We start from the raw sequence: 230,686 nt of genomic DNA, 5'->3' as shown, positions 1-230,686 counted from the left end.
TACTTGATAAAACATCAAACTCACCCAACGGCAGAGCAAATTCACGAAGATTTGGAAAATATTAGCTTAGCAACGGTCTATAATACCCTTGATAAATTGGTTGATAGTGAGTTAGTGATTGCTATAAATGACGGTAGTAAAAGAAGATATGACTACTACGGAGAGCCTCATTATCATGTTGTCAATAAAACGACAGGTGAGATTATGAATGTAGATAATTTTGATTTTCGTCCCCTAATGGAGGCCGCTCGAAAAGCTAGTGGTCTTAATATTACTGGTTACAAAGTTGAAATTTATGGAGTTGAAGATTAAAAAGCACTAATCCAATTAATTAGTGCTTTTTTTATTCTTTTATACCATTTCCAGTGAATATTTTACTATGCCCTGTAATTTATATATAATGATTATAGGAAGATAATATATTTAGAAATTGAGGATAAAAATGTCAAAAACAAAAAAACTCAACACATGGTACATATATGACTAAATTTAAAGGAATTATTTACGCTTCTTTGGGAGCCGCGTTTTTTGGGATTAGTAGTATTATTGCTGGACTCCTCTTTAATCGTTGTTCTATTGAGCCAGGTTGGCTAGTTACCACGCGCATGCTCTTTTCAGGCTTGTTGTTACTTGCTTGGTTAGCAATTACTAAACACAACATCTTTAGTGTCTGGTCTTCTGTAAAATCAAGTCTAAGAATTGTAGCTTTTGGGATTTTCGGAGTACTTTTTGCACAATCTTCTTTTCTATTATCTGTTTATTACGGAAATGCAGCTATTGCAACTATTTTACAATCCCTAGGTCCCTCCATCATTATTATTATTTTAGCTATCAAAAGTAAAGCAATTCCACGTCGTCTTGATATTATTGCCATTTTTCTTTCTTTAATTGGTGTTTTTCTGCTTGTGACCAATGGAAATATTGGAGAACTTAGTTTTTCAGCTTCTGCTCTTGTTTGGGGGCTTTTATCCGCCCTTGGTGTTTGTGCTTACACTCTTATTCCATGTCCACTTATCAAAGAACACTCTCCTTTAAGCCTTGTTGCTTGGGCCTTATTAATTGGTGGTGTCATTTCTAATTTCTTACATCCAGTCACAAATTTACCTAAAAATTTTGATCAGACTGATTTACTTTTGGTCAGCCTCATCGTTGTTGTTGGAACGCTCTTAGCTTACTCTCTTTATATCAATAGTCTAAAATATACAGAACCTCATATTGTTGGTATGCTTGGAATGCTTGAACCTGTCACCGCTATTTTAATTTCTACTTTATTCCTAGGCGTTTCATTTTTAGGATTCCAACAGTTAGGTATTTTTGTCGTCTTTCTGTCGCTATTTCTCATAAATTTTCCAACTAAGAAAAAATAAAAAAACAAAACGTAAAAAATACGTTTTGTTTTTTTTAATATTATTTGAAAATATCTCTTATCTCTGGTTTAACTTGTGTTGTTCCCGGAATAAAGTGGATACTTTCAGTGCCTGCTTCTGCTGCTGTTTGATAGTACCAAATTTTCCATCTTAAAAAGGCCAAATTCATTTCTAAAACTTTAATTTTTTCTTCTAATTGCTCTTCGTGTGTTTTCATAAAATCTAAACGTTCATCAAGTGTTGAATCGCCCTCCATACACCAATCAATAAATTGAGCAATATCTTTTATGGGTATGCCTGATTTTTTTAAACAATCAATGACTTCAATATAGCCAAGATCGTCATCTGTAAATTCTCTTCGACCAGCTTTATTTCTTTTAGCAAAAGGGAGCAAACCTTCCTTATCATAATAACGTACAGCATCGTTAGAAACGTTTAATTTACGTGAAATATCGCCAATTGTATATTTTGTCATTCTTTCTCCTTGACATGGAGTTAACTCCATGTTGTATAATCAGTATATCAAAAAAATACTCTTAAGGAGAAATAAAATGTCTAAACCACTTATTGTTATAACAGGAGCAAGTTCAGGATTTGGTGCTGAAATTGCAAAATTATTTAATGCTGATGGATTCCCAATGTTGCTTTTAGGCCGTCGTACAGATAAAATCAAAGCCTTGCCCCTTGATTTTACGAATGTTCTTGTGGAATCTGTAGATGTCACGGACAAAACATCATTTGAAAATGCAATTACTAAAGCTGAAGAAAAATATGGCAAAACTGATCTTCTAGTCAATAATGCAGGTGTCATGTTATTAGGAAATGTTCTTAATCAAAATCCAGCAGAATGGAAACAAATGATGGATACTAATGTTTTGGGTGTCCTTAATGGAATGCAAATTGTACTTCCGCAAATGGTTGAACGCCAAGGAGGAACAGTAATTAACATGTCTTCTCTTGCTGGTAAAAAAACTTTTACCAATCACGCCGCTTATGTCGCTTCAAAATTTGGTGTTCATGGTTTAAGTGAAACTATCAGAGAGGAAGTTTCTGGTAAAAATGTTCGAATTTCACTTGTTGCACCTGGTGCTGCCGAAACAGAATTATTGACACATGTTACTGACGAAAGTGCCCTAAATGATTATAATCTTTGGAAAGAATCAATGGGTGGTACAACACTTGCTCCTGAAAGAGTGGCGCAAACCGTGAAATTCATTTATGATATGCCTCAAACGGTCAACATCAGAGAAATTGATATTGCCGCAACCAATCAAAATGCTTAATATTTAATATCTTAGCTAAAAAAGATACTAGTTAATCGCTAGTATCTTTTTTAGCTATTTATTTCATATTTTATCTAGGAGATAAGCTCTGCCTCCAAAAACTTTTATTTAGAAAATATTTTCTTAAAAAAATTAGGTCCTTTAGATTCTTTGGTTGCTTCAATAATATCAGTTGCCATAAGTTCTGGTCTTATGTGATAACGATTGTAAAGTTCTTCTTTTGGAACAGCATCAATAAATTCAGTATCTGCACCATATACAAGTGTTTTTATCCCTTTACTTGCCAAATAGGTCGCCACTTTTTGACCAAATCCCCCATCTTTAGTGCCATCTTCAATCGTAACAAAGAGTCCATGAGTTTCAGATAATTTGTCTAAAGCAGCTACATCCAAAAGATTTGCAAAGAATGGATTTACAACCGTTGGATTAAATCCTAATTTTTCAAGTTCTTCTGCGACATTTTCAGCTTTCTCAAGCATTGCACCAAGTCCTAAGATTGCAACTTTTTCGCCAGACTTAACAACTTCATACTGAGGTTTACTAAAATCAGTAATTTTTGTTGGGCGATTTTCCAAAGTATGCTCTGGCAAGTGTATAAATACTGGATGTTCATGTTGATTATATGCCCAATTAAGCATTGCAAAAAGGTCTTCTTCACTTGTTGCTGCAAGGTCAATTACATTGGGAATATTTGATGTTTGACTATAAACAAAACTTCCTTGGTGAGTATCGTTTGTTCCGCCAATTTGACTATTACTGATAATAACAATTGCTGGTTCTTTATTCAGTGCCAAATCATGGTTAAGTTGGTCATAGGCACGTTGTAAGAAAGTTGCATTTTGGAAAATAATAGCTCGAGTTCCTGCTGCTGCGATTGCTCCACCAAGTGTCACTGTATATTGTTCAGCAATTCCTCCATCAACATAATTTTTTGGATGATTCTTAGCAAATTGTGACAGGCCAAAGAACATTGGAATTGCGGCATTAATGGCGATAAGATTGTCACCTTTGGCTAACTTTTCTTCCATAAAGTCAAGAAATACATTATTATAGCTACGAACGATATTGGTTGAGCTATTGACTGGTTGACCTGTAGCAATATCAAAGGGTGCAAAGACTTGGTGCATTCCTTCTTTATTTTCAACTGCTGGTTTATAGCCATGTCCTTTCTCTGTGTGGATATGAAGAACAATTGGCCGATTGATATCTTTTACTGATTCAAAAAGAGTAATCAAACTTTGGATATCATTTCCCTCCTCAAGGTAACGGTAATCAAGCCCAAATGATTTAAAAAGATTATTTGCTGAGGTTCCTTTACTTGCTCGCAAATCTGCAAGATGTTGATAGATTCCTCCATGATTTTCGGTGATGGCCATTTCATTATCATTTACAATAATAATAAGATTCCCGTTAAGTGTACCTGCGCCATCAAGTCCCTCAAATGCAAGTCCTCCTGAGAGTGCGCCATCACCAATGATGGCTACAATATTTTCTTTTTTTCCTTGCATATCTCGAGCCAAGGCATATCCCATAGCTGTTGCAATAGATGTAGATGTATGACCGACTCGTATAAAGTCATGTTCATTTTCTTCAGGATCTGTATAGCCTGTTGTTCCAGAAAATTTGTCCTTGTCAGTAAAAAATTCTTTACGTCCTGTTAAAACTTTATGCGGATAGCTTTGATGACTAACGTCCCAAATTAATTTATCAACAGGTGAGTTAAAGACTTTATGTAAAGCAACAGTCATTTCTACCACACCAAGATTTGGTCCGAGATGGCCCCCTGGATATTGACTGACACGATTAAGAATTGCATCACGTACATTTGTAGCGAGCTCTTCTAGTTCTAGCGCTGTAAGATTCTTGATGTCTTTGGGGTCATTTACTTTGTCTAATACTGTCATAATTTTTTCTTCCTAGTTCTATTTAGATTATAAAGCTGCGAGTAAAATTTAATATTATTTAAGTTTAATAAGGTCATTTTTTAATAAGCTAATATAACATTAACGTTTACGTTTGTAAACGATAAAGAAATTATACTTTTTTATATTTTACTTGTCAAGAAATCTGTCATCTTTTTTAAAGAAAGTCTATAATATTATTTTGAGAAACGCATTGGACTGAAATAAAAAAAGACTAACGTAATTATTAGTCTTTTTCCTATTATCTTATAAATTGTCATCGATTTTTTCTAAGAGTCTCAAGAATTCAGCTTGTTCTTTCTCGGTCAAGGGTTCAATCAATTTCTTTTCAGATGCTTCAAATATTTGATTAATCTGATTAATAATTTTTAGCCCTTTGGGCAAAATATAGATATTTTTTTGACGTTCATTCTCTTTAGGAATTCGTCTTTCGATATATCCTTTTTTTTCCAAACCTTGGAGCATACTTGTTATACTTGCTCCTCGTCTATTAAATACTTCTGCTAAATCTTTTTGGATGAGACCTTTATCTTGATTTTCTGCAATATATGCGATTACTCTAGCTTGTTGATGATTCACTTCTAAATCTTTCATCATTTGACTAGAGGTCATCATTGATTTTTGTGAAATAGAACGAAATAAATTTGAATAGATTGTATTAGCCATTTGGAGGACTCCTCTTATTTGATTTGCTGTTTCTTATTTCTTAGTATAATGGTCTTTTATTCATTTGTCAATTTATAACAATTAGATATCTAACAGTTAGTTCTTGACATTTTCATTTATTTGATTTATGATAATTCTTGTTAGTTAGAATTCTAACTATTTTTTAAAAAAGGAGAATCAAATGTCTGAAAATTTAACAAGAGAATGGATTAATTTCTCAGACCAAAAACTGTTTGATAAAAGTTATCTCTCAAAAACATATCACATTCCGGAAGAGTTCTTATCTTATGCAACAGATAAAGACGAGAGTGCTCGAATAGAGATTGACGATGAAACTAAAAGTCTACTCATTATTTTTGATATGCCATTTGAAGATCAAACAGATGTGGCTTATTATTCATCGGGGCCTATGAGTTTTATTGTAACAAAAGAGGTCATCATCACAAATGTAGCGGATAAAAAGATGGCAACAATCTTGAAAAATTCAAAACTGCTTCATCAGTTAAATCCAAAACATAAGACTTCTTTTGTCCTTCATTTCATGCTAGCTATTGCCAAAATTTATGTCGATAAAATTAGAATTCTCAATCGTAAAAGAATATTAATTGAACAAACTTTGGGTAAGGCACCGAAAAATGAAGACTTGATTAATTTGATGAAAATTGAGCGAAGTTTAATTTATTTCATTATGTCCTTGAAATCAAATTCTTTAGTCATTTCTAAAATTAAAAGTGGTAAATATTTAAAACTTTATGATGATGAAAAGGAACTTCTTGATGATTTAATGATTGAAGTTGACCAAGCTTTTGATATGTCTAATATTTCAAATAGGATTTTGAATGAGATGACTGATTCTTATGATTCAATCATTAATAATAATACAAATAGTGTCATGAAATTTTTGACCTCTTATTCAATTATTCTGACTATTCCTACCATCATTTTTAGTTTTTATGGTATGAATGTTCCTCTGCCCTTGACTAATCTCCCAAAAATATCTTGGGAAATCATTTGTTTACTAGCTCTTCTCTTGTCAGTTTTACTGACTCTCTTCTTCGTCAAAAAAGATTATTTTTCTAAACGATAGTTTTGGGTTGACAAAACAAAAAATAAGTATTATGATATTCTAATAGTTAGATATCTAACTATTAGAATATCTATCATTTCGATTCAGAAAGAAGAACAATAAAAATGAGTAAAAAATCCAACTCTTATTATCTTAAGGAAGCGCCCATCAGAAAAGCAATTGCTCACTTATCAATTCCCATGATGATTGGAATTTCGGCAACAACAATCTATAACTTAATCAATGCCTATTTTATCGGCCTTGTCCATGACACAAATATGATGTCAACAATCACTCTAGGTTTAACAATAACCATTGTTTTTATGGCCATCGGAAACCTTTTTGGTGTCGGAGGCGGAACCTTTATTACTCGTCTGCTAGGTTCTGGCGATAAAGAAAAAGGAAAGAAAATCGCTGGTTATTCTTTTTATATGAGTTTAATCATTGGTTTGCTTATTGGGCTTGTTTCTCTTTTCTTTTTAAGTCCAATCGCTCATATTTTAGGAGCAGACGCCGCAACTCTTACTTATACTAAAGAATATGCTGGAGTTTTATTAGGTGGTGGTTTTAGTATGATTTTAAACTATGGACTGGAACAATTAGTTCGTGCAGAAGGTGCCTCAAAAGAATCAATGTATGGCATGTTCGTTGGGGTTGCGACTAGTATTGTCTTAGATGCCCTCTTTATCCTAGTTTTAAATCTTCATGTCATTGGGGCTGGACTTTCAATGGTGATTGCAAATCTAGCTTCTACAGCTTATTATGTCTGGTTTTTAGAAAATAAAAGTGAATCGCTTAAAGGATTTTTAAAACATTTTAAAATCAGTTTAAAAGACCAATTTGAAATCTATAAAATTGGGATTGCAGAAGTTTTCAAATCAGCATTTATGATTGTCACAACACTTTTGTTAAATCACTTTTCTGTTCAATATGGTGATAATGTTCTTGCTAGCTTTGGGATTGCCCTTAGAATCACTCAACTGCCTGAATTTTTGACCATGGGACTCTTTTTAGGGGCCATTCCACTCTTTGCCTATAGTTTTGCTTCAAACAATACTCAACGATTAAAAGAAGCACTTAAAGAGTTGACTCTTTGGATTGGCGGAATTTCTATTCTCTTTGCTTTAATTGTCTATCTTTTTAGAGTTCCTGTCATGCAACTCTTTACTGATGATAGTGCAGTAATCAAAGTGGGCTTAATCGTACTAGCCGCACAACTGGTTTCATCTGTCTTCAATGGTTTTTCGGGATTATTTACTGGAATTTTTGAAGCTTCTGGTCTAGGTGCACAAACTGGGGTAATGTCTACTATCCAAGGGATTCTTTATATCCCAATCGTCATTATCTTACATCATTTTTACGGATTAACTGGCCTCATCTGGTCAATGACCCTAACAGAAGGAATTGCCTTTGTAGCAGGCCTCATCATGCTTATCCCTTATTTATTAAAATTAAACAATGGTAAACTTATGGAAAATCACCCTGAATTAGCCGTTGCTGAATAATATATTAAAAACGAGGAAATTTATGGCCTCGTTTTTTTATATATTATTTTCCAGTCCAGACGTATTTATCATAATTTAAGCCTGATAAATTATAAGTTAATGGAATGAAAAAACGATAACAGTAATAATCTGCTATCGTTTTTTATTCTATTGCCACTCAACAGTTGCTGGTGGTTTGCTCGTAATATCGTAGACGATACGGTTGACGTGGTCCACCTCATTAACGATACGTTTTGAGATTTTTTGGAGAAGATCCCAAGGAAGTTGGGCAAAGTCAGCTGTCATTCCATCGATTGAAGTGATGGCACGAATAGCTAGTGTATAGTCATATGTTCGTTGGTCTCCCATGACACCGACTGATTTCACATCTGTATTTACTGTGAAATATTGCCAAACATCACGTTCAAGGCCTGCAGCAGCAATTTCTTCACGAAGAATTGCATCTGATTCACGAACAGTTTCTAGTTTTTCTTCTGTTAAATCACCAAGGACACGAATGGCAAGTCCTGGTCCAGGGAAAGGTTGACGCCAAACGATTTCGTCAGGCATTCCAAGTTGTGTTCCAAGCGCACGAACTTCATCTTTAAAGAGTGTGTTCAATGGTTCAATCAATTGGAATTGCATATCTTCAGGAAGACCACCAACGTTATGGTGTGATTTGATTGTTTGAGCTGTATCTGTTCCTGATTCAATAACGTCGGTGTAGAGTGTTCCTTGGGCAAGGAAGTCAACACCTTCTAATTTGTTTGCTTCATCATCAAAAACATAAACGAATTCGTTACCGATAATTTTACGTTTTGTTTCTGGGTCTGAAAGGCCAACAAGTTTGTCCATGAAACGTTTTTGAGCATCTACTTTAATGATATTAAGACCGAATTTTCCGCCCAATGTCTCCATGACTTGGTCAGCTTCACCTTTACGAAGGAAACCGTGGTCAACAAAGATTGATGTCAATTGGTCACCGATGGCACGTTGTAAAAGTACACCTACAACTGATGAATCAACACCACCTGAAAGGCCAAGAAGAACTTTTTTATCGCCAACTTTTTCACGAATATCTTTGATTTGCATATCAATGAAGTTTTCCATTGACCAGTTCCCTTTTGCTCCACAAATGTTAAGCGCAAAGTTTCTGAGCATTTCTGTCCCGTGAACTGAATGACGAACTTCTGGGTGGAATTGGATACCGTACAAGTTGCGTTCTGTATTTTCAACAGCAGCAAATGGACTGTTTGGTGAAGTTCCGACAACGTGGAAACCTTCAGGAATAGCTGTTACACGGTCACCGTGGCTCATCAAAACATCTTGAACTTCGGGGGTTCCTGCAAACAATGCTGATTTTTCAGTAAGTTGAAGTGGGGCAACACCGTATTCGCGTTCGCCTGCTGCTTCTACCATACCGCCGAGCTTGTAGCTCATCAATTGCATTCCGTAGCAAATACCAAGAACTGGCAAACCAAGTTCAAAGATTTCAGGATCAATATCGAATGAACCTTCATCATAAACTGAATTTGGACCGCCTGAAAGAATAATACCGATTGGATTAATCTCACGAATTTCTTTGGCTGTAACTTTGTGACTCATGAGTTCTGAGAAAACACCGATTTCTCGGATACGACGCGCAATAAGTTGATTGTATTGTGAACCATAGTCGAGTACAATGATTTTTTCAAGTGTAGTGTCGGACAAGGGACCCTCCTCTAATAAGGTGCAAAAGTCCGAATTCCTGTTGGAAAGTTCGAACTTTTGTTCAATTATTTTATTAGATTTATTCTATCATAATTTATTGTTTTTTGCAGAGATATTTGTGAATAAATAAAATAAATTTTAGAAAAATCGTATGATAGTGATTACATTTATTTTTACTGACGAAAATGAAAAACTACTGACAAAGCTGTCAGTAATTTTTTTCATCTAAATCTTTTGCCAAAGCAAAATTTCCAATCGTTGCCGAACCATTATTTGCGACTGACGGAGTCATAATATAATCTGTCAGTAAATAGGGCACGTGGACATAACCTGCCATTAATTTTGTGAATTCTTTGCGCACGCGCTCAATCATGTGCGTTTGGGTCATAACGCCACCACCAAAAACAATTTTCTCAGGTGCAAGTGCTAAGGTTGTATTAACGGCGATTTGTGCAATGTAGAAAGCTTGGATATCCCAAACTTTACTGTCAGCTGGAATATCTTCTCCACGAATTCCTAAGCGGGCTTCAAGGGAAGGACCGGCTGCCACTCCTTCTAGACAATCACCATGAAATGGACAAACGCCTGCAAAATTAAGATCGTCTGGATGGCGTTTAACATATTGATGACCCATTTCTGCATGAGAAAATCCTCCAATAAATTTCCCATCTTGTACGGCTCCTCCACCAATTCCTGTTCCAATTGTGAAGTAAACCAATGATTTTCCGCCAGTCACAATCATCTCACCGTAAGCCGAGCTATTGACATCGGTAGTGAAAACCATCGGAATATCAAGTGCGGCTTTGAGTTTTCCTAATAAATCAACATTTGCCCAACCAGCTTTTGGCGTGGTTGTTATATAGCCATAAGTTGCACTTTCAGGCTTGATGTCAATAGGCCCAAAAGAACCAACTGCCAATGATTTAACAGGATTTTCTTTAAAAAATTCAATGGTTCTAGTAATTGTTTCTTCGGGACTAGTCGTTGGAATTTGATTTGTTTTTAAAATGTTAAACTGCTCATCACCAATCGCAAGTACAAATTTTGTTCCGCCTGCTTCGATTGAGCCATAATGATTTGTCATAATTTTTTCCTATAATTTGTTACTTTTTATGTTCTATTTCGTATAGTATTAGTGAAGGAATTTTCTGTCAGTAAAAAATATTACTGACAGAAAACTTCTAGCTTATTTGTCAGTCTTATTTGCGTAAGTTTGTGAAAAATCTACCGCTGCACCAATTAAGTTGGCAGAATTTCTGAATTCACAAGTTACAATTTCTGGCATAAAAGTCGCTACTTCAATAATTTCCATGATTTTTTGAAGTTGTTTTTGTAGTTCTGGAATTAACCATTTAGCTTGGGAAACTCCTCCTCCAATAATCACTAATTCTGGATCAAAAGAATAAGTCAGATTAAAAATTCCTTTTGCGACATTGTATAGAAAAATATCTTTTTCTTCATTAGCTATTTCATCACCATTAAAGGCTTTTTCAAAAATTTCGATGGCATCAAGAGCTTCTCCCGTGCGTTTATTATAGCGCTCAGCCATTCTAATCGTTGTTCCTAATGTTGAAAACGAATGTTCATCATCCATGAGCATAAAGCCAAATTCACCGCCAAAAAGATGTTTCCCATGATGGACTTTCCCATTCATAACAACAGAACCGCCAACACCTGTTCCAAGCACAAGGAGCAAAACATCTGACAAACCTTTTGCCGCACCAAATTTCACTTCGGCAAGCGCTGCACAATTGGCATCATTTTCGATAGAAACAGGTAATCCAAATCGTTTTTCTAGTTCAGCATGAATATCAAATTCATGAATATAAGGGAGAGCACTTGCTCCTTCAATGACACCAGTCGCTTTATTTACTGCTCCTGGAGAACTAATTGCAACACCACAAACATCAGAATTTTCCTTAAATTGTTCAACGATTGCTGTCAGTGATTGATAAAATTGATCCAGATTATCAGGAGTTCCGAAAGCACCTTCTTCTCCTAATTTTCCGTCAGCAAATCTTGCATATTTAATGCTTGTTCCACCAATATCTATTGTTAATAATGACATATTTCTCCTCCAAATTTTCTTATATTTTAACAGAAATCATTGATTGTATTTTTCTAAAATTGAATCTGGAACTTGTAAAAGTGATGAGTCTGTTAAATTTTTATACCAATAAGCTGATTTTTTTAAAGTTTTCACTTGGGTATGGATATTCAAACTAATCAAACCATAACGATTTTTGTATGAATTACGCCAACTCCAGCAATCAATTGGTGTCCAAACATGGTAACCAAAACAATTTGAGCCTTCTTGAATCGCTTTATGGAGCCAAAAAAGATGTTCTGTTGTAAAGGTGATTCGATAATCATCTTGGATTTGGCCCTCTTCATCTTTGAAACGCTCTTCATTTTCTACGCCCATCCCATTTTCAGAAATAAACCAAGGAATATTCCCATAATCTTCTTGAATTCGCTTGGCAATTTCGTAAATGGTTTGTGGATGTATCTCCCAACCTCTGTCAGCATTCATCCGCACCCCACGTTTATTGAATGATGCGTAATATTTGTCGGGACGCCAATCTTGAGCCAAACTATCACTAGAATATTCAGGTTCTTGTACTCGGCTCGGATGGTAGTAATTAACTCCCAAAAGGTCCACTTTATTTTCCTTAATTCGTTTCAAATCTTCTGCTTCCGACTGCCACAAAACATTTTCTTTTTGTAAAAGGCTGACTAACTCTTCTGGAAATTCTCCCTTTATTGATGCATCTAAAAAGAGGCGATTTTGCCAAAGGTCTGCCATTTCTGCTGCTTTTAAATCTTCGATTTTTTCAGTTGCTGGATAGGACGGAGTCAAATTTAAAATGATTCCAATTCGTCCTTCAGGATTTTTATTGATTTTTCGGTATTGTTCAATCGCAAGAGATGAGGCGAGTTGCAAATGATAAGCCACTTGAACAGCTTTTTTCCCATCAACAATATCAGGGTAATGGAAACCTAATAGATAAGCACACTCAACGACAACCATAGGCTCATTAAAAGTAAACCAATCACTCACTCGGTCGCTGAATTCAGCAAAACATTTTGCTGCAAAACCTGCATATAAATCAACGACATGACGACTTTCCCAGCCTCCATATGTTTTTAAAAGTTCAACTGGTAAATCAAAATGATTTAAATTAATCATCGGACGAATCCCTTGCGCAATAAATTCATTAATTACAGCATTATAGAAATCAACCGCTTTTTCATTGACCGTATTCTTTTCTAGGTCGTCAATCAAACGCGACCATTGAATACTTGTCCTTATTGATTTTAGACCGGCAGCCTTCATTAATTTTATATCTTCTCGAAAGTCATTGAAAAAATTACTGGCTGTATCAGGTCCAATTCCGCCCCAAAATCGTTCTTGATAATGGTCAAAATCATAATCAAAAACATTGTCATGCTGCTTTTTAAAACGTCCTTCAGTTTGTGGCCCACTCGTTGCTGCTCCCCACAAAAAATTTTCTTGGAATTTTAATTCCATTTTCTACTCCTCTCAATAACTCTTCATTTTTACTCTGCTAACTGTTCTTCAACTTTCAAACGCCAAGTTTTTGTCACACTTAAAGAATAAACTTGTAAAAGGCCAATCAAACCAAAGAGAATCATGCCTTTAAATTGCCAAGTCAAAACAAAGATAAGGACAATCCCAAATAAAAGTTTTAGATAGGTTTTAAAACTAATAAAATTTGAAATAAAGCTCATTTTTAATAAGTTTCCAAAACTTATTTCAAATTGACTATCAAAAATCATTGTATATTCAAAAGCGGTCATAAGATAAGTTAAACCAAAGAATAGAATGAAATCAATCACCAAGAAAAGTAAACCTTGGATTTGTACTGAAAGATATAAATTATAAGCGAGCAAAAGACTCAAAGAGGTATAGAGCCAAAAAATAATATTTGCTCTTAAAAAGTCTCGCTTGAAAATTTGATAAGCCTGTTTCACTGAGATTGACTTATAGTCAAAACCATGTTCCAAATACAACTCTGTTACCACTTTAAAGGCAGGACCAAGTCCTAAAACAAACAGCCCTGTGAGCGCTAAGAGCCAAAATATCAAGGTCAATTTAACAACGACCCAAATTCGAATAAAGAATTCTTCTAGTGCTTTTCCAATCATTTTTCTATAACTTTCTAACTTTTATTACTTCATTATAACACTTTTCCAATGAAATGTTAGGGTTTTCATGATAGCCTTTTCTTTGCTTTTATGGCAAACTTTTACAGCCCTTTGTCAGTTATTTTTTTGTCCTAATACTTGTATTTCATATAAACGAACAGCGGTATCTGCTCCTTGTGTTGGTTTAATGGCTGTGATCCTAACGTACCGCGCTTCTGTCTGTTTGAAAGAATCTTTGGTTTCCCCCAATTTATTTTTCTTAACGTTGACAACTTCTGTCCAATTTTGATTATCCTTTGAAATCTCAATGGTGTAATCAGAAGTATTCATGTCAGGTGATTCTCCTCCTTTTTGAGCATGGTCAATCAGGACTTGATTGATTTTTTCTGATTTCCCAAGGTCAATTGTAATATTGTGTTTACCCGTGCCAACGGCACACCATTTGGTATTTAATTTTCCATCAACTGCTTTTGGTCCTGATTCAGATTCATTAGTGAAACTGTCTACTTGAACGGATTGATTTAATGCAAAATTTGTTAATTCTACTGGTTGATCAATTACAGTAATCAGTTCAGTTTGAGTGACTGAATCTTCTTGTCCTTTTTCATTGATGACCGTTAATTTGACGGAATAACTCCCTGCTTTATCAAAACTTACTTGAGGATTCTTTTCTGTAGAAGTAGCGGGACTTGCACCGTCAATTTCCCATTTATATTTGACGGAAGCTAGATTAGATTGATTCATTAAAGTTACTTTTTCACCAATCGTAACTAGGGTTTTATCTGCTACAAATGCCGCTTTAGCTAATGAATTATCTGGCCATTTCACAGAGGTCGTAACTGAATGTCCAGATTCTCCAGCCTTATTAATTGGGACAATTTCAAATTTTGTTGAATTGATATTTTTGCCGCGTTTTAAGGCATTAACAAAGAAGGCATTGATATTGCTTGCTCCTAAAAATTCTTTACTTCCATCATCATTCAACTGATAGATTTCATAAGTAGAAAGATTATTTTTAGTTGCATCTGATTTCCAAGAAAGTCTAAAACCACCTACTGTTCCTTCTTCTTCAAAAGCTTCATCAGTTACTTTTGCATCCGAAAGTACGATTGGAGCGACTTTTTGACCAGTGGTCAAAGTCATTTCTCCTAGATTAATGGCTTTAAAATCCATTGCTTGATCAGATTTTATGCTTAAACCGATTTTTTTGATTGTTTGACCTTCATATTTCTTAACATCAAAACTTATTTCTGACCAATTCTCAGTCAGGCTTTTATCTCCTGTAATGCTAACTTTTTGACCATTTGCTAGTTCTAAGATTGCAGAAACTTTAAGCGCTTGGTCTGAGCGCATACTAACAGAGAATTTTGCTCCCTTATCAATTTTCAAATCACTAGCAAACAATGTGATGTTTGAGCTTTTCCTTGCATCTAAATGTTCAGCCATAAATTTCAGTGAATTTCCACCGTTATAAGCATTTGCAAAGTCGAAGCTTGGACTTATTTTATTTTTTCCTTCGTTGTCAATAATCCAGCGGTAAGATGGTAAAATACCTGCTAAACTGCGGTCGTTCCAATCCATTTCTGAGATTTTTTGACCAGCTTTAAAATAGTTATAACCATTTCCTAAATTAAAATTAGTATTAAATTCATTACCGCTTATTGCTGATTTTTCCAGAACATATTTGGAAAGTCCTGTCCATGATTCATTAACAGAGTGATCAACTTGACGAGGGTCTGCTTTTTGATTGACCCAGAATGCTGATTCACGATTTTGAAAATCATCCCAATTACTTGCGTTAGTGTAGGTAGCGCTTGCTGCATAGAGTCCAATTGATGTTTGAGTGGCTTGATTTCCTTTTTCTAAAAGGTTCCATTTAACTGGAGTTTGGACGTCTTTCGCTTGCACATCTATTCCGGCATAAATATTATAAGGGTCAATATTGTGATTTTTAGCATAGAGATTCGATTTTTCAAGTAATTTTTGGTCGGCCAAATTATTTTGAGTCCACCAGAAATTTAAAAACATCGCGTCTGCTGCTTTATCTTGTACAAATGTCGCATTTTGGTCATTTAACTGATTTTGCCAATCCACTTTTCCATCTTTAGTCATGGCATCATACCAAATGATTTGAAGACTAGAATCTTCTTTTTTCACCTGTTGAATCAAGGCTTTCATGTTAGCTGCATCGTCAGCATTTAGCCCTTGGGTTTCTTCATTGATAAACCATCCCTCAAATCCATAAGTCTTGGCAACCTTAACCATTTGACTGGCAAATGGATATTGTCCTTGCTCATCTTTTTTGAGCATTGTTTTGACCCAATCTACTTTTCCACCGTATTCTTTAGGCGGTAAGAAAATTGTTCCAAGTACCGGAACACCATTGCTGTGTGCTTCATCAATAACATCTGCTGACGGAGTTACAATTATTCCTTCACCAGATGAGCCACCCCAATAAACCAGTGTGTCAATGTATTGCCAATAATCAAAAGTATAGCTCTCAAATTTTGTTGTGCCTCGCGAAGGATTTCCAGAAGTTTGTGAGTTCATCATCGATAAGGCGACAATTTTTGTCTTTTTGTTCTGATTTTGATTGGATGGACTTAGTTTATCAGGAGAAATTCTTTTGGTAAGTGGCACTCGGGATTGATTGTAAACTAAATCTTTGTCATTTTCCGCTGACCATTCTAGAAATTTATCAGGCATCCAATAAGATGAAATGGGAGCATTCTTACTTTGGTAATCTGGAATTGCTTCTGCTGTCACTTTATAATTAGCTTTCACATGTTTTGCTGAAGTTCCAAAACAAGCTGTCAGTAAAGTTGCAGATGCCAAAATTCCTGTAGAAAGGCATATTCTAATAAAAAATTTTTTCGATTTTTTCATAAAATCCTCCAATAAAATTTATTAATCAAGATTTTTTATTTCTAAAGCAAAAGCTTGCCAAGGTTGAATTTCTATGTCTGTCAGTAAATCTGGAAAGCTGTCATTACTGATGATTTCATTTTTTTTGACAAAAGAACTTTCAAAACGTTGGCTTGAATTTGATAAATTGGCGACCACCAGAAAAGTTCTTGTTGTCGTTTTTCTCAAGTATGCGAAGATTTCGTCAGCACTTTCAAGTAATTCAAAATCTGCTTCTATCAGCCAATTTTCTTGGTGACGAAGTTTGATTAACTTTTGATAAGTATAAAATACAGAGTTAGAATCACTGACAGCTTGGTCAGCATTTATTATCTTAGTATTAGGATTGATAGAAAGCCAAGGTTTCCCTTTTGTAAAACCAGCTTTCTCATCACTGGTCCATTGCATCGGCGTCCTAGCATTATCACGACTCATTTCTCGCAAAACTTTGATAATTTCTTCTTCTGACTGTCCTTCTTTTTTTCTGTCAGTAAAATATTCATGTGATTCTACGTCATTTATTGCTGACAGATTTTCAAAAGGAAAATTGGTCATTCCTAATTCTTCGCCTTGATAAATAAAAGGAGTGCCACGCATCAAATGAAAGAGAATTGCAAAAGCTTTGGCTGATTTTTCTCTATATGTCCCCCCATCTCCCCAAAAAGAGACAATTCGTGGCAAATCGTGATTGCCTAGAAAAAGAGAATTCCATGCTTCATTTGGCGTCAATTTCTGCCAAGCGGTCATTGCTTCTTTTAGCTTTGGAACATTTAAGGGGAGCTTTTTCCATTTGTCCCCGTTTCCTGCTGATGTCAATAGATGCCAGAAACCAAAAACCATTGAAAGTTCATGACGAGTGGGGCCACTATATAACTTTGCTAATTCTGGTGAACTTGACCAAGCTTCACCAACAGTGAGATAGTCCTTTTTACCAAAAGTTGCTAAATTCATCTCTTTTAGATAATCATGCAGTTTTGGACCATTAACCGTGATTTCTTGATCTGTTTTTTTTCCAATCAAATCAATGACATCTAATCTAAAACCAGAAATTCCCTTAGCCAACCAAAAATTCATCATCTTATGAATTTCCTTACGCACTTCTTCATTTTCCCAATCCAAGTCAGGCTGCTGTGGACTAAAAAGATGAAAATAATATTGTTGAGTGCTTGAGTCATAAGTCCAATTTTTAAATTCTCCAATCGGTTGATCCCGCCAAATATAAAAATCTCTTCTCAGATTATTTTTAGATTTTTTGGATTCTTTAAACCACAAATGTTGGTCAGATGTATGATTGACAACCAAGTCCATAATGACACGAATATTAAGTTGCTTTGCTTTTTCTATGAGCGCTTCAAAATCAGCCATTGTTCCAAAAAGTGGGTCAATTTTATAGTAATCACTAATGTCATAACCATTATCAACCATCGGGGATTGATAAATCGGAGATAGCCAAATACCATCCACTCCTAGTTTTTCAAGATAAGTTAATTTCTCTATTATTCCATTGATGTCACCAATTCCGTCATCATTTGAATCCTTAAATGACCGGGGATAAATTTGATAAATGACTGCTTTTTTCCACCAATTATTCATCATTTCCTCCATAAATTTTCATAAATTCCGGAAGTACCTTGCTAAGATCGTCTAAAATTTCACTGACAGACTTAGCTGCAGCATTGTCAGCCCAAATCGAAAAGTAAGTTCCTCTGACAGCTTTCATCTCTTCTTGATTTAAATATTGCTGACCAGAAAATTTTTGAATTTTTCCTTCCCTTTCCAGTTTTTCAGCCGTTGGATAAGAATAGCCTGCTTCTTCACCTAAAACATAATAAAGGTCATTATCACAAAAATTTATTAAGGTATAACCCTTAGTTAACCATTCTTTGACTTCTGCCATCCCTTTGTCCCAGTTTGTCCAATAACAAACCTCCACATTTTTATTCAAAGGAACCAATGACTGAAGGTCTTTTCGTAAAAATCCATCATTCCAAATACGAACTTGTTTTCCTTTTTTCTGCAAATGCTCGGTCAATTGATTAACATAGTCATAATAAAACTCTAAACCACTTGCCTTATTTCCATATTTTTCCCGAGTTTTCTCCACTAAATAAGGATATTTTTCAATTTGCCGAAAATCAATAAATTCATCAGCCCCGATATGAAAAGTATCTGAATCTGGGAAAATATCGACTATCTTATCAATTATTCCCATAATCCAATCAATGACTGCTGGATTAGTAACATCTACCGCTTGTTGATTGCTGTCAGGTAGTGCAAATTCAGGATTTTGCTCTAACAAGGAGCCCATGTGACCTGGACTATCAAAATCAGGAATCAAAGTGATTTCGTGTGTTTTTGCAAATTCTTTCAATTCTTTGAGCATATTTTCTGAATATTTTTTACTGACAGGGCTGTCAGTAAAATTTAGCGCAAATCCTTCATTTTCATTGAGATGAAGTTGTAAATGAGTCAGCTTATGCTCTTGAAGTAAAAGAACTAATCTTTTTAACTCTGCTATTGACCAATATTTTCGTCCAATATCGACTAATAATCCTTTTTCCATAATAATTCCAATAAAATAAGACCTCCAAACTAGTTTCAAAATGAATTTAGAAAGGAGATCTTGGATTTGTTTACCTCTTATTTATTTTTTAGATAAGTATCATATTGACTTTGCATTTCTTTTTGAACTTTATCATAACCTGCTTTTTTCAATTCAGCTTTGAGTTTTGGTAAAGTTTGAACTGGGTCAACAGATCCTGTGTTCAATTGATCTAAATATTGACTCATGACATTTGATAAGTTTGAAATTTCAGATTTCACTTTTGATTGGTCAAAAGTAAAGCCAAGCAATGGTGAAACTTTTGCATCTTTAATTGATTGGTCACGTTTAGTAATCATTTCATTGGTAACCGCATCAGTTGTATAAAGAATGGCATTATTTCCTGTATTCCAAGCAGCCATATGTTTTACACCTTCACTGTATGAAGGAAGTAATTTAATTTTCTTATCACCAGTTTTTTCCCATTGTTGTCCTTCAACACCATAAACTAAACCATTTAAAAGTTCAGCGTCACTATTGATGATTCCAAGTGCTTTAACCGCTTCTTCTTTATGTTTAGAGGTATTTGAAACAACGAAGTTAGCCATACGAGCTTGGTCAGTTGTAATCAATGGATTAGTTACTGCTTTAGATACAAGTGTTTGTCCTGCTGCTTGAGTCAAAATAGTATCGCCGTAATCGTAAGGACCTTGTGTTTCGACACGAGCGAACCAGTTATTTGAATTCAAGTCAAATGCAGTATTTGAAGTAGCTGCATCGGCCGGAATTAAACCTTTAGTATAGTAATCATGCATTTTCTTCAAATTATCAATATAGGCAGGAATGTCATAAACATTTTGGATTTTTTTACCATCCCCTGTTGTATCTACAGCAAATGGCAAACCATTCCCAAGGACATAGTCAACATTACCTGGTGTTTTGAAACCTTGACCAATGGCAAAAGCTGCAACATTAGGATCTTTTTTATGGAATTCTTCAATCACTTTTTCAGCAGAGGCAAATGAATCAACGCCGTCAATTGATAAATTATATTTATCCAAATATTGCTTGTTAAAAGTAATCACTTGTTGAGCATAAATATTACCATTTACAGGATATCCATAAAGTTTTCCATTGATTTTATTTCCCTCAATGTAAGCAGGATTAAGTTCATTATAAGCTTTCTTGGCATATTTAGGGGCTAAATCAGTTAAATCAGCAAAGGCACCTTTAGCGGCATTTGTTGCATAATCTTGGGCAAAAGCAATGTCATAAGCTTCACCAGATGAAACGATGACGTTCATTTTTTGAGCGTAATCTCCCCAACCAATGTAGCTAATATCCAATTTCACACCAGCTTTTTTCTCAAGAATTTTATTAGCGTTAGCCATCAATTCTTTGTAATTGTCTGGCTTATCACCAATCTGGTACATGTGTAAAGTTGTTTTACCAGAACTACTTTTTGACTTCGCAGATGAACCACAAGCCACAAGTGTAAAGGCTGCAAGCACTGATACGGTACCGAGTGCAACTTTTTGATAATTTTTCATTAGAGTATGCTCCTTTAGGGTTTCCCCAATTTTTTTAACTTTATTAATGTTTGCGCTTTCTTTAAGCGTCTAAATTTACTCTGCTAAATAAGCAGAGTCTTCTTATTCTTTAACGCCACCAATGGTTAGACCTTTGACAAAATAACGTTGGAAGAATGGATAACTAATCGCAATTGGTAAAGTTGAAATGATAACAATTGCCATACGTGCTGATTCACCAGGGAGAGCCGCTAAACCTCCGGCAATCTGTGAGCCTGCTCCTGCATTTTGTGTTAAGAATTGTAAGTTGTTTTGAACTTTCATCAGCAAATATTGCAATGGAATCAATTTATCATTTGAGATATAAAGAAGAGCATTAAACCAGTCATTCCAATAACCTAAGGCCGCAAAGAGGGAAATGGTTGCAATCCCAGGTACTGCTAAAGGAAGAACAATTTGAGTGAAAATTCTAAGTTCACTTGCTCCGTCAATTCGGGCAGATTCAATAATTGAATCTGGAACTGAACGTTTAAAGAAAGTTCTCATAACAATGATGTTAAATGGCGAGACAGCCATTGGCAAAATCAAAGCCCAAATTGTATCTTTCAATTGTAGAAGATTAGTCATTACCAAGTAATTCGCAATCATCCCAGGTGAGAATAACATTGTGATTAAACAAAAGATAGTGAAGAATCGACGGAAAGGAAAGTTATTTCTAGAAATCGCATAAGCATAAAGTGAAGTTGCTGTAGAATTAATTGCAGTCCCTAGAACCGTAACAAGTACTGTGACAAACAATGATTGCAACATTTTATCTTTCATTTGGTCAAATAAGAATGTATAAGCATAAAAGCTCCATTCTCGTGGCCAAAAGCTATAACCGAATTGTTGCAAAGCCGATTCTTTTGTCAGCGAAATGGCTAAGACAAAGAGGAAAGGTAAGACACAAGAGATTGCAAAAAGTGCAATGACGATATTAAAAACAAAGTTAACTGGACGATTAAATCCTCGAACAGATAATGAGGCTATTTTTTTCTTTTTCATATATTATTAGCTTTCAAGTTTGATAAAAGGCTTGACCTACTAGCTTCCTCCTTTCTTAGAATAATGCTGAATCACTATCAAGTCTGCGGGCAAAGAAGTTTGTAATCATTAGAAGAATGAATCCTACTACCGATTGATAAAGCGCTGCTGCCGTCGCCATTCCTAAGTCACCAGTGTTAGCTAATCCATTATAGATATAGGTATCAAGGACCTGCGTTACTGGTGTCAAAGCACCTGATTGTCGTGGAACATTATAGAAAAGACCAAAGTCAGCACGGAAAATATTTCCAACGGCTAAGATTGTCAAAATCGTCATCAGTGGAACAACTTGAGGAATGGTAATATTTTTAATCTGTTGCCATTTTGTTGCTCCATCAACCATTGCTGCTTCATAGTAGGTTGGGTTAATTCCCATTACTGTTGCAAAGTAAATAATCGAATTATAACCAATTCCCTTCCAAACTCCAATGAAGAGGATGATGAAGACCCAATATTTTGGTTCTTGATACCAATTGACTGGCATCCCACCATTATGCATAATCATTTGGTTGAAAATCCCTTTGTTTCCTGGTGCCAAGAAGGCATAAACAAAGTAAGAAATAACAACCCATGAAAGGAAATAAGGAAGAAGTGACATCGTTTGATACACTTTTACCAACTTTTTATTTCTTAATTCACTCATGATAATTGCAAAAGCAATAGAAATAATCAAGTTCAGTGTAATAAACCCAACATTATAAAGAACCGTATTTCTTGTGATATCAAAAGCAGCACCGGAAGAAAAGAGGAATTCAAAGTTTTTAAATCCTACCCAAGGACTATTGGTCAAACTGGCCAAAAATCCATCTGGGTCAATATGAAAATCTTTAAAAGCCACCACATTTGCAAATACTGGAATATAAAAGAAGAATATCATCCAAATTGCACCTGGCAGAGCCATAATTATCAGTGCTTTATAGCGCCAAATATTCCGAAAAAATTTTTTCATTGATTTTTCTCCTTAATCAACAAAGTCCGGATTTCGTGAGCTGCAATTTGTGTTTGTGAGTCTGCTTCAATTTCATCTTCGAGTAAATTAAGTAATTTCGCTTCTTCTTCGAGCGCTAAACTTAATGACTGACCAGACATATTGTAGCCTCGTAAAACTAGACCATTATCTGATTCGCGACGTTTCAATGCCGTGATAGCAAATTTATCAGTATCAATTTCTAATATTTTCCCAGCTGACGGTAAAGTTTTTTCTGCTGACGGATTTGTCAGTTCTACCGTTGAAAATGGAACTTGTGCAACATAAGCATGTTGATAAGTTTCATAACGTTCGTAAGCCGGTCCATGAAATTCTAAACTATAGTTAAAAGTATGACGTCCTAAAGTTTGAGCCTCTGGTGTTGGGAAGTAACCCCAATCACCAAGTTCGCCAACTCCTCTAAGTAAAGTTAATGCAATATTTGCACTGTCAGTAATTTCGTATTCATTTAAGCCAAAATTACCAACAGTTAAACCATATTCTTCATTATGAAGATTAACGAAAGCTTGCTGATGCTGTGGATTTGTTGGATTTTCCCAAGTTTCAGGCATAACATTAGGTCTTGTCACTACTTCATAAATACTGTCAGCTTCGTGATTTTCGCTTGTTAATCCCGCTGGGAATAGTACACGAAGTCTGTGATCTTTCATTTGGTTATCAATGCTTGTTTCAAAATCAACTTTTTTTGAATTTTTACGTACAGTGATTTTGCTTGTTACCTCTAAAGGCAAAAGTTTATCAGAACGACCAGCATTACGATAACGGAATTCCAAAACCTTTTTTTGTTCCTCATCCAATAATTCGTCAGCAGATTCAGGAATCATCAGCACTTGTTTAAGCTGAACTTCCGCAATTTCTGCTCTGTCAGTAATAATTGAAAACTCAACAGGACTGTCAGTAGAAAGAATTGGTTTGGTATTTTTAGGTTGGAAATAGATATATTCATTTCCAATATCACCAGTGTCTTCAAAGACAAGCAAATCTTTAAAAACTTTATTGAGCGACTTATCAAAAATACTCAATGTTCCATTATGATTAACTGTCAGTTTCAAACTTTCATTTTCAATAGTTTGACCAGAAATCATACTTTCATTATTATTGACAGAACTGTCAGCATCGTCAGTAAGTACCAAATCAAAACTTTCCCAAGAAAAAGCACTCATTTCATTTAAAAATAATTTCACTTTCACAAATCGTTTCATGTAAGGAACTCGGAAACGATCTTTCGGTAAATCATAATCAAATAAGACTTCTTCTTCACTGATTTCAGCTGGGACTTCTTGACCTTCACGATTGATTACTTTATAAGTTGCCTTGGGCTGTGCCTTTAGTTCATCATAAAGCTTTTCAGGAATTCCTTCTTTAAATAATTTACGCTCAAGAACTACTTCAACTTCAGCCTCACCTGTTTTAGAATGTCCAGCTGTATTAAAAACGACAAAAGGATGTTGGCCTTCAAAGTCAATCACTTTAGCGAGTTCAAATAATGCATCATCAGCAAGATATTTTCCTACTTCATTCGCTTTTTCAAAACGTGTCATCATTTCACGATGAACTTCGTCAACAGAGCAACCACAGATACTATCATGTGGATGATTTTGCATCAAAGTTTTCCAAGCATAAGTCAATTTGTCGTGCGGATACTCTCCTGTCACCCGATAAGCTAAACTGGCGAGAGGTTCTGTAACATTTTCTAACTGACGCTCAACTTTTGTATTCCATTGTTTGAGATAAACTCGACTCGAAGCCGTATTTGCTAAAGTGTACCAGCCATCAGTTTCCTGTGAGGTTAGTTCCCCTGTTACCGTAGATAAGTTTTCAGGCAAATCTGACCTTACAGCTTCTAAATAAGTTGGCCAATTAGAATGAACAAACTCATAATCTGGGAAAAGTTCATTTGCCAAGCGAATCGCTTTGCTCAAATCTTTCTGAACTGGTTGATGATCCACGCCATTCATCATTAAGAGATGTGATGTCGAAGCAAATTTTTCAACATCTGCTAATTTTTGATTCCAAAAGTCAAGTGCTGCTGCTTTTTCAGCAGGAATTTCATTTCCATTTGAATACCAATTGGCAAATAGAATTCCAAGAATTTTTGTCCCATCAGGACCTTCCCACCACATTTCTGAAAATTGTGAACTATAGGCTTCCTCTGATTGTTCCAAAACTTGATTATCAAACCCGATTGGCTTCACTCCTCGACCAAAAGCTGCAGCGTTAAGTCCTGCCGCTTTCATCATTTGTGGCGTTTGCCCCATATTCCCAAAAGTATCAGGGAAATACCCCAATTCAACTGGAGCCCCCCAACGCTCTGATTCTTTACGCCCAACAAGCATATTACGAACGTTTGATTCAGAACTAATGAGGAAATCATCTTGTAAGATATAAAATGGACCAATTTTCAATTTTCCAGCTGAAATCGCTGCTTGTACTTCCTCACGACGCTCGGGGCGTACTTGCAAATAGTCATCTAAAATAATCGTTTGTCCATCCAAATGAAAGCTATCAAACTCAGGATCTTTCTTGAATAAATCAAGTAAATCATCCACTAAATTGACTAAACGCATATGATGTTCTTCATAAGCCATATACCATTCTCGATCCCAATGACTGTGGGAGATGATATGTACCGTTTTCTTTTTCATAAAGCTCTATCTTTCTAAAACTAATCTCATTAACTTATTTTTCAATTCGGATATCAAAATAATCCATAACTAACTCACAAAACATCATATTAGCCCAGCTAAACCATTCTCTAGTGTAATTTTGTGGATTATTGACATCAAATCCTTCATGCATCAAATGTGTTCCAGCGTCTGTTTCGACCAAATGATTTAAGATTCGCTCTTTTTCGCTCTTATCATTTGTAGTCATTCCTTCCATTGCTAAGGCAATTGGCCAGACATAATTTTCTGGTGTATGACTAGAACCAATTCCTCGTGCATATTTTCCTTCATAGTAATAAGGATTTTCTTTACTCAATAAAGTTTGTCGTGTTTTCAAATAAACTTCATCTTCAGCCTGACAAAATCCCAAATATGGAGCTGCAATCAGATTGGGAACATTGCTATCATCCATTAAAGTTTTGTTCCCAAGTCCATCAACATCATAAGCCCAAACTTCTTCGCCTTGTTGATTTTTAGTTTTGGCAAATTTCTCAAGTCCCTCTTGAATTTCATCTCTAAGAATCTCTGCTTCATTTGCAATTTCTTCATTAAATAGAAGCTCAGTAAAAATTTCCTTGATATAATCCAAAATAACAACAGCAAACATATTTGACGGAACCAAATAACCATACTCACAAGCATCATCACTTGGTCTAAACCCTGACCAAGTCATTCCAGTGTAGGCTGTCTTGGCTCCTTTTCCATCTCTTATTAAAGTATCTTCATGTCGCTCAGTATCTCGAACAAAATGGTAGGGAGAATCCTCATGATTTTGTTCTGTTTTAAAAACATTCAAGGTGTTTTTGACTGCTTTGATAAATTCTTCATCAAAATGTTTGGTATAACCTGTATTTTTATAGACTAAGTAAGCGAGTTGAATAGGATAACAAAGGGAGTCAATCTCATACTTTCTTTCCCAAATCCAGCCTTTGTGTTCATTAAAGTTGGTATGGTCTGTCTGATGCCCAGCAAAGTTTTCACTTTCGTTGAAAGCATTAGCATAAGGATCCAGATTAATATATATCATTTGTTTTTTTACTAAACCAACAATCAAATCACGAATTTCTTCATCTTCACGTGCAAGTACCAAATAAGGTCTCATTTGAGCTGTCGAATCTCGTAACCACATTGCTGGAATATCACCTGTTAAAAGAAAGGTAGTCCTGTCATCATGCACTCTTAAAGTAGTTTCAAGTGTGTTTGAGAAAGAATGATTAAAGTTTACAGCCCACTCTTTATGTTCTTCTCCACAAAGAATTGTTATGTCATTCATAAACTTTTTAACAGATTTTGGAATATTTGCTTTCACTGCATCTCCTTTTAAAATTCATTTGATATATCATTTAAGGTTATTTTAATATAAATTTTTATATTTTGCAAGCGCTTTTTTATTAAAATAAGATTAATTATGTTATCTATTTTTATTTTTTCTGAATTTTATAGAGGTAAAAAGCCTATTTTTATCATTTTCACTTGTAAAAGACTTGTTTTTTTATAAAAAAAGAGTAAAATATGATATATCAAATAAAATACAAAGGGATACTTCTATGAGCTTACCACTCTACCAGCAGATTTCCGATGATTTAAAGCAAAAAATTGTCACTAAAACATTTAAATCAGGAGACCAGCTTCCCACTGAAAAAGAACTCTCAGAGACTTATTCAGTTAGCCGCATTACTGCAAAAAGAGCTCTTACTGAATTAGAACAGCTTGGTCTTGTCAGTAGAACACGAGGAAAAGGAACTTTTGTTCAAGAATTAAATAAAAACCATACCAAACTATTAAAAAGAGTGCTCTTTATTATTCCTTTTGAAGGAATGTCATTTGGAGATTTCACACAAGGTTTGGTTCCTGCTTTAAAAGTTGAAAACACAACCGTATTTATCACTTACGCAAGTTACCTTAAAGAAAATACAGCGGATGATATTAAAGAAAATTTTGATGGATTAATTTACTATCCAATGTATACAGAAGATTATCTAGATATCTTATTAGAACTTTCACTACAAAACTTTCCTGTCGTTCTTTTAGATAAACAAATTTACGACCTCGGATTTCCTTGTGTTTCCTCAGATAACTTTAATGGTGGTGAGCAAGCCGCTCAAGCGCTCTTAAATTTAGGGCATAAACGAATTGCTTTTGTGGCTAGTAATGATACCCACCATCCCCAAACAACAAGAAATCGATACTTAGGATATGTCAAAGTTCTAAAAGAACAAGGAATCAAGTTTCACACTACTCTTGATGACTCACTTTATACCGAAAGTTCTGTTTTGGAACTTATTCATAATGAAAAAGTCACAGGACTTATCTGTGAAAATGACTTAGTCGCTCTTCAAACTATGAAGACTTTGCAAGATAACCATTTTTCTGTTCCAAATGATATATCAATTATTGGTTTTGATGATATTCAAGCAGCAAGCTTATCAAATCCGCCATTAACAACCATTGCTCAAGATTTCATTGGCATGGGAAGAATCGCTGGCGAACTGCTTTTAGACTGGATTAAAAGCGGGCAAACCCCCAAAGATGTCAAAGTTCCAATCAATTTAATTAAAAGAAAAACAACTGAGGAGTTGAAATGAAGATAAACAAAATTGATACCCGTCATGGTACTGCTAACCAATCCACTTTTTCACATGGGAATTGCCTTCCTTACACTGGTTTTCCTTGGGGAATGAATTATTTTGCCCCTTCAACCGGTGCTGCTCGTGGAGCTTGGTGGTTTCATCCAGAAGACCGTACCTTTGAAGGCTACCGAATCACTCACCAACCCAGTCCTTGGATGGGAGATTTCTCACATTTGACAATGACGCCTGTTGCAGGTCCTTTGCCTGAAACTTCCTTGTGGCACACAGTGAGTTCATACCGTCCAGAAGAATCAACTTTTAATCCAACGCAACTCAAAATTACTCAATTACGTTATCAGATTACATCTCAGTTAATTCCATCAATGTATGGTGGAATTCTATCAATGAATTATCAAAATTTAGGCCTCAAAGATAATGGCTTGATGCTTCATCTCCCCGGTTCTTATGAACTTCAACAACTTGACGATTACAGCTTAGAGCTTTCAATTATTAATTTTGCTGGTTGTGAAGATGAAAATTTTACTTTTTATCTCAAATTTACTGCTGACCAACCTTTTGTTTTAAGCGGAAATTTATCTGATGAAGATTCTTCCGTTCGCTTAGATTTCAAAGCAGCCAAGCAGGCTCAAATACATTTTGCTACTTCTTTTATTTCCAAGGAACAAGCCGCTCTTAATCTGGAGCGTGAACAAGATAATTCAGCAGAAACATATTTGGAAAATGCTGAATCAGCTTGGAATAACCTTTTTTCACGTATCGAAATTGAGCATCATAATCAACAAGAAGTTTCCACTTTCTATCACAATCTTTATCGCTCATTTCTCTTTCCACAAACTTTTTATGAATTTGACCAAGAGCATCAAAAAATCCATTACGATACAAGCTCTAAAACTGTCAAGAAAGGCCCGCTCTATACAAACAATGGCTTCTGGGATACTTTCCGAACAGTTTATCCGCTTTATAGTCTAATAGCCGTTGACGAGTACGGTGATATGCTCGAAGGTTTCCTAAATTCTTATCGTGCGACTGGTTTTCTTCCAAAATGGCTTTCTCCTGATGAACGTGGTCTAATGCCCGGTACCTTGATAGACGCTGTCATTGCTGATGCTGCAAGCAAAAACATTCGTCCTGATTTGATGCCCGAGTTTTTGGAAGCAATGAAAAAAGGAGCCACAAGTCAATCTGAAAACTCTAATTACGGCCGTCGTGGCACAAAAGATTATCTAAAACTTGGTTATGTTCCGCTCACTCACCATGAATCAGTTAATCACACTTTAGATTACGCATTTTCTGATTATTGTATTTCTCAAGTGGCGAAACAAACCGGTGACAAAGAAATTTCAGACTTCTATGCCCATCAAGCAAAAAACTATCAAAATATTTTTGATTCTGAAACTGGTTTTATGCGAGCAAAAGATGCTGACGGAAATTTCAGAGCTGACTTTTTAGATATTCGTTGGGGTCGTGATTATGCAGAAGGTTCTGCTTGGCAGACTTCTTGGTCAGTTCTTCATGATTTTGCTGGATTGATTAAACTACATGGCTCAAGAGAAAATTTTGAAAACAAACTCATCGAGCTTTGCAACCAACGACCAAATTTCAATGTTGAAGGATACGGTTTTGAAATTCACGAAATGAGTGAAATGGCTGCTATCGAATTTGGACAAGTGGCTATCTCAAATCAACCAAGTTTCCATTACCCATACCTTTTTAGCTACATTGGTAAACCTTGGATGGCTACGCCTTTAATCAAAAATTTACTGACAGAAACATTTAATGATAGTCCGAAGGGCTATCCTGGTGACGAAGATAATGGAACAATGGCAGCTTGGTATATTTTTTCAAGCTTAGGATTCTATCCAGTCACGGCTGCTTCTAATCAATATGTATTAGGAATTCCACTTTGGGACAAAGCTAGAATCAACCTTTCCTCTGGTCAGCAACTTATTATTCTTGCAGAACCAAATGCTCCGCAACAAGTTTTCGTCAACCAAATCACATTTACTGACAAAAAAGTCAATGATACTTTTATCAAGCACGAAGAATTGATAAAAGGCGGAACCCTAAAATTTGATTTAGGAATCGTACCAAATCCACTTAAATATACGAACGAACAACTTCCTTATTCACTGACAGAAAATTCATTACTGACAGACCAGACCTAATCATTCTGTCAGTAAAAAAACACGCTTGATTGATTAAAATCAGCGTGTTTTTTTTATTTTATAAATTTAAGCCTATTTCTTTAAATCAGACCAAACCCATTCAGTAAACTCAGGAATATCAACTCCTTCATTTCTTGTCACTTCAAAGTGTTTAACTAGTGTCCGTTCCATTCGGTCAATGAAAGCTTTCGCTAGACCTTGATTAACTTTTCGGTTGACATAAAGAACTTGCATGGCATCAATCGCTTGGTGGAAACGGTCAAGCTCAGAGTAAACCCGCATATCATAAGTCGTCGTGATGTCACCATCTTCACGGTAACCATGAACAATCAAACCATCGTGTCCTCTTTGATAGAAAATGGATTCGATTAAATCTTCATACCCATGGAATCCAAAAATTACTGGTGTGCCTGAAGGGCCAAAGTATTTTTCAAATTCTTCATCTGAGAGTTCACGTTCTTGGTTTAGAGCGCCTTTTTTCTTTTGTAAGCGACCTAATTCAACCACATTTACATAACGGAATTTTGCCTGTGGGAAAACTTCGTTTATAAGATGTAAAGCTGCCAGTGTTTCAATTGTAGGCTCAGCACCTGCTGAGGCAAAAACCAAATCTACTGCTTCTCCATCTTTAGCCGTTGAAGCCCAATCAATTGTTGCAATTCCGTCAGTCGCCAATTTTTCAGCTTCTTCTTTAGTAAACCATTGTTGACGAGGTTGTTTAGAGGCTACAATATGATTAATTTTACTTCTATCTTGAAAAGCACGGTCAAATACGGCAAGCAAAGTATTCCCATCAGCCGGCAAGTATTGTCTGATAAAATCAGATTTCTTTTCAGCCAAATGAGTCAACATTCCAGGATCTTGGTGAGTATAACCGTTATGGTCTTGTTGGAAAACAGTTGAAGTCGAAATAACATTAAGCGAAGGATAATCATGGCGCCATTTTTGGTCTGCTGCTTGACGAATCCATTTGAAATGTTGAGTTAACATTGAATCCACGACTCGCAAGAATGATTCATAACTTGCAAATACTCCTGTACGTCCAGTTAAAGTATAACCTTCAAGCCAACCTTCTGCCTGGTGTTCTGATAATTGAGAATCAATAATGCGACCCTCAGGTGAGATAAATTCATCATTTGGATTTTTTATGACTTGCATCCATTGACGATTCGTCACCTTAAACATTTCCCAAAAACGATTAGACATGGTTTCATCAGGACCAAACAAACGGAAACGCGTAGGATTAAGTTTGACTATTTCAGCAAAATATTTTGACAAAACATTCATATCCATATTGTCATTTGTATCAGGGAGTAATTTTCCTCGATTATTTTCAGAAATTGGATTTGCAAATTCTTGCCAATCTGGTAAAACCAAATTAGAAGAATCAACTCCCCCATTTGTTACAGGGTTTGAAGCCATTCGCATCTCACCTTTTGGTGCAAAATCACGCAACTCTTCTTTCAAACTTCCATCAGCATTAAATAAAGTTTCTGGTTGGTAAGAAGTCATCCATTTTACAAATTCTGGTAAAGTTCCCATATTTTTAGAAGATAACGGAAGTGGAACTTGATGCGCACGGAAACTATGTTCAATCGGCATTCCCTTACCGTCAAATTTAGGACCTGACCAATCATTATAACGTGGACCACCCCAACCTTTTGGTAAACGTGCGATAACAATTGGCCAAGCTGGAATCTCTCCATTTTGATAACGATTATCTTCACGCGCATCTTTCTGAATTTGATGAATGTCTTCAATCGCTTTATCAAAAACTTCAGCTGCTAATTTATGATAAGCCACGTAATCATGAATATCATCATTTTCAATATAACGAGGTGAGTAACCCAGTCCTTCAAAGAATTTACGAATATCAACATCTGAAGTTCGAGCGAACAAAGTAGGATTTGAAATTTTAAAACCATTTAAATCAAGAATTGGTAAAATTGCCCCGTCATTCTTAGGATTAATGAATTTAATAGAGTGCCAACTTGTCATCAACGGTCCAGTTTCAGCTTCTCCATCCCCAACAACAGCAAAAGCAATCTGTTCAGGTTGATCAAGAATAGCCCCTGTTGCATGTGATAGCACATAACCCAACTCACCTCCTTCATGAAGTGAACCAGGGGTTTGTGCTGTCATATGCGACCCTATCCCTCCAGGAAATGAGAAACGTTTAAACAAACGTGACATTCCTTCCAAATCTTGAGTAATCTCTGGATAAGCTTCTGTATATGAGCCATCAAGATAAGAAGGAACAACCATAGCTTGTCCACCATGTCCGGGGCCACCCATGTAAAACATCTTTTGATTATATTTATTGATTAGACGATTGGCATGAGCATAGAGGAAAGTTTGTCCTGAAACCGTCCCCCAGTGCCCAATAGGATTGGCTTTAAGGTTTTCCGCTTTAATTGGAGTACCTGTCACAGAGAACAAAGGATTTTCTTTCAAGAAGATCATTCCTGCTCCAAGATAAGTTGCTGCTCGCCACCATTTATCAAGCTTTTTCAAATAAGCTTCTGAATTATATTCTGTCATTTTTTCCTCCTGATTTTCTTTCATTATAGGTCAATTATGCTTGATATTCTAATAATTTGTTCATATATCCACTAGGAAACATTGCTACTCTTCTTCTAAATGATGCACACGATGCAGTAATTCTGCTTCGATTTGTTCGAGTGTTTTGCCTCTTGTTTCAATAACTTTTTTACTAGTAAACCAAATTGAGAGGAAACAACAAGCCGCATAAATCAGGAAAATTTTACCTGTTCCAAAAAATGATAATAATGGTAAGAATGTTAATGACACCACCCAGTTAGCAGCCCAGTTGACAGCAGCACCAAATGAATTTCCTAAGCCACGGATTTTAAGTGGGAAAGATTCACCAATCATCACCCACATTACTGGTCCCCATGTTGCTGAGAAGAAGGCAATATATACCGTTAAAGCAATAACTGCTAAATATTTACCAAAGCCAATATGAGCATTTTCTGCTAAAATCATCCCTACTGACATCAATACTAGAGAAATTCCCATTCCCCAAGCACCAAAATTGAGCATCCACCGACGATTAACTTTATCCATTACTCTCATAGCAATATAAGTTACAATAACATTGAAAATACCAATCCCAATATGAGCAAGTAAAGCTGCGCTTGCCCCAAATCCTACCGCAACAAAAATTGATGGTGCAAAGTATAATACTGTATTACAGCCCATAACCTGTTGAAAAATTGCCAGACCAATTGCCATAATCAAAACTGGACGTGACATTTGACCAAATAATTCTTGTAAGCCACCTTGTTTTTCTTCCTTAGCCATCAATTGAATATCAGAAATTTCTGCTTCAATCGAGTTTGGATCGTCATTTATCATCCCTAATATTTCACGGGCACCTGCTTCATTATCATGACGAACAAGAAATCTTGGAGATTCTGGCAAAAAGAGTCCACCGATGAAAAGAAGGGCTGCTGGAACAGTGGCCAAACCAAGCATCCAATGCCAATTTCCTGAAACTCCTTTTAAAGCATAGTTTGAGATATAGGCTAATAAAATCCCAGTCATAATCATCAATTGAAACATAGTTGAAACTCCACCACGAATTTTAGCGGGTGAAAGTTCTGATAAATAAGTCGGCACCAAAGCTGAAGCTGACCCAACAGCCATCCCGAGAATAACCCGAGAGATGATTAGTAACTCAGCACTATTTGAAAGTCCTGAACCTAAAGCTCCAACAAAAAAGATGACCGCTGACAAAAGTAACAGACGTTTCCGACCAAAACGGTCACTCATTGGTCCAATCACGACCGCGCCAATTACAGCTCCCATTAAAACTGCCGCTGTAATCCATCCTTCCATCCAAGCCCAAGAACTCACCTGCCAGCTCTCTTTTTCAATAAAAAGTAGTGCTCCCGATATGACGCCTGTGTCATATCCAAATAATAAGCCACCTAAAGCACCAAAAAAATAGATGAAAGTGGGAGAAAGTTTTCTCATGATAGTAACTCCTTAATTTTTATTTGCAAGTCTTCTTGCCTTTTTTACTACCCACAAATGATACCGCTTTCCACACATACTTTCTTGTAATCCTTGATATTTTAAAATGGAAATGTTGCTCATAATAAAGCTAAAAACTACTCTTATGTAAGAGGAGTTTTTATGAGTTTATTTATTTCTTATCAACCGTGCCGGATTTCCAGCAATCATGCAGTGGCTAGGAAATGATTTGGTCACCACAGAGCCAGCACCAACGACAACATCATCTCCTATAGAAACTCCAGGCAAAAGAATCACTGAACCGCCAAGCCAACAATCATTACCAATTACTATTGGCCCATCATATTGCCAGCCTTCACGTCTTAAAAACACATCCCTGGCATGATGATTAGGTGTAAATAATTGACAATTTGGTCCAATAAAACAGTTTTTCCCAATCTTAACCTTACCCGCACTAATAATCTGAAGTCCACTATTAATAAAAGTATTTTCTCCGACTTTAAAACGATTGGGATATTCCAAAGCAATTATTGGAAAATATATTTCTGAACTTTGAGGTAAATTTGGAAGAAAATCCTCCAAGAGTTTTCTTGCTTCATCAATATTTTCTTTTGCCTTATCATTAATTTCAGAAATTTTTTGACTAGAATTTTTGACTATTTTTTGTAGTTCTACTTCTTTGCTATATTGGTACCAATCACCATTATTTATTTTATCAAAAATAGATAGCTTTGCTAAACGTAATTTTTCTACTTCATCTAACATTCTCATCGACTTTTTCCTTTACTAAAAATCCCTTACTACAAATAATGTAGGTAAGGGATTGTAGACTAATCAAATCTTGATTCACTTGCTTTCCAAGTATAAGAACCGTCTGGTAAGACCTTGTCTCCTAATTCTTTATAGTCAAAGTTATAAAATTCTGCAACTCTATCATATCCAGAATAATCAACGGCAGCAAGCCCGACAAATGCTCCAGTGAAGAATCCGCCATAAGTTTGTAAAACATAATCATCTGAAAGGACAGCCGCATCTAAGACTACAGGAATTTCTATGAATTTTTTGCCGTCAAAACTATATTCATAAGAATATGATTCTTTACGGACTTTAGTGCGGAACCAAACATATTCAGTTCCGTCAGGAATTTTAATGGCATTATCTTTTAAATAAGAAGTATAGTTTCCTCTGTTATTTTCAGCCACTTCAATGACAGCTCCATTGACTTCATTCCATGTGATAAAGACGAAAGACCAATGGCGGTCATTATAATAGTTGGTTAATCCAGCCATTTGTTGGTAAGAAAATGGGTCAAATTTTACTTTGACTTCTGCATCAAAATAGAAAGCTTGCCAACGTCTAGCAATCAAAGATAAATCAAAATTATTTGCCAAAGAGCCCTGACCAATCAATGTTAACTTGCCATTTCCAACTGAACCCATTTTCTCAGTAAATGGGACACGTAATGTATTCCAGTTAATATCCAAAGTAGAACTTGCAAAATCGTCTTTTTGACTGTGGTCAGCAGGTGCATTAGTCTGAATTGCATCTTTTGGTCCTTCGACAAAAGTTGTCCCGCCATGACCACCAACAATACGTGGCCAACCTTCTTCGTCCCATTCCACTTTTTGGATAGAAGTTTCACGACCTAAAGAGCTCCAACCACGAGGGTCTGTACTTGATTCATTTTTATGATTCCATGGTCGAGCGCATAAGGAAGCATAATACCACTCACCTTTGGGTGTAGATACAAGACCTCCGTGTCCTTGTTTTTGAATATAATGATTAGGAGTATCGAAGTTTGTAATAAATGGATCGCTGGGTTCAGTTTCAAAAGATAAAGTATCCAATGTTTTAGAGCGAGCCACGACTTCTTGGTGCGTAAAGACTGTTCCACCTTGAGCCGCAAAAAGATAATAATAATCATTAATTTGGTAGAGATGTGGACCTTCAACCAATTTGACATTTGTACCATTGTAAATCGTTTTAGCTGTTTTAGGTTGTAGTTTCATTGTTGTCACATCAAACTCAGTCAATGTGATTCCGTCAAATGGATGCTTGTATTCACGATGATCCCATGTTTGTTGAACTAAGTATTTCCGTCCGTCTTTATCATGGAAAAGTGAAGCGTCAAAGCCAAGACCATTGAGCTTGATTGGATCTGTCCATGGTCCTTTGATGTCTGTAGCTGTTGTTAAATAATTGGTCATATCTTTGAAAGCACCATTGACAACCTTAACATCTGTATAAACAAGCCAAAATTTACCATCAGCATAGGATAAATCAGGGGCCCAGATCCCACCTGAAGCTGAGTTTCCTCTCATATCCAACAAAGTGGTTGTTGACAATGGACTTGGAAGTAGGTTCCAATGTTCTAAATCTTTTGATTCGTGCAAACGAACACCAGGGAACCATTCAAAAGTGGAGTTCGCGATGTAATAAGTATCTTCTACGCGAATAATGCTTGGGTCTGCATTAAAGCCGGGAAGAATTGGGTTTTGAATAAGTGACATGATTTTGTCTCCTTTTAATATAAATTATTCCGCTTCCTTAAGTTGAGCACGTTTTTCATCAAGCTGTTGATTAATCTCTGCTACATCTTTATCAGAAATTGGATAGAGTTGCATAATAATCATTGATACAAGAGCAAGAACGGCTGGAATCCAAATTGCTGTGAGATTTATACCAGCTAGGGCGTTAGCATGTTGATGTGCTGCTGTCTCATTGAAACCATAAGCTGCTAAGAACCAAAGTGGAATCGCTCCACCTAATGTAAAACCAATTTTGAAGAAAAGTCCCATGATTGCGTTAATAATCGCAGCATTTCTTTTACCCGATTTGAGTTCTCCATAAGCGACAACTTCAGGAACTAATGCCCACATGAACCCTGTTGCTGAAGTTAAGCCCCATTGTTTAATAAAGGTTGCAACATAAGCTAACCAGAGGGCATCATGCATTCCATTAAGTGACCAAATATATGTCAAAATTTCTCCAACAATGAACATTCCGATAAAAAGATGAAAGAAACCTTTTTTACCGAAAATTTTCTTTAAACGAGGCCAAAAGATTGGGAAAACAATTCCTGGAATTGAAGCAATGAGGCCAATGGCTCCCATCCATTCTGAATGTCCAACAACAAATTGATTAAAGAAACCATTTACAGTATTCATAAAAAACATGAAAGTAAAAGCTAACATGAAGAAAATCCCTAGAATCACAAGTGGACGATTGTTCTTTAATTCAAGGAAGAGGTCAGTTGTTTTAACTTCTGCCGATTGTTCTGCTGTTGCAACCACACGTTCTTTGGTCAATTTATAACATAGGAATAAAGCTATTGCACCAATAATCATATAAACTGAGTAAACTCCAAACCAAGCATGTCCCGCTGAAGGGTCAGTATAATTCCCCATATGAAGTTTAAGGCCAAATAATCCAGTATCTTTAAGACTTCTTCCTTTCGGTGCTGCCATTTGAACAAACATTGGAAAGAGGGTGTAGACTAGGAGATTTGCTCCATTTGCCAACATCATCCGTGTACTTGTCAGTTTATCAACGGATTCCGGATTACGAGTTAATGATGCATTAAGTGAACCATAAGGAATATTAACAACTGAATATACTAAGTCTAAGGCAAAATAAACGATAAAAGCAAAGGGAACAGACCCTTTAACACCTGGTAGAGGTGCAAAAAGTAAGGCGGCTAAAATTACCAGAGGTATACCTGCTCTTAAAAGCCAAGGACGATATTTTCCTGCTTTTGATGTTCTTTTATCAATAAAAGTCCCAACCATTGGGTCCCAAAATACATTAATAATTCGGACGAACAGAAAAATAAAACCGGCTGTTGCAGTACCAATCGCATTGACTGTTGTCATATAGAGTGCTAAAAATCCACCAACAGTCCCAAAGACAAGGTTTTGTGCAAAATCCCCCATTCCATAACCAATACGTTCTCCAAGCGTTAATTCATGATATTCATCATGTTGAACTTGTTTGATTTCATTACTCATTTTTGAGTACATCCCTCCTATTATTTTATTAAAATTATTTTTACTGATGAGTCTGTCAGTAAATTTTTAATCTCTTGTAAATAGATATTCTGTTATAAAAGTCTTTTTTTGACCTGCTTTAAGCTCAATCGTTCCCCATTCAGGATGATGAACAAGGTCAGGTATTTCTTGAAATTCAATAGCAATTCCGCGATTTTTGGACATTGGTCTGCCATTAATCATTGACTCTATTTCTGGATTTGTGGCTGTGTAAATCACGACCGCTTGTCTATCAGTTTGAGCTACTAGTTTCCGACCAGATAAAGGGTCATAAAGCATTAAACTTTTATCTCCTTTGGGATTAAAAACAAAGCAATCATCTAGTCCTTCGGGATTATCTTTTAAAAGCTTTTTGATTGAAACGCTTTCTTTAATTGAATAAGAACTGTCGTCAACAGTTAGAAGACGACCAGTTGGTATATTCTCTTGATTGGTTTCAACTAGAAAGTCAACATTTGCTTGAATGAAATGCTTATGAGTCGTTGATAATTCTGCTGACAGATTAAAATAAGGATGCCAAGCCGGATTAAAGACTGTGTCAGTTACTGACAGACCTGATATTGTCACTTCTAACTTATTGTCAGTTAATTTATAAGTGACTTCTGCTTGGATTTGACCTGGAAAACCGGACTCCTCATCTCTTAAACTTAGTTTAATGCCAAGAGATGATGCTGTTTCAAAAGTTTCATAAGACCAAAATTGTCTTTCCCAGCCGTGACTTCCTGAATGTAAATTATTTTTTCCTTCATTTGCCTCTAAACTGACAGAATCATAAGTAGCACCTGAAATACGCCCGGCAACTGGACCGCAAATTACACCATAATATCCTCCATCATTTGCATAGGTTTCGGAATTGTTTTTGGATAAAAGAATATTTTCAAATGTTCCATTTTTGTCAGGAGTGAGGAGTTGATGGACTCTTGCTCCATAATCATGGACAACGATGGTGAGTCGTTCATTTGATAATGTAATCTGACTAATTGATTTGTCAGCTCTAAAAGGCAAAGATTCTTTGGAAATGGTAAATGTCATAATTAACCTTCGTCATTGAATTCTACTAATTGATGAGAAATTTCAGAGGTATTTTTATAAACTTGTTTCCAAATTTGATAAATTTGCTCATAACGTGCTACATTTTTTGGATTTGGTATGAAACTGGCTTCCTTGTAATGAACAAAAGCTTTAGTGACCGCTTCTAAGCTATCAAAAAGTCCGCAACCAAAAGCAGCAATCATACAAGCACCAAGTCCCGGTCCCTGCTCAACCGTTAAGCGAATCATTTCAGAATTAAAAATATCTGCTTGCATTTGCATAATGTCGGGATTTTGCGCACCCCCACCTACGGAAATCAAACGTTTAAACTTCTTGTTTTTCGTTTTTTCCATGATATCTTTAGAATCACGCAATGAAAAGGTAATTCCTTCAAGCACTGCTCTTGAAAAATGTTTTTGTTCATGATGAGCAGAAATTCCTATAAAACTTCCGCGAATTTTTGAATCAAAATGTGGTGTTCTTTCACCTACAATATATGGCGTAAAGAGCAATCCTTCTGAACCAGGAGAAACTGTGTAAACTTCTGACAAAAGTTCATTGAAACTCGAGCCTTTTCCAAAAGTTTCCTTATACCAGTTTAAAGAATTTCCAGCAGCCAAGGTTACTCCCATTGAGTAATAAGCACCCGGAATCGTGTGATTAAAGAAATGGAGTTTTCCTTTATAATCTGCAATTTTAGGTTCATAAGCGGAAACGACTCCGGAGGTTCCCATTGAAATCAAGCCCACTTCTTCATTGATTAAACCAACACCCAGAGCGGCGGCAGCATTATCGGCTCCACCAGCAAATACTTTTACTTCATTTGTCAGTTTATAGCGTTCAGCTATTTCTGCTTTGACAAATCCTGTTCGGTCAGTGGATTCAATCAATTCAGGTAGAATTCCCCTATCAATATTGAATGCGTCAGTAATTTCCTCTGACCATTGTTTTTTCTCAATATCTAAAAGTAAAGTTCCTGCTGCGTCAGAAAATTCGGTATAAATATTTCCTGTCAGCCAAAGGCTCAAGTAATCTTTTGGCAACATTATTTTTTTAACTCTTGACCAAACCTCTGGTTCATTTTCTTGGAGCCAAAGAATTTTTGGTAAGGTAAATCCTTCAAGAGCAATATTTTTTGTAATGTCTAAAAGTCGCTGACCAAGTCTGTCAGTAATTTCTTGACATTGTTTGCTTGTTCTCACATCATTCCAAAGAATTGCTGGATAAACTGGTTTATTATTGTCATCTAAAACGACTAATGAATGCATTTGCCCCGAAAAACTAATGCCTGCAAGTTGCTGACCAAAATCTGAAATTTCTACTGACAAACCGGTCAGTACTGATTCAAGTGCCACAATCCAATATTCTGGACGTTGTTCAGAATAGCCTTGTTTGGGCGTATCAATTTGGTATTCAGCAGATTTTGTCGTAATTAAATTACCAACTTCATCCATCAAAATCCCTTTAAGACTTGATGTTCCTAAGTCAATTCCTAACACGTAAGTCATTATTATTCCTCGTAATAAAAGAGAAGGACGAGGAGGAATTCCTCGCCCTCTTTTAAGTTCTAAATTTTAAACAAGATAGTCATTCAATACTGATTTGATGTATTCCAAGTGATTAGAATCAAGTTCAATATCGTCACCATGTTCAAGTGCAAATGCGGCAAGACTTTCAAAAGTTGCTGTTCCATTTTCAATGGATTGACCAACTTCTGTATTTTTGTATGAACTATAACGTTCGTCAACAATATCAGACAAGAATTTATCTTCAATGATTGCTGCTGCACCTTTCAAAGCACGCGCATAAGTATCCATCCCTGCAATATGAGCAAGAATTAAATCTTCTGCTTTGAAACTTGTACGACGTACTTTCGCATCAAAGTTAATTCCACCTTTGCCAAGTCCACCGTTCAAAAGAATTTGGTGCATCGCAAGTGTGATATCAATAACAAGTGTTGGGAATTCATCTGTATCCCAACCAAGCAAGTAATTTCCTTGATTGGCATCAATAGAACCCAAAGCATTGAAAGTACGTGCAGTATTTAATTCGTGTTCAAAAGTGTGCCCAGCCAACCAAGCATGATTTGTTTCAAGATTGAGTTTGAAGTATTTGTCCAAGTCATATTTTTGCAAGAAAGCAAGAGCTGTTGCTGAGTCAAAATCATATTGGTGAGTCATTGGTTCTTTTGGTTTTGGTTCAATCAAGAAAATAGGTAAGTGGTTGATTGATTTTGCATAATCAATTGCCAAATGGAAGAATTTTGCCATGTGGTCCATTTCAAGACCCATATCTGTGTTCAAAAGTGATTCATAACCTTCACGACCACCCCAGAAGACATAATTTTCGCCACCGAGTTTTTTAGAAAGTTCAAGACCTTTTTTAACTTGTGCAGCACCATAAGCAAAGACTTCAGCACGGTTAGAAGTTGAAACACCATTCATATAGCGGGGATTTGAAAACATGTTTGCTGTATTCCAAAGTAATTTAATCCCTGTTGCTTTTTGTTTTTCAAGAAGGTGGTCAGTAATTTCGTCCAAATTAGCATAAAATTCTTTCAAAGAATTTCCAGTAGGTGCAATATCAACATCATGGAAACAATAATATTTAACACCTAATTTTTCAGCAATTTCAAAGAAAGCATCTACTCGACGGTGAGCACGGTCAAGTTCAGAACCACCTTCCAAATCCCAAGGACGTTCCATTGTTGCTCCCCCAAAGGGATCTGACCCATCCATTGTAATTGTATGCCAAAATGCAAGGGCAAAATGAAGTTGTTCTTCCATTGTTTTACCAGCAACTACTTCTTCTGGATTATAATGGCGAAAGGCAAACATATTTTTAGTTTTTGTACCTTCGTATTTGATAGGTGAGATGTCGTTAAAGTAAGCCATTTTTATAGCTCCTCCTCTTTATGATATTAATATTATTTTCAAACTCGTAATTACTACTATACATTTCTTGTAATATATGTCATAATAATAGTGATTAGGAGAGAATGAACATGAAAAACGAATTAGAGAATATTTATCACTCAAAAATAAATAATCTTAATTTTCTACTTGTCGATATTACTTACAGAAAACCTCATCTTCATTTTGACATTGAATTAGCTTTTGTCTTAGAAGGGGCTGGTCAGGTAATAACACAAGAGCAATGCTTTGAAATCAAAGCTGGACAGGCAATTATCTTTAATAGTTGCCAAGTTCACGAACTATCTTCAAGCGACTCTATGAAACTTTTGATTCTACAGTTTTCATCAGAAATTTTTAAAATTATCTTCCCTCAGCTGGATAAAATTTATTTTGAAAGTCATCCTTTCAATCTAAAAAATCAACCTGAAACTTTAAAATTACTCTTACAAGCGGCTTTAAGTTATTTTGCTGATGATAAGAATAATTCCTTGCGTACTCACGGATACACTTCCCTTTTATTAGATCGCTTATTAAGTATTTCTGAATACAGTATTTTAAGCAGTTCTGAACAAAATAAATTAATGGATCTCCAAGAGCGAATGGAAAGAATTTCTTCTTACATTCATGAAAACTACGACCATAAAATTTCTTTAGAAATGATTGCTTCGCATGAAGGACTTTCCAGAACGTATTTTTCCCATTTCTTTAAAAGTAATTTTGGGATTAATTTCAACGAGTATTTAAATAAGATTCGTTCTGAAAAAGCAAGAACATTACTTTCTTCTTCTAAAGATAATTTATTAAATATTGCTTACATGTGTGGTTTCTCAGATATCAGAACGCTCAACACCGCTTTCGTTAAATCTTATGGTGTTCTACCGAAAGAATTTAGAAAAAATAGTGTACTCTTCCCAAATCTCAACTACATGACTTTCAATCAAGATAAAATTGATAATCAAGTTTTTTATTCTGATAGAGGCTCTTTTGATATTTTGCAATATTATTTAGAAAAAAACTTTGAAAAAACAAGTAGTCATTTTTAGACTCTTTATTTTTAACAAGTTAATGATATCGCTTTCTAAGAATCTTATCTTACTGTTTTGTTCTATTTTTCAGGGGAAATGTTGTCATTTTATCATGCCTAAATCAAATAAAAAAAATACTTGGCTTTTACCAAGTATTTTTTATTAATCCCAAATTTTAGTTGCTTTAATTTCATTAATCGTTTGGTCAAAATCATTTGTTAAGATCGTAACATGTCCCATTTTTCGGTTATGTTTAGCATCTGCTTTTCCATAATCATGTTGATGCCAATCGGCATGCTCATGATTAAGTTTCTTAACTGCCTCAACGTGTTGCCCTAAAACGTTCAACATAATGGCAGGTTTCAAAAGTTTAGGTTCTGGTAGGTCTTCTCCTAAAATCCCTTTAATATGTAAATCAAATTGATTGAAATCACAAGCTTCAATGGTAAAGTGGCCACTATTATGTGGTCTTGGTGCTAGTTCATTGACATAGATTTGACCATCTGCTGTTAAGAACATTTCCACACAAAGCACGCCAGATAGCTCTAATTTTTCCGCAATTGAGGTCGCAATTTTATAAGCATTCTCTGTAATTTCAGCAGATATACGAGCCGGAGAAATCGTTTGATGTAAGATATTTTCTCTATGTTCGTTTTCAGCTAGAGGAAAAACCACATATTCGTGACCATTTCCACTAATAATAACAGAAATTTCACGTTCAAAAGAAATAAAATCTTCTAAAACACATTCTGAAAGTTCTGTCAGTGATTTAGCTGCTGACAAGTCTTTATCAGCATTTAAAACCACTTGTCCATGACCGTCATAGCCTCCAGTTGTCGTTTTTAAAACTTGTTTTCTAGTTACTGTTTCTGGGAGTTTTTCCGCTGAATCTACGAGTTGCCAAGGTGCAACATTAACTTTAGCTTCATTGGTCAAAAATTCTTTTTCAAAGCGACGGTTTTGCGTAATCTCTAACAGACGTATTCCTTGAGGAATCCTTACACAGCCTTCAATTTCGTGCAAAGCTTTTGCTGATACATTTTCAAACTCATAGGTAATGACGTCACAAGCATAGGCGAGTCTTAATAAATTTTCAACGTCATCATAAGGTGCAACAATCAGTTCATCAGATACTTTTGCCGCAGAACAGTTAGGATTTGGGTCAAGTGTAATGACTTTATGTCCCATGTATTGAGCAGCAATTGCCATCATCTGTCCAAGCTGACCTCCACCAATAATACCAATTGTTTGCTTTGTATTCTTTATCACAAGTCTTCCTACCCTTCATTATTTGAAATCCGACACCTTTTGAACTCTTTTTAAAGTAATGCTTTGTTTGATTCCTCAACCATTTCTTGTGCAGCAGCCCGATAGACCAACAATTTTTGGTATAAATTCTCGTTTGTATTCGCCAAAAGTTGCAAAGCAAATAAAGCAGCATTTTTTGCTCCAGCCTCTCCAATTGCCATTGTCGCTACAGGAACCCCTGCCGGCATTTGAACAATTGAATAAAGCGAATCCAAACCAGACAAAGCTCGCGATTTTATTGGAACGCCAATGACTGGAACGAGGGTCTGAGCAGCTACCATTCCTGGCAAATGAGCGGCTCCACCTGCACCTGCGATGATCACTTTATAACCTGCCTCACGAGCTTGGCTCGAAAATTCAGCCATTAAAGCTGGTGTTCGGTGTGCTGATACGACCTTTTTTTCATAAGCTAAACCAAAGTCATCTAAAATTTTTGCTGTTTCTTTCATTGTCGCCCAATCTGAGCTCGAACCCATGATAATTGCTACTTCTGCCATTTTTCCTCTTCTTTTTTCTTAACCAAAATTTTTATATTGCTCGTGAACCAATATCATGACGATAAAAGAAACCATTATTTTCCAATTTATCAAGTTTTTCATAAAGCAATTTTTGTGTACTTTTTACATCTTCTCCCGTTTCAGAAACAAGATAAACTCGGCCTCCACTAGAGATTAATTGATTATTTTCATTTTTGGAAACTCCTGCATAATAAACATTTAAACCTTCAAGTATTTCTGGAAGAATAAGTCCTAGTTTTGCTTGACTAGGATAGCCTTCTGCAGCAACAACCACACCCAAAGTCACACCAGACCCAAGCCATTCTAATGTTGGCTCATTTCCAGCTAAAATATCAATAATTGCTTGAGCTAAATCACTTTTTAAACGAGGAAGAACAACTTGGGTTTCAGGATCCCCAAAGCGTGCATTAAATTCAATTGTTTTGACTCCGTCTTCTGTCAAAATTAAACCTGCATAAAGAACGCCTGTAAATGACTTGCCTTCTTCTATCATTCCAGCTACTGTTGGTTTAACAACTTTTTCCAGAGCCTCATTTACAACCTCCTTAGAAATATGTAGGACCGGTGAGTAAGCCCCCATTCCCCCTGTGTTAGGGCCTTCATCTCCATCAAAAGCTCGTTTGTGGTCTTGAGCAATCGGCATTGGATATATTTTTCCGTCATGGACAAAACTAAATAAAGAAAATTCTTCACCGTCAAGAAATTCCTCAATCACAACTTTTCCTTGACCACCAGAAAAAATATCGGCCAGAGCTGACTTAGCAGTCTCGATATCAAAGGCAACCGTCACACCCTTTCCAGCAGCGAGCCCATCAGCTTTAATCACAAGAGGAACTCCTTTTTCATCTAGATATGCAAGAGCAGGCTCTAAGCTATCAAAAGTAGCATAATCAGCCGTCGGAACCCCATATTTTTTCATAATTGATTTTGCAAAATCTTTAGAACCTTCTAGCTCTGCGGCCATTTTATTTGGCCCAAAAATTGGTAATTCTGCTTTTATAAAAGCATCGACGACGCCATTCATCAAAGCAGTTTCTGGGCCAACAAATGTTAGTCCAATGTTTTGATTTTGAGCAAATTCAACTAATTTATCATTAGATAGTTCGGAAATATCAACTATTTGAATTCCATCTTTTTCCATTCCTGAATTGCCTGGAGCTACAAAGACTTCTTCAACTTGAGGACTTTCCATAAATTTTTTTGCTAAGGCATGTTCGCGGCCGCCAGAACCAATTACCAAAATTTTCATCATTTCTCCGATATTCCCAAACGCTTTTTATATACACAGACTTGTGTATTCAGCTATTTTATTTATTATTCAACAAATCTTGAACGAATAATAAAAGTCAAAGTGACGATAGCTCATCTATCTTTTCTTGCTTTATAAATCTTATAATTCTATCTTAAAAGATTTGTGATAAAAGAAAAAGCCTGAACAAAAGTTTCAAGAAATAAGAAGAGAGATTGTTCGGTATTTACTCAATTATAGCTAGAGTTTTCCCCTTACAATATTTAAATGACAAATTTGTTTATCAGCTTTTCTATCGCAATTTTCATTAAAAACATGTAAAATAAATCTAAGTAGAAAAAGAAAGCGAAAACTCATGGCGACTCAACCAACCAAAGATAAAATTATTAGTAGCAGCTGGGAACTTTTAGAAGAACTTCCTCTCACAGAATTTTCAATGCGTAAGTTAGCTAGTCGGCTAGGAATGACAGTGTCTTCTCTTTACTACCATTTTTCAAGTAAAGAAGCACTTTTTGCAGAACTTATTGATAAAGCAAGTCTTGAAATTATTTTTCCAGCAAATGAAAAAACGTGGCAAGACCGCCTTTTCGTCTATGGTAAAAATATTTATGCTGTTTTAGAATCTTATCCAAACCTCGCACAATTGATGATGGATTATCCACCAGAATCTGAGAACTATCTTCGGCTCTTTGATAAACTTTTAATGATTGTAGATGATCTCAAGCTTTCTGATGATCATAAATTTTACACCATTAACCTTTTTCTAAATTTTATTTACACCAGTAAAATAGATAGTGATCGTTTAGTAGAGCAACCCGAAAAACCTCTTTCTACTGTCAAAATTCCTCTGGTACAACTGGCTCCTTTTCTCGATAAATATTGGCGAACTGAAAGCCTCACCAGTCTTGGCTCTTCTGAAAGTTTTGAGTTTGGTTTACATCTTATTATTTCAGGAATTGAAAAAATGCTTAAAATTAATTAATTTATAAAAAACTTCCTGAGGAAGTTTTTTTCTTGACTTTATTTCAGAACAATGGTATTATTTTTACCGAACAGTGTTCTAAAAATATAAAAGAAGGTTCTTTATGAATAATACTAATGATTTTAATTTAAAAAAAGTCTTACCTGCAGTTTTAACAATTGCAATTGGAATGCTTTTAGTAATGATGGATACAACCATTATGAATGTCACCCTTCCGCATATCCAGTCTGCTTTCCATCAAAATCTCTCAAATAGTCAGTGGGTCATTACTGCTTATACTTTAGCTATGGCCACAGTTATTCCATTTGCTGGATTTTTGGGAGACCGCTTTTCAGATAAAAAAGTTTTTGCTTTAGCAATCATTTTTTTCACTATCGCTTCATTTCTTGCAGCTAATGCTCACTCATTGCAAAGTCTTGTTATTTGGCGAATTGCTCAAGGCTTAACTGGTGGCGTTGTTGCTCCAATCGGAATTGGGATGTCTTTTAAAATTATCCCAATGGAAAAACGAGGTTCAATGATGGGCCTTCTAGGGTTACCAATGTTGCTCGCTCCAACAATAGGACCTGCACTTTCAGGTTTCTTAGTTAAACACTTCAATTGGTCAACTGTCTTTTTGATTAATCTTCCGGTTGGAATTCTAGCTCTAATCTTTGTTCTCCTCTTTCTCCCCAATTTTCCTGCAAATAAAGCAAGTAAAATAGACTTAAAAGGGACTCTTCTTTCTCCATTTGCCTTTCCAATTTTAATTTATGGTGTACACGTTGGGACAGATAAAGGCTGGTCAAATCCTACTGCCCTCTCTTTTGTAGGCCTTGGTATAATCATGTTGCTTTTATTCATTATTGTTGAACTACGTGTTGAAAATCCTCTTTTACACCTTCGAGCTTTTGCAATTCCTGAATTTACAAAAGGAATTTCGCTCATGTGGCTCAATCAAATCGTTGTTTTCGGGGCCATGCTTCTTGTCCCACTTTACTTACAAAATGTCGTTGGACTTTCTTCTGAAAATACAGGGCTAATCATGGTTCCGCAGGCAATTGCTAGTTTTTTAGGAATGACAATCGGTGGACGTATTTTTGATAAATTTGGGACGAAAGCCGCAGTTCTGCCGGGCTTTATTCTGGGAGCTCTAAGTCTTAGTCTTTTTAGTCAAATTAAACCTAGTTCTTCTTTGGCTTTCACACTTTGTGCTATTGTTTTACTTGGTTTAAGTCAAGGTTTAGTCAATATGCAAGTTAATAATCACGCCCTTCAATCTGTTCCAATGAAAAATATCAGTCGAGTTACTCCACTAACAAATGAAATGATGCAAGTAGTCAACTCATTTGCTATTGCCTTTTTGACAGCATTTTTAAGTGGTCAAATCAAAAAACAGACTGGACTTTCTCCTTTACAAGCGAATTTAACTGCCTTCCATCATACTTTCTACTTACTTCTTATTTTTGTAAGCTTCGGTTTCATTTTAAGTCTATTTTTGAGAAAAAAAGTGAAGGCATAATAAAAAAACACTGTTAAAATAAACAGTGTTTTTTATTACCAATTTTTAACCAAAGCTGGAATTTCTAATAGGTCTTGGATTTGCACATCTGGTTGTGCTTCTCCACTAACTTCCAATTGTTTTGGATTATACCAAATTGTCTTTATTCCAGCTCTATTCCCTCCTAAAATATCAGTTGCTAGGGAGTCGCCAACGATTGTAAATTCCTTTTGATTGGCCGCTTCAATGTGGTCAAAGACATAATCGAAGAAAGCAAGTGAAGGCTTATGATGACCCACTTCTTCACTAATAAAGATTTCTCTAAAGTGATCAGAAATTCCAGACTCAAATATTCGTGGACGAGAAACACGTGAAGTTCCATTACTAACCACATACATTTCTGCCTCTTTTTCTGACAGCTCTGTCAGTAATTCTTTGGCATGATTAATCAACTCATGCCCTTGTGATAAGTAAAGTTGATATTCATCATCAACAGCAACTGGATTATAATTTACTGACACATTTAAAGCTCTAAAAGCATGGTCAAATCGAGTAGATAGAAGTTCTTCACGTGAAAGTTTTTCTGATTCGTGTAAACGCCAAAGCGCTTTGTTTTCACGAGAGTAAGTCGCACGATTTTCCTGATTATCTTCAATTTGATAGTGGGTAAAAATTTTTCCCAAAGCATCATATTCTGCTTTATCAAAATCAAGTAAGGTGTTATCAATATCAAAAAGTAGTACAGTCATTTCTTTTCCTTTGCTAAATGTATTCTTTGCATTCCCTACATTATATCAGAAAAGGAGATAAAGATGAATGTTCTGAAACTTGAAAATTTTTTCAATGACAATAGACAGATGATTTTACAATAGAAATTTTAATATTAAATTAGAGAAAAAATCTACCCTAAAGGTAGACTTTTTATTAATGTCTAAAATGACGAAGTCCTGTGAAGACCATCGCAATTCCATATTTATCACAGGCATCGATCACTTCTTGGTCACGTACAGAGCCACCTGGTTGAACGATTGCTTTAATTCCTGCCTTAGCAATTTCATCGATATTGTCAGCAAATGGGAAAAAGGCATCCGAACCAAGAACCGCATTTTCTTGAAGTTCTACTGATTTATCTGCGGTTGCCTCTAAGGCAATTTTTACTGAGCCCACACGGTTAGTTTGGCCAGGACCAACACCAAGCGTCTGGTGGTCATTGGTCACAATAATCCCATTTGATTTGACAAACTTAACTGCTTTCCAAGCAAACTCCATGGCCTCCATTTGTCTATCAGTTGGTTGAACTTTAGTCGCCACTGTCCATTCTTTTGGATTTTCAACAATGACATCTTGATTTTGAACAAGTAGTCCTCCAAGAACCCCTGTTACAAGCGCTTCTTTTTCTGAGGCTTCTTTTTTAGAAAAATCAACGGTTAAAAGTCGAATATTTTTCTTTTTACTTAAAATTTCCAAGGCTTCTTTGCTATAAGAAGGTGCGATAATAATTTCAAGGAAAATCTTACTCATTTTTTGCGCAGTTGCCAAAGTTACTTCTCGATTTAAAACGATAATTCCACCGAAAATTGAAACTGGGTCTGCTTCATAGGCATAATCCCAAGCTTTTTCGATATCCGTTGCTGTTCCAATCCCACATGGATTCATATGTTTGAGGGCTACAACTGTTGGTTCTTCAAAATCTCTTGCAATTTGTAAAGCAGCATCTGCATCACGAACATTGTTATAGCTTAGTTCTTTACCATGAATTTGCTTACTTTGGGCAATTGAATAAGTCGTAGGTATTCCTGACTCATAAAAATCTGCATTTTGTTGCGGATTTTCACCATAACGCATTCCTTGTTTAAGGTCGTAAGTCAAGGTTAATTTTTCTGGTTTTACATTTTCTACCGGAAATTCTTCTGTCAAATATTGTGCAATTAAAGCATCATAACTTGCAGTGTGGCGAAATACTTTTGCTGCAAGTTGCTGACGAAAACTTAAACTTGTTTCGCCTTTTACTGACAGCTCTGTCAGTACTTTTTCATAATCATTTGGGTCACAAACGACTGTGACTGACGCATGGTTTTTAGCTGCTGAACGCAACATTGAAGGACCACCAATATCAATCTTCTCAATCATTTCTGCTTGACTGCCCCCAGCAAGCAAAGTTTCTTTGAAAGGATATAAGTTTACAACAACCAAATCAATTGGAGAAATATGATGTTCTGTCATTGATTTCATGTGACTTTTCAAGTCTCTACGTCCAAGAAGGGCTCCATGAATTAGTGGATGCAATGTTTTAAGGCGCCCATCCATCATTTCTGGAAATCCTGTTACTTCATCAATTGCAATATTCGGAATTTCTTCTTGGTCCAGAACGGCTTTCGTTCCACCCGTTGAGATAATTTCCCAACCTAATTCTCGAATTTCCTTAGCAAATTTTACAATACCTTCTTTGTCTGAAACACTGATAAGTGCACGTTTTGACATGATTTCCTCCAAGTTTTCTGCTGACAATTCTGTCAGTAATATTTTTTCTTATAAAAGAACTGACAGAACTGTCAGTAAATATTTATCATGTCTTTATTTTACATTTATCGTTTGGAAATAAAAAGCACCAGTTTTAAAACTGGGCTTTTTTTATTATAATTGTTCGGAAATTACTTTTAGTCTTTAATTAAAAACTCTTCATTGAAAATTCCAATATATGGCAACTGACGGTAACGTTCCGCATAATCAATTCCATAGCCCACAATAAAGGCATCTGGTACTTCAAAGCCAACATAATCAGCGTCAATATCAACTTTACGACCACTTGGTTTATCTAATAAGGAGATAATTTTTACTGAATGTGCTTGACGTCCTGTCAGCAATTTTTTAAGATAGAGCAGAGTATTTCCAGTGTCAATGATATCTTCAACAATCAAAATATCACGTCCATGAGCCACGGTTGATAAATCTTTCAAAATTCTAACTTCCCCAGATGATGAAATCCCATAACCATAACTGGTAACATCCATAAAATCAACTTCAGCATCAATTGATAATTCTTTAAGCAAATCAACCGTAAACATGATTGACCCTTTTAATATTCCAACAACAAGTGGATTTTTTCCTTCATAATCGCGTGAAACAACTTCCGCAAGCTCTTTGACACGTTCGGCAATTTGTTCTCTGGTAAATAAAACTTCTTTTAAATGTGGATGCATTTTTCTCTCCAATTTTTTTCACAATATGTTTCTATTTTAGACTTTTTTAGAGAGAAGAAAAAGACCAGAAGTCTGACTTTGGTCTTTTTTAGCTTACAACGTTCGGAAATAGAAAATTTTCAAAACTATAATTTTCTTAATCAACTTTAATAACTCCCAAATCCAACATCGTTTGTGCCGTTTGAATAATCGCTGCTTCACCTGAACGTAGTTTCCAGCCTAAAAGTTTAACTGATTTTTCATTTGAACAAGCTGTGTTTTGCCCCAAAAATGTAGCTGGCATCGCCAAACTTTTATCAAATCGAGCTAAAATTTTGACTAAAAAATCGGGAATTACCTGAGTAGATACTTTTTTAGCTTTTGTACCAAATTCCTTTTTCAAAAACTCAGCTTGCTTTTTGTAAGTAATATTTTGGCCTGAAGTTGCAATGAAACGCTGACCAATCGCTTCATTTTTTTCAAGAGCTAGCAAATGTAAATCAGCAACATCACGAACGTCAACATAATCAAATGCTAAATTTAAAAGTCTGGGCATTTTACCTTCAAACATATTTTTTATAGCCGCACTAGAATGTGAAAAATCATTTCCAAGAATTGGACCCATAACAGCTGTAGGTAAAACCGATGCTCCTTCAATACCATAAGCTTCTGCAAGTTTCCAAAACTCCATTTCCGCCATCGTTTTAGAACGTTGATAGGCATTAATTGGAGCGTCAAGATTTGTCCAATCTTTCTCTGTGAAGATTTCTGGATGATCCTTATGCCCCGCTAAAACTGCTCCCGATGCTGAGGTCAAAACCACTCGTTTAACTCCTGCTTTCTTGGCTGCTTTCATCACAAACTTCACTCCATCTACAGCCATTTTCACCATTAAATCATCAGCGTCAGGACGTTGCAAAGGTGTTGGTGAAGCCACATGAATCACAGAATCAATACCAGTCATGGCTTGACTCCATCCTTCTTCTTTTGTCAAATCAGTTTGGACAAAATCTAAATCTGTAAAATCTGAAATTCCGCCTTGTGCCATCATTTTTTTCACTTCTTCTTGTCGAGACATCGTCCGCAATGTCGCCCGTACTCGATAGCCTTTTTTCAATAAAGCAATCATGATAAACATAGCAATATATCCAGAACCACCTGTTACAAGAATTGTTTTTTTATTTGTATTTGTCATTTAATTTTTTCCTCTATTTTTCTTAATTCACATCTGTTACACTTGAAACTTATGTAAAATTATTGTACGATAGAAGTGTAAAAAATACAAGCCTTTGAAAAGCTTGTGTGACACAATCAGGAGAAGTGTAATGGCAGCGACAAACTATTCCCAAACTATCAAAAACGATACAAAAGATTTTATTACTACAGCAATTTTGCAACTATTAGGAATTCAAAAAACATTTGAAAAACCGAAAAATCTTGCTCAACTCACCGTTTCAAACGTTTGTAAGAGAGCCGGAGTTAGCAGAATGGCTTTTTATCGTAACTTTGAGTCCATTGACCAGGTCATTTATCAATACTATCAGCCTCAAATTTCTCAAAGTTTTGAAATCATTCGTCAGAATGTTTCTGCCAGTTCAAAAATTGAAAACCAATTAAAATTCTTTGAAGAATTTAAAGATGACCTCTTCCTTTCTGAAAGTCAAGGTTACGAACCAATTATTCGTCAGATTTATATTGAAGAAATTGAGAAATTTTATGAAAAGACAAATGACGAATATTTCATTACTTTTGTCGCAAATGGAGTTTATGCTCTTTGGCGTAAATGGTTAATGAACGGTCAAGATAAGTCAATTGAAGAAATACATGAACTCATTAGAAAAATTGTTACAATTTAAGTAAAAATAAAAAGACACTTGCACGTGTCTTTTTAATATAAATTTATTTTTTAAGCAATTTCCTGTCCTAAATGAATCACCTCATCCAAATAACTTTGAGTTTCATCATATAGATGGTGTGTAATCATAATCACCGTCAAATCAGGATTTTCTAAAATATTTTTTTCTACAGCTAGAGCTGTTTTTTTGTCAACACTCGCCGTACTTTCATCCATCACTAAAATTGGCTTACTGCCCATTAATTCTCTAGCAACAGATAATCTTTCTTGCTGACCTCCTGATAAATTTTTATCATAAACCGTATCAAGTTTATTAAATACAAAGTCATCAGCACAAGCAATTCTAATCGACTTATCAAAGATATCTGGCGAAATTTTACGCCCTAAAGTCAAATTTTCTTCTACTGTTTCCTTAAAAAGATAGGGAAATTGCATAATCACACTCATAACATGAGGCAAAGATTTTCGATTAATTCCTTTATAATCTTTCCCGTCTAATAAAATTTCTCCTTCATAGTCTTGCTTATTCCCAACCAACAAATTAATCAAGGTTGATTTTCCACTTCCACTATCGCCAATAATCGCGTATTTTTTTCCTTTTTCAATGACAATTTCTGGATACTCAATTTTTTGCCCATCAGGAAATGCAACTGCCAGATTTTTTAATTCTAATTTACTTTCAAAAGCTGTCACTTCTTCTCCGTCAGTAACTTTTGATTCGTCAGTAATTTTTCCATATTTCTCTAGCAGCTTTCCAGTTGCATTGAGCAATATTAAACTATTTGCTACACTTTTTGAGTAATTAGTTACTGTTCCTGACAAATTTCCGACACTCATGACAACACCAATGCCAATTTGCCCATTCATGATAAGAAAACCAGCAACAGCTAAAATCAAAAACTGCCCTAACATACTTGTCCCTAATAAAGAATACTGCATCCAAGCACGAGTAAAAATTAATTTCACATTCGCCGTAGCTAATTGATTAAATTTCCCCATGGTTCGCTCTTGCATAAGACCCAATTGTTTATTATGATAAAGCACTTCATAACCACGCAAGTAATCCGTAGATGTCGCTAAGGCATCATTTGCAAGCTCCGACACTTGTTCCGTATCTCGTTCCACTGATTGTTTAAACATTTTTGGAAAATAGAACAAAAGTGCTCCAACCAAAAGGGTTGTCAAAAGCAATACCCAGTGGAAAAAGATAATAGCAATTCCTGAGAATAGCATCGCAACAATTCCCGTATAAACAAAATAAATCTGGTGGAAACCATTATCATAAAGTAGTTTTGTATCATTATTTAACCACGAATTATAATCTTCCTTACTATTTTTTTCAAAATCAGAATAAGAAATTTCCGTCAGAGGCTCAATGATATCCCGGCGTACGGCATTAAGCTGTTTTTGTATGGCAATTTCTTTCCAAACATCACGCGCTCCTTGAACAAAACTATCGACCATCCAAAGGATAATATCAATAGCTAACCATAAGAAAAATTGATTCATCTCTTTTGCAATCAAAGAATTGAGCACATTTGCTAAAAAGACCGAACTCAAGACCGCAAGAGCAATATCAATCGTGATAAGTAAGAAAACCATAAAATTTTCAAATTTGAATTCTTTAAGATACTTTACCATTTTTCCTTCTCTTATTTTACTTAAGATTATGTTACCACTACATTTTAGCATTTAAATTTCAAAAGTAAATAGCGCTTACAAAAGTATTTTAGATGTTTTATTTTCTTAAAAGAACTGAAAATTTTCTCTTATTTTTATTAAGCTAAAACGTAAGAAAAAAACTTCATCATTGCTGATGAAGTATAATTTGGCGAACGACTTCTGGATAGAGCTTGTGCTCTGCTTCATGAACAGAACGCTCATAGACTTCTAAATCTTCGTGATAAGCGAGCGAGATTTGAGCAATCAATTCCCCAGTATCAACACCCTCATCAACATAATGAATACTGATTCCCAACCCCTTTTTTGCCTCATGTGATTCTTCAATCGCATGAGGTGAACCGGCAAAATCCGGAAGATAAGAAGGGTGAACATTAATTATCTTTCCTTTATATTTTGATAACACCGTCGCACCAATAATTTTCATGTAGCCCGCCAAGAGAATTAAATCAATTTCTTGATCTTTTAAAATTTCCACCAAGGCCTTTTCATAATCCACTTTTGAAGAAAATTCTTTTAACTCCAAACTTGCCTTTGCCACCCCTAATCGCTCAGCACGTTCAAGTACATAAGCATCATGATGGTCTGAAAAAACAAATTTCACTTGGTCTGGAAATTGTTCAGCTAGTATTTGAAAGTTTGAGCCATTTCCTGATGCAAATACTGCAATTTTCATGCTATCCCCTATTCTCAATGAAAAAAATTTATTTTTTAATCACTACTGCTGAATCTTGTCTTTTGACCATTTTACCAATTTCAAATGCATTCAACTCTTTTTTGAGAGTTTCGGCATTTTCAGGAGCAACAGCGATTACCATTCCAATTCCCATATTGAAAATTTCATACATTTCTTCATGTTTGATATCCCCATATTTTTCAAGAGCTTTGAAAATTGGTAAAATATTCCAAGAACCTTCAACAATTTCAGCTGACAAGCTATTTCCGAACATTCTTGGTAAATTCTCATGGAATCCTCCGCCTGTAATATGAGCAATCCCTTTTATTTTATTTTGTTTAATCAAGGGTAAAAGCTCTTTGACATAGATTTTTGTCGGAGTTAAAAGAGTATCAATCAAAGATTGGTCAAGTTCAGGCAACGATTCATTCAAATCAAAGTCAGAAAAAACTTTCCGAACCAAAGAGTATCCGTTAGAATGAATCCCAGATGAGGCAAGACCAAGCAAAACATCGCCCGCTTCCACATCTTTTTCGCCATCAATTAATTGTGATTTTTCAGCCACACCCACAGCAAAACCAGCTAAATCGTAATCATCTTCATCATACATTCCGGGCATTTCAGCTGTTTCTCCACCAATCAGCGCTGCTCCTGCTTGCAAGCAACCTTCGGCCACTCCAGCCACAACTTGCTCCAATTTTTCAGGAATATTTTTCCCTGTGGCAATATAATCCAAAAAATACAGTGGTTCAGCCCCAGCAGCAATAATATCATTGACGCACATGGCTACGCAATCAATCCCAATCGTGTCATGTTTGTCTGCTTGAATGGCTAACATCAATTTAGTTCCCACACCATCTGTCCCCGAAATCAATACAGGCTCTTTCACATCAAGCACAGATAAATCAAAACTTCCACCAAAACCACCCAGTGCCCCAAGCACACCCAAACGTTCGGTTTTAGCCACATGCTTCTTAATACGAGAAACCACCTCATATCCTGCTTCTACATCTACCCCAGATTTTGCATACGCATTCTCAGACACTGTCATTCTCCATTTTCTGATATATTTTATTCTACTTCCATGTTAAATGATTTTCAAACATAAAAAAAGTTCCAGCGGGTAGTACTGAAACTTTTCGATTGAATCGTTCGGAAATAACAAATCATTTCAACTGTAATTGTCTATCAAATATAAAAAACCGCCAGCATCAGCTAACGGTTTTTTTCTATTTATTCAGCAATCGTTTGAATATCAAAGTCAATCTTGTTATCTACAAGCGTTACAATAACTTTTGATTTTGGTGGAATTTTTCCGCCGATAATCAGCTTAGCTAATGGATTTTCGATGACTTTTGTCAAATAACGTTTGAGTGGACGTGCACCATAAGATGGTTCATAAGCATTTTCGGCAATCCAAACTTTTACTTCTTCACTCAACTCAAGTTGAACATCCATTTCTTCAAGACGATGTGAAAGTTGGCTAGTCATTTTAACGATAATATTCTTAATATCCTCAAGTGCCAATGGTTTGAAAAGAATGGTATCATCAATTCGATTTAGAAATTCTGGTTTGAAATGTGCCCGAAGTTGAGCCATCACGTTTTCAGTTGTTTCTTCCGAAATTTCACCATTTTCTCCAACATTATCAAGCAAATATTGAGAACCGACATTTGAAGTCATAATCAACACTGTGTTCTTAAAGTCAACGAGAACACCTTTAGAGTCAGTCAAACGGCCGTCATCCAAAACTTGCAACAAGATATTGAAGACATCTGGATGTGCTTTTTCGATTTCATCAAGCAAGATGATTGTATAAGGATTACGACGAACGGCTTCAGTCAATTGGCCTCCTTCATCGTAACCGACATATCCTGGAGGTGCTCCAACTAAACGAGAGACAGAGTGTTTTTCCATATATTCACTCATGTCAATCCGAACCATATGTTCTTCTGAATCAAAGAGATTTTCAGCCAAAGCTTTCGCGAGCTCGGTCTTACCTACCCCAGTTGGACCGAGGAAGAGGAATGAGCCAAGTGGACGGTTAGGGTCTTGAATTCCTGCACGCGCACGAATAATGGCATCAGATACGGCTTCAACAGCTTCATCTTGTCCAACGACCCTTTGATGCAGTGTTTCTGGTAAGTGAAGCAATTTTTCACGTTCACCTTCAACCAATTTGGTAATTGGAATACCTGTCATGCGTCCAACAACTTCAGCGATTTGTTCTTCAGTGACTGATTCTTGAACTAAGGATAAATCATCTGATTTTGCTTTTTCTTCAATAGCTTTGAGTTCTTTTTCAATTTCAGGAATTTTACCATAACGAAGGGCTGCTGCTTTTTCTAAGTTTCCTTCATTTTGAGCTTCTTCCAATTCGTGGCGAGCATGTTCTAATTCATTTCGTTTTTCAGAAATATTGCCCACTTCTTTTTTCTCAGCTTCCCATTGAGCTTTGAGTTGATTATTTTCTTCTCGAAGTTCAGCAATTTCACCACGTATAATTTCAAGACGTTTCTTAGAAGCATCATCTCGTTCTTTTTTGAGGGCCGCTTCTTCAATTTCTAATTGCATCAAGCGACGATTAGCTTGGTCAAGTTCAGTTGGGAGTGAATTCATTTCTACACGAATTGTTGCACTGGCTTCATCAACCAAGTCAATGGCTTTATCTGGTAAAAATCGGTCAGTAATATAACGATTTGAAAGGGTTGCTGCTGCGACTAAAGCATTATCATGAATTGTCACTCCATGGTGAATTTCAAAACGTTCTTTTAGACCACGCAAGATTGAAATTGTATCTTCAACAGTAGGTTCAGTAACCAATACCTTTTGGAAACGACGTTCAAGTGCTTTATCTGTTTCCATGTATTTACGATATTCATCCAAGGTAGTTGCCCCAATCAAATGGAGTTCACCACGTGCAAGCATTGGTTTTAAAAGGTTCCCAGCGTCCATTGAACCTTCTGTTTTACCTGCACCAACAATCGTATGAAGTTCATCAATAAAGAGGATAATTTGTCCATCTGATTTTTTCACTTCATTAAGGACTGCTTTCAAACGTTCTTCAAATTCACCACGATATTTCGCTCCTGCAATCAGGGCACCCATATCAAGTGAAAAGATTGTTTTATCTTTCAGATTTTCAGGAACGTCTTTTCTGACAATCCTTTGTGCCAATCCTTCAACAATGGCTGTTTTACCAACCCCAGGTTCACCAATAAGAACGGGGTTATTTTTTGTTTTACGAGAAAGCACTCGAATGACATCACGAATTTCTTCATCACGTCCAATGACAGGATCTTGTTTACCTGATTTAACTTGAGCAACGAGATCTACCCCATATTTTTCAAGTGCTTTGTATGTTTCTTCTGCATTTTGACTGGTCACTTTATCACCTCCGCGTAATTTTTCAATTGCAGCTTGCGCTTTTGCTTTTGTTAGTCCATGGCTAACCAAATAACTGGTCAATGGATTTTGTTTTAATTCAAAGAGGGCAAGGAGAATAATCTCAGTTGAAAGGTATTCATCGCCCATTTTTTGCGCAATTTTGTCTGCTTCAGTAAATATTTGGAACAAATCTGGACTTAGGTTTTGACCATAAGTAATATTTGAACCTTCTACTGAATTAATTTTGTCAATTTCTTTTTCAATTAAATTTGTAAAGTCATCTAGGTCAATCCCTAAATCTTTATAAAAGTTCGCCCCAAAACTATTAGGTTGAACAAAAATTCGCCATAAATGTGGAACTTCAATCACTTGGTGATGACGAACTTGCGCAATTTGTTGCGCTGAACCAAGTGCTTCTTGCATCGTTGTTGTCATTTTTTCGATGTCCATAAAAACACCTCATTTCGATTTCATAGTTAGTAGTGATTATTATCTTTTTCTCACTACATTCTAATTATAATACTTTGGTCAGTAATGGTCAAACTTTTTGATTCGTTATTTATAAAAAATTATTTACACTTTTTAAATGAATTATTTGTGTACTAATCATAGTGAAGCTGTCTTTTTAATACACTTTGCCTTATAATGGATTTAGATGTCAAAATAAAAAAGATAGGAGAAAAATGACCCAACAACTAAATTCTATGGGAAAGTCTGCCCTCTTAATATTAAGTAATACAATTATTGTCCTTCCATTCATGATTTTTATTCAAATTGCAAAAGGAACCTCGCTTCTTGCCCTCCTTCCTTTTTTGCTCTTTTATACTTTCAGAATGACTGGCGTATTCTTTATAAGGGGAATAAAAACAAGAATCAACAGCTATAGTCTTTTAAAAATTTCATTGTATGCCGGTTTACTTGGTTGCTTGTTAGGATTTATGGGTTCTTTCTACTTTCCTTTCTATACTTTATCCGGAATTCTTTTAGGAGTGAGTGCAGCTTGGTTGCCGATGTCAAACACTTCGGTAAATTATTATCTAAAAAATACTAACCAGCTTATCAAAGGAAAAACCTTAGTTAGCTTACTTTTGTTTTTAGCACTTGGCTTTTCTTTTGTCTTATCCCCTTCTCTAAAATATCCCCTGTTCTTTGTCTTCTATGGAATAGTTTATCTTCTCTCCTTCCAATTAGTTGGAAATTTGGACAATTACAAAGTTGATCCAAATGATTTAGAAAAAGCTTCATATAAATATCTTATTTTATTTGCTTTATTTTTTGTTTGCCTCTTTCTATTACGTTCAAGTCGATTACTTGCCAATAGTTTAGAATTTGATTATTTCATTTTCGGATTTTTCTTTTTGGTCACCCTCTACATTGTCGCTACGAATTTTTTCAAAAATAAAATTCAAAGAAATATCCCTCGTAAATTATCATATTTGACAGCTATTAATGGGGCAGTGGGAAATTATTTATTTCTTTTTTGTTCTTTGTATGTCGCTGGTTTTTATGGTCATCAGCATTTATTTTTACAGTTTTATCTTCCTTATGTTTTAGGAATTGTCTTTGCCTCTAAGGTCAAAAATTTACTTGGAAATAATGTCAAAACCTACTCTTTAATCGGCATTTTTCTAGGTTTACTTTTGATTGTTTTTAGTCCTCTATTTGCTCTAGGTTTATTCCTTACTAGCTTATTCAAAGGAAGTTTAAATTCAAGCTTAACTCAAGACTATGAAAGTACTGTTAATATCGTTGAAGATAAACGGATCTGGGTAAAATATACCATTCAAAATATCGGAAGTATTCTTCACCAATTTTTGTTAATGCTTTTAGGTTCACTCATCATCATGAAAAATGGCTTATCTATCAAGACCTTGTTCGTCATTACTTCAACTCCTATTCCTACAGCTCGAAGTATTGAACTAATGAAATCATGGAATCTTATTGCTACGTCATTGATAATCTTAATTATCATCGCCTATCTTATTTATCCAAAAATAGTTCCACTTCTTAAAAAATCAAAGTAAATTAGAAAAACTCATGTCTAAACATGAGTTTTTTATTTAATACGAGAGGTCAGTGAACTTTCTTTTCCTTCGATAATTTTATGAATCTCTTTAGCAAATTGACTTCGTTTAATTGGACGATAACTTTTTAAGAAAGAAAAAAACGGAATTTTTATGAGTGGTTCCACTAGGCGTGCTGGAAAATAACTGCTTTTTCGTGAAGCATCATAGACAATTCCTGGAAAAACAGAAACAAATCTTGATTTCAAACGTTTTTGACCATAAGCCTCCACTTCTTTTTTAGCTCTCATATAGTCATTCATAAAAAAAGGACCATCATTTGCCGAAATAAAAAGACATTGATTTTCTGAGTTAACTATTGTATCAATAATTATTTTTGCTGGTTGAATACTATTTTTTTCATAAGTTGTTCCCTTTGATTTACTTGGAAATAGAATTCCTACCGCATCAATCACCCAATCTGATTTTTGTAAAAGTTCTTGCCAATCACCGGTTTCATTTAGATTAGCGGAATGATAGAGGACTGGCTCAACTAGATTATCTTTAGATTTACCATTTCTTGATAAACTGTGTAATTCATAATCCACAACTTGAGCAAGCTCTTTGAAAATACCTTGGCCAACTAGTCCTGTTCCTCCAACTATTGTAATAATCATTTGCTCACCTCACTTGCTTTTATTTCTTATCCTAACATATTAAAAGGAGTAATTTAAAATAATCGCTTTAGAATTTAGCTAAAAAAACTAGAGTGAGTACTCTAGTTTTTCATTTCACGCTATTTTCCGCTAACGATTCCAAATAGTCAGCTTCATAATCATAAAGCGGCGTTGGATATTCGCCATCAAAATATGACAAGCAAAGTTTATCATGACCAATCGCCTCGACAAGTCCTGTCTGGCTGAGATAGGTCAGACTATCTGCTCCGATAGCTTCTCTGATTTCATCAGTCGTGTGTGTAGCTGCGATGAGTTCGTCACGATCTTGAATATCAATGCCATAAAAACATGGATATTTGAGAGCGGGACTGGCGATTGCCACATGAACTTCAGCGGCGCCTGCGTCTTTGAGGAGTTTGACAATGCGACGGCTGGTTGTCCCACGCACAATACTATCATCCACCATAATGACACGTTTGCCTTCTACAACACCTCGAACAGCACTCAATTTCATGCGAACGCCTTGTTCACGAAGTTCTTGAGTCGGTTGAATAAATGTTCTTGCCACATACTGATTTTTAATCAGGCCCATTTCGTAAGGCAAGCCAGATTCTTCAGCATAGCCTGAAGCAGCACTGAGTGATGAATTAGGCACACCGATGACAATATCAGCATCAATTTGGGCTTCTTGGGCTAAAATTTTTCCTGAACGTTTTCTGGCAGTATGAACATTAACTCCAGCGATATTGCTGTCAGGACGGGCAAAATAGATGTATTCCATTGAACAAATGGTCATGTTGGTGCTGTCAGTAAATTGGTCCACATGAATGCCGTCATCATTAATTTCAATGATTTCACCGGGTTGAACATCTTGAATCCAAGTGGCACCAACGACATCAAAAGCACAGGTTTCTGAGGCCACAACGAGCGCACCATTGCTCATTTTTCCGATTGAGAGTGGTCGAAATCCATTAGGGTCAAGGGCTGCGACAATTGAGTTTTCAGTCATAATGAGATAGGCAAAGCCACCTTTGACCGTATTGAGCGCTTCTTTGACTCTGCCCATAAATTCTGGATGATGACTACGGCGAATCAAGTGCATGAGAATTTCTGTGTCTGAATTACTAGAAAAGATTGCCCCTGATTTTTCAAGTTCACAGCGCAATGATTGGGCGTTGGTTAAATTTCCATTGTGGGCAAGTCCAAGTGCTCCGTCATGAAATTCAAACTGGAAAGGCTGAATATTATTGATATTTGCTGAACCAGCCGTGGCATAACGGACGTGTCCAATGGCTGACGAGCCTGTCAGCTCTTCCAAATCTTTTTCGTCACGGAAAACTTCTGTGACCAGACCCAGACCACGATGACGATTGAGTTTCCCATTATTATTGACCAAAATCCCTGCGCCTTCTTGCCCGCGATGTTGGAGAGCATGAAGTCCAAAATAGGTCAGGCGAGCAGCATCAGGATGTCCCCAAACACCGAAAAGTCCACATTCTTCATTTAATGTCTTCGCTTCAAAGTGCGACCACTCTTGCTCAGTAAATGTTGCGCTTGTCATTTCATCAGACATGGGAGGGCTCCTTCATAAATGCTGACAGCTTCGTCAGTAGAAATAGAAAGTTCATTCATTTCCAAAATTCCGCTGTCAGTAACTTTTCCGATTATTTCGCCACTGACCGAACGTTCTGTCAGTAATTTTTCAAAAGCAACTTGATTTTCTGGTGAAATTGAGAGTACAAAGCGACCTTGCGTTTCTGAGAATAATTGGGCATTGGTTAAGTCAACTTTCACATCAACGCCTAAGCCATTTGCAAAAGCAGATTCAGCTAGAGCAATCGCCAATCCTCCTTCTGCCAAGTCATGTGCTGAGCTGACCAATCCGTCAGTAATTGCTTTTAAAACAAAGTCTTGATTGGATTTTTCAGTTTCTAAATCAAAATCAATTCTTCCAGAAATTTCGCCTGTCAGCATTTTTTGAAGTTCAGAACCTGAAAAATCATCAAAGGTTTGACCGACTAGTACAATCAAATCACCCGCTTTTTTAAATTCTTGAGTCGTAATATTTTTTACATTCTCAATCAAACCAACCATTCCAATCATCGGCGTAGGTAAAATAGCTGAACCGTTTGTTTCATTGTAAAGACTAACATTTCCTGAAATAACCGGTGTATCAAGAGCCAAACAAGAACGTGAAATTCCGTCAGCCGCCGTTGTTAATTCCCAAAATTGTTCTGGTTTTTCCGGATTTCCAAAGTTCAAACAGTCAGTAATCGCAAGCGGTTTTCCACCAGAGGCCACGATATTACGAGCCGCTTCAGCAACTGCGATTGCTCCTCCTTTTTCTGGATCAAGATAGAGGTAGCGAGCGTTACAGTCCGTTGTCATCGCAAGTGCTTTGTTAGTTCCACGCACTCGTAAAACTGCGCTATCTGAGCCTGGTGCAACAACAGTGTTGGTCATCACGCGCGAATCATAAGTTTCATAAATTGATTTCTTGCTAGCAATTGTCGGTTGAGCTAAAAGTTTTTTGAAAATTTCACTGACCGCGCTGTCTGTAATTTCTGGAAGATATTTTTCGCTGTCAGTAAATTTTTGAATTCGCTCAGGAACTTTTGCCTCACGGTAATAAGTTGGAGCATCTTCCGCCAATGAATCAACTGGAACATGAGCCACCATTTCCCCTTTATGATAAAGCGTATAAAAGCCATCATCAGTCACTTGCCCAATATTCACAGCATCAAGGTCGTATTTTTTAAATAAATCAATAATTTCTTGTTCATGTCCTTTTTTGACACAAAGCACCATACGTTCTTGTGACTCAGACAACATCATCTCATAAGGAATCATTTCTGTTTCACGCTGAGGCACATTATCCAAGTTAAGACGCAGACCTGACCCAGCTTTTGAAGCCATTTCTGATGTAGATGAAACCAATCCAGCTGCTCCCATATCTTGAATTCCGACTAAAATATCGCCATGATTTTGAATGACTTCAATACAAGCTTCAAGCAATAATTTTTCCATAAATGGGTCACCGACTTGAACCGCTGAACGTTGTGTTTCTGAACCAGAACCAAATTCTTTAGAAGCAAAAGACGCCCCATGAATGCCGTCACGTCCTGTTTTCGCTCCGACATAAAAAATAGAATTCCCTACACCTTTAGCTTGTCCTTTTTGTATGTGTTTATGTTCAATCAAACCCACACACATGACATTCACCAAAGGGTTTCCAGCGTAAGATTCATCAAAGGCTACTTCGCCACCAACCGTCGGAATTCCAATACAGTTTCCATATCCCGCAATCCCGGCTGTCACTTGGTCCACAATATGACGCGTTTTTCCATTGTCAATTGGCCCAAAACGTAAACTATCCAAAATTGCAATTGGACGAGCTCCCATTGAAAAAATATCACGAATAATACCACCAGAACCAGTTGCTGCACCTTCATAAGGTTCAACGTAAGATGGATGATTATGAGATTCAGCTTTGAAAACAACCGCTAAATCATCACCAATATCCACAACCCCAGCTCCTTCACCAGGCCCCATCAAGACTTGTGGCCCAGTCGTCGGAAATTTTTTTAAGACAGGTTTTGAATTTTTGTAGCAGCAATGTTCTGACCACATCACGGCATACATCCCAGTTTCCGTAAAGTTTGGCAAACGGCCATCAAGAATCTCATTCTTGATTTTCAAATATTCTTCATCCGTCAGTCCCCACTCACGGTAAATTTTGCTTTCTTGAATCTGTTCTGGTGACATCTCCAAAGTCATGTTATTCTCCTATAAGATATGAGAAACGCTTGCTTAAAAACGTAGAAAACTACAACTCAATTTACTACATTAGTAGTCTAAAGAATATACGTTCCAACAGAAATGCAACTTGTATATTCTCTACTTTAAAAGCTTTCAGCGCTCTGAATTCAATTATTTCAAATTACAAATTTACTGACAGATTCATTTTTTAAAATCTAAATTCTGTCAGTAATTTTTTTATTTTCCAACAAAGTTTTTCAAGACAGAAGCAAACAAATGTACTCCATCAGCGCCACCAAGCAGTTCTTCCATGGCCCGCTCAGGGTGAGGCATCATCCCAAGCACATTTCCTTCTTTATTGACAATTCCAGCAATATTTTCAACTGACCCATTAGGATTTTCGTCAGCATAAGTGAAAATAATTTGCCCATTTGCTTTAAGTTCAGCAAGCTGAGCTTCGTCAGCAACATATTGACCCTCACCGTGAGCAATTGGTAAATTAATCAAAGCGTCCTTGGAATATTCAGTCGTAAAATTACTTTGATTATTTTCAACTTTAAGAGCTTGCCATTTGGAAACGAATTTCAAACCCTCATTGCGAATCAATACACCCGGTAAAAGTCCAGATTCAACCAAAATTTGAAATCCATTGCAAGTGCCAAAAACCGGTTTTCCTTCTTTAGCTAAACGTTTGATTTCCGGCATAATATTGGCAAATGATGCAATCGCACCACAGCGTAAATAATCACCATATGAAAAGCCCCCTGGAATCAATACTCCGTCAAAACCTGCAAGCGACTTCTCATCATGCCAGACAAATTCTGCCTCAGCTCCCATAACATCACGAATTGCCCAAAGTAAATCAAAATCACAATTTGACCCTGGAAATTGAATGACTGCAAATTTCATTAATTAGCTCCTTCGCTTTGTTCATTCAAAATTTCAACTTTATAAGTTTCCATATTTGGATTTGCCAACAATTCATTGGCAATTTCAATTGCTTTTGCGCGAGCAATCTCAGCTTCTGCATCAAATTCAAAATCGAAAAATTTTCCAACATTTAATTCTGTAACTTCTTGATAACCCATTTTATGAGTTGCCGCTTTAATCGCTTGGGCTTGAGGGTCGAGAATTGAGGCTTTGTAAGCCACGTAAACACGTACTTTAGTCATTTTAAAATTCTTTCTATATAAGATGTGAGGAACTGTCCTAAAAACTAGAACTCATTTATTTCGCATTTTCTAACAAATTCAAAACTTCAGTATAAGTTTCAACTAAATCGCCAATATTACGTCTGAAAACATCTTTATCCATATGCTGACCATTCGCATCCCAGAGACGTGAAGTATCAGGTGAAATTTCATCAGCAAGAATAATTCTTCCGTCAGCAAGGCGGCCAAATTCAAGTTTGAAATCAACCAAAGTTAAGCCGATCTCAGCCCAGATTTTTTTAAGAATCTCGTTGATTTTACGCGTTTCACTCTTTAAAAATTCAATCTCTGAATAAGTTGCAATGTTCAGGAATCTAACATGTTCATCATTAATAAATGGGTCATCTAAAGCATCATCCTTATAGTAAAACTCAACAATTGGTTCTTGTAAAACAATTCCTTCTTCAAGACCAAATCGTTTGGCAAAAGAACCAGCAACAACATTTCTTAAAACAACTTCTAAAGGAATTATTGAAACTTTTCTATTCAATTGTTCGGTTTTTGATAACTTTTCTATGAAATGCGTTTCTAAACCTTCAGCATTTAATTTTTCAAAAATTAATGACGTAATTTGATTATTTAGAGCACCTTTTCCCGTAATCTGTTCTTTACGAGCACCATTTAATGCAGTCGCTTGGTCACAATATTCCACCCAGAGCACCTCTGAATCATCAGTAAAATACAGTTTCTTAGCTTTTCCTTCATAGAGCAACTTTTCTTTTTCCACAATATCCTCCATCCATTTAAGGAATTCTTTATGCTTCTTATTCTATTCTAATGAGCCAAATAAAAAAAGCTCTAGCGGATAAAACTAGAACTTTTTCAATTTATTGTTCGGTTTTGCTGAATGTTCGGAAATACTCTTTTATTTTATAAGTTTTCATATTGTTCATCAGAAACTTCTTCTAACCAAACTGCTTCTCCTGCGGTAATGGCCACATGACTGAACCAGCTATCTTTTGTCGCTCCATGCCAATGTTTAACTCCTGCATGAGTAACAATTGTATCGCCCGCATGTAAAAGTTGGGCCTCCTTACCCTCTTCTTGATACCATCCCTCACCGGCTGTAACCAATAAAACTTGATAACCATCTTTATGAATATGCCAATGATTACGACAGCCCGGCTCAAAAGTCACATTTCCCACACCAAAGGGCAAGTCCTTATCCGCAATCATTCCTTCTAAATAAGATTGGCCAGTAAAATAAGCGCCATAAGGATTTTTTTCACCTTGAGGAAAAATAAGTGCATTCTCTAATTCTTTTTTATTCATTTCGTTCTCTCTTTTCTAATCAATCTGTTGATAACGCGTTACCTTTAGGCGCAGTTGATATTTTTCTCTCAATTCAGCAATTTTTGCCATCATCGGACTTTTATGATGAATGTCAATTGCTTCTTGGTTTTCCCATTCATCAATCAATAGAATTGCTTGTTGATTATCCAAAGGAACAAAATATTCATAACGTAAATTTCCACTTTGTTGACGTATTTTATAGACAAGACCAGAACTGACCATTTCGTCAGCAAAGAGATGGGCCTTCTCCCCCTCACCTTGGTACAAAATGTTTACCGTAATTGTCATAGCTTTCCCCTCTTATTCCCAAATTTTTTTTGCAATATTAAAAGCCGACCAAGCCTTTGGCCACCCCACATAAAAACTCAGATGAGTAATTATTTCTGAAATTTCTTCCTGACTTATTCCGTTTTCTTTTCCTTTTGCCATATGAAAATTTAATTGTTCAAAATTTCCACCAGCAATCAAAGCAGTAATCGTAATGACACTACGTTCATGTGCTGAAAGTTCTTTTTCACGACTCCAGACTTCTCCAAAAAGAGTATTGTCATTTAATTCAGCAAATTTTGGGGCAAATTCTCCAAGTTGTTCATGTCCTGCGGTTTGTTTTTCCATTTTAACCTCCAAATTTTTTAATTATTTTATCTTGTGCTTTTTCCAAGTTCATTCAAAAATTTTAGGCGCATCACTGTCGGTCTAAAATTTTTCTCCCAAGCAGGATCCCAGCTATAACCTGAACGTTGTCGATAAGAATCAATAAATTTATCAATATTTTCTTTATCTGTTACAGGTTCAAATTCCACTTGATAGACTTTCCCGTCAATGTGAATTTGACCCTTACGTGAAATCATTGCCGAATTCCACCAACTTGATGCCGTTCCGCGACCTGCTGCTACCGCTAAATCATCATCAATATAAGCAAACCAAATCCAAGCAGGACGATGTTCTTGCGGGTCTGGGCTAATATAAATATCTTGTATCTTAGAAAACTTTTTGACATCAATTTTCATTTTTTCTCCTTTTCTTACCAAGGTTGTGTTGTAGGTCCAACAGTAAACTCGCTGACGTTAACGTCTTCAGGTTGTTCAAGAGCAAAAGCAACAATGCGAGCAATTGCCTCTGGACTAATCCCATATTGTTCATAAAGAGCTGTCATTCCTTCTGCTGCTTCTTTGTCAGTGATTGTATTCAGTAACTCAGTATTTATAGCAGCCGGATAAATAGTAGCTGTCCGAATATGAGTTCCTTCTTGAGCAGATTCCATTCGGAGTACCTCCATTAATTCACGAACCGCCCATTTTGTTGCCCCATAAACACCACCATTGGGATATGCTTTTAGGCCAGCAACTGAACTCGTTGTGATAACATGTCCTGATTTTTGAGCTGTAAATTCAGGCAGTACAGCAGCGAGCCCATTAAGTACACCTTTTAAATTAATATCAACCATATTTTCCCATTCTTCAACATGAAGAGCTGATAAAGGGGAACTTGGCATGATTCCTGCATTCAAGAAAATAGCATCAATTTTGCCAAAATTTTCTTTCGCATATTGTACCAACTTTTTACTATCTTCTGGATTAGTTACATCTGTCACTTGATAGATTGCTTGTCCACCAGCCTTTTTAATTTTATCAGCCAGCTCCTGCAAACGATTTTCACGCCTTGCTGCTAGTACAATTTTGGCTCCTTTTTTAGCAAGTAATTCAGCAGTTGCTTGGCCAATACCGCTTGAGGCTCCTGTGATTAAGACGACTTTGTTTTCAATATTGTTTGACATTTTTTCTCCATTCATTTTTAACTTCTGTTTTCATTATATTCCTTGAAGTTCACTTCAAGTCAACTCAAAAGCTTCACATTGCTTTATCTTTTCGATGATTTTATTATAAAATATTTTTTACCTGCCGTGAAATGCTTTTTATATCAATAATTATGCTTTTTAAGCATACTATATTAAATTATAAAAAAAGCTTCGTATCATTACGAAACTTTTTTAATCAGATTTATTTTATCTTCTTGTTCAAAATCAAAGTATAGAAGACAAAATTAAGCAAAGCAAGACAAAGGAAAAACATAAATACATGTTGAGTTCCTGTTGTTAAATTACTTGATTTTGTTGCAATAAGACTAGCTGTAGCCGTTCCTGCTGACGCTGCAAATTGAGAAGTTGTAGTAAACCAAGCATTACCAGAGGCAGCTTTATCATGAGGAAGTTGAGCTAAACTATTGGTCATGGTTGTTGCAAAACTTGAAGAACGACCGATTGTGAATACAACATAAAGTCCCGTCACACCCAGTAAAGTCAGGTTCTTAGTAAAAATCGTTAATAAAACAAGAGCGATAAAGAATACAGTATTTCCACTATATAAAATCCCCTTGGCCCCTTTGCGGTCATAGAGCGCACCAATTGGACCTTGTGCTGCTGAACCAATTAATGAACCAGGCAATAAAGCAAAACCTGCTAATGTACTTGTAGCTCCTAACGAAACTTGTAAGAAATTAGGAATGATAAAGTTAATTCCCAAATTGACAAATTGTAAAATACAATAAACTAGGACAGACAAAGTAAAAGTTGGGCTCTTAAAAACATTGATATCAATAAAATTCAATGTACTTGTTTTTGAACGCCAAATAAAAGCAATCAACCCCAAGATAAAGACCACTAACCAGATCCATGAAAAATGAGCACTTGAAAGTGAATCTAAAGCTAAAAGAGCGCTGGTCATTGCTAATGACAAAAATATAAAAGCAATAAAATCAAATTTGCCTGGACGTTTTTTTTCACTTTTCTCAATAGCCCAAGCTCCTAAAGGAAAGAGACAGATTGGGATAATCAAAATAATTGCAAAAATCATTCGCCAACCTAAAGTCCCTGTTAAAAGCCCACCATAAGTTGGTCCAAGTGCTGGGGCAATACTCAAAATCATCCCAGCAAATCCCATCCAAAGTCCTACTCTCTCACGCGGAATTTTAGTTAAGACAAGATTAAACATCAATGGAATGGCAATACCAGTCCCGATTCCTTGAATTAAGCGTCCCGCCATTAAAATAGTAAAATTCGGAGAAATTAAACTCAGTAAATCTCCAAGGGTAAAAAAGATTAATCCTGAAAAAAATAAAGTCCTATTTTGAAAGCGTTGACTAATATATGAACTCGTTGGCATAACAATCGCAACAACTAATAAATAAGCGGTCGTTACCCACTGAACCGTACTCAGTGGAAGTCCGAAGGTCTTTTCAAGCGTTGGAAACGTGACATTCAAACTTGTTTCTGCTAATATCCCCATAAAAGCCACAAGGGCCACGGCGACAATTGAAAAGCGCGTTTTCGCGCTAATTTTATGATTGGCTGTATTTGTTTCTAATTCTGTGTTCATTCTTTTCCTTTCTGCATGCTAAAATTATTAAGAAATTTTTCAACTGCAGCAATCTCCTCTGCTGACAAACCCGCCAAAGCTTTTTGATTATGACCTTGGATATATGTTCTAATTTCAGGTAGATATTGTTTACCTTCTTCAGTTAATTCAACTGATTTTTGACGAGCATCTGTTGGGCTCGCTTTTCTCTTAATCAACTGCCGTTTTTCCATACGTTGCAAAATTTCCGTTGTTGTAGAACGTCGGATATTAAATTCTAATTCAATCATCGTCTGACTGATTTCTTTTCCTGAGTCTTCTTCACTCTGGTTTCCAAGAAAATCTAATATTGACATTTGCTGACCCGTCAAATCAAGCTGAGCTGCAAAATTATCAAACTCTCGTGACATTTGATTGCTGGCAACTTTTAAAAGTCGTCCAATTGCTTCTTTTTTAGTTCGCATACGAATTATTATAACACAATCTTTTTTGTTCGTCAACGAACAATATTTAAATTTTTATCAATAAAAAAGTTACTGACAGAGTTCTGTCAGTAACTTTTTGGTTAATCTAAATTGCCAAATCAAATTTTAATTGAGGTTTTACCGGTTCATAGTCCACAAGCTCAAAATCTTCTGGTTTAATATCGAAAAAGTTTGTTCCGTCAGGAACATTAAGCACCAAACGGGGCTCCTTGTCAGAAGCTGTTCGCTTAACTAACTCATTTGCCTGTTCAAACTGATTATCATAAATATGCAAATTATTTACGAAATAGAAAAATTTTCCAACTTTCCAAGAAAAATGTTTTGCAATCATCATTTGTAAAGCAACATATTGCATGGCATTGATATGATGCGCAACAAGCATATCATTTGAACGTTGAATAAGAGTCGCATCCAAGTAAATCTGACCATCTTGTTCACGGCGAACATCAAACATTGTTTGGAAAGCACAAGGCAAAAGTCCTTCAGTTTCCTCAAAATCTTCATATTGCCAAAGATTAATGATATTACGGCGATTCCAAGGATTTTTTGCTAAACCATCCAATAATTTTCCAATAATATTATATTTTTTGACTGTTGCCCCATAGCGTTGTCCAATCGTACCGTCGCCAATTCCCCATTCGCCCCAGTATTTGACTCCATATTTTTCTTCAAGAATAGCAAGTTCACTTGTTTGATCTTGATAAATCCACATCAATTCTTTAATTGCCGATTTAATTGGAATTGGACGCAAAGTGGTAATTGGAAACTCACCTTTTTGCAAATCATAAGTAACGAAAGAGCCTGTTACATACTTACTATTTGCGGTTTGACCATCCTTATACTTGGGACGTGCATTTTCTGAAAAAACACCGTTATCAAGGATATTTTGGATATTTTGTTTAAAAATCTTGTCTGCGTAAGTCATGAATCTTCCCTTTTTCTAGATATATTCATTATATTATAACATAACAAATCTTGGAAAGAAATTAGCTGTTTATCGTATTTCTATAAAAAGTCTACCAGCTTTGGTAGACCTTTTATTTTTCTTATTTATCCTTCTGAAATTCTCAATAGAGATTTAATTGCTGTACGTTGATCCATTGCTTCATATGCTTTTTGAATTTCATCTAAGCTAAATTCTGCTGTAAAGACACGGCCTGGATTAATCTCCCCACTTAAAACTGCTTCAAGTAAGATTTCCTTATCCCAGCGTGCGACAGAGGCTACTCCACCTCCAAGTTGAATATTTTTCCAAAAAAGAGAATCAATCCATTCATTGTAATCAACATCATGAGGAACTCCCACACGACCTACTCGCCCTCCTGCTCTTACCGCTTGAAAAGCAGATTCAATTGCTTGTTTTGTTCCGACACATTCTAAGGCAGCATCTGCACCATAACCATTGGTTAAGGACATAATTTTTTGAATCGCTTCTTCACCACGTTCAGCAATAATATCTGTTGCACCAAAATCACGCGCAAGTGCTGCACGGTCTTCATGGCGACTCATGGCAATAATCCGTTTTGCTCCTAAAAGTTTAGCTGAAATCACTGCACAAAGTCCAACCGCTCCATCACCAAAGACAACCACTGTATCACCTTCATGGACATCTGCTGCTTTAGCTGCATGAAAACCTGTAGGCATGACATCAGCTAAAGCCGTCAATGAAGCCAACTGGTCATCAGAATAATCACTTGGTTGGCCCGGGATTTTGACAAGTGCACCATCAGCATTAATCGCCCGATAGAATTCTCCTTGATAGCCGCCATTCACACCGTCTTTTGCATTTGGACAATTGGCTTCAAAGCCAGCCAAACAAATTGGACAGTGTCCACAACCGTGCGTAAAGGGAACAATGACAAAATCTCCTACTTTAAAGTTTTTAACTCCGGTGCCTACTTCTTCAATCAGACCAATAGCTTCATGCCCTACCGGTCCAGGTTGACGTTCAGAAATCCCACGGAACCACCATAAATCGGAACCACATACGCAGGCACGAACAATTTTAATGATAGCATCTGTTTCTTTTACAAGTTGCGCTTTGGAAAATTCTCTAACTTCCATTTTATTTTTTTCGACAAAATAAGCTGATTTCATTTTTGTACTTCCTTTTCTTTTATTGAATTCATTATAAAATGAATTTTACTTTTTTTAAAATACTTTTTTAAAAACTCCTTATGCTTTTAAAGCATAAGGAGAACTAAGGGCTTATATAATGCCACCAACTCCTCGACCAAAGAGTTTGCTGTTGGAAATTTTTTGATAAAATTCAGCGACCTTTGGTGTAAGATTATAGCGTAATGCCAGTGGTCTTAAGGTCACTTCTAATTTTGCTAACTCATCTGCAAGTTGACCTTGATTTTCTAATTGAACTTTCGTATGAATTAAACACTGGCGTTCCCAGTCACGAATATTTCGGTCTAATATAAGATTATAGAGTTCATTTAAAATTTCTTCTTTTTCAAATGTTTTATTCATGACCTCATTATGCCACGAATTTATTTCTAAGGCTACTAAAAACGCTTACGATTTTTAAATTATCGTTTTTTGGTCAAATTCATATTTGGATAGTTTTTGAGAATTCTGCGCAAATTATAATGTTTTAATTTTAGAGGTTTATTTTTAAGTAATTCTAATACTTTTATCCGATTTGCTGCTGTTTCATGGTTTGCAAAGAGATGTTTAAGACGAAATTCTTTGATTGCTGCATTTTCTTTGTCAGAATCATCAATCATAGCCAAGACTTCTTTTTTGGTTGAAATCGTAAAAATAAATGTTGAAACAAGGTCAGCCAGAAAGATAATTAATATCAAAATCACACCCCAACTGTGGGTTAATTCATTAAAATCATGAATCCAATTTTGAACAGGTGGATTAACTAATTTAATTAAGATAATACAACCTACACCCCAAAATAATGAAACGGGAACAGCTACTCTTCCTTCAATATTGAAAGGGAGGGTTGAGTAGTCCCATAACTTCATATTAAAGAATTTCTCTAAAATCCAACTTCCAATGAATTCAACGACTGTCACAATCACAATCGTATTAAGATAAAGACTGAATAAATTTCCGGTATCTGGAACTAAAAGTAAGACGGCAGAGACGCCAAAACCATAAACAGGGCAATAAGGGCCTAATAAAAAACCTCTAAAAACAAAATGCCGGTCTTTAAGTGAGCAATAAAAGGTCTCCCATATCCAACCAATAAAAGAATAAACGATAAAAGTCATAAAAATTTCCATATATTTCTCCTTGTTTGTTTAATCTTTTACATTATATCATCTCTTTTAGTAATTTTTAAATTTCATTTATAAGATAAGAAAAAAGCTGTTTAAATTCAGCTTTTTATGATAATTTTTTATAATGATTTTAATTTTCCATGGAAATCAGCAATTGATTGATAGCCTTTTTTATCCATAATTTCTTCTAATTCTTTAATGATTCTATCAAAAATTGTAGGGCCTTCTTTGTGTAAAGCTGTACCAATTTGAAGCATTGTAGCTCCACATAAGAGGTGTTCAAAGGCATCTTGTCCTGTTTCAATACCACCTGTTCCAATGATTTGAATTTCAGGTTTGAGACGAGTATAGAAAGCACGAACATTTGCAAGCGCTGTTGGTTTGATGTATGCTCCACCAATTCCACCAAAACCGTCTTTAGGCTTAATAACTACGCTTTCTGCTTCTGAATCAATAAAAAGTCCATTCCCAATACTATTGACTGAGTTAACATAAGTCAATGGAAATTGATTGAGGATTTCTGCCATGATATCAAAATGAACGAGGTCAAAATAAGGAGGAAGTTTTACACCTAAAGGCTTTGTGAAGAAGGCAAAAACTTCTTTTAGGAGTTTTTCAGTGGCTTCAAAATCATAAGCAAGCTGTGGTTTCCCAGGGACATTTGGACAAGAAAGGTTCAATTCTGTAATTCCTGAAAAATTACTTTCTTGAATTTTCTTAAGCATAGCGATATTTTCGGCTGCGCTCATCCCAGCAATGGAAAAGAAGATTGTCGCTTCTTGAGCCTTTTCTTTTTGATTTTTTAAAACATAATCTAAGTAGTAATCAAACCCTAGGTTAGGCAGGCCCATAGAATTAATTGAGCCTAATTCTAAGTCAACATAACGTGGGAGTGGATTACCTTCTCTTTTTTCTAATGTGGAACTTTTGGTGATATAGGCCCCTGCTTGAGAGGCTTTTAATTCTTCTAAATCCTCAGTTGTCATACAATGGACTCCTGAAGCGTTCATGAATGGATTAGCGAATTCCGCATTTGCAAAAGTTGTTTTTAGCATTAAAAAATCGTTCCCCTTTTCTATTTTTAACTATTCTATCACAAAAAAGACAAATTCAAAATTTTTAAAGTTCGAGTCAAATGATGAGGTGGCATTTTTTTCACATGATATAATTAAATTAGAGCAAATGGAGGTGTAAAATGAGTACAGAACGAGCTATTTTTGCTGGTGGTTGTTTTTGGTGTATGGTTGAACCTTTTGAAGAACGTCCAGGTATTTTGGCTGTAACTAGTGGTTATACTGGTGGACATATCGAATACCCTACTTATGACCAAGTCCTCTCAAAAGCTTCTGGCCATACGGAAGCAGTTGAAATTTTATTTGATAATGAATTGATTTCTTATGATGAACTATTAGATATTTATTGGTCATTGATTGACCCCACTGATGCTGACGGACAAATTTATGACCGAGGTGCAAATTATCGTCCAGTGATTTTTGTTGAAAGTGAAGAACAAAAAATTGCTGCTCAAAAAAGTAAAATTGCCTTAGAGAAATCTGGAATTTGGGATAAACCAATTGTTGTTCCGATTGAAGAGGCAAAAACTTTTTGGCCAGCTGAAGAATATCATCAACAATACTATAAAAAAGATCCTAAACGTTACCAAGCGATGCACAAAGCACGTGAACGTTATTTAGCCTTACAACGTTTTAAAGGGAAATTTAAATTTTTAAGAAAAAACACTAGATAACTAGTGTTTTTATTTTATATTTGGCCACTCTTTACCAAACCATTCTTGGTATAGGTCTTCCACAATTTTGACTGTCGTCATTGTCATTTCTGGGGAAAGTTTTTCACTTTTTTTCTTGCCCTTATTGATCAGTTCAGCAATTTCATCAATCTCATAGCTGAATTCACTTGGCATTGAATGAGAAAATTCTTCAACCGTTCCATCATTTTTAATGAGACTGGCTTGGTTTGATTTCCAATAATTTGGAACAGAAATTTCTCCTTTTTCACCATAAATGATAAATGTATTTGGTTTATCTAAGCGCGTGCTAAGTGAAATATTAATCATAATTTCTGCTTTTTTTAAGAGAATTTCGTAATCTAAATCTGCTTTATTTTCTTCAGAAGACCAATAAATTCCTTTTGCTGCATCAAAACCTGTTCCAAATAAGAATTGTAAGACAGAGAGTGGATAGCTGGCATGCATGATAAAAGCGCCACCGCCTTCTTTTAAATCTAAGGCCCAGCTCTCCCGGTTGGTATGGGGTCTGAAATCATTTATTGCAAGACGAGATATTTTACCAATTTCATTGGCATCAAGCCATTTTTTGATTTGGGCCATCACAGGTAGGAAAACAGATTTTTGAGCTTCCATCAAAAAAAGATTTTTTTCATTTGCTATCTTGAATAATTCCTGACTTTCTTCAAGAGTCAAGGTAAATGGTTTTTCTAGAAGTACATTTTTTCCTGCTTCTAAAGCCATTTTTGCTTGAGGATAATGTTGTTTATTGATGAGTGGAATATAGATTAAATCAATTTCTGCTGCATTTACTAAGCTAGCATAATCATCATAAACTTGTGGAATTTCTAATTCCAAAGCGGCTTTTTGTGCTTTTTCCTTATTTCTGGCGGCAATCCCAGTAACTTCAGCTTGACCACTCTCTTTTACACCTGCTACAAATCTTGGAACAATTTTAGCGGCACCCATAATTCCGATTTTTAACATTTGACTTCCTCTTTCGTCTCTGGGTTTAAATACCAATAATCACGGTATCTACGGTTTCAACTCCTGCAGTGGTAACACGGACTCTGGCCAAATTTTCTACTGTATTAACATCAAAAAATCGGTCACCACTGATATCGTTTTGAATGATTTTTACAGTTGCTTCTGCCGGAAATTTTTGTAAGGTTTCAATAAGTTCTTGCGTTGTCATAATGTTTTAGTCAGCCCTTTCTGATAGATATTCCCAACGTTCATATTTTTCTTCAAGTTCTTTTGTTTTGTTGTCTAGTTCTTTTTGTAAATCCAGTAGGAGTTCTGTATTTGAACCATTTTCATTCATTTCTGTGTCAATCTCAGAAATTCGCTCTTCGATTTCAGCAATTTGACTTTCAATGGTTTCCCATTCTTTCTTTTCCATATAGGTCAGTTTCGTTTTGTCAGTATTTTCGGTTTTGTCAGTACTTATTGGACTTTCGATTTTACTGACAGCTTTGTCAGCAGATTTTTCTTCCGTTTTGACGGCTAAATAGTCACTGTAAGCACCAAAATAATGATTAATTTGCCCATCTTCAAATGCAAGTAATTCGTTGCTCACTTTATCTTGGAAATAGCGGTCATGAGAAACTGTCAAAACAGCACCCGGAAAAGAGCCTAGGAAATTTTCAAGTACGGTTAAGGTTGCAATATCCAAGTCATTGGTTGGTTCATCAAGCAAAAGCACATTGGGTTGTAATAATAAAATTTTAAGTAAATAGAGTCGTTTTTTCTCACCACCTGAAAGTTTAGAAATCAGTGTTCCATGACTACTTCTTGGGAAGAGAAACTGCTCTAATAAATTAACAATTGAAATATTTTCACCGCTGCTGTTATGCGCAGCAGATGCAACTTCTTCAAGAAAGTTAATCATGCGTTTATTTTCATCAAGTCCACGAATTTCTTGACTGAAATAACCAATTTTGACTGTTTCACCAATTTCCAAAATCCCGTCAGTTAATGCTAGCTCACCATCAATGATATTGAGTAAGGTCGATTTTCCGACGCCATTATCACCAACAATCCCCAAGCGCGAATGCCCTTGAACGATTAATTCAAAATCTTTAAAAATTGGTCGGTCAGGATAAGAAAAAGCGGCATTTTTAAAATTAATTACTTTTTTCCCTAAGCGACTGCTCGCAATGTTGAGTTCTAAATCTCCTAGATTTTTACTAGTTTTCATAGAATCTTTAAGGTCTTCAAAGCGGTCAATCCGTGCTTGTTGTTTTGTAGCACGCGCTTGAGGTGATTTACGAATCCAAGTTAATTCAGATTGATAAAGTTGTTTTGCCTTATGACTTGCTGCGGCTTCTCTTTCTTCATCTTCAGCTTTTTTTGCAAGATAATCTTGATAATTTCCTTGGTATTCTTTAAGACCTGCATCTTCAAGTTCAAAAATTCGTGTTGCAACATTATCTAAGAAATAGCGGTCGTGCGTGACAAAAAGAACGGTTCTTCGAGAATTTTTTAGATAATTTTGCAACCAAGCGATGGTTTCAACATCGAGGTGGTTGGTTGGTTCATCAAGTAATAATAAATCGGAATCATTGACTAAAGCTTGAGCCAATTGAACCCGTCTTTTTTGTCCACCTGAAAGGCTTTCGATTAGAGTGGCGGGGTCAGGAAGTTGAAGTTTTGTCAAAATTGTTTTGACATCTGCTTCTACTTGCCAAGCATTCAGAGCATCCATTTCTGATTGGGCACGTTCTAACTTAGCTAAATTTTCATAATCTAAAAGGGCTGCTTCGTAATTTTTAATTGCTCGCATTTGCGGAAGCGAATCATCTAAGACGGTGTCTAAAATTGTAGCTTTTGGATTAAAATCAGGTTCCTGAGTAAGGTATGTAATTTTATAATTTTGTGGATGATCAAAAGGCGTACGGTCTCCATCAAATCCTGAAAGTCCTGAAATAACATTTAGGAGCGTTGTTTTACCCGTACCATTAACTCCCAAAAGACCAATTCGGTCAAGATCATGAATGATAAAATTGATTTTGTTGAAAACCGTTTTTTCTCCAACTGATTTACTTAAATTTTGTGCGATGAAGTCTGCCATTTTTCGTCCTAATTTCTCTTATATTACCTTTGATTATACCACAAAAAAGCCTGTCAGTAATGACGGCTTTAATTTTTTACTGATAAAAAAGCTGGATAGTAAACTACTTATTTCTGTCAGTATTTTTTTACTGACAGATTTCATTTGATGAGCTGTCAGTATTTTTTTTACCTTCACGAACGTCAAAAGGATGTACAATTTTTTCCAATTCTTTTAAATAAAGTTCAGCCTGATTGGTCAATTGAAGTTCACTTAGTGAAATCCAACCAATCTCAATATTATCTTCCACTGCTAAGGGAATGGCTACAATATTGTCACCATTCAAGTCTTGACTGACAATTCCAGTTGAAATTGTATATCCATTTAATCCAATCATCAAATTGAAAATGGTGGCTCGGTCTCCTACTTTAATGTCTTTTTTAGCATAAACCGTAGATAAAATTTCTTCTGAAAAATAGAAAGAATTGTGTTCTCCTTGTTCATAGGAGAGGCGGGGAAATTCTTCTAAATCTTCTAATGTTACAAATTTTTTATGAGCTAAAGGATTTGTTGAACTGACAAAGATATGCGGCTCCGCCAAGAAAAGCGGATGAAAAGTTAATCGATTTTCTTTTAAAATCTTATCCATAACATTTGCATTGTATGAATTTTTATAAAGAATTCCTAACTCACTGCGCAGTGACTTTACATCTTCAATAATTTCATAAGTTCTAGCTTCTCGCAGAGTATATTCGTATTCTCCAATCCCCTGACTTTCTGTTTTTTTGACCATATTGACAAAGGCATTCACCGCAAAAGCATAATGCTGGGTCGAAATCGCACAAAGTTTTCGAGAGGGCTTTCGGTCCAACCACCGTGTTTCCAATAAATCAGATTGTTCTACAACTTGTCGTGCATATCCCAAAAACTCTGCACCATCTGCTGTCAGCGAAATTCCTTTACTTGACCGTTGAAAAAGCGACAAATCAACTTCCGCTTCAATGTCTTTAATCGCCTTCGACAATGAAGGTTGTGTAATAAAAAGAATTTCAGCAGCTTGATTAATTGAACCCACTCTTGCTACTTCAATAAAATATTTGAGTTGTTGTAAACTTATCGTCATTCCTTTTTCCTTATTTCATTTTTGACCTTGAAACTTTGATTCTATTTTTCAAAATTTCTGTCAGTAACTTTTAGATTCAATGATAGAATGTCAAACCTTATTTTTTGCTGACAAGAGCTTCTAAGGCTTTGATGGCACTTATGATTTTTTCGTCAGTAACTTTTGAATCAATCAAACGATAAGATTCTACAGGACTGGCTGCAAATTTTGCTACTGCTTGCAATTTTTCCAAATCAAATGGCAAATTAATTTCTGCTAGAGAAGCAGGTAAATGATTTTCCTTATAAAATGGCAAGAGTTTTTCAATTTCTGAAGTATCTCCCGTATAAGCCAATTGTACCAAGACTCCATAAGCGACTTTTGAGCCATGTAAAATAGGATGTGTCTCTGAGCAAAGTGATAGGCCATTATGAAGCGCATGAGCCCCTGACATCCGTCCATAAGTCCCAGCAAAACCTCCAACTGTTCCTGAAAGTTCAATGATTGTATCAACAATTCGCCCAAAAGCTGGCGTCACTTTCTGTTCAGCCAAATCATTAAGTGCTGCTTTAGAATCAGCAAATAATATTTTAAAAATTTCCTTTGCACTCGCAAATCCCAAACGAACTGAGGCTGAAAGTTCTTCCTGTGAAACCTGACGAACGATTCCTTCCATTTCATACCATTTGGCGAGTGTATCTCCGATTCCAGCAACAAAATAATCATGAGGTGTTGCCAATAAAAAATCATAATCAACTAAAGTTAAATAGCTCACTTTATTTAAATAACCCACTTTATCAAAAGTATGGTCAGGGTGATAAAGAGCTGCAACCGGTGTGTAAGGAGCACAATTAGAAACCAAGGTCGGAATAATAATTAACTCACAGTTTAGCTCCTGGGCTACAACTTTACAAGTATCAATCAAACGCCCTCCGCCAATTGCAAGAAGGCCATCGGATTGAACAATTTCTTTGGCCAGTTTTTTCCCATTTTCGATAGAGGCCGAGCCATCATAATGAAAAACAGGATAACTTAAGTCTTTAGGATAAAAATCTTGAAAAACCTGAAAAGATTTTTCCCCAGTAATTATCGCAAGTTTATTAAAAGACGCAAGATAGCTTTCTAAATCTTGCAAAATTCCTTGACCACTCACATATCTATTGGCTCCGGGACGTACTTCTTCTGAGATATTCATAATTTTCCTCCTAATTAAGTAATTATTAGAATATTCTATCACTTAAGATTCAAAAAAACAACATTTAACTGAATAAATGTTGTTTTTTTGTAAAATCCAATTTTAAGCACTATAATTCAACGTTTTGATGACATTCCCCTTATCATCAGTCAAATCAACTTGCAATTTAGGTTGAGCAACCCCAGCTTTTTTCATTGAATCTAACACCTTATCCGCTACTTCTTCAACTTGGTCACCACTTGCTAATAAAAGGGCGCCAACGGTTGCTTTATTGAGTTTAGAGGATTCCAAGGTGTAAGTCACTTTAGAGCCAGTGCTCGTTGCTTTTGCTGAACTTATCATTCCTTGCGATTGACTCTTAATTACATCTGCATTTTCATTTAATTTTGTGGCAATAGCTGATGGTGTTGCCGATCCCATTTGACTCACTGCATCAGTCACACTAGCTGAGCCTTCTGAGCTTCCTGAGCTTGGTAAAAATTTAGCAGCAATATTATCCGTTTGACTTGAAATGACTTGCCGACCAATCATGACTACTCCAAAAATAATTAAAGCAAAAAATATAACAATGGATAATAAAATCGCAAAAATTTTACCTCCTCGGCCTTTTCTCACTTTTTTACTTTTTCTAGAATTCATTTCTTTCCCTTTTCTATTTTTGAGACTTATTTAGTATTATACCATTTTGTACTTTAAAGAAAACTAAAAAAAGTAGCTTTTCAACTACTTTTTTACAATTTTTTTTTAAATAAATTAGTCATTAAAATCAAAACGCAATTTCATATTAGCTGAACCAAGAACGACCATACGTCCCAAAAGTTCCGTTTGTGCTTTAAACGCCGCCTCTGCTAATTTTTCATTTGCTTGAGTCAAATAAGCAATTTTATCTTCAGCTGTTTCAAAATTCTTATCTGTCTCATTTTGAATTTCATGGAATTTTGCCATGGTATTTAATTCAAAAGTATTTCGTAAATCAACAAATAAATCATAATTAGAATCACCAAGAACAGCTGTTGTTGCGCTCAACCAGTACATATTTGTTGGATCATATTCTCCCTTAGCATCACGATAAGAAGCTGGCGTATCATTAATTGCAGTGTAGAATGGTACAACATGATTGAAAGTGTTTGCTCCAAAAGCAAGCCATTGAACTCCTGCTAATTCATCAGGAACATTATTTCTAACTTGCAAAATATGAACACTATGATTACGATTTATTCCAATTGGACGGAAAAGTTTTCTTTCTTCTGGACTATTTGTGCTGCCGTAAGGATCATATTTTGTATTTTCAAAATGACTTGATAAAACAAATTTAACATCTTCAACAGTAATTTTTCGACTAGCTTCACAAATGAATGGAAGTTCTTGATTTTGTGGATCTTCAGATGGATTTCCTAAGAAGTTTTGACCATACCAAGTACGTGGATTATTATAAACAGAATCTTTGATTGAAGATGAACCAAAGATATGACGCAAATTATAATGACTTTCATAGCCTTCAAAATCAGGATTTAAATGATTTGCGTCAATTAATTGTTTCAAATCACTTGAACACATATAATCATCATTATCAAATTTGAATTCATCAATATTCATTCGATTTGGCGCTACAACATAAGAATCATCAGGAATACGAACTGCTGCCCAATGATGACCACCGATTGTTTCTAACCACCAAACTTCTTCTTTGTCAGCAAAAGCAATCCCGTTTGGCTCATAAGTTCCATAAGTCTTAAGTAATTGTCCCAAACGCTCAACCCCCTCGCGAGCACTTTTAATGTATGGCAAAACAAGTGTTACAAGGTCTTCTTCACCCATCCCATTTTCCACATAAGGGTCAAGACCCAAGATTCTTGGATTAGTAGTAATTGTTTCTGTTGCAGACATCGCAACATTAGCACTATTAATCCCAGCCGCTGGCCAAATCCCTTCTTTTAAAACTGCATTTGGCGTTGAAGTATAACGTAATGGATTTTCAGGTAAATCTAATTCTAAATCAGATAAAACAGCTTTATAATGACGAGGTTGTTCTTCAGGTTGAATCACAATAAAGCGTTGTGGATCCAAAGCTTCGTGTCCATCATCATTACGAGCAATCATGGTTGAACCATCAATTGATGCTTTTCTTCCCACAAGAACTGTTGTACATGAGCCTTTACGGCGATTTTCAATTTTCATTTATTTCTCCTTTATAATCTATAAAATACCTTACTTAGAAACCAAGAAATTGTATTTATTATAAATACTAAATTTCAATTGGTTATTTGCCAAAATTTCTGTCAGTAAAATTTAATCAGAGCATTTTTTTAACTTCTGCAAAAATAGCAGCCTGCTCATTTTTCAATTCATTTTTGACAATTTTTTCTTCAATAATTTTTAAAATTTTACCAAGTTCTGGACCAGGTTCAAGCGAAAATTCTTCCATTAAATCTTTTCCAGCAATGACAATCTCTGATTTATCATGAATTTGAAGTTGGTTATTAATAGTGACAGCTTGTTCTCTATCAATCTTCAAACCATAAGCCACTTTCAATTCATCAACCAAAAGCACTTTTTCTAAACCAAAATGATAAAGACTCATCAAATCCCAAGAGTCAAGTTCATAAGCTGATACAAGGTCTGCTACAAATTTTGCAAATTCATTGGACACTTTCCATTTTCGCAAAAATGTTTTCACATCAACATTGGAAAATCTGGTCAGTAACGCTGCCCATGCTTGCTCAGAATTCTGAAAATGGAAATCTACTGACAAGTCTGTCAGTACTTTTTTCAAGGCCGAATCTTGCAAATCTGGTAAATATTTATAAGCCCCTGATTTAAGCAGTAAGGTCAAACCATTTCGCCAATCCTGACCTAACAACAGCTTATCAAATTCAATAAAAATTCGTTCAACTGAGATTTTTTCCAGTAAGTGAGCCGACTCACACATGGCTAAGAAAGTTTTATTTTCAATTTGAAAGTCTAAAGTTGCTGCGAATCGCATGGCCCGCATAATCCGTAAAGCATCTTCATTAAAACGTTCCAAAGCGCTACCAACCGCTGTTAGTCTACGTTCCTTCAAATCCGTCAGTCCATCAAACAAATCAATAATTTGCCCATTAACATCACAAGCAAAGGCATTGACCGTGAAGTCACGACGTTTTAAATCCTCTCGTAAATCTCTGACGAAATCCACATGATCTGGCCGTCTGTAATCTGTATATTTTGATTCTGTCCGAAAAGTAGTAATTTCATAATGTTCAGCTTCTGATTTTCCAGCTAAAACAAGTACTGTTCCATGTTCGATTCCCACATCAATGGTATAAGGAAAAATATCTTTAATTTCCTCTGGATATGCACTTGTTGCAATATCCACATCGTGAATCTCTCGCCCAAGCAATATATCACGTACAGAACCTCCCACAAAATAAGCTTCAAACCCATGCTCGATTATTTTTTCTAAAACCGGCTTGGCCTGTACAAACTCCTCGGGTAATTTTTCTAATTTCATATCTATTATTTTATCATTTTTTAAACAAAAACGGGGCATAGCCCCATTGTACACCTTAAAATTTTACTGACAGAAAGTTTATACAGACCTGTCAGCACTTTTAGCTCTCATCAATTTCTGTCATAAGCTAGTTCTTAAGCTTTACCCTGTATCATTCACCTGTGAATTTGTCTGACGCTCTGCCAGATTAACCCAAGCAATCCATCAGTAATTTTATCCTATTGTTCTTCTAAATTAATCCAGTAACGACAAATTTCATCACCATCAATATCTACAATATTTTCCAAAATACCCGCATTTGCTTCAATACTTTTTCGACTTGCCAAATTTTCTTTGTCAGCAGAAATCATGACCTGAGAAATTTTACGTTTCCGGTATTTAGGAAGAGCAAATCTGACCATTTCTTCAGCAAAATGATGTCCTCTAAAATCAGGAGCCACACCATAACCAATATGACCACCCCATTCTAACAAAATTCCTTTTTCGATTTGCCAACGACAAGAAATTTCACCAACGATTTGCCCATTAATAAAAGCAAAATATTTAGTTGCTGTTGACCAATCGGGATTTTCAGCAAAAGTTTCTTCTCTATGAGTTTTTTCCACATAGTCCGAAAATTTTTCCAAAGAAAGCTCCGCATAAGCTTTAACAGCATCGATTTTAAAAGGACTTGTATCTGTTGCCCAATTGGCAATATAAACCATAAAAGCTTCTGCATCACTTAATTCTAATCTACGAATCTCTAATTCACTCATAAAATCCCTCACTAATCATTCGGTCACAATCTATTTCGTCAGTAAATATTATAAATCCAAAAAATGTTCCAAACCATATTTTAACTCAGACACCGTCATTACCTTACGAATTCCCAAAGCAATACCGGTCATGAAACTTGAACGATCATAAGAATCATGACGTAAAGTCAGCCCTTCACCTTTTGAACCAAAAATAACCTCTTGATGAGCCACCAAACCAGGTAAACGAACCGAATGGATTCTCATTCCTTCAAGATCGGCACCACGAGCACCAGCTAAAGCTTCCTTTTCATCCACTGCCCCTTGATGATGAGCCAAACGTTCCTCAGACATCAATTCTGCTGTCTTCACAGCAGTTCCAGAAGGAGCATCTTTTTTCCCGTCATGGTGCAATTCAATAATTTCCACATCTGGGAAATATTTAACAGCCTGCTTAGAAAATTGCATCAATAAAACCGCACCCAAGGCAAAATTTGGTGCAATAAGACCACCCAATTCTTTTTCTCTAGAAAATTTAATTAAATCTGCCACTTCATCATCGGTAAACCCAGTCGTTCCAACCACTGGTCTAAAGCCATTTTCTAAAGCAAAACGAGTGTTCTTATAAGCCGCTTCAGGAGCCGTTAAATCTAGCCAAATGTCAGCATCAAATCCAATCAAATCCTCTTTTCGACTAAAAACAGGAACTCCAAACGCTTCTGAGACTTCTTCTTTCTTTCCTAATAAAGCCACAAGTTCAAAATTTTGAGCATTAAGAATCATTTGTACCGCAGTAGCTCCCATTTTTCCACGAAATCCAGCAACAATCACTTTAATTTTATTCAATTTCATCCCCCATTCATTTATAAAGAAATTAGTATTTTATAGAAGTAGCTATTATTTTTATTATTCAGAATATTTGTTTTTAGATAAAAACACGTAAAAACGTGCTTTATTTTTTTGGTGAAATACCGTAAGCCACTGTATTCAAGCCCAAATGAGTTGCGATGACAGGCCCAAAAGTGACGATTTCCACATCATCAAAACCTTGAGATAAAGCATAATCATATAACTCTTGTGCCCGATCTTCAGCTCTAGTATGAATAACATAAACTTTGTAGGCCAAAGGATCTTTGGCATCTTTTAACAAAAGTTCCTTCATCCGGCTCATCGTTTTTTTCACAGTCCGAACTTTTTCAAAAACTTCAACCTTACCTTCAGTACTAAAAGTTAACACAGGCTTAATATTTAATAAAGTCCCAAGCACAGCCGCACCATTAGACAAACGCCCACCTTTTGCTAACCAATGCAAATCATCGACAAGCATATAAGCACGGTCACCGTCTCTTTGTTCTTCAAACTTTGCGATAATTTCTTCAAATTCGGCATCAGCTTCTGCCAAATCCAATACTGTTTCCACCATATAGCCCAACGGACTTGAGGTAATAAAAGTTTCAGGAAATACTACTTTCATTTGCTCGTATTCACTTTGTAAGTAAAAAATATTTTGGTAAAATCCAGAAATTGCTGCTGGCAAAAACAGACCTAAAACATGAGTATACCCTTGTTTTTCTAAGTCTTTTAAAAGTCTATCAAGTTCAGCAACTCTAGGTTGCGAAGTTTTAGGTACTTCTTGGGCCTCCGCCATAAGATCGTACCATTCTTCATGAGAAATTTTTTGCAAATCATAATCCACTCCATCAATGGAAATTGGAATATCTAAGACAAAAAGATTTTCGTAAGTTTTATATTTTTCAGCAAAATCTGCCGAAGAGTCAGTAATAACAGCTAATTTCATAAATTCTATTCTATTAATTAAAATTCCAAGTTTATTCCAGGCTGGTCTAAGGCAACCTCTGTTGTTTCATAGACCAAGCGTTTAAGAAGTTCAAACAAAGGCGCCGCAAGTTGGGCTAATTCCTCTTGTTCAAGTTCTTCTTGTTCCTTAATAATTTGTCCACGTACATAGTTCAATTGACTGACAAAACCAGAAAGTACAATATTATCTAGTACAATCAAGTAAGTCAAAACAGCGTGAATACCAGTGTCACCTTCACCAAGTTTTTCAAGTTGTTCTTTGGGAACAAGTTGAAATTGAACATTTAGATTAGTCTCAGGTGTTCCATTTTCTTTTTCCCATTCATAATTACGAGCATCATAATGAAATTGGTTAACAAATTCTTGTTCTCGTTCGATCGTTAAAGCCATTTTAAAATCCCCTATTTTTTTATTATAAATTTAGTTATATCCAGATATGAACAATAAGAACAAAGATTTCATCATCCAAATTCAGAGGATATTCCCCAATATTCAACTAAAATCTTAACACTACTTCATTCTACCACATCTTGAACATTTTCACGCAATAATTGTAGCATTTTTAACTCTTCTTCATTAGGCTCATATTTATCCAATAAATCTGGACGGCGTTCTAAGGTTTTTCTCAAAGATTCTTTTAACCGCCATTTACGAATATTTTCATGATGACCACTCATTAATACTTCAGGAACCTTCATCCCTCTAAAATCTTCTGGGCGAGTATATTGCGGATATTCTAAAAGTCCACTAGAAAAAGAATCATCTTCATGGCTAGCCACTTTTCCTAAAACACCTGGAATTAAACGCACAACCGCATCAACCATCACCGTTGCAGCAACTTCTCCACCAGTTAAAACAAAATCTCCCAATGAAATTTCATCGGTCACCAATGTTTTAATGCGTTCATCGTAGCCTTCATAATGTCCGCAAATAAAAATTAATTGCTCTTCTTGAGATAATTCTTCGGCCATTTTTTGGTCAAACTTCTTCCCAGCTGGGTCTAAAAGAATAACACGCGCAGGTTTTTCAGGCTTCTGAGGTATTTTATCCATTGTGTCAAAGATTGGCTGTGGCATTAATAACATCCCTTGACCACCACCATAAGGCATATCATCAACATGACGTTGTTTATTCGTTGCATTTTCTCGAAAATCATGTGTATGTAGCTCCAAAATACCTTTATCTTGAGCTTTACCTACGATTGACTGATTAAGTGGGCCAAACATTTCCGGAAAGATACTTAAAATATCAATTCTCATATTTCTAGTCATCCAATCCTTCCATAATAGATACGTCCACTCGGTGTTGGTTCACATCTACGTTTAAAATAACTGGCGGAATATAAGGCAATAATAAATCACGTTTTCCTTTACGTTTAACAACCCAAACATCATTAGCCCCTGGTTGAAGTATTTCAGAAATTTGACCAATTAGGACATCATTTTCATAAACATCACTGCCAATAATTTCATGATAGTAAAATTCGCCATCATCTAAATCCTCTTGGTTTTCTTCTGCAATTTTGACAATATATCCCTTATACTTTTCAACGTCATTAATATGATAAAATCCTTCAAATTTAACGACATAAAAATTCTTTTGTGGGCGACCAGACTTCACCTTTAAATCTTGAATATAATTATCCTTATCATCGAAAAGTGCCAAAACTGAACCTTTTGAGAAGCGTTCTTGAGCAAAATCTGTCGATGGCATCACGCGAACCTCTCCTTGAAGTCCTTGTGTGTTAACAATTGTTCCTACCTTGTAAAATTTTTCCATTCTACAATTATACCATACCTAATAACCCCTGATTTAAATGAAACTATTTTTAAGTATATTTTATAATTAGAATTTCTTTTTATAAAAAAATAAAGCAAGAAAACTCTCTCTTGCTTTTTAATAACATAAAATATTTATCATATAAATCAGACTATTTACTATTAAGTTCGATGTCTTTAATGATAGTTGCATCAATTCCTTTAACAACAGTTGAAATAAACCCCTCATCTTCTAGAGCAATCAAACCAGCAACTGTTGTTCCTCCTGGAGAAGAAACTCTATCAATCAAGGTCCATGGATTTTCAGCACTCTCAAGAATCATCGCTGCACTCCCTAAGACAGCTTGAGCAACAATTTGAGTTGCTAGATCTTTTGGAAGTCCATTTTTTACACCTGCACGAGCGATACTATCAATGAAAAGATAAGCATAGGCAGGAGAGCTTCCAGCTAGAGCAGTAAAGTTTGAAAAATCCTTTTCTGGTAAAATCCAAGCCATACCGAGGGATTGAAACATATTTTGAACATAACTTACTTGCTCTTTACTTGCAAATTCATTTCCACAAACCGCAGCAGCCCCTTTACCAATCATGGCATTAACGTTTGGCATAACTCGAACGATGGAAACTTCTTCTTTACTCCTTAAAAATGTTGATAATTTTTCTATTGGCGTTCCAGCAGCAATTGAAATAAGCAAGGGTCTTTTCTCAATAATTAACTCTCTAGTTTCATTTAATATTTTTTCAATAATATTTGGCTTAACTGAAAGAACAACTACATCCACTGATCGAATTAATTCATCATTTGAGCGACAAACATTTGCTCCAATTTCCTTTGAAAATTCTGTTACCTTATCAGTCATCACATCAAAGAGATAGATATTTTTAGCTTTAATAAATTTTTTTTCAATAATTCCCTTTATAATTGCTGACGCCATATTTCCTGTTCCAATAAATCCAATTTTCATGTTTTTCTTCTTTCTGTTTTAGAACATTTAAAGTTCCGTTATAACTTTTTTTAATCTTTCAATATGTAATTTTATACTTGATCAACTTTTCGTAATGATTCTTTTATTCCTTCAAATTTAGGTGGACGATTAATTAAGATAATTGATAAGCATACTAAGGCTAATCCTACCATTAAGGAAACGGTAACACTTTCTCCTAAAAGGACCGCCAAAATACTACCAGAAATTGGCATAATAAATTTATAAACCGTAATCTCTCCTAAATTTCCGTATTGAGCAGCCCAATACCATAAGCTAAATGGAATTGCTGATGCCGCAGCTAAAATTATCAATAACGCTCCACCAGTTACAGTCCAATTTATTGCAGATAAACGACCACCCATAACAAAACCAATTATATATAAGCCTAACGAACCAATGATTAAGTTCCAACCAGTCATTACAAAAGAATTTAAAGTTGAACCGATTCTTTTAGCTAGCATTGTAGCCAAAGCTGCTATTAAACCATATATCAACATAAAGCCCTCTCCTGTAAGTGAAAATGAAAACATATCACTCAAACGTACCCCACCAGTTAACTGAGAAATAATTAACCCCATGAAACCAACAACCAATCCAATCACCTTAATCGGAGTTAATTTATCATTTTTGTAGGCAAAATGAGCTAAAATTGCTGCAAAAAATATGGTGGATTGAGCTAAAATTGTTGAATTTATTGTCGAAGTAATATTGACATTTGCAATGTTAAAAAAGAAATAAGCTGCTGTAGTAGATAGAAGTCCCATAATAATGACTTCTCTCCATTGTCTCTTTTTAATATTGAATATGTTTTGTTTGATAAATTTTGCAAAAATTAGTGTCATGATCCCAGCAATAAAGAAACGAAGACTTATTGTCGCCAAAACCTGCCCCAGATAATGATTCCCAAAAATTTCCGGAGAAATTTTCATCTCATTATTCATCACTTTGATAAGTTTAAAAGGGGTCCCCCAAATAATGTTAGCAATAACCGCAGCAACAGCAATAGTTGTTGCTTTAGGTACATTTTTCTTAAGTGCATCTGTCATATAGTTCCTCCAAATACTAAATTAATATTGCTCATTTTTTCACAATATTTTCATCTGCACTCATAATTATAATGAATCGCTTGCAAAAATTAAATATGTCAGATATACTTTTCTTAGTAGGTTATTTTAAGATTGGAAAAAAATGTATAAAGTATCTAGAGAACAATTTACCCATTTTTGGGACTTTTTAAAGACACTTGATTGCTATATAAAAAGTGAATCAGGAATGATTGAAGAACTAGAAGAATTTGCGAATAATCCAAATCGGGAAATTGCAGCTTTAGTTTGTCAAAATACTTCAGGTTTATTAACCTATTCTGCTCCTTACATTAGAATTATTTATGTTCTATCAGGCAAAATATCCCTTTACCTAGATAACAAGAAATCAATTTATAAAGAAGGAAGTCTTATTCTGGCTAATAAATGGACAAAAATTGATTATCAAGAGTTATCAGATGAGACAGTCATCATTGGTTTTTATTTTAAACCCGAATATTTTGATGATTCTCTCCTCAGCCAAATCATTGAAGAACCGATGCTTTATCGCTTCTTTGTTGAAAGTATTGAAAAAGATAGTGAGCAAATAAGTCACTTCTGTATCTATCAATTCACAATCCTTGAGGATACACACTTTTACGCCTTGCTCCTTTTAAAACAAGTTGTAAAAATGTGTTACTTTAATAATAAAGTTACAAAAGCTGCCTTTATTTTATTGATTGTTGAATTAAGTCATCACTCTGAAGAGTATTTAATCCTTAAAGATTCCAATATTTCCTCTAGTGTACTTATAAAAGAAATTCTTTCCTACATTGAAAATAATATTCGTACAGCAAGTTTAGAGGAATTATCTACCAAATTTTATTTTCATCCCAATTATCTTTCTTCACTTATCAAGCATCAAACTGGTTTAAGCTATTCCACTTGGCTTACCACTTATCGAATTAAGCACGCTAAAAATTATCTTACTCAAACTAATTTATCTATCCAGGAAATTCTCGGAAAAATCGGATATTCAGACAAGACCTATTTTTTTAAACTTTTTAAAACACAAGTTGGAATGACTCCTGGAGAATATCGAAAACAAAATAAAATTATTTTCTGATTTTATTAAAAAAAGAGCCATTCAAATTGAATGACTCTTTTTTTTATATTTACTTTGATACTAATTAAAAATTTTCTTTTAGAAAAAAATCTTTAGTTCTTTCAATAAAATTCTCTGCCTCTGTATCTAAATGGAGAGCATGGTAACCATCTGCAATCTCTATTAATTCTAAGTTTTTCCCAGCATTGTTTGCAAATGAACGAACGGCCACGGGCGAACAAATCTGATCTGATTCACCACAGAATAATAAAGTTGGTATTTTCAAATTTCCAGCCTGACTTTGTGCAAAACGCCCCGCTTCCATAATCTGTGAAAAGAGCCGCAAAGAAAGAAGTTCGTGATATATTCCATCTTTGGTTACTAAATCTACTAAATCATTTCGGTGAGAAATTGCTTCAACTTTTAAGCCTGTTCGAACTCGAATTTTTGGACTTATTTTTCCTAAAAAACCTGCCAGTCTTTGAAGCGGGACGGCTGGTGGGTTTGTCAGCGCTAGCCAAGGAGATTCAATTACTGCTTTTTGGTAAAGTTTTTGATTTTCAATATTTCTTAGAAGAACATTGAGTGAAATATTTCCCCCCATACTATGTCCAAACAGATAAACCGGTAGTTTTGGATACTTTTTACCAATTATCTTCCTCACTTCTAAGACATCGCTAATTAGGCTCTCGTAAGCTCTAGCTCGTCCTTGAAGTTTTGGATTAGCAGCTGCCAAAACACCATGTCCTCTCTGATCGTGCATTAGGCAAACAAAACCAGCATTGACTAATTCATTAATTAAATAGAGATAATGACCTGTGTATTCACCAAATCCATGAACTAATTGTACTACCGCTTTTGCTTTTTGGTCTGGCTCAAAAATTCCAAGGCGAATTCGGTAATGGTCTTTCATTGAAATAATTTCATACTGTTTTTTCATTGGATTTCCTTACTATTTTTAGCATATTATGAACCATTATAACAAATCCTATTTCTCTTTAGTAATGTTATAAAATTTAAAGGCCAAAACTAATAAAATAATGATTTTATTTCTCAGAGTCTATTTTGGTCAACTACTTCACTTAATACTCTAGTAAAGTCTAAAGAGTCATTAAAAGGATGAACAAAATCAAATGTTTCTCCGCCATTTTCAACAAATACTTCTTTATTTTCAATTTCTAATTCAAATAAAGTTTCTAAACAATCTGCAACGAATGCTGGTGAACAGATCAATACTTTTTTAGCATTTTCTTTGGGAAGTTCAGCAACTCTATCAATAGTCGCAGGTTCTAACCATTTTTCAGGACCAAATTTTGATTGATAAGTATGCTCGTATTCTTCTTCCCTCAAACCAAGTTTACTTACTACCAAACGTGTTGTTTCTTTACATTGCTCTTCATAAGCATCTTTTTTCTTGGTCACGTAGGACAAGGGAATTCCATGATAGCTAAGGACCAATTTATCATAGTCATTTGCTTGCCACTTTTCTCTAATAGACTCTGCAAGTAAATCGCTATAAGATTCTACTTTGTGGAAATCTCTAATTACTTTTATCTTATCATCAATTTTTTTAACTTGTTGAATTACAGGTTCAACTGTTGTTAAAGAATATTGAGGGTAAAGTGGAAGAACAGTAATTTCTTCAACACCAGATTCTTTCATCTCAGCGATTACTTTATCAATGCGTGGCTCTCCGTAAGTCATGGCAAAACGAACATCAAAATCTTCGCGCATATCCTGTAGTTGCTTTGCTTGTGCTACTGTGTAAATCATCAAAGGGGAACCTTCATCTGTCCAGATTTTTTTATACATCTCTGCTGATTTTTGCGGTCTAACTTTTAAAATAATTCCATTTAAAATCGGCAACCAAAGCCATCTTGGTTTTTGTATAACAAGAGGGTCACCCAAAAATTCTTTTAAATAATCCCTCACATCATCTGCTTCACATGAGCGCGGAGTTCCCAAAGCTACTAATAAGATTCCTTTTTTCTTATCCATTATTCCACCTATATAAAAAATCAGTTTATTTATATTTATAACCGATTGTATCTACAATTGTTAATCAATATTTTTCATTCTAGCATAATTTTTCATACAATTAAAGTGAATCTTAAAGAAGTCTTTGATTATTATTAGGAATATTCGTCTAATCTAAAAAACCTCACTCTTCCAACTCTTTTAATATTTAATTTACTTTAAAATAAGTAAAATCCGAATCAGTAGCAAAAATAAAAGACCCACTAAGTGAGCCTTTAATTCTTATTGATCAACAAGAAGTCGAACTTTTTTTCCTTCTACAGGAACAAAGTAAACCACTGTGCGAATTGCTTGAATAATCCGACCTTGACGTCCGATAATTCGACCGATATCACCCTCCGCAACTTTAAGGTGATATTCCATAAATTCCTCACCCTCAATGAGTTCCAAAGAGACTTCATCTGGTTGAGTAACCAATGGTTTAACAATTGTTAGAACTAATTCTTTCACATCTTTTTGCATTTCTTACCTCTACTCTAACTTGAAAAATCTTCAAGTTCAATATATGTGATTTCTTTATTCACGAAAAGCTGCTAAAAAGCAGCTTATCTCAAAAATTATTTAGAAAGTTTTGATTCGTGGAATTTTTTCATAACACCAGCTTTTGAAAGAAGGTTACGAACTGTATCTGAAGGTTGTGCTCCTTTGCTCAACCATTCCAATACGCGTTCTTCTTTAAGAGTTACTTGTTCTTCAGTTACAAGTGGGTTATAAGTCCCAACTGTTTCGATGAATTTACCATCACGTGGAGCACGTGAATCAGCAACATTGATACGGTAGAAAGGTTTTTTCTTAGAACCCATACGAGTCAAACGAATTTTTACAGACATTTTATATTTCCTATTTCTATTTTTATTATATTTAATATTATAGCAGACTAATTTCGGCCTGTCAAGAAAAAATCTTGACAGTTCTTTTTTAGTTTCTGAGACTATTTAATAAACGGCGAGCTACTTCTTGATTCATCACTTTTTCCTGCCGAAGTTGCTGACTTATGACTGCTATCTCATCTGCTTTTGCACCCACGGATAATGCCAAAGAGCGAGCCTGTAAACTCATATGTCCTTGTTGAATTCCTTCTGAAACAAGTGCGCGCAAAGCTGCTAAATTTTGTGCTAAACCAACTGCGGCGATAACTTTGGCCAGTTCTCTAGCATCTGTGATTCCTAAAATTTCCATTGCCGCTTGTGCTTTAGGTAAGACTTTCACCCCACCACCAACGGTCGCCACAGGTAAAGGAATTTCTAACTCTCCAAATAACTTTTCGGCATGAACTTCCCATTTAGCTAAACCTTGATATGTTCCTTCTTTTGCTGCATAAGCATGAATTGCTGCTGAAATAGCTCGCGTATCATTTCCTGTTGCAAGAATTACAGCATTAATCCCATTCATAATCCCTTTATTGTGTGTGCTAGCACGGTAGGGATCAATTTTTGAGTATTGTGAAGCAACTGCAATTTTTTGAGCAATTTCTAAACCATTTGATTTTTTTGAAAGAGCATCAACTGGAATTTCACAGCTCACCTTTACTAAAGATTCAGTTGCATAGTTTGAAAGGATGCTAAACAGAATTTTTTCCTCAGAAAACCAGCCACGAAAAAGTTCTGCTACACCTTCTAATATAGAATTAATAATATTGGCACCCATTGCATCTTTGACATCCACTTTGAAATCAACTGAAATAAATTTCTCACTTGAAAAAAGTCTGCTCGAAATTTCTCTCAAACCGCCCCCACGCTTAATAATTGAAGGATACGAAAGCTTAGCTTGTTCAAATATTTCATTTTTGCATTCAGATATTTTCTTAATAATTTCTTCTGGTTTCTTTACGTCATAAAATACAATTTGCCCACGCATTAACCGTTCATCTATTTTAGCCGTAAAACTTTCCGCTATTTTTGCTCCATTACTCGCAGCAGCTATAACTGATGGTTCTTCTGTAACCATTGGAACGATGTATTCTTTTCCATTAATGACAAAATTTTGAGCAAGTCCCATTGGCAATTCAAATTCGGAAATTTGATTTTCAATTAGATTGTTTAAAATATTTGTATCTAAAGCCATTTCACTCAAAACTTCCTGAGTATCTTCTGACAGATTCAATGAATCTAATCGCTCTTTGGGCGACATTTGATAAAATTTTTTTCTCATATTTTCCAAAAATGCCCAGATAAGCTGGGCAATTCCTCCATTAATTTCTTAAAAATTACTTGTTTAAACCACAATAATTTTTAAAGGTTAGGATTTTTTAAAAGAACAGCCAAACCTAGGCCTCCACCGATACAAAGACTAGCAATTCCATAGCGTTTTTGCTCACGTTTTAAGGCATAAGACAAAGTCGTGAGAATTTTAGAACCACTTGAACCGATAGCATGACCTAATGCAATTGCACCACCATAAATGTTAACTTGTGATTCATTTAAACCAAGTTCACGATTGACAGCAAGACTTGATGCTGCAAATGCTTCATTAATTTCAAACAGGTCAATATCTGAAAGTTCAAGCTCTGAACGATTAATTAATTTTTTGATAGCTTCAATTGGTGAAACTCCCATAATAGCAGGGTCAATTCCAACTTCTGTACTATCAACTAGTTCTGCTAGGTACGAAATCCCATGTTTTTCAGCATAGTCTCTCGTTGCAAGAATGACAGCTGAAGCTCCATCATTAACAGGAGAAGAATTACCTGCTGTCACAGTTCCATTTTCTTTGAAAGCTGTCCTTAAAGTGGCTAATTTTTCTAAACTAGAAGAAGGACGTGGTGTTTCGTCGACTCCGACTTCTCCAATCGCAACAATCTCTTCTTTAAAAATTCCGGCTTGACTTGCAGCGACCGCTTTTTCTTGAGAGTTTTGCGCAAAAGCGTCTTGGTCTGCTCGACTTATATCAAATTGTTCAGCAATAGTTTCACCAATAATCCCCATAGAAATTCCTGAGAAGGCATCAACTAAGCCATCATTTAACATACTTAATGTTTCTTCTTGAGTTTTTCGATTCTTTATAATTGGGGCATTAGACATAGATTCTGTCCCACCAGCGATTACAACTTCTGCTTCACCAAGCTGTAAAAGTTGTTTAGCTAAAATCACTGCTTTCATTCCTGAACCACAAACTTCGTTGATTGTTGAAGCGGGCACTGTATTAGATAGACCACTATGAATCGCAATTTGACGTGCTATATTTTGACCATTACCAGCTTGAAGAACATTCCCAAAAATAACTTGTTCAACATCTGATTTTATATTTTCATGTTTTGACAATAAGTTTGAAACAACATGTGTTCCAAGTTCTGCTGCTGAATATTCAGCAAGAGCACCGTCGTATCTTCCAACTGGTGTTCTTAAGGCGTCAATGATTACAATTTCTTTCACGAATGAACCTCCGAAAGCCATTATAGCATATTTTAAACTACTTTTGTCAAAGTCTCTTTACATTAAATTAATAAACAATATCTAATCAATGACTCTATTCAAGCATTTTTTGTACCATTTAAAATACAAACCAATTTACTTAATTCCAATTTTTATTAATTAAACAAAAAATTAATTGTGTGTATTTTATAGAAAGAAAATATCTTAGCAAAGAATTTAACGTATTTTTATGATAAAATTAAAGCATTCCAAAGACATTGAAAGGAGTTCCTTTCTTTTATAATAATAAGTGAGGAAATTTTTAAAATATGAAAGTCGGTATAGATAAACTTGGATTTTTTGTCCCAAATACTTTTGTTGATATGAGGGATTTAGCAAATGCTCGTAATGTTGACCCTGCAAAATTCCAAATTGGTATTGGTCAAGATGAAATGGCAGTCAATCCTGCTACTCAAGATATTATTACTTTTGCTGCTAACGCGGCAGCAAGTATTTTGACTGAGGAAGATAAAAAAGCCATTGACATGGTCATCGTTGGTACTGAATCAAGTCTTGATGAATCAAAGGCCTCAGCCGTTGTTGTTCACGATTTGCTTGGTATTCAACCTTTTGCTCGAAGCATTGAAATGAAAGAGGCTTGTTATGCAACTACTGCTGGCCTTGCTCTTGCTTGTGACCACGTTCTTTTGAATCCTGATACTAAAGTTTTAGTTATTGCTTCTGATATTGCCAAATATGGGCTAAATACTGGTGGAGAACCTACTCAGGGCGCTGGAAGTGTTGCAATGCTTATTACGGCCGATCCTAAAATTTTGGCCTTAAATAATGATAACGTTGCTTTAACTCAAGACATCTATGATTTTTGGCGTCCTTTTGGTCAGGCTTATCCTTCTGTTGATGGTAAGTTTTCAAACGAAACATATATCGATGCTTTTGCTAAAATCTGGAAAGAGTATAGCCATAGAACAAATTTAAAGTTTGAAGACTTTGCAGCTATCGCCTTTCATACCCCTTATACTAAAATGGGTAAAAAAGCTTTATTGCCAATGCTTGAATCTGAAAAACCAGCCAATGCTGAAGAATTAATGGAACAATTTGAACGTGGTATCGTTTATAATCGTCGTGTGGGTAATCTATATACCGGTTCTCTCTATTTGAGTTTGATTTCACTTTTGGAAAACTCTGATAAATTGAGTGCTGGTCAGCGTATTGGACTTTTTAGTTATGGTTCTGGTACTGTTGCTGAGTTTTTCTCTGGTGAGCTTGTTGAAGGTTATGAAAATCATTTACTTAAAATTGAACATCAATCAATGTTGGATGCAAGAACCCGTCTATCAATTCCTGAATACGAAAACATGTTCAATCAATATTTAGATTTGAATCATAATATTTCTTTCAATGATGAGACAGATTACTCCGTTTCAGAAGTTGTTGATAATCACCGTAAGTATAAAAAAAGATAAAAAAATACTGACAGAATTTCTGTCAGTAAATAAAAAGTCCTGTCAGGACTTTTTTTATTTTATTTGCTCAACAATGATACAGCTGCTTCATCAGCGATAACAGTAACATTAGCGTGGTTTTGAAGAATTGATGCTGGAAGCTCTGTTGTCACTTCTCCTTCAACCATTCCTTTGATTGCTTCAGCTTTTTCTTTACCATAAGCCATCAAAACAATATTTTTTGATTTCATAATTGAAGCAAGTCCCATTGAAATTGCTTTACGTGGTACATCTGCTTCTGATTCAAAGAAACGTGCGTTGGCTTTGATTGTGCTTTCTTGAAGGTCAACAACATGAGTTGTAATTTCAGCAGGTGTTCCTGGTTCATTAAAACCAATGTGTCCATTTTGACCAATTCCAAGAATTTGCCAGTCAATTGGATTTTCTTCAATAATTTGGTCATAATGTTTTGCTTCAGCTTCAAGATCAGCTGCTTTACCATTTGGTAAGAAGTTTTCTTTAAATGGTTTTTCTCCAAACAAATGTTTAGTCATAAAATAGCGGTAAGATTGATCATTTGAACCGTCAAGTCCAACATATTCATCCAAGTTTACTGAAACCATATCTGTAAAATCAAGGTCTGAGTTAACAATTTGGTTATAAAATTCTACTGGTGTTGAGCCTGTTGCAAGTCCCAATGTTTTAGCGCCATTGGCCATTGCTTCTTTAAGAAGGTCAAGTCCGATTTTTCCACCTTCGAGTTGATTTTTTACTACGATAACTTTCATTTTATATGCTCCATTTCTAAATTGGTATATATCAATTTTTCTACACTTTCATTATATCATAAATTATCTCCATGTCAACTAAAAATTGTCTTCAAAAAATACATTAGCAAAAATAAAAAGTCCTTTTAAAAAAGGACTTTTTTGTAATCAATTAAGACATATATTTTCCAACAAAATCCCAAACATGGCTCCAATATATGTCTGGATTAACTTTTTCTGATTCTCCATGACCCGCTCCATGAACAATCAGCTTTTCTTTCTCAACTTTTGCTGCATCATAGAGAGGGTTTAACATCTTAAATGGAACGAAAGTATCTTTATCACCATGAATGAACAAAATTGGTGTTTTGCTTTTGGCTACTTGTTTAATTGCCGAAGATTTAAAGATATCATAGCCAGCTCTCATTTTAACAAAGGTATTTGCCGCATAAAGAACTGGAAATTTTGGTAATCCATATAATTGTTTTAATTGATAGGCAAAAACATCACCTGTTGATGTGAACCCACAATCTTCCACAATTGCTTTGACATTCGAGGGAAGCTTTTCGCCTGAAGTGTTCATCACCGTTGCTCCTCCCATAGAAACGCCTAATAGGACAATTTCTACCTGTGGATCTTTTTGAATAATTTTGGCAATCCAAAGCAACATATCTTTACGGTCATCCCAGCCCATGCCGATATAATCACCCTGACTTTTACCATGCCCTCTTAAATCTGGCGTAACAACATTATAACCCTTATTGTAAAAATGACGTGTCCAACTTGCCATATCGGTCGATTGTCCACCATACCCATGAACAATAATAGCCCATTTATTTGTTTTAGTTGGTTGCTTATAATCTGCAGCATAGAGTTTCAACTTCAACTTATCAGAGGAGGTAACATACCAAGCGTCGGATTTTACATCCTCTAAAAATGCTTTATTTTCCTTTTTTCTTTCTTCTTCTTTTTTAGAAAGAGGCTTCTGTTTGCTCCCGGCAGTTAGAAAAGATTTATTGGTATGCGCGTTAACAGCTAAGTCATAAAAATAGTTTCCTATTGCGAAATAGCCACCAACCAAAACAACGGATAAAACTACTAAAATCCAAGCAATCATTTTTTTCCTTTTTTTCATAAAATTCCTTTTAATTTTTATTTTACCATTGTAATATTAAAATTTCTTTTTTGCAACTTCTTATATTATTTAGTAATAATCTTACAAAAACGGTGTTTTTGTCATACAATAATTCTCGTTCTTCCAAAAGCTAGTCTATCCAAAAAATGATATAATAAAACAATATGCATTGCTTTTTTATCAACCAATTGATTTAGTGATTTGAGAGAAAAATTACCTTGAAATCAACTAAACTAATTTGAAATAAATGTATTTTAGAATCCTTTTACGGAATGGAGTAAAATAAAAACAACTTATGAATATAAATGATTTTGATTTTGATTTGCCAGAAGAATTGATTGCCCAAACACCTTTGGAAAAACGTTCTGAATCACGTTTGTTGATTCTTGATCCTAAAACTGAAGAGCTTGAAGATAGACATTTCTATAATATTATTGATGAACTTGAAGCTGGCGATGCTCTTGTCCTAAATAACACAAGAGTACTCCCAGCCCGTCTCCACGGTGAACGCGCTGAAACAGGAGGACATATTGAACTCCTCTTGCTTAAAGATATGGGGCAAAATCGTTGGGAAACATTGGCAAAACCAGCTCGCAAAATGAAAGTTGGTGAGGAAGTCGTTTTTGGTGATGGTCGTTTGAAAGCTGTCGTTGTAGAAGTTCTTGAACATGGTGGACGAATTGTCGAATTCAAATACAATGGAATTTTCCTTGAAATCTTGGAAAGCTTAGGCGAAATGCCACTTCCTCCTTATATCCACGAACAACTCGAAGATCAAGAACGTTATCAAACAGTTTTTGCAAAAGAGAATGGTTCTGCTGCTGCTCCAACTGCTGGCCTACATTATACACCTGAATTGTTAGAAAAAATTGCTGACAAAGGAGTCAAAATTGTTGAATTAACACTTCATGTTGGTTTGGGAACATTTCGTCCTGTCAGTGTGGATAATGTTGATGAGCATCAAATGCACAGCGAATTTTATCGTCTAACTGAAGAGGCGGCTGCTCAATTGAGAGCTGTTAAGGCTAGTGGACACAAAATTGTTGCTTCTGGAACAACATCAATCCGTACTTTGGAAACCATCGGTAGTAAATTTGATGGGGATATCCAAGCCGATTCTGGCTGGACTGACATTTTCATTAAACCTGGCTATGAATGGAAAGTTGTTGATGCTTTTAACACCAATTTCCATTTACCAAAATCAACTTTGGTCATGTTAGTCGCTGCTTTTGCTGGCCGTGATTTTGTTCTTGACGCTTACCAACATGCGATTGATGAAAAATATCGTTTCTTCAGTTTTGGGGATGCAATGTTCGTTCGCCCCAAAAAATAATTAAATTCTAATTAATTTTTATAAATAAAAAAGCCTTATAAGGCTTTTTTTATTTATAGTTTATACTTTCTTTACTCTATTTTGAAGACAACAACCATTCTTGACAAATAATGCATAAATCTTTTTTCTGATAATCATTAAGACTTTCAAAAATAATTCTAGTTCCATTATTTTTGGGGTCATTGTTTATTCCTAGCAAATACTCAGGTGTTACTCCGAAATAATGTGCCAATTCAATCAATCGAATTCCCGAAGGTTCCACACCGTTTTTATAATTATGAAGCGCATTTCTAGGATATCCTAGATCTCTTTCAACTTGATTAAAAGATTTTTTTGATATTCTTATTAATTCTTCTAACCGTGGGTAGAATAGCTGATTCTCGGCCATAAAAAACCTCCTGCAATTTGTTTTACTTTTACTTAACTTTAATAAATGTAAATCATGATTCAAAAATCTAAGTAGAACCTAAACGTCTGTCTCATCAGAATTATCTTCTTTACTTATTTGCTCTCTCATTTCTTCAAGTTGAGCTTTTAATTTTTCTTTTTCTAAATCTTGCTCCTCTTCTTCTTTTTTACGTCTCTTCCATAAAATAAAGAACAAGAAGAAAAGAGCTAAAAGAATTAATAATAAACCTAACCAGATAAGCCAATTTTCATACCAAGGAGTCTTCTTAACAGTTACATCTTTTGAATTTAATTTACTTGCTGTTTTACCTAATATTGTAAAGTCTTTTGTAAATTTCCATTGATAATCAAATTTTTGTTCTTTTCCTTTTGAATCAACATATGTGAACTTTCCGTCATTATTTTTTTGCCCATATACTGTCATCGATAGACGATACTTACCCGCTTCAAGCTTATTTCCATCACCAATAGAAACAGGATAATCAAAATTACTATTTGGTGCCATTTGCAGCATTTCTTTGTTTGCCTTATAAGATAATTTAGAATTACTTAAACCTTTGACCTCTGCTTGAACATACATTTGATTTAGATATCCAGCCATTGGATTTTGTAAATTGGCATTAATTACATTTCTATAATTAACCTGACTAGGCTCTACACTATTTAATTTCAAGTCAGGCGCAACAGTATTTTTATTTTGTTGCATCAGTAAAGCAACAACGTAAGCATATTTATTTTGAATACTTAATCCCTTAGAATTAGAATTTGTTTTCTCTGAGTCCTTCTCTTTAAAAGTAATTCCACCAGCAATTACACCATTAAAATTTTCCTTTGGCATAGTAACACTCACTTTTACTTGCTGTGAAGAGTTTGGTTGTAGTGATACTTCTTTTGGAATTGAGGCATAGTCTACTAGATTATACTTTAGTGTTGAATCTGCTTTAATTTTATTTGGTGAGTATTCAACCACACCGTTAATATTTGTTGTCGCACTAGCTATTTCTTCTTCAACCACTACTGTTTTGTCAGTAGTATTTTTTAGACTAATCGTCAAAGTTTGCGATTGCCCTGGACTCATTTGTAAATTAAAGTATCCGCTCTCGCCAATTTGGTTTTCTGGAAGAACCGGGTTCACAGAAAAATTAAATTCATTTGCATGAACTTCTTTACTGACAGTCCCTAAAGTAAAGATAGTGGCAATGAACAGTAAAACTTTTTGATAAATTTTCATTATGTTCTCTTTCTAGAACTACATTTCTGTAGTATTTTGATTAAAATCTTATAATAAAATTAAAATAAGTCCGTTATACAAAGTAGGACTAATCCCACTTTGTATAAAATTGCTATACGCAACTAATTAGAAGGTACATTATTTAAAGACCAAGTTAATTCTCCCTCATAGGTTCCCTTCTCTTGATGATCAACCGGAATATTCAATTGGATTCCTTCACCAGAGGTTGAATTCCAGTTTTGATTTAACTTAAAAGTACCAGTAGTTGGTGAAGTATTGGCATAAATCTGTAAGGCATCACTTGTAATTACTTTACTTCCTGTACTATCTTTGAAGAAAAGATATGAAGCCAAATTATTATTATTTGTCAAACCTTTTAAATCTTGAGTTTGTGCGACACTCACATACCATGGCTTCAAGGCAGAACCTGTCCGTGTGTCCGTAACAACCACATCACTGGCAGGACTTGTAGCCCATGAAATTAATGGTTTAGGACTTACGTCTAATGTACCAAAGTCGTAAGAATTTGGTGTAGAAAGACTTATAGAGCCAAAAGTTAAATTAAGTGTAATATCTTTTGATAATCCATTATAAGTATAAGTAACAGGACGAATATTACCATCTCTATCAATGATTGGATTATTGGCTTGTATAGTTTGCAAGGTTGTAACCAAATTTGACGGACTGCTAATCACTGGTTCTTCTATCGTTCCATCCGCTTTAAAAGCTAAAGCATAGGTCCAATTACCATCCAGATCTTTTTGATCTTTTAAATCGTGTGCATCATCACTTGTCATACTTGCATCATAAACATTAAGAGCTGTCTGACTATCTGATGAAATAACTGCTGCCTGTGGTACAACAACAATGTTACTATTAGTAGAACTTTTTCCCAAAGTCCAGCTCACAGGTATTTCTGCATATGATTTATCTTTTACATTAGTATCACTAGTAGTAGGATCTTGAATCGTATTACCTGCATTATTTATTGAACTTAATGGATCACCACTCATCGTAATATCTGTCATTACACCCACTCCTTTTAAACCAACAATTTTTTGGAGTTGTGCTTGAGTCAATGATGATGCATTTATTGCCGAACCTTTATTCGGTAGGATATAGTTTCCAGCACTTAGACTAGTGGTGTTATCAGTAGCCACATTTTGTACAATATAACTTCCATATATTGCTTGATCGTTTGTGCCATCTTGTTGATTTCCTACAAAATAGTCTCTCGTACCAAAGTTACGTGTAGCACCAGTAGTTCCAGCATTGACATCAAAATTAGGATTAGTTGATGGATAATTATTTAAAACCTTTCCATCAAATGCCGTGGCTGTTCTAGATTTTATGTAATATGGTGCTTTAGCGGTGAAGCTAAAGGGAGCTGTTGTGCTATCACTATATCCCATCACATACATTACTTTGATCGAACTTGCATCAGTATCAGATGCTACCGAGGCCCATGCTTGCATCGTTTGACCAGCAACGGGATTCCCTGTTGTAACATTAGATTTTAAATGATGTTGCCAATTTCCTGAATCTGCATCACCAGTTGTATTATATACACGTACCTGCCCTGGAACAACATAACCAATCCAAGTTGGATTACTTGGGGTGGAGAGGGAAGACATTGTATAATCCCCTAAAAATGCATAATTTTTGGCTGAATCTACACCAGAAAAATTATTAGGACTAATATTTACTGCACCAGATTTTGTAGAAGTATCTCCACCATTAAACGTCAAAATTGGGAATGCCGCTTGTGTTCCCCAATAGGCTCCATTATAGGTATTACTAATACTTGTTGGTGGATTACCGATCGGCTTCCAAAATAGATTACCCTTATTGGTTGAAAGATCTAAATCGGATAAATTAATCAATCCAGATGTTTGGACATAGGGTGTAGAAAGTGTTGCATTTGGATAGGCAACTAATTGGCTTGCTGATACAACGGATGATGTTGAAGTAATTCCAAGAGTAGAATCAGTATCCATTTGAATCGAACCATGTTTGGAGTAAGTTGCAGCGTGGTTTGCTGCTGTAGCTCCACCTCCATTTTTAAAAGAACCTGCTACATTCACTACTGCTTTTTCAGTAATTTCTGCACTGTTAAAATTGATAAGTGAACCATTGATGGTAATTGGGTTATGTGAAGTACTATTTCCTAATGTAATAGCCGATTTATTGTTATTAGCTGCGGCAATCGCATCAGTTAGATTATCACTACTTCCTCCGGATGTTATCGTACCAGAAATGGTAGTACCATCCCCAATTTTTATATTCGTATTGTATCTTTGACCTGAAGCTGGCATGGCTACATAATTAGTTGCATAAACCGAACCTACAGTGTTGCCATCTGCGTTAATGGTCATGTTGATTGTACCAACATTTGTATATGTACTATTTGAACCAGTTGACTGCCCGTCACCGTAAATAACAGCACCATTTAAGACATTTCCGGATGCAGCATTTGCTGATATATTGACACTAATACTGTTATTTACTCCAGAACCAACGTGAGTCACAGTATTGTTATAACCTGCTCCTCCTGATAAATATGTACCAGAAGGAAGTTGGAAGCTTGAGCCAGTTGAACCTGTCAAATCAACATTTAAAGCTGTATTTCCTAAAATCGAGGATGCCCCATTAAAGAACGGACCTCCGCAAAGTTGTTTTGTTCCTGTTCTTGGCGAACCTGAGAAATCACCTCCATAAACATTGACTGTAGAATCACCAGCAATTGTCTCTACTCCAGCTTGGCCATAGTTTCCACCGGTAATAGCGTTGATATATCCGTTGTAAACATTTACTGTTGCACTTCCAGTATTATACAAATCTCCCCAAGAACCGCCTGACAAGAACCAATTAACTTGCCCTTGATTGACCTGTGCTGTAGTATTTCCCCATTTTGTAGTTGCGGTATAACCACCACCTTCAAGAGTATCAACAATAGCCCCATTCAAAATATTGTATGAATTTCCGACCTGACTACCATTAGATTGACCTCCATAGGTCCAACGGGCAATATCATTATTGTGAATAAGATAGGAATTACCGTTTTGTAAAAAGGCTTGACGATAGGTCCATACCGTTCCTCCGCCTCCCCATAAATCCCAGCCGGAATTAATGGCAGAACTTGTATCAGTTTTACCATAAGCAACTGTTCCTTGGGCTGCAAGAGTTGTTTCTGCAGTACCTCCCATGGCACTACAATATACTACTCCAGCACCTCCAACAGAATTATCAGCATTTGCCGTTCCAGCTTCTAAAACTGATTGTCCTTGAAGATACCCATTTGAACTTGCACCATATGAATAACCTGTCCAATCGTTTGCTCCACCACCCGATGTTGTTGACATAACACCTGATTGTAACCAAGTATAAACATCGCCATAAATTGCATTACTAGTAATTTTTTGGGCATTTGAAACTACAGTAGTAGATGGAATCTGTCCATAAGCTTTAGCATCTGATACACCAACTGCACTATCAAGACCAGTCTGACTGCCAAGTCCCCATTGTGATGGAGAAATTTTTAGAGAATCATGACCATTACCACCAACTATTCCATAAACTGCCCCAGCTGTTCCAGTTGTAAAAGCAGATTTAATATAGTTAGTAATATTAGCATATAATATCCCTTGAGCCGCGGTAGTGGAGTTGGTTGCCTGAGCATATGAAGCGCCTGTTCCAGCATTACCACCTGTAAATAAAGCTTGACCCGTTGTGAAGGATGATGTATTGTAACTATTTGAGATAACATTTCCGGCACCAGATGTCCCTATATTCCCTTGGAATGAACCTCCGTTAAAAGTTGATGCTGGACCACCAGCACCATTTATATTACTAGTTGCGCCAGTCCATCCTCCTGCCCCACTTAAAGTATTATAGATTGAACCACTTATATTTCCATAAACTGTTCCACCTTGATAAAGTTGGTATCTTGCACTTCCATTTGTTGAGTTAACATAAGTTGTAACATTCCCATTCACATTAACAGGAGAATTAGAAGTACCAATTCCAGCACCGTAGATATTTGTTATCTGAGAAGCAATAGCTCCACTTATATCAAGGTTTGTATTCCCTGAAATTGTTGCTCCTGATGCACTTCCACCAGTTACACTATTTATAGTAGATGATGACTGGGCAATCGTAACATGAGTATTACCAGATATTGTTCCAGCCGATGCATTACCACCATAGATATTCCAGCCCGCAGTACTTCCTGTTGCTCCAATATATAGGTTTGTATTTCCAGATATATCACTATTGTCCGTTCCACCATAAATGTTAGGAGCACCAGTTATCCATGAGCCATTTGTCGTTGCAAATGCATTCCCTTGGGCATAAATATTATCCCCACTTGCAGCTACGGTTACATTGCGAAAAATAGTTGGAACTCCAAAATAGACATTTGAAGGTAAGGTTACAGTATAATTTGTTCCTGAGGGCTGAGAACTATTTGAGCTCGTAAGTAGATCGGCTGGATTTGAAATCCAGGTTAAACTTTTAGCATGCCCTTTTAGTGTGCTAAATGTCATATTAGTCGCACTTGGATTAGAAACTACTGCTTTTAGGACTGAATTACTGAGTGTTGTATTAGCTCCATAGTATAAGACAAAATCCGAAGTGCTAGCATTAGTTGCACTATACATTGCATAAAGCGCTTGTTGAACACCAGCATCTGTAGTTGGATAACTTCCTATAATTGTTCCATTTTGTACAGCAGTAACTTGATTGGTTGGTAACGTTAGATTAGAGATAGTTTGTTGCCATCCAAAGCTATTAGGCATTATCGCATCTTCAACTGAATTTTGTGGAAGTGGAGTACGACTTGGTTGTGAAACTGAATTTCCATTGAAAGTAGTGCCACTGGGACTCACGCTTTGACGATTTATAAGTGTCTGAGTTGCTGCTGACACCCCTTGAGAAGAAAGCATCTTTTCAAGAGAATTTATCTTAACATTTTCTTTATTACTTTCTGAAGAAAATCCATTAAAATTTATAGTCGGTAACAGTGATAGCAACATTATAAAAGTCACAAGTTTAAATTTATATTTTCTTTGCATGAAATCTCCCTTGCTTGTTTCTCACCACTAAAAATATTAATTAGATGGTGTATCGTCAAGTGTCCAGGTTAAATCCGCTGTATACTTGGCTGCACCTGCCACACCTGCTGGAACAGAAAGTTTGATGGCTGTGTCTTTTGTAGCTCCATCTTTTCCCCCAAAGTCAAGCAAACTATTACCAGAGCCGTGACCAGCCGTTGCTCCCAATATTGTTGCCGATTGTACTCCAGGTGTCAAAACTGTAGTAGCTGAAGAGATATCTGCTGGGTTTGCTGTACCAGCTCCTTGAATCTCAGCATCACCTAGAGTCACTGTTGCTCCTGTTAATGTACCATGACCATTCGCTACTAAATTGCTATCTGCTGTTGTGAAGTCGGTCATTTGAACTTTTAAATTCCAACCTGAGAAAGTCCCACGATTATCTGCAACTTGAACATAGTTGGTACGTGTCGTATTATCGTCTAATTTTTGTGCAGCAGCATTGTAGACTTCTGCTTTATTGCTTACAGGATGACTTCCAAAATCAAAACTTGAAGCATAGACAATAGTTAAACCACTATCTGGCATTGTCGGTCCTACTGGATTAACGCCATCTGGCTCCGTTGGTTTTACTGGAACAGTTGGGTCTTGCGGGTCAACTGGACCTGTGGTATCTGTTCCGGCGGTAAAAGTCACCTCTCCTTGCGTGCCATATGATTGTGTTGTAGCTGCACTGGCAAGTTGTGGAGTTACTGATGTTGCTAATATTCCTAAAGTTGCTAGAGTGAGATATTTTGTTACTGATTTAGACATATAATGTCCTCTTTTCTATAATAATGTGTGTTACAAATTAATTTGGCACGTTTGTCGGTAAATCAGACAATATCCAATTTAAAGTTGTAGTGTAAGCAGTCGCATCCTTGGGGGTATCTCCAGGAACAAATAATGAAACTGCTGTTGTTAAGCCCTCTTCAGTGACCATTGAATCGTTTCCCCAGCGAATTACCCAAGTTCCAGCTCCTTCGCCAGTTGAGGCAAGAGCTACTTGAGTTTCAACACCGGGAATAAGTCCCGAAATTGTTTGTGTTTTGGGAGATTTTTCATTAGTAAAAGAAGCTGTTTCTGAACTTTTTAAATTAATCGTTGCTCCTTTAAGTACTTTGTACTTCTGAGGGCCTGAGTCAATTTGAGTAAATTGTGTTTTTTCGACTACTTTTAAGTTCCAACCGGCAAATGTTCCTCGACGATCGGTTACTTGAACATAATTCGGTGTTAAAACTTCAGAATCAAAATACTTTTGGGCTTTAGCTAAATATGTTTGATCTTTATTAGAGATTTTATGATTCCCAAAGTCAAAACTTGAAGCAAAATCAATTGTCAGTGAGCCATTTCCCCCTGGATTAGGCTTTGAACCATCTGGATTTTGTGGAAATACAGGTAAAGTTGGATCAGGTTTGTTAGGATTAACAGGGGGTTGAACTCCGCTACCTGGACCAAAACCAACTATTCCTTGCGAATTATAGCTTTGGACTTCTGCTGCATTAACTCGAATTTCCAATCCTAATGTCATTAAGATGAGAGGTATACTTAACCATCTTATTTTTTTCACAGTACCCTCCTTTTCATAGTTTAGAAATTATAAACATTTAATTTCCCGGGGTATTCGTTAAGGACCAAATTAATTGTGTCGTATATGACGTCGCTTTATTTGTACCAGCAATAACTTTAAGACTGATTGGTGATGCTGTAGAAACTGCTTCATTACCCAGATGCGCTCCACCATTTTCTTGGTAATCTGCATTAGCTCCTAGACCATATACCCAAGTTCCCATCCCTTGATTTGGACCTGCTCCTAAAATTTTGCTAGCAGCTGTACTAACAACAAAATTAGTGTTATTGATATAACCGGGTTTTGCAGCAGTGGTTCCATCGGTATAACCTTTACTAAAAGATAGTTCTGCTCCGGTTAGCTTTTCTCCTGAAGTATTTTGAAATTGATCGGATTCTGCAACAGTCAAGGTCCATCCATCCCAGGTTCCGCGTGTATCAGTAACTTGAACATAATTAGGACGTGTCATATCAACTGCACTTCCATCTTTATCTTTGCTAATCCACTGTGCATGAGCAAAGTATGTGGCATCCTTTGAAGAAATTTTTTGTGTTCCAAAACTTAGACTTGAAGCAAAATCGATTGAAAGTGCTCCTCCTGTTCCGGGTGTTGGGTCGGTACCATCAGGATTTGTTGGTCCTACAGGGACAGAGGGGTCTAAAGGATCAACGGGGTTAATTCCAGTATTGTCCCCTTCAGCAAAGTTAACATAACCATTTGATGTATAATCTCCACCGGTGCTTGCGGCATCAGCTTCACTGACAATTATTGGTCCCACGATTAATGCAGCAGTTAGTAGTACCGTTGATTTTAATAAAATTTTATTCATTTATTCTCTCCTTTTATCAAAATCAGACTTATGGTGCTGGTGTAACCGCAGATGTATTTCCATCCCAATCATTTCCTGGAACGGCTTGCAAGCTCCAATACAAATCTGTAGTATATGGTGCCGCTTTCTCAATCAAACCTGCAGGAACAGCCAAACTAATTGCTGATTTTGTCGCCACTTTAGTATGATCTGTGGTATTGGCTGTATCAACTGAACTTGCATCATAGGCATCTACATCACCAAAATTATATAACCAAGTTCCTGCTCCTTCATTTTTTGCAGCTGAAACTAGTTTTGTTGCTACTCCTGGTGTGAGCGTTCCTGAAGCGACAACATCACTTGGCTTCCCAGCGGTAATACCATTTCCTCCAAGGAGAGTGCCTCCGGTAAAGCTAATTTGTGCACCACTAAGTGCATATCCAGGATCTGTTGATGTTCCAGTAGTCATATGAAGATCTGAAGCTTGTGTTAAACTTAATGTCCAACCTGATAGCTCACCTGATTGGTCTGTTACTTGAGCATAGTTAGGCACTACTTTTACAACGTTAGATTGATCTTTTACCATATCAGGATGTGCATAATAAGTTTTAGATTGAGTGGAAATTGATTGGGTTCCGAAGTAAAGGGTTGAACCATAATCGACAGTAAGATTTCCAGAAGCACCTGGAGTACCTGGGTCTACTGGTGTTACAGGATTAGTTGGGTCTGTTGGATCAAGAGGGTCGACTGGACCAGTTCCTGCTTGTAAAGTCAAATTTGCACTTGAAGTGTAATCCCCTCCTGTAGTCGCCGCACTAGCGGTTGTGATTATCATAGGGGCAGAAATCAATATGCCGGCAAGAAGTGTTGTTGATTTTAAAATTAGTTTATCCATTAAGTTTCTCCATTTGTTTTATCCTTAAAAAAGGTGCAGTAATCGACTATTATTTATTTTCTATAAAGTTAACCTCCCTCTTTCTTTTTTATAAACTATTATGCTTGCCAAAATTAATAAGCCAACATAACTAGTTACCATTGATGAGAATTCCATATCTCCTGTTTTTGGGAGTATGGTCTGAGTAATTGGAGGGTCTTTTTTAGGATTTTCTTTACTACTTGAACTCGATTCTGGTCCTACCCAATTTCCCGTAAATCCAACTTGACCTTTTGTATCATAACTTGTTGTATCTGCTGAACCCATGGTCGTCAATAAATTTAACGATGAGAATAGCAATAAAATAATTAATACTAATTTTTTCAATATTCTTTCCTTTCTTAATCTTTACATTTACAAATTTTTATCTTTGTAATCAATAAAAGACCTCTCTTTCTCTATAAATTCTAATGTAATTTTCAGAAAAACTTCAATTTTTCGGAAATTTTTTCATTGTATTGCAATGTTTTTGCTCAATTTTAGGTCTTGATTTGTTTAGGTAATTGAGTAATGTGTAATTTTACAGATATATTTTTTAATAATCGTGTAGTTAATCTTGTACAAAATAATTAATTATTATATAATATAGTTGTATGTATCTAATTTTTTTAGTTACAAAGTAATTCTAGAGTGAAAATTTGATAAGTTAACTAGTGTTCTTTACGAAAAATTGAAGTTTTTCGGAAAGAAAACCAATAATTAGAGTTTTTTTCTGCTATTTTTTCTAATTCATCTTTATATTTACTAAAAAAAACAATTTATTACTTCATAAATTGTTTTTTAGTATCATTTAATTGTTTTTTAATATGAAAAAAAATAGTATAAAATTTCCCAAAAGTGATACAATGATAAGAAACATTTGAAAATCAACCACTTCTTCTGTCAGTAAAATTTACTAGATACTTTGCTGACAGAAATTTTTAAGGATTTTATACCATGAGTTTTATAAATATTGTTATGTTGCCTGATTTCATCAGTATTATTTCAGATGGACAAATTACAACCAACAAAGTTCTTACCCAAAGTCATTTTAAAAAATTTGAAAGTAATCCAAATGGGTTTGTTGTTGGAATTACCGGATTTGAATTGATTACCAATAATATTCGCAAGAAATTTTATTATCAACCTAATTTAAATTTTGAGGAAGCTGAACTTTTGCTTAGGGCTGAACTTGAAAAATATAAAAGTAAGCAAGTTAATTTTGGTCAACATATTTCTTTTAATGCTGTCATTGCTGGTTTTCCTATTGAGAACCCCAAAGTTCCTAAAGCTTTAAGTTTTCATGTTGCAAATCAAAACATTTTTGAACGCTACTATGAAAAATCGGCAATTCTTTCTTTGATTCCCGATGATATTTCTTTTAACCCCAATCAAATTATTACTGATAATCTGAATAAATCTTTGAATATCACTCCCACTTTTCAAGTTCAAACCCTTCAACGTAATGCACTCTATAAAGTTGCTGACCAATCCAAAACGGTCAATAAGGTTATTTTTCAAGAAATAATTGAACCTAAAATTACTGACAGAAATCACTATTCTAGCTGTCAGTAAAAAAAAGACTGAATTAATCAGTCTTTTTTTCATCGTTTTTCTTTTGATTAGCCTTTGATAAAGTCAATTTACCATGAGGATTGTATTTCTTTAACAAGTCATCAATCCGTTCATCGGTCCAATAATCGGCTGAGGCAATAAAATTTCCGTCTTTGTCACGGTCACCAATAATTTTAAATCCCATTTTTAATCTCCGAAAATATTGAAATTTTTAATCTACAAATTCAAATTCAAATTTTTGAATTCTAACGTAATCGCCATCCTTGGCTCCCATTGAACGAAGTGTTTCGTCAACACCCATCGCGCGCATTTGGCGAGCAAATTTCATAACTGATTCATCATGATCAAAATTAGTCATGATAAAGAGTCTTTCAATCTTATCACCAGATAAGCGCCATCCACCATCATCATCACGAGAAACTTTAAATGGTTTTTCTTCTTCTTCAAAGCCGTAATAAGCTGTTTCATCCGCTAATTCATCTTCATCATAAAGTAAGAATTCTGGTGTTTGTGCAAGTAATTCACTTGTGCGTGCAAGCAAACCTTGAAGTCCTGTTTTAGTCAGGCCAGAAACTTCAAAAATTTCAGGCATTTCTTTATCAGGACCTAAATCAGCAGCTAATTTTTCTTTAAATTCAGCTAAACGTTCGGCAGCTTCTGGCATATCCATTTTGTTGGCAACAATAATTTGTGGACGTTCCATCAAACGTAAATTGTAAGATTCTAATTCATCATTGATTGTTTTGTAATCTTCGTATGGATCTCGTCCTTCAAGTTCTGACATATCGAGAACATGAAGAAGGACACGTGTACGTTCAATATGACGCAAGAATTGAATTCCCAGTCCTGCACCAGAGTGCGCTCCTTCAATCAATCCTGGCATATCTGCCATAACAAAACTATCTCCATAACCTACTTGAACCATTCCAATATTAGGAGTGATTGTTGTGAAATGGTAAGCGCCAATTTTAGGACGCGCATTTGAAACAACTGACAATAATGTTGATTTACCAACAGATGGAAAACCAACTAAACCAACATCTGCTAAAACACGAAGTTCCAAAAGTAGAATTTTATCTTCTCCTGGTTCTCCATTTTCTGCTACCTCAGGTGCTGGGTTACGTGGTGTGGCAAAGCGAATATTTCCACGACCGCCGCGACCGCCTTTAGCAACCGCAAATTCTTGGTCTTTTTCGATTAAGTCAACTAAAACATCACCAGTTTCGTTATCTTTAACAGTCGTTCCTTGAGGAACATGAACAATCAAATCTTCGGCTCCACGACCGTGCATTCCTTTGTTCATCCCTTTTTCACCTGGTTTACCACGGAAAATACGGTTATAACGGAAATCCATCAAAGTTGACATTCCTTCATCAACTTTAAAGATTACAGAACCGCCTTTTCCCCCGTCACCACCGGCAGGACCACCATCTGGAACATATTTTTCACGGCGAAAAGCAACTGCACCATCGCCACCTTTACCAGCTTTTACTTCAATTCGTGCTGTATCTAAAAACAAAGACATACAGTTTCTCCTCTAAATTTTCTTTATATAGTTTATTTATTATTTTTCCACAAAAATGCGTGCTATCTATTATAGCATTTTATCAGCTTTTTTTATAGCTTGCTCTGTGCTAAAAAAGTGACAATCCTAAATTATCACTTTTTTTATTTTTAATTTGAACTTGTTGTTGTGCTTTGAGCAGTATTTTCACTACTTGCATCAGTCTTTTTCGCATTTTGAGCAGAAATAGATGCTGATTTTGAGGTAGATAATTGTGAAAGATAAGCATCATAAGCAGCTTTTGGCTTCGTATAAATACCAGCTTCCATATCTACAACTTGTGGTGCTTGAACTTGTTTAGCAACACTTGGATAATATGGCAGGCGGTCAGCTAATTGACTCAATGAAACTCGAACCTGATTTCCGTCACTCATATCAATGGCAATGAAATCTTTCGTCGCATCTGTAGGAGTTTTAGTAACATTAGTCATCAGTGATTTTATTGCTGGTTTAAGCGTTTCATAAGCATTTACAAAAGTTTTAACTTCTTCGTCATTAAAATTTTGTAAAACTGGCAATTTCTCAAGCTTAGTTGCATCAACTGGTGTTGTAATCACGTAACCGTTATTTAAGACAAGGTAAGTTTGATTATTACGTTTGACATAGACACTGTTTGTATGTTCTTTTACAATGGCCTCAAAGCGATTAGGAAAATGGTAATTGATTGTAACGGCAGAAATTCTAGGGAATTTTTGTTCGATTGTCGCTTCAATTTTTTCCTTATTATTTAGGATATTAAAAATACTATCGCTTGTTTGAATTCCTGAAGCTAATGCAACTTGTTCGCTACTTTCATTCGCATTTCCAGAAACACTAAAAGTTGATATTTTGCTGAGAGGTGAAATCAAATAAAGAGAGCCAACGAATACCAGAACAACAATTGCTAAGGCTGGCCACATTTTCTTTAAAAGTGGAGCTGAACCTTTAAATAAAGAAGAAAATCTCGAAGGTCTTTTGATTTGCTCTTCTTCATACTCATATTCATTCTCTTGAGAAAGTTGTTCTAACTGAGCAATAATTTTTTCATTTTCAATCGGAGCTTCGCTTGATTGAGTTTCTTCGTTATTAGTCTCAAAGCCTTCTTCTAACAACTCAGCTGACTCAGCTTCGTCTCTAGTGTCATCAAAGTTTTTTTCAGTTTTTGGGAGACTTTTAAGAAAAGGTGAAGAAAAATGAACCTTTTTAGGTTGATTTGCTTTCTTTTCTTTTTTGGCTTCTTCTGCTTTTCTTTTCTGATATTCAAGATGTTTTTGCTGCCAAGGGGTTAAGTTATTATCTTTTTCACTCATTTATTTACTAATTTCTTTCACTAGATTGTAAAGGCGTTGGCTAGCATCTGGAACGCCCGCTTTTAGACTAGCTGCTTGCATTTCTTGATACTTCTCATTATTTTCGAGTATATTTGAAATAGCTTCAACCAAAGTTTGACCCGTTAGGTCTTCGTCTTTGATGATAATAGCTGCACCTTGGTCAACGTATTCTTGAGCATTTTTAGTCTGTTGGTCAGCTGTCACATTTGGACTTGGGACATAAACGGCTGGTAAGCCTAAAGCGGTCACTTCAGCAATAGTTGTTGAACCAGACCGTCCTAAAAAGAGCTGACTTTTTGCTAAAAGTTCTGTCATATTATTAATATAAGGACGAATATCTAAATTAGAATTTTCTTTATATTGATTAAAAGTTTCCTTGTAATCATCATAATAAATCTCTCCTGAAGCATAAACGGTTTTAAATGAACGTTGTGCTAATTCAGGAAGGGCTTCAATAAAAGCATTGTTAAGTTTTAAAGCGCCACGTGAGCCACCAAAAATAACAACGGTTGGCTCTTCAAATTTTTCTACTTGAGCCGCTGCATCTGCAACTTCTTGTGCCCTTGGATTTCCAGTAAAAGTCGTTTTGCTCGCTGGAAAATATTGTTCTGCTGCGTGAAAACCTACTGCAATTCGGTCAACTTTTTTAGCAAGAAAACGATTAGTTATTCCTGGGAAAGAATTTCCTTCATGTATAATTGTTGGAATTTTTAATTGCGCAGCAGCATAAACAACTGGCCCTGCCACATATCCACCAGTTCCCAAAACAACATCCGGTTTAAATTCTTTCATAATTTTTTTAGCATCTGAGACAGATTTAAAAAACTTATAAGCTGTTTTTAAATTTTGCGGACTTAGTGAACGACGTAATCCTTGGATATCAACTGTTTTTAATTTAATTCCTGCTTGAGGGACAATTTTTGCCTCCAAGCCTTTTTTCGTTCCAATATAAAGCACTTCTGTATCTGGTTCTACTTTTTCCAAATACTTAAGGAAAGCTAGCGCTGGATAAATATGACCGCCTGTGCCGCCACCTGTAATGATAATTCGCATGTTTGTTTTTCTCCAATAGTTTGGGGATTCTCTGACAAATATTTTTGTACCCAACTTTCATTAAATCCTGTTCTCTAATAAACAAGAAAATAACGATAGAAATAAAGTACAAATTAAATCTGATAGCTGTCAGCAAGATGAATCGTAATTATTCTTTCTGTCAGTAAAATTAATTTTAACATAAATTAATTCAATAGTTGTCAGTACTTTTATTTTTTCAAATTTTCAAAGGCTTGAATGAATAAATCACCACGTTCTTCAAAAGTTTTATATTGGTCCCAACTTGCACAAGCTGGACTAAGTAAAATTGTATCTCCTGCTTGCGTTTGAGGTAGAATTTCTTCGAGGGCTTTTGCAACATTTTCACTATCAAAAACGGGAATATTCAATTTTTCTGCAGTCAAACGTAATTTATTTGCTGTTTGACCAAAAACAACCATTCCTTTCAAATCTTGCAAGTCTTTTTCTAACTCTTCAAAACCATTTCCACGATCAAGTCCGCCAGCTAAAAGCCAAAGTTTACTATTATCAAAACCAGAAAGTGCTTTTTGAGTAGCCAAAATATTGGTTGCCTTGCTGTCGTTATAGACTTTACGACCATCAATTTCACCAAGATATTGCAGACGATGTTTTACACCAGCAAAACTTGTCAGTACTTCTACAATCGCTTCATTTTTTGTTCCTTGTAATTTTGAAGCTACAATGGCTGCTAAAGCATTTTCTAGATTGTGCTCACCAGGAAGTGAAAGTTCAGAAACTTCCATGATATATTCATCATTAAAATAAATTTTTCCATCTTTAGAATAAGCACCATTAACTTTTTCTTTTGTTGAAAAAGCAAGAACAGTCGCTTTCGTTTTGTCAGCCAAATTACGACATTTTTCTTGATTAAAATTGAGAATCAAGAAATCATCTGAGGTCATATTTTCTTGAATTCGCCATTTTGCAGCTTCATAGGCTTTTTGCGAACCATGATAGTCTAAATGAGCTGAAAATAAATTTGTAATTAAGGCAATTTTAGGGCGGAAGCTATCAATGCCCATCAATTGAAAACTTGAAAGTTCCATCACTAATGTATCAGAAGCACTCGCTTTTTCGGCTACTTCTGACGCTGGAAAACCAATATTCCCTGACAATTTTGCTGACTGACCATCGGCATTTAAAATATCAGCAATCAATGTTGTCGTCGTTGTTTTCCCATTGGTTCCGGTAATTCCAATAATTGGAGCTTCACTGATGAGATAAGCAAGTTCAACCTCAGTAATTACAGGAATATTCAATGCTTCAGCTCGTTCAACCATTGGGTTATCATAACGAATTCCTGGATTTTTAACCATTAGTGCAAAATCTTCATCCAATAAATCAATAGGATGACTCCCTGTGATGACTTTAATTCCTTCTTCTAAAAGTAATTGCGCTTCTTTATTTTCTTCAAAAGGTTTGCCATCATTAACCGTAACAATCGCACCCAACTCATTGAGTACAAGGGCAGCAGCCATTCCAGAACGGGCAAGTCCAAGAACTAAGATTTTTTGATCTTTAAATTTCGTTATTTTTTTCATTTTCTATTCCTTTTTAAGTTGTCAGTAAAATATTTCACTGACGACTTTATCTAATCTATTTTACCCCTAATCGGGCTTTTTTTCAACAGTCTTATTTACTGACAAGTCTGTCAGTAATTTTTTCAAAAAAATACAAAAAGCTGACCTATTTGTCAGCTTACTTTTTAATAAGATAGAACTCAGCAAGAAGAATCATTTCCAACCTAGAAAATTCGTTGTTAGCTTTGCTGACTTACAAATATACTAGTTGTTACACCGAGAGTCAGCAGCAGTGAATCTGGAAAGGTAGTCTCCAAGCATCTACACTTTATCCTGTTATAAAGTATGAGGCTTAGAGCGTAATAAGTAACACAAAATAACGATTTGTTTTGCTTGATTCTTACCGTATTATGACCGAACTCAGTGGAAACAATAATTTTCCGATGAGTGAGTAATAAGGTATCTAGTAAGAGCACGCATTCACGCTTCAGAGTGTTATAAGCAGTGATACTTAGAGCGCTTGAGCATCTTCTTCTGAGGTTCTAATTCGAATTACACGCTCAACAGGTTGAATGAAGATTTTACCATCTCCCACTTCGCCCGTTTGAACTGCTTTAATAATCACATTAACAATATCATCAACTTTTTCATCGATTGATACAATTTCTATCTTTAACTTTGAAAGTAAAGTAGTTTCAATTCGTTGACCACGAACATATTCTGTAAAACCTTTTTGTTCACCATAACCCAAAACTTGAGAAACTGTCATCCCATGCACCAAGCCATTATCTGATAGGGCTGCTTTCAAATCTTCTAATTTATCTGTCCGAATAATCGCTTCAATTTTTTTCATATTTTTTCTCTCTTTGTATCTTACATTTTTACTGACAGACTTGTCAGCATACTTCAAAGACATCATTCAAAATTGATTTTACTGACAAACTCAAAATTTTATATAAGAAATATCTGTCAGTAAAATTAAACTTAAGAATCCAAACCTAAGAAGGTTGGATAAGCAGTTTCTTCGTGCTCACTGTCGTCAAGTCCAATAGCTTCAGCACGGTCAGATACACGAATTGGCATAAACAAGGCAATTACTTTAATAATGACCCAACTCACAATAGCAGTGAAAATAACTGTGAAGACAACCGCAGATACATTAGCCAAAAGCAATTTCCCAGAGCCATAGATTAAACCAGCGTAGCCTTTTTCTGGTGCCAAAGCCGGCGTTGCAAAAATTCCTGTCATAATTCCGCCAAACATCCCGCCAATACCGTGACAACCAAAAGCATCTAAAGCATCATCATATCCCAATTTCTTTTTAACTACAGAAATCATAAAGTATGATAAAGGACTAACCAAAAGACCAATAATCAATGACGACCATAAAGAAACAAAACCAGCTCCTGGAGTGATGGCCACCAAGCCAACTACCGCACCAGAACAAGCACCAACAATTGAAGGTTTACCAATCAATATTTTTTCAACAATCATCCATGAAAACATTGCTGCTGCAGCTGCTGTATTGGTCGTCATAAAGGCGTTAATTGCCACACCATTGGCAGCAAGCGCTGACCCAGCATTAAATCCGAACCAACCAAACCATAGGAGACCAGCGCCCAAAACAACAAAAGGAATATTATGTGGACGATAATCTAAACGTTCGTAGTCTCGACGTTTTCCAAGTACTAAAGCAAGTACAAGTCCTGTCACCCCACTTGAAATATGAACAACATCTCCACCTGCAAAGTCAATCGCATGAATTTGAGCCAAAAATCCACCGCCCCAAACCATATGAGCCAAAGGATAATAAACTAAAATTAACCAAGCAGTCATAAAAATCAAAATTGGTGTAAATCTCATTCTTCCAACAACAGATCCCGTAATTAGAGCTACTGTGATAATCGAGAACATCATTTGAAAACCAGAAAAAAGTCCATCTGGAATATGATTAGCAGGGAAAAGTGAATTTTTAGCCATATCCACACCATTCATAAACAAATGGTTGAAATCACCAATCCAACTATTGCTTCCTGAAAATGAAAATGAGAAGCCAATAATTACCCATAAAATAGAAGCCAGAGCCATTGGTGCAAGAGACATCATCATTGTGTTTAACACATTTTTTCGGCGTCCAAGCCCTCCATAAAAAAATGCTAATGCAGGCGTCATCAAAAATACCAATGCCGCACAAATTAAAATAAATGCAATTGAGCCTGTGTCCATAAAATTTCTCCTTTAAAAGTTCGAGATTAAAACAGAATATTTATCAATATTTTCTGACAATTTAATCATGTAATAAAATATAACACAACTTTCTAAACAAGTCAATTATTTTTGCATTTGATGTCATAAAACATAACATACGTCGCAAAAAAAGAACTGCCCTTTAGCAATTCTCTTATTCTTTATTTTATTTTCGGGAATTTTAGTGTAAAAGTTGAACCAAGACCCAGTTCTGAATTTACCTCAATTTCCCCTTGATAATTTTCTGCCAATCGAGCTAAAATTGATAAACCTAAACCAGTTCCACCAATTTCTCGATTGCGAGCCTTGTCCGCTCTAAAGAAACGCTCAAAAAGATGATTAATATCTTCTTCTGAAATTCCAATTCCTTTGTCAGATACACTCGTAATCACAAACTGTTCATCCTCAGAAACAGTAATCACGATTTCTTTACGATCATCAGGAGAGTATTTAGCAGCATTATCTAACAGAATTCGTAAACCTTGTTCAAAATGATTTTCTGAAATTCGCGCATGAGTGGGATAAATAAGCCGGTTATCAAGCACTATTTCAAAATCATCATGCAAAAGCTGAAAATTCTTAAGGGCCCGATTACAAACTTTTCCAACATCACAATCCAGTTCTTCACTTGATAAGTCAACATTTTCAAGGCGAGCAAGAGCCAACATCTCCTCAAGCATTTTCTTCATTCGATCAACTTCATCTAAACTTGCCTGCAAAGATTCATCTAATACTTCTGGATCATTTTTCCCCCATCGATTCAACAAGTTAATATGTCCATCCAAGACAGCTAAAGGTGTTCTTAATTCATGAGAAACATCAGAAACAAAGCGATTTTGCTGTTCAAGATATGCCTTCATCTTCAACATCATATCATTGTAAACATGAGCCAACTCTTCGATTTCATCTCCACTTTGAATTTCAATCGGTTCAAAATCATTTGTTGGATCATTTGCCATTTCTTGCATGCCCTGATAAAGTTTTTCCAATGGTTTCATAAAGTAATTCGCCATGAAATAACCAATCAACTGAGCGACAATCAAGGCAACAATTTCTAAAATTAACAAGACAATCAAAAGAAGATTAGAAATTCGATGATAAGTCGTCGTATCATAAAAAGCCTGTAAGTATCCCACAACTTGTCCTGTTGACTTAGAAATAATTTTTCTCTGAACTAAATAACCTGGATTTTCTCCCCGAATCTCTTTCATTTCATTATTAGCCTGATTCTGAAAACCAAAAGTATGTCGATTCGTTGAATACAATAATTTATGATTTAAGTCATAAATATAAAATGCTTTCCGTGTCCCAATGATACTACCCAAACTCATTCCTTCAGACTCACCATTTTGAATCTTTGATGTCGCTTCAATATATGTGTTCAAATTCGATGAATTCAAAGGAGCATCTGCTTTTTCTAAGACTTCCTCAACACTATCCATAGAGCGAGTTAATAATTGTTGTTCTTCTTTAATAAAAGAACTTATTGTCAATTGATAAGTCAAAGTAGCAAACAAAGTAAAAGTAATAAAACAAAAAACGGTGTTAGCAAAAGCCCACCTAAGCATGATAGACCGCTTAGCCGAACTTTCCTCTACCGTCTCTTTTTTCTTATTGAAAGTAAATAATTTTTTCATCTTATTTTTTATTTGCGTTCACGCATTACATAACCTAAGCCACGAACAGTTTGAATATAGCTATCTTGACCTTCAACATCAATTTTATTTCTAAGATAACGAATATAAACATCCACAACATTTGTTTCTGTTCCTTCTTCATATCCCCAAACTTGTGAAACTAAATGTTCACGAGTCACAACATCGCCAACATTTTGCATCAATGTCAAAAGGAGGTCATACTCACGACGTGTTAAATCAATTACTTTTTTACCACGATGAACGGTGCGATTCGTTTTGTCAATCACAAGATCACGGAAAGAAGTATTTTCAGCACGTTCAACGGCATGACCATGCTCTTCACGACGGAAGAAAGCACGAACACGCGCCAAAAGTTCCTCAATCGCAAAAGGTTTAGTGATATAATCATCAGCCCCAATATCAAGACCAGCAACACGGTCCATCGTTGAATCACGTGCCGTCATCATAATGATTGGTGTATCTTTTTCTTTTCGTAAACGACGGGCTACCTCAAAACCGTCAAGTTCAGGAAGCATCAAATCAAGCAAGATTAAATCATAATCTTTTGAAGTTGCTTCTTCAAGACCAGAACGACCATTATCCTTAATCTCAGTCGCATAGCCTTCATGTTCTAATTCTAATGAGACGAATCGCGCTAAATTCTTTTCATCCTCAATAATCAAAATTTTCTTTGAAGTCATATCATTCTCCTTTGTTAAAAAAACTGTATAATTCGATTTCTTATAATACTATTATAAGATAAATTTAATTTATGTACAAACTATTTGACGCTTTTTTTAAATTGTTTTCGCTTTCTTATGCTTTAAGGCTGAAATCCTTTGAAAATGAGAGCTGTCTAATCAAATAACCCATTCAACCCATCAAAAGGAGATTTCTTTTCTTCCAATTTTTCTTCTTGTTGTTTGGCATAATCTTCTTCACTCAAAACAGACCAGAATTTACCAGCCGGCAACTCTTCATCCTCTTCATCTTCAGCAAAAATTTGCAAAGGAATTTCCAATAAAAGATTATCAGTGATTGATTCATCTAAACTGATTAAATCTTTATCCAAAACAATAATCAAATCATTGTCTAATAATTCTTGATTCCCTCTCAAACTCTCTTCAGTCGCAAAAATTTCATTGACAAGAAGATCAATTGGATACTCGACTGGTTTTAAACTTCTTGACGAAGGCAATGTCAATACTGTTTTAATTTGATAATCTAAATAGAATAAATTATCATCATAAGCAATTTCACCTTTAACCTCAATTGGTTGACAATCCAAAATTTCTTGTGAACGTTTGAGCAACTCATCACGTAGATTTAATTCTTCATTGAAACTAATTTGTTTTTTTTTCGTTAATTCATTTAAAGACCATTTCATCTTTTAATATTCTCCCACAATTTAATTATTTTTCTTTATTTTATCTTATTTCTATATTTTTTCATAATAAAAAGCTGTCAAATGACAACTTTTACAGGTAAAAATAAAAATGGTCGAATGACCATTTCTATTATTGTTTGCCGTATTTCTTTTCGAAACGAGCGATACGTCCGTCCGCTGCTTGGAATTTTTGACGACCTGTATAGAATGGATGTGAATCTGAAGAGATTTCAACACGGATCAATGGATAAGTGTTTCCGTCTTCCCATTCAACAGTTTCTTTAGAACCTTTAGTTGAACCAGTCAAAAATTTGAAACCAGTTGTAGTGTCCATGAAGACTACTGGTTGGTAATTTGGATGGATATTTTGTTTCATCGTTAGAATTTCCTTTCTGCCTTGGACTGTTTGCCAGACCAAAGTTGTACGAATACTTAAATATTCTATCAAATTTATAGATAAATTTCAAGTTAAAATTTTCTTTTGTCAAGAAAAAAACTTTACAAACTTTTCAATTCTTAAAAAAAGTAAATTTACTCCAATAAAAATTTTCTATAATAATATTTTCCGGTAGTATCTCTAGCATAAAGTCCAATCTTACGTTGATTAATTCCGAGTTCTTTTATTTTAGTTATCCACTCATTTTTAGCTATGAAATAAGTTGCATCTTCTTGCGGATTAAGTAAAATTGGTAGTTTGGCACTTTCGTACTCGAAATCTCTAGGCATCATAAATATTATTTTTTTCCGCCTTTTTCTTAACCAACTTTTTTGATAAAGACCGACTTCATAAATCTTTACGGGAACGGATCCAATATTTACAAGATCAATAGACCACAAAGATATTTTTTCTCCAGAGAATATTTTATAAGAAGTCCAATAGTCAACTTCTAATTTTTTTCGATAGTCTCTCCTTGCCAAATAAAGCGAAACAATAACTACAGCTATAGTTCCAATCGCACTCAAGGCCTCCCAGACATTTCCTAAATCGATAATCATGAGTCGCTCACTTTCTCATTTTATACTCATGATTTTATCATATCATTTAAGCCTTTTCAAAGGAAATCCTCTTTTTATTTTCTAGATTATTATTCCCTTTTCTCTCAAATTTTCTTTACAATCTTCAAGATAATCATTATTATGTTCAGGATAGATCGGGAAGGTTTGAATAACTTCTTCTAGTTCTAAATAGACTTTAGAAGTTTGTCCCCGATATAAAGGATTTAGCCATTTTTCATCCGGATGATAGCCTCTTTTTCTCATTTCAGTCATGACTTGTAAATGATATTGAAAAAGTTTATAGGGCGAATAATTAAAAACATAATTTACTGTTGAATGTGGTTTCCCCCAGCCTTTTCCTCGAAGGGCACAACATTCACGATGCTGTCCCAAAAGTTGCTGTCTTGGAAGCTTTTTGATTAAAGCTTCATGCCAAAGTCTCATATCCACCCCTTTCATATTTAGAATAGAAAAATTTTTTTATAAAAAATCCTCCCGAAGGAGAATTCTCTTTTCCCTATTTGAATCAGATATTAATTGTTGATTTCCGATTGTTCAACCGATGAGTTCTAGAATTAACAATTAATATCTGAAATAAAGATATATCTATTATACCTTGATAAAAGGATGCCCTCAAGTAATTTGATTAGCTGATTTTTTAAAGAAACCTATTTCCAATTACATAACGTAAGCGACTAGCTTGATCTTTGCTTAAAACTTGATAAGAAAATAAAGTACTATAACCTGTTCCTGATTGCGAAATTAATATTGAACCATCAGAACGAATTTTTTCTACAAAGGCAACATGACCGTAAGTGGCATCAGCTCCATCTTATACGCCTTGAAACTTACAGCACTATAGAGTCCTGATAACCTGCTTGATTTTGCCAATCCTTACCATTTCCCATATATTAGCCATAGTTAATTCCAAACTCTTTCGCTTGATTATAGACCCACCAAGTACATTGTTTATAAGCATAAATTTGGGTTGAATAATTATCAATATCCATTGGTTTATCAATCTTCCAACCCGCTGGAGTTCCAGGCAAACTGTCAGAAGGCATTGTTTTCCAAGCAATAGCTCCATATTTCCAACCTACAGATAATAAACTATTCTGCTCAAATATATTTGTTGTATAGTTATGGGCACCTGACTGAGCATTAGGATTATAAGAAACATAAAGATTGACTGTTCCAGTTGAATAAAAGACAGGATTTGCATTATTGTCCCAACGCCAACCTAGATTGACCAAAGTTTTTGCTTCATATTTACTCAAGGTATAATAATGATCCCCACCTTTAGCATTGGGATTATAAAGCCGATAAAATGATCTTTTCGAACTTGCTTTCACCTGAGTTCCATTAGCGATATTCCAAACATCTACTGCTGTTATTATACTAAGTAGCAAATAAACATTTTCCCTTGCCTTCAAATCCTCCATTTTTTCCTAGTCTTATGCTGTTTAAACTAATGTATTCTATTTAAACTCTATAATAGGCCACCTAAAAAGTTAAAACGGCAATTTCAGGAGCTACACCAAATCTGGCTGATAAATGAGTCGTTCCTATCCCGGTATTAACATAAAGTTTTTCATTTGCCCCTAACTGATAAAGTCCACCAGTATAGTTATTCGCATGGCTCATCAATGCCGTAGCTTTTTTTTGAATTTGAGGAATAAGTGGGACGTTTATTTGACCGCCATGACTATGACCAGAAAGAATTAATTCATAACCCTTATTTTGATATTGGCTAACTTCATCTGGCTCATGAGTCAATAATATATCATAACTCGTTTCAGCCATTTGATTTGGCGAGGGAAATTGCGGATTTCCTAACAAAGCATCATCCAAACCTGTGAATAAAATTTTCTTACCATTATCTAAAGTAAAAACTTGATTTTCATTTCTTAAAAGAGAGAAATCAGATTCAGCCATAATATTTGCATATTCTCTGACAGCTCCCCCACCATAATCTCGATTGCCCCAAATTGCAATTTTTCCATATTTTGCTTTCAGACTTTTTAACTTAGAAATAACAGCTTCATTTTCATTGTATTGCGAATAATTATCATATAAATCTCCCGAGAAAATAATAAAATCAGGATTTTGTTCATTTGTTTTTTGAATCACTTTATCTAATTGATCAGCATTAAAATCCTTTTTAATATGTAAATCGGATAACTGAACAATTTTCAAATTTTCTTTAGAATTTGTATTATTCACTTGATGCTCATTGACTACTAAACGGTAAGGTTCAACTTTAAAAGCGTAGTAAAAGACTCCTATAACAGTACATATTATAAGAATAATAAGTGAAAATACTATTTTTTTAATTTTCATATCTCTAGATTATAACATATTGCGTATTTTTTAAACTTACAAAAAGAATTCACTTTTTCTAAGTGCATGCTACATATAATTATAGAAATGCGTAATCAATAGATTGGTTGAAATTTAAAGTTTATAAACAAAAATTGATAAGGAAATTTGATTATTTTACCAGTAAATAAGTGAAGAACATTTTCTTCTCGATAAAAACTAACTTAGAAAAAACCTATCCCTATGCCTTTTTATTGTTAATATTTTGAGTATCACTTTGAATCTCAACTTCTAAAATACTTCGTATGCTTGATAATGCCTCTAAAAATATTTTATTCACTTTCTGAAGTAATAAAACTTGTAAGCGAGAGGATAAAAAAACGCCTAGATTAGTAGGCGCTTTAGGAGTATTTATGAAAAAGTTTATTTTTTGGAATAGATTTATTATAGAACTTATTTCTTAAATGAATAATAAAAAATAATCAATAACTTATACTTTGATTGAATCTTCGGCTTCGGAGAAAAGCAGTAACAATCTTATACAAAAATAGATAATAAAAAAACTCAGTAGTTCTGAGTTTTTTTATTATTTAACGAGCAATATACTGTCACACACTCAAAAACATTTATATCAATATCCTATTTTTTGAAGTTATCCATGAGATCCATGCATTATCAACTTTTTTTGGTATTTATCAAAACTAGAAAACCTCCTATATTAAAGGGTTTATAGCACTTTTAATAAAATTAAAGATGCATAATTTTTTTCGGTTTTAGACTATTTCTGCTACTTTTTTGCTACCTGTTTTTATAGTCCTTACTGAACTTTATCCAGTGATCGAACGGTTACTCGATGCGTTTTAGTAACTCCAAAAGAGTCATACATTCAAAGTCATTACCTTCCAATTTTTTAATACCTTCTCTATAAAAATTTAAAATTCCCTCGAACTCCTTATCGCTTGTATAATCATAGTCTTCATGAATGGGTTGATCAGCATGTACATAGCCAATAAAGGCCCTTGAATCATCTTTACCCTTGATTGCAAAAACTTTAAAACTCTTGCCATAACAAGCCATATCTTCAATTGTATGTAGAATTAAATTTCTATTACCCATCACAATACCTCATGTTAAAATATAGTTTTATATGCTCAAACAGGAACTTAAACCTTCGCGGTTAAAAAAGTCAACGAATCTGAAGTCCGAGCGTCTGCAAAGTATTACTAGCTAAATTAATAAATTTACACTTTAGCTTGTCAACGATAATATTATACAATATTTTTCCAAAAATAAAAAATGCCAGCAAATGCTGACACCTATGTTCAAGACTTTAATTATATCATATATTTGTGAGTCACAATCTTGTGTTTTGACTAGTTACAATGATATAATAATTTTTGTTATTATTAACAAATATTTTTTATAGGAGAACTTTTTATGATTTGGTCACTTATTGTAGGTGCTTTAATTGGTGTTATTGCAGGTGCTTTGACTTCTAGAAACTCAAGTATGGGTTGGATAGTTACTACTATCGCAGGACTTGTTGGGTCTTTCGTTGGGCAAGCACTATTAGGAACATGGGGTCCATCACTTGCTGGTATGGCTCTTATTCCTTCAATTATTGGTGCAGTAATTGTTATTCTTATCGCTTCATTCATTATTAGAGCTTTAAATAACAAAAAATAATTTTTTTAAATCCAAAAGTAAAACCACTATTTCATTATAGTGGTTTTTCATATTAATATAAAAATACCCGCCCTATGGCTGACGGGTATCCTTAGAAAAACACACTCCTACTTTCGTAGGAACACCTATATTATAAGGCTGATTTCTTAACCTAAGCTAAATATTTAATACGAAATAAAAAAGTCACTCCGAAGATCAGCTTAACTATAGAAATAGGATGAAATCCCACACTCATCCTGAATGTATTATAACGTATAGCATAAATAATTGACAATTATCTGAAAAATTGATAATATTTAAATAGTTAGTACATCCTATTTTTGCATATACGAAATTTTTTTCTGAATTTGTACTAACCCTCATCATCCTCTAGTTGGACTCCTTGAAGTCATCCAGCTAGAGCTTTTTTATTTGAAAAAGCCACTCCGAAGAATGGCTATACGAGGTGAGCAGGAGTTCTAAACCGCTCGGATACATTATAACATAAAAAAGCGCCCCAGTTAGGAGAGGGACGCTTCGGAGTAAACTTTATGAAAGTTTTTTCGGAATAAATGTATTATAGAACTTATTTCTTAAACGAATAATAAAAAAACACCGTCACTTAGTCAAAAACGGTGTTATAGTTGCAAAACTACATACAGTATACCCTTTAATCAGAATTTTGTAAACAAAAACACCCTGCATGGCGGCAAGGTGTTCAAGCGTTTATAATTTGAATGTACTATTACTATACTCCTTGTATAATATGGTGTAAACTGAAACGACTTGTGAAATAAAAAACTACTCTATAAAAGAGTAGCGCGAAAGTTATTATGAAAAAAACTTATTTTATGGGGGAGACTATATTATATAATTTATACTTTTTACTGTAAAGAAAAACGCCCTCGCTTTGGAAAAGGGCACTTTATCTGTTCATAAATACTGAGCTATTTGTATTTGTAATTGGAATAGCATTCATGATTCCATCATTATAACAACATCGATAAAATGACGAAATAACATTTGTTAACAAAAAAACCCCAATTACGGGGTGTCAGTGTTAGAGATCTATTATACTAAACTTCTGAACAATAATAAAGAAAAACACCCTCGCCAAAAGGTGCTTTCTGAAACACTATTAAAATACTACTCGTAGAATTATTATATTACCATCACATTATTTTGTAAAGAATAATGTTTTGAGTAAAATACCTTGCATAATCATTAACGTTTTGATATTATTTTAAAAAATATGCCTGGAGAATAATATGAAAAAAATAGTATTTACAATTTTAGCTTTAGGTTTTAGTTTAATCGTATTGAGTAGTTGTCAGACTAGAGAAGATAGTTCGGATTGGCTACAGGGAGACTGGTATAGTAAGGACTGGAACGTAACTTATTCTATCATTATGCAAAATGAGGATGACTGGGTAATTAAGGATGGAGAGCATACCATTGCTAAATGTTCACAAGAATACACTGACGAAAACAATAAAAAAGAAATCGAACTTGTTAGTAAGAAAGGAACTGAATTTCATATCACTCCTATTGATAAAACTCATATAAAATTTCAACAAGTAAGTAAAGATGGCACATTAGGGACTACCGATGCAGTCGAGTTTGTAAAAAAACAATATTAGAAGACAAAACCAATCCCTATTTTTGTTGTAAAGAAAAACGGAGAATATATTTAAATAATATATCATTAACCCATATATACCAACCTTTCGTTGGTGTTTTTTCTTGTCAAGATGCACAAAGAGGTAAAGAAAAGACTCCTTTCAGGAGCTTCTACTATTATTCTATGGTTCTTGCTGGACTCGAACTAGCGCTAACCCCGTTATAAGCGGGGGACTTTAACCAACTAAGCTAAAGAACCATTTAGGGAGCGTTACTGCCACCTATGTTTAAGACTTCCATTATATCATATTTGTTATTAAAAAAAGATATGATACTAGTAATTATTTAAACCAATCTCTAAGTTCCTTAAGTCCTTTATATGCTTTCTTCCACACTTTATTATCTTCTAAAAATTGTTCCCCTTTTTCAGTTAGATACCCCCACTTGTAAATTGAATTACCAGAGCTTTCATTACCTTTTATATAACCTTCTCTTGAAAGAAAATTACCTTGTTCTAAAATGTCACTTTTTGAGATTTCTTAATTTTGTAAAACATTAAATGGGTCTATATTTTCATCTAATGTTTTTAAAATTGCATAACGCAGTTTTTTCTTATCCATAAATTATCCTTTATATTAGTGCTTGATCTTTCGACTATATTTTACCTTTTTTTCAACTTTTTGTCATTTTTTTAAAAGAACAAAAAAAGCACCTAAATTAATAGGCGCTTAGGAGTATTTATGAAAAAGTTTATTTTTTGGAATGTATTTATTATATGCTTCTTTTCTTAAATGAATAATAAAATTATAGATGTAAAAACAACGCATCAATCATCTAATAAATGCGGGTTATATTCAGCCATTTCATCAAAAGTACTTTGTCCAAGTTCAAGGTCGGAAATATACTCTCCCGCATCATCATAAACCGATTCTTCTAACTCTTCTTTACTGTAAATTTCTTCAAATGAATCCGTTAATTCACTATACTGAGAAACACCACCATTTTCATTTTCTTCGAGTTCACCATCACTGTAAATGTACTTTTCAGGCATAATACTCCTCCATAATATATTTTAAATTTATTATACTGCTCTTCTATTATAACCAATACTATTCTTTTGTCAACAATCAGACAAAAGAAAAACGCCCCGGAGGGCGAGAGGCCTTATTGAGAAATTTTCTTCAAACCTATTGCTTCATACTTATCGGATAAATACTGTATCCTCTTTTCAAAATCTGGAAACAAATCTTCTTCAAAATAGCAATATTCCCTCAATTTATTTGATAGTTCATCTTTTATGTATTTCAGATAATCTACTTTTGTTTTATCGATGTTTTTAACTTCATCATCAAGTGCTTCATAATATGCCATTATCCTACTATTTGTTATTGGTAATTCTGTTTTTTCTTGAACTTCTAACAGTTCTCTCTTTTCTTTTTCAATCTGACTTTTAAAACCTTCACTATCAAAATGCAAAACTATTTTTACTCTTGGAATCTTTTCTATATCATAAGATCTATTCTCGAATATTTTATCAAAATTTAAAAACGCACCTTTTTGAGCGATAATTCTTTCATTTAATTTGCTTTTCTTAACTTCTGTAAATAAATGCTTATCTTTATGAATTTTTTCATCAATTCTGAATAGAAAGAGGGTTGGTTCTTTGTAATCAGCGCTTCCCTCAGAGAGCATAAAGAGCATCGCTATGTAAGGGTTACTTGTAATGTCTAAGAGACTCGTTTTTAAACCAAAGTGTTGAAGCAATGATAGTTGATATTCTCTTTTATCTATCTCCTCCCTACTACTTAAGCTAAAGTACGAGATTTTATCAGGAAACTCATTGGCAATTTTTAAATACAAATTCTCAAAATCATTTCTATAAGAATTTTGCACTGCTTCTCGAAGTATTCCAGGAACAAGCGAATAATCATGGGCCTGACCCCGAAAAAAATTATAATTATATTTATCACTTATAAAAAATTGAAACAGCTCTTTATAAAGATAAAAAATTTGCCATTCATATGGATAAGACTTTTTTCCCAAGTTATCATTGCATTTTTTAATAAAGTCTTCAATATCCTTATATTCGGTAGTAGTGATAATATCTTTGTCATCACACCCCAAAGATAAAGAATTAATTCTATAAATTCTTTCTTTATCACTACCAACACCAACACTATTTTTAATATAATTTATAGTAATCTTAATCTGCTGAAAATAGTTTTCTTCTCTATAACTTCCATAAACCTTGTTATAGAAACCAACACTTGAATCCGTCACGTTATTCATCTATAAATACCTTTAAATTTTTAACACGATATCCTAATGCTTGTTCTGATACCTTCATTTTTTCTGCAGAATATTTTATCAATTTCTGGATATCTTGGTCATCAAAATTTTGAGTCCTAGAGTATTCTAACTCATCTACTGTCTCAAGCAGAACATTCCAAACTAACCTTTTTGGCATAATGAGTTCAGCTGAAAAATTATTAGCTTCTACTTCATGCATTCTAGCTAAAGTATCAATGTACTTTGTCATATCACTTGTCCTATATGACTTGCCTTTATGACCTAAAACAATATGCCCAATTTCATGACCAATCGTGAATCGTTGTCTATATTCAGGTTCAAGTTCATTTATTATTATTTCTTTTGTATTTTCATCTTCATCAGAATTTATACTCCAACCAGAATGTTCGACAGTATCAAATTTAACTGTTATACCACACGCCTCAGCTATAGACTGAACGTTTATTTGCTGATTATTACCGAGTTCAAGATTTGAAACAGTGTCTTTATGTTCTCCAAATTTATCTAAAAAATCTTCATCATACAGTTCTTTATATTTCATTTCTCTCTCCTCCTTATACTTAATTATATCATTTTCAACTGAGTAAACCTATGTATTTTACTATTATTTCCTCTAATTGTCAACACCATCAATACAAAAAAACCGCCGAAGCGGGGTTAATTATTTTCTATACCTAAAGTAACTCATTGCACTGAAGCTTAACCCGATACAAATACCAAGTGCAATATTATGAATGATATAGCCGTAAGATAATCCTATAAATAGCCCTAAAATAACACCTATTACTGCCTTCTTTTTCATATTTTTCATAAATCTCATCCTATTCCGTGTATAATAATAATCTCGAATATATTATATAACAGTTAGAGCAATTATAAAATCGTACTAAAGTATGATTTTTGAAATAGACATAATAAAACCCCTGACCGAAGTCAGGGTTAATTTACTTTCTACTATTTAATTCTTCCAAAGCTGCTACTGGTACTTCTGATTTTTTTACTTCCTCCCAGCTGATCACATTTTCCTTCTTACTGTATGCTGCTTTTAGATATGCATCATGCTTGAGGATTCGGGATTCTATCAATTTTACCTGTTGGCTTTTTCCACTTTTGTCGTAACCTGTTAAATTATAATGATAGATAGTACCAGAAGTTCCGTCATTGTAGGTTATTTTCTCGCTCTTACCATCTTGTGTTAGTTGAACATAATATGGAGTAGTCCCATAATTTACTTTATACCAAACGCAACCAGACCCAATAATCATTACTAGTACTGCAACTAAACCAAAGAATATTTTTTTCATTGCTATTTACCTTTCCAAAAAGATTTAATATTTAAATTATAATATAATTTTATAAGTGTTTTCCTTATAATTTTGTACTAGTCCCCGCAGAAGTAGGGTTTTAATTTATTCTTTGAAAACTTTTTCTTTTATTTTGCGATAAGTATAGTAAACTATCCCAAATATAAAAGACATTATTATCCAAATAAATATCACTGTAGATATTGAAACCAATAATGCTAATACTAGATTGTCAGCGGAAAATAATTGATAAAAATAATTCCTCATTTCAGCATAATTAAACAGTAATTTATGAATCATTTTTAACACAAGCAGAGTAGCCGCAGCTAAACTCGAATCTTTTAATGACTTTTTAAATGTAATTTTACTGCTCAATTTTTCCATAAGTCTACTCCAACCTTTTACAATTAGTTTATCAAAAAATATTAAACAAAAAAAGCCCCGACCGAAGCCAGGGTTTTATTATATATTATGATTGTGATGTACTTGTAGAATATTGTGAAAAGATTGAAGAGAACGATTTATTTTTAACTTCTACATTATTCTTTTTAAGATATTTAGTAATGACACTGTTGTTATATGTAGTATCGCTTTCTTTTTCAGTTTTTATAACATTTTGAAGTTCTTTTTTGTACTTGTTCATGTCAGTTCCCTTTTCAGATGTTTTTACCATTTCAACAATATAATAAGAGGTTGTACCTGTTGATGAACTTGTAGACTCAATGACATCTGAAAACTCACCATTTTTCAATTTGAACGCAGCTGTTTGAACTTCAGCAGGAACACTTGTTGAAGCTGAGTTAAATGTTACTTTGCTTTCAGCATTTGTTTTTTCAAAGCTTGCTTTACCAGCATCATCTTTTTTAGCAGCATCTAAAGCTCTTGTTGCTGCATCTTTTGATGTTTCAGAAACAACATAAGCCGTCACATCTGGGTGATAAGATTCCCAAGCTTTTTTAAGGTTAGCATCAGTGTACTGAGTTTTTTTGATATCATCATCAATTGCTGCATGTTCAAGCATTCCTGTACGAAGATACGCTTTTAAGTTCTCATTTGTTAACCCTGATTGTTGAAGCATAGAAGAAAATTGATCTCCGTATTGAGATTTTAAAGTATTTACTTGTTTAGTAAGCGCCTTATCATCAGCTTCTTTAGCAAAATCTTTACTCAATATCTTATCAAAAGTAAGATTTTGAACTAAGACAGCTGATGATATGTTAGGGAAAGTTTGTAACTCTTTATAAAGATCAGAAACTTTTACTGAATCTCCCTTCATTGTCACAATATTTTTGTTTGGCACCGCATTATTACTACTAGAGCATCCTGATAGAGTTACTAACGTAGCCCCTAAAATAATTGTAGTTGCAATAACCAAACTTTTCTTTTTGAAATTCATTAAAAACCTTCATTCTTTTTTTATAATAACGTTATTTATCTTATATTTTACTTCTTAACTTTCCCTTAAGGATATCAAAAAAATCCTGACCGAAGTCAGGGTTAATTTTATAGTTTATTCGCATTCAATCGTCTTTGGAGTTCTCTCACAGAATCAGAAACTGGGCTAATTTTTCCGTCTTGTGTTGTTCGAAGATGTTTTTGTAGTGCTTTAATTGTAGATTGGCCAAATAATCCATCTTGTCGAATTCCTAAGAATTTTTGCAATGCTTTAACCACATTTGAACCTGTCAGTGATGAATCAAATTGTGCAGCATAGATATTTTGATTGAAAGTTTGTTTGCACTGGTGACTGATCACTCCATCTTTACCAGCCGTATCAAAGTATTCTTGAAGTCGTTTAGCAGTCGCATTTCCAAATTGACCATCAAGGTATAATGTAACCATTTGTGGCTTATCATCAGTATTTGCTGAACCTGAACCAACGATTCGATAAAAGTGATGTGGTAAGCGAGTGCTCATGTATGCATCATTCGTATCAACCGCAATTCCATTGTGAGTGTAAGAGCAATGAATGAATGAACCATTGCTCAAAAAGATACCCGTATGTCCATCCGAACCAGCTGAACCTCCTGGAGTGCCTGAGATAAAAACATCACCACGTTGTATTTCTCCTCGACTGATTTCTTTGAGTTTAGTTCCTGACATTCCAAACAAGGTTTCAGTATTTCCCATTGAACCAGCTGCCAGAAAACCACCGGCAATCATGGCAAAAAATACTGACGAGCTACAATCATAACTTGTTGGCCCCATTCGTGAAGTCATTGAGTAGGTAACTTTACCCTTTCGAGCTTGCATCCAAGCTATCATATTTTCAATACTTGACATTATTCCCTCCTTCAGTGAATTCATGGTCCATATCTTTATAGATGTCCGGTTGGACTTCTACATTTGTTTTAACCAAACTTGCAGTATCATCACCAATGGTTAAACTTCCGATTGAGGTCAAGATTGATATTAAAGTTGCAAATCCTGCAATACTTAATGCTTGAACCCAATCTACACCAATTAGTCCTGTAGCTCCAGCTCCCAATGCCCCAATCATCGCTTGTGCAAATGTTTTAATCGCACGTTCTACTAAATCTTTAAAAAATGTTTTCATGTTCTTTCTCCTTCAAAATTTGCTTAAAAAATAAATAACAATTGAAATCCCAAGACCAATCATATAGCCCCAAGCCCACTTGTTATTTGCTTTTATTTCTTTAATATCATCTGCATTATTCAAAGCGATTAAATGAGCCTGTTCAGCTTTTTCCCTAATTGACTCATAATTATCAAGCTTTGTTTCTATTCTGGCCAACCGTTCAAGAACTTCTTGCCATGCTTTTTCCTCCATTACTCCTTCTTTCTAAATATCATACTTAAACTGCAATTAGAATCATTTTAGTAATCATTTTTTTGTCTTTCTTTTTATACTGAAAATGTAAAGTGTCCTGTGTATCGTGTATTTGCTACAGCATTTAGAATGCCAACTAAGCCAGTATTTGTGCTACTGTTCAATCCTGTTAGCTGTAAAACTTTACTTGATGCCGTTGTGGTAGTCCAATTGACAATAACAAACATGACGTCATTAGGTGGAATAAATCCATCTGGGAAAGTGCCGACAACAGCAGTTCCAGCTGCTGTTGTTGTGAAGTCAAACCAAAAACTAACAAGTCCATTTTTCTTTTTATAATGCAAGTTTTGAAGTGTGACCCAGCCGTCAGTGTCATTAGGTAATGTAATGCTAGAAGCCACTAAATCCTTCATAGTGACTTTCCCCGAATCATCAGCCATTACAGTTTTTGACCAATGGTTGAAAGTAGGTGTGCTACCATAGCGAGAACGACTGTAAATTTTTGACCCAGTGCTTGAGGCATATATTATCAGTTCTTGAACCACTGAAGCTGTTGTTCCGCTAACGGTTAAATAGGCATATATAGCTGTACCAGAAAGTTCAGAAGGCACATTAATAATATCTGTTCCTCCAGTAAGTCCTCCAATTCGGTAAGTACCAATATCAATTACATTATCCAAATCAGTTCCACTTGCTAGGTTCCCTTTGTTTGCGATAACTTTAGTTGATAAATCTGTCAGTGATTGATTGGTCGCAAACTTTGTATCTGCCTCTGCCTTGGTATAAAAGTCTCCTTTTTTAAATTCCTCAAGTGCATCATTGATTGTCTTAACAGCACTTGAAGCGGCTGTATTAACCGTGCTAACCGCACTATCTTTTGTACTGTTAATTGTTGAAACGGCACTATCTTTGGTGGTATTGATAGTGGAAACCGCAGTATCTGCAGTATTTTTTACCGTGTTCTGATATTGGGTAATCTTGGTTTGTAGATCCGCAATCTTTTTATTCAAGTCCGCAAATTTTGCATCAGAATCAGAGATATACTTGTCAGTGATTTGATGAAGTTCTTTGACTAACTTGTTATACTCCGTGATAATCGTTTCAGCCAATGGAGCGTCAATATCGGCATTACCATCAACGATAATGTCAAACTCACCAGTTGTATCTCTTTTATCACCTTTTACAATTGAGAAATAAGCAATTTCATAATTACCAGCAACCGTAAAAGCCATGTTTGGGAATGTGTAATCAAATGTTCCAGCTTTTAGACCGGTAGCTGTGCTTGAGATGCCATCCACATCAAACACTTTGGTTTGCCCTCCGCTTGTGATTCCCTCAAATGTAATTGTAAAGCCAGTTAAATCAACTGGAGTATCGCGACTTGTGATATTAACAGTCACTTTCTGCATATCTTCATCGCCAATCCGACCATAGACAATGGATTTAAGAATTGGCGTTTTGGCCAAATCTAAATTTAATGTTTTGTGCGACATCTTTTCCCCTTTCTGCTATAAGCTTTTCTGTTGCCTTTTTGCTTGATAATCAAACGGCTTTCTAAATGCTCCACTTTTTCAATCAGTTCTTGATTGGTTAGTGTATTTAGATTGACTTGTCTATTCAAATCAACGCTCAAATAATGATTTTCGCTTTCATCAGCTATTTCAGCTAAGAACGGAGTGCTTTGAGCAATCAACCCAAACTGTCTGACACTAGGTCTTTGCTGTTTCGGATTTTGATTGTCATAGTATTGTTTGAAATCAAACTCTGCCATTTGAATGCGTTTCGTTTCGGTAATACCACTAATAGTTGGTTTAGTAATGTTTTCCTTTAAACGAATATCAGATTGATTGATAATAGAATAACCATGCATATCTAAAGTTCCATAAAGGTCAGCCCCTTTATCACCAGTGATTTTTCCGAATATTTCAAGAGGTCCTCCAAAATTTGAACCACCGTTACCATAAATCCTAAGATACGTACTACCAGCATGCATTAGTAAAGTTCCGCCACCGTTTGAGTCACCATATACGCTAGCAAAAGCATTATTTCCCTCAATCGCTGCACTTTCAGAATTAAAGAAACCTAACTTTCCATATTTCATTCCCAGAATCGCTGAACCAGTATTATCATTTTGGACAAACTGTGCACCTTTAATCAGACCACTAATAATATTTGTTCCAGTGATATCACTACCAGAAATAGAAACACCAATAATATCCAATGCCCTCAAAGTCCCAGTAGTCATTCTGTCAGCAACAATTGCCCCATTGTTTGTCATGGCTAAACCATAAGTTCCCTTATAGCCTGTAGAACTAAAACCAAGCCCCCCAGCATTCCATTTCCAGACATTCTTAGCTGTGTTGACATCTTTAGTGTCCATAATTAGAATTTCTTGTGGGTCAGCTAAACTTGGATATATAACCACGTTCCCTTTGCCTGGGTTATTTAATATATCTGATGCTTCTTTTTGAGCATCATCTAACCACCCTATTTTGTCAGTAATGTTATTCAAATCAGGCTGACTATCGCTAATGACTTTGGACATGTTAGTTGATGCTTCGCCTAGTTCTAAGCTGTCAAACTTATCCAGTGCAACATTCCAAACTGTTTTGATGATTTGAGCGCTTGTGTTAATGTCTAATTGATTAAACAAGACTGTTACCCAATCGCACAAGTCAATTTCTTCCAAATTCGTTAGTTGTGCATCCATGACTGAACTGGCTAAGTCAACATAGCTTGTTTTGATATTTACTTTTGGAATTCCAACTTTATTGTTCTTGATATACTTTGTGACAAGGTTTCTTAAATCAGTCGTATTAGCTGGTTTATCTTGACTGAAATCTACCATTTTAATTCTTCTCTGAGTGTAATTATCAACATAGTCACTATCAAGATAAGTTTCAGGCAAAGTGATAATTTGACCATCTTCTTCATCCAACTTTGCCCAGCCATAAACAGAAGTATAAGTACTTTCAATGCTTTCTTCTTGGGAAATATCAGTCAAGTTTTTACCATAAGCAATAATGACATTTCGCTCAACCCCAGCATTGCTCAACAACTTCACTCGGTTATTATCAAACAGATATTCTCCACCAAAATTATCAAGAATTGAGCCTTGAACGCCCCCTAATACTTCCTGAGCATTGCTAAATTTGGATGGGTCTGTAAAATCAATAGAGGATTTTGTCACGATGTCGCTTGTAAAACCAAAATCACTTTTAGGCTCCATTTGAACCAGTAACTGGTTTAGTACGGTTTGAGCTGATACATTCTCAATTTTAGGGCCTATTTTTACAATAGACCTCAAAAGTTGATAGCGATAATGTTCACAGTAAACTGTCACAATCCCATTCTTAGGCTTCGTAATTTCCGCAATCTCAAAACGTTGAGCTTTAGCGGTTTGACTTGGTCCCGCATCCGCAACAATCCAACGTCCCATCAAGAGTTCTTTAAACAAAACACCTTTTACTGGGTAAGAGAAATTTAGCTCATAAGCTCCGTTACGTTCTCTTGTTACCTGAGGATTCATGGCTTCACTTAATGGACCTAAACCTTGGGAATTCCAGTTATTATTCGTCTTATCATGTAAAATCATAATACTCATATTGCTAAATTCCTCCACCGTGGTTTTATTTTGACCTTATCCATATTGTTGTAACTAATTTCATTCCGTCCTGGTTGAAGTGTAATCGGATGATAGCCGGCACCATTAATTAAGCAATACTTAGAAACATTTACTCCACCTTCTTTATAAGCAATTCCAGTTTCACTATCAATTGTGATGATTCCTGTTCCAGCTTCTTTAGCAATCGTGTACTGCTCACCATTGATATAAAGCGTACTGTCAGCAGTTGATGTTGTTTTGTTAAAAGTTATCAATGGCAAACTTTCAAAAGGTTCAGGGTTAGTTAAAGCAGAGCCACTTTGAATGTCTCGTTCATCTTCGCCATCCAGTCTAAACATGAAAGCCTGGCACTTAAAGGTAAACTCAATATCTAACCACTCACGTTTATTATCTGCAGCTGTGGTGCTTGCATAACAAACCGCTTTATAATAATAGTCCCCATATTCGCTAAAAACTAAAGGAGAATATTCTTTTGAAACATAAAGCCACCCCGCTATGTTTCTAAGCAGAGTGGCAATGTTTGAGTCTTTCTGTTTAAATAATCTAACAGCGAAGCTCTTTTCAATATCTTTGAACTTGTTCTTATCAAAGATGATATCTGAGCTTCTACCATCTACACTTTGAAAATCAAGAACGGATTCAGGTATAACAAATTCGATTCCATTTTTGATCCTCATATTCAATTCATTAGACTTTCGACCTCTAAACTGAAAATACGGATATTTTGTAAAATCCATTATCCTAACCTCCCTCTTGTTTTTCTTTCAATATTTTTAGCTAATTTGTTGCCTGTTTCTTCAATATCTTCATCGCTTGAAAGCTCTGCTTTTTCGATGTTAACGTTGATTTCTGTTTTTTGGTTTTGAGTGTTCAAAGCGTTATTGATAACTTGTTGAGTGTTGCCATAACCACTATCAGTTGCAAGTGCATATTCCGCACTCACTTGTGGCAACCCTAAATCAAAATTATCTGATATGCGACCAGCCATACTTGAAATGTTACTTTTTACTCTTTCAAAACTATTACTTAAACTATCGTTCAAACCTCCCATAATCGCTTTACCAGCTGGAATCAAAAGCCTACGGTCATAACTAATTGGTCCTTTATGGTCTTGAATCCAGTCTGCTATTCCACTGACAAATTTCTTACCATTTTCCCAAGCGCTTTTTAAACCTCCGATAAACCCATCAATAATAGCTTCACCAGCATTTACCAATGAATCAGGAACAAATATACCAATGATCGCTTCTAGCAATTCTCCGGCTGCATCTCGCATGTCTTGTTGACGTTCCTTAATGTTACTAGCCATTCCCTTAATTAGGTTAATCGCAGCGTCCATTAATCGCCCTTGGGCTTGAACAACTCCTTTAACTAATGCATCAACTAAATCCATGGCAGCATTTACAATATCAGGAATTTTTTTTGCTATTCCTTCTAAGAATTTAACAATCAAATTCACAGCAGAATTAATAATAGAACCGATATTATTTGCAATACCATTCACAAAGTTGACGATTAAATTTGCTGCAGCTTGAACAATATCAGGCATTCTACTTGCGATAGCATTTGCAAAATTTACAATTATTGTAATGGCCATGTCAGTAATTTGACCAATATTATTAGTAATTCCTTCAAGGAAGGTTATCAAAACATTGAAACCAGCTTGCAGTATATCCGGCAAATGTTTATTCAATTCATTTAACCAAGTCACTATCAAATTGGCCGTACTTGTAATTAAGGACGGTAAAGCAGCAGTTATCCCAGCAATGAATGAAACAATAAGATTTGTTCCAGCTAGAATAATTTGAGGCAAAGCCTGAACTAGTGAACCAAGGATAGCTACAATAATACTTGTGATTGCCCCTATTACAACCGGAATATACGTAATCATAGAAGTTGCTAGAGTAGTCACAATAAGAATCGCAGAAGCCGTGATTGTAGGAATAAGTGTGACAATCGTAAGTGTAATACTTCCGATAAGCTGAATAATGGCCGCTGTTATTGATGGTAAACCTTGAGCAATTCCCACAATAAAACCACCTATAATTTGTAAGCCCCCTGAAATTATCCCAGGCAAGGCACTGGCAATTGCTCCAGCAATACCACTTATTGCTTTACCGAAATTAGTACCAATCATTGGCCCATATTTTGCGATTCCATCAACTAGCCCTTGAATTCCTCCACCGATAGAAGACAAGCCTTTTTGAACATCTCCACCGCCCACAACTTTTGCAAGCAATTCAAAGATTTTGATTACAAGACCAATTGGACCTAAGGCTGTCAGTAAAATAGTTTTCGCTGCAAACAAGGCTACTTTGAAAATATCAATGCTTTGTCCAGCCTTTTGTACTGGTGAGAAAATATTTTTAAAGAAATTGACAAGATTTCTAACTCCTTGTATCATTCCATCCACAGCATTAGAAGCCCCTTTGTTAGAGTCCATAAAGCTTTTTATTGCTCTTGCCGCGTTTCCAAATGCTTTAGGATAAGCATTAAAAGGAGATACCATGGCTTCAAAAATAGCTTTGGCTGCTTCCATAGGTGACATATTTAGAGATAATAAAGTTTTAAATGCTGTATAAACTTGCTTTATTCCTCCAACAATTTCTCCGACAGGAGCTAAAAAGCTTTTAAAGCTAGAAACTATAGCTTCAATTTTTTTCTGAATACTATCCGGAAGCATTCCAAGTAAAGCACTTCCAACTTCTCTTGCAACCTCCAAAAAGACAACTGGAATAGCTTTGGCTATATTTACCACGATTGGAATAATATTTCTTACAACATTTTTAAATGAATCGATAACATTTTTAGTCAATCCTTTTAAATCTACATCAGATTTTCCAAGACCGGCTAGTAAGTTAGAAAGTGCGGCTTTTGTACTATCAATTGACCCACTAATTGTTTGAGCAGCTTCTTTTGCTGTTGTCCCAGTAATTCCCATTTCAGTTTGGACTAAATGAATTGCTTCGGTAACATCAGCATAGTTACTGATATCAAACTTCTTACCCATTGCACCAGGCAACTTTTCAGCATCAGATAAAAGACGCTTCATTTCTTCTTGCGTCCCGCCATACCCAATTTTCAAATTGTCTAGCATCGTGAAATTACCTTTGGCAAATCCACCATAAGCATTTTGAATATCAGTGATATTTGAACCCATTTTATTGGCATTATCTGCCATGTCAGTTACAGCTTGGTCAGTCAGTTTTGCAGCTTTTACTGTGTCACCACCTACAGAAGTAACCATTGCTGCTGCCGAAGAGGTTGCAACTTCCATGTATTGATTGGCTGACATACCAGCCGTTTTATAGGCATTATCAGCGTTTTTCATTACAAGGTCTTGAGCTTGCATGAGGTTATTATAGTCACCTCGGGCATCATCTACAGACTTGCCCACCGATTTTGCATACTGTTCGACCGATTGACCACCAGCCCCAAAGAGTGTTTCAACACCACCAACTAACTGTTCATAGTCAGCATAAGCACCAACTGCAGCTTTACCAAATTTTACGACACCGGCAACCATAGCTGAACCAGCAGCTGCAATTGCTGCCGCTTTAATCAGTCCCATAGCTCCTGACAAAGACTTTATACCATTGCCAGCTTCACCACTAGCATTTTCTAACCCATTAAGACTAGCAATACCCTTTTTGACTGATCCGTCATCTAAGAGAATATCAATTTTTATCGTTCCATCAGCTGCCATTAAGTAACCTCACTTTCGGTATCTGGTAATGCGTATATTTCTTGAAGTTTCTTCATTTGAGTTTCATGCGCATTTTTTGAATTTGAGGGCTTTTTCCATGAACGTATAGACATAACCTGTTCAAACTTTGTATCTTCTGGCAATCCAAAAAGCAATGCCTTAAATTTAAACCAGTGAAGTTTGCCTTGTTGCTCAAGTAAATCAAGCCCATAAGCTTGCATAAAAGAAGCATAAATATATTCAGCATCATAATTGATTGAATACAGCACTTTCTTTTCTTCTTCATCAAGTTCTGGCATAACGTTACCTTGCAAGTCACGTTTAACTGGTTTGTCATTTTTACTGCTTTTAAGATAACCATCAAATACCTGTCTAATCGCTTCGCCTTGGTCTTCAATTGAAATATTTAGCAGTTGAGACTCTCGTCCGAACACAAGCATGATGCTAAGTTTCAGTTTATTAATATCTGATAAACGCTTCTCTTTCAACAAGTCAATCAATTTCAACATGACATCAAATGAAGCATTGAGTGGGTACTTAATACCTGAAACCTCAACCTCGTCATTTACTTTTTGGTAAAGAGAAAACATAAGACCTCCTAGCTCAAATACTTATCTTCAAAGTTTTTGAAATCATCCATTTCAATTTCCTCTTTAAGTGCCATTGCCATTTGGTAGAAATAAACAACGACGATCAAAACACTTGGAGAAAGTGCATAAACTTTATCAAATGTCCCTTCACCGAAAATAGGATCCATTGTTTTCTTAACGAAAGCTCGAGTATCTTCAAAAATATCTTCATTTTCACTTACTGACAAATCATTTTTGGCTTGCTCAAGTTCTTCAAAAGAATCATAAAGACGTTTAATATTCTCATCAGAACGGTCAAATTCTATAACGAGTTGTGTTTTTCCATCCACATCTACAAATGGAATATCAATTATTGTTTTTTGCAGTTGAATCGGTTTCATTTTCTCTCCTTAAAAAATAAAGGCTAGAAGTTTTACTCCTAGCCTTTTGTTAGTATTTTAATTAAGCTGACGTCAAAGTAACAGCACAAGTTGCAGTTTTACCATTTGCTGTAGTAACAGTGATATTTGCAGTTCCGGCTTTAACCCCAGCAACTTTACCTTGAACTGGAGTTACTGTAGCGATTGTTGGATCATCAGAAGCATAAGTTACTGTTTTGTCAGTAGCATCTGCTGGAGCAACAGTTGCCGCTAAAGTCTCATTCGCTCCAACTGCGAGTGATAAAGTTGTTTTGTTAAGCGTAACGCCTGTCACTTCAACTTCGTTTGGTTTTTCATCTTTTGGTAGGCCCTTAAATGTAATCGTACATTCAAAATCAGAACGAGCATTTGCATCCCCACCAGAAATTTTAATTCCACCAATTGTAGCTTCTCCTGAAATAATGCGACCATCAGGTTCAGTTACTTTAAAGAAACAGTCGCGTCCTGTGAGTTTAAACACTTTATCACGGATGTATTCTTGGGCTTTATCCGCAAATTTACGATGCCCAGAATAGCTGTAAGCTGCAGTGATTCCGGTATAGTATTTTTCTTTACCACCATTTAAATCATAGTAAGCTTCTTCTTCCTCATCTTCTGAGAAATCCGTATCATGACTGGTAATACCACCAGCAATAGGCAAGAGATTTTCTTCATCATCTCCGATTTCAAATTTATAGGTATAGTTATTATCAAATCCCATTTTTATTTCCTCTCTTTATAAGTTGTTATACTTGCTTGAACATCCAGAATGAAAATGTAGTAGTTTTCTTCATCTTCATTGCTGATGTAAGGCTTATTTGCAATTTCAATCTTCCAAAAATCAAAAGAACCGTCTGAACTTTTTAGCTCTGACAGCTCTTCTAAATATGTTTGAATCAACCAAAGGGCTTTTTGAATTTGTTCTTGGTCTTTTGACTTCATGGCAAATTCATAATTTAATTCTTGGTCTTTCTCGCCGTCGTAAGTTTGGCTTACAACTTTACTTCCAGGCAAGGGATATAAAACTAATGATTCAGTCGGCTTTAAATAACCTAAAATACATTTAATTGGAATATTTGGGATAGTATTTACGCTATCTTTCAGTCGCTCTATAAAATCCATTAAAGTCCCGCTCCTTTCTTAAAGACTTGTGGCCAACTTTTTCCATATAGTCCTTTTACTTTCAAATCCCAACGTGAGCCAGTACCAGGAGTGGTATAACTTTTGAAGGTAAATGATGTGCCTTTTTTAAATGATTTACCATAAAATTGGGCTCTAGCATAAGGTGTGTTATATTCAATAGATTTACCAGAATCAGTGACATGTCCACTTGCTGCCAAATTGTGGTCTCGTTTTGGAACAAACGGGTCCATATCCATCAGGGCTTGGTTAGCCATTGCTACTCTTCCCCGAGTAATATTTGGTCCACTCAGCTTTCTTTGAGCACCTCTCAAGTCTACTTTAGCATTAGCCATTAGACTACCTCCAATCGCCAACCAATCGATTCGCCATTTAGAACTAACTCTTTTGCTAAAACAATATTATATTCCTTACCTTGAAAGACTACTAAATTGTCAGTTTCAAATTTTGAAAGTTCTCCACAGTATCGATAGAACATCGTAATTGAAGCATTGGGTGCTTTATCACTTGAGTTATTCCCACCTCTTGAGAATGTCGATGATAGATTGAACCAAACATTGCTGATAGGGGTGTCTTTATATTCAGGCTTTTGGTAATCATCCTCTCCGGTCTTTTGTCGGTAAATAATAGAATGTGGAAAAGCACGGATAGGTGGCAAACGATAATAAACCATTAGCACGTCCCCCTATAGAGTAAACCAGTCATGGACAAAAGCTCCAGGGCATCATCGGAAACAATGCTCATTGCATTATCGCCAGAAGCTCCTGAACCGCCATTTGTGACACTTACTCCATCTAGTGACCAATTTGTCGGGCTGTCAATTTCAGCCGTAGAAACTGCCCCAAGAATCGCCATTCTTTCAATCTGCAAAGCAATTGCTTTCTTGAATCGATTCTTACGAAATTCAATGTCAGATTCTAAATCATGAAATCTGTAAAAGTTTCTTGTCCGAATATCAATGACATCAGAAGCACGGACAACCAATCTTTTAAAATCATCCTCGGTTACCTCTTGATAGCCAAACTTTTGATACTCAGGAAATGTCAGATAAGCCATAATCCCTCCTAAAATAAAAGAAGAGATTACTCTCCTCCACTTGCTGCTGTAACTGTTACTCCGCAAGTTACGGTCAAACCATTAACTGTTGTTCCAGTAATTTCTGTTGTTCCAGCAGCTTTTCCTACTACATTCCCTTGTTTTGGTGTAACTGTAGCAATTGTAGGATCGCTAGAAGTAAATGTTACTGTTTTATCCTCTGCATCTTCTGGTAAAACAGTAGCTGTCAGTGTTTCGGTTCCCCCAACTCCAAGAGCTAACGTTGTTTTATTCAACGTTACTCCGGTGGGGGTTACGATTTTGGGGAGATTTTTACCACTCGTGATTCATCAACCAAAGCAACAGCATAGTGTTGGTCAGCATTAAATTTAGTTAATTTATGGTCAATATCACGTTCACGTTCTGCCAATACTGAACGTTTCAAGAATGTTTTTAACGCACCCGACTTAACAGCAATACCGGTTCCATCAGTAATTTTTTGCGAACGTACAATTTCCCAGCCAAGAACTTCACCAAATGTACCATTAATCAAGATGTTATCCCCAAGTTCAGAAGCACGAGTCCACGTAGTCGCTGCTTCTTTACGAAGTTTAGCGGCATCCTTATAAGACAAAAAAAGTACCCCAGTAGAGTCAACATCTTCAAAATTATCTGGAGCATCTACAAAAGTAGCTTCCAATGTATCAATTAAATCAAGATTGATTTCTGCTGTTACTTCGAGTGTAGCTCCTTGTGCCGCAGTTAAAATATCATTGTCTACTTTTGAAGCAATGGCCATGCGAATTTGACGCTGCGCTTCACCTTCTGGATCACCATATCCAGACAATGCTGCTTCATCGGTAATTTTAACCCCTTTCCCAGCTTTTTTAATCGTGTGCGTATCGGTTTCAGTTGTTAATGCCGTATAATCAATAGCTGCTCCTTCTGCAACATCCTCTGCATCACCAATATATTTATATTTAGGAACTGTAATTGTCGAACCCGGTTGCCCTTCTAGGGTATTGTCAATTGGGGCTATTGAGCTAAATTTAATTGCTTTAGGAAGCTGTGCTGCAATCATTGGGGCCATTACTTCTGGATCCACTAAGTTTTTAAGTAGTGTTGTTTCATCTGCCATTTATTTTACCTCTTTTTTCTATTTTATGAGCTGCTCAAAAACTTCTGGCTGCTCTGCTTTTAATTTTGCTACTTCTTTGTAAGACATTTTAGCCAAATCATAAGAAGCTGGCGGAGTTACTGAAGGATTCCCTCCTGCGACGATCTTGGGTTTTGCAGTTCCTGATGATTCTTGAAACAAATAAGGCATTGATTCTTTGAATGTTGCAAGTTGGTCATCAAGTCCTGAAACTTTGCCATCATCTTGAATAATGACGTTGTCCATGTTGACTTGACCAAATAACAATTCAGTGTTCACAGTGCCTGAATCTTTCAATGCAAGTTTTACTGCATTTGTTTTTTGCATACTAGCAAGGTCAGCATTAAATTGAGTTTCACGTTCTTTTGCATTCTTGACAGATTCATCAAGTTGTTTTTGTAATTCTTCCGAACTTAGATTTGATTTTTGAGCGCTCTCTAAGTCAGTAGTGAGTTTGTCAACTTCTTCTGCTTTCTTGTTGTATTGTTCTTTTGGAACTGCATGTTTTGGGCTCTCAGTCTTGATTGCTTCCATAACAGCTTCAAGGTCTGTTTTCCCAGTTTCTGAGTCCGTGTTTTTTGCCAGAATGTCTTTAATGAATTCCCACATTGTTATACCTCCCAAGTTTTTATAGCGGCCTTTCCGCTTTGGATTTGTTTGCCTTATATAGCTAGGCGAGCTAAGCCCTATGCAGGAGTCGAACCTACAAACTAAACGAAAAAGGAATAAACGTTTGTTTTCCGCTAAGGGCATAAGAAAAGCACTTGATATAAATATCAGGCGCTTTGTTTTTTATTAAAGTTTTTAGCATATTCTTGAGCTTTGCCATTTTTATAGACTCGCTCTCTCGTTGAATCACGATGTAAAAAGTCATTTTCTTTAAGCAAATCATTAAGGCTACTTCTATGAATAGCTAATTTATTTTTATACTCTGCAATTCGTTGTCCATCTTCCAAAAGTTTTGCAGCTTGAAGTTTGTATTTATCATCTTTAATCACTCGCTCATAAGCTCGTTGTTGGGCTTGTTTTCGCCCATTTTCAATAGCTTGTTTTGGAGTGATATCTTTAAGATGCTCTGGAATATTAGGTAAGTTGTTAACACCAATGATAAATGGTGTAAGATAATGTTTGCAATTGGCACCCAAAGCACCTCCAGCCGTTCCCCATCCGTGTTCTTTCAAAGATTCAACTCTATAACCCAAAGTCTCAGAATAAAATGACTGACCTTTGGTTACCACTTTCCCCTGAATAGGGGCACAAGCCGGACGGCTAGCCCCATGCTTAGAATAGTAAAAGGTTTCAACCCCTAATTCTTCGCTTGCTCGTGTTTTCATGTCATTATAAACACGAAAAGTAGTAGATTGAGTAACCATTCTAGCATAGCTATCAATATTCCATTGTCTGCCAGCTTTATCGACAAAATCAGAAGGAAATCCTTTAGCTAACCATTTCATCACAGTATCATTTATTGCCTGATCTGCTGTTTTAACTCCCGAAATGACTTCTGCAACTGCCGTTTCAATAATGGATTGATAAGTTTTCATGATTGGATTTTTTGCAAAGTTATTAGAAAGTAATGATTGATTGACTAAGTTGTTAACATCTCTAAAAGCTTGCTGTGCATAACTTTCAAGTGCCATCCTCACATCATTATGAGGCGGATTCTTTCCAAGCTCTTCTGCCAACTGCTCCTGAGTATTTTTGTAAACTTTCAACCCCTCATTTTTAATAATCTTATCAAATAAATCTTGAGCAATTCCTGTCTGCTCAAGGATATATTTTACATTCTGCTCATTAAGCATATGCATATCATTGAGCTTTTCAAGTTGCCAAAGCCAGGGTTCACGTTGCAAGTCAGCACTTCCACGCTGTTTGATTCTCTTAATAAGATTAAACATTAACTCTTGAGCCATTTGCTCGTAAATGTCACCCACCATTCCAGAAGCAAGGGTCATTTGGTCATCATTAACTTTGAACTTTCCCATAATTACTCACCGCCATACATTGATGCATCAGTTGGACTAAGACTTGGTGCCTGTTCTTCTTTAATCTCTGCAAGAATTTTATCAGCTTCATCTTCGGTCACCCCTTGAATCTTTTGAATGGCCCTTTTTCTTGATGTCAGTTGCATTGTTGTAAGTTTCCCATAATAGTCAGCTTTTGCATCTTGCGACTGAAAGACACCATCGTCAAAGTCAATATTGATGCCATATTTTTCAGGGGCATCAAATAAATCATACGAGTTCGCAAGTTCAAAGATAGTTACTACTAACTCTTTCAGCGCTTCCTCAACAATCAAAACATTATCTGAACGAGTTGAGAATGTTGAGGAGTTTTCGCTGATAATTTCAGTTGCTGTCTTGACTGACTGGCCATCAAATGAAAATGTTCCAGAACTAAAACCAGTTTCAAGTTCAATAGTACGCAAAATAAAATTGATTGAATCTATGAACTCTGTAGCACGTAATGCTGGAGCAAATTCATCAATGAACGGATCCTCAGACTTCATTGTTTGAAAAACGCTGGTCTTTGAATCAAATCTCTTGATTGGCCGTCCATCTTTATCAAACTTAACCTTAAAGAAGGCATCCGAAGCAATAATCTTTCGCCCTGCTTCTTCAATTTCTCGCATGAATTGGTCATACTTTTCGTTGATATCAAGCAACTGACGTTTAGCATTATCAATAATTCCTAAACTTAAAGAACTTGAAATGTCAAAGTTGTTCTTACCGGCTAATTTAATATAAACAAAGATGGGACGACTAAATCCTTTCATTTCAACTTCATCTTGCAAAGTTTCATACTTAGACAATGAAGTTAAAGGAACTTTCACACCAACTTGATTCTCATTGTCTGAGCGATAAAGTTCGTTCCGGATAAAATAACTGCCATTTTCCCACTCATGAAATTCTAGTAAGGTATAGCGGATGTTCTGTTTGGCCTCTACCACTTGTGTGACCGTAACAATAGCTGCCTCGCTAATATCATTTGTGTTAGATTCTAGTGGGTAAAAGGTATCAGCTCGACAATAAGCAATTTTGATTGTATTATGTGCTTCATCATAGTAAGGACGAAGGGCAAGACCCCCAATTGCATAACCCGCTTCTAATTCTTCACAAAAGTTCTTTCGGAATTTATTGCTGTTAAAAACTTTTTGCAAGTATTCGTCCGCTTTTTTATTATCGACACTAATTGAGCAGCCATCATTAAAGACAAGCTTAGATAGCTTTCTTGCAATTATCTTTGAAACATTTAATGAGTGAAAATCACGTTTGACATAGTTTCCATCACTATTGAGATATGTCACTTGCTCAAATATATTTTTATAAATTCTTTTGTTGTCTTGGATGCGAAGATATTCTTCCGAATTAACTGCAATCTTCGGATGATCTGTAATATTGTTTAATGACTCAACCATTCCTACCTTTGCGCCTCCTTTTCTTATCATATTTTTAAACCAATCAAACACTGGCCACCTCCTAAATTAAGTATTCCACAGTGAAATAATTGACTGCATAACGTAGTTCATCGCATGCATGGTTATTTTTATCTACTGGCAAACCGTTTGGGGTTCTAATATACAATCCAATTTCTTTTATTAGATTGTAGTGATCATACTTTCCATCTAGTGAATACAAAAAAAGAAGCCCTTTTTCAAAAGCATTCTGTACTCTTTCAATACCAACTTCTATTTTTAAACCGTTGCTTGTTACTTTGTCATGGCTATTATTATTTGCCTTGTCAGTAGAAATACCAATCAAATTAAGTTCTTCTCGTAACGTTTTACAAGCCGGGTCAACAAAGAACCATTCCCAATGTGGTAAATCTTTCCATTTATCATAACACCAGGACACGAATTGCTTAATTTCTTTAGCATAAACTGACATCGCTTTTGTCTGCCCTGTTTCCGTTCCACTGTGATAATAATTTGCCATGCGGTATAAATAATGCTTTCCCTCATGAAAGGTCACTACATTAAATGCACAAGTCGTTGCATCGGCTTGACCGCCATCGGCTGTGAAGAATGTTTCAATGACTCTGCCTTTAAGTTGGTTGGTCATATGCTTTTCTTCATCAAACATTGAATAGATAACACCTTCCGGCATCACTCGTTGTCCTAGCCAGTCACGCTTATAAAGATAATCTGATGTTTTAGATTGTTCTTCCCACATTTTTAAACGTTGACCAGTAAGAATAGGATTGTCAGTCGGTCTCCAATGTCTAAATCGGTAAGTGCCAGTCTTTTCAAACTGGTTTAATAACTCAAGATTTGGATGATTGGGAGCTGGTGGATTCTGTTCTCCAAGGTGAAACCTCAGCTTACTTGCTAACGTCCGCCTAAAAGATTCAGCTATGACTTCTTTATTAAGCAAATTAAACTCAAGGAAAGCAACAGTTCCAAATGATATCCCAGTAATAGAACCAACTGCATTTATTTTTCCTCCACCCTTATAATAAATGCGTTTTTCATTGCCTTTACCAAAGTTTATCCATAAATGGTCTCCATTTTCGTTATGACGAATTTCTGAATTGTCAGCAAAGATGTACATTAAACCGAATCCCTCACCATCAATAAACATGCGGTAAGCTTGTTCTTGATTATATGCCAAAACTAAATGGTCACGCTCAGGAGATTGTGCATAGATACGAGCCATTTTGAATATATCACTGTTTGTCTTTCCTGAACGAATCGTTCCCTCATTCATTTCAAATTCAATGCCGGAGATGTCAGATTTGATATTTTCCGCTTGTTTTGGGCTGAAAGAAATCATAATGAATCACCTTCTTCTTTCTCAACAATTGGAACTTCAACCAATGCTTTAAGCAACTCATTATTTTTGATATTACCACTAAGTTTGTTTGCACTATCAGCGAGTATTTTAGCCTTAGCAACAGCGGCATCAGCTTGTGCTTCCAACAACCTATTTTGTTGCTTCTGATTAGTTTCAACTTTATTTCTCCACATATTAGCACGTCTATTTTTTAGCCAAAAGATTTGAGCTGTTGTATCTCCTTCAAGAGCATTTTTGAGCAAAGCGTTTTCTACTTCGTAATCAATAACTGCTTTCCCTTTTTTTAGGGCGTCAGAAATGTCATGATGCCTCTTTTTCCACTCATAAAGAGTAGGCCGCTTTATCCCGATATTTTTTGCAATTTGTTCATCAGTTAAGCCATCTCTTGCCCAACCTTCGAGGAGTATTAAACCTTCTGCGGTCAGCCACTCTTCATATTTACCTTTTGCCACATTGATTGATACTCCTTTCCAACAATAAAAGGCTGCCCAGTGGACAACCTGTAATAAAATAGCAAGTCAGGGAGTCGAACCCTGACAATAACACCCTACTGTACTTGCGACCAATAGCAATTCACTTATATTACTTTGCATCAATAATCAAATTGACCAATTGTTTTCACACCATTATCCTTATAATGTGACATTTGAGCTTGGTTTGCATCTACTGTTTTTAGATAGCTAGCTTGATGCCCCGCAGATACTCCATCCAATCTAACCATTGTATCTCCGTTATAGTTCCAAATTGAACCATTCATTTTTGAATTTTTATCTGTTACTTTTAATAAAATCATTTCAACTTCTCCTTTAATAATTGGACCTGGTGTCCCATTTTGAATAATATTAATTGGATTCAACCATGTTCCATCATCTTTAAATGCTGATGATTGCGCTGAAAGCCATTCTTTTTTCGTAATTCCCAAGTGTAAATGACTTGTATTACGTGTGCCAATTACTTGCCCTAATGAAACTGACTGTCCTACACTAACATTAATATTAGATGTACTAGTACCAAATTCTTGATAGACAACATAGTAACCGCTTGAATCTTTTGTTACAACTACTGTACCTAAGGCACCATATCCTGCCGGTGCCATACCAGCATAAACTACTGTTCCAGCATGAACTGCTGCAATATTTGAGCCAGGGTATTTTGCTGAACCAAAGTCAAATCCATCATGGAAATAATCGCCATTGCCTGTACGATCATAGGTTGTCATACCAAATTGTTGCCCTTCTTCGTAACCTTTATAGCCACCCGAAAAAGGCCATCCCCAATCATTTGCCATATCGTATCTTCTTTCTTGCTTATTCAGTTCAATTAGACTCGTCAGTTTAATCGACTGTAATTCCTAATATACAGCTGTATTAAATTTAGGAATGACTCAAAGTCGGAATCGAACCGACAGCAGTTTTGCTAGTCCAACTTTTTGAGCCTTTATGAAGTATATCCAAACCGAATTAATTGATATTTTGTGCTTTTGACTTTTACTTCATAATATAAGTATATCAGCAAAAATAAGGGTTAAAGTGTCAATTTTATGCCAAAAACGTGCTATTTTTCTCCCAATTTGTCCCATGATGTCAGATAAAACTAATAATATGAGGGTCAATGTCTTTTCTAAAACGATAATAAATAAACTTTGCTTTCTTTTCTGATATCTCAATCCCTTCGTTATCAAGTTCCATTATCACTCTGTACCAAGTAAGGCCACCATAACCAAAGTGTTTCAGTCTTACAATTTCTTTTTCATTATAAATCAAGGAATCATACCATAGATTGAATTGGTACATCAGGTCTTTGAGTTTAAGGTATTCCTCATCATCTTCAAGTGCTTCTTTATTTAAAACATGACTTTCAGGCTCAGAACCACCAGAATAAGCTGTACGAATGCCTAAGTTATCTACTTTTTGCTTATAAAGATATCTGCTTTCAATTGATTTTATTCTGGCTTCAAGTCTGCCATTAACGTAATCTCCAATAATTCTATCTAACTTATCTGCCATTCATCAAATTCTCCTTTTGTGGTATAATTAAGTTAGAAATCCTTTAATTGAGCCCGTTCCCAGCGGGCTTTTTTGACTTAAAAATGCATATTTATGATATAATACATTGCAAGGAGGTGATTATTTTGAAAGCAATATTGCATTCAAACGTAAACCGTGTTAAGTGTTTACGTACAGCAGCCTCTTTAAAGTCCGTTTTCCCTTTGAATTCGGGCTTTTTTGTTTATAAATTTCCTGTAAGCATGGCGACAATAACAATTAACGTAAAACAGATAATCGTTAAACCAACCAGCGCTATTAGTTTGTTTTTCATTTTATTTATCCATTTTCTTTATTTTTATAGTAAAATTAGAAAGTATTAAAAATCAATATATTCACGGAAAGAATTTATGAAATTATTAACCAATACTTATTTTTTTATTCTCGTCATATTAGTAATTATCATCTTCTTCATTAGATTATTTTTTTTACTTGCTAAAGTATTGAAAATGACACAAGAGAGTAAAAGGAAATATCTAGCAAAACATCCCGAAAAAACTGAGACAGATTATAGACAACACCGTAAATCTTTAGTAGCTTATGAATTACTACACTTGTATACTCCATTTCAAAGGACTTTATTTAAAGTTACAAGAGGTGGAATAATGATATCTCTTGGAATTCTAGTTGCACTATTTATTATTAACGACTCTTTGACATACTCATCACAGCTTCTCTACGGACTTATCTTCTATCTCTTAGGATTTTTTATTGTTCTTCAACCAAAAGCGGATAAACAAATTAGATTCTGGAAAAATTATTTAGTTATGCATCCAGAAAATCTGTTGAATGTTACAATCAATGATTCAGTAGACAATCTAAAAAAGATAAAATTAATAGAGAATGCCCGAAGAAAATGTATGATTAATTGTTTTATCATTGGCACGCTCATCTTATTTCTTAGCCTAATCATCTACTTACGTACCCAATCATAGTTACAGAAGCGCTCAGGCGCTTTTTTTCACCCCTCCACCACTTTCACTAAATCAACTCCGAGGGCTTTGCCTGCGAGGTAGGCGAAACAAATATTTTGATTCTCATCAATCCATTTTCCTATTTTTGTAGCTGCAAGTTGATTGTCATAAGGATTTACAGCATTATATAGTGCATCTCTAGGAACAGCAATTTTTCTTTGTAAATATTTATTTTGAGTTTCCCAACGTTTATCCAACTCATCCGCAATGTTTTTCAGAATTATGAGCTGGGGTTGAGGTTCGGGAAGTTCATCATACAAAGGCTTAATCCATCCAGTCGTGAAGTCGCCCTCATTTTTTCGAATGACCACAGTATTATCTTTTCTGAACATCATGTCGCCCTTCCAATCGGCTCTATAAAAAGCTACTGGTTTAATATTTGCTAATTCACTCATCGCCGCTCCCTTCATTTTCAATCGCTGCGAGTACTTGCTCTGCATATATTGCTTCAACACTTGCCTTTGAGGAAGCATTAAAATCATCTATTGATAATTCCATGGTTCCATCTGATATTTCTGTCAGTGCCTTTTTCGCAGTGTTAAGCTGTTCCTGGAGTACCTTATTCTTACGTACAAAGCTAGTTTTAACTCCATTTTCATATTCACTCACAAAAATTGGATTCCGATATACCGGAATTGCAAAATGATCAAACGAACTTTCCCAGTTTTCTCTAATATCACCAGGGTTAAATCCCATTTGCTGTTTTACAAAATTTTCTTTATTTTTAAACACTTGACCTGATATTATCCAATAATCAGGGGTTGTTTCGTTTTCAATGCGCTCTTTTGCTGTTTCTTGTGTCATAAAAACGCCTCATTAATCTTTGCAATCTCATCTTTATCAAAATAGAAGTGCTCACCGTCATATCCATTCATATCAACATTTTCAAATTTATCAGTAATTAGATCCTGAGCAGACATGATTTTATCCCACTTGTCAACGGGCATAGTTACTGTAATGTTTTTAGGATTAGGAAATTCTCTTGAAGTAAATGTATCTTGTGCCATATCAAAGCTCCTCATTCAATACTAGGTCCACAATGTCGTCAGTGTGAACTGCTTGACAGATGCCCCAAGAAGAATCTTCTCCTGAAACTACAACCAATGCCTCTTGTGGCATTTTTTCAAGTTCTTCAATCATTTGTGCTACTGTTAAATTTTTCATTCTCACACCTCCCCAGTGCTACCAAATCCGCCTGTGCGCTCTCCGTTTGCATTATCATTATCAACTAGCCCATACTTCACAAAAACGGCTTGCATGATGCGTTGTCCAGTTTCAATCGTAACTGGCTTGTCAGTAATATTAGTGAACATTCCCATGAACTCATTCGGGAAATAATCGTGATCTATTACTCCCAAAGAGTTTGATAGTACAATTCCTCGTTTTCTTGGATTAGAGCTACGGTCAATCAGCAGCATTACATCATCTTGTTCCATTTGAACAGCTAAACCAGTTGGTACTAGCTTTATTTCTCCTGGTTGAATTATTACTTCTTCGCTTGCTGCGATATCGTAACCAGCAGAACCTTTTGTTGCTCTTTCTGGAATTGTTGCTTTAGAATCACCACGTTTTACAAATTGTCTTGTCATTTAATCATCTCCTTATTTCCAGCCTGTTTCATATCCTAGTTTTTCTTTTTGCTCAATAAATTTTTGAGCCTCTTCAATAGTGTCAAATGTTCTCCAAGTAAAATCAGCATCCGAAAAGGGGTTCATAAATCCTACTGTGTATTTCATTCTTCATCCTCCACAGGCACAAGCTCAATGAGCGGGTTCTTCCAATAGTTACAGTCATCAATCCAAACGTAGTAACTTTTATCTTTGCCTAAGTCATCAAGATTCGTTCCACCAGGTATTCTTTTCAGAAACATACCGTCTTTGATTTCAGAAAGTTCTGATTTGGTAAATTTAGCTTTCCATCCTGCGTAATTTCCAAAAGAAAAACGATAATCTTTTATATTTTTGGGATTCCCAATCGGATTAAAGTACATTGGTTCACCGCTTAATAATTTAACTTCATAGCGCTTTTGCTGCGGTTTTTCGACTGTGTAGCCGTTGATTGCTAAATGGAAAAGGACAAATAGTTTATTGTTTAGTTCTCCAAAGCCAAATTTTTCATCTTTTTGTTGATACTCATTTAACCAAATAACGTCTTCTTCGCCTAGAGAATCATAGAGCGTTGTCCACGAGGAATTGGGATTTTTTTTTAGTAATTCCACAGTTTTTCCCACACACACAGGCACGACTGGCAGGGCTTGCTGTGGTTGCCAATCTTTGAATACTTCTTTAACTTGATCAACCTCACAACACATGGAATTATGATTTCCAATTACGTCGAACATCTCGACGTTATCATCAAATTCTTCTTCAAACTTAGTCATTTTTCGTGTCCTTTCTCATTTAAAAATCATCACTTTCATCATCTTCGAAATCATCCCAATTAATTTCATACATTTTTTTATAAAAATCAAGTTGTTTTTGATATTCTTCATCCGTCAGCTTTTCGCTTAAATCACTATGGAAAACTGCAGTTGTTTTAATTCCGTATTTTTCGTCAACTTCCTTGAATAACTCAGCTCTTGTTTTCATCTAGCTGCTCCTTCAATATCAACTTCAAGGCGATAAGCTTTCGTTCCAGAAAGCCCGCCATATTGATACTTTGTAAATTTAACTACTTCGTGATTATCGTCTGACCAAAGACCTGCTTCTGTAAAACCGTCCATAATCGCTTTTAAGGTCGGTTGTAAGTTGTCTGGGTCACTTCTTCGTTTGGTTGGTGTAAAGACCGTCAGCGTAACGCTACAAGTCCGTGTGCTATCAAATAACGGTAACTTATCTAAGCTGTTTAATGGATTTCGCACTTGATTAAAAGTAATTCTCTTTAATTCTTGAATTATTTTCGCTTTTTGGTGGAAATGCATCCTGTCATTAGAATTCAAAATCAATTTTTTACTTTTTGGAACATCTTTTGATTTACTAATAGCTCGATATAGTTCAAATTCAAATTTCATACTCAATCTTCCAATTGTTCTTTTACGCTATGAGCGTATCCATTAATATAGGCAGCTCTAGCAATCTCAGAAGCTGGTGCTCCTGATTTAATCAAATCACTGACAGCATTGCTCAAACACTCTTGATGTTTTTCAAGTGAGTCTTCAGCTTTTGATACGATTGCTGCATTTACAAGGTTGTTGAAAAATTTATTTAAGTTCATTCTGATTTCCTTTTTAAACGATTTTTATTTTTTCGTACTCGTCATCGACACGTTTTCCGTGTTCCATGTGCCAAGGCGAGATACGTTCTGATACTTCTGCAACGCTCAAACCTGTCTTTGATGAAATAAACAACCATGGACTTAATAATATCCCGTTTGCTTTGGCCCATTTAAGCCATTCATCAAGGTGTCCTGGAGTAATTCCGTCACAGACTCTACTAGCTAATTCAAGATAATACTTTCTGATTTCATTCATTATGTAAACCCATTTCCCCAGCTAGTTTATACATTTCGTTTTGAGTCATTCCAGTTGTATCGACACCAGCTTTAATTAATCTGCCCTCATCAGTCCATTCAGGGGCTTTTTTGACTGGCTTTTGCTGCTGGAATTTATTCTGATTATTTTGAGACTTATTTTGAAAACTAACTTCCTCAGCTTTTGCTTGCTCAAGTGTCTTTATTCCTGAACGATTCCAAGATTTCAGAATCCCTTGTGCATAAGCGTATTCTCGTTGTCTTTTTACTGCTCGTTTGACTGCTTCAATAATTAACTCAAGACCATAATCTTTTAAATCAGCTTTCAAGTCATCATAAAGAATTGGTTTAACTATTCCAAAGTTATTTTGGTAGAGTTCAATTAAATTTTGAAAATCAGAAGGTGGAGTAGATATTTCTTCTTCTACTTCTTTATCTATCTCTTTCTCTATATCTATCTCTAACTCTATCTCTGTTGGACAGTGGTTGGACACGGGTTTGACATTGTCCAACTTTTCTTGTTCTTTTTTCTTTCGATTCAGTCGCTGATATCTTGCCCAATTGGTCTCTTGTTCAATCAGAGCATGGACCTGAAGCATATCAGCGTTTTGATTATTATCAATTTGAATCAATCCATATTTTGTAAAAAAAGCCAGTGTCATTTGAATTTTTTCAACATCTTCATCAAGAGCTAAAGAAAGTTCTTCTGACAAATTTTCAAGGGCGCCTTCATAATACAAAATTCCGTCTGTTGATAAAGATTCAAGCATAAGTCGCTGATAAATAACGACCATTGTATCCCCTCCGGCTTTCCGGGCTTTTTTTATAATGATATTCTTGTAGAAGTTTTCATCTAATTTTAGCCAGAAGTAAATTTTTGTTTTAGTTTTATCTGCCATTAATCAGTTGACTCCAAAAGTGAATAGCGCTTGTATGTTGTTGAGTTACCATATCTATTCTTCTTTGTGATAGATTCTTTTTTAAACTGAAAACCTTCATCTTGAAGCAAACAAATTTTTTTAGGTAAATCAATAATCCCTAGTTCCAGAGTACATTCAAAGCTCGTAATTGAACCATGCTCCTTGATATACTCAAGCACTCTGTCTTGATGTCGCATTTTATCTTTCATTTAGAGTTCCTTTCTAAATATATTTATTTAATATCGTTAAACAGCTGTACTGCTGTATCATAATCGCAATCATATTTTTCCATGATTCGTCTTATCATGTATTCGTCATAGATCATTGCGAAACCTTTCTAAAATGGCATATCATCATCAGATATTTCCATAGGAGAACTGCCAAATGGGTCAGAGTTTGATTGATTAGCAGTTGGTTTACCTACTCGGTCTCCGTTTGCTTGTTTACTCTTTTCGAGTGGTTGGAAATTAGTTACGACAACCTCAGTAACATAAACTCGTTGACCTTGTTGGTTCTCGTAGTTTCGAGTTTGGATACTGCCAATCACTCCAATTAATTGACCTTTATGAGTCCAGTTCGCTAAATTTTCAGCTTGCTTGTTCCAGATAACACAATTGATAAAGTCTGCTTCTCGCTCGCCGTTTGCGTTCTTAAATTGACGATTAACTGCAAGAGTAAATGAAGCAACTGCTTTATTTTGTTGTGTATATCTAAGTTCAGGTTCCTTAGTGATTCGCCCTACTAGAGTGACATTGTTAATCATTTTGTTCCTCCTTTTTTATATCTACGAATTTTTCGATATCATTGTATGCTTCATCAAGTGGCATTTTTAGCCAATCATTTTGTTCATCAATACTTGCCCCATAGTTTTTCCCGGCAATAATAGCCATTTTGTTAACTACGGCTTGAAGCTTTTTCTCATCAAATTCTTTTTTATCTTTACCAACAACATATAATTTAGGTGGATTTGGTATCTCTTCTTCAGTAAAATCAGCTTTTGTATTTTGAACCTTTGAATTCTGAGGTAAGGCCCAACTTGGAAGTTGTGGATTATTCCACCAAAAGTTCTTTCCTGCTTTTTTATCAAAAACTTTGTTCCAACCATCAGTCTTTTCAAGTGATGTTTGAGCAAAACTGGTAGGTAAGTCATATAAATATCTACCTACTCCCCATTGGACAGCTGCTCTCTTCATTGATCCAGATAATCCACCTTTGACTGCTTCAACCTGAGTGTTTTCTGCACCATCCCATTTGGTAACCCATTCATCTCCAAACTTAACGGATATACCACATAACGTCCCGCCATCTGGAGCTGTTTTGAATTCGTTCTTCCATCCAGCAATTCCAAAAACTTCATCAAAACGTTCTTGAACTGCCCGATTATCCATATAAGCAAGAACCATAGCCCAAGGTTTCCCTTGTTTAGAAAATCCTGATTGTTGAACTCTCCAAACTACTCGGTCTGGTTGCAAAGGTTTTTGTAAGGCAAGCATTTGTTCTTCATAATCTGCCATAATTTACCTCACGCATCCCATTTAAGAGGTGCTTTCTTATCTTTATAAACAATGGATTGCTCAAGCTCTTGTTCTATTCCATCTCCAAACTTGCTCTTTAGTTTGGTTAAAGTAATTGGCTCTACACAATCCCAACCATGACCTTTAACTAAGTCATATTTCTGTTTATTAGTCATGGTTAAAACCTTTTGTTGTACTGCTTTACCATAACTCAAACGATTAAATTGTTGACCTTCATCAAGCCGTTTTTTAACCTCAGTTTCGCCCTTTTTATAAAGGTCAGCTATAATCTTTGCCTGAGCTAAGAATTCTGTAAGTGTGATATTATCCATATCTTTTATAGCTGATGGATTCAAGTCAACCCTTTGACCATCTCCATCTACTGGGATAAGTTGTAATTCCATAATGTTCTCCGTTTCTTATTTTTGTTGAAACGTGATATAATCTAGGTATTAAAATATAAAGACACATCACGTCTTAGTCCGCATTACCGTGCGGGCTTTTTTATTTCCAAACTTTTTTCCAGTCTGAAATACATTCGTTAAGCATTGCTGATTTATCCTCAGCAAGTTCTTGCTTATTCTTTTTTCGTGAAGTCATATAAAGACTCCCGTCTGGTCGTTGCCAAGTTTCAAAGACTACTACTCCACGATTTTCTCGTTTGATTAAATCATGATAGATTTGTCCAACAGTCGTTGGCAACACTCGAACTTTGCGTCCGTTTATGATTGTTGTTTCCATTTTTAACCCTTCTATATATGAGTTTCATCCTCCTAATGATATAATTACTTTGGGCATGTATTTGCTAATTTTTTTTATAGAAAGGAGGTATAGATTATGAATTTAGATAATTTCGATGAAAGATTTAATGACTTTCTAGAACGCTTTGATAATACTTTTGAGAAAGAGGAACCATATGAAGATATTGTTAAAATCGTAAATTCCTCAAAACTTAATGCATCAGAGTTTGAAAAAGCACTTGCTATTGAACACCTTATTGCTCAAAAACGTACTAATAACCTTGTTAAGTTAGCTTTAAAAGAGTTTTTAAAAAAAGACTAAGAGACCGCACAGAATGTATTATTTACATTATTTTTTTACTTAATTCGCTACTATTTTTGTAGCGAATTTTCTATTTTAGTATCCTTTTCTTACGTAATAACATATTAAGTTTTTCTGCGATAAGTTTTATTGCTCTTAGATTCTGCGTGATTAAATCAAGGAATGGGTCAAATGGGTTTTCACCGTTTTCTGGGTTGAATATGTATGTGTAGGTCATGAGTACACCTCCTTTATAGAAGTGAGGTTAGTGTATTTTTATTTTCTGTGAAGTAATCAATAAACTTAGGCGCCCTAGCCATTCCTCGGTACTTCTTGCTCCAAATTGACCATGCTAAGAAGGCAATCAAGTGAGTAAGCCGTCCATCTACATCAATCACAAAACCATCAGGAGCATTATCAGCAAACTTTTTGATATTGCCTTGTGCCCGAAGATAAGCATTAGACTTTTTGTCAATATTCCCTTTTTCATCTAACACTTCTGTCTTATACAGATACTTAGCAATTTCTCCGTCTGTCATGAATGGTCCATCTTCGATTTCAACTATCTTAACTTTTCCGATTGTAGTCATTTCTGTTTCCTTTCTAGCTGGCTAATCATCTTGTTCTACAAGAGGTAAGTATCCGTGTTTTTTGAGTGTTTCATATAGAAACTTACGCCCTTTTTGTTTCCAGGTAGTAGTAATTGATGTTCTCTCTTGACCTTTGCTATCTACATAGTTTTGAGTTCGGCTTCCAATATAACCTTTACCCATACATCTTGAATACAGTACCCATTGCTTATTGACTTTTCGTTGAATGCGTAACTCGTTTAAAATTCGATTAAATTTCACAGCACTAAATCCATAATCCTGTGCAATCTGGGTAATTAGAATATCATCAGGACTTTCAAGGATTAAATCAAGGTAAGTTGTTTTTTCAGTAGCTGCAGCAAGTTCAAGATTCAGCTGGCTATTTTCTTTCTCAAGTCCAAGTCGTGCTTGCCGTTCCTCTTTTAATTGTGTAGCAAGGCTAATGAGTGTATCTGGATTAAGCAACACTTCTTCAAGCTTTGCATCAGTCATATATGCTCCGTGCTTGCGGATTGTTGGGAGGACTTCAATAGCCAGCCAATCTGTGAATTTTTCAGATACAGCATTGTTTGCTTTGAATGCAAGCTTGTAAACCATAGGTTCGCTGATAAACGACCCTTTCCCCACTTCTGGGGAATTTGGCAGATAACTATTTACTCGTTCCCACTTAACATATTCTTTTCCATTTTTTACTTGAGTAATACCCATAGCCTTTGCGGCTTGTTCTGCACTAAATAGAATTTCTTCTCCCTCGACTTTAACGTCAAGATTGAATAACCCATTTGTAAAATTTTGTAATTCGTTCATATTTCGCCTTTCTAACTTGCCTTTCGTACGTAATTTTCGTATTTTTTACCTAAAAAAATATCATTATAATCTTTATCAAAAAATAATAAGTATTTTTTCAATAGTTGATTTTTAATATTCCCACTATCTTCTTCCATATTTTGAATAGTTCGCGATGATACTGAAAATTGTTCAGCTAACTCTGCTTGAGTCATTTTTTTTGATTCTCTTAATTCCTTAAGAGTCCATGCTTCTGCCATACTGGCTCCTTTCTGTGTGTGTATTTTTGTGTTCCCTTGGTATAATAACTATGAGCAGATATTTACGGTATTTGCTTATTACTATAGAAAGGAGGTATAAAGTTTGAAAAAATATTTAGTATCGTTTGAATATAGCAATGAACCAAACAATTCATTACATAAATCCATAAGGACTAAGTTAGAAAAGATTTCTCCAGATTATTGGGTTCAATTGTTTCCAGATTCGATTGCTATTAAAACGGATATAAATTCAGTTGATGAATTATACTCTTTATTAATTCCAGAAGCAGATCAATTACGTTTATTCATCGTTGAATTTGTTGGAATAATAGCGAACGAACAAAGAGCTACCAATGAACTTGATAAATTTGACTATTAAAGCGAACATCTTCTTACATAGTCATCGTAAAGAAGGGTATAATCTTCTTTAGAAATTGGCGGATATTTAAAGCTTAATCCTGTAAATATACTTTCAATTTCTTTTTTATCCATATTATATTCCTTTCCGCCCCTCTGGGGCTTTTTATTTGCCAAACTCGCTACTTACGCTGAGTTGAATACAACGTGTAACTACATTCACAGAAGCTCCGCAACAGTTTTGTTCGTTCGCTTGTTTGACTTTATGAGTTAATTATAATACGTTTTTTTCGTATTGTCAAGAACAAAATTTCTTTTTTTCGTATTTTTTGTTGTTTTTTCGTATTTTTTTTCGTATAATATATTTATGAAAAAAGAAATAAACAAACAAAGAATGCAAGCTATTTCTTCTAATATTACAAAATATAGGAAGGAACGAGGGATCACTCAAAAAGAACTCGCTGAGAATATTGGAATTACTCCTTCAACATTGAGTGATTATATCAACTTAAGAAGCGCTCCTTCTTTTGGAGTAATACAAAAATTAGCTGATTTTTTTGGAGTTCAAAAAACTGATATTGACTCTGAATATCAGTTGATAAATAATATTAAATCACCTGGTCAATCTTCAGTTTTATCTAAAATAACTCAAATTAGTTCAGAACTTGACGAGCCACGTCAGAAAATAGTCCTTGATACTGCTTCTTCTCAATTAGAAGAACAGAAAAAAGAACAGGCAAAGATTGTATCTATTAAAACTGAACAACAAAAACATGGCATTGACCTTGCCGATTTAGTAGATGATAGTAAAGTTGATTGGGACAAATGGGTTTCGTTTGATGGTAAGCCGTTGACTGATGAAGTTAAGGAAGCTATGAAACAAGCCCTTGGAAAGCAATTGGAAGACAAATAAGGAGGTTTCTATGAGCAGACAGGAGCTTTTAGAATATCTCCTAAAGGAAATTGAAAAATGTGGGTTTAAGATTGTTGATGTTGAATTTTTTCAAGTTCCCGCAGCCGTTAATGTTGATAATAAGATAATGATTTTCAATTCTAATGAAGCTTCCCCTTTTGAGGTCGCTCATGAATTAATACATATCCTAAATAAAGATAATCATCGTGGAGATTACTTTGACGCTACTAACCCTCAAGAAGTTAGAGCAAATCGTGAAGCCGTTCTACTTCTTTGGGAAATATTTGAAGCTAACGGGGGGAGCTACGAATATTTCAATGTGTTTGTAAATACAACAGATGCACCTTTTGAATTGGCAGAATCAATAGTCAAGAATGAATATATAGAAATGCATGAAGCTATTACTGAAATTTTTGAAGATGAAATAAAAGTTAGTATCAATAAGCAAGAAATGCATGATTATATTGTAGATTACATTAGTTATTTTGATGTAATTGAATCTGTTAATATTTATCAATTTTTGGATCGTTATCATCTAAGTCATAATTTCTATAATATGGCTGAAACAGAATTCCAGCAATTATTGGGCACTGTTTAATTTTAGGAGAAACTATGAAATTTGGAATGAGAAAGCCTAGCCTAGCAAAAAGTTTTAAAGCTAGAACAACTGCAAAATATAAACGAAAAGTAAAAAAAGCACTTATTCCTGGATATGGAAAAAAAGGCATGGGTTGTATTAAAAATCCGAAAAAAGCTGCTTATAACAAAGTTTATAAGAAAACAACTTTTTCGCTTTGGAACCTATTTAAATAAAAATAACGAGCAATACCCAGATCCTCAATAAAAGCTAGGGAAATAATGTGCACCATCACTATACTGGTAGGAGAAACTTATGGAAGTAAGCAAATTAAAAGATGCGTTGAAGTCACTTGGCACACGCATTGAAACTCTTGCACCAAGCATAACCAATGAAGAACAAACAAAAAATGCCTTCATTATGCCTTTTTTTCAAACGTTGGGATATGATGTCTTTAATCCTCTAGAATTTGTTCCTGAGTTCACCGCAGATGTTGGGATTAAAAAAGGTGAAAAAGTAGACTATGCGATGGTAATTGATGGTGCACCACAAATACTAATTGAATGTAAGTCTATAAATGAAAATTTAACAAATCATGATTCACAATTATTCCGTTACTTTGGTACTACAAGCTCAAAATTTGGTCTTCTAACAAACGGTAAAGAATATCGTTTTTATACAGACCTTGATGAACAAAATAAAATGGATTCGACACCTTTTTTGACTGTGGACCTTACTAATATTAAGGATAATCAATTTTTAGAATTGGCCAAATTCCACAAAGAAAATTTCGATGTTGATAAAATCACGTCTTCAGCTGCTGAATTAAAATACCTTAATAACCTAAAAGGATTTTTGACAGATAATTTGAACGATCCTTCAGAGACTTTTGTAGCATATCTCGTATCACAAATATACGACGGAATAAAAACAAAAAGTACACTTGAAAAATTTACTCCTATCATAAAAAAAGGATTTAATCAGTTTATTACTGAGAGGGTAAATGAAAAACTTTCAGCAGCATTAAATACAAGTGTAGAAACAAAAACTGTTGATGAAGTTGAAGAAATAACTGAAGTAGTTTCTGATGACAATGGAATTATTACCACTCCTGAAGAACTTGAAGCCTTTACTGTATTCAAAGTAACAACCAAAGATTTTATTGATCCATCACGTTTATATTATCGTGATACAAAGAGATATTTCGGGATATTAATTGATGATAACAGCCGTAAATGGGTATTTAGATTCTACCAAAAAGCAACGAAAAATCTAATTGAAATCCGCGATATCGGAACTTTTGAAATCTCTTCCCCACTAGATATAGCAGGATATCAAGATCAAATTAAAACGGCTATAGAAAATTATAATTAAAATAAAAAAAGCCGCCCAAGTTTGACAAACGATCGGGCCGGATTGAACTCACAAAACTACGAGTAATATCTTGAATCTCATTAAAAGCTAGATTAGGAGAAAATTTATGAAAAAAATAGCACTTATTGGAGTAACTGTGCTTACCGCTATTTCATTAGCTGCGTGTTCAGCAGGTAGTAATTCGGAGTCAAAGAATAGCAGTGAAAAGAGCACAACCGAATCAAGTAATAAACCTACGCTTGAAATTCCTGAGTCCGTTGTCGCAGATAGTTCAAAAACTGCTGAAATCACTGGTAAAACAACACCAAATACCAAAGTACAAATTGGCTATGGTATTATCGGTGATAAAGAGACCTCTGATAAAGATGGTAATTTTACTTTAAAATATGAACTAGACGAAGCAAATGATCAAGATACAGTTGAAATAACTGCAAAAAATAAAAATGGTAAAACTACTAAGGAAATTACTATCAAACAAAACCCTGAAGTAATTAAGAAAAAAGAAGCCGAAGCTAAAGCTAAAGCTGAGACTGAGGCAAAAGAAAAGGCAACAGCTGATTCTAAAGCAAAAGCCGATGCCGCAGCAAGAGAAAAAGCCACGGCTGACTCTAAAGCAAAAGAGGATGCAGCAAGAAAAGCAGCTGATGAAGCCGCGGCCCGAGAAGCGGCAATTCCTAGAGAATATAAGGATGCACTTAACAAAGGAGAGGACTACCTAAGTTACACCGCATTTTCAAAATTGGGTCTTAAAGAACAACTCTTATACGAAGGATATCCTGATGCTGCTGCTCAATACGCAATTGATAATATAAAGACTGATTGGAATATTCAGGCGTTAAAAAAAGCCCAAGATTATTTGAGCTATGATTCTTTTTCTGATGCTGGTCTAAGGGAACAATTAATTTATGAACAATTCACCTCAACTGAAGCTGAATATGCAATAGCAAACATTAATAAATAACATATATAAAAAAATCCGCCCTAACTTTGGACGGCAAGGGCGGATTTAATCTCAAATACAGTATAAACACTTCAAACGAAGGTCTTTTACTGTACTCAATTTTAGCAAGAAAGTGAGTAAAAATCAAATGTGGATAGTTAATCTAAAAAATGGCAAATTTAAATATTGTGAGAGATATATTGACCCATATTCTGAGAAAACAAAGACTGCAAGCGTAACGTTAGAAAAAGATACACCACAAGCTAAGAAACAAGCGATAAAACTCTTATCTGAAAAAATAGAGGATATCACTACTACTGACTCAGCTCAAAAAAATATAACTTTCGGCGAACTTCTCAATGAATGGTTCCCTTATTATCAGGCAAAAAATAAGAGAAAAACTTGGAAACAAGTTGACGGTAATTTAAAGAAGATACATACAATAATCTCTGATGATATGCTTATAAAAAATATAGATGGAAAACTGATAACTAAACTCATTGATGAAATGTACACATTTGGGACATACTCTTATAATTACACTAGTCAAATTCGAGCCTTGCTTTCAACAATTTTTAAATTTGCAATCAGTCGAAAATATTTATCAAATAATCCTGTAAAAGACACTGAAATACCTCTTAAGATAGAGGATAAAAATAAACAACGTGAAAAGATAGAAAACAAATACCTTGAACGAGATGAAGCTGAAAAAATAATATCATATTTAGCTAACAAAAAAAGGTGTTTGCTTCATTCTAGGATGTCAGAGTTCCTATGGCTTACTGGTTTGCGATATGGAGAGCTTCAAGCTTTAAAGTGGAATAACTATCATGACGGTTCGATAAGAGTTGAGGGAACGCTTGATAGCTTTATGCGAAGTATTACAGAAGCAGAAAAAACATCGCCTAAGACTTCTACCAGTTTCCGTGTAGTTGACTTACCAGATAGGGCCATAGAAATAATTGAAGAGAGAAAACAGTTCGATTTAATTCATTTCTCTGCTGAAGATGATGACTATATTTTCTTATCCAGTAGAGGAAATCCATTAGTATTGAACTCATTTAATTTAAAATTAAAAGAAGCTGCAAAAGCGAATCATATCGACAAAGAAATTTCATCTCATATTTTTAGGCATTCTCATGTTTCACTTCTCTCAGAACTCGGTATGCCATTAAAATCTATCATGGAAAGAGTTGGACATTCTGATGCAAAAGTAACTCTTAAAATATATAATCACGTTACTAAAAAGGCAAAAAAGGATATTGTTGATGCACTTAATAATTTATAAAAAAAGAACCTGCTATAAAACAGGTTTTTTATTTTTGCTACTTTTTTGCTACTTTTACCAAATCTACTAAACATTAATGCTTATAAAATCAGTTATATCAACACTCTATTTTTTGAAGTTATCCATGAGATCCATGAAATCATCAAAAAGATAGCTGGCATCGTGAGGTCCAGGAGCTGCGTCTGGGTGAAATTGGACTGAAAAAGCTGGGAAGTGTTTGTGACGTACTCCTTCAACTGAGTCGTCATTGATTTCAACATGGGTAATCATTAGGTCTTCAGGTAAGTTTTCTGATGAAACGGCATATCCATGATTTTGTGAGGTGAAGTCAATTCGTCCTGTTGCAATTTCACGAACGGCATGGTTAAATCCACGGTGTCCAAATTTCATTTTGTAGGTTTTTGCTCCATTTGCAAGACTAAATAATTGATGACCTAAGCAAATACCGAAAATCGGAATTTTACCTTGAATTTCTTTAATCATTTCAATTGCTTCTGGTACATCTGTTGGGTCACCAGGGCCATTAGTCAACATAACACCATCAGGTTCCATTTCCAAAATTTCTTTAGCACTGGTGTTGTATGGGACAACGGTGAGATTACATTCCCGTTTTGAAAGTTCACGTAAGATACTGTGTTTCAAGCCAAAGTCAACAACGACAACTTTTCTGCCTGTATTTGGTGATGGATAAGCGGTCGTCGTACTACTTGTTTCAACTTGATTTGTTGGTAATACTGTCGCTTGAAGTTGGCTCATTTGATGCTCTACTTCATCTCTTGCTTGTACAAGTGAGGCCTTCATAGTGCCGTGTTCTCGAACAATTTTAGTAATCGCTCGAGTATCCACACCTGTAATTCCAGGAATATTTTTTGCTTTTAAAAATTCATCAAAAGACATTTGCATCCGCCAGTTCGAAGGACGGCGAGCTGCTTCATGAACAACTACGGCTTTACAGGTTGGATGAATTGATTCATAATCATCTCGATTGACGCCATAATTTCCAACAATTGGATAAGTGAAAGTCAAAATTTGTCCGTTATATGATTGGTCAGTGATTGATTCTTGATAGCCTGTCATTCCTGTATTAAAGACAAGTTCACCTGTAACATCCAAGTTTGCCCCAAGGGATTCTCCCTCAAAAATGGTTCCGTCTTCTAAAATTAAAAGTCTTTTGCTCATAATAAATATTTCCTTTGAATTTTGCTTTAGCAATTATTTTTTCTTGTTGTCAGCGCTTTGAATTATTTAGCTTTTTTTCCAGCAAGAATTGCTTCAAGAATTGCCATTCGCGTATAAACACCATTGCTCATTTGTTGAACAATCCGACTTTGTGGGCTTTCAACAAGGTTGTCAGCAATTTCAACATCCCGATTGACTGGAGCTGGGTGCATGATAATGGCTGTTGGTTTCAACATTTTTGCTCGTTCTTCTGTCAGTCCAAAATGATTATGGTAGCCTTCTTTAGAAAAGCTTTCGCCACTATCATGACGTTCGTGTTGAACGCGTAAGAGCATATGAACGTCAAGTTCTGGCAAAATTCGGTCTAGGTTGGCATAATGACCGTAATCATCAAATTCTTCACTATACCATGCTGCTGGGCCTGTAAAGTAAAGTCTAGCTCCTAATTTTTGGAGCATCATCATATTAGATTTGGCGACACGTGAATGGGTTAAATCTCCGGAAATTGCGATTTTTAAACCTTCAAATTTGCCAAATTCTTCATAAATGGTCATCAAGTCAAGTAAACATTGACTTGGATGTTGCCCTGAACCATCTCCACCGTTAACAATCGCACAATGAATATTATCTGAATTCACTAATTCTTCATAGTAATGTTCTACTCCTGAACGTATAACACAGATATCAACGCCAAGTGCATCAAGTGTTAAGACGGTATCGTAAAGAGTTTCTCCTTTACTAATTGAGCTTGCTTGCGCATCAAATTCAAGAACATCTAAGCCTAATTTACGCTCAGCAATATGGAAACTATGGTGCGTTCTTGTAGAATTTTCAAAGAAAAGATTTGAAGCAAAAGTTTGTTTTTCTAAATCAAATTCTGCTGTTCCTGCTTTGAAAGCTGAGGCTCTTTTGATAAGTCCCATGACTTCATCAACACTCAATTTTTCCATACTTGTGAGGTTTTCGAGTTGAACTAATCCATTTTTTACTGACATGAGGTCTCCTTTACCCTGACTGTGTGCTCTCTGTCACAACAGTTTTATTGACAATATATTTGATTGTTTTGTCAGTAAACTGACAAAATTTTTATCTACTGATGGAAATCTCGATAGGATTTCTATCAGTTATAAGTTCACTTTTTTAATTACTGACGATTCTGTCAGTAATTTTGAATCTTTTAAATTTCGCTAGGATCTTTTGGCAAGACAAGATTTAAAACAATTCCGAGAATTGTTGCAATGGCTACTGATGAAATTTGTAAATTTTGAGTGATATTAATAATCATTCCACCAATCCCGATAACAAGAACAACTGAGCTGATTAGTAAGTTTCGTTTGATATCAAAATTAACTTTATTTTCAACTAAAATTTTCAAACCAGAAGCTGCAATTACTCCAAAAAGGGCAATTGATGCTCCCCCGATGACGGGTGCTGGAATTGATTGCAAGAGTGCTGTAATTTTCCCAATGAATGAGACAACGATAGCAAGAACGGCAGCTCCAGCAATAACATAAATCGAATGAATTTTTGTAATTGCCATAACTCCAATATTTTCACCGTAAGAGGTCACCGGCGGTGCACCAATAAATCCGGCGATGATTTGAGCTAGACCGTCACCAGTTAATGTTTTTTCTAATCCTGGTTCTTTAAAGTAATCTTTTTTAGTTAATGAATTCAAAACCATAATGTGGCCAAAATGCTCAGTCATTGTGACAAAAGCAATCGGTGCCATTGTCAAAATTGCTGACGGATAGAAGGCCCACTTGTAATTGGCAAATGGAATTTCCATTGGTGGAATGGTCAGCCACTTAGCATGTGAGATTCCAGTAAATGAAACAATGTTCATCCCTGTAATCTTACCAATAATCATTGCTGCAACATATCCTGTGATGATTCCAAGTAAAATTGGAACAACTGACAGAAATCCTTTGCCATAGATACTGTAAATGACAATAGATAACACAGTGATGAGGGCAATAATGATATAAGCTAAACTGTATCCTTTTAAATTTGCAACGTCCGTGTACATGGCATCATTAATTGCTGTTGGAGCAAGTGATAATCCAATGACCATAACGATTGGCCCAACGACGATTGGCGGTAAAACTTTGTCAATCCAGCCTTTACCTGCAAATTTTACAATTAAAGCGACAATCAGGTAAACCAATCCACCGGTCATTGCCCCTTGAGCAATGGCTGGCATTCCACCATTTTTCATCAGTAAAGTCATCGCACCAATATAGGCAAAGCTTGAACCCATGTAAGCTGGCACTTTAAATTTTGTAACACTCATGTGTGCAAGTGTACCAAGTCCAGAACTCAAGAGGGCAATGGCTGGGTTAATCCCAACTAAAATTGGCACCAAAACCGTTGAGCCAAACATGGCAAACAAATGTTGAAATGAGAGACCAAACCACTGACTTGCAGCTGGTTTCTCATCAACTTTTAAGATAATATCATTATCGTGCACTTTTTTCTCCTAAAACTCTAAGTTGAATATTTGTTAATTCTTTCGTCAGTAACTGACAGCATATTTTTTACTTTAAATTACTGACAGAAATTTTTTAATCTTCACGTTTAATTAAAATACTGTCATTGCCATCGTGTTCAGACATTTGAACAATGATTTCTTCATCACGACCTGTTGGAATATTTTTCCCAACGTAGTCTGCACGAATTGGCAATTCACGATGTCCACGGTCAACTAATACAGCCAATTGAACACGAGCTGGACGACCGAGTTTTACAATTCCATCAATTGCCGCACGGATTGTCCGACCTGTGTAGAGCACATCATCGACAAGAATGACATCTTTTCCTGTAATATCGATGTCAATTTCTGTCGTGTCTTCTTGAGCTTGTTTGTCATCACGGAATGGACGTGTATCCAACTCACCAAAAGGAATTTCCAAACCTTCTAATTGTTGCAAACGTTCTTGGATTCTTTTTGCTAAATAAACACCACGTGTTTTAATCCCAATCAAAACCAATTTGTCCAGCTCTTTATTACGTTCAATAATCTCGTAAGTGATACGTGTAATTGCACGTTTCATTGTGATTTCGTCAATAATTTCTTTTCTAGCCATTGTGGCTCCTTTCATTCTTGATGATCAATTGGTCAGTAAACTAACAAATCTTTCATTTAGCGATTTAGCTTCCATTTCTAAGTTGTCCATTAACATACAAAAAACCTGCACTCAAAAGAGAATGCAGGTAGGTATCAGAAAATGGACAGTATCCATCATATTATTACATTATTAATTTCTGACCTTGCCTGCCTCTCTGGACAATCTTAAAGGTTAGATAGATTATAGCAAAGTTCTCGCCACTTGTCAAAAATTATTTTTTATTTAGAGAATAAAGTCTTGAAAGTGATTATAATCAAAAATAGACAAGATGACATCATTAAAAGAAAAATTAATTTCCAAACAAAAGCAGGGATTATTTGAAATTTCTCATGGAGTAAATCTGCATCAGAAAGTTCTTCATTTTTATGAAAAATTACTCTAAGGTCAATAAATGCCCCTAAAGTCAGAAAACCAATTAAAGCTCCACCCATAAAATTAAAAATCTGAATTTGACCAAAATAAAGCAAAGCCCCTGTAATTAAAATTCCTAGCAAACAAATCAAAAAGCCATACCAATTTTTAATGACGATGAGAACAGAAAGGCTGACTATCAACAGACTTATAAGAATGAATTCTGGATGATTGATAATCAAAAACCAGCTAAAGAGACAGCCAAAAAGTAAAGGCATTGGATAGCCCATCAATAAAACAAAGAAGCTTCTCCCACCACCACTTGTTTGGGTGAGGCCGGAACTATCATGATTAAGATGAATTCTATAAACTTTACCAAAAGTAATTTTCGCCGCCAGAGCATGACCAAATTCATGTAAAAGCGTCACTAAAATTCTTAATAAGGGATAAAGAAAGATAGCTATTAAAAGCCCACAAATCAAACCTAATAAAATTATTTTTTGCTGGTCACTAAAGTCTGCGATTCTTTCAAAGGCAGAATAAATATATTGGATAAAATCTTGCAAAACTTCTCCTTTCAGTTTATCATAACAAAAATAACTTAAAATAAAATATTTAAAGAAAGCTTGACAAATATATTATAAAATTATAATATAATAATATGATTAACGAAAAAGATATTGCTGAATTTTTTAAACTTTTCTCTAACGACGGACGTTTAAAAATTATTTCCAGCCTAGCCACTGATAACCTAACCGTAAATGAGATTGTTGAAAAAACACAACTTTCTCAATCTCTTGTCAGTCAACAACTAAAACTTTTAAAAAATGCACGGATTTTAACGAATGAAAAAATTGGAAAAACGGTCACTTACAGTATCTATGACCGCCATATTTTACATCTTTTGAAAGATGTTGCAGAACATTTAGATGAACAAGAGGGAGGAAATCATGAGCCTTAAAAATAAACAAATAAAAAGCGAGCATGACCATAATCATCTGGATAAACTTGTCTCACAAAACGTCACAATCGTTTTTGCTTTAAACCTCTTCTTTGCGATTTTAGAATTTATTTTTGGGGTGCTCTTTAATTCTACGGCTATTTTATCTGATGCCGTCCATGACACAGGAGATGCCGTTGCTATCGGTTTAGCCTGGTTTTTCCAAAAATTCTCTAAAAAACGAGAAGACAAACACTTCTCTTTTGGTTATCAACGTTTTAGTTTACTCGGCGCCTCACTCACAAGTGTCATTTTAATTACGGGGAGTTTCATTGTGCTTTTCGAAGCCGTTCCTAGATTTTTCAACCCTCAACCTGTAGAAGCAACAGGTATGCTTGGTTTGGCTATTTTTGCAATTGTCGCCAATGGTTTTGGTGCATGGCTTTTGGCTCGTGGTTCCTCACGAAATGAAAGTATTTTAAATCTTCACGCGCTCGAAGACGTTTTAGGTTGGCTGGGAGTCCTCATTGTTTCAATCGTCCTTCATTTTGTAAAATGGTACTGGCTCGACCCACTTCTTTCTATTCTAATTGCTTTGTTCATCTTATCCAAAGCCATTCCAAAATTCTGGGGAACTTTACGTATTCTTCTTGAATCAGTCCCCGAAGATATTGATTACAAAAATCTTCTAAGAGCCCTTGAACAACTTCCTGAAGTACTTGCTGTCACACAACTTATCATTTGGTCAATTGACGGTGAGCAAAATGCAGCAATGATTCATATTGTGATTCCCGAAAATCAAGATTTCTCAGATGCAAAAATCGCTGTTCGTAAGCTTTTAGAAAGTGAGAAAGTTTGTCGCTCAGCCATTGAACTTGATGAAACTACTGACGAACATAAAAAACATGTTCAATATGAAATTTAATTACTGACAGAACTTATCAATTTATAAAATTACTGATGAATTAAAAGACTCGACTTTTTATAAGCCGAGTCTTTTATTATTTTTAACGAATTTGTCCTGTGCCATCAATCAGATATTTTGTTGAGGTTAGAGCCTCTAAGCCCATTGGCCCTCTGGCATGAAGTTTTTGAGTTGAAATGCCAATTTCAGCACCTAAGCCAAATACAAAACCGTCAGTAAATCTTGTAGACGCATTGACATAAACGGCTGCCGCATCAATTTCATCTTGAAATTTTTGCGCATTGAAATAATCATGAGTGACAATGCTTTCTGAATGACGACTTGAATAAGCATTAATGTGCTCAATTGCTTCATCCAAATTATCAACCGTTTTTACTGACAGAATATAATCTAAAAATTCTGTCCCAAAATCATCGTCAGTTGCAGGAATTCCAGCTGACAGAACTTTCAGCGCACGCTCGTCAGCACGAAATTCAATTTCATGAACTTTATTGATTTCATTTTCCAACTTTGGTAAAAATTCGTCAGCAATTTTTGCGTGAACCACTAAACTTTCGGCTGCATTGCAAACACTAGGACGCTGTGTTTTGGCATTTATCACAATTTTTGTCGCCATTTCTAAATCAGCAGATTCATCAACAAAAATTGTACAATTACCCACCCCAGTTTCAATAACAGGAACCGTTGCTTTTTCTTTGACACGGTTAATCAATCGCGCTGACCCTCGCGGAATCAGAACATCTAAAAATTTATCTGCCTGCATCATTTTTTCTGCTTCAGCATGACTTGTGTCAGATAACAATTCAACTGCTCCGTCAGTAATTTTTGCTGACAGCAAATTTTCCTTAATAATTTCAACTAAAACCATATTAGAATAAATCGCGTCAGACCCACCGCGTAACAAAACAGAATTTCCTGTTTTAAAACAAAGAGAAAAAGCATCGATAGTCACATTTGGACGACTTTCAAAAATCATTCCAACAGTGCCAAGTGGCACTCTTTTTTGCAAAATCTTAAGTCCATCAAGATTAGTGAAACCTTGCAATACTTGCCCAATTGGGTCAGGAAGTTCTGCAACTTGTCTCAACCCTGTTGCCATATCAGAAATTCTTTGCGCATTTAGACGCAAACGGTCAACCATAATCTCAGAAATTCCATGTTCCAGAGCGTTAGCCAAATCTTTTTCATTCTCAGAAATAATTCTGTCAGTATTTTCGATAAGGCTGTCAGCTAAATTTTGCAAAAAAACATTTTTGTCAGCAGTTGCTAGCATTGCTACTTCTTTGCTCGCCTTTTTAACCTTTAATCCAAGTTCTTCAATCATCGTTTTATCCTTCTTTCTCAAGATTTTTGATGAAAATAAGTCCCAATCTCACGTCCTTCGATAATTTCTTTAATCTCTCGAATCCGTTCGCCATTGGTCAGAACCATTTCTTGACCATTTTCAAATAAAATCTGTGCAGCCGCCAATTTTGAAGTCATCCCGCCAGTTCCAAAACGCGAACCGGCACCACCAGCCATTTGACGTAATTCATCAGTAATTTCATGAATTTCATTAAAAATTTTCGCATCATCATAAATCGTTGGATTTTTATCAAAAAGTCCATCAATATCTGACAGCATAATCAATAAATCAGCATTCACTAATTTAGAAACAATCGCTCCCAATTTATCATTATCACCAAATTTTGTTTGATGATCCATTTCATCAACCGCAATAGCATCATTTTCATTAATAATTGGAATAATTCCAAGCCCAAGTAACGCATTTAGTGCATTTTCAGCATTCTCACGACTCGTTGGAAAATCAGTCACATCACGTGTCAAAAGTAACTGAGAAACTTTTTGCGAATAACGACGAAACATTTGCGTATAAAGACTCATCAATTCAACCTGACCGATTGAAGCCAAAGCCTGCTGGTCAGCAATCCCTTTGGGACGTTTATCTATACCAAGCACATTCAAGCCAACTCCAATCGCTCCAGAAGTCACCAAAATCACTTCATAACCTTTATTATTCAAATCAGATAAAACAAAAGCCAACTCGTCTATATTTGATAAATTTATTTTTCCATTTGGCAAAATCAACGAACTCGTTCCAATCTTAACTACAATTCGTTTAACACTCAAAATATTTTTTCTTGTCATAATCATTTATTATAGCAAGATATTTCAACAAATACGAGAGTAAAATGATTAAATTTCTACTTTTTATTATTTTATTCTACAACTAGAATTTTATAAAAAAAGTGCTTTTGAGCACTTTTTATTTTCCATACCCCACTAGCTATTTTTTGTCTCTTTTTCAGCTAACATCTTCTTAACAAAATCAGGCATTTCCCCTCTGACAGCTCCGTCAGTAGACTTTTTTATTGATTTAGCCACTTGATTTTCATATTCAGAAGTTGTTTTTTCATGACCATCTAATCGTTTCTCTCCCACCAAATTTTGAATGGATGTAATATCCTGCGAAACTTCTAAACAGCCCAGATATTCTCCTGTTTCTTCATCACGCATTGCAAAATATCGAATATAAATTTTCTTATTAAAACGATGTAAATCAATCCAAAAATCAGCTTGATCGCGTGTTCCAGATTTAAAATCTTCTAGGATTTTTTCTACTACCGCCATTGATTTTGGCGGGTGGCAATCAATAACACGTCGACCAATTACAGATTTAGCTCGTGGAAAAATTCGTTCTCCTCCCGAGAAAAAGCGAACGATATCTTCTTTATCAACAAAACTTAGATCAACCGGTAAAACATTAAACAAAGCCGTCAACTCATTGAGGTGTAACATGCCAGTTGGCAAAACAACCACTCCCTCACTTGTAACTTTTTCCCAATCATATTGCCGCTTAACTCTTTTAGGTTTGCTTACTTCTAAACCAGATTCCTTAGCAATAGCCTCTGTCATTGCTTTAGCAGATTCAATCGCCGCCAATCTTTGAGGTTCATGCTCTTTTTCCTTTTCAATTGACTCTTTAGAAGCTTTCCATTTTAAAGGTTCCGCAATGAATGCATAGCCAATCTCTTTAGAATCCTCCTCTATTTGTTCCCAATCTTTTAAAGAAAAGACATCCAAGCACATTGGAATCATAATTGCTTCTTCTTTAAAAATCATTTCTTCAATTTCCGTCAGTAAATTTTCTAGCATTTCACGTAATGGGTTCAAAGCTGTTTTATCTGTTTTTAAATAAACAATTACTTCTTTAATCATCTCACGAACACTATCATCTACACCCCACATAACTTTTGGTGGCGCTGTGATTCCATATTTTTCCATAAAAGAAAAAATTAAAGTTTCTTTTCTAGCATAATGTTTGTCAATATTATACAAATCAATAACCGCTGCAAGTAAACGTTCTTTATAAGACCAATCTCCTTTTTCAATCTTTGAAAAAACCCACCGAATTTCATCATTTAATAGCGATGTAATCACTTGATTTTCAAGTTTCATTGTATGAATAGGATGTCCTGGAGTATTTTCTTCTAAAGATGATTTATGAATATCTGTAATAGCCCCTTTAAAGACAGCTGCATGAACATTACATAATTTTTGAATTTCAGAGGGATTGAGCCCCCCTTGGATCAATGCCTTTTCAGCACCAGTTATTTCCGAAACATCTACACCATCAAATTCTTCATTAAAAATTTTTTTGGCGTCCTCAAACGTCCCCCCTTCGTGTAAGAGTGTCAATATTTCAACAATTCTTTTTTGGCGCTCAATTGTAGTCGATTTATTCATATTTGTCATTATTCTTCCACCTTCTACTTTGAAAACTCAAAACCAGCCTCAGCAAAAGCAATAACAATTTTATCCCAATCGATATGTTTCATTTTTGCTCCCATTGGAATTGTCGCCATCCTTCCAGCAGTCTGTAGCATTCCAGGCATTTTTATCTCATGAAAACCCAAACCATCCATTAAATCAATAATTTCAGGGTGTTCTGTTGCTAAATCATAAAGTTTAGCATTTATATCCAGTTGAATCATTCTAATCTCCTTTTCAAATGTCAAAATTTTGTAAAAAAACTTTGACATCTTATCTTATTCTAACAAAATATTAGTCTCATTAAAAGATAAAAAAAGAATCTATAAACTATAGATTCTCATGAATTATTAATAAATAATTTGAATGAAGGCTAGTGAAAATACTCCCACAAGCACAATAACTAATAAGTTTTTTGTCAAAATAGCTGCTAAAACCGTTGGAATTGAAGCAAGTAAATTATTCCAGTTAACCGATGGTAAATGACCTAAATGTTGAATAAAAAGATTTGAAATCCATAAGGCTGACATAATAACTACCGGCACAAAACTTAAATATTCCACAACTATTTGAGGCAAACTCATTTTTTTTAATAAAATAAAAGGTAGAACTCTTGAAATCCAAGTTACAATAGCGCATCCAATAATTGTTAATGATATAAATTCAAAAGAAGACACGTTTTACCCCCACACCTAAAGCACAAGCAATTAAAGTAACAAATAAAACTAACAAGTTGCTTGGCAAAAATATCAAACCAAAATAAAATAGAACCAAGGTAATTCCAACCATGACTAACTGTAGCATTAAACCCAAAGTTTTATCACTAATAAGTTGCAAATAAAGTAAGCCAATAAACATTGCGATAACTGCGAATCCCAAACCTAATTTTTCTGGATTTGCTAGTAAATTCCCTAATAGAGCTCCAATAGCACTGGCTAATGCCCAAACTAAATAGGCTAGTAAATTTGATGCATTAAACCAAGAAAAATTCAGTTTACCCTCAGTATAATTTTGTTTATTCATTCCTAAAGCAAAACTTTCATCGGTCAATAATGTCCCAAGTAAAATATTTTTCAGTAAACTTTCATTTTTAAAATATGAAGCCGTCGTCATGCTCATTAAAATAATTCGTGAATTAACTAAAAATACACTTAATACTATTGACATAATAGGACTATGAGTTGCTAGCATACTAACCATGATAAATTGTGCTGAACCAGCGTAAACAATCAATGAGAGTAATAAAATTACCCAAACGCTAAACCCCTCGCTGTGCCCTATCATCCCAAACGCAATTCCTATCCCAATATATCCAAAAACTGTCGGCATTGTATCTTTCAAGCCTTGTTTAAAAGTTAATTCCGAATTCATATTCCCCTCACTCCCTAAAAGATTATATCTAACCATTATCACATAAATATTAACTAACTGTCAATAAAAATTTATTAATCACTTGATTTTTGCAAGGTATATTGCTATAGATTTCATTTTTTCAATGATATAATCAAATTAATAACAATATCAATCTTAGAGGAGGAAGACTATGGCAACAATTAGTATTTTTGGTAAAGGAAAAATGGGAAAAGCAATCGGTGATAATTTTAGTTCATCTGGTAATAAAGTCAACTATATCTTATCAAACTCATCTAAAACAGAATTGGGTGAAATTGTTGTTTTAGCTGTTCCCTATGTCGCAATTGCTGGAATCATCCAAGAATATTCGACTGATTTACAAGGAAAAATAATTATCGATATTACAAATCCCGTTGATTTCACAACATTTGATAGTCTATTAGTGCCTTCGGATACTTCTGCTGCGGCTCTCATTGCTAAACAACTCCCAAATTCAATGATTGTTAAGGCTTTTAATACGACTTTTTCCGATACATTGGCAACAAAAAAAGTGGCAAATGAACATCAAACAACAGTTTTACTCGCTAGTGATAGTCAGGAAGCAAAAGAGACCATTATTAAAGCTCTTGAAAATAGTGGTTTGAGTCTATTAGACGCTGGTTCACTAAAAAGGGCTCGCGAACTGGAAGCTATTGGTTTTCTGCAAATTACTTTAGCTGCTTCTGAAAAAATTTCTTGGGACGGTGGTTTTGGAATTTTCAAATAGTCGCTTAAAAATTTAAGTCTTGTTATAATTAAATAACAAGGCTTTTTATTTTATAAATAAATATCATCAAGGAGTAGAATAATGACTACATTAACAAATGAACCAACAATGAAAATCAGAGCATTGGAACGGACAGATTTAAAAAATATTCATATCATCAATAATAAAGCTGAAACAATGCGGCTATGGTTTGAAGAACCTTATGAATCACTAGACGAGTTAACCAGTCTTTATGATAAACATATCCATGATAATACTGAACGTCGCTTTGTAATTGAAGCCAATGATACTTTTATTGGAATTGTGGAACTTATGTCTATTGATTACATTCATCGTACCTGCGAAATTCAAATCATTATCATTTCAGGTTTTTCTGGAAAAGGCTACGCTCAAAAAGCGTTAAAAACAGGTGTTGACTATGCTTTCAATACTCTAAATATGCATAAAGTTTATTTATGGGTAGATATTGATAATGCTCCTGCTGTTCATATCTATAAAAAATTGGGTTTCAAAATTGAAGGAACGATTAAGGAACAATTCTTTGCTGGCGGTAGATATCATGATAGCTACTTTATGGGGATTCTTAAATCCGAATATACTCAAAGAGAAAAAGCGGTTAAATAAAAAAACAGGAGAACTCCTGTTTTTATTTAGCGTTTTTTCTTACCTTTTTTCATTTTCTTTTGAGCACGTTTCATGGCTTGTTTCATAGCAAACTCAGTTGCTTTACCTTTTAAACCACCACCAAACATAGAACTCATATCGGGCATCCCATTTGCTGAACCATTGCCCATCATCCCTTGTAAATCACCCAAAGATGACATATCGGGCATTCCAGAACCTGCAGGCATATTCGGCATTTGTCCACCGGCTCCACCCATCATTTTTTGCATCATAGCATTCATATCACCATTCATGATTCCTTGCATCATTTCTTTGGACTGATTGAATTGCTTAATGAATTTATTTACTTCAATAAATGAATTTCCAGAACCTGCGGCAATCCGACGACGACGGGCTGGTGACAGTTCAGCCTCTAAATGACGTTCTGCCGGTGTCATTGACAAGACCATTGCTCGTTTTCTGGCAACATCCTTAGGATCAACTTTAACCTTATCTAAACCAGGCATTTGTGACATTCCTGGAATCATTTTCATAATATCTTCCATTGGTCCCATATTTGTCACTTGATCAAGTTGTTCAACAAAGTCCTCATAATCAAAACGGTTTTCAGCCATTTTTTCAGCGAGTTTTGCTGATTGTTCTTCGTCATAATTTGCTTGAGCCTTCTCAATTAAGGTGAGCATATCACCCATTCCAAGAATTCGTGAACTCATTCGATCAGGATAGAAAACTTCAAGGTCTGTTAATTTTTCACCAGTCCCTGTAAATTTAATTGGTTTTCCTGTAATTTCACGGATTGATAATGCCGCACCACCACGTGTATCACCATCAAGTTTAGTGATAATCACACCTGTAATGTCCAATTTTTCATCAAAAGTCTTGGCAACTTGTGCTGCAACTTGACCAGTCATTGCATCAACAACAAGCAAAATTTCAGTTGGTTCAGCAAGTGCTTTAATCTCTTGCAATTCGTTCATTAAAGTGTCGTCAATTTCAAGACGACCTGCAGTATCAATCAAAACATAGTCTTTACGTTCTTCTTGAGCTTTTAAGAGACCATTACGAACAATATTAACTGGTTTTTCAGCAGTTCCTTCATCATAGACAGGAATTTCAAGCTGTTCACCTAAGGTTTTTAATTGGTCAATCGCTGCTGGACGATAAACGTCGGCTGCAATCATTAAAGGGCGAGCATTTTGCTCTTCTTTGAGTTTTTTGGCAAGTTTACCAGCAAAAGTTGTTTTACCTGCCCCTTGCAACCCAACCATCATGATAATTGTTGGAATTTTAGGAGATTTAAGTAATTCAGCTTCGCCACCACCCAAAATAGCTGTTAATTCTTCATCAACAATTTTAATTACTTGTTGAGCTGGGTTTAATGCTTCTGATACTTCAACACCGACAGCTCGTTCACGGATTGCCTTAATAAATTTCTTGACAACTGGGAGAGCAACGTCGGCTTCAAGGAGAGCAACTCGGATTTCTTTTGTAATTTCTGTGACGTCTGTCTCAGTAATTTTTTTCTTTCCACGTAGATTTTTAAAAACGTTTTGTAAGCGTTCAGTTAAGTTTTCAAATGCCATATTTTATAATCCAATTCTATTTTTTACAATTACTTCATTATAACATTTCTTTAGCTAAAATTGAATACATCAAAAGTTCTAGTCGATATCTTTTTTCACTCTTTTTTTCTTTTTAAATAATATAAATATGAAAATAAAACAAGCTCCTAAAATTGTTATTAGTCCAATGAGAAGATTGTCACTTATAAGACCATGTTTTTTTAAAAGAACAGTTTTCTTTAAAATATTATTGTCGCTATCAAGTATTTTAGAATTAAATTCAGACCTTTTAAAAAAAACTTTATTTTTATCTTTAGCAATAGTACTCGTTTTATTATTTTGACTCCGATCACCATTTTCATTATCTAGAACTTTATCTGGAACTGTTTTAGAATCTTCCATAGTCTCTACTTCTTTGTTAAAAGATAAGTCAAGAGCAGTTATTTGTCCTAAATTTTGACTTTCATCATTTTTTTGAGGAGTTTTGATCAGTTTTTCTTCGCTTACTGTATTTGAATTTTCATTTTTTTCATTCGTCACTTTTGATTTGCTTGGTAAGGTGTAAATTACTGATAGTTTTTGGCTAGTCAGAGAATTGACGTGAGTTTTGTTACTTATGGAATTTAATTGACCTAAAATTGACTCTATATTATTATTTGATTTTACTTCATCAGAAGAATTTGACTGATTATCTTCATTTTGTGGGTGAGAAGTTGAGTTTATAATTGATAATGATGAACTTCTCTTATTTGTTGAGCTTTTAGAGCTTTCTAAAATTGCTTGTGATTGTATTGAAGACACGTTGTTTTCATTTGAATTTGAAGATGGCAAACTATGAGAAACCTCTGAACTATTGTCTCTTTGTGCCTCATTAGATATATATAAACATCCTGTTTCTGATGATTCTGAGTTATTATTTGAATAACTAGTTAGATTAGAGGCAGCAAAATTTTCTGATGACGAATTATTAAAAGTTATCGGATTGTTGATTCCTACTATTGTATTCAGTAGATTCGACTGACTCTCTTTTGGTTGTGAGCTAGAAGTTGTGCTGACAGGTGAACTTATGCTACTTTTTGGGTTAGTAGACATCTCATGGTCTGTTGAGTTTTCTTGAACTGAATTTGAAGAAGAAACTTTCTTAGGATTTTCTGATATATTATTTACTTCACTTGGTCTGGACGAAATAGTTTGATTCGTTTCCAAATTAGGGATACTACTAAGGTTTGAAGAATCTGAACCTAAACTATCATTTGAATCACTATTTAAAAGATCTGAAGAATGAGTTGATGAATTATTATCTACTTTTGTTGCTTCGGAAGAATTAGACTGATTAGTTGCTAATTCTGAGTTGGAAGTTAAACTCATACTTGATGATGGTGAATTTATACTGCTCATTGAATTGCTTGAAACTTCAGAACTTGTTTGATTTGAAGTCGAAACGGCTCCTGAAGTAGATATTTCCGTGCTATCCTTTGTAAGATTATCAGAACTAGATTGATTTATTCCTAAATTATCAACTGTGCTTGTACTGGATAAAACTGAACTTAAATTATTGTTTACGGAGGCTAAGGAATTATTAGCTACTTCTGCTACATTAGAGAAATTTGACGAACTAGTTGTTGATTCCAAAACAGAAGTCGAACTTATGTTTGAGGGGAATAAACTGATACTACTATTTGAATTGGTTGAAGCTTCAGAACTTGTTTGATTTGAAGACAAAAAGGCTCCTGAAGTAGATATTTCCGAGCTATCCTTTGTAAGATTATCAGAACCAGATTGATTTATTCCTAAATTATCTGCTGTGCTTGTACTGGATAAAACTGAACTTGAACTATTGTTTACGGAAGCTAAGGAATTATTAGCTACTTCTGCTACATTAGAAAAATCTGACGAATTAGTTGCTGATTCTGAATCAGAAGTTGAACTTATGTTTGAGGGGGATAAACTGATACTACTATTTGAATTGGTTGAAGCTTCAGAACTTGTTTGATCTGATACTGAATTACTTTCAGTCGGATTTGATGATGGTAAAATATTGGTTATTTCTGAACTATTATTCGTTTCGTTGATATTGGAAGAATTAGAATGCTCACTTTCTTCGTTAGAGGACATACTCGAACCTAATGAGGATTGGTTTGAATCCTTTTCACTATTTGAATTGGAATTGATTTGGTTTGAAGAAGACAAACTATTTGAGTTTTCTGAATCATAACTGATTTCTGCTGTACTGGAAGCTCCTGACTGACTATTCTCTGTTTGTGAGCTAGAAATACTACTATCTAAAGAAGAGATTGAATTTAAAGTATTATCTGTAACACTACTCGCTTCAGATATTGGATAGAGTGAAGCCGAATTTGCCTCTTGTGTCGATTCTGAACTGGCAACATCAACTTGCTCTACTGAATTGGAAGAAGAGACAAGGGTTGTATCTGCATTTTCTGTACTCACAGAAGTCGATTGTGAACTGTCAGAATTTATCCAACTTTTATCAAAAAGACCACTAGAATTGACAGAAATTGTCCGAATTCCATCTGTCGGTAAATCTGATAACTGACCAAATAAAGGACTCGTTTTATTGAATACGTCATCAGCCAAAGTCACTCCAATTCCCAAAGTCAAGCTTTGAACGGGACTCCCAGAAAAGGCCGCTGAATCTACTATTGTCAATGATTCATCAGCAAATTCTATTGTAGTGATTTGGTTACTTTGAAAGGCTTTGGCCATAATTTCTGTGATATTTGAACCCAATGAAAGTTCTGTTAAATTATTATTTGCAAAAGCTCTTGTCGCAATCTTTAGGACAGAATTTGGAAATTCTATACTACTTATGGCGTTTCCAGCAAAAGCATCTGTTTTTATATTTTGGACTTTTGCTCCTAAAATTACTTTTGTCAGTGATTTCTTATAATAGTCAGGAAAAGCTGTTGTTGTTTGAAAGGCACTCGTATTAATATCTACAACATTATTTCCGATAATAACCGAACGAATTCCACTATTTGAAAATGCATAAGTTCCAATTGATGTTATTGCATAGGTTTGACCGTTATTTACAATGATATCTGGAATTACAATATCAGCTCCCGCTAAGCCAGCATAGGAGGCAACTTCAGCTGTCAGTGAAACTTTATCAAGGTTGTAAGTAATTTTTTGCTCATCAGTATATGTAATTTTACCTGTCGTGGCCTCCACCGGTAATTCTGTCAGCAACTGATGATTCAAAAATGTGGGATTAAGAGTGGCTGTCAGTAATCCTACTCCAACAGTCATCGTTATTTTCTTTATCGATTTTTGAGACATAAAAAACCTCCTAACTTTCTATACGAAAAAATGGAGGTTTTGTAACTTTTATTTTTTATTATGATTTTTTTTAGTGTAACGTTTATTTAAATCTTGAGGTTGACGTGCTTCCATAACTACTGGAAGAATCACTGGTTTACGTTTTGTTTGCTCGTATAAAAATTTTCCAAGAGCATCACGGATAGAACCTTTGATTTCTGCCCAATCAAATTCTTTTCCAGAAAGATATTTATCAACAGTTTCGTTGACCAACTCACCAGCTTCACGCATCAGATCACGTGAAGTTTTAACATAAACAAAACCACGAGTGTGAACACGAGATTTGCTGACGATTTTACGCTCAGTCTTAGAAATTGTGATAACGGCAATGAAAATACCATCTTCTGATAGCACTTTACGGTCACGTAAAACAACTGAACCGATATCTCCAACTCCTGAACCGTCAATCATAACATTTTCAGCTTGAATAACACCAGATGGGATCATGTCTCCATTTTCCAAACTGACTGTTTCGCCACGTTTAGCGATAAAGATATGTTCTGGTAAAATGTCCATTTCCATTGCTAAATCAGCATGGGCACTAAGTTCACGATACTCCCCTTGGATTGGAATCAAATTTTTTGGACGGAAGATATCAAGTAAGAATTGCAAATCACGAGCATTCGCGTGACCAGATATTTTCAAATCTGAAGCCAACATTTTCATGACTCCGCCAGCTTTATAGATTTCATTTTCAATACGAGCAATTGTTGTTTCATAAGAGACAGATGGACTTGTAACAGCAAGTACTAAATCTCCATCTTTAATTTTAACGTATTTATGACGACGATGAGCCATGTCTCCAAGAGATTTAAGTGGTTCACCCATTCGTCCTGTTTCTAAAATAACTAACTCATTATCAGCATATTTTTTAATTTCTGCTGGTTTAATAATTGATTTTTTATCAACAATTTGTAATTTGTTAAGACGAGTTGCTGTTTCGATGATTTGGTCCATATCTTCGCCTGTAAAAGCAACACGACGACCAAGTTTAATGGCAGCATCAATCGTTTGTTGAATTCGACCTAAATTACCTGCGTTACAAGCAATAATGACCCGTCCTTCGTTGTCATCAATATAGTCATAAATTTTTTCATAAATTTCATGCTCGCTAGCAGATTGCATTGTTGACAAAGCGTTTGGTGATGACGAAAGTAAAGCAAGGACTCCGCTATTTCCAATTTCAGCCAATCGGCGCATATTGGTACGATAGCCTTTTGCAACAGCTGGATCAAAACGGAAATCACCTGTATAAACAATGTTTCCGTCATTTGTAGAAATAACAATTCCTAAGCTTTCTGGAATTGTATGTGTTGTTGAGAAGAATGAAATGACGGCTTTACCAAAATCAATTTCTGTATCTTCAGTTACAACATGAAAATCGTTGAATTTGCGACTGTCAGCATAATTTTTGACATTAATTTTTGCAAGTTCGATTGTTAATTCTGAACCAAAAACAGGAACTTTTAATTCAGAAACGATATAAGGCAAAGCCCCAATTGAATCAGCATGTCCGTGAGTCAAGAAAATTCCTGCGACACGATCCGCATTTTCTAAAAGATATGTAATATCAGGAATAACAAAGTCAACACCAAGTTGATCCATTTCAGCATATTTAAGTCCTGCATCAAGCACAAAAATTTGCTCTTCAACCTCAACTAAATACATGTTCTTCCCAAATTCACGCACACCACCTAATGGAGTGATTTTAATATTAGACATAAAAACCTTTCTTGTCAGTGTAATTTATAATTTTTTCGATATAAAAAGAATCTGTAAGTTATTGACAAATTCTGTCAGTAAATTTACAGTCCTGTTTTTAGCAATTTCCTTGCCATATTCACTCTCGAAATCGGTCGAGTGGGACAAGCGATATTGAAAAGATAATTCTACTTAGAATTAAAATAAAAGAGATTGGCATTCCAATCTCTACCGAGAATACACTAATATAAGTTTAACCCAAAGCAAGTAAAAAAGCAAGTCAGTTTCATTTTTTATGGGTCTTACTTTTTTTCTAATCAAAATAGCGATATAATGGAAGGTAAGTTTTAAATGACAAGGAGGAAATTTTATGCAGATTACTTTCTTAACACAACTTGATTGGTTAATTCGATTAATATTAGCTGGGGTATGTGGATATGCCATTGGTTATGAAAGAAATAGCCGTTCCAAAAATGCTGGCACACGTACTCATTTAATTGTTGCGTTGAGTGCTGCTTTAATGATTATTGTCTCAAAATATGGTTTTATGGACATCATCAGTACTCATGGAGTCAATCTTGATCCTTCCAGAATTGCGGCTCAAATTGTAAGTGGTATTGGCTTTTTAGGAGCTGGAATGATTTTTGTTCACAATCAATCCGTTAATGGATTGACTACTGCGGCTGGAATTTGGGCAACTTCTGGTATTGGGATGGCTATCGGCTCTGGATTATATTTTATAGGTATTGTAGCTACTTTACTTATTTTACTTTTTCAAATTATTTTACACCAAAATTATCGATGGATAAAATCAGCGACGAGCGATCATCTTATTCTTCAATTAGAAGATTTTGAAGGGCTTCAACTGTTGCAACAACAGCTGAAAGAGGAAGATGTCAAAATTCTTAGTATAAAAGTTGAAAAAAAATCAAATAATTCTTTAAAAACTGAGCTATATTTGAACTTACCAAAAGCTTTTGAAATCGCTTCGTTAATGAGTCTTTTGGAATCGAATGATAAGATTAAATCAATTGAATATTGACCAACTTTTATAAAGAAAAATACCCTAAAAGGGTATTTTTTAATTTCCAATTTTTTCAAGAATTATTTTACTTTCCTCAGTAGTACAAGCTACAAGTGGTAAACGTAAGCCACCAACTTCATATCCTTTTGCATTCAAAACCGTTTTGATTGGAGCCGGACTTGTGACACTAAAAAGTGCATTTATTTTGGGTAATATTTTTCTTTGGATAGCCGCTGCTTTTTGAATAGAGCCCTGGTCTATTTCTGCAAACATTTCAAAAAATTCTTGACCTAGGATATGACTGGCAACCGAGATTACACCCTGACCTCCCAAAGCTTTAGTGTGAAAAGCTAGCCCATCTTCTCCAGTATAAACTAAAAAGTCTTTGGGTAGCTTTTCAATGAGATAAGCCAGATTATCAGTATTTGTACATTCTTTGATGGCAATTACATTTTCCAGTTCTGCTAATCGTAAGATGGTCTCTACCTGAATTTCAGTGACCACCCTTCCTGGAATATTATACAAAATAATTGGCAAATCACTCGCAGTAGCAATGGATTTAAAATGTTGATAAATTCCTTCTTGAGAAGGTTTGTTGTAATAAGGAGTCACTGCAAGTCCCGCATCGATGTAACCAAGTTCAGCAACTTCTTTGACAAATTCAACCGAATCACGTGTGTCATTAGTCCCAACACCTGCAATCAATGGAATACGGCTATCCACTATTTTATTAACCGCAGCAAAAATTGCCAATTCTTCATCATGAGTAAGAGTAGGCGATTCAGCCGTTGTTCCAGCTAAGATAAGGCCTTCCGTATGATTAGCAAGTAAATCCTCAATGAGCTTAGGAAATGCTCCAAAATTAATTTGGCCATTTTCTTTAAAAGGGGTCACTAGGGCCGTGATGATACGTGCATTTTGTAATTTTTCAATTGTTTCTTTTGCTGACATAATTTCTCCTTATGTGTGAGCTTACTGACAAGCTCTTGTCAAGAGGTCAAAAAGAACCTCTTTTTATGCAAAAGAGGTTCTCAAAAGTTCGTCAAAAATGATTTTGATTAGCTCCCCTTTCTGTCAGTACTGACAGAAAGACAGTCTGTAGGATTTAACCACACAGCCCAAGAAAAATTTTGTGACAATTTTTCTTTCGGCAAAGAACGCCGCCATCAGCTTCAGTGCGTTCACCGCTCCACTAACTTCTTCGTCTTCGCAACCTCTAATTTTGTTTGACCTATTATAGCATACTTTAGTAAACGAGGTCAAAAATTTTATTTTTATACAGTCTAGTTTATTATTCTTTCGCAATTAATTGGATGAAATCTTCGATAACACGGCGATTTGGCTCATGAATATTTTTTGGAATTTCTTTAAATTTAAACCATTTCAGCTCTTCAACTTCACTCATTTGTGGTCTTAAACTCCCTGTGAAATCTCGACAAATATAATAAAGGCCTGGCATATAAACTTGGTCCATATTGGGATAAGTTATAAAACGGTCTTGTCCTGAATAAATTCCTAAAAGCTCAAGTTTACCTGCTTTTAGTCCCGTTTCTTCAAATAATTCTCGGCGAGCAGTTTCCTCAAGTTCTTCACCAACTTCTATGCCACCCGCATGTAAAGCCCAAGTTCCGTTATCTTTACGTTTTTGTAAGAGAATTTTTTCATCAGAATAGACAATAACGCCAGCTCCCAGATAAATCAAAAGCTCATGGCCAATTTTTTCACGAATTTTACTGATATAACTCATTTAACATACCTTATTTCAGTTCAAATTTTAACTCATGAGTTGGTCTAACTAAGCCACGCTCATGTAGCGTTTCAGCAATTTGAACAGAATTCCAAGCTGCTCCTTTGAGTAAATTGTCAGAAACTACCCAAAGATGAATCCCATTTGCTGCATCCAAATCACGGCGAATACGACCCACAAAAGTTTCACGACGACCAACTGAATTAATGGCTTGTGGATAAATTTGATGAGCAACATCATCTTCTAAAACAGCTCCTGGGAATTCAGAAATCAAACGTTTAACCTCATCAATGTCTGCTACTTTTTTCGTTTCAACATAAACTGACTCAGAATGACCGTAAAGAACTGGAATTCTGACACAAGTTGCCGAAACCGCAATTGAATCATCTTCCATGATTTTCTTGGTTTCATTTGTCATTTTCATTTCTTCATAAGTATAATCGTTGTCAGTAAATACATCAATTTGTGCAAGCGCATTGTAAGCAATTGGATAATGTTTTTTATCTCCAGCAGACGGTAAAATTTCTGCTGACAATTCTGTCAGTGCTTTTCCATCAAGTGCTTCTTGGAGTTCACGATTTGTTTCATTAATTGCTGATTGACCCGCACCAGAGACCGCTTGATAAGTGCTGACAATTACTCGCTCAAGCCCATAAGCTTGACGAATCGGATCTAAAGCAACCATCATTTGAATCGTTGAGCAATTAGGACAGGCAATTATTCCATTGTGTTTTTCCAAAGCATGTGCATTAACTTCTGGAACAACCAAGGGGACATTAGGGTTTTGACGGAAAAATGAGGTGTTATCTACGACAACAGCTCCAGCTTTTACAGCATAAGGGGCATATTTTTCTGATACTGAGCCTCCGGCTGAAAAAAGAGCAATATCAATACCTTCAAAACTATCCTCAGTCAATTCTTCTACAACAAGCTCTTGCCCCTTAAATTCAACAATTTTTCCTGCCGAACGTTTACTTGCAAGCGCACGTACGGTTTCTATAGGAAGTGTAGATTCTTCTAATTGTTCAAGCATACGTGTACCCACGGCACCAGTAACACCAACGACGGCGATATTATATTGTGTCATAATTGTCTGTCCTTTTCAGTAAATTATAATTATTATAGCGCTTTTAAGTTATAAGGGCAAGAAAAAATCTGCCTTTCGACAGAAATTTTTGTTTTTATTTAAACATAAGTTTAAAGACTGTAGCTGCAATTACTGCACCAACGATTGTGGCAACAACTGGAACCCAAGCGTACCACCATTTAGCGTCTTTATTTTCACCAACAACTGATTGTGGTAAGAAGCTATAAACGATACGAGGACCAAGGTCACGTGCTGGATTCAATGCTGCACCAGTTGGTCCACCAAATGCTGTAACCAAACCAACAAACATTAAACCAATAGCAAGCGCACCAATCATTTTAGATGATGAAGCGCCTGAAACAGAAGCCCAAATTTGGCTTACTGTTGCATTCGCTGTAACATCAGCTCCTTGTTGTTGAGCGTAGCTTGTCATCCATTTGATTGATTCTGCACCAAAGAAGTTCGTTGTAAAACTGAGAATTCCGAAAACAAATACAAACATTCCGATTACTTCATTGATAAATCCGTTGAAAATTGCTTTTCCACGATTTGAACCATTATCCAAAGCGTTGGTTGTTGAAAAAGCGCCTAAAGAAATTGCTCCGTCATTAGTTTTAGCGAAGTATTCTTTATAAATCGCTACAACAAGTAATTGACCAATAATTGCACCAATAAGTTGTGCCAAAATATATTGTGCAACATGTGCCCAAGGGAAATAACCAGCTGAAGCGAGTCCAATTGTAATTGCTGGGTTAATATGTGCACCTGAAACATTTGCAAAAGCAAGTACAGGAACTAAAATCGCAATTCCGTATCCCCATGCAATTGCAAGACCACCCATGCCCTCATTTTTAGAGCCTTTGAGGGTTACCCCAGCAATTGTACCATTACCAAGCAAGACGAGAAGCATAGTTCCCAATCCCTCAGCAATATATTTTGTCATCCATGAAACATCCATGATAATTTCCTTTCTATTTTAAAAAATATATAAAGATGTTGACACTTCAATTTTATCATATTTTTCTTAACTCTTGCTAATAATAACATCGAAAATATGATTAACTCCTACAATAGATTGTTTATATATTTTTTCAGCATTGTATTCATCTGATTATAACAAGATTTTTTTATTAATTATTTTAATCGTTACGTAAAAAAAGCCCTCTTTCGAGGGCTTTTAAAGGCACTAAAAGTGTGTCAAAAAGGTTCACACAATTTGACAAATACTCACGCTTCCTGCGCGGAAAACCCAATTTCCCAGTATTCCTTAGCTTCGAAATTCTACAAAGTAGAATTATTCGACTCATCGCATAGTTAAATTTTAACATATTATGCTAAATGAAACAAGAAGCCAATCAAAATTCCTACCGTTCCCACAAAACTAAGGAAACAAATAGTAAATCCTATCGTAAAATAATTCTGACCATATCCATTATAATGAACCCTTTTAGTTCTTTTCCCACGATAAATGATTAAAAATATTACTGACAGAACCGTCAGTAAATATTGGATTGCTGATTTTGTCCATACATTAAGTTCAAAATTGAAGCTACTCCCACAATAATTGCAAGTAAAATCCCCATCTTATTTCCTTTCTATTTTTTAATTAAAATTTACTGACAGACTTGTTTGTAATCAAAAGAGCTCTGACAAAAAATCAGAACTCCTTTTTCAATATTAGTCAAGCTCTTTGTATGCTTTAACTACATTTTCAGCAGTAAATCCGTAAGCTGGAAGAACGATATTTGCTGGTGCCGAAGCGCCCCAAGTATCTACTGTAACTGTTGCACCATCAAGTCCAACATATTTACCCCATCCGTAACTTGTACCAGCTTCAATCGCTAAACGACGTCTTACAACTTTTGGTAAAATTTCTTCGCGATAAGCTGAGTCTTGTTCATCAAAAATATTCATTGAAGGCATTGAAACGACACGAATGCCAGAACCCAAAGTCTTCTTGGCTTCAAGAGCCAATGCTACTTCTGAACCAGTCGCAATGATGATTCCTTCAAGTTTTCCTTCTTCTTTTGAAAGAATATAAGCCCCACGATTCAGACCTTCTTCAGCTAATTCGTAAGTATCAGGTAAAACTGGAAGATTTTGACGAGTCAAAATAAGTGCGGTTGGGCGGCTTTTACTTGATGCAGCACGACGCCATGCAGCCACTACTTCATTTCCATCAGCTGGACGAATTACATCCAAATTAGGAATTGAGCGAACAGAAGCTAATTGTTCAACAGGTTCGTGAGTTGGACCATCTTCCCCAACAGCAATGGAATCATGTGTCCAAACATAAGTGACTGGCAAGCTTTGTAGAGCAGCCATCCGAACAGAAGGAAGCATGTAGTTTGAGAAGACGAAGAATGTTCCGCCATAGACACGAGTTCCACCATGCAAAGCAATTCCATTCATAATAGCTCCCATCGCAAATTCACGTACACCAAACCAAATATTACGTCCAGCATAGTTATCTGGCATGAAGTCTTCTTCAACTTTAACCATTGTATTATTTGAAGCCGAAAGGTCAGCAGACCCGCCCCAAAGATTTGGCATTTGAGCTGATAATTCTTGGATAGCTTCTTGTGAAGTTACACGGCTGGCCTTGCTTGTTTCCATTTCATGCTTGGTCAAAGTAAGCTCTGGCGTTTCATTTTCAAAAGATTTTGCGTATTGCTCAGCAAGCTCAGGGTATTTTTCAGAATAATCATCAAAAGTACTGCGCCATACTTGCTCCATCGCTTCACCACGCGCAACTGTCGTTTCTAAAAAGCGTTTTGATACTTCTTCAGGAACTGTAAATTCAGGATAATCCCAACCATATGCTTTCTTGGCAAATGCAACACCTTCAGCTCCAAGAGGAGCTCCGTGAACTGCTGAAGTTCCTTGTTTTTCAGCACCAAAACCAATGACTGTTTTAACTTCAATGATTGTTGGTTTAGATTTTTCAGCTTTAGCCACTTCAACAGCTGCTGCGATTTCTTCTAAATCATTTCCATCTTTTACCAATAAATGTTGCCAGCCATATGATTCAAAACGTTTTTGAATATCATCAATAAATGACATAGATAAGTCACCATCTAGAGAAATATTATTTGAATCATAGAAAAGAATCAATTTACCAAGTTTCAATTTACCTGCAAGTGAAGCTGCTTCTTGTGAAACACCTTCCATCAAATCACCATCACCATTTAAGGCGTAAGTGTAATGGTCAACAATATCAAAACCAGGTTTATTGTATTGTGCTGCTAAATGTGCTTCAGCCATTGCCATTCCGACAGCATTGGCAATTCCTTGTCCTAAAGGACCTGTTGTTGCTTCAACACCATCTGTATGATTAACTTCTGGATGTCCCGGTGTTTTTGATTGCCATTGACGGAAACCTTTTAAATCATCAGTCGTTACATTATAACCTGCCAAATGTAATAAACTATATAACATTGCAGAACCATGACCAGCAGACAAGACAAAACGGTCACGATTTGACCATTTACGACTTGTCTTAGGGTTCACATTAAGAAATTTGCTCCAAAGTACATAAGCCATTGGTGCAGAGCCCATTGGAAGTCCAGGATGTCCTGAATTTGCTTTTTGAATCGCATCTAATGATAGAGTACGAATCGTATTTACAGCCAATTGATCAGTAGTATCAAACATAAGATTTCTCCATATTTTTTATTTATACTCACATTATAACACAAGTTAGAAACGGTTTTCATTCTCTGAAATTAAAATTTTTTTCTTTTTTTATGTTTTTATATGAAAATCTTTTTAATTTTGGTGGGAAAGGTTGCGGTTGACCTGTTTTATAAATCTTCAAAAAATTTATTTTTTCAATTATAATTCTTTGCTTTTTGAATTAATTTTATCTCTTCTATTCAAAATCAAACTCGTCATTAATACAATCAAGAGAAAAATTATTATAAAGGAAATTAATGCTATTGATCCAGCTTTGCCAATTACCCCAAGCAATCCTCCTGAAACAATATAATCTGAATCTGCAAAGGTCGATGCAGAATTCGCTCCAAACGAACCTAAGGCAGGCAGAATTAAAAGTGGACCCCAAGCTAGCAGTAATCCATTCGCTGTTGAGCCGATAATCGCCCCACGCAAACCTCCAAAAGCATTACCATAAACTCCTGCTGCTCCTCCACAAAAGAAGATACCAACAACACCAGGAATAATCACAGTTGTTCCTAAGCCAAGCATTATTAGCATAGAAATAACTCCAACAATAAATGAGACAAAAAATCCAATTAAAACAGCATTGGGCGCATAAGGAAATACTATCGGAACATCTAATGCTGGTTTGGAGTTAGGAACAAGCTTTTTAGCAATCCCTTGAAATGCTGGAATAATTTCTGACAAAATCATACGAACACCTTGAAGAACAACCACAAATCCTGCTGCAAAAGTCCCTGCTTGAATGACCGCATAGACAATATAATTAGTTCCAGCAGACAAAGCTGGACTTTCAACAAAATGAGGACCTGCAATTAAAGCTAAAATAATATAGACAACCATCATTACTAGAGAAATAGAAACAGTAGAATCTCTCAAAAACCCAAGGTTTTTAGGGATATTTAATTTTTCAGTTGATTTTTCTGGATCCTTATTTCCAAATTTTTCTCCAAGCCAACCGGATAGAGCATAGCCCATATTGCCAGTATGGCCCATTGCAACTCCATCATTACTAGTGATCTTCCGCATATAGCGTTGAGTTAGAGCGGGTGTGATTGTCAGCAATGTTCCTTCAAATATTCCTCCTAACAAGATTGTCAACCAACCATTTCCTAGTCCAGCAGAAATAAGTACAACAGCTGACATTGTTGATACATAGAGCATTGCTTGCCCAGTCAAGAAAATATATTTAAATCTTGTAAAACGTGCAAGTATTACATTGACAATAAATCCCACAATCATAATTAAGGCTGCGGGTGTTCCATACTTCACTAATGCTAAAGCAACCACCGCTTCATTGGATGGCACAACTCCCTTAGCATTAAAGACATGTTGAAACATCGTTGCAAAGGGATTCAATGAGGTAACTAATATCCCCGCACCCCCAGTCAAAACCAAAAAACCTGCAAATGTTTTAATTGAACCTTGGATAACTGTACTTGCTGTTTTTTTCTGCAAAATCAATCCCAACATTGCAATTAATCCAACTAAAAGCGCTGGAGTAGTTGCGACTGATACAATAAAGTTTAAAATACCATTCATTTTATTTTTCTCCTCTAGTCTAGAAAAATTTTGTACTTTATAGATTCGATTTATTTTTTCTTATTGATGACTTATGTTATTTTCATCAAGCACTTTATAAAGTGCTTCACGCGCAACTTCTTTATCAATAATTGACTGAAGTGGCATAATTTTTTCTGTGGGAATATTAGGAAGAGCAGATACTAATGTTGCCTCAACAAAAAAATAATCCGCTGCATCTGGTGTTGCTGACCCAACATCCATATGCTCCAATTCGAAATTATCAATATTTACTCCTGATTCTTCTAATAATGACTGAATGTTCATTTGAACCATAAAACTCGTTCCTAACCCAGATTGACATACACATGCAAATTTCATATTATTTTTCTCCTTCTTCTTCTAAAAGTATTTGTTCAACTTCTGTTGCATTTGTTGCTGCAAGTAACTGACCCAAGCGTTCTTTATTTGATAATATCTTAGTAAGGGTTGATAGAGCTCTAAGATGGGTCTCATTATCAATAGCTGCTAAAACAATAAAAAGTTTAATTTCATGCTTATCATCGTTCATTAACTTTACTGGATGTTCACATCTTAAAAATGACATTCCTAATTTTTTGACCCCTTCCTCTGGACGAGCATGAGGAAGGGCAATTCCCAATCCTAAGTCAATATAAGGGCCGAAAGCTTCTACTTTATCAATAATAGCTTTGATATAACGCTCTTCAATTTCATGTTTATCAAGAAGGGGCTGTGCAGCTAATTCAATTGATTCTTGCCAGGTCAATTCTCTATTGGTAAAATTTATTTTTTCTTTTGTAAGTAAATCTGTTAGCATAACTCCTGATAGTTTCCCTTCTTTTCTAGTACGATTTAATTTTTTTTCAATAATTTTTATTAAATCCAGTTTACTTGCTGGTTTTTTTATAATAATGTAAGGTTCTATTGAATCTATAATAGTTTGAGCAGATGGTTTTATAAAACCTGGGAGCTGAAAATCTTGTAAAACTTGATTATAGAGCTTATTTTCTTCACGCTGCTCTGGAAAAGCTGACATAAGATAAACTTTTTTGTCTGACTTTACAGGAACCGTTGAAAAAATAATATCATATGAATTTATAGGTAATTTTTCAAAATGAGAGACACGAGCACTCAGAATAAATTCCATTGCCGGGAATAAACTCTCTAGTCTTTTTTGCATAATTAAACTCGAACTGATTCCATTTACACAGAGTACAATTGCTTTTAATGATTTACCTGAGTACTTATTTTTATAGATCTCTCCACCAAATAAAATGACAAAATAAGCTTTCTCAGATTCTGAAATTTCACCGACCTCTTCTTTTAATGGTTGAAGGACGTTATCCATCAGTAAAAACAAGGAGTGGTACTCTTTTTTTATCCGTTCAAGCAGGACATTTTTTAATTCAAAATGATTTTTTAATCGATAGTATGCAGGAGTTAGGTGAGCTAATAGTGCCATAAAGGTCTTTGTGAAATCATCGAATTCAATTGCTGCTAATTTCATAACATTTTCCATAATGCTAAAGGCCATTCGGTATAAACCATTGTCTTGCTCAATTGTATTTTTTCCATCCGACATCCCAATAATTAATGATTTGAGTAGCTCATTAATATTTTCACTCCCCTTTTCAAAACCTCTACACTTGAGCAAACTTGCAAACAGTAATGTCGAAAGATATCGACTATAAACAATCTCAATCTGTAGTTCTTGCATTATCTTTTTCAATAGCTGATTATTCTTAAAAATAGTTAATGGATCCTTATCATTTAAAACTTTTGATAAGGTATAAAATCCTGCGTCCTCAGATAAATTTTGCAAATAATACCAAGCCTTCTCCTGTAAAATTTTCTCCTCAAAATTGAGGGAAAATCCTTTTTTTCTTGAATATTCAATCTGAATATTTTTGCTCATAAGCTCCTCTCTAAGTTTTTTTAAATCACTTAAAACCGTATTTTTACTTACTTGAAGATATTTTTGAAAAAGAGCAATTGAGAAGGAAGATTCATTTGTAAAAATAAGTAAATAAATAAGGGAGCGCCTTTCAACTTCTGATAAAATAAATGTCTTTTGATTGATAGAATAACGAGTTTCTTCAAAATTTTCTATTTTATCAGAAATTGCTAAGCATTCATTTTTATATTCCAATTTTTTTAAACCTTGATTTTCAAATTTTTGATTAAATTCCTCCAATATTCGATAAAATTTTTCTTTATCTAGATTAGTGACCTCCAATATTCGCTCTAATTTCCATAATTTATGTTTTGAAAAAAAGAGAATGTCTAAATCATAATTAATCATAAAAACGCTCCCTTGTATTTTTTATTATAACTCAATTATTTTACCAAAATATAGCGCTTACAGTCCAAATTACTTTTACTAAATAAAAATAATTGGACTGAACTTTAGAAAATAAAAAAACTCCAAAAAATGAAGTTTTTTATTATTCAAAAGGGAAAATTAATAGCTAATTTTTATTTCTTAGCTGCCTTAAATGCTGCCATAAATTTCTTGGCATTTTCAGTAACCCCACTATAATTGTTGTTGGCTGCTGGAGCTGTAACCCCACCTCCAGCACTTACAGCTACTGCTCCTGCTGCAAACCATTCAGCAACATTATCAACATTTACTCCTCCCGATGGAAGGATATTAATATAAGGAAATGGACCTTTTAAGTCTTTTATCATTTTGGGACCTGTAATATCACCTGGGAAAAGTTTGATTAACTCTGACCCATACTCTAAAGCTTTTTGAGCTTCGAGTGGAGTTAAAATTCCCGGAACATAGGGAATCTGATAAAGATTACATATCTTTGCGACTTCTTTGTTAAAACTTGGACTGACAATAAATTGAGCCCCTGCAACAATGGCCAAACGAGCAGAGGTCGGATCTAAAACTGTCCCTGCTCCGATCACTACATCTGTTCCTAGATACTTGGCTACCAAATCAGAAATAACTTCGTTAGCTCGCGGGACTGAATAGGTCAATTCGATAGAAGTGATTCCTCCTGAGACGACAGCTTCTACGATTTTTAATGCTTTTTCGCCACTCTCAGCTCGGACGACCGAGACGACTCCTGATTGAATCACTTTATTTAATAATTCTGCTCTTTGCATGACTACATCTCCTTGTAAAATGCTTTTAGTTCTTCTTTTGTGGGATAACCTTCACTATCTCCTGAGCTTTGAACTGCTAATGCTCCAACGGCACAGGCGCGCTTGACGGCTTCTTTTAAGGTTTTTCCTTCAAGTAAGGCAGACTCAAGACCAACGGCGAATCCGTCTCCTGCTCCAACCGTATCAACAACTTTTGCTACTTTAAATCCAGAAACAAAATATTGTTCACCATTTTTTAATTTTACAAAAGCACCATCAGCGCCTAATTTGACAACTACAATCTTTGTGAGAGTGCTCTGCTCAAGGTAAAAATCAGCGATTTTTTCTGGTTCGGATGAACCGGTCAAGATTTCACCTTCATTTATTCCTGGCAGAATGATTTGACTTTGCTTTGCTAAATCATTGATTGTTCTTATCATTTTTTCTTGATTATCCCAAAGTACAGGTCGTAAATTTGGATCGAAAATGGTTAAAATATCTTCTTCATTTAATTTTTGATTGAACCCTTGAAATGTTTTTAAACTAGTTTCTGAAAGGGCTGGAAAAATTCCTGAGAGATGCGCAATTTTTATCCCTGATAAATCTAGAGCTTTTAGTTCAGCAATGGATAAATTGGCCGCTGCAGAATTTTTGCGATAATAATCAACTTTTGGGTCGCCCTCACTTACTTTTTGTTTTAAATAAAAGCCTGTTGAATAGTTTTTATCTTTGGTGAGATAGGTCGTTTCAATCTCCGCTTTTTTGACTGATTCAATAATAAAATTCCCAAATGAATCCTCTCCGACTTTAGAAATATAAATTCCTTTATGTCCTAGACGACTCAAACCAATCGCAACATTTAGCTCCGCACCAGCTAAATATTTGCTGAAATGCTCAGCTGCATCTAAACTTATATCTTGATTTTCTGAGGCAAGAACGACTAAAGGTTCGCCAAGAGTTATAAATTCAGTCATTGCTTAGAGTCCTCATCTTTGAAAAATCCAAAATAATCATGCACATTATTATAACTAATATCTTCAATCATTTTTCCAACAAGTGCTTCATTATCAGGGATTCTACCATTTTCAATCAACTGTCCAACAAAATTACAGAGGACGCGACGGAAATATTCATGACGTGGATAACTTAAAAAGCTCCGTGAATCTGTCAACATTCCGACAAAATTGGACAATAAACTTTGTGAAGCAAAAATCTCTAATTGGTTTTCCATTCCTTTTTTGGTGTCATTGAACCACCAACCAGCTCCAAGTTGTAATTGTTGCACTCCTTCACCTTGAAAACAGCCAATCATTGTGGCTAATTCAAGCCAATCATTTTGATTAAGGGAGTATAGAATGGTTTTTGGTATGGTTTCAAGTTCTGCTGCTTTGCTAAAGAGTTTGGTTAATTCCTCAGAAATATTAGCTTGAGTTCCCATGCTATCAAATCCAGTATTTTCACCAATTTTACTTAAGGCTGGGCCATTGATAGAACGGTTGACGTTAACATGGAGTTGCATTGTCCATTCAAATTTTTTATTTAATTTCATAATTTCAAGGATTAATGCCGTAATGTATTGATTATATTCTAGGTCTGCTAAAGTTTGATTTTCTTTGGCTTTCTGAAGGATAGAATCTAAATCCACATTTTTAGTTTCTGCAAAAGTATAGGTAGATAAGGAGTGGTCAGACAAACGTCCACCAAGGCTTGTGAAAAATTCAAATCTTTGTTCAAGTGCCTTAATCATCGTCTTAAAACCTTTTATTTCAATTCCAGAAACTGCTGACAGCTCTGTCAAATAGTCTGCAAAATGTCCGTCAGTAATCGAAATTAAATGGTCTGGTCTTAAAGCTGGCAAAACTTTGAAATCTTTTTCCTCTTTGGCTAATAATTCATGATAAGAAAGCGTTGAAATAGGGTCATCTGTTGTACAAACAACTTTTACCTGTGAATTTTTAATCAATGCGCGTGGTCTGAAATCATCTGTGGCAAGCATTTGGTTCGCTTCATCCCAAATTTCTTTGGCTGTCTCGCTTGAAATCAACTTATCAATATGGAAAAATCGTTTTAATTCCAGATGAGTCCATTCATAAATTGGATTACCAAATGATTTTTCGAGTGTTTTAGCAAATGCTAAAAACTTTTCATAATCCTCTCCATCGCCAGTAATTAAGTTTTCAGGAATACCATTCGCACGGAGCAAACGCCATTTATAATGATCCCCACCTAGCCAAATTTGTATTAAATTTTCATATTTTTTATTTTCATAAATTTCTGCGGGTTCAAGATGGCAATGATAATCAATAATTGGCATTTTTTCTGCATGTTTGTGAAAAAGCATCTTGGCACTTTCATTCGTTAGTAAAAAATCTTCTGATAAAAATTTCATGATTCTCCTTTATTACTATTAAAAGTTAATTCAACTTCGTAAGTTTTTGATTCATTTGATTTTAAGCTGATATTTCCTTCTTTTTGCAAGAGTTCTTGTTTTTGATTGAGAATATCAGGCAGTCCTTGGAAGGGTTCAATACAGAGGTAAGAAAGATTTTCGTCTTCTTTTGTCCACAAGCAAAGATAAGGAAAATCCGCCATTTTCATGGTCATTTGATAATCTGTCTCTTGTGAAAAAAGTTTCACCTCCTCGATTTCATTGTCAAAAATGACGAGCCCTTTTTCAAAGAATTCTCTTTCAAGTGGAAAATTACTGACAGCTTTATTAATTTCTATGATTTTTCCCGAACGATAAGGAAATGGATTTTTGACAATTTCAAATTGTTTTAAAGTCTTATCCTTAGTTTCAAAGGAAATCTGGTAATCTTCAAAATTTGCTGATAGGTTAAAAGCTGGATGAAATCCTAAGGCAAAAGTCAATTTTTTTACTGACAGATTTTTTATTTCAAATTGAATCTTCAATTTTTTACTGACCAGTTGATAAGTGACTTTTAATTCAAATTGAAAAGGGTAGGATTGATAAGTTTCCTCGTTATCTTTTAATGACAAACTTATCTGGTCTTCTTTCTGGTCAATAATTTCAAAGAAATAATCTGAAGCAAAACCATGTTGTTGCATCGGATAAATCTTCTGGTTCAGCAAATATTCATCATCAGTTGAACGTCCAATAGCCGGAAATAAAATTGGGGCATGTTTTGGCCACTCAGAGCCATTCCAAATAAAATCAAATTTATTTTTATTCTCAATTACATGAGTTAATTCAGCCCCTTTTGGATTAATTTGAACAGTAAGCTCATTATTTTTTAGTGTTAACAATTGATTTTCCATCGTTTTTCTCCGATAAATTTACTGACAGCGCCTGTCAGTAAACTTTTAAGCTTTTGTCATTAAATGTCTGCTTGGTCAGGCCAACATTTTTCATAAGAGTGACCTGTCAGTAATTCAACGACCTGACGTGTTTCAAGAGTTACATCAGCTTTTGAGCCTCCTTCTTCAAGACGTTGCAATTCTGCTTTTAAAATATCATGATTGGCTCGATTAAGTTTAAAGGTGCGAGCTGCAATTAATGCGGCTGCTAACAAGCCAATTGGAACAAAGATGAAAATCAACATAATTCCGTGCTGAATACCTAATGGCGTATTTGCATGAGTCGTCATTGTTGTGGAATTAAATCCAATTTCTTCAAGAGCCCAACCAGCAATATATGTTGCAAGTGCCCCTGTTGATTTACGAAAGAAAGTCATGACAGAAGCATATACGCCCGCTTTATCACCATGTGTAAAAATTCGGTCAACATCGGGTATAAAAGGGAAAACATTCCAAGGAGTAAATTCTAAAATTCCTCGTCCAAGTTGATAAATAATGGAAACAATCACAAGCATCCACATTGGATTATTAATCCCTGTCAAATAGATAACAAAATAACCTAACATGGCCACAATAATCGCCAAATAACTCAAAGTAAATAAATATTTCGGACCACGAGTGACCATTAATTTTACTGCGGCAATAGTCGATAGAATACCAAATGCTGAGAGTGCTTGGAGAACCCACGGAGCATTGGCAGATGTTCCGGACAATCCAATCACGATAAAAGTTGGGAGTAGTGTAGAATAGAAATCTTTTCCAGTAAATGAGAGGAGATAAACCAATAAATGTTTTCTGAATGATTTATTTTTGAAAGTGCCAAAGTAATCTGTCACTGTTTTTTTCATAAATCCACTAAATCCAAGTCGTGGTTGAGCATCTAATTCTGCTAGAAATTCTGGAGTTAAAGGACGTTCCCAGCTTGCTCGCCATGAAGTGAAAATGGCAATGACAAAAATGACTGTCCAAGTAATTCCCGTATAAAGATAAGCATTAGGATTATTAAATGACTTAAGTACAGCTAAGGTAAAGAAGACAATGGCCGTTCCAGTTGCTGAAATAAACATTCGACTCCCTGAAAGAGTGGTTCGTTTTTTATAATCAGGCGTCATTTCCGTAGGCAAGGTTTCCCAAGGAATTAAAATCATGGAAATTGCTACCTCAATAGCAACATAAACCCAAAGATAATATTGCCAACTGCTAGTTGAAATCCAAAACATTGGAAATAAAATCGCAAATAATATTCCGCCAAGTGCAATAAAGAAATGACGTCGGCCATATTTTCGTCCTAATCTTGTTCGATAAAAACGGTCAGTAATTGCCCCAAAAAAGAGGGACCAGATGGCATCAATAATCCGACCAATTCCCAAAACTGCTCCTGTAAAAAGAGGACTAATTCCTTGTGAAAGAACAAAGACAAAGATAACTCCTGAAACAATGTTATTCCAGCCTCCGCCCATTAAATCAGTCAAACCGTAAAGAAGACCACGCCTTGTATTGATTGCTTTTGGGGTATAAACCCATGAAGTTTTTTGTTTTTCTGCCATTTTAAACAGATTCTCCTATTTTTATATTTTTGTCAGTGAAAATTGACAAATTTTTCCATAAACTTTGTTAATTTGTGAACTTTGTGAAACGCTTACTCCAACGTTTTAATTTTAGCGGAGAGTATTCTCCGCACATTTTTTCACAAAAAGTTCTTTAAAATAGATTTCTTCATATCATTTTTATTTACTGATTCGTTTTCTCAAGCGCCTCCCAAAGCCCATTAAGATAACTTGCTCCAAGTGCTCGGTCATATAAACCGTAGCCTGGGCGTCCTGTTTCTCCCCAAATCATTCGACCATGGTCTGGACGAATATAGCCATCAAAACCATTATCATACATGGCTTTCATTATTTTATACATATCAAGCGAACCATACTCCGACAGATGAGGAGCTTCATAAAAATCTTTTTCACCACTTGGCAAAAATTTAATATTCCGCACATGTGCAAAAGGAATTCGGTCTCTTTTGACAAATTCAGCCATAATTTCATAGACATTATTAGCTGGATCTTCAGCAATCGACCCCGTACAAAGCGTAATCGCGTTTGACGGACTATCTACAACATTACATATCCAATCTAAATCTTCCCGATTTTTCACCACCCGAGGAAGCCCAAACATCGGATAAGGAGGGTCATCAGGGTGAACCGCCATTTTAATCCCAACTTCTTCACATGTAGGAATGATTGCTTTTAGAAAATAAGCAAAATTTTCACGCAATTTATGCTCATCGACATTTTTGTATGCCTCAAAGAGTCCTCTGACTTCTGATAATCTTTCAGGTTCCCAACCTGGGAGTGAAAAGCCACCATCCGCTGCTTGAACGCGGTCAATTATCTCCTGAGGGTTTGCTGGAATATCCCCAGCAATAAAAGCCATAGTTTGTGAATTATCAGATAAGTGATAATCCAAATCTGATTTCAACCAGTCAAATACAGGCATAAAATTATAGCAAATCACTTCAATCCCAAACTCAGCAAGATTTCGAATCGTTTCTTTATAATTCTCAATATATTTATCACGAGTTGGCAAACCAATTTTGATATCATCATGAATATTGACAGATTCAATTACTTTTAAACTTAAACCTGCGGCTTCAATTTCTTCTTTAAGTGCTTTGATTCTCTCCTTTGGCCAAATTTCTCCTGCTGGAATGTCCATAATCATTCCAACGACTCCTTTAACACCTGGAACTTGGGCAATTTCAGAAAGTTTTATCTTATCTGCATTTGAACCAAACCAACGCATTGTCATTTCCATTTTTTTATTCCTTTATCTTATTTATATAAAATCAAATAGTGTGCTATAGCTTCCCACCAAGCGGTAAGACCTGCTGAAAGTTTTACGTCAATGATTTCGTAATTTTGATTTTGCAAATCTGCCAAAACTTTATTTAAAGCTTGATTAAAAAGTTGGTCAGTTTTTTCTTTTCACAATTTGGCAGAAATGAAAAACTGATAGCAGTATTTTTACTGACAGTTCAAAATTAAACATTCTGTCAGTAAATTTTCAGATATTTTTTACTGACAGTTCTAAATAAGTAGCCTGTCAGTAATTTTTTCCGTGTTCTTTTAGGACGATTTGCAGTGTCTTAAGCACTGCTCCTTTGCCTTGAAGCATTTGCTCAAAGTAATTTTCAATCTTTTGAGCTAGCCCTGTTTGGTACATCTCATTTGGAAAAATTTGGTGATTAGATAAGATAGGTTTTAGAATTTCATGAATTTCTTGCTGACTACCATCTAATTTTACCTCGGCAACAAAAGCTTGCAACTCTTCAAGAAGAGGGTCAGGACTTGGAGAAAAACTTTCTAACTCATCATTAATTCCGATTAAATAACGGCACCAAGCAGCAATGACTAATGGAATAAATTCCAATTCTTTAACAGAAAATCTTGGATTGGCAATATAGTGTCCAATCGTTACGCCATAGCGAACAGGAATTTTTTGTGACGTATCTGCCGCAATTCTCTGTGGTGTATCTGGAATATTTTTATTTGGTAAACGTTTAGTCAATAACTGGTCAATAAAATCTTTCGGATTGATAATTTTCGGATTCTTAACCACAGGCAAAGCCTCGCCATACCCCAAATTCTTAACAAGTGCTAACAAATCTGGATTGGCAACTTCTTCCCAAATTGAATGATAATCTAATAAACTTCCAAAAATAGCTAAAGCGGTATGCAAGGGGTTCAAACAAGCGGTAACTTTCATCTGATCAGCATCATTGACTGTTTCACGATCAGTCAAGATAACTCCAGCTTTTTCTAATGCCGGCCTGCCATTTGGAAAAGTATCTTCAATCACTAAATAATGAACTTCTTCCGTATTACCAAAAGGAGCAATATTTGTATGTTTTTGACTATGTAAAATTTCTGTATCCTCAAAACCATCAGCTGTCAGTAATTTTGCAACTTTTTCAGACGGATTGGGTGTAATTCGGTCAATCATTGACCAGGGAAAACTGACTTTTTTAGGATTGATAAGGTAATCATAAAAATCTTGTTCTACGATTTCATTTTCCACCCAAGCTTTAGCAATGGTCAAAATCGCTTCTTGCAATTTCAAACCATTTTCTGAAAAATTATCTGTGCTCACCATGGCAATCGGAAATTTACCAGCTTTAAATCTTGCATAAAGGAGATAAGTAACGGCTCCCATATTGGTTTTGGGCTTGCTTCTTCCTTGCATATCTTCAAGTGCCAAAGGCGTCAATTGATCTTTTGAATCCCGTAGTGAATAACCTTTTTCTGTAATCGAAAAAGTCGTCAATTGCAAAGACGGATTTTCAAAGACTTTTGTTAAATGAGCCCAACCCTCGGTATTTTCTGCATTAAAATAAAAACTTTCAGCAACACTCGCAATCAATTCTTTGTCAAAAGTTCCATCTGATTTCATTGTCACTGACAGAAAACGATTATTATATGCCCGATAGATTTTATCAATTACCTCATCATCATAAGTTTCGGCCACAATAAGACCTGAGTTGAGTTCTCCTTGATTGAGTAAGTCTTGGGCGACAACCGCATGGAAACATCTAAAAAGATTTCCTCCACCAAAGTGGACCCAGACTGGATTATCAGCTGTTGACTCTATAACTTTGTCTTGATTAAAGTTAGGAATTTTAATTTTCGCTTTTTTAAATTCCTCAGCTTTTATCAAATAATCATCAAGCAATTTCACCATGATTTCTCCTTTAAACACCAAAAGTGATATATCAGTTTTTCTTCTACGAAAACTAGTATATCACTTTTAAGAAACCGTTGTCAAGAATATATTAAAAAAAAGACATTATTTTAAAAGAATACCTTTATTATTTGACTTTACCGCCCCTCTGCTCTATAATTACAGAATGAATGAATTGAATTTTAATCTACAGAATCAGGCCTATAAACAAATTACAGGCAAAATTCTCAGGAATGAATATCGTCCTGGGCAAAAAATTTCACAAAAAAATATCGAAATTGATTTGCAATTAGGCCGAACTCCTGTCAGAGAGGCACTTCTTCGTTTACGTCGTGATGGACTCATTTACAGCATCCCTCAATCAGGAACCTACGTCACAAAAATTGATTTAGATGCTGCCATCAATGCTCGATTCATTCGGGAAAATTTAGAAGCCAAAATTGTTTCCGAAGCTGCGGCTTTAGAGAATAATAATCTTTTACTCAACCAAGCGCGTGATGCAATTGAACTTCAAGAACAATATGCTGCTAAAGCAGAATATCACAATTTTTTTAATGCTGATGAAGAATTTCATAAAACTTTTTATTTAATGACTAATCATGCCCAAGTCTGGGACTGGCTTCAAACCATTAATATTCAGTTCAATCGTTTCCGGTGGCTACGCCTTGCGATTTCTGATTTACCATGGAATACCTTGATTGAGCAACACAAGGAAATACTCTGCGCTGTTGAAAATCATGATGGAGAAAAAGCTGTCACAGCAGCTGCCAAACATTTGCACTTGATGTTTGACGAAGAAATGGCAGTTTTACAAGCTTTCCCTGAATACTTTGATAATTTACCCGAATAAAAAAACTCTGACGGAATTCCGACAGAGTTTTTTATAAGTAACTCATTTATTTTACATTTTTAGAATCTGGAATTAAAAATGAAGTAAAGAAAGCAATAATAACAAGAATCAATCCTGTGACAATTCCAGAAATATAACCAGAACTACTTCCACCAACACTGGTATGTAAAAGCGTTGGCACTGCGTACAAGATTATGAAACTGATACCAGCTCCTAAATTAAACATTCCTGCATTTAAGCCCGGAAGATAACCTGGATTATCCTCTGGTGAAAGCACGATTCCCAGACCATTTAACATAATATTTGTTATTCCAGCATAGGTAATCCCAATGAAGATAGATACCAACAATAAAAGCCAGATTGAAGATTGTAGCACTCCAACAACGGCCAAACCAATACCGATAATCGTCGTTAAAAGTCCAACCCGAAGGACTTTTGTAAAACCAAAGCGAGCAGCCAAGAATCCTGAAACAGGTCCAAAGAATAAGCCAGCAAGTGCATAAGGAGTAAGGGTAACAAGAGAAACCATATCTGCCCCAAGTCCCAAACCAAACTTACCATCTTGACCCAAAGCTGGAATAATACCATTCATAATTGCAAAGACACCAGTCATCGTTAGGAGAGTTGTAATTAATAACCCCCAAGTTCTTCTTTGTTTCAAATAATGAATAGGAACCATTGGATGATTCACTCGTTTTTCAACTTGCCAAAATCCAACAAAACAAATCAAACCTAAAAGAGCCAAGAGTGAAGCTAAAAGCCAATTAGGAAGTCCAAGATTTCCAAAACTTCCTTGCAAGGCATTCACCGCGCTCAAGAGCGCACCCATTGCCACTACTAAAAGAATGACTCCGCTCCAATCCATTTTTGGTGTATCTTTTGCAGTTGACTCTTGCGTTCCAAAACTTACTAAAAGAATAGCAAGTGCCGCAGTAATTCCCATAACAAAAAATACAGAACGAAATCCACCATGACTTACTAGCCAACCACCTGCTAATGCATCAACCCCAGCAATTCCACCATTGATTGAAGTGAGTATGGCCATTAATTTTGCATATCTTTTCTCATCACGCACTTTTACATGCAGAATAATTAAACAAAGCGGAACCACAGGGCCAGCAGCACCTTGTAAAATACGACCAATCATCAAAATCCCCACATTTGTAGCAAATCCTGAGATAAGACAACCAATCATTGTCAAAGTAAGCATTCCAATTAGAACTTTTTTTCGTCCAATCAAATCCGCCAAACGAGGCAAAAATAGAGCAAATAAGGCCGCAGCTGTAAAAAAGATGGTTTGTGTTAGTGCTATAGACGAAGCTGTCGTGTGTAATTGGGTCTGCATGGTAACCAAAGCAGGCGAGAGCATCGAAGCATTGAGCTGAAAAGCAAAGATTGCTACCAATAGGGCCACCATTAAAGCCACTATTGAACCCGCATTATCACTAGATTTTTGAGGAACAGTATTTTCTCCCATTTTTTCTCCTTTTTTTAGAGGATAAACTCTTTTTAGTTTTACAAACCTAAAAGAGCCCCAGCTATCTATTATATTATAAATTTTACTTTTTGCGAAGTTTAAAAATGTCACTTGGACAAATTTATATTTTTATTCATTATTCATCTTTATTTTTAAAAATAAAAAAACTCTGTCCTAGCGACAGAATTTATATTTTATACTACCATTGATGTTGGTCAACATTATCTTTGTCCACAAGATAGATTGGCGAATTTATCATATGTGCTATTTTTTTACCTTGATAATAATCATAGGTAGCTTGCAAAGCCATTTCACCAATTTTAGCTGGTTGTTGAGCAATCGTTGCGGTCATTGTGCCTGCTTTTATGGCATCATGTGTTTCAGACTCACCATCAATTCCAAAAATGGCTATTTTTTGTCCAGTGGCTTGCACAGCTTTAGCTGCTCCCAGTGCCATTTCATCATTTTGCGCAAAGATTGCTTGGACGTCTTTATGAGATTGGAGCATATTTTGAGTAGTATTTAAGCCAGTTGTTCTGTCAAAATTAGCTGATTGACTGGATAATATATTTAAACCTAAGGTCTTAGCTTCACTATTAAATCCTTTACCACGGTCTATTGTTGCCGAAGCCCCTGGCGTTCCAGAAAGTTCCAGAACTTTTACGTTTTTCCCAACCAATTTTTCAACGGCTTGAGCCGCCATTTTCCCAGCTGCCACATTATCAGAGGCAACGGTTGTTAAAACTGTTCCACCATTTGATCCTCTATCCATTGCAATCACTGGGATATGGGCATTATTGGCTGCTTTAATGGCTGGAACAATGGCATCAGAATCTACAGGATTAATTAAAATCGCATCCACATTTTGGCTGATGAAATTTTGAACATTATTTAATTGTGTTGCAGAATCATTTTGGGCATCAGAAACCGTTAATTTTGTATTTTTTTCTTTGGCCATTGATTTAATCGCATTGTTCATTGAAACAAAATAAGGATTGTTTGTTGTCGAAATAGAAACACCAATATTTAATTCATTTGGTTTCTTATGCGTTACCTCTTCTACTTTTTCCTTTCCATCACGGCCTGGAATACCGGTATAAAGACTACATGCGGTCAAAGTTGAGACTGCTAAAGTAGCTACAAAAGCAAAAGTTAATTTTTTTACTAATTTCATGTTCAACTCTCCTATTTCCGTTTGCTACGAATGACATCGATAAGAACTGCAACGAGAATAACTAATCCTTGGATGACTTGTTGCCAAAAGGCTGATACACCAATTATATTTAAACCATTATTTAGAACACCAATGATTAATACCCCAATCATAGTTCCAAACATACGCCCTTTTCCTCCCATTAGAGAGGTTCCCCCAAGGACAACGGCAGCGATTGCATACATTTCATAGCCAGATCCTGCTTGTGGCGTTGCTGATGACAAACGAGAACTGATGATTAAACCAGAAATTGCGGACATTGCTCCAGATAAAGTGTAAATGGCAATTTTTACTTTATTTAGTTTAATTCCTGAAATATAAGCAGCTTTTTCATTACCACCCAAAGCATAAACTGATTTACCAAAGGCTGTTTTATGAAGCAAAATCCATAAAATAATGAAAACAAGAATCATTAAAATAACAGGGAAAGGAATACCCAGTAAATAACCTTGTCCAATATAGGCTAAGAAATAGCCATCCATGTGTTTAGTAATTGGATTACCATCAGTAAAAACAAGGGTTGCTCCGCGGTAAACCATTTGAGTAGCTAAAGTTACAATGAAAGGGGCCAATTTCCCATAGGCAATAAGTGCACCATTGATCGCGCCAAGAAAAGCACCAATGATTAACGCACAGACTACTGCTAGCGGTAAAGGCATTCCTTGGGCTATAAAACCTGCGGACACTGCACTTGAAAGGGCTAAAATTGCGCCAACTGACAGGTCAATTCCTGAAGTTAGAATTACGAAGGTCATCCCAAAGGCAATAAATCCATTAGCCGTGACTTGTAAGAGTAAATTTAGCAAATTATTTGCCGTCATAAAGTTGGGATTGATACACGTAATGATAATCATCAAAACAATCAGAGCAATCATTGTCGTTAAAGAACTGAATTTTTGAGATAGAGCTTTCACACTTATTGTCCTCCTGTTGCGAGCTGCATCACATTTTCTTGTGTTGCTTCATTTTTGGCTAAAATTCCTGCTATTTCTCCTTCATGCATCACTGCAATTCGGTCTGCAACACCAAGAATTTCAGGTAAATCACTTGAAATCATAATAATTGGAACACCACGTTCAGCAAGTTCATTCATTAATTGATAAATTTCACGCTTGGCTCCCACGTCGACTCCTCGTGTTGGTTCATCTAAGATTAAAACTTTTGGCGCAATACCAATCCATTTGGCAAGGACAACTTTTTGTTGATTTCCTCCAGATAGAGAACCAACTATTTGTTCTTCATCTGTCGCTTTAACATTAAGACGCTCAGAGAGTTGCTTAACAAAAGTTGTTGCTGTTTTATCGTCAAAGAGGCCATGATGAATAAAATCCTTTGTACTCGGAAGAGTAATATTATCTTTTATTGAGAAATCAAGAACAAGTCCTTCATCTTTTCGGTCTTCTGTTAAAAAGCCAATTCCTTCTTTGATTGCTTGTGCCGGGTTATTGATAGTTAGACTCTTTCCATTAATTTTTATCGTACCTGATTTTAGCTTATCAATTCCAAAAATTGCTCGCATGACCTCAGTTCTACCAGCTCCCATGAGTCCTGCAAATCCGAGAATTTCACCTGAACGAACTGAAAATGAAATATCTTTAAAAAATTCTGCCGATAAATGGTCGGCTTCAAATACAATTTCTCGAATTTCAGCATTTTTTTGGGGATAGTAATCTGTAATTGACCGACCAACCATTTTTCTAACTAATTCATCAACGTTGGTTTCTTTCGTCTTTTGCGTATCAATGACTAGACCATCACGCATGACAGTTACACAATCTGTGATTTTAAAAATTTCTTCCATTCGATGAGAAATATAAATAATTCCAACCCCTTGATTTTTTAGACCAGCAATAACTGAAAACAATCTTTCTGTTTCTCTTTCGGTCAATGCTGCTGTTGGTTCATCCATAATCAAAATTTTTAAATCAGACAAAAAACTTTTAGCTATTTCAACCATTTGTTGCTGACCAACTGATAAATTACCAATTTCTTTGTCTAAATCAATTTTTACTCCCAGCTGTTCAAAAGCAAAATTTGCTTTTTTTCGCATGGCCTTCGTATCTAAAATACCAAATTTATTTTTTATCTCTCGTCCTAAAAAAAGATTCTCTAAGACTGTTAAATCAGGCCAAGTATTCATTTCCTGATGAATAAAACTAATTCCAAATCCTTCTGCTTCCTGAGGATTTTTAAAAATTTTCTTTTCACTGTCAATCTCAATTTCCCCACCAGAAGCTGGAAATAGACCAGTTAGAATATTCATCAAAGTAGATTTTCCAGCCCCATTTTCTCCCATTAAGGCATGAACTTCTCCTGAATTAATCGTTAAATCAATTGCTTCAAGAACTTTATTCGTTCCAAATGATTTAGAAATGTTCTTCATTTCTATTTTCAAAATTGACCTCCTCCTTTTTCACAAAGCGACACCTGATTGTAAAATAATATTTGAATAAGGTGTATTTTCTCCTGTTCTCACCACTGCTTTGACCTCATGATTCATTAATTTTAAGGTTTCATGACTGACAAAAACTATTTCAACATCTGCTGATAATTTTGTCAGTAAAATCGCTAACTGTTCAGGATTATTTTCTTTTATTTCCTCAGCAAGATAGACTTTTTCAACTAAAATATTTTCCAAATATATGTCCAGCACTTCTTGAAAACTGGGTTTTCCTTTTGTCAGGGCTAAATCAATTTTTTTGACACCTGATGGTACTGGTAAGCCTAAATCTCCAATACAAACTTGGTCAGTATGGCCCAAATCGTCAGCAATTTTTGCTAATTCACTATTAAGTATTCCTTCTTTTTTCATAAATTTAACTCTCTTTCTTTTTTAGTAGAGATTAATTTCAAGTTCTTTTAATTTTGCTTTAACTTCTGATAGCTTTGGCATCCCGCCTTGTGCGCCAAATTTTTGAATAGATAAATGAGAAGCAACGACAGCTAATCTGATGGAATCACTAATTGATAAGTTCTCAGTCAAACCAAAGGCAAAGGCTCCGTTGAATGTATCTCCTGCACCAGTTGTATCTACAACCTTAGCTTTTATGGCAGGAATTTTTTGAAGAGTCTCTCCATCGTGGAAAATGACTCCTTCACTTCCTAAGGTGACAATCAGACGATTTGAATATTTTTTGAGAATTTCTTCAAGTGCTAAATTTGGAAAAAGTTCCTTACATTCGTGTTCATTCGGTGTGATATAATCAACAAAATCAATCATTTCCAAATCTGTTTTTCTTGCTGGAGCTGGATTATAAAGAACTTTTATCGCATTTTCTTTACAGAATTTAGCAATCGCTAGATTTGTTTCATGTGGAATTTCATTTTGTAGAATAACAAGTTGGCTTTCTTTAATTTTCTCCCAAAGGTCTGCTAGATAACTTGTTAGAACTTCATTATTAGCACCTGGAATAATAATAATACGATTATCGTCATCATAGAGAGTAATTTGAGCAATCCCTGTTGTTTGTGGTACCGTTCCCACATTTTCAAAAAGAACTGCATTTTCTTTGAAGTTTTGCAAAATACTCTCACCAAAAGCATCCTTGCCTACTGCTCCAATCATACTTACTTCATTAGGAGAAAGTCTAGCAAAAGCAACGGCTTGGTTCGCTCCTTTTCCACCGGGAACCATAGCGAAATCTTCACCAAATACTGTTTCTCCAGCATTTGGCACTCGGTTAGTCCTTGTGACTAAATCCATTGAAATACTTCCTATAACACTTACTTTTGTCATTAATTTTTCCTCATTCTTTTCTCTTTTATCGAATTGTTTCACGCGCTACATAATGAACAGGGAGTTCAATTTTAGACTTCTCAATTGCTTGGTCAGTCGCGATTTTATAAATAAGTTGAGCAGCTTCAAGCCCCATCTGATAAGCAGATTGATGAATGGTTGAGAGTGCTGGATAAATGAATTGGCTCATTTGAATATCGTCATAACCAATAATTTGAATATCCTCAGGAATTTTCTTATTTAAACGATGAATTTCGTGGATATAAGCCATGGCATGAATATCCGATGGTGCAATGATACTATCAAAGTTTTCTTCATTGGCAAGCACTTCTCTCGCCTCTTTCTGAATTTCTTCAAAATCATAACTTTGACTGTAAAAAGCTTTAAAATCAACTTGTTTTTCTTTTAAATAAGCAATACTTGCTTTAAAACGATTATTGATATTTGTGGCATTCAAAGGACCGCTGACTACAGCAACTTTTTTTGCTCCTGCTGTTACAATCACTTTTGCTGCTAATCGTCCACCTGACTCATTGTCCGAAAAAACACCATAGTTACTTTTATGGCCTACTCGGTCCACGATTACAGTTGGAATATCCAAATCAGGAAAGTCTTCTTTAAAATCATGGGTTGAAATGATGCCAGCAGCATTACTTTGAATCAAAACTTTCAAATAATCTTGCTCAGATTGATTCTTTTCACCAATATTTCCGAGCATCACACGATAACCTTTTTCTTTTAAAAATTCCTCTGCTCCTTTGGCTAGCATTGGGAAAAAAGGATTGGAGATATCTGGCAATAATAGTCCAACAAGCTGATTCTTTTTAGTTTTTAAAGATTGGGCAGAAAGATTGGGTCTGAAATTTAGTTTTTTAATTGCTCGTTCAATTTTTTCTCTGGCTTCATCACTTACATAGCCATTCTGAGCAATAAAACGTGAAACAGTCGACTTTGAAACTCCTGCTTCAAGCGCAACTTGCTTGATTGTTGTCATTACTTCCTCCTTTCACATGTGGGAACGTTCTCATATTTACATTTACAATTGTATCCGTTTTCATTAAATTTGTCAATCCTTTTTATATTTCGTTTTAATAACAAAAAAACCTACTTTTTAGTAGGCTTTCTTATTAATCAAAGACACGCTCAAAAATTTCATCGACTCTTGTTAAATGATAATTGTAATCAAAAGCTTTTTCAATATCTTCATCATTCAAATACTGACGAATTTGTTCATTTTCTTCAAGCAATGGTCTAAACATCACTTGTTCATCCCAAGATTTTGCAGTCAAAGGTTGAACTAAATCGTAAGCTGCTTCACGCGTCATTCCTTTTTCAATCAACATTAACATGACATGTTGGCTGTAAATCAAGCCAAAAGTCGCATCCATATTTCGTTTCATATTTTCTGGGAAAACAGTCAAATTTTTAACGATATTTCCAAAACGATTCAACATATAATCCAATAATTCTGTTGTATCAGGTGCAATGATACGTTCAGCAGAACTGTGTGAAATGTCACGTTCATGCCAAAGACTAACATCTTCAAGAGCCGTAATTGCATGTCCACGAATGACGCGGGCTAAACCTGTCATATTTTCAGAACCAATTGGGTTACGTTTGTGTGGCATTGCTGACGAGCCTTTTTGACCTTTAGCAAAGAATTCTTCAACTTCACGTTGTTCAGATTTTTGTAATCCACGGATTTCTGTGGCCATGCGTTCAATTGATGTCGCAATGAGCGCCAACGTTTGGAAGTATTCTGCATGTAAATCACGTGGTAAGACTTGTGTTGAAATCTCTTGCGGACGAGTCCCTAATTTTTCACAAACATAGGCTTCTACAAATGGAGGAATATTAGCAAAAGTTCCAACAGCACCAGAAATTTTCCCAGCTTCAACAGCTTTCGCAGCATGTTCAAAACGTTCAATATTTCGTTTCATTTCGCTGTACCAAGTCGCTAATTTCAAGCCAAAAGTTGTTGGTTCAGCGTGAACGCCGTGAGTTCGACCCATCATTACTGTGTATTTGTGCTCTAAAGCTTTATTTTTAACAATTTCTGCAAAGTTTTTTAGGTCATTGCGCAAAATATCATTAGCTTGTTTATAAAGATAACCATAAGCTGTATCAACGACATCTGTTGATGTCAGACCATAATGAACCCATTTGCGTTCTTCACCCAATGATTCACTGACAGAACGTGTGAAAGCTACCACATCATGACGTGTTTCTTTTTCAATTTCAAGAATGCGTTCAACATTAAAAGTTGCATTTTCGCGAATTTTTTTCACATCTGCTGCTGGGATTTCCCCAAGCTCTGCCCAAGCTTCATCTGCAAGAATTTCGACTTCAAGCCATGCTTTATACTTGTTTTCTTCTGACCAAATCTCTGCCATTTCTGGACGTGAATAACGGCTAATAACCACTTTTTTCTCCTTTTTTACTGACAGAATAGCTGTCAGTAAATTAATCCTATTTTTAATTTCTAATGAACAAAGCGTCCTTTTTCATTATCTATTATAACATTTTCACTTATAAAGCTTTTGGTCCATTCTACTTGTCCTAATAAAAGTAAAAAAATTATCTGTCATAACCGAACAATATCTCTGATTATATCATTCTCTATTTTTCTAAGATATCCAAAATATACTCTGTTTCTTTGAGAGAAATTTGCCCAGGCGCACTAGAATTTTCTAAACTTGCAAAAGTCCAGCAAGAGCCAGTCAAATAGCCAGAAATTCTTGAAAGTCGTCCTAAGTCACCCATTGCCATGCTGATAAAATGATCACCGTATTCTAAAGTCATATCACGAGTGATTTGTAATAAATCAAGAACATCACATTCACGTTCTGGCATCACAGCAACTTTAACAAAGGCAGTTCCTTCTTCGTGCATTTTAATCAACCGATTGGTTAAATCGGACGGAACTTCATCAAAATTATGATAAGAAAGCACCATTTTATCCCGAAAATCTTTCAAAGCGGCAAATGAAGGGCCATGCGTAAAGAATTCGACATCGATATATGCGGGATTGTAAGTCAAAATTTCTTGTAAAATCTGTAAATATTTTTTTTCAGAAACTTGAATATTTCCGCCTTCTCTGACTGTTCTTAAAGTAAATAAAATCTTACTTTCTTTAAATTTTTCAAAGAATTTAGGAGCCATCTCTAAAATTTCATCTGCTGACAAAAAATCGGCACGCCATTCAACAATATCTGCTGTTCGATAATCACTGACAGAAACTTTCTCAAGCTCTGCTAACTCTGTCAGCATGATTGGAACAACAATTTTTGTTTTTCTCATAAACTTCTCCTTACATTTTCATAAATGTTTTACCTTATTCTAGCATATTTTCGCAAAAAGAAAAAAGGAAACAGCGTTTCCTTTTACGTTTTTTTACTGGGGTAGCTGGATTCGAACCAACGCATGAGGGAGTCAAAGTCCCTTGCCTTACCGCTTGGCTATACCCCAAGATTGCTTTATGACGACAAGAAATATTTTAACAAATTATCTTATTAATTTCAAGTTATAACTTAGAAATTTCAAATCAATCACAAATAAATCTTTAAATCGAAAGATTATAAGCCATAATTGCTTCTTCAAGAGCTGCTTCAAAAGAAGTCACTGTAGCAATTTCTTTACCTGAAAAAACAATGACAAAATTTCCTGATTTTTCTTTAATTTCGGCGATTGTTTTTTTTCCACTTTTAATGACAGCTCCGTCAGCTGTATCAATAATTTCAAGTTCAGTATCTTTTTTCTTTGACATATTAAACTCCTCAAAATTTGAAAAGTCTTTTTGACCTTCCAAATCCCTATTTTCTTTGAAATTTTTCTTTCTCAATCATATCATTTTAAAAGCCTTTTGTCACGCTCATTTTACTGACAGGCTTGTCAGTATGTGCCATGCTTTCACTCTCTTTTACTGACAGGACTTTTCACTAGAATTGAATATAAAAAAATACTGACAGACTTTATTTCAAGAAGAAAAAAGTTCTGTCAGTAATTTTTATTATGATAATTCAGCAATAACGGCTTTAAGTTGTGCTTTTGTTTGAACACCAACAATGCGTTTTACTTCTTCACCATCTTTTTTGAACATCAATGTTGGGATAGACATAATGCCAAATCCTTGAGCTGTTGCTGGGTTTTCATCAACATCCATTTTGCAAATCTTAAGTTCTGATTCGTCAAGTTCTTCTGAAAGTTGTTCCAAAATTGGCGCTTGCATGCGACATGGACCACACCAAGTTGCCCAAAAGTCAATTAAAACAAGCCCTTCTTTTGTTTCTTCATCAAACGTTGCATCAGTAATATTATATTCCATTTTATCTCCTTCATTGAAATAATTTTCTTCAGTAAGACTATTCTAGTGTAATTCACTTAAAATTTCAAGAAAATAGATTTTGAGAAATTTATTATTTTACTTCAAAATAGCAATCGTTGCTCCAGAGCCACCAGCATTAATTGGTGCATATTCATAAGATTTAATATGACGGTGTTTTTGAAGTTTTTTCTGTACCATTTCTCGAATAACACCCGTTCCAATCCCATGAACAATCGTAATTTGAATCAAATTTGCAAGTAGAGCTTGGTCAATATAATTATCCAATTCCAGTTCTGCTTCTTCATAACGCATCCCGCGTAAATCAAGTTGAGCTTTGACTTTAGAAGTCACCTTCTTGCTGACATTTTTAGTTTTGGCTTGAATTTGTTCTGGACTTTCAATCACTTCAAATTCATCTTCATTTAAACGAGTCGTGATTGAACCCATTTGAACTGTCCAACGTCCATCTTTTTCTAAACGAATCAATTTACCACGCTGACCATAAGAAGTGACATTAACTTCAGCCCCTTGCTTAAGTCCTCTTTGTGCTTTCGCTTTTTTCAAAACCTTATTTTTAGAAAAATCAATGGTTGGAGCCAAACCTTCAAGTTCTTTTCTAGCAGCAATAATTTCATGTGGTTTCAACGCTGCTTTATCATTGAGATTCTTCAAAATTTCTTGCGCTTCAAGACTCGCTTTTTTAACTACTTCTTGAGCTTCTTTTTGTGCTTTTTCTAATTCAAACTCGCGCTCGCGATTAATTTGATTATAGACTTTCGTCAAATCTTTATGTAAACTTTGATTTTCTCGTTCAATTTTTTTAATATTTCTTGAACTTTCAATCACTTCACGCGTTTTTTCTTCCAACTTTTCAATCATCTGATTGACATCATGCTCACTGTCAGAAATTTGTTGACTGGCTACTGAAATAATAGTTTCTGGCAGACCTAATCTTCTAGAAATCTCCAAGGCATTTGAACGCCCAGGCACTCCCAGTTGCAAATGATAAGTGGGTTGCATTTTATCAATGTTAAATTCCATACTTGCATTGATTACTCGTTGCGTTTCGACCCCATAAGCTTTTAACTCAGGATAATGAGTACTTGCCATGGTTTTCACATTTCGTTCACGTAAATTTTCCAGTATGGCAATAGCAAGAGCCGCTCCTTCTTTTGGATCAGTTCCTGCCCCAAGTTCATCAAACAAGACCAAACTATTTTCATCTGCTTGAGCTAAAATATGAACAATATTAGTCATATGACTTGAGAAAGTTGATAAACTTTGCTCAATGGATTGCTCATCACCGATATCGGCAAAAATATCATCAAAAAGATGAATTCGACTGCCATCAGCGGCTAAAATTGGCAGACCTGATTGAGCCAATATTGTCAACAAACCAACTGTTTTCAAAGTAATGGTCTTCCCACCCGTATTTGGACCGGTAATAACAATCGTATTGAGCCCTGCATCAAATTTAATATCATTTGCCACAACTATTTTTGCTTCAATCAAAGGATGGCGAGCTGCAAAAAGGGTAATATCTTTATCGGTTGTTAATTCTGGGAGTGTCGCTTTATTCGCTGATAAATAAAGATACTTGGCACGAACAAAATCAATATGACCAATCAGCCAAGCATTTTGTCTTATATCAAAGCTATAAGGTTTTAATTGACTAGCAAGCTCACGATAAATTCTTGTGATTTCTTGGCGTTCTTCAATTCTCTTTTGATTAAGTTTATTATTTAATGAAACAACCGCATTTGGTTCAATATAAAGCGTTTGACCTGAAGCAGACATATCATGAACTACACCAGCAATTTTATTTTTGTTTTCTGCTTTTACAGGAAGCACTTGTCGGTCATTTCGGATAGTGATGACATTTTCACTCAAAGATGAGAGATTTTTGGTCAGCATTTCCTGCATGATTTTCCGAATTTCTGATTGATGACTCTTGATTGAAGCACGGATATGCATCAATTCGAGACTGGCATTATCATAAAGACTTCCCGCATTATCAAAAATTTCTAATTTTTTGACTAATGCTGATAAATCAACCAATTTTTCCAAAGTAATAGCTAGTGAAGGTGTTTCAACATTTTCAGCTTCATCAAAAAAGCGTTGAATATTAATTCCTAATTGAATCACTTTTTTTATTTCAACGAATTCCTTGCCTGAAAGACTGGCTTCAAGCTCTAGACGTCTGAGTATTTCTGTTAAATCATTTGTTTTTCCTAAATTTAATAGGCCATTTTCTTGGGTCAATAAGCGAAAATCAGCAACTTCATCAAAAAGGAGCTGAATTTTTTCCTTATCTGTCAAAGGTTTTAAATCTTTTAATTCTTGTTGACCCTGCGCTGTCGTCAAAGCATTCATGAACTGTTCTTTGACTTTATCATATTCCAATATTTGGAGAATTTTTTTATTCATTCTATTTAAATTTCAAGTTGTATCTGTAGATTTCTCCCCTAGCACTATCCTAGAGGATTAATGTGGACAATGTTTTCAATAAAAAGGTTTTGCAAGATTCCTGATGAAATCGGTGTATGTAAAACCATAAAACGAGCTAGAAAACTAGCATCAAGTTGACTTTGAACCGCTGCAATAGGAACCAAACTCAAGACCATCAAGACCATTTGTAAACCAAAATAAGTCGCCGCAAATCCTAAAATTCCAGCAATGATTTTTCCATTTCTTCCCAGAGGACTAAGTGCAAAATGTAAAAATAAACCGATAAGACGGATAATAGCATAAACGACAATAAAAATTGCTAAAAACGAAATGCTCGCATAAAAAGCATCATCGAGTTGAAAAAGAAGCTTATCACTAAAAAGTAAGAGATGTGAGTTTTCTGTGGCATTTGAAAAAGGAACCCAAATACTCAATTTTTGTGCTAACTCTTTATAATTACTGGCTGCAATGAAGGCCGCAATAATCGTACCAAAACTGTAGATGACTTGTAAAATCAAGCCTCGTGAGTAACCAACCATGAAAGCCCAAACCAAGGCTACTAAAATAATCAAATTTAATATCATCAAACATTCCCAATTTACTTTTATTTTGCTTTTTAAACAAAGCACTCATAAAACTTGGCTCATTTTTATTAATGAAGCTAAGTTCAAGTCATTTTTCTTTCTCTATTATACCGTATTTCATAAAAAAAACGTACCCCTATTTAGAATACGCTTTTTATTTTAAAAAATGGATGAAGAATGTCCCCCTCTAAGTGGGTGGTCAAATTCAAGTTTTTTCGTCATGGCATTAATCGCATGGACTGCTTCACCAAAACCAACGGACATCAAGGGCATTTTTCCCGGATAATCACTTGCGTCTCCTGCGACATAAAGTCCCTCAATATTGGATTGCATCATTGAATCGGCCTTAACGCGACCATTACGACTGACTTCTAAGTTTTCAGCTAAAGTCACTTGATTTGTTAAAAAACCATAATTAACCAAAATTTTATCAATCGAAAAGTTCAAGCTTTCTTCTGATTTTATTTTTTTTAATTCTAATTCATTTTCAATCAAATTTGAAAAAGTATAAGGCGTATGAACTTGAACATTAGAATTCATCACTCGGTCAACTGTAATTTCATGACCACGAAAAGCAGTTCTTCTATGAACCAAATGAACATTTTTAGCTACTTTTTCAAGCATTAATGACCAATCTAAAGCCGAATCTCCTCCACCAAAAACCGCAACATTTTTTCCCTCAAACTCTTTTAGAGAAGTGATAAAGTAAGATATTTTTCCTTCATTGGCTAAAGTTTCTTCGTTATCAATTCCTAACTTTCGAGGTTTCAAAAGGCCGGCACCAGTCGTCAACAAAACGCCTTTGGCTCTTCTGGTTGATTTATCAGTAGTTACAGAAAAAATCCCCTCTTCTTTTTCAATTTTTTGAACGCTCTCCCCAAGAAATAATCGATGAGAGATTTGTGCTAGTTGTTCTAAAAGATTTTTTGTCAAATCTGCCCCTGTCACTGCTGGTAGGCCAGCAATATCGTAGATTAATTTTTCAGGGTAAAGATTTTGGGGTTGACCACCTGGAACTTGCGCTGATTCAATTATTGCAACTGATAAACCGCGCATTCCTGCGTAAAAAGCCGCATATAGACCAACAGGACCTGCTCCAACAATAATTAAATCTAATTCTTGCATATCAAACTCCTTAACAATTTATTCATTTAATCTATTGAATAAATTCTTTTTATCATCTCTCTATTATTGCGACTTTTCTCTCAAATGTCAAATACTTTTTACTTTAAATAAAAAAAGCCCTCAAAAGGGCTTGATTTTTTATTTGGTAGAACGACGAGAAAAGATTTCATGATCCAAAACTAATTGATTTTGTTCAACATCTTCTTTAAGCATTAATTTTGTCAAAAGACGCATTGCTACTGCTCCCAAATCGTAAAGGGGTTGGTTAACAGAAGTTAAAGTTGGATATGTATATTGAGTAATTGGTGAATTTGCACCTGAGATAATTTCGAAATCTTCAGGAACTTTCACTCCTTTATCCATCATTGCAGACAAGAGTCCAACGGCTACTGTATCATGTGATACTACTGCAGAAGTTGCTCCTCGCTCAAGTAAACGTTCAGCAAGTGCTTTTCCTTGTTCATAGCTATAATTACCTTCAAAAACGAGGTTTTCATCAAATTCAATATTTGCTTCAAGCAAAGCTTCTTGATAACCAACCATGCGTTCTGTATTTTCAACGTCTTTCAATGAACCCATGATATAAGCGATTTTTTTATTTCCGCTATCAATCAATTTTTTAGTTGATTGATAAGCAGCCAAATGGTAATCAATATTAACAGATGGAATTTCTTTATCTCCATCGATTGTTCCAACTAAAACGACAGGTGTTCTTGAATTTTTGAGGGAAGTTCTAATTTTCTCATCTAAAGATGAACCCATATAGACGATTCCGTCAACTTGTTTTGATAAGAAAGTTTCTAAAACTTTTTCTTCTTTTTCAACATCATTATCACTATTAGCTAAAATCATGTTGTATTTATACATGGAAGCGATATCATCAACCCCGCGAGTAATCGCTGCGAAGTAAGTTGAAGTGATGGTTGGCAAGATAACACCAACTGTTGTTGTACGTTTACTTGCGAGTCCGCGCGCAACTGCATTAGGACGATAGTCAAGCTCAGCAATAGCTTCTAAGACCTTCTGGCGCGTCTTTTCCTTTACATTTGCATTTCCATTTACAACACGACTAACGGTTGCCATTGACACTCCGGCGACACGTGCCACATCATAAATTGTTGTTGTTGATTCTACCATAATTGGCTATCCTCTTTCTTTTCTTTTTATTCATAGTATTTATGAAAACCATTTTCATTTACAAATTATATCATTAACTGTAAACCTTTTCAACCTTCAGCTATGTTTTTTTACGTGATTTTTTAATAAAAATAGCGTAGAATAGGGGATATAGTGTTTTTTATTTTCATGAGAATTTAAGAAACTCATTTTCATAAATATTGGAGGAACCATTTTGAGCAAAATTGAACGTATTTCAGCTTTTCTGAATGACAAGGAAGTCGATATGACTTTCATCACTAATCCGACAACTCTAAATTATCTAACAGGGCTAGCAATTGATCCCCATGAACGAATTGCTGGGCTGATGATTTTTAGAGATTCAACTCCGATGTTATTTACTCCTGCTTTGGAAGTGGAAAAAGCTAAAGAACACACAAGTGGTCTGGATATTTTCGGATATGAAGATTCTCAAAACCCTTGGGAAGTTGTTAAAAATCATGTAAAATCAGATGTTAAATCAATTGCTGTTGAATTTTCAGATATTCCTTTAGCTAAAACTGAAGGGTTGAAAGCACAATTTGGTGATATTAATTTTGTGAATTTGACTCCTTTGATTGAACGGATGCGTTTGATTAAGTCAGCAGATGAAATTGAAAAAATGAAAGTTGCTGGTGATTTTGCTGACAAGTGTTTTGAAATTGGTTTTGCCACTGCTGCTGAACGTAATGGTGTGACTGAATCTGATATCGTTGCAAAAATTGAATACGAAATGAAACGTATGGGTGTTCCACAGATGTCATTTGACACGCTTATTTTATCAGGAGCTCGCGCTGCTAATCCACATGGTGCACCTGAAAATGTTGAAATTCAAGAAAATAAACTTTTGCTCTTTGACTTGGGTGTGATGAGTGGCGGATATGCTTCTGATGCGACACGTACAATCGCTATTGGTCAACCTAATGACTTTGATGCTGAGATCCATAAAATCGTTAAGGAAGCTCAACAAGCAGCCATGGACTTCATTAAACCTGGTGTAACTGCACATGAAATTGATGCTGTTGCCCGTGACTTAATTACTAAAGCAGGTTATGGTGAATATTTCAATCATCGCCTTGGACATGGTATCGGAATGGACGTTCACGAATATCCATCTATTGTTGCCGGTAACGACCTCGTAATTCAAGAAGGAATGTGCTTCTCTAACGAACCTGGAATTTATATTCCTGGTAAAGTAGGTGTGCGTATTGAAGACTGTCTTTACGTAACAGAAAATGGTTGTGAAAGTTTCACTCATACTGACCATGACTTATTAATTTTCTAATCGAATAATTGATAAAAGTAAAAAACTTTCGCTGATTTTGGCGAAAGTTTTTTTGTCAGTAAATTTTTGTCAGTAAATTTTTGTCAGTAAATTTTTGTCAGTAAATTTTTGTCAGTAAGTTTCTGTCAGTAAGTTTCTGTCAGTAGGTTTCTGTCAGTAGGTTTCTGTCAGTAGGTTTCTGTCAGTAGGTTTCTGTC

General features: G+C 35.3%; 231 protein-coding genes, 2 tRNA genes, 1 pseudogene and 1 riboswitch (1 of these 235 cut by a window edge). Of the genes and pseudogenes, 35 read left to right on the top strand and 199 right to left on the bottom strand.

Annotated features, from left to right (window positions below; translation table 11 throughout):
- On the top strand, positions 1 to 312 hold the 3' portion of the coding sequence (locus IAE52_RS04885) for a Fur family transcriptional regulator (RefSeq protein WP_010905993.1). It extends 75 nt beyond the left edge of the window; 312 of the gene's 387 nt are visible here — the last part of the coding sequence; the start codon falls outside the window, past its left edge; its stop codon occupies positions 310 to 312.
- Positions 313 to 479: 167 nt separating this feature from the next.
- Positions 480 to 1,367 (top strand): DMT family transporter, encoded by an 888-nt coding sequence (locus IAE52_RS04880; RefSeq protein WP_021722737.1) that lies wholly within the window; start codon positions 480 to 482, stop codon positions 1,365 to 1,367.
- A gap of 40 nt (positions 1,368 to 1,407) precedes the next feature.
- Here IAE52_RS04880 and IAE52_RS04875 read toward each other — a convergent pair whose 3' ends face one another.
- A complete protein-coding gene (locus IAE52_RS04875) occupies positions 1,408 to 1,842 on the bottom strand; it encodes a MerR family transcriptional regulator (RefSeq protein ID WP_010905994.1) in 435 nt (144 codons plus the stop codon).
- Positions 1,843 to 1,918: 76 nt separating this feature from the next.
- Between IAE52_RS04875 and IAE52_RS04870 the strand changes: the two genes are divergently transcribed.
- A complete protein-coding gene (locus IAE52_RS04870; RefSeq protein WP_029344047.1) occupies positions 1,919 to 2,650 on the top strand; it encodes an SDR family oxidoreductase in 732 nt (243 codons plus the stop codon).
- A gap of 104 nt (positions 2,651 to 2,754) precedes the next feature.
- Here IAE52_RS04870 and IAE52_RS04865 read toward each other — a convergent pair whose 3' ends face one another.
- Positions 2,755 to 4,554: a 1-deoxy-D-xylulose-5-phosphate synthase gene (locus IAE52_RS04865; RefSeq protein ID WP_109991062.1), complete on the bottom strand. Its 1,800-nt coding sequence runs from the start codon at positions 4,552 to 4,554 to the stop codon at positions 2,755 to 2,757.
- A 264-nt stretch (positions 4,555 to 4,818) separates the two neighbouring features.
- Positions 4,819 to 5,238, bottom strand: a complete 420-nt coding sequence (locus tag IAE52_RS04860; RefSeq protein ID WP_003130113.1) for a MarR family winged helix-turn-helix transcriptional regulator — start codon at positions 5,236 to 5,238, stop codon at positions 4,819 to 4,821.
- Between the two features lie 181 nt (positions 5,239 to 5,419).
- Between IAE52_RS04860 and IAE52_RS04855 the strand changes: the two genes are divergently transcribed.
- Both IAE52_RS04855 and IAE52_RS04850 read left to right on the top strand, forming a co-directional pair.
- On the top strand, positions 5,420 to 6,325 hold the full coding sequence (locus IAE52_RS04855) for a magnesium transporter CorA family protein (protein WP_058202996.1): 906 nt from the start codon (positions 5,420 to 5,422) through the stop codon (positions 6,323 to 6,325).
- A 104-nt stretch (positions 6,326 to 6,429) separates the two neighbouring features.
- Positions 6,430 to 7,809, top strand: coding sequence for an MATE family efflux transporter (locus tag IAE52_RS04850; protein WP_109991063.1), 1,380 nt, complete (start codon positions 6,430 to 6,432; stop codon positions 7,807 to 7,809).
- Positions 7,810 to 7,956: 147 nt separating this feature from the next.
- Here IAE52_RS04850 and guaA read toward each other — a convergent pair whose 3' ends face one another.
- The 13 genes from guaA to IAE52_RS04785 form a co-directional block, all read right to left on the bottom strand.
- On the bottom strand, positions 7,957 to 9,498 hold the full coding sequence (guaA, locus tag IAE52_RS04845) for a glutamine-hydrolyzing GMP synthase (protein ID WP_017864699.1): 1,542 nt from the start codon (positions 9,496 to 9,498) through the stop codon (positions 7,957 to 7,959).
- A 208-nt stretch (positions 9,499 to 9,706) separates the two neighbouring features.
- The gene (scrK, locus tag IAE52_RS04840) at positions 9,707 to 10,582 is read right to left on the bottom strand and encodes a fructokinase ScrK (RefSeq protein WP_003130103.1); all 876 of its coding nucleotides are present in this window, start codon (positions 10,580 to 10,582) and stop codon (positions 9,707 to 9,709) included.
- 102 nt (positions 10,583 to 10,684) lie between these two features.
- A complete protein-coding gene (locus IAE52_RS04835; protein WP_109991064.1) occupies positions 10,685 to 11,566 on the bottom strand; it encodes an ROK family protein in 882 nt (293 codons plus the stop codon).
- A gap of 36 nt (positions 11,567 to 11,602) precedes the next feature.
- On the bottom strand, positions 11,603 to 13,030 hold the full coding sequence (locus IAE52_RS04830) for a glycoside hydrolase family 1 protein (protein WP_109991065.1): 1,428 nt from the start codon (positions 13,028 to 13,030) through the stop codon (positions 11,603 to 11,605).
- A gap of 29 nt (positions 13,031 to 13,059) precedes the next feature.
- Positions 13,060 to 13,668: a YesL family protein gene (locus IAE52_RS04825; RefSeq protein WP_012898106.1), complete on the bottom strand. Its 609-nt coding sequence runs from the start codon at positions 13,666 to 13,668 to the stop codon at positions 13,060 to 13,062.
- A gap of 114 nt (positions 13,669 to 13,782) precedes the next feature.
- A complete protein-coding gene (locus IAE52_RS04820; RefSeq protein WP_109991066.1) occupies positions 13,783 to 16,554 on the bottom strand; it encodes a discoidin domain-containing protein in 2,772 nt (923 codons plus the stop codon).
- 21 nt (positions 16,555 to 16,575) lie between these two features.
- A complete protein-coding gene (locus IAE52_RS04815) occupies positions 16,576 to 18,168 on the bottom strand; it encodes an alpha-glucosidase (RefSeq protein WP_233610948.1) in 1,593 nt (530 codons plus the stop codon).
- Positions 18,158 to 19,135 carry a family 20 glycosylhydrolase gene (locus tag IAE52_RS04810; protein WP_109991067.1) on the bottom strand — a complete coding sequence of 326 codons (978 nt, stop codon included), beginning with the start codon at positions 19,133 to 19,135 and terminating at the stop codon, positions 18,158 to 18,160. The genes IAE52_RS04815 and IAE52_RS04810 overlap by 11 nt, the downstream gene beginning before the upstream one ends.
- 77 nt (positions 19,136 to 19,212) lie before the next feature.
- The gene (locus tag IAE52_RS04805; RefSeq protein WP_033900975.1) at positions 19,213 to 20,664 is read right to left on the bottom strand and encodes an ABC transporter substrate-binding protein; all 1,452 of its coding nucleotides are present in this window, start codon (positions 20,662 to 20,664) and stop codon (positions 19,213 to 19,215) included.
- A gap of 102 nt (positions 20,665 to 20,766) precedes the next feature.
- Positions 20,767 to 21,687 (bottom strand): carbohydrate ABC transporter permease, encoded by a 921-nt coding sequence (locus tag IAE52_RS04800; protein ID WP_003130090.1) that lies wholly within the window; start codon positions 21,685 to 21,687, stop codon positions 20,767 to 20,769.
- Between the two features lie 55 nt (positions 21,688 to 21,742).
- A complete protein-coding gene (locus IAE52_RS04795) occupies positions 21,743 to 22,675 on the bottom strand; it encodes a sugar ABC transporter permease (RefSeq protein WP_003130089.1) in 933 nt (310 codons plus the stop codon).
- Entirely contained in the window at positions 22,672 to 25,359 is a 2,688-nt protein-coding gene (locus IAE52_RS04790) for an alpha-mannosidase (protein WP_187398398.1), read from the bottom strand. The genes IAE52_RS04795 and IAE52_RS04790 overlap by 4 nt, the downstream gene beginning before the upstream one ends.
- A gap of 34 nt (positions 25,360 to 25,393) precedes the next feature.
- The gene (locus IAE52_RS04785) at positions 25,394 to 26,653 is read right to left on the bottom strand and encodes a glycoside hydrolase family 125 protein (protein ID WP_187398593.1); all 1,260 of its coding nucleotides are present in this window, start codon (positions 26,651 to 26,653) and stop codon (positions 25,394 to 25,396) included.
- A gap of 274 nt (positions 26,654 to 26,927) precedes the next feature.
- On the opposite strand from IAE52_RS04785, the gene IAE52_RS04780 reads away from it, so the two are divergent.
- Together IAE52_RS04780 and IAE52_RS04775 are read left to right on the top strand one after the other, a co-directional pair.
- Positions 26,928 to 27,965 (top strand): LacI family DNA-binding transcriptional regulator, encoded by a 1,038-nt coding sequence (locus tag IAE52_RS04780; protein ID WP_017864709.1) that lies wholly within the window; start codon positions 26,928 to 26,930, stop codon positions 27,963 to 27,965.
- Positions 27,962 to 30,136 (top strand): GH92 family glycosyl hydrolase, encoded by a 2,175-nt coding sequence (locus IAE52_RS04775; protein WP_109991069.1) that lies wholly within the window; start codon positions 27,962 to 27,964, stop codon positions 30,134 to 30,136. The genes IAE52_RS04780 and IAE52_RS04775 overlap by 4 nt, the downstream gene beginning before the upstream one ends.
- A gap of 72 nt (positions 30,137 to 30,208) precedes the next feature.
- Here IAE52_RS04775 and IAE52_RS04770 read toward each other — a convergent pair whose 3' ends face one another.
- The 8 genes from IAE52_RS04770 to xylA form a co-directional block, all read right to left on the bottom strand.
- A complete protein-coding gene (locus tag IAE52_RS04770; RefSeq protein WP_109991070.1) occupies positions 30,209 to 32,677 on the bottom strand; it encodes a phosphoketolase in 2,469 nt (822 codons plus the stop codon).
- Between the two features lie 84 nt (positions 32,678 to 32,761).
- Positions 32,762 to 34,135: a sugar porter family MFS transporter gene (locus IAE52_RS04765; RefSeq protein WP_015426662.1), complete on the bottom strand. Its 1,374-nt coding sequence runs from the start codon at positions 34,133 to 34,135 to the stop codon at positions 32,762 to 32,764.
- A gap of 168 nt (positions 34,136 to 34,303) precedes the next feature.
- Positions 34,304 to 34,906, bottom strand: coding sequence for a sugar O-acetyltransferase (locus tag IAE52_RS04760; RefSeq protein WP_033900988.1), 603 nt, complete (start codon positions 34,904 to 34,906; stop codon positions 34,304 to 34,306).
- A gap of 59 nt (positions 34,907 to 34,965) precedes the next feature.
- Positions 34,966 to 36,645, bottom strand: a complete 1,680-nt coding sequence (locus IAE52_RS04755; protein WP_033900991.1) for a glycoside hydrolase family 43 protein — start codon at positions 36,643 to 36,645, stop codon at positions 34,966 to 34,968.
- Positions 36,646 to 36,669: 24 nt separating this feature from the next.
- On the bottom strand, positions 36,670 to 38,154 hold the full coding sequence (locus tag IAE52_RS04750; protein ID WP_080716006.1) for an MFS transporter: 1,485 nt from the start codon (positions 38,152 to 38,154) through the stop codon (positions 36,670 to 36,672).
- A 54-nt stretch (positions 38,155 to 38,208) separates the two neighbouring features.
- A complete protein-coding gene (locus tag IAE52_RS04745) occupies positions 38,209 to 39,213 on the bottom strand; it encodes an aldose epimerase family protein (RefSeq protein ID WP_109991071.1) in 1,005 nt (334 codons plus the stop codon).
- A gap of 2 nt (positions 39,214 to 39,215) precedes the next feature.
- A complete protein-coding gene (gene xylB / locus IAE52_RS04740; RefSeq protein WP_109991072.1) occupies positions 39,216 to 40,721 on the bottom strand; it encodes a xylulokinase in 1,506 nt (501 codons plus the stop codon).
- Between the two features lie 66 nt (positions 40,722 to 40,787).
- Positions 40,788 to 42,107: a xylose isomerase gene (gene xylA, locus IAE52_RS04735; RefSeq protein WP_109991073.1), complete on the bottom strand. Its 1,320-nt coding sequence runs from the start codon at positions 42,105 to 42,107 to the stop codon at positions 40,788 to 40,790.
- A gap of 110 nt (positions 42,108 to 42,217) precedes the next feature.
- On the opposite strand from xylA, the gene IAE52_RS04730 reads away from it, so the two are divergent.
- On the top strand, positions 42,218 to 43,171 hold the full coding sequence (locus IAE52_RS04730; RefSeq protein WP_023188757.1) for an AraC family transcriptional regulator: 954 nt from the start codon (positions 42,218 to 42,220) through the stop codon (positions 43,169 to 43,171).
- A 144-nt stretch (positions 43,172 to 43,315) separates the two neighbouring features.
- Here the strand turns inward: IAE52_RS04730 and purK are convergent, their stop codons facing one another.
- Genes purK through purD form a run of 3 tightly spaced genes read right to left on the bottom strand, consistent with a single transcriptional unit; the run spans position 43,316 to position 46,228 of the window.
- Positions 43,316 to 44,422 (bottom strand): 5-(carboxyamino)imidazole ribonucleotide synthase, encoded by a 1,107-nt coding sequence (gene purK, locus IAE52_RS04725; RefSeq protein ID WP_021723014.1) that lies wholly within the window; start codon positions 44,420 to 44,422, stop codon positions 43,316 to 43,318.
- A 50-nt stretch (positions 44,423 to 44,472) separates the two neighbouring features.
- Entirely contained in the window at positions 44,473 to 44,958 is a 486-nt protein-coding gene (gene purE / locus IAE52_RS04720) for a 5-(carboxyamino)imidazole ribonucleotide mutase (protein ID WP_012898130.1), read from the bottom strand.
- A 31-nt stretch (positions 44,959 to 44,989) separates the two neighbouring features.
- Entirely contained in the window at positions 44,990 to 46,228 is a 1,239-nt protein-coding gene (gene purD, locus IAE52_RS04715) for a phosphoribosylamine--glycine ligase (RefSeq protein WP_162551497.1), read from the bottom strand.
- A 355-nt stretch (positions 46,229 to 46,583) separates the two neighbouring features.
- On the opposite strand from purD, the gene IAE52_RS04710 reads away from it, so the two are divergent.
- Both IAE52_RS04710 and IAE52_RS04705 read left to right on the top strand, forming a co-directional pair.
- Positions 46,584 to 47,210, top strand: a complete 627-nt coding sequence (locus IAE52_RS04710; protein ID WP_033901003.1) for a TetR/AcrR family transcriptional regulator — start codon at positions 46,584 to 46,586, stop codon at positions 47,208 to 47,210.
- 103 nt (positions 47,211 to 47,313) lie between these two features.
- Complete coding sequence (locus IAE52_RS04705; RefSeq protein ID WP_109991075.1) at positions 47,314 to 48,711, top strand: MDR family MFS transporter; 1,398 nt, start codon at positions 47,314 to 47,316, stop codon at positions 48,709 to 48,711.
- A 35-nt stretch (positions 48,712 to 48,746) separates the two neighbouring features.
- Here the strand turns inward: IAE52_RS04705 and IAE52_RS04700 are convergent, their stop codons facing one another.
- From IAE52_RS04700 to IAE52_RS04685, 4 genes are all read right to left on the bottom strand, one after another.
- Positions 48,747 to 49,439 carry a YjjG family noncanonical pyrimidine nucleotidase gene (locus tag IAE52_RS04700; RefSeq protein ID WP_003130060.1) on the bottom strand — a complete coding sequence of 231 codons (693 nt, stop codon included), beginning with the start codon at positions 49,437 to 49,439 and terminating at the stop codon, positions 48,747 to 48,749.
- 175 nt (positions 49,440 to 49,614) lie between these two features.
- The gene (gene purH / locus IAE52_RS04695; RefSeq protein WP_109991076.1) at positions 49,615 to 51,171 is read right to left on the bottom strand and encodes a bifunctional phosphoribosylaminoimidazolecarboxamide formyltransferase/IMP cyclohydrolase; all 1,557 of its coding nucleotides are present in this window, start codon (positions 51,169 to 51,171) and stop codon (positions 49,615 to 49,617) included.
- A 176-nt stretch (positions 51,172 to 51,347) separates the two neighbouring features.
- Positions 51,348 to 51,890: a hypoxanthine phosphoribosyltransferase gene (gene hpt / locus IAE52_RS04690; RefSeq protein WP_003130055.1), complete on the bottom strand. Its 543-nt coding sequence runs from the start codon at positions 51,888 to 51,890 to the stop codon at positions 51,348 to 51,350.
- A 136-nt stretch (positions 51,891 to 52,026) separates the two neighbouring features.
- Positions 52,027 to 53,064, bottom strand: coding sequence for an NAD-dependent epimerase/dehydratase family protein (locus IAE52_RS04685; RefSeq protein WP_109991077.1), 1,038 nt, complete (start codon positions 53,062 to 53,064; stop codon positions 52,027 to 52,029).
- A 130-nt stretch (positions 53,065 to 53,194) separates the two neighbouring features.
- On the opposite strand from IAE52_RS04685, the gene IAE52_RS04680 reads away from it, so the two are divergent.
- The gene (locus IAE52_RS04680) at positions 53,195 to 53,725 is read left to right on the top strand and encodes a TetR/AcrR family transcriptional regulator (protein WP_003130052.1); all 531 of its coding nucleotides are present in this window, start codon (positions 53,195 to 53,197) and stop codon (positions 53,723 to 53,725) included.
- A 50-nt stretch (positions 53,726 to 53,775) separates the two neighbouring features.
- Here the strand turns inward: IAE52_RS04680 and IAE52_RS04675 are convergent, their stop codons facing one another.
- From IAE52_RS04675 to clpB, 4 genes are all read right to left on the bottom strand, one after another.
- Positions 53,776 to 55,365, bottom strand: coding sequence for an ABC transporter ATP-binding protein (locus IAE52_RS04675; protein WP_023164306.1), 1,590 nt, complete (start codon positions 55,363 to 55,365; stop codon positions 53,776 to 53,778).
- A 166-nt stretch (positions 55,366 to 55,531) separates the two neighbouring features.
- Entirely contained in the window at positions 55,532 to 56,080 is a 549-nt protein-coding gene (purN, locus tag IAE52_RS04670; RefSeq protein WP_109991078.1) for a phosphoribosylglycinamide formyltransferase, read from the bottom strand.
- A gap of 28 nt (positions 56,081 to 56,108) precedes the next feature.
- Positions 56,109 to 57,131 (bottom strand): phosphoribosylformylglycinamidine cyclo-ligase, encoded by a 1,023-nt coding sequence (gene purM, locus IAE52_RS04665; protein ID WP_171052490.1) that lies wholly within the window; start codon positions 57,129 to 57,131, stop codon positions 56,109 to 56,111.
- Positions 57,132 to 57,313: 182 nt separating this feature from the next.
- On the bottom strand, positions 57,314 to 59,917 hold the full coding sequence (gene clpB, locus IAE52_RS04660; RefSeq protein ID WP_058203028.1) for an ATP-dependent chaperone ClpB: 2,604 nt from the start codon (positions 59,915 to 59,917) through the stop codon (positions 57,314 to 57,316).
- A 233-nt stretch (positions 59,918 to 60,150) separates the two neighbouring features.
- Between clpB and IAE52_RS04655 the strand changes: the two genes are divergently transcribed.
- A complete protein-coding gene (locus IAE52_RS04655; RefSeq protein ID WP_109991079.1) occupies positions 60,151 to 61,491 on the top strand; it encodes a hypothetical protein in 1,341 nt (446 codons plus the stop codon).
- Positions 61,492 to 61,523: 32 nt separating this feature from the next.
- Here IAE52_RS04655 and IAE52_RS04650 read toward each other — a convergent pair whose 3' ends face one another.
- The 18 genes from IAE52_RS04650 to IAE52_RS04565 form a co-directional block, all read right to left on the bottom strand.
- Positions 61,524 to 62,147: an NAD-dependent epimerase/dehydratase family protein gene (locus IAE52_RS04650; RefSeq protein WP_109991080.1), complete on the bottom strand. Its 624-nt coding sequence runs from the start codon at positions 62,145 to 62,147 to the stop codon at positions 61,524 to 61,526.
- A 109-nt stretch (positions 62,148 to 62,256) separates the two neighbouring features.
- Positions 62,257 to 63,720, bottom strand: a complete 1,464-nt coding sequence (gene purF / locus IAE52_RS04645; RefSeq protein ID WP_109991081.1) for an amidophosphoribosyltransferase — start codon at positions 63,718 to 63,720, stop codon at positions 62,257 to 62,259.
- Positions 63,705 to 65,924: a phosphoribosylformylglycinamidine synthase subunit PurL gene (purL, locus tag IAE52_RS04640; protein ID WP_109991082.1), complete on the bottom strand. Its 2,220-nt coding sequence runs from the start codon at positions 65,922 to 65,924 to the stop codon at positions 63,705 to 63,707. Before purL ends, purF begins: the two co-directional genes overlap by 16 nt.
- A gap of 219 nt (positions 65,925 to 66,143) precedes the next feature.
- Positions 66,144 to 66,815 carry a phosphoribosylformylglycinamidine synthase subunit PurQ gene (purQ, locus tag IAE52_RS04635; RefSeq protein ID WP_047206520.1) on the bottom strand — a complete coding sequence of 224 codons (672 nt, stop codon included), beginning with the start codon at positions 66,813 to 66,815 and terminating at the stop codon, positions 66,144 to 66,146.
- Complete coding sequence (purS, locus tag IAE52_RS04630; RefSeq protein ID WP_010906021.1) at positions 66,815 to 67,078, bottom strand: phosphoribosylformylglycinamidine synthase subunit PurS; 264 nt, start codon at positions 67,076 to 67,078, stop codon at positions 66,815 to 66,817. The genes purQ and purS overlap by 1 nt, the downstream gene beginning before the upstream one ends.
- Positions 67,079 to 67,133: 55 nt before the next feature.
- Entirely contained in the window at positions 67,134 to 67,844 is a 711-nt protein-coding gene (purC, locus tag IAE52_RS04625) for a phosphoribosylaminoimidazolesuccinocarboxamide synthase (RefSeq protein WP_010906022.1), read from the bottom strand.
- A gap of 143 nt (positions 67,845 to 67,987) precedes the next feature.
- Positions 67,988 to 68,389, bottom strand: coding sequence for a cupin domain-containing protein (locus IAE52_RS04620; protein WP_010906023.1), 402 nt, complete (start codon positions 68,387 to 68,389; stop codon positions 67,988 to 67,990).
- Positions 68,390 to 68,404: 15 nt separating this feature from the next.
- Complete coding sequence (locus IAE52_RS04615; protein ID WP_033901033.1) at positions 68,405 to 68,698, bottom strand: antibiotic biosynthesis monooxygenase family protein; 294 nt, start codon at positions 68,696 to 68,698, stop codon at positions 68,405 to 68,407.
- A gap of 12 nt (positions 68,699 to 68,710) precedes the next feature.
- On the bottom strand, positions 68,711 to 69,025 hold the full coding sequence (locus tag IAE52_RS04610) for a carboxymuconolactone decarboxylase family protein (RefSeq protein WP_033901035.1): 315 nt from the start codon (positions 69,023 to 69,025) through the stop codon (positions 68,711 to 68,713).
- 26 nt (positions 69,026 to 69,051) lie between these two features.
- The gene (locus tag IAE52_RS04605; protein ID WP_029344082.1) at positions 69,052 to 69,420 is read right to left on the bottom strand and encodes a DUF2255 family protein; all 369 of its coding nucleotides are present in this window, start codon (positions 69,418 to 69,420) and stop codon (positions 69,052 to 69,054) included.
- Between the two features lie 14 nt (positions 69,421 to 69,434).
- Positions 69,435 to 70,187 carry an SDR family oxidoreductase gene (locus IAE52_RS04600; RefSeq protein ID WP_015426707.1) on the bottom strand — a complete coding sequence of 251 codons (753 nt, stop codon included), beginning with the start codon at positions 70,185 to 70,187 and terminating at the stop codon, positions 69,435 to 69,437.
- A 223-nt stretch (positions 70,188 to 70,410) separates the two neighbouring features.
- Entirely contained in the window at positions 70,411 to 71,784 is a 1,374-nt protein-coding gene (locus tag IAE52_RS04595) for an MFS transporter (RefSeq protein ID WP_033901038.1), read from the bottom strand.
- Entirely contained in the window at positions 71,781 to 72,227 is a 447-nt protein-coding gene (locus IAE52_RS04590; RefSeq protein WP_003130017.1) for a MarR family winged helix-turn-helix transcriptional regulator, read from the bottom strand. Before IAE52_RS04590 ends, IAE52_RS04595 begins: the two co-directional genes overlap by 4 nt.
- A gap of 106 nt (positions 72,228 to 72,333) precedes the next feature.
- Entirely contained in the window at positions 72,334 to 73,173 is an 840-nt protein-coding gene (locus IAE52_RS04585) for a thymidylate synthase (protein ID WP_003130015.1), read from the bottom strand.
- 125 nt (positions 73,174 to 73,298) lie between these two features.
- Positions 73,299 to 74,345: a zinc-dependent alcohol dehydrogenase family protein gene (locus IAE52_RS04580; RefSeq protein WP_109991083.1), complete on the bottom strand. Its 1,047-nt coding sequence runs from the start codon at positions 74,343 to 74,345 to the stop codon at positions 73,299 to 73,301.
- A 111-nt stretch (positions 74,346 to 74,456) separates the two neighbouring features.
- Positions 74,457 to 74,726, bottom strand: coding sequence for a bacteriocin immunity protein (locus tag IAE52_RS04575; RefSeq protein WP_033901043.1), 270 nt, complete (start codon positions 74,724 to 74,726; stop codon positions 74,457 to 74,459).
- 59 nt (positions 74,727 to 74,785) lie between these two features.
- Positions 74,786 to 75,493 (bottom strand): hypothetical protein, encoded by a 708-nt coding sequence (locus tag IAE52_RS04570; RefSeq protein WP_033901046.1) that lies wholly within the window; start codon positions 75,491 to 75,493, stop codon positions 74,786 to 74,788.
- A gap of 116 nt (positions 75,494 to 75,609) precedes the next feature.
- Positions 75,610 to 76,545 (bottom strand): dihydroorotate oxidase, encoded by a 936-nt coding sequence (locus tag IAE52_RS04565; RefSeq protein ID WP_109991084.1) that lies wholly within the window; start codon positions 76,543 to 76,545, stop codon positions 75,610 to 75,612.
- Between the two features lie 140 nt (positions 76,546 to 76,685).
- On the opposite strand from IAE52_RS04565, the gene msrA reads away from it, so the two are divergent.
- Positions 76,686 to 77,237, top strand: coding sequence for a peptide-methionine (S)-S-oxide reductase MsrA (gene msrA / locus IAE52_RS04560; RefSeq protein WP_017864746.1), 552 nt, complete (start codon positions 76,686 to 76,688; stop codon positions 77,235 to 77,237).
- Positions 77,238 to 77,246: 9 nt separating this feature from the next.
- Here the strand turns inward: msrA and IAE52_RS04555 are convergent, their stop codons facing one another.
- The 16 genes from IAE52_RS04555 to IAE52_RS04480 all read right to left on the bottom strand — a co-directional run bounded on the left by IAE52_RS04555 (position 77,247) and on the right by IAE52_RS04480 (position 92,435).
- The gene (locus IAE52_RS04555; protein ID WP_109991085.1) at positions 77,247 to 78,221 is read right to left on the bottom strand and encodes a Gfo/Idh/MocA family protein; all 975 of its coding nucleotides are present in this window, start codon (positions 78,219 to 78,221) and stop codon (positions 77,247 to 77,249) included.
- Positions 78,222 to 78,246: 25 nt separating this feature from the next.
- Positions 78,247 to 78,429, bottom strand: coding sequence for a hypothetical protein (locus IAE52_RS04550; RefSeq protein WP_012898161.1), 183 nt, complete (start codon positions 78,427 to 78,429; stop codon positions 78,247 to 78,249).
- A gap of 6 nt (positions 78,430 to 78,435) precedes the next feature.
- The gene (locus IAE52_RS04545) at positions 78,436 to 80,307 is read right to left on the bottom strand and encodes an ABC-F family ATP-binding cassette domain-containing protein (protein WP_085623279.1); all 1,872 of its coding nucleotides are present in this window, start codon (positions 80,305 to 80,307) and stop codon (positions 78,436 to 78,438) included.
- A gap of 127 nt (positions 80,308 to 80,434) precedes the next feature.
- Positions 80,435 to 81,409, bottom strand: coding sequence for a LysR family transcriptional regulator (locus tag IAE52_RS04540; protein ID WP_012898163.1), 975 nt, complete (start codon positions 81,407 to 81,409; stop codon positions 80,435 to 80,437).
- A gap of 97 nt (positions 81,410 to 81,506) precedes the next feature.
- Entirely contained in the window at positions 81,507 to 82,583 is a 1,077-nt protein-coding gene (locus IAE52_RS04535; protein ID WP_200136720.1) for an iron-containing alcohol dehydrogenase family protein, read from the bottom strand.
- Between the two features lie 102 nt (positions 82,584 to 82,685).
- Positions 82,686 to 83,222, bottom strand: coding sequence for a hypothetical protein (locus IAE52_RS04530; protein WP_033901056.1), 537 nt, complete (start codon positions 83,220 to 83,222; stop codon positions 82,686 to 82,688).
- A 114-nt stretch (positions 83,223 to 83,336) separates the two neighbouring features.
- Positions 83,337 to 84,761, bottom strand: a complete 1,425-nt coding sequence (locus IAE52_RS04525) for a C69 family dipeptidase (RefSeq protein ID WP_003130696.1) — start codon at positions 84,759 to 84,761, stop codon at positions 83,337 to 83,339.
- Positions 84,762 to 84,876: 115 nt separating this feature from the next.
- Positions 84,877 to 86,073, bottom strand: a complete 1,197-nt coding sequence (locus IAE52_RS04520) for a CCA tRNA nucleotidyltransferase (RefSeq protein WP_025016691.1) — start codon at positions 86,071 to 86,073, stop codon at positions 84,877 to 84,879.
- A gap of 218 nt (positions 86,074 to 86,291) precedes the next feature.
- The gene (locus IAE52_RS04515; protein ID WP_058203042.1) at positions 86,292 to 86,828 is read right to left on the bottom strand and encodes a GNAT family N-acetyltransferase; all 537 of its coding nucleotides are present in this window, start codon (positions 86,826 to 86,828) and stop codon (positions 86,292 to 86,294) included.
- 48 nt (positions 86,829 to 86,876) lie between these two features.
- The gene (gene dapB / locus IAE52_RS04510) at positions 86,877 to 87,659 is read right to left on the bottom strand and encodes a 4-hydroxy-tetrahydrodipicolinate reductase (RefSeq protein WP_003130702.1); all 783 of its coding nucleotides are present in this window, start codon (positions 87,657 to 87,659) and stop codon (positions 86,877 to 86,879) included.
- A gap of 100 nt (positions 87,660 to 87,759) precedes the next feature.
- Complete coding sequence (locus IAE52_RS04505; RefSeq protein WP_058219827.1) at positions 87,760 to 88,605, bottom strand: DegV family protein; 846 nt, start codon at positions 88,603 to 88,605, stop codon at positions 87,760 to 87,762.
- A gap of 17 nt (positions 88,606 to 88,622) precedes the next feature.
- Complete coding sequence (locus tag IAE52_RS04500; RefSeq protein WP_015426726.1) at positions 88,623 to 89,015, bottom strand: DUF1149 family protein; 393 nt, start codon at positions 89,013 to 89,015, stop codon at positions 88,623 to 88,625.
- Positions 89,016 to 89,140: 125 nt separating this feature from the next.
- Positions 89,141 to 89,884, bottom strand: a complete 744-nt coding sequence (gene trmD / locus IAE52_RS04495; protein WP_003130706.1) for a tRNA (guanosine(37)-N1)-methyltransferase TrmD — start codon at positions 89,882 to 89,884, stop codon at positions 89,141 to 89,143.
- Positions 89,885 to 89,888: 4 nt separating this feature from the next.
- A complete protein-coding gene (gene rimM / locus IAE52_RS04490; RefSeq protein WP_017864756.1) occupies positions 89,889 to 90,404 on the bottom strand; it encodes a ribosome maturation factor RimM in 516 nt (171 codons plus the stop codon).
- Between the two features lie 151 nt (positions 90,405 to 90,555).
- On the bottom strand, positions 90,556 to 91,368 hold the full coding sequence (gene proC, locus IAE52_RS04485) for a pyrroline-5-carboxylate reductase (protein WP_109991086.1): 813 nt from the start codon (positions 91,366 to 91,368) through the stop codon (positions 90,556 to 90,558).
- A 71-nt stretch (positions 91,369 to 91,439) separates the two neighbouring features.
- Positions 91,440 to 92,435 carry a DMT family transporter gene (locus IAE52_RS04480; RefSeq protein ID WP_080735964.1) on the bottom strand — a complete coding sequence of 332 codons (996 nt, stop codon included), beginning with the start codon at positions 92,433 to 92,435 and terminating at the stop codon, positions 91,440 to 91,442.
- Positions 92,436 to 92,577: 142 nt separating this feature from the next.
- On the opposite strand from IAE52_RS04480, the gene IAE52_RS04475 reads away from it, so the two are divergent.
- Positions 92,578 to 93,537 carry an AraC family transcriptional regulator gene (locus tag IAE52_RS04475; protein WP_033901061.1) on the top strand — a complete coding sequence of 320 codons (960 nt, stop codon included), beginning with the start codon at positions 92,578 to 92,580 and terminating at the stop codon, positions 93,535 to 93,537.
- A 64-nt stretch (positions 93,538 to 93,601) separates the two neighbouring features.
- Here IAE52_RS04475 and IAE52_RS04470 read toward each other — a convergent pair whose 3' ends face one another.
- From IAE52_RS04470 to IAE52_RS04445, 6 genes are all read right to left on the bottom strand, one after another.
- Positions 93,602 to 94,456, bottom strand: a complete 855-nt coding sequence (locus IAE52_RS04470; protein WP_162551461.1) for an alpha/beta hydrolase — start codon at positions 94,454 to 94,456, stop codon at positions 93,602 to 93,604.
- 113 nt (positions 94,457 to 94,569) lie between these two features.
- Positions 94,570 to 95,514, bottom strand: a complete 945-nt coding sequence (hemH, locus tag IAE52_RS04465; protein WP_003130709.1) for a ferrochelatase — start codon at positions 95,512 to 95,514, stop codon at positions 94,570 to 94,572.
- A 261-nt stretch (positions 95,515 to 95,775) separates the two neighbouring features.
- Positions 95,776 to 96,015: a KH domain-containing protein gene (locus IAE52_RS04460; RefSeq protein ID WP_003130710.1), complete on the bottom strand. Its 240-nt coding sequence runs from the start codon at positions 96,013 to 96,015 to the stop codon at positions 95,776 to 95,778.
- Positions 96,016 to 96,110: 95 nt separating this feature from the next.
- On the bottom strand, positions 96,111 to 96,383 hold the full coding sequence (gene rpsP / locus IAE52_RS04455) for a 30S ribosomal protein S16 (protein ID WP_003130711.1): 273 nt from the start codon (positions 96,381 to 96,383) through the stop codon (positions 96,111 to 96,113).
- 88 nt (positions 96,384 to 96,471) lie between these two features.
- On the bottom strand, positions 96,472 to 97,704 hold the full coding sequence (locus IAE52_RS04450) for a hydroxymethylglutaryl-CoA reductase, degradative (RefSeq protein WP_017864761.1): 1,233 nt from the start codon (positions 97,702 to 97,704) through the stop codon (positions 96,472 to 96,474).
- Positions 97,705 to 97,784: 80 nt separating this feature from the next.
- Positions 97,785 to 98,924, bottom strand: a complete 1,140-nt coding sequence (locus tag IAE52_RS04445) for a thiolase family protein (protein WP_109991428.1) — start codon at positions 98,922 to 98,924, stop codon at positions 97,785 to 97,787.
- Positions 98,925 to 99,232: 308 nt separating this feature from the next.
- On the opposite strand from IAE52_RS04445, the gene IAE52_RS04440 reads away from it, so the two are divergent.
- Complete coding sequence (locus IAE52_RS04440; protein ID WP_109991087.1) at positions 99,233 to 100,387, top strand: hydroxymethylglutaryl-CoA synthase; 1,155 nt, start codon at positions 99,233 to 99,235, stop codon at positions 100,385 to 100,387.
- Positions 100,388 to 100,446: 59 nt separating this feature from the next.
- On the opposite strand, the gene IAE52_RS04435 is transcribed toward IAE52_RS04440, so the two are convergent.
- Both IAE52_RS04435 and IAE52_RS04430 read right to left on the bottom strand, forming a co-directional pair.
- On the bottom strand, positions 100,447 to 101,154 hold the full coding sequence (locus IAE52_RS04435; protein ID WP_017864764.1) for a glucosamine-6-phosphate deaminase: 708 nt from the start codon (positions 101,152 to 101,154) through the stop codon (positions 100,447 to 100,449).
- 151 nt (positions 101,155 to 101,305) lie between these two features.
- Positions 101,306 to 102,268 carry an alpha/beta hydrolase gene (locus IAE52_RS04430; protein WP_109991088.1) on the bottom strand — a complete coding sequence of 321 codons (963 nt, stop codon included), beginning with the start codon at positions 102,266 to 102,268 and terminating at the stop codon, positions 101,306 to 101,308.
- 295 nt (positions 102,269 to 102,563) lie between these two features.
- Here IAE52_RS04430 and queA point away from each other — a divergent pair, with 295 nt between their 5' ends.
- On the top strand, positions 102,564 to 103,601 hold the full coding sequence (gene queA / locus IAE52_RS04425) for a tRNA preQ1(34) S-adenosylmethionine ribosyltransferase-isomerase QueA (RefSeq protein WP_017864787.1): 1,038 nt from the start codon (positions 102,564 to 102,566) through the stop codon (positions 103,599 to 103,601).
- Between the two features lie 76 nt (positions 103,602 to 103,677).
- Here queA and IAE52_RS04420 read toward each other — a convergent pair whose 3' ends face one another.
- The 8 genes from IAE52_RS04420 to IAE52_RS04385 form a co-directional block, all read right to left on the bottom strand.
- Positions 103,678 to 103,989 carry a helix-turn-helix transcriptional regulator gene (locus IAE52_RS04420; protein ID WP_003130721.1) on the bottom strand — a complete coding sequence of 104 codons (312 nt, stop codon included), beginning with the start codon at positions 103,987 to 103,989 and terminating at the stop codon, positions 103,678 to 103,680.
- A gap of 78 nt (positions 103,990 to 104,067) precedes the next feature.
- Positions 104,068 to 105,240, bottom strand: coding sequence for a DUF916 and DUF3324 domain-containing protein (locus IAE52_RS04415; RefSeq protein ID WP_017864788.1), 1,173 nt, complete (start codon positions 105,238 to 105,240; stop codon positions 104,068 to 104,070).
- A 122-nt stretch (positions 105,241 to 105,362) separates the two neighbouring features.
- Positions 105,363 to 110,312 carry a hypothetical protein gene (locus IAE52_RS04410; protein WP_200136719.1) on the bottom strand — a complete coding sequence of 1,650 codons (4,950 nt, stop codon included), beginning with the start codon at positions 110,310 to 110,312 and terminating at the stop codon, positions 105,363 to 105,365.
- 36 nt (positions 110,313 to 110,348) lie between these two features.
- On the bottom strand, positions 110,349 to 111,104 hold the full coding sequence (locus IAE52_RS04405; RefSeq protein WP_058203049.1) for a WxL domain-containing protein: 756 nt from the start codon (positions 111,102 to 111,104) through the stop codon (positions 110,349 to 110,351).
- A gap of 37 nt (positions 111,105 to 111,141) precedes the next feature.
- The gene (locus tag IAE52_RS04400) at positions 111,142 to 111,900 is read right to left on the bottom strand and encodes a WxL domain-containing protein (RefSeq protein ID WP_058204311.1); all 759 of its coding nucleotides are present in this window, start codon (positions 111,898 to 111,900) and stop codon (positions 111,142 to 111,144) included.
- Between the two features lie 37 nt (positions 111,901 to 111,937).
- Positions 111,938 to 112,729 (bottom strand): WxL domain-containing protein, encoded by a 792-nt coding sequence (locus IAE52_RS04395; RefSeq protein WP_162551463.1) that lies wholly within the window; start codon positions 112,727 to 112,729, stop codon positions 111,938 to 111,940.
- A gap of 28 nt (positions 112,730 to 112,757) precedes the next feature.
- Positions 112,758 to 113,603: a WxL domain-containing protein gene (locus tag IAE52_RS04390; RefSeq protein ID WP_015426740.1), complete on the bottom strand. Its 846-nt coding sequence runs from the start codon at positions 113,601 to 113,603 to the stop codon at positions 112,758 to 112,760.
- A 60-nt stretch (positions 113,604 to 113,663) separates the two neighbouring features.
- Entirely contained in the window at positions 113,664 to 113,969 is a 306-nt protein-coding gene (locus tag IAE52_RS04385; RefSeq protein ID WP_033898630.1) for a hypothetical protein, read from the bottom strand.
- Between the two features lie 609 nt (positions 113,970 to 114,578).
- On the opposite strand from IAE52_RS04385, the gene IAE52_RS04380 reads away from it, so the two are divergent.
- On the top strand, positions 114,579 to 115,196 hold the full coding sequence (locus IAE52_RS04380) for a hypothetical protein (protein ID WP_033898632.1): 618 nt from the start codon (positions 114,579 to 114,581) through the stop codon (positions 115,194 to 115,196).
- Between the two features lie 13 nt (positions 115,197 to 115,209).
- On the opposite strand, the gene IAE52_RS04375 is transcribed toward IAE52_RS04380, so the two are convergent.
- The 16 genes from IAE52_RS04375 to IAE52_RS04300 all read right to left on the bottom strand — a co-directional run bounded on the left by IAE52_RS04375 (position 115,210) and on the right by IAE52_RS04300 (position 130,366).
- Positions 115,210 to 115,380 (bottom strand): hypothetical protein, encoded by a 171-nt coding sequence (locus IAE52_RS04375; protein ID WP_012898204.1) that lies wholly within the window; start codon positions 115,378 to 115,380, stop codon positions 115,210 to 115,212.
- A gap of 27 nt (positions 115,381 to 115,407) precedes the next feature.
- The gene (obgE, locus tag IAE52_RS04370; RefSeq protein WP_003130743.1) at positions 115,408 to 116,721 is read right to left on the bottom strand and encodes a GTPase ObgE; all 1,314 of its coding nucleotides are present in this window, start codon (positions 116,719 to 116,721) and stop codon (positions 115,408 to 115,410) included.
- A 149-nt stretch (positions 116,722 to 116,870) separates the two neighbouring features.
- Positions 116,871 to 118,049 (bottom strand): cell division protein FtsQ/DivIB, encoded by a 1,179-nt coding sequence (locus tag IAE52_RS04365; RefSeq protein WP_017864796.1) that lies wholly within the window; start codon positions 118,047 to 118,049, stop codon positions 116,871 to 116,873.
- Positions 118,050 to 119,123, bottom strand: coding sequence for an undecaprenyldiphospho-muramoylpentapeptide beta-N-acetylglucosaminyltransferase (gene murG / locus IAE52_RS04360; RefSeq protein WP_003130746.1), 1,074 nt, complete (start codon positions 119,121 to 119,123; stop codon positions 118,050 to 118,052).
- 209 nt (positions 119,124 to 119,332) lie between these two features.
- Positions 119,333 to 120,685 carry a UDP-N-acetylmuramoyl-L-alanine--D-glutamate ligase gene (gene murD / locus IAE52_RS04355; RefSeq protein WP_003130748.1) on the bottom strand — a complete coding sequence of 451 codons (1,353 nt, stop codon included), beginning with the start codon at positions 120,683 to 120,685 and terminating at the stop codon, positions 119,333 to 119,335.
- A 490-nt stretch (positions 120,686 to 121,175) separates the two neighbouring features.
- A complete protein-coding gene (locus tag IAE52_RS04350; protein WP_010906046.1) occupies positions 121,176 to 121,517 on the bottom strand; it encodes a P-II family nitrogen regulator in 342 nt (113 codons plus the stop codon).
- 131 nt (positions 121,518 to 121,648) lie between these two features.
- Positions 121,649 to 122,890 (bottom strand): ammonium transporter, encoded by a 1,242-nt coding sequence (locus tag IAE52_RS04345; RefSeq protein ID WP_033898637.1) that lies wholly within the window; start codon positions 122,888 to 122,890, stop codon positions 121,649 to 121,651.
- Positions 122,891 to 123,072: 182 nt separating this feature from the next.
- Positions 123,073 to 124,548 carry a HAMP domain-containing histidine kinase gene (locus tag IAE52_RS04340; protein WP_010906048.1) on the bottom strand — a complete coding sequence of 492 codons (1,476 nt, stop codon included), beginning with the start codon at positions 124,546 to 124,548 and terminating at the stop codon, positions 123,073 to 123,075.
- Positions 124,549 to 124,556: 8 nt separating this feature from the next.
- Entirely contained in the window at positions 124,557 to 125,249 is a 693-nt protein-coding gene (locus IAE52_RS04335; protein ID WP_003130756.1) for a response regulator transcription factor, read from the bottom strand.
- 155 nt (positions 125,250 to 125,404) lie between these two features.
- Positions 125,405 to 125,935 carry a DUF177 domain-containing protein gene (locus IAE52_RS04330; protein ID WP_033898640.1) on the bottom strand — a complete coding sequence of 177 codons (531 nt, stop codon included), beginning with the start codon at positions 125,933 to 125,935 and terminating at the stop codon, positions 125,405 to 125,407.
- A 130-nt stretch (positions 125,936 to 126,065) separates the two neighbouring features.
- Positions 126,066 to 126,311 carry a type B 50S ribosomal protein L31 gene (locus IAE52_RS04325; protein WP_003130760.1) on the bottom strand — a complete coding sequence of 82 codons (246 nt, stop codon included), beginning with the start codon at positions 126,309 to 126,311 and terminating at the stop codon, positions 126,066 to 126,068.
- Between the two features lie 155 nt (positions 126,312 to 126,466).
- Positions 126,467 to 126,931, bottom strand: coding sequence for a hypothetical protein (locus IAE52_RS04320; protein ID WP_017864799.1), 465 nt, complete (start codon positions 126,929 to 126,931; stop codon positions 126,467 to 126,469).
- Positions 126,932 to 127,012: 81 nt separating this feature from the next.
- A complete protein-coding gene (locus IAE52_RS04315; RefSeq protein WP_010906050.1) occupies positions 127,013 to 127,375 on the bottom strand; it encodes a TIGR02328 family protein in 363 nt (120 codons plus the stop codon).
- A 467-nt stretch (positions 127,376 to 127,842) separates the two neighbouring features.
- The gene (locus IAE52_RS04310) at positions 127,843 to 128,373 is read right to left on the bottom strand and encodes a CHAP domain-containing protein (RefSeq protein WP_033898642.1); all 531 of its coding nucleotides are present in this window, start codon (positions 128,371 to 128,373) and stop codon (positions 127,843 to 127,845) included.
- Positions 128,374 to 128,434: 61 nt separating this feature from the next.
- Entirely contained in the window at positions 128,435 to 129,271 is an 837-nt protein-coding gene (locus tag IAE52_RS04305) for a metallophosphoesterase (protein ID WP_032946821.1), read from the bottom strand.
- Between the two features lie 825 nt (positions 129,272 to 130,096).
- Positions 130,097 to 130,366, bottom strand: a complete 270-nt coding sequence (locus tag IAE52_RS04300) for a hypothetical protein (RefSeq protein ID WP_200136718.1) — start codon at positions 130,364 to 130,366, stop codon at positions 130,097 to 130,099.
- A 321-nt stretch (positions 130,367 to 130,687) separates the two neighbouring features.
- On the opposite strand from IAE52_RS04300, the gene IAE52_RS04295 reads away from it, so the two are divergent.
- Both IAE52_RS04295 and IAE52_RS04290 read left to right on the top strand, forming a co-directional pair.
- Positions 130,688 to 130,936, top strand: coding sequence for a GlsB/YeaQ/YmgE family stress response membrane protein (locus tag IAE52_RS04295; RefSeq protein ID WP_058204319.1), 249 nt, complete (start codon positions 130,688 to 130,690; stop codon positions 130,934 to 130,936).
- A gap of 1,247 nt (positions 130,937 to 132,183) precedes the next feature.
- On the top strand, positions 132,184 to 132,555 hold the full coding sequence (locus IAE52_RS04290; RefSeq protein ID WP_200136717.1) for an aldo/keto reductase: 372 nt from the start codon (positions 132,184 to 132,186) through the stop codon (positions 132,553 to 132,555).
- Between the two features lie 165 nt (positions 132,556 to 132,720).
- Here the strand turns inward: IAE52_RS04290 and IAE52_RS04285 are convergent.
- The 33 genes and pseudogenes from IAE52_RS04285 to IAE52_RS04130 all read right to left on the bottom strand — a co-directional run bounded on the left by IAE52_RS04285 (position 132,721) and on the right by IAE52_RS04130 (position 157,389).
- A tRNA-Ile gene (locus IAE52_RS04285) sits at positions 132,721 to 132,794 on the bottom strand.
- Between the two features lie 82 nt (positions 132,795 to 132,876).
- Positions 132,877 to 133,071 (bottom strand): YjcQ family protein, encoded by a 195-nt coding sequence (locus IAE52_RS11700; RefSeq protein WP_200136727.1) that lies wholly within the window; start codon positions 133,069 to 133,071, stop codon positions 132,877 to 132,879.
- A gap of 290 nt (positions 133,072 to 133,361) precedes the next feature.
- Entirely contained in the window at positions 133,362 to 133,586 is a 225-nt protein-coding gene (locus tag IAE52_RS04275; RefSeq protein ID WP_200136716.1) for a hypothetical protein, read from the bottom strand.
- 113 nt (positions 133,587 to 133,699) lie between these two features.
- The gene (locus tag IAE52_RS04270; RefSeq protein ID WP_200136715.1) at positions 133,700 to 134,824 is read right to left on the bottom strand and encodes an FRG domain-containing protein; all 1,125 of its coding nucleotides are present in this window, start codon (positions 134,822 to 134,824) and stop codon (positions 133,700 to 133,702) included.
- Positions 134,817 to 135,386, bottom strand: coding sequence for an ImmA/IrrE family metallo-endopeptidase (locus tag IAE52_RS04265; protein WP_200136714.1), 570 nt, complete (start codon positions 135,384 to 135,386; stop codon positions 134,817 to 134,819). The genes IAE52_RS04270 and IAE52_RS04265 overlap by 8 nt, the downstream gene beginning before the upstream one ends.
- Before the next feature lie 120 nt (positions 135,387 to 135,506).
- Positions 135,507 to 135,656, bottom strand: coding sequence for a hypothetical protein (locus tag IAE52_RS04260; RefSeq protein WP_200136713.1), 150 nt, complete (start codon positions 135,654 to 135,656; stop codon positions 135,507 to 135,509).
- A gap of 133 nt (positions 135,657 to 135,789) precedes the next feature.
- Positions 135,790 to 136,149, bottom strand: a complete 360-nt coding sequence (locus IAE52_RS04255) for a YxeA family protein (protein ID WP_200136712.1) — start codon at positions 136,147 to 136,149, stop codon at positions 135,790 to 135,792.
- 105 nt (positions 136,150 to 136,254) lie between these two features.
- Entirely contained in the window at positions 136,255 to 136,533 is a 279-nt protein-coding gene (locus IAE52_RS04250; RefSeq protein ID WP_200136711.1) for a hypothetical protein, read from the bottom strand.
- An 85-nt stretch (positions 136,534 to 136,618) separates the two neighbouring features.
- Positions 136,619 to 137,545 (bottom strand): peptidyl-prolyl cis-trans isomerase, encoded by a 927-nt coding sequence (locus tag IAE52_RS04245; RefSeq protein WP_200136710.1) that lies wholly within the window; start codon positions 137,543 to 137,545, stop codon positions 136,619 to 136,621.
- A gap of 107 nt (positions 137,546 to 137,652) precedes the next feature.
- A complete protein-coding gene (locus tag IAE52_RS04240; protein ID WP_200136709.1) occupies positions 137,653 to 138,432 on the bottom strand; it encodes a peptidoglycan amidohydrolase family protein in 780 nt (259 codons plus the stop codon).
- Positions 138,419 to 138,706 carry a holin gene (locus tag IAE52_RS04235; protein WP_200136708.1) on the bottom strand — a complete coding sequence of 96 codons (288 nt, stop codon included), beginning with the start codon at positions 138,704 to 138,706 and terminating at the stop codon, positions 138,419 to 138,421. The genes IAE52_RS04240 and IAE52_RS04235 overlap by 14 nt, the downstream gene beginning before the upstream one ends.
- Positions 138,707 to 138,718: 12 nt before the next feature.
- Complete coding sequence (locus IAE52_RS04230; protein WP_058204022.1) at positions 138,719 to 138,940, bottom strand: hemolysin XhlA family protein; 222 nt, start codon at positions 138,938 to 138,940, stop codon at positions 138,719 to 138,721.
- A gap of 74 nt (positions 138,941 to 139,014) precedes the next feature.
- Positions 139,015 to 140,433: a BppU family phage baseplate upper protein gene (locus IAE52_RS04225; protein WP_200136707.1), complete on the bottom strand. Its 1,419-nt coding sequence runs from the start codon at positions 140,431 to 140,433 to the stop codon at positions 139,015 to 139,017.
- Positions 140,415 to 142,544, bottom strand: a complete 2,130-nt coding sequence (locus tag IAE52_RS04220) for a phage tail spike protein (protein WP_200136706.1) — start codon at positions 142,542 to 142,544, stop codon at positions 140,415 to 140,417. Before IAE52_RS04220 ends, IAE52_RS04225 begins: the two co-directional genes overlap by 19 nt.
- Positions 142,541 to 143,242: a distal tail protein Dit gene (locus IAE52_RS04215; protein WP_233610947.1), complete on the bottom strand. Its 702-nt coding sequence runs from the start codon at positions 143,240 to 143,242 to the stop codon at positions 142,541 to 142,543. Before IAE52_RS04215 ends, IAE52_RS04220 begins: the two co-directional genes overlap by 4 nt.
- Positions 143,243 to 143,301: 59 nt before the next feature.
- Complete coding sequence (locus tag IAE52_RS04210; RefSeq protein ID WP_200136704.1) at positions 143,302 to 146,271, bottom strand: hypothetical protein; 2,970 nt, start codon at positions 146,269 to 146,271, stop codon at positions 143,302 to 143,304.
- On the bottom strand, positions 146,271 to 146,861 hold the full coding sequence (locus tag IAE52_RS04205; RefSeq protein ID WP_200136703.1) for a Gp15 family bacteriophage protein: 591 nt from the start codon (positions 146,859 to 146,861) through the stop codon (positions 146,271 to 146,273). The genes IAE52_RS04210 and IAE52_RS04205 overlap by 1 nt, the downstream gene beginning before the upstream one ends.
- Positions 146,862 to 146,869: 8 nt before the next feature.
- Positions 146,870 to 147,241 carry a DUF6673 family protein gene (locus IAE52_RS04200; protein ID WP_200136702.1) on the bottom strand — a complete coding sequence of 124 codons (372 nt, stop codon included), beginning with the start codon at positions 147,239 to 147,241 and terminating at the stop codon, positions 146,870 to 146,872.
- Between the two features lie 61 nt (positions 147,242 to 147,302).
- The gene (locus tag IAE52_RS11695) at positions 147,303 to 147,554 is read right to left on the bottom strand and encodes an Ig-like domain-containing protein (RefSeq protein WP_200136726.1); all 252 of its coding nucleotides are present in this window, start codon (positions 147,552 to 147,554) and stop codon (positions 147,303 to 147,305) included.
- Positions 147,555 to 147,590: 36 nt separating this feature from the next.
- Positions 147,591 to 147,980, bottom strand: a pseudogene (locus IAE52_RS11690) (phage tail tube protein); the annotation flags it as partial.
- Between the two features lie 2 nt (positions 147,981 to 147,982).
- Positions 147,983 to 148,381, bottom strand: coding sequence for a minor capsid protein (locus tag IAE52_RS04190; protein WP_200136701.1), 399 nt, complete (start codon positions 148,379 to 148,381; stop codon positions 147,983 to 147,985).
- Complete coding sequence (locus IAE52_RS04185; RefSeq protein WP_200136700.1) at positions 148,381 to 148,734, bottom strand: minor capsid protein; 354 nt, start codon at positions 148,732 to 148,734, stop codon at positions 148,381 to 148,383. Before IAE52_RS04185 ends, IAE52_RS04190 begins: the two co-directional genes overlap by 1 nt.
- On the bottom strand, positions 148,734 to 149,072 hold the full coding sequence (locus IAE52_RS04180; protein ID WP_200136699.1) for a putative minor capsid protein: 339 nt from the start codon (positions 149,070 to 149,072) through the stop codon (positions 148,734 to 148,736). The genes IAE52_RS04185 and IAE52_RS04180 overlap by 1 nt, the downstream gene beginning before the upstream one ends.
- The gene (locus tag IAE52_RS04175) at positions 149,072 to 149,455 is read right to left on the bottom strand and encodes a hypothetical protein (protein WP_200136698.1); all 384 of its coding nucleotides are present in this window, start codon (positions 149,453 to 149,455) and stop codon (positions 149,072 to 149,074) included. Before IAE52_RS04175 ends, IAE52_RS04180 begins: the two co-directional genes overlap by 1 nt.
- Before the next feature lie 26 nt (positions 149,456 to 149,481).
- A complete protein-coding gene (locus tag IAE52_RS04170; RefSeq protein WP_200136697.1) occupies positions 149,482 to 149,730 on the bottom strand; it encodes an Ig-like domain-containing protein in 249 nt (82 codons plus the stop codon).
- 17 nt (positions 149,731 to 149,747) lie between these two features.
- Positions 149,748 to 150,572 (bottom strand): N4-gp56 family major capsid protein, encoded by an 825-nt coding sequence (locus tag IAE52_RS04165; protein ID WP_200136696.1) that lies wholly within the window; start codon positions 150,570 to 150,572, stop codon positions 149,748 to 149,750.
- Positions 150,573 to 150,590: 18 nt separating this feature from the next.
- Complete coding sequence (locus tag IAE52_RS04160; RefSeq protein ID WP_200136695.1) at positions 150,591 to 151,199, bottom strand: phage scaffolding protein; 609 nt, start codon at positions 151,197 to 151,199, stop codon at positions 150,591 to 150,593.
- Between the two features lie 167 nt (positions 151,200 to 151,366).
- The gene (locus tag IAE52_RS04155; RefSeq protein WP_200136694.1) at positions 151,367 to 152,575 is read right to left on the bottom strand and encodes a phage minor capsid protein; all 1,209 of its coding nucleotides are present in this window, start codon (positions 152,573 to 152,575) and stop codon (positions 151,367 to 151,369) included.
- A 2-nt stretch (positions 152,576 to 152,577) separates the two neighbouring features.
- Positions 152,578 to 154,059, bottom strand: coding sequence for a phage portal protein (locus IAE52_RS04150; RefSeq protein WP_200136693.1), 1,482 nt, complete (start codon positions 154,057 to 154,059; stop codon positions 152,578 to 152,580).
- 10 nt (positions 154,060 to 154,069) lie between these two features.
- Complete coding sequence (locus tag IAE52_RS04145; RefSeq protein ID WP_200136692.1) at positions 154,070 to 155,362, bottom strand: PBSX family phage terminase large subunit; 1,293 nt, start codon at positions 155,360 to 155,362, stop codon at positions 154,070 to 154,072.
- Complete coding sequence (locus IAE52_RS04140) at positions 155,359 to 155,835, bottom strand: hypothetical protein (protein ID WP_200136691.1); 477 nt, start codon at positions 155,833 to 155,835, stop codon at positions 155,359 to 155,361. The genes IAE52_RS04145 and IAE52_RS04140 overlap by 4 nt, the downstream gene beginning before the upstream one ends.
- 140 nt (positions 155,836 to 155,975) lie before the next feature.
- On the bottom strand, positions 155,976 to 156,671 hold the full coding sequence (locus IAE52_RS04135) for a M23 family metallopeptidase (protein ID WP_200136690.1): 696 nt from the start codon (positions 156,669 to 156,671) through the stop codon (positions 155,976 to 155,978).
- 295 nt (positions 156,672 to 156,966) lie between these two features.
- Positions 156,967 to 157,389, bottom strand: coding sequence for a RinA family protein (locus IAE52_RS04130; protein WP_200136689.1), 423 nt, complete (start codon positions 157,387 to 157,389; stop codon positions 156,967 to 156,969).
- Between the two features lie 488 nt (positions 157,390 to 157,877).
- Between IAE52_RS04130 and IAE52_RS04125 the strand changes: the two genes are divergently transcribed.
- Positions 157,878 to 158,363 (top strand): hypothetical protein, encoded by a 486-nt coding sequence (locus IAE52_RS04125; RefSeq protein WP_200136688.1) that lies wholly within the window; start codon positions 157,878 to 157,880, stop codon positions 158,361 to 158,363.
- A gap of 26 nt (positions 158,364 to 158,389) precedes the next feature.
- On the opposite strand, the gene IAE52_RS04120 is transcribed toward IAE52_RS04125, so the two are convergent.
- The 17 genes from IAE52_RS04120 to IAE52_RS04045 all read right to left on the bottom strand — a co-directional run bounded on the left by IAE52_RS04120 (position 158,390) and on the right by IAE52_RS04045 (position 165,045).
- Positions 158,390 to 158,797, bottom strand: a complete 408-nt coding sequence (locus IAE52_RS04120) for a hypothetical protein (RefSeq protein ID WP_109990801.1) — start codon at positions 158,795 to 158,797, stop codon at positions 158,390 to 158,392.
- Positions 158,790 to 159,206, bottom strand: coding sequence for a hypothetical protein (locus IAE52_RS04115; protein WP_200136687.1), 417 nt, complete (start codon positions 159,204 to 159,206; stop codon positions 158,790 to 158,792). The genes IAE52_RS04120 and IAE52_RS04115 overlap by 8 nt, the downstream gene beginning before the upstream one ends.
- A complete protein-coding gene (locus IAE52_RS04110; RefSeq protein ID WP_200136686.1) occupies positions 159,203 to 159,409 on the bottom strand; it encodes a hypothetical protein in 207 nt (68 codons plus the stop codon). The genes IAE52_RS04115 and IAE52_RS04110 overlap by 4 nt, the downstream gene beginning before the upstream one ends.
- Position 159,410: 1 nt before the next feature.
- On the bottom strand, positions 159,411 to 159,566 hold the full coding sequence (locus IAE52_RS04105; protein WP_200136685.1) for a hypothetical protein: 156 nt from the start codon (positions 159,564 to 159,566) through the stop codon (positions 159,411 to 159,413).
- A gap of 2 nt (positions 159,567 to 159,568) precedes the next feature.
- Positions 159,569 to 159,991, bottom strand: a complete 423-nt coding sequence (gene dut, locus IAE52_RS04100; RefSeq protein ID WP_200136684.1) for a dUTP diphosphatase — start codon at positions 159,989 to 159,991, stop codon at positions 159,569 to 159,571.
- Between the two features lie 12 nt (positions 159,992 to 160,003).
- Complete coding sequence (locus tag IAE52_RS11630) at positions 160,004 to 160,138, bottom strand: hypothetical protein (protein WP_255531077.1); 135 nt, start codon at positions 160,136 to 160,138, stop codon at positions 160,004 to 160,006.
- Positions 160,135 to 160,782 (bottom strand): DUF1642 domain-containing protein, encoded by a 648-nt coding sequence (locus tag IAE52_RS04095; RefSeq protein ID WP_200136683.1) that lies wholly within the window; start codon positions 160,780 to 160,782, stop codon positions 160,135 to 160,137. The genes IAE52_RS11630 and IAE52_RS04095 overlap by 4 nt, the downstream gene beginning before the upstream one ends.
- A 19-nt stretch (positions 160,783 to 160,801) precedes the next feature.
- The gene (locus IAE52_RS04090; RefSeq protein WP_200136682.1) at positions 160,802 to 160,990 is read right to left on the bottom strand and encodes a hypothetical protein; all 189 of its coding nucleotides are present in this window, start codon (positions 160,988 to 160,990) and stop codon (positions 160,802 to 160,804) included.
- Positions 160,987 to 161,412: a hypothetical protein gene (locus IAE52_RS04085; protein WP_200136681.1), complete on the bottom strand. Its 426-nt coding sequence runs from the start codon at positions 161,410 to 161,412 to the stop codon at positions 160,987 to 160,989. The genes IAE52_RS04090 and IAE52_RS04085 overlap by 4 nt, the downstream gene beginning before the upstream one ends.
- A gap of 2 nt (positions 161,413 to 161,414) precedes the next feature.
- Entirely contained in the window at positions 161,415 to 161,615 is a 201-nt protein-coding gene (locus IAE52_RS04080) for a hypothetical protein (RefSeq protein ID WP_200136680.1), read from the bottom strand.
- A gap of 13 nt (positions 161,616 to 161,628) precedes the next feature.
- Complete coding sequence (locus tag IAE52_RS04075) at positions 161,629 to 161,871, bottom strand: L-rhamnose isomerase (protein WP_038603618.1); 243 nt, start codon at positions 161,869 to 161,871, stop codon at positions 161,629 to 161,631.
- Positions 161,864 to 162,769: a DnaD domain protein gene (locus tag IAE52_RS04070; RefSeq protein ID WP_200136679.1), complete on the bottom strand. Its 906-nt coding sequence runs from the start codon at positions 162,767 to 162,769 to the stop codon at positions 161,864 to 161,866. The genes IAE52_RS04075 and IAE52_RS04070 overlap by 8 nt, the downstream gene beginning before the upstream one ends.
- Entirely contained in the window at positions 162,769 to 162,999 is a 231-nt protein-coding gene (locus tag IAE52_RS04065; RefSeq protein ID WP_200136678.1) for a helix-turn-helix domain-containing protein, read from the bottom strand. Before IAE52_RS04065 ends, IAE52_RS04070 begins: the two co-directional genes overlap by 1 nt.
- Positions 163,000 to 163,127: 128 nt before the next feature.
- Positions 163,128 to 163,553, bottom strand: a complete 426-nt coding sequence (gene ssb, locus IAE52_RS04060) for a single-stranded DNA-binding protein (RefSeq protein ID WP_200136677.1) — start codon at positions 163,551 to 163,553, stop codon at positions 163,128 to 163,130.
- Complete coding sequence (locus IAE52_RS04055) at positions 163,546 to 164,304, bottom strand: Rad52/Rad22 family DNA repair protein (protein WP_200136676.1); 759 nt, start codon at positions 164,302 to 164,304, stop codon at positions 163,546 to 163,548. Before IAE52_RS04055 ends, ssb begins: the two co-directional genes overlap by 8 nt.
- A gap of 8 nt (positions 164,305 to 164,312) precedes the next feature.
- On the bottom strand, positions 164,313 to 164,708 hold the full coding sequence (locus tag IAE52_RS04050) for a hypothetical protein (RefSeq protein ID WP_200136675.1): 396 nt from the start codon (positions 164,706 to 164,708) through the stop codon (positions 164,313 to 164,315).
- Between the two features lie 100 nt (positions 164,709 to 164,808).
- The gene (locus IAE52_RS04045) at positions 164,809 to 165,045 is read right to left on the bottom strand and encodes a DUF1408 domain-containing protein (protein ID WP_200136674.1); all 237 of its coding nucleotides are present in this window, start codon (positions 165,043 to 165,045) and stop codon (positions 164,809 to 164,811) included.
- Between the two features lie 96 nt (positions 165,046 to 165,141).
- Here IAE52_RS04045 and IAE52_RS04040 point away from each other — a divergent pair, with 96 nt between their 5' ends.
- Entirely contained in the window at positions 165,142 to 165,366 is a 225-nt protein-coding gene (locus tag IAE52_RS04040; RefSeq protein ID WP_098384010.1) for a hypothetical protein, read from the top strand.
- 230 nt (positions 165,367 to 165,596) lie between these two features.
- Here the strand turns inward: IAE52_RS04040 and IAE52_RS04035 are convergent, their stop codons facing one another.
- Genes IAE52_RS04035 through IAE52_RS04025 form a run of 3 tightly spaced genes read right to left on the bottom strand, consistent with a single transcriptional unit; the run spans position 165,597 to position 166,981 of the window.
- Positions 165,597 to 165,935, bottom strand: coding sequence for a hypothetical protein (locus IAE52_RS04035; RefSeq protein WP_200136673.1), 339 nt, complete (start codon positions 165,933 to 165,935; stop codon positions 165,597 to 165,599).
- Between the two features lie 21 nt (positions 165,936 to 165,956).
- The gene (locus IAE52_RS04030) at positions 165,957 to 166,742 is read right to left on the bottom strand and encodes a phage antirepressor KilAC domain-containing protein (RefSeq protein WP_200136672.1); all 786 of its coding nucleotides are present in this window, start codon (positions 166,740 to 166,742) and stop codon (positions 165,957 to 165,959) included.
- A gap of 11 nt (positions 166,743 to 166,753) precedes the next feature.
- The gene (locus IAE52_RS04025) at positions 166,754 to 166,981 is read right to left on the bottom strand and encodes a helix-turn-helix transcriptional regulator (RefSeq protein WP_200136671.1); all 228 of its coding nucleotides are present in this window, start codon (positions 166,979 to 166,981) and stop codon (positions 166,754 to 166,756) included.
- 103 nt (positions 166,982 to 167,084) lie between these two features.
- Between IAE52_RS04025 and IAE52_RS04020 the strand changes: the two genes are divergently transcribed.
- The 7 genes from IAE52_RS04020 (at position 167,085) to IAE52_RS03990 (ending at position 172,430) form a co-directional block, all read left to right on the top strand.
- On the top strand, positions 167,085 to 167,360 hold the full coding sequence (locus tag IAE52_RS04020) for a hypothetical protein (protein WP_200136670.1): 276 nt from the start codon (positions 167,085 to 167,087) through the stop codon (positions 167,358 to 167,360).
- Positions 167,361 to 167,705: 345 nt separating this feature from the next.
- Positions 167,706 to 168,251: a helix-turn-helix domain-containing protein gene (locus tag IAE52_RS04015; protein ID WP_058219287.1), complete on the top strand. Its 546-nt coding sequence runs from the start codon at positions 167,706 to 167,708 to the stop codon at positions 168,249 to 168,251.
- A 10-nt stretch (positions 168,252 to 168,261) separates the two neighbouring features.
- Complete coding sequence (locus tag IAE52_RS04010; protein WP_200136669.1) at positions 168,262 to 168,849, top strand: hypothetical protein; 588 nt, start codon at positions 168,262 to 168,264, stop codon at positions 168,847 to 168,849.
- A 14-nt stretch (positions 168,850 to 168,863) separates the two neighbouring features.
- Complete coding sequence (locus tag IAE52_RS04005; protein WP_200136668.1) at positions 168,864 to 169,064, top strand: hypothetical protein; 201 nt, start codon at positions 168,864 to 168,866, stop codon at positions 169,062 to 169,064.
- Between the two features lie 79 nt (positions 169,065 to 169,143).
- A complete protein-coding gene (locus tag IAE52_RS04000) occupies positions 169,144 to 170,202 on the top strand; it encodes a type I restriction endonuclease (protein WP_200136667.1) in 1,059 nt (352 codons plus the stop codon).
- Between the two features lie 106 nt (positions 170,203 to 170,308).
- Positions 170,309 to 171,163, top strand: a complete 855-nt coding sequence (locus tag IAE52_RS03995; protein WP_200136666.1) for an Ltp family lipoprotein — start codon at positions 170,309 to 170,311, stop codon at positions 171,161 to 171,163.
- Positions 171,164 to 171,275: 112 nt separating this feature from the next.
- On the top strand, positions 171,276 to 172,430 hold the full coding sequence (locus IAE52_RS03990) for a tyrosine-type recombinase/integrase (RefSeq protein WP_370568101.1): 1,155 nt from the start codon (positions 171,276 to 171,278) through the stop codon (positions 172,428 to 172,430).
- 105 nt (positions 172,431 to 172,535) lie between these two features.
- Here the strand turns inward: IAE52_RS03990 and IAE52_RS03985 are convergent, their stop codons facing one another.
- From IAE52_RS03985 to IAE52_RS03965, 5 genes are all read right to left on the bottom strand, one after another.
- On the bottom strand, positions 172,536 to 173,609 hold the full coding sequence (locus tag IAE52_RS03985; RefSeq protein WP_015426754.1) for a carbamoyl phosphate synthase small subunit: 1,074 nt from the start codon (positions 173,607 to 173,609) through the stop codon (positions 172,536 to 172,538).
- 62 nt (positions 173,610 to 173,671) lie between these two features.
- Positions 173,672 to 174,604 carry an aspartate carbamoyltransferase catalytic subunit gene (locus IAE52_RS03980; protein ID WP_033898645.1) on the bottom strand — a complete coding sequence of 311 codons (933 nt, stop codon included), beginning with the start codon at positions 174,602 to 174,604 and terminating at the stop codon, positions 173,672 to 173,674.
- 182 nt (positions 174,605 to 174,786) lie between these two features.
- Positions 174,787 to 176,079: a uracil-xanthine permease family protein gene (locus IAE52_RS03975; protein ID WP_010906053.1), complete on the bottom strand. Its 1,293-nt coding sequence runs from the start codon at positions 176,077 to 176,079 to the stop codon at positions 174,787 to 174,789.
- Positions 176,080 to 176,173: 94 nt separating this feature from the next.
- Positions 176,174 to 176,695, bottom strand: coding sequence for a bifunctional pyr operon transcriptional regulator/uracil phosphoribosyltransferase PyrR (pyrR, locus tag IAE52_RS03970; RefSeq protein WP_010906054.1), 522 nt, complete (start codon positions 176,693 to 176,695; stop codon positions 176,174 to 176,176).
- A 260-nt stretch (positions 176,696 to 176,955) separates the two neighbouring features.
- Entirely contained in the window at positions 176,956 to 177,654 is a 699-nt protein-coding gene (locus IAE52_RS03965) for a M50 family metallopeptidase (RefSeq protein ID WP_109991089.1), read from the bottom strand.
- A 95-nt stretch (positions 177,655 to 177,749) separates the two neighbouring features.
- On the opposite strand from IAE52_RS03965, the gene IAE52_RS03960 reads away from it, so the two are divergent.
- Both IAE52_RS03960 and IAE52_RS03955 read left to right on the top strand, forming a co-directional pair.
- On the top strand, positions 177,750 to 178,049 hold the full coding sequence (locus tag IAE52_RS03960; protein WP_003129394.1) for a helix-turn-helix transcriptional regulator: 300 nt from the start codon (positions 177,750 to 177,752) through the stop codon (positions 178,047 to 178,049).
- Positions 178,039 to 178,953, top strand: a complete 915-nt coding sequence (locus tag IAE52_RS03955; protein ID WP_010906055.1) for a cation diffusion facilitator family transporter — start codon at positions 178,039 to 178,041, stop codon at positions 178,951 to 178,953. The genes IAE52_RS03960 and IAE52_RS03955 overlap by 11 nt, the downstream gene beginning before the upstream one ends.
- An 82-nt stretch (positions 178,954 to 179,035) precedes the next feature.
- Here IAE52_RS03955 and IAE52_RS03950 read toward each other — a convergent pair whose 3' ends face one another.
- The 6 genes from IAE52_RS03950 to IAE52_RS03925 all read right to left on the bottom strand — a co-directional run bounded on the left by IAE52_RS03950 (position 179,036) and on the right by IAE52_RS03925 (position 184,095).
- On the bottom strand, positions 179,036 to 180,277 hold the full coding sequence (locus IAE52_RS03950) for a glutamate-5-semialdehyde dehydrogenase (RefSeq protein ID WP_033898651.1): 1,242 nt from the start codon (positions 180,275 to 180,277) through the stop codon (positions 179,036 to 179,038).
- A 17-nt stretch (positions 180,278 to 180,294) separates the two neighbouring features.
- On the bottom strand, positions 180,295 to 181,101 hold the full coding sequence (gene proB, locus IAE52_RS03945; protein WP_026138929.1) for a glutamate 5-kinase: 807 nt from the start codon (positions 181,099 to 181,101) through the stop codon (positions 180,295 to 180,297).
- A gap of 135 nt (positions 181,102 to 181,236) precedes the next feature.
- Positions 181,237 to 182,709 carry a DUF438 domain-containing protein gene (locus IAE52_RS03940; protein WP_025017014.1) on the bottom strand — a complete coding sequence of 491 codons (1,473 nt, stop codon included), beginning with the start codon at positions 182,707 to 182,709 and terminating at the stop codon, positions 181,237 to 181,239.
- 14 nt (positions 182,710 to 182,723) lie between these two features.
- Positions 182,724 to 182,948 (bottom strand): DUF1858 domain-containing protein, encoded by a 225-nt coding sequence (locus IAE52_RS03935; RefSeq protein WP_012898217.1) that lies wholly within the window; start codon positions 182,946 to 182,948, stop codon positions 182,724 to 182,726.
- 126 nt (positions 182,949 to 183,074) lie between these two features.
- Entirely contained in the window at positions 183,075 to 183,401 is a 327-nt protein-coding gene (locus IAE52_RS03930; RefSeq protein WP_033898654.1) for an AzlD domain-containing protein, read from the bottom strand.
- Positions 183,388 to 184,095, bottom strand: coding sequence for an AzlC family ABC transporter permease (locus IAE52_RS03925; RefSeq protein ID WP_010906060.1), 708 nt, complete (start codon positions 184,093 to 184,095; stop codon positions 183,388 to 183,390). Before IAE52_RS03925 ends, IAE52_RS03930 begins: the two co-directional genes overlap by 14 nt.
- 172 nt (positions 184,096 to 184,267) lie before the next feature.
- Between IAE52_RS03925 and IAE52_RS03920 the strand changes: the two genes are divergently transcribed.
- Positions 184,268 to 184,843 carry an NADPH-dependent F420 reductase gene (locus tag IAE52_RS03920; RefSeq protein ID WP_003129406.1) on the top strand — a complete coding sequence of 192 codons (576 nt, stop codon included), beginning with the start codon at positions 184,268 to 184,270 and terminating at the stop codon, positions 184,841 to 184,843.
- Positions 184,844 to 184,924: 81 nt separating this feature from the next.
- Complete coding sequence (locus IAE52_RS03915) at positions 184,925 to 185,467, top strand: GNAT family N-acetyltransferase (protein WP_003129407.1); 543 nt, start codon at positions 184,925 to 184,927, stop codon at positions 185,465 to 185,467.
- A 26-nt stretch (positions 185,468 to 185,493) separates the two neighbouring features.
- Here the strand turns inward: IAE52_RS03915 and ffh are convergent, their stop codons facing one another.
- The 3 genes from ffh to IAE52_RS03900 all read right to left on the bottom strand — a co-directional run bounded on the left by ffh (position 185,494) and on the right by IAE52_RS03900 (position 192,090).
- Positions 185,494 to 187,050 (bottom strand): signal recognition particle protein, encoded by a 1,557-nt coding sequence (gene ffh / locus IAE52_RS03910; RefSeq protein ID WP_003129408.1) that lies wholly within the window; start codon positions 187,048 to 187,050, stop codon positions 185,494 to 185,496.
- Positions 187,051 to 187,128: 78 nt separating this feature from the next.
- Positions 187,129 to 190,329, bottom strand: a complete 3,201-nt coding sequence (locus tag IAE52_RS03905; RefSeq protein WP_109991090.1) for a leucine-rich repeat domain-containing protein — start codon at positions 190,327 to 190,329, stop codon at positions 187,129 to 187,131.
- 48 nt (positions 190,330 to 190,377) lie between these two features.
- On the bottom strand, positions 190,378 to 192,090 hold the full coding sequence (locus tag IAE52_RS03900; protein ID WP_003129410.1) for a ribonuclease J: 1,713 nt from the start codon (positions 192,088 to 192,090) through the stop codon (positions 190,378 to 190,380).
- A gap of 349 nt (positions 192,091 to 192,439) precedes the next feature.
- Between IAE52_RS03900 and IAE52_RS03895 the strand changes: the two genes are divergently transcribed.
- Positions 192,440 to 193,111, top strand: a complete 672-nt coding sequence (locus IAE52_RS03895) for an MgtC/SapB family protein (RefSeq protein WP_015426767.1) — start codon at positions 192,440 to 192,442, stop codon at positions 193,109 to 193,111.
- 39 nt (positions 193,112 to 193,150) lie between these two features.
- Here the strand turns inward: IAE52_RS03895 and dapA are convergent, their stop codons facing one another.
- From dapA to IAE52_RS03820, 15 genes are all read right to left on the bottom strand, one after another.
- The gene (dapA, locus tag IAE52_RS03890; RefSeq protein ID WP_109991091.1) at positions 193,151 to 194,044 is read right to left on the bottom strand and encodes a 4-hydroxy-tetrahydrodipicolinate synthase; all 894 of its coding nucleotides are present in this window, start codon (positions 194,042 to 194,044) and stop codon (positions 193,151 to 193,153) included.
- A gap of 100 nt (positions 194,045 to 194,144) precedes the next feature.
- Positions 194,145 to 194,320, bottom strand: a riboswitch (Lysine riboswitch).
- 64 nt (positions 194,321 to 194,384) lie between these two features.
- On the bottom strand, positions 194,385 to 194,840 hold the full coding sequence (locus IAE52_RS03885) for an NUDIX hydrolase (RefSeq protein ID WP_003129415.1): 456 nt from the start codon (positions 194,838 to 194,840) through the stop codon (positions 194,385 to 194,387).
- Between the two features lie 10 nt (positions 194,841 to 194,850).
- Positions 194,851 to 195,927 carry an aspartate-semialdehyde dehydrogenase gene (locus IAE52_RS03880; RefSeq protein ID WP_109991092.1) on the bottom strand — a complete coding sequence of 359 codons (1,077 nt, stop codon included), beginning with the start codon at positions 195,925 to 195,927 and terminating at the stop codon, positions 194,851 to 194,853.
- Between the two features lie 94 nt (positions 195,928 to 196,021).
- Entirely contained in the window at positions 196,022 to 196,885 is an 864-nt protein-coding gene (locus IAE52_RS03875; protein WP_003129417.1) for an MIP/aquaporin family protein, read from the bottom strand.
- Positions 196,886 to 197,604: 719 nt separating this feature from the next.
- Complete coding sequence (gene tkt, locus IAE52_RS03870) at positions 197,605 to 199,581, bottom strand: transketolase (protein ID WP_109991093.1); 1,977 nt, start codon at positions 199,579 to 199,581, stop codon at positions 197,605 to 197,607.
- Between the two features lie 180 nt (positions 199,582 to 199,761).
- Complete coding sequence (locus IAE52_RS03865) at positions 199,762 to 201,147, bottom strand: PTS ascorbate transporter subunit IIC (RefSeq protein ID WP_058203067.1); 1,386 nt, start codon at positions 201,145 to 201,147, stop codon at positions 199,762 to 199,764.
- A gap of 60 nt (positions 201,148 to 201,207) precedes the next feature.
- On the bottom strand, positions 201,208 to 201,507 hold the full coding sequence (locus tag IAE52_RS03860) for a PTS sugar transporter subunit IIB (protein WP_012898229.1): 300 nt from the start codon (positions 201,505 to 201,507) through the stop codon (positions 201,208 to 201,210).
- Position 201,508: 1 nt separating this feature from the next.
- The gene (locus IAE52_RS03855) at positions 201,509 to 203,449 is read right to left on the bottom strand and encodes a PTS sugar transporter subunit IIA (protein WP_033898664.1); all 1,941 of its coding nucleotides are present in this window, start codon (positions 203,447 to 203,449) and stop codon (positions 201,509 to 201,511) included.
- 173 nt (positions 203,450 to 203,622) lie between these two features.
- Entirely contained in the window at positions 203,623 to 204,264 is a 642-nt protein-coding gene (locus IAE52_RS03850; RefSeq protein ID WP_017864827.1) for a bifunctional 4-hydroxy-2-oxoglutarate aldolase/2-dehydro-3-deoxy-phosphogluconate aldolase, read from the bottom strand.
- A gap of 2 nt (positions 204,265 to 204,266) precedes the next feature.
- Entirely contained in the window at positions 204,267 to 205,217 is a 951-nt protein-coding gene (locus IAE52_RS03845; RefSeq protein WP_109991094.1) for a sugar kinase, read from the bottom strand.
- Entirely contained in the window at positions 205,214 to 206,632 is a 1,419-nt protein-coding gene (gene uxaC / locus IAE52_RS03840; RefSeq protein ID WP_109991095.1) for a glucuronate isomerase, read from the bottom strand. The genes IAE52_RS03845 and uxaC overlap by 4 nt, the downstream gene beginning before the upstream one ends.
- Positions 206,629 to 207,522 (bottom strand): aldose 1-epimerase family protein, encoded by an 894-nt coding sequence (locus IAE52_RS03835; protein ID WP_109991096.1) that lies wholly within the window; start codon positions 207,520 to 207,522, stop codon positions 206,629 to 206,631. Before IAE52_RS03835 ends, uxaC begins: the two co-directional genes overlap by 4 nt.
- Positions 207,523 to 207,581: 59 nt before the next feature.
- Complete coding sequence (locus tag IAE52_RS03830) at positions 207,582 to 209,108, bottom strand: MFS transporter (RefSeq protein WP_012898235.1); 1,527 nt, start codon at positions 209,106 to 209,108, stop codon at positions 207,582 to 207,584.
- A gap of 184 nt (positions 209,109 to 209,292) precedes the next feature.
- Entirely contained in the window at positions 209,293 to 210,369 is a 1,077-nt protein-coding gene (gene uxuA / locus IAE52_RS03825) for a mannonate dehydratase (RefSeq protein ID WP_033898667.1), read from the bottom strand.
- Positions 210,370 to 210,657: 288 nt separating this feature from the next.
- Positions 210,658 to 212,292 carry a mannitol dehydrogenase family protein gene (locus tag IAE52_RS03820; RefSeq protein ID WP_109991097.1) on the bottom strand — a complete coding sequence of 545 codons (1,635 nt, stop codon included), beginning with the start codon at positions 212,290 to 212,292 and terminating at the stop codon, positions 210,658 to 210,660.
- 166 nt (positions 212,293 to 212,458) lie between these two features.
- Here IAE52_RS03820 and IAE52_RS03815 point away from each other — a divergent pair, with 166 nt between their 5' ends.
- Positions 212,459 to 213,142 (top strand): GntR family transcriptional regulator, encoded by a 684-nt coding sequence (locus tag IAE52_RS03815; RefSeq protein ID WP_033898670.1) that lies wholly within the window; start codon positions 212,459 to 212,461, stop codon positions 213,140 to 213,142.
- Between the two features lie 46 nt (positions 213,143 to 213,188).
- Here IAE52_RS03815 and IAE52_RS03810 read toward each other — a convergent pair whose 3' ends face one another.
- The 16 genes from IAE52_RS03810 to ccpA form a co-directional block, all read right to left on the bottom strand.
- A complete protein-coding gene (locus IAE52_RS03810) occupies positions 213,189 to 214,619 on the bottom strand; it encodes an MFS transporter (protein WP_109991098.1) in 1,431 nt (476 codons plus the stop codon).
- A 199-nt stretch (positions 214,620 to 214,818) separates the two neighbouring features.
- Positions 214,819 to 215,793, bottom strand: coding sequence for a substrate-binding domain-containing protein (locus IAE52_RS03805; RefSeq protein ID WP_003129432.1), 975 nt, complete (start codon positions 215,791 to 215,793; stop codon positions 214,819 to 214,821).
- Positions 215,794 to 215,804: 11 nt separating this feature from the next.
- On the bottom strand, positions 215,805 to 216,707 hold the full coding sequence (locus tag IAE52_RS03800) for an ABC transporter permease (protein WP_225513451.1): 903 nt from the start codon (positions 216,705 to 216,707) through the stop codon (positions 215,805 to 215,807).
- A 41-nt stretch (positions 216,708 to 216,748) separates the two neighbouring features.
- Entirely contained in the window at positions 216,749 to 218,227 is a 1,479-nt protein-coding gene (locus tag IAE52_RS03795; protein ID WP_038601580.1) for a sugar ABC transporter ATP-binding protein, read from the bottom strand.
- An 18-nt stretch (positions 218,228 to 218,245) separates the two neighbouring features.
- Positions 218,246 to 218,644 carry a D-ribose pyranase gene (gene rbsD, locus IAE52_RS03790; RefSeq protein WP_033898672.1) on the bottom strand — a complete coding sequence of 133 codons (399 nt, stop codon included), beginning with the start codon at positions 218,642 to 218,644 and terminating at the stop codon, positions 218,246 to 218,248.
- Positions 218,645 to 218,665: 21 nt separating this feature from the next.
- Complete coding sequence (gene rbsK, locus IAE52_RS03785; protein ID WP_058203073.1) at positions 218,666 to 219,568, bottom strand: ribokinase; 903 nt, start codon at positions 219,566 to 219,568, stop codon at positions 218,666 to 218,668.
- 25 nt (positions 219,569 to 219,593) lie between these two features.
- On the bottom strand, positions 219,594 to 220,562 hold the full coding sequence (locus tag IAE52_RS03780; RefSeq protein ID WP_058220563.1) for a LacI family DNA-binding transcriptional regulator: 969 nt from the start codon (positions 220,560 to 220,562) through the stop codon (positions 219,594 to 219,596).
- 133 nt (positions 220,563 to 220,695) lie between these two features.
- The gene (purB, locus tag IAE52_RS03775; protein ID WP_109991100.1) at positions 220,696 to 221,991 is read right to left on the bottom strand and encodes an adenylosuccinate lyase; all 1,296 of its coding nucleotides are present in this window, start codon (positions 221,989 to 221,991) and stop codon (positions 220,696 to 220,698) included.
- 196 nt (positions 221,992 to 222,187) lie between these two features.
- Complete coding sequence (gene aroD, locus IAE52_RS03770) at positions 222,188 to 222,868, bottom strand: type I 3-dehydroquinate dehydratase (RefSeq protein WP_012898244.1); 681 nt, start codon at positions 222,866 to 222,868, stop codon at positions 222,188 to 222,190.
- Between the two features lie 96 nt (positions 222,869 to 222,964).
- A tRNA-Gln gene (locus tag IAE52_RS03765) sits at positions 222,965 to 223,036 on the bottom strand.
- Between the two features lie 94 nt (positions 223,037 to 223,130).
- On the bottom strand, positions 223,131 to 223,334 hold the full coding sequence (locus IAE52_RS03760; protein WP_010906074.1) for a DUF2969 domain-containing protein: 204 nt from the start codon (positions 223,332 to 223,334) through the stop codon (positions 223,131 to 223,133).
- A 243-nt stretch (positions 223,335 to 223,577) separates the two neighbouring features.
- Entirely contained in the window at positions 223,578 to 223,892 is a 315-nt protein-coding gene (gene trxA, locus IAE52_RS03755; RefSeq protein WP_003129442.1) for a thioredoxin, read from the bottom strand.
- A gap of 96 nt (positions 223,893 to 223,988) precedes the next feature.
- Complete coding sequence (locus IAE52_RS03750) at positions 223,989 to 226,319, bottom strand: endonuclease MutS2 (protein WP_058203075.1); 2,331 nt, start codon at positions 226,317 to 226,319, stop codon at positions 223,989 to 223,991.
- Between the two features lie 44 nt (positions 226,320 to 226,363).
- The gene (locus IAE52_RS03745; protein ID WP_003129445.1) at positions 226,364 to 226,924 is read right to left on the bottom strand and encodes a CvpA family protein; all 561 of its coding nucleotides are present in this window, start codon (positions 226,922 to 226,924) and stop codon (positions 226,364 to 226,366) included.
- Positions 226,925 to 227,083: 159 nt separating this feature from the next.
- Positions 227,084 to 228,049: an NAD(P)/FAD-dependent oxidoreductase gene (locus tag IAE52_RS03740; RefSeq protein WP_003129446.1), complete on the bottom strand. Its 966-nt coding sequence runs from the start codon at positions 228,047 to 228,049 to the stop codon at positions 227,084 to 227,086.
- 138 nt (positions 228,050 to 228,187) lie between these two features.
- The gene (ccpA, locus tag IAE52_RS03735; RefSeq protein ID WP_003129447.1) at positions 228,188 to 229,186 is read right to left on the bottom strand and encodes a catabolite control protein A; all 999 of its coding nucleotides are present in this window, start codon (positions 229,184 to 229,186) and stop codon (positions 228,188 to 228,190) included.
- Between the two features lie 214 nt (positions 229,187 to 229,400).
- Between ccpA and IAE52_RS03730 the strand changes: the two genes are divergently transcribed.
- Complete coding sequence (locus IAE52_RS03730; RefSeq protein WP_033898678.1) at positions 229,401 to 230,489, top strand: Xaa-Pro peptidase family protein; 1,089 nt, start codon at positions 229,401 to 229,403, stop codon at positions 230,487 to 230,489.
- The last annotated feature ends 197 nt before the right edge of the window (positions 230,490 to 230,686 follow it).

The sequence above is a fragment of the Lactococcus sp. S47 genome, assembly GCF_016517475.1.
GTDB lineage: Bacteria > Bacillota > Bacilli > Lactobacillales > Streptococcaceae > Lactococcus > Lactococcus lactis.
This window is presented reverse-complemented; position numbering and strand designations above follow the sequence as displayed.

Excerpts from the sequence above, each read along its gene's own strand:
- trxA (WP_003129442.1), bottom strand. The coding sequence starts at position 223,892 with ATGGAATATAATATTACTGATGCAACGTTTGATGAAGAAACAAAAGAA.
- IAE52_RS03865 (WP_058203067.1), bottom strand. The coding sequence starts at position 201,147 with ATGAATGGTATTTTAAACTTTATTGTATCAGTCGCAACTACTCCAGCG.
- IAE52_RS03800 (WP_225513451.1), bottom strand. The coding sequence starts at position 216,707 with ATGATTGCTCTGATTGTTTTGATGATTATCATTACGTGTATCAATCCC.
- IAE52_RS04430 (WP_109991088.1), bottom strand. The coding sequence starts at position 102,268 with ATGAAAAAAAGGAAAAAAATGATTGCTTGGATTTTAGTAGTTTTATCC.
- IAE52_RS04105 (WP_200136685.1), bottom strand. The coding sequence starts at position 159,566 with ATGAAAAATTTAACAGTAGCACAAATGATTGAAGAACTTGAAAAAATG.
- purH (WP_109991076.1), bottom strand. The coding sequence starts at position 51,171 with ATGTCAAAACGTGCACTTATCAGTGTTTCAGACAAAGAAGGTATTGTA.
- IAE52_RS04110 (WP_200136686.1), bottom strand. The coding sequence starts at position 159,409 with ATGGCACAAGATACATTTACTTCAAGAGAATTTCCTAATCCTAAAAAC.
- IAE52_RS04880 (WP_021722737.1), top strand. The coding sequence starts at position 480 with ATGACTAAATTTAAAGGAATTATTTACGCTTCTTTGGGAGCCGCGTTT.
- IAE52_RS04815 (WP_233610948.1), bottom strand. The coding sequence starts at position 18,168 with ATGATGAATAATTGGTGGAAAAAAGCAGTCATTTATCAAATTTATCCC.
- IAE52_RS04090 (WP_200136682.1), bottom strand. The coding sequence starts at position 160,990 with ATGAAAACAAGAGCTGAGTTATTCAAGGAAGTTGACGAAAAATACGGA.
- msrA (WP_017864746.1), top strand. The coding sequence starts at position 76,686 with ATGAGTACAGAACGAGCTATTTTTGCTGGTGGTTGTTTTTGGTGTATG.
- IAE52_RS03885 (WP_003129415.1), bottom strand. The coding sequence starts at position 194,840 with ATGAGTTATATCAGTAAAATTCGTGAAAAAATTGGCCATGAGCTTTTG.
- IAE52_RS04800 (WP_003130090.1), bottom strand. The coding sequence starts at position 21,687 with ATGAAAAAGAAAAAAATAGCCTCATTATCTGTTCGAGGATTTAATCGT.
- IAE52_RS04760 (WP_033900988.1), bottom strand. The coding sequence starts at position 34,906 with ATGAGAATGTTAGATGAAGTAGAAAAATTACGTTTAGCAAAGCTATCT.
- dapA (WP_109991091.1), bottom strand. The coding sequence starts at position 194,044 with ATGTCAGCAAAAGAAACAATTGAAAAATTACAAAATGCACGTATCATC.
- IAE52_RS04235 (WP_200136708.1), bottom strand. The coding sequence starts at position 138,706 with ATGAAAACATTTTTTAAAGATTTAGTAGAACGTGCGATTAAAACATTT.
- IAE52_RS03960 (WP_003129394.1), top strand. The coding sequence starts at position 177,750 with ATGATTAACGAAAAAGATATTGCTGAATTTTTTAAACTTTTCTCTAAC.
- IAE52_RS03995 (WP_200136666.1), top strand. The coding sequence starts at position 170,309 with ATGAAAAAAATAGCACTTATTGGAGTAACTGTGCTTACCGCTATTTCA.
- IAE52_RS04865 (WP_109991062.1), bottom strand. The coding sequence starts at position 4,554 with ATGACAGTATTAGACAAAGTAAATGACCCCAAAGACATCAAGAATCTT.
- IAE52_RS04245 (WP_200136710.1), bottom strand. The coding sequence starts at position 137,545 with ATGAATTTCAAAAAGAAAAGTTTGGTTATTGCAACTACAATTATTTTA.
- IAE52_RS04230 (WP_058204022.1), bottom strand. The coding sequence starts at position 138,940 with ATGGAGGAAAAAGCATGGCAAGAAGTTCTTGAACGGTTGGCCAGAATA.
- IAE52_RS04515 (WP_058203042.1), bottom strand. The coding sequence starts at position 86,828 with ATGAGTGAATTAGAGATTCGTAGATTAGAATTAAGTGATGCAGAAGCT.
- IAE52_RS04000 (WP_200136667.1), top strand. The coding sequence starts at position 169,144 with ATGGAAGTAAGCAAATTAAAAGATGCGTTGAAGTCACTTGGCACACGC.
- IAE52_RS03875 (WP_003129417.1), bottom strand. The coding sequence starts at position 196,885 with ATGGATGTTTCATGGATGACAAAATATATTGCTGAGGGATTGGGAACT.
- purS (WP_010906021.1), bottom strand. The coding sequence starts at position 67,078 with ATGACTAAAGTACGTGTTTACGTGGCTTACAAAGCCTCAATTCTCGAC.
- IAE52_RS04545 (WP_085623279.1), bottom strand. The coding sequence starts at position 80,307 with ATGGCAGACTTCATCGCACAAAATTTAAGTAAATCAGTTGGAGAAAAA.
- IAE52_RS04080 (WP_200136680.1), bottom strand. The coding sequence starts at position 161,615 with ATGAACTTAAATAAATTTTTCAACAACCTTGTAAATGCAGCAATCGTA.
- IAE52_RS04045 (WP_200136674.1), bottom strand. The coding sequence starts at position 165,045 with ATGGAAACAACAATCATAAACGGACGCAAAGTTCGAGTGTTGCCAACG.
- IAE52_RS03905 (WP_109991090.1), bottom strand. The coding sequence starts at position 190,329 with ATGTCTCAAAAATCGATAAAGAAAATAACGATGACTGTTGGAGTAGGA.
- purQ (WP_047206520.1), bottom strand. The coding sequence starts at position 66,815 with ATGAAATTTGCAGTCATTCAATTTCCAGGGTCAAATTGTGATTTTGAT.
- IAE52_RS04120 (WP_109990801.1), bottom strand. The coding sequence starts at position 158,797 with ATGAGTGAATTAGCAAATATTAAACCAGTAGCTTTTTATAGAGCCGAT.
- IAE52_RS04055 (WP_200136676.1), bottom strand. The coding sequence starts at position 164,304 with ATGGCAGATTATGAAGAACAAATGCTTGCCTTACAAAAACCTTTGCAA.
- IAE52_RS04330 (WP_033898640.1), bottom strand. The coding sequence starts at position 125,935 with ATGAAATGGTCTTTAAATGAATTAACGAAAAAAAAACAAATTAGTTTC.
- IAE52_RS04050 (WP_200136675.1), bottom strand. The coding sequence starts at position 164,708 with ATGGAATTACAACTTATCCCAGTAGATGGAGATGGTCAAAGGGTTGAC.
- IAE52_RS04065 (WP_200136678.1), bottom strand. The coding sequence starts at position 162,999 with ATGAAAGATAAAATGCGACATCAAGACAGAGTGCTTGAGTATATCAAG.
- IAE52_RS04315 (WP_010906050.1), bottom strand. The coding sequence starts at position 127,375 with ATGAGACTTTGGCATGAAGCTTTAATCAAAAAGCTTCCAAGACAGCAA.
- IAE52_RS04875 (WP_010905994.1), bottom strand. The coding sequence starts at position 1,842 with ATGACAAAATATACAATTGGCGATATTTCACGTAAATTAAACGTTTCT.
- IAE52_RS04830 (WP_109991065.1), bottom strand. The coding sequence starts at position 13,030 with ATGGAATTAAAATTCCAAGAAAATTTTTTGTGGGGAGCAGCAACGAGT.
- IAE52_RS04275 (WP_200136716.1), bottom strand. The coding sequence starts at position 133,586 with ATGCCTGAAAAGTACATTTACAGTGATGGTGAACTCGAAGAAAATGAA.
- IAE52_RS04655 (WP_109991079.1), top strand. The coding sequence starts at position 60,151 with ATGACCCAACAACTAAATTCTATGGGAAAGTCTGCCCTCTTAATATTA.
- proB (WP_026138929.1), bottom strand. The coding sequence starts at position 181,101 with ATGACAAGAAAAAATATTTTGAGTGTTAAACGAATTGTAGTTAAGATT.
- IAE52_RS04435 (WP_017864764.1), bottom strand. The coding sequence starts at position 101,154 with ATGAAAGTTATCGTAGTAAAAAATCAACTCGAAGGTGGAAAAATCGGA.
- IAE52_RS04295 (WP_058204319.1), top strand. The coding sequence starts at position 130,688 with ATGATTTGGTCACTTATTGTAGGTGCTTTAATTGGTGTTATTGCAGGT.
- IAE52_RS04675 (WP_023164306.1), bottom strand. The coding sequence starts at position 55,365 with ATGGTAAAGTATCTTAAAGAATTCAAATTTGAAAATTTTATGGTTTTC.
- IAE52_RS04075 (WP_038603618.1), bottom strand. The coding sequence starts at position 161,871 with ATGAATGAAATCAGAAAGTATTATCTTGAATTAGCTAGTAGAGTCTGT.
- IAE52_RS03745 (WP_003129445.1), bottom strand. The coding sequence starts at position 226,924 with ATGATATTAAATTTGATTATTTTAGTAGCCTTGGTTTGGGCTTTCATG.
- IAE52_RS04750 (WP_080716006.1), bottom strand. The coding sequence starts at position 38,154 with ATGTACTCAAAAATGAGTAATGAAATCAAACAAGTTCAACATGATGAA.
- IAE52_RS04820 (WP_109991066.1), bottom strand. The coding sequence starts at position 16,554 with ATGAAAAAATCGAAAAAATTTTTTATTAGAATATGCCTTTCTACAGGA.
- IAE52_RS03950 (WP_033898651.1), bottom strand. The coding sequence starts at position 180,277 with ATGATTGAAGAACTTGGATTAAAGGTTAAAAAGGCGAGCAAAGAAGTA.
- IAE52_RS04580 (WP_109991083.1), bottom strand. The coding sequence starts at position 74,345 with ATGAAATCAGCTTATTTTGTCGAAAAAAATAAAATGGAAGTTAGAGAA.
- IAE52_RS04505 (WP_058219827.1), bottom strand. The coding sequence starts at position 88,605 with ATGAAATTAGCTGTTATTACTGACTCTTCGGCAGATTTTGCTGAAAAA.
- IAE52_RS04775 (WP_109991069.1), top strand. The coding sequence starts at position 27,962 with ATGAAGATAAACAAAATTGATACCCGTCATGGTACTGCTAACCAATCC.
- IAE52_RS04570 (WP_033901046.1), bottom strand. The coding sequence starts at position 75,493 with ATGGAAATTTTTATGACTTTTATCGTTTATTCTTTTATTGGTTGGATA.
- IAE52_RS04035 (WP_200136673.1), bottom strand. The coding sequence starts at position 165,935 with ATGACTACAATCGGAAAAGTTAAGATAGTTGAAATCGAAGATGGACCA.
- IAE52_RS04730 (WP_023188757.1), top strand. The coding sequence starts at position 42,218 with ATGAAAAACGAATTAGAGAATATTTATCACTCAAAAATAAATAATCTT.
- IAE52_RS04470 (WP_162551461.1), bottom strand. The coding sequence starts at position 94,456 with ATGAAAAAACAGTATGAAATTATTTCAATGAAAGACCATTACCGAATT.
- scrK (WP_003130103.1), bottom strand. The coding sequence starts at position 10,582 with ATGACAAATCATTATGGCTCAATCGAAGCAGGCGGAACAAAATTTGTA.
- IAE52_RS04825 (WP_012898106.1), bottom strand. The coding sequence starts at position 13,668 with ATGATTGGAAAAGCACTAGAAGAATTCTTTATTCGAATTTGGGTCGTT.
- IAE52_RS04525 (WP_003130696.1), bottom strand. The coding sequence starts at position 84,761 with ATGAAAATTGAAAATCGCCGTAAAGGCTCATGTACAACAGTTCTTGTG.
- IAE52_RS04070 (WP_200136679.1), bottom strand. The coding sequence starts at position 162,769 with ATGGCAGATAAAACTAAAACAAAAATTTACTTCTGGCTAAAATTAGAT.
- IAE52_RS04765 (WP_015426662.1), bottom strand. The coding sequence starts at position 34,135 with ATGAGAAAACTTTCTCCCACTTTCATCTATTTTTTTGGTGCTTTAGGT.
- IAE52_RS04615 (WP_033901033.1), bottom strand. The coding sequence starts at position 68,698 with ATGACAATTACGGTAAACATTTTGTACCAAGGTGAGGGGGAGAAGGCC.
- IAE52_RS04785 (WP_187398593.1), bottom strand. The coding sequence starts at position 26,653 with ATGAATGACATAACAATTCTTTGTGGAGAAGAACATAAAGAGTGGGCT.
- IAE52_RS04175 (WP_200136698.1), bottom strand. The coding sequence starts at position 149,455 with ATGGCTTATCTGACATTTCCTGAGTATCAAAAGTTTGGCTATCAAGAG.
- IAE52_RS04010 (WP_200136669.1), top strand. The coding sequence starts at position 168,262 with ATGAGCAGACAGGAGCTTTTAGAATATCTCCTAAAGGAAATTGAAAAA.
- IAE52_RS04210 (WP_200136704.1), bottom strand. The coding sequence starts at position 146,271 with ATGGCAGCTGATGGAACGATAAAAATTGATATTCTCTTAGATGACGGA.
- IAE52_RS04395 (WP_162551463.1), bottom strand. The coding sequence starts at position 112,729 with ATGAATAAAATTTTATTAAAATCAACGGTACTACTAACTGCTGCATTA.
- ffh (WP_003129408.1), bottom strand. The coding sequence starts at position 187,050 with ATGGCATTTGAAAACTTAACTGAACGCTTACAAAACGTTTTTAAAAAT.
- IAE52_RS04030 (WP_200136672.1), bottom strand. The coding sequence starts at position 166,742 with ATGAACGAATTACAAAATTTTACAAATGGGTTATTCAATCTTGACGTT.
- IAE52_RS03900 (WP_003129410.1), bottom strand. The coding sequence starts at position 192,090 with ATGTCTAATATTAAAATCACTCCATTAGGTGGTGTGCGTGAATTTGGG.
- IAE52_RS04855 (WP_058202996.1), top strand. The coding sequence starts at position 5,420 with ATGTCTGAAAATTTAACAAGAGAATGGATTAATTTCTCAGACCAAAAA.
- IAE52_RS04420 (WP_003130721.1), bottom strand. The coding sequence starts at position 103,989 with ATGGCCGAGAATCAGCTATTCTACCCACGGTTAGAAGAATTAATAAGA.
- IAE52_RS03920 (WP_003129406.1), top strand. The coding sequence starts at position 184,268 with ATGGCAACAATTAGTATTTTTGGTAAAGGAAAAATGGGAAAAGCAATC.
- IAE52_RS04440 (WP_109991087.1), top strand. The coding sequence starts at position 99,233 with ATGAAAGTCGGTATAGATAAACTTGGATTTTTTGTCCCAAATACTTTT.
- IAE52_RS04520 (WP_025016691.1), bottom strand. The coding sequence starts at position 86,073 with ATGAAATTAGAAAAATTACCCGAGGAGTTTGTACAGGCCAAGCCGGTT.
- murG (WP_003130746.1), bottom strand. The coding sequence starts at position 119,123 with ATGCGAATTATCATTACAGGTGGCGGCACAGGCGGTCATATTTATCCA.
- IAE52_RS04550 (WP_012898161.1), bottom strand. The coding sequence starts at position 78,429 with ATGACAACGCAAGAACTTATTGAAACCTTACAAAAATTTCCGGCAGAA.
- IAE52_RS04475 (WP_033901061.1), top strand. The coding sequence starts at position 92,578 with ATGTATAAAGTATCTAGAGAACAATTTACCCATTTTTGGGACTTTTTA.
- IAE52_RS04160 (WP_200136695.1), bottom strand. The coding sequence starts at position 151,199 with ATGTGGGAATTCATTAAAGACATTCTGGCAAAAAACACGGACTCAGAA.
- IAE52_RS04555 (WP_109991085.1), bottom strand. The coding sequence starts at position 78,221 with ATGTTAAAAATCGGAATTATGGGTGCCGCTAAAATTGTTCCAAGATTT.
- IAE52_RS03740 (WP_003129446.1), bottom strand. The coding sequence starts at position 228,049 with ATGCAAGAATTAGATTTAATTATTGTTGGAGCAGGTCCTGTTGGTCTA.
- IAE52_RS04745 (WP_109991071.1), bottom strand. The coding sequence starts at position 39,213 with ATGACATTTACCATTTCCAAAGAATCTTTGCCTTTTAGAGCTGACAAA.
- IAE52_RS03815 (WP_033898670.1), top strand. The coding sequence starts at position 212,459 with ATGAATGAATTGAATTTTAATCTACAGAATCAGGCCTATAAACAAATT.
- IAE52_RS04145 (WP_200136692.1), bottom strand. The coding sequence starts at position 155,362 with ATGATTTCTTTCAGCCCAAAACAAGCGGAAAATATCAAATCTGACATC.
- tkt (WP_109991093.1), bottom strand. The coding sequence starts at position 199,581 with ATGTTTGATACTACTGATCAATTGGCTGTAAATACGATTCGTACTCTA.
- IAE52_RS03855 (WP_033898664.1), bottom strand. The coding sequence starts at position 203,449 with ATGATTAATTATGATTTAGACATTCTCTTTTTTTCAAAACATAAATTA.
- rpsP (WP_003130711.1), bottom strand. The coding sequence starts at position 96,383 with ATGTCTGTAAAAATTCGTTTGACTCGTATGGGTTCTAAGAAAAAACCT.
- IAE52_RS03750 (WP_058203075.1), bottom strand. The coding sequence starts at position 226,319 with ATGAATAAAAAAATTCTCCAAATATTGGAATATGATAAAGTCAAAGAA.
- IAE52_RS04365 (WP_017864796.1), bottom strand. The coding sequence starts at position 118,049 with ATGAGTGAAAAAGATAATAACTTAACCCCTTGGCAGCAAAAACATCTT.
- IAE52_RS04700 (WP_003130060.1), bottom strand. The coding sequence starts at position 49,439 with ATGACTGTACTACTTTTTGATATTGATAACACCTTACTTGATTTTGAT.
- IAE52_RS04260 (WP_200136713.1), bottom strand. The coding sequence starts at position 135,656 with ATGAAAAATATGAAAAAGAAGGCAGTAATAGGTGTTATTTTAGGGCTA.
- IAE52_RS03830 (WP_012898235.1), bottom strand. The coding sequence starts at position 209,108 with ATGGCAGAAAAACAAAAAACTTCATGGGTTTATACCCCAAAAGCAATC.
- IAE52_RS04650 (WP_109991080.1), bottom strand. The coding sequence starts at position 62,147 with ATGATTATTACAATAGTTGGAGGAACAGGACTAGTTGGCCAAGGTATT.
- IAE52_RS04410 (WP_200136719.1), bottom strand. The coding sequence starts at position 110,312 with ATGCAAAGAAAATATAAATTTAAACTTGTGACTTTTATAATGTTGCTA.
- IAE52_RS04350 (WP_010906046.1), bottom strand. The coding sequence starts at position 121,517 with ATGAAAAAAATTGAAGCGATTATTCGGACAGATAAATTAGAAGATTTG.
- IAE52_RS04085 (WP_200136681.1), bottom strand. The coding sequence starts at position 161,412 with ATGAAATTTGAATTTGAACTATATCGAGCTATTAGTAAATCAAAAGAT.
- dut (WP_200136684.1), bottom strand. The coding sequence starts at position 159,991 with ATGACAAGACAATTTGTAAAACGTGGTGATTCTAAAGCAACAATTCCA.
- IAE52_RS04125 (WP_200136688.1), top strand. The coding sequence starts at position 157,878 with ATGACACAAGAGAGTAAAAGGAAATATCTAGCAAAACATCCCGAAAAA.
- IAE52_RS04130 (WP_200136689.1), bottom strand. The coding sequence starts at position 157,389 with ATGGCAGATAAGTTAGATAGAATTATTGGAGATTACGTTAATGGCAGA.
- IAE52_RS04300 (WP_200136718.1), bottom strand. The coding sequence starts at position 130,366 with ATGGGTAATAGAAATTTAATTCTACATACAATTGAAGATATGGCTTGT.
- murD (WP_003130748.1), bottom strand. The coding sequence starts at position 120,685 with ATGAAAAAAATAACGAAATTTAAAGATCAAAAAATCTTAGTTCTTGGA.
- proC (WP_109991086.1), bottom strand. The coding sequence starts at position 91,368 with ATGAAAATTGGATTTATTGGAACAGGAAATATGGCGTCAGCAATTATA.
- aroD (WP_012898244.1), bottom strand. The coding sequence starts at position 222,868 with ATGAGAAAAACAAAAATTGTTGTTCCAATCATGCTGACAGAGTTAGCA.
- IAE52_RS04810 (WP_109991067.1), bottom strand. The coding sequence starts at position 19,135 with ATGGAAAAAGGATTATTAGTCGATATTGGACGAAAATATTGGTCAATA.
- IAE52_RS04095 (WP_200136683.1), bottom strand. The coding sequence starts at position 160,782 with ATGACTAAGTTTGAAGAAGAATTTGATGATAACGTCGAGATGTTCGAC.
- IAE52_RS04535 (WP_200136720.1), bottom strand. The coding sequence starts at position 82,583 with ATGAATATCTCAGAAGAAGTACGTCCCGGAGCCAATAGATATGTGAGT.
- IAE52_RS04685 (WP_109991077.1), bottom strand. The coding sequence starts at position 53,064 with ATGACAAATACAAATAAAAAAACAATTCTTGTAACAGGTGGTTCTGGA.
- IAE52_RS04850 (WP_109991063.1), top strand. The coding sequence starts at position 6,430 with ATGAGTAAAAAATCCAACTCTTATTATCTTAAGGAAGCGCCCATCAGA.
- IAE52_RS04710 (WP_033901003.1), top strand. The coding sequence starts at position 46,584 with ATGGCGACTCAACCAACCAAAGATAAAATTATTAGTAGCAGCTGGGAA.
- IAE52_RS04870 (WP_029344047.1), top strand. The coding sequence starts at position 1,919 with ATGTCTAAACCACTTATTGTTATAACAGGAGCAAGTTCAGGATTTGGT.
- IAE52_RS04770 (WP_109991070.1), bottom strand. The coding sequence starts at position 32,677 with ATGACAGAATATAATTCAGAAGCTTATTTGAAAAAGCTTGATAAATGG.
- IAE52_RS04620 (WP_010906023.1), bottom strand. The coding sequence starts at position 68,389 with ATGAATAAAAAAGAATTAGAGAATGCACTTATTTTTCCTCAAGGTGAA.
- IAE52_RS04345 (WP_033898637.1), bottom strand. The coding sequence starts at position 122,890 with ATGGACACAGGCTCAATTGCATTTATTTTAATTTGTGCGGCATTGGTA.
- IAE52_RS03940 (WP_025017014.1), bottom strand. The coding sequence starts at position 182,709 with ATGACAAATATGAATAAATCGACTACAATTGAGCGCCAAAAAAGAATT.
- IAE52_RS03980 (WP_033898645.1), bottom strand. The coding sequence starts at position 174,604 with ATGTCAGTAAAAAATGGATTAGTTCAACTCGAAAACCTCACAAGTATG.
- purD (WP_162551497.1), bottom strand. The coding sequence starts at position 46,228 with ATGAAAATTTTGGTAATTGGTTCTGGCGGCCGCGAACATGCCTTAGCA.
- IAE52_RS04450 (WP_017864761.1), bottom strand. The coding sequence starts at position 97,704 with ATGAGAAAAAAATTTTATCAAATGTCGCCCAAAGAGCGATTAGATTCA.
- IAE52_RS04530 (WP_033901056.1), bottom strand. The coding sequence starts at position 83,222 with ATGAATTCTAGAAAAAGTAAAAAAGTGAGAAAAGGCCGAGGAGGTAAA.
- IAE52_RS04225 (WP_200136707.1), bottom strand. The coding sequence starts at position 140,433 with ATGTCGCACAAAACATTAAATTTAGATTTGGCCAAAACGCCAATTCTT.
- IAE52_RS04340 (WP_010906048.1), bottom strand. The coding sequence starts at position 124,548 with ATGAAAAAATTATTTACTTTCAATAAGAAAAAAGAGACGGTAGAGGAA.
- IAE52_RS04705 (WP_109991075.1), top strand. The coding sequence starts at position 47,314 with ATGAATAATACTAATGATTTTAATTTAAAAAAAGTCTTACCTGCAGTT.
- IAE52_RS04155 (WP_200136694.1), bottom strand. The coding sequence starts at position 152,575 with ATGGGAAAGTTCAAAGTTAATGATGACCAAATGACCCTTGCTTCTGGA.
- IAE52_RS04320 (WP_017864799.1), bottom strand. The coding sequence starts at position 126,931 with ATGATTATCGATTTAGGAAATGTCTGGGAGGCCTTGAGTGCGATTGGA.
- ccpA (WP_003129447.1), bottom strand. The coding sequence starts at position 229,186 with ATGGTAGAATCAACAACAACAATTTATGATGTGGCACGTGTCGCCGGA.
- rbsK (WP_058203073.1), bottom strand. The coding sequence starts at position 219,568 with ATGACAAAAGTAAGTGTTATAGGAAGTATTTCAATGGATTTAGTCACA.
- purE (WP_012898130.1), bottom strand. The coding sequence starts at position 44,958 with ATGGCAGAAGTAGCAATTATCATGGGTTCGAGCTCAGATTGGGCGACA.
- IAE52_RS04380 (WP_033898632.1), top strand. The coding sequence starts at position 114,579 with ATGAGTTTTATAAATATTGTTATGTTGCCTGATTTCATCAGTATTATT.
- IAE52_RS04025 (WP_200136671.1), bottom strand. The coding sequence starts at position 166,981 with ATGGCAGAAGCATGGACTCTTAAGGAATTAAGAGAATCAAAAAAAATG.
- IAE52_RS04255 (WP_200136712.1), bottom strand. The coding sequence starts at position 136,149 with ATGAAAAAAATATTCTTTGGTTTAGTTGCAGTACTAGTAATGATTATT.
- IAE52_RS04680 (WP_003130052.1), top strand. The coding sequence starts at position 53,195 with ATGGCAGCGACAAACTATTCCCAAACTATCAAAAACGATACAAAAGAT.
- IAE52_RS03810 (WP_109991098.1), bottom strand. The coding sequence starts at position 214,619 with ATGGGAGAAAATACTGTTCCTCAAAAATCTAGTGATAATGCGGGTTCA.
- IAE52_RS04375 (WP_012898204.1), bottom strand. The coding sequence starts at position 115,380 with ATGGGATTTAAAATTATTGGTGACCGTGACAAAGACGGAAATTTTATT.
- IAE52_RS03860 (WP_012898229.1), bottom strand. The coding sequence starts at position 201,507 with ATGAAATTTGCATGTGTATGTCAATCTGGGTTAGGAACGAGTTTTATG.
- hemH (WP_003130709.1), bottom strand. The coding sequence starts at position 95,514 with ATGGATAAGAAAAAAGGAATCTTATTAGTAGCTTTGGGAACTCCGCGC.
- IAE52_RS04590 (WP_003130017.1), bottom strand. The coding sequence starts at position 72,227 with ATGCGAACTAAAAAAGAAGCAATTGGACGACTTTTAAAAGTTGCCAGC.
- purN (WP_109991078.1), bottom strand. The coding sequence starts at position 56,080 with ATGAAAATTGCAGTATTTGCATCAGGAAATGGCTCAAACTTTCAAATA.
- uxuA (WP_033898667.1), bottom strand. The coding sequence starts at position 210,369 with ATGGAAATGACAATGCGTTGGTTTGGTTCAAATGCAGATAAGATAAAA.
- queA (WP_017864787.1), top strand. The coding sequence starts at position 102,564 with ATGAATATAAATGATTTTGATTTTGATTTGCCAGAAGAATTGATTGCC.
- IAE52_RS04310 (WP_033898642.1), bottom strand. The coding sequence starts at position 128,373 with ATGGAGGATTTGAAGGCAAGGGAAAATGTTTATTTGCTACTTAGTATA.
- IAE52_RS04270 (WP_200136715.1), bottom strand. The coding sequence starts at position 134,824 with ATGAATAACGTGACGGATTCAAGTGTTGGTTTCTATAACAAGGTTTAT.
- rimM (WP_017864756.1), bottom strand. The coding sequence starts at position 90,404 with ATGGAAAAATTTTACAAGGTAGGAACAATTGTTAACACACAAGGACTT.
- IAE52_RS04250 (WP_200136711.1), bottom strand. The coding sequence starts at position 136,533 with ATGGAAAAATTGAGCAGTAAAATTACATTTAAAAAGTCATTAAAAGAT.
- IAE52_RS04185 (WP_200136700.1), bottom strand. The coding sequence starts at position 148,734 with ATGGCTAATGCTAAAGTAGACTTGAGAGGTGCTCAAAGAAAGCTGAGT.
- IAE52_RS03895 (WP_015426767.1), top strand. The coding sequence starts at position 192,440 with ATGCAGATTACTTTCTTAACACAACTTGATTGGTTAATTCGATTAATA.
- IAE52_RS03760 (WP_010906074.1), bottom strand. The coding sequence starts at position 223,334 with ATGTCAAAGAAAAAAGATACTGAACTTGAAATTATTGATACAGCTGAC.
- IAE52_RS04780 (WP_017864709.1), top strand. The coding sequence starts at position 26,928 with ATGAGCTTACCACTCTACCAGCAGATTTCCGATGATTTAAAGCAAAAA.
- purM (WP_171052490.1), bottom strand. The coding sequence starts at position 57,131 with ATGACAGTGTCTGAGAATGCGTATGCAAAATCTGGGGTAGATGTAGAA.
- IAE52_RS03935 (WP_012898217.1), bottom strand. The coding sequence starts at position 182,948 with ATGATTCAACTGGATATAAATGCTAAACTTTATGATTTAGCAACAGAA.
- purL (WP_109991082.1), bottom strand. The coding sequence starts at position 65,924 with ATGACTTTGGAGATGTCACCAGAACAGATTCAAGAAAGCAAAATTTAC.
- IAE52_RS04540 (WP_012898163.1), bottom strand. The coding sequence starts at position 81,409 with ATGACGATAAGTTTACAACAACTCAAATATTTTATTGAAGTAGCAAGA.
- IAE52_RS03880 (WP_109991092.1), bottom strand. The coding sequence starts at position 195,927 with ATGACACAATATAATATCGCCGTCGTTGGTGTTACTGGTGCCGTGGGT.
- IAE52_RS04325 (WP_003130760.1), bottom strand. The coding sequence starts at position 126,311 with ATGAAACAAAATATCCATCCAAATTACCAACCAGTAGTCTTCATGGAC.
- IAE52_RS03955 (WP_010906055.1), top strand. The coding sequence starts at position 178,039 with ATGAGCCTTAAAAATAAACAAATAAAAAGCGAGCATGACCATAATCAT.
- IAE52_RS11630 (WP_255531077.1), bottom strand. The coding sequence starts at position 160,138 with ATGAAATACACAGTAGGATTTATGAACCCCTTTTCGGATGCTGATTTT.
- clpB (WP_058203028.1), bottom strand. The coding sequence starts at position 59,917 with ATGGACATCGAAAAAATGACAACAACGATGCAAGAAGCACTTGGTTCA.
- IAE52_RS03780 (WP_058220563.1), bottom strand. The coding sequence starts at position 220,562 with ATGACAACAATCAAGCAAGTTGCGCTTGAAGCAGGAGTTTCAAAGTCG.
- IAE52_RS04595 (WP_033901038.1), bottom strand. The coding sequence starts at position 71,784 with ATGAACACAGAATTAGAAACAAATACAGCCAATCATAAAATTAGCGCG.
- IAE52_RS04305 (WP_032946821.1), bottom strand. The coding sequence starts at position 129,271 with ATGAAAATTAAAAAAATAGTATTTTCACTTATTATTCTTATAATATGT.
- IAE52_RS04205 (WP_200136703.1), bottom strand. The coding sequence starts at position 146,861 with ATGTTTTCTCTTTACCAAAAAGTAAATGACGAGGTTGAGGTTTCAGGT.
- IAE52_RS04575 (WP_033901043.1), bottom strand. The coding sequence starts at position 74,726 with ATGAATAAAACATTTGAAAAAGAAGAAATTTTAAATGAACTCTATAAT.
- IAE52_RS04805 (WP_033900975.1), bottom strand. The coding sequence starts at position 20,664 with ATGAAAAATTATCAAAAAGTTGCACTCGGTACCGTATCAGTGCTTGCA.
- IAE52_RS04795 (WP_003130089.1), bottom strand. The coding sequence starts at position 22,675 with ATGAAAAAATTTTTTCGGAATATTTGGCGCTATAAAGCACTGATAATT.
- IAE52_RS03915 (WP_003129407.1), top strand. The coding sequence starts at position 184,925 with ATGACTACATTAACAAATGAACCAACAATGAAAATCAGAGCATTGGAA.
- IAE52_RS04405 (WP_058203049.1), bottom strand. The coding sequence starts at position 111,104 with ATGTCTAAATCAGTAACAAAATATCTCACTCTAGCAACTTTAGGAATA.
- trmD (WP_003130706.1), bottom strand. The coding sequence starts at position 89,884 with ATGAGAATTGATATTTTAAGTATCTTTCCGGAAATGTTTGGCCCACTT.
- xylB (WP_109991072.1), bottom strand. The coding sequence starts at position 40,721 with ATGACTTACGTGTTAGGAATTGACTTAGGAACATCAAGTCTTAAAGGG.
- IAE52_RS04835 (WP_109991064.1), bottom strand. The coding sequence starts at position 11,566 with ATGTCATTATTAACAATAGATATTGGTGGAACAAGCATTAAATATGCA.
- IAE52_RS04610 (WP_033901035.1), bottom strand. The coding sequence starts at position 69,025 with ATGGAAAAACAAACCGCAGGACATGAACAACTTGGAGAATTTGCCCCA.
- IAE52_RS03805 (WP_003129432.1), bottom strand. The coding sequence starts at position 215,793 with ATGAAATTAGTAAAAAAATTAACTTTTGCTTTTGTAGCTACTTTAGCA.
- obgE (WP_003130743.1), bottom strand. The coding sequence starts at position 116,721 with ATGTCTTTGTTTTTAGATACAGCACGAATTGAAGTAAAAGCTGGTAAA.
- pyrR (WP_010906054.1), bottom strand. The coding sequence starts at position 176,695 with ATGGCTAGAAAAGAAATTATTGACGAAATCACAATGAAACGTGCAATT.
- ssb (WP_200136677.1), bottom strand. The coding sequence starts at position 163,553 with ATGATTAACAATGTCACTCTAGTAGGGCGAATCACTAAGGAACCTGAA.
- IAE52_RS04135 (WP_200136690.1), bottom strand. The coding sequence starts at position 156,671 with ATGGCAAATGATTGGGGATGGCCTTTTTCGGGTGGCTATAAAGGTTAC.
- IAE52_RS04040 (WP_098384010.1), top strand. The coding sequence starts at position 165,142 with ATGAATTTAGATAATTTCGATGAAAGATTTAATGACTTTCTAGAACGC.
- IAE52_RS04600 (WP_015426707.1), bottom strand. The coding sequence starts at position 70,187 with ATGTCAAACAATATTGAAAACAAAGTCGTCTTAATCACAGGAGCCTCA.
- IAE52_RS04265 (WP_200136714.1), bottom strand. The coding sequence starts at position 135,386 with ATGAAATATAAAGAACTGTATGATGAAGATTTTTTAGATAAATTTGGA.
- IAE52_RS04165 (WP_200136696.1), bottom strand. The coding sequence starts at position 150,572 with ATGGCAGATGAAACAACACTACTTAAAAACTTAGTGGATCCAGAAGTA.
- IAE52_RS04755 (WP_033900991.1), bottom strand. The coding sequence starts at position 36,645 with ATGTCACTTATTCAAAACCCAATTCTTCCCGGCTTTAATGCAGACCCA.
- IAE52_RS04585 (WP_003130015.1), bottom strand. The coding sequence starts at position 73,173 with ATGACTTACGCAGACAAGATTTTTAAACAAAATATCCAAAATATCCTT.
- IAE52_RS04415 (WP_017864788.1), bottom strand. The coding sequence starts at position 105,240 with ATGAAAATTTATCAAAAAGTTTTACTGTTCATTGCCACTATCTTTACT.
- uxaC (WP_109991095.1), bottom strand. The coding sequence starts at position 206,632 with ATGAAATTTTTATCAGAAGATTTTTTACTAACGAATGAAAGTGCCAAG.
- IAE52_RS04565 (WP_109991084.1), bottom strand. The coding sequence starts at position 76,545 with ATGCTAAAAACAACTTTTGCAAATGCGGAATTCGCTAATCCATTCATG.
- IAE52_RS04480 (WP_080735964.1), bottom strand. The coding sequence starts at position 92,435 with ATGACAGATGCACTTAAGAAAAATGTACCTAAAGCAACAACTATTGCT.
- IAE52_RS03985 (WP_015426754.1), bottom strand. The coding sequence starts at position 173,609 with ATGAGCAAAAGACTTTTAATTTTAGAAGACGGAACCATTTTTGAGGGA.
- IAE52_RS03925 (WP_010906060.1), bottom strand. The coding sequence starts at position 184,095 with ATGAATTCGGAATTAACTTTTAAACAAGGCTTGAAAGATACAATGCCG.
- IAE52_RS04790 (WP_187398398.1), bottom strand. The coding sequence starts at position 25,359 with ATGAAAAAGAAAACGGTACATATCATCTCCCACAGTCATTGGGATCGA.
- rbsD (WP_033898672.1), bottom strand. The coding sequence starts at position 218,644 with ATGAAAAAAGAAGGAATACTTAATAGTGAATTAGCAAAAATTGCTGAC.
- IAE52_RS04390 (WP_015426740.1), bottom strand. The coding sequence starts at position 113,603 with ATGGATAAACTAATTTTAAAATCAACAACACTTCTTGCCGGCATATTG.
- dapB (WP_003130702.1), bottom strand. The coding sequence starts at position 87,659 with ATGAAATTGAATAAAATTAAAGTGATTGTTGCTGGATTTCGTGGAAAA.
- IAE52_RS04005 (WP_200136668.1), top strand. The coding sequence starts at position 168,864 with ATGAAATTTGGAATGAGAAAGCCTAGCCTAGCAAAAAGTTTTAAAGCT.
- IAE52_RS03820 (WP_109991097.1), bottom strand. The coding sequence starts at position 212,292 with ATGGTGAAATTGCTTGATGATTATTTGATAAAAGCTGAGGAATTTAAA.
- purF (WP_109991081.1), bottom strand. The coding sequence starts at position 63,720 with ATGTCTGATGAAATGACAAGCGCAACATTTACTGAGCAAGAGTGGTCG.
- IAE52_RS04860 (WP_003130113.1), bottom strand. The coding sequence starts at position 5,238 with ATGGCTAATACAATCTATTCAAATTTATTTCGTTCTATTTCACAAAAA.
- IAE52_RS04500 (WP_015426726.1), bottom strand. The coding sequence starts at position 89,015 with ATGGCTTTAACGATCGAACGAGAACAAGAATTTGTTAACCAATTTCAT.
- IAE52_RS04460 (WP_003130710.1), bottom strand. The coding sequence starts at position 96,015 with ATGCAAAAAGATGTGAAAGAATTAGTTCTAACAATTGTTAAACCATTG.
- IAE52_RS04115 (WP_200136687.1), bottom strand. The coding sequence starts at position 159,206 with ATGACACAAGAAACAGCAAAAGAGCGCATTGAAAACGAAACAACCCCT.
- hpt (WP_003130055.1), bottom strand. The coding sequence starts at position 51,890 with ATGCATCCACATTTAAAAGAAGTTTTATTTACCAGAGAACAAATTGCC.
- IAE52_RS04190 (WP_200136701.1), bottom strand. The coding sequence starts at position 148,381 with ATGGATTTTATAGAGCGACTGAAAGATAGCGTAAATACTATCCCAAAT.
- IAE52_RS04015 (WP_058219287.1), top strand. The coding sequence starts at position 167,706 with ATGAAAAAAGAAATAAACAAACAAAGAATGCAAGCTATTTCTTCTAAT.
- xylA (WP_109991073.1), bottom strand. The coding sequence starts at position 42,107 with ATGGCTTACTTTAACGACATCTCACCTATCAAATACGAAGGTACAAAA.
- IAE52_RS04215 (WP_233610947.1), bottom strand. The coding sequence starts at position 143,242 with ATGAGGATCAAAAATGGAATCGAATTTGTTATACCTGAATCCGTTCTT.
- IAE52_RS04220 (WP_200136706.1), bottom strand. The coding sequence starts at position 142,544 with ATGAGTATTATGATTTTACATGATAAGACGAATAATAACTGGAATTCC.
- IAE52_RS03845 (WP_109991094.1), bottom strand. The coding sequence starts at position 205,217 with ATGACTGAATTTATAACTCTTGGCGAACCTTTAGTCGTTCTTGCCTCA.
- IAE52_RS03850 (WP_017864827.1), bottom strand. The coding sequence starts at position 204,264 with ATGCAAAGAGCAGAATTATTAAATAAAGTGATTCAATCAGGAGTCGTC.
- IAE52_RS04180 (WP_200136699.1), bottom strand. The coding sequence starts at position 149,072 with ATGGTTTATTATCGTTTGCCACCTATCCGTGCTTTTCCACATTCTATT.
- IAE52_RS04240 (WP_200136709.1), bottom strand. The coding sequence starts at position 138,432 with ATGTCAAGTATTGAAAATATGATAGCTTGGATGCAAGCTCGAAAGGGT.
- IAE52_RS04200 (WP_200136702.1), bottom strand. The coding sequence starts at position 147,241 with ATGAAACCGATTCAACTGCAAAAAACAATAATTGATATTCCATTTGTA.
- IAE52_RS04605 (WP_029344082.1), bottom strand. The coding sequence starts at position 69,420 with ATGAAAATTGATGTCAAAAAGTTTTCTAAGATACAAGATATTTATATT.
- IAE52_RS03835 (WP_109991096.1), bottom strand. The coding sequence starts at position 207,522 with ATGGAAAATCAATTGTTAACACTAAAAAATAATGAGCTTACTGTTCAA.
- IAE52_RS04335 (WP_003130756.1), bottom strand. The coding sequence starts at position 125,249 with ATGACTTCAAAGAAAATTTTGATTATTGAGGATGAAAAGAATTTAGCG.
- IAE52_RS04290 (WP_200136717.1), top strand. The coding sequence starts at position 132,184 with ATGAAAAAAATAGTATTTACAATTTTAGCTTTAGGTTTTAGTTTAATC.